Raw genomic sequence first — 225,481 nt, 5'->3', positions numbered from 1 at the left:
TGGTGTTAGGGGACAACATCTTCTTTGGTCAAGGATTCAGTCCAAAACTGCGTCATGTGGCCGCCAGAACGCAAGGCGCGACGGTGTTTGGCTATCAGGTCATGGACCCTGAACGTTTTGGTGTTGTTGAGTTTGATGACAATTTTCGCGCAGTCTCTCTGGAAGAGAAGCCGAAAGCGCCGAAATCTAATTGGGCGGTGACAGGGCTCTATTTTTATGACAGCAAAGTGGTGGAATACGCGAAACGCGTGAAACCTTCTGAGCGTGGGGAGCTGGAGATTACGTCTATCAACCAGATGTATCTTGATGACGGACATCTGACGGTTGAATTGCTTGGGCGTGGCTTTGCCTGGCTGGATACCGGTACGCATGACAGTTTGATCGAAGCGAGCACTTTTGTGCAGACGGTGGAGAAACGCCAGGGCTTTAAAATAGCCTGTCTGGAAGAAATCGCCTGGCGTAACGGTTGGCTGGATGACGAAGGCGTGAAGCGTGCCGCCAGTTCACTGGCCAAAACGGGTTATGGTCAATACCTGCTGGAGCTGCTCCGTGCTCGTCCGCGCCAGTATTGAGCCGCTTAGCTGGGAAAATACGTTCTTTGGCGTGAATAGCGCCATTGTCCGTTTTGACCAACGCGCGCCGGTTCTAACTGCGGATGCGTTGCTGCCCTGGTCGCGTGTACAAGCAAAAATACTTGCCGCAAATAGCCATGAATTAGATGCTCTGCAGCATTTGGGGTTCTCACTGGTAGAAGGTGAAGTCGATTTTGTACTGCCGGTAACGTGTGCCAGCGGCGACCCTGGTGCGCAGGTCGCGCAACCTACGGATATCCCGGTATTACGCCATCTGGCAGGACAGGCATTTGCGCAAAGTCGTTTTCGCGCCCCGTGGTATGCCGAAGATGCCAGCGCGCGTTTCTACGCACAGTGGATTGAAAACGCGGTGCTGGGGACGTTTGATCATCAATGCCTCATTTTTCGTAAACCGACTGGTGAGATTCGTGGCTATGTCTCGCTGCGTGAACTGAATGCGACCGAGGCGAGAATTGGCCTGCTGGCCGGGCGTGGTGCGGGTGCAGAACTGATGCAGGCTGCGCTTTGTTGGGCACAGGCCCGCGGTAAAACAACATTGCGCGTGGCGACCCAAATGGGCAACACCGCCGCGCTTAAACGTTATATACACAGTGGTGCGAATGTGGAAAGCACCGCGTATTGGTTATACAGGTGACACGATGATTCCATTTAATGCACCGCCGGTGGTGGGAACTGAACTCGATTACATGCAGTCTGCGATGAATAGCGGCAAACTGTGTGGTGACGGTGGCTTTACCCGTCGCTGTCAGCAGTGGCTGGAGCAGCATTTTGGCAGCGAGAAAGTGCTGCTGACGCCTTCCTGCACCGCATCGCTTGAGATGGCGGCATTGTTGCTGGACATCCAGCCTGGCGATGAAGTCATTATGCCGAGCTACACGTTTGTCTCGACGGCCAATGCCTTCGTGTTGCGCGGCGCGAAAATCGTCTTTGTTGATATTCGCCCGGATACCATGAACATTGACGAAACGCTGATTGAAGCGGCGATCACCGATAAAACCCGCGCTATTGTGCCGGTACATTACGCGGGCGTGGCCTGCGAAATGGATACCATCATGGGGCTGGCCACTAAACATAACCTGTATGTGGTGGAAGATGCCGCCCAGGGCGTCATGTCGACCTATAAGGGGCGTGCGCTGGGTACGATTGGTCACATCGGCTGCTTTAGCTTCCATGAGACCAAAAACTATACCGCAGGCGGGGAAGGTGGAGCGACGCTGATTAATGATAAAAAATTAGTCGAGCGCGCAGAGATCATCCGTGAAAAAGGGACTAACCGTAGTCAGTTTTTCCGCGGCCAGGTAGACAAGTATACCTGGCGTGATATCGGTTCCAGCTATTTGATGTCCGATCTGCAGGCGGCTTATCTGTGGGCGCAGTTGGAAGCGGCTGATCGTATTAACCAGCAGCGTCTGGCGCTGTGGCAAAAGTATTACGATGCCCTGGAACCGCTGGCGCGTGCCGGGCGTATTGAGCTGCCTTCGATACCGGAGGGTTGCGTACAGAATGCCCATATGTTTTACATCAAGCTGCGCGATATCGACGATCGCACGGCGTTGATTAACTTCCTGAAAGAAGCTGAAATTATGGCGGTGTTCCACTATATCCCGCTGCATGATTGCCCGGCTGGCGATAAATTCGGCGTGTTTGCCGGTGTTGATCGTTACACCACCAAAGAGAGCGAACGCCTGCTGCGTTTACCGCTGTTCTACAATCTGTCGCCGGTGAACCAGCGAACAGTCATTACGACCTTACTCAACTACTTTGCCTGATATGTCGCTTGCAAAAGCGTCCTTATGGACGGCGGCCAGTACGCTGGTAAAAATTGGCGCAGGTTTGCTGGTTGTGAAGTTGCTGGCGGTGTCGTTTGGACCGGCAGGCGTGGGGCAGGCGGGTAACTTCCGCCAGATGGTCACTGTGCTTGGCGTGTTGGCGGGGGCCGGCATTTTCAATGGCGTCACGAAATACGTTGCGCAGCATCATGACGATCCGGCCCGGCTCCGTAAGGTGGTCGGTACCTCTTCCGCGATGGTGCTGGGATTCTCTACGCTGATGGCGGTGATTTTTTTGCTGGCGGCCACACCTATCAGTCAGGGATTATTTGGTCATACTCATTATCAGGGGCTGGTTCGACTGGTTGCGCTGGTGCAGATGGGCATTGCCTGGGCGAACCTGCTGCTGGCGCTGATGAAGGGCTTCCGCGATGCGGCGGGTAACGCGCTGTCGTTGATTGTGGGGAGCCTGGTGGGTGTAGCGGCTTATTATGGCTGTTATCGCCTGGGAGGGTATGAAGGCGCCTTGCTGGGCCTGGCGCTGGTACCTGCGCTGGTCGTTATCCCTGCCGCTATAATGCTGATTAAGCGTGGGACTATCCCCCTGCATTACCTGAAACCCTCGTGGGATAACGGTCTGGCAGGGCAGTTAAGCAAGTTTACGCTGATGGCGCTGATTACCTCCGTAACGCTGCCAGTGGCATACGTGATGATGCGAAACCTGTTGGCGGCGCAGTACAGCTGGGATGATGTGGGGATCTGGCAGGGGGTGAGCAGTATCTCCGATGCTTATCTGCAATTCATCACCGCCTCATTCAGCGTTTACTTGCTGCCGACGTTGTCGCGTTTGACTGAAAAGCGCGACATTACACGCGAAGTGATCAAGTCGTTGAAATTCGTGCTGCCGGCGGTTGCTGCCGCAAGCTTTACCGTCTGGCTACTGCGCGATTTTGCTATCTGGCTGCTTTTCTCCGCTAAATTCACCGCCATGCGCGACCTGTTCGCCTGGCAACTGGTCGGTGATGTGCTGAAAGTCGGCGCCTATGTTTTCGGTTATTTGGTGATCGCGAAAGCGTCGCTGCGGTTTTATATCTTGGCAGAAATTAGCCAGTTCATGTTATTGACGGCGTTTGCCCATTGGCTGATCCCTGCACATGGTGCGCTGGGCGCGGCGCAGGCTTACATGGCAACGTACATTGTCTATTTCTCTCTTTGTTGTGGCGTGTTTTTACTCTGGCGTAGGCGGGTATGACTGTACTGATTCACGTTCTGGGATCGGATATCCCTCACCATAACCAAACCGTGCTGCGGTTTTTCAACGACTCGCTGGCCGCGACGAGCGAGCACGCACGCACGTTTATGGTTGCAGGTCAGGATGCCGGATTCAGTGAGAACTGCCCGGCGTTATCGCTAAGCTTCTATGGTGGGAAAAAGGCGCTGGCTGAAGCGGTTATCGCGAAAGCAAAAGCGGATCGCCAACAGCGTTTTTTCTTCCACGGTCAGTTCAACACCAGCCTGTGGTTAGCGCTGCTGAGCGGGGGAATTAAACCGGAGCAGTTTTACTGGCATATCTGGGGCGCGGATTTATATGAAGTCTCCAGTGGACTGAAATTTCGCCTGTTTTACCCCATTCGCCGTATGGCGCAGAATCGTGTGGGCTGCGTATTTGCCACGCGGGGTGATTTGAGCTATTTCGCCGAACAGCATCCGCGCGTGCGTGGCGAGTTGCTCTATTTCCCAACGCGGATGGATCCCTCGCTCAATAATATGAGCAATGCGTGTCAGCGCAGCGGCAAGATGACGGTGCTGGTTGGCAACTCTGGCGATCGCAGCAATGAGCATATTGCCGCGCTACGCGCCGTCCATCAGCAGTTCGGCGACACGGTGAATGTGATTGTGCCGATGGGGTACCCCGCCAATAATACGGCTTATATCGACGAGGTTCGTCAGGCCGGCCTGGCATTGTTTAGCGCTGAGAATCTGCAAATTTTAAGTGAAAAGCTGGAATTTGATGCCTATCTGACATTATTACGTCAGTGTGATTTGGGTTACTTTATTTTTGCCCGTCAGCAGGGGATCGGTACCCTGTGTTTGCTGATTCAGGCCGGTATCCCGTGTGTGCTCAACCGTGAAAATCCCTTCTGGCAGGATATGGTGGAACAGAATCTCCCGGTGTTATTTACCACTGATGAACTCAATGAAGGCGTCGTACGCGAAGCGCAGCGCCAGTTGGCATCGGTAGATAAAAATACAATCACCTTCTTTAGCCCGAATTATCTGCAGCCGTGGCACAACGCGCTGCGCATTGCTTCAGGAGAAACCGTATGAGCCTGATGCAATTTAGCGGTCTGCTGGTGGTATGGCTGCTCTCCACCTTGTTTATCGCCACGCTGACCTGGTTTGAATTCCGCCGCGTGCGTTTTAACTTCAATGTTTTCTTCTCGCTGCTTTTTTTGCTGACGTTCTTCTTCGGGTTCCCGTTGACCAGCATACTGGTGTTCCGTTTTGATGTGGCAGTTGCTCCGCCGGAGATCCTGCTGCAGGCCTTGCTGTCAGCCGCCTGTTTCTATGCCGTCTACTACGTGACGTATAAAACACGCCTTCGTAAGCGAGTCGAGGATAAGCCACGCAGGCCGCTATTTACCATCAATCGCGTTGAAGCGCATTTGACCTGGGTTATCCTGATGGCGATTGCATTGGTGAGCGTGGGCGTCTTCTTTATGCACAACGGATTCCTGCTGTTCAGACTGCAATCCTACAGCCAAATTTTTTCCAGTGAAGTCTCTGGGGTCGCTCTGAAGCGTTTCTTCTACTTCTTCATTCCGGCAATGCTGGTGGTCTATTTCCTGCGTCAGGACAGCAAAGCGTGGTTATTCTTCCTGGTGAGTACCGTCGCGTTTGGTTTGCTGACCTATATGATTGTTGGCGGGACGCGCGCCAATATCATCATTGCGTTTGCCATCTTCTTGTTTATCGGCATCATTCGCGGCTGGATTTCGCTGTGGATGCTGGCCGCCGCGGGCGTGCTGGGTATCGTCGGGATGTTCTGGTTGGCGCTGAAACGCTATGGGATGAACGTTAGCGGCGACGAGGCGTTTTATACTTTCCTGTACCTCACGCGGGACACCTTCTCGCCGTGGGAGAATCTGGCGCTGTTGCTGCAAAATTACCACAATATTGAGTTTCAGGGGCTGGCACCGATTGTCCGTGACTTCTACGTCTTTATCCCCTCCTGGCTGTGGCCAGGGCGGCCGAGTATTGTCCTCAACTCAGCGAACTACTTTACCTGGGAAGTGTTGAACAACCACTCAGGTCTGGCGATTTCGCCGACGTTAATTGGCTCACTGGTGGTGATGGGCGGGGCGCTGTTTATCCCGTTAGGCGCGATTGTCGTTGGACTTATCATCAAATGGTTTGACTGGCTGTATGAGTTAGGCAACCGCGAAACCAATCGCTACAAGGCGGCGATTCTGCACAGTTTCTGTTTTGGCGCTATTTTCAATATGATCGTGTTGGCACGTGAAGGGCTGGATTCGTTTGTCTCGCGAGTGGTCTTTTTCCTCGTGATTTTCGGCGTGTGTCTGCTGGTGGCAAAACTGCTGTTTTGGCTATTCGATAGTGCGGGACTCATCCATAAACGAATCAAATCGCTGCCCCGGACACAGATTGAAGGATCGTAATGACAGATAACACAACTGCGCCACTCTACTCGCTGCGCGGGCTACAATTGATTGGCTGGCGCGATATGCAGCATGCGCTAAATTACCTGTTTGCCGAGGGACATCTCAGGTCAGGAACGCTGGTGGCAATCAACGCTGAGAAGATGCTGACGGCAGAAGATAACCCTGAAGTGCGGGATCTGATCAACGCCGCTGACTTCAAATATGCGGATGGGATTAGCGTGGTGCGCTCAGTGCGCAAAAAATTCCCGCAGGCGCAGGTTTCACGCGTGGCAGGGGCTGATCTTTGGGAAGCGCTTATGGCGCGAGCCGGGCAGGAAGGAACGCCTGTCTTCCTGATTGGTGGCAAGCCTGAAGTTCTGGCGCAAACGGAAGCCAAACTGCGTGCCCAGTGGCGCGTGAACATTGTAGGCAGTCAGGACGGTTATTTTACCCCGGACCAGCGTCAGGCGTTGTTTGAACGTATCCGCGCCAGCGGTGCGCAGATTGTGACGGTGGCGATGGGCTCGCCGAAACAAGAGATCTTTATGCGTGACTGCCGGAAGACTCACCCTGAAGCGCTTTATATGGGCGTCGGTGGTACCTACGACGTCTTTACCGGTCACGTTAAGCGTGCGCCGCGAATCTGGCAGAGTCTGGGGCTGGAGTGGCTGTATCGCTTATTGTCGCAGCCAAGCCGTATCACTCGTCAACTTCGCTTATTACGCTATCTCCGCTGGCACTATACCGGCAATCTCTGACGCCCTCCCTCCTTTGATAAGTAGCGTGATCTGCTAATTACGCTACTTATTCACAACATAATCGCTGCTTTCTCGCACAATCTATTTATTTTTTGAATGCTTTAATTGCCATTTAAGCGATTTTAGGAAACCATTCGCAACAATCATTGCAGTGCCGTGGTGTTTTTGACGCCAACCGTTAAGCGGTCGGTGCCGTATGGCCTGTTATGGCATAACAAGATGTACCCATAACGAGAACCGGTAATACCGGACAGTATGCAAACACAACAAGAGGATTTATGGCCGAGAACAAACCTGAGCTACAGCGTGGGCTGGAGGCTCGTCACATCGAATTAATTGCCCTTGGGGGGACTATTGGCGTCGGGCTATTTATGGGGGCCGCTAGTACCCTGAAATGGGCGGGACCTTCGGTTCTGCTGGCATACATCGTCGCCGGGCTGTTCGTCTTTTTCATTATGCGTTCTATGGGGGAGATGTTATTCCTCGAGCCGGTTGCCGGTTCATTTGCTGTTTACGCCCATCGTTACATGAGCCCCTTCTTTGGTTATCTCACCGCCTGGTCATACTGGTTTATGTGGATGGCGGTGGGGATATCAGAGATTACCGCCATCGGGGTGTACGTCCAGTTCTGGTTCCCGGAAATGGCACAATGGATACCCGCACTGATTGCTGTCGGACTGGTTGCGCTGGCAAATCTCGCCGCGGTTCGCCTGTATGGTGAAATTGAGTTCTGGTTTGCCATGATTAAAGTGACCACCATCATTGTGATGATCGTCATTGGATTAGGGGTGATTTTCTTCGGTTTTGGCAATGGCGGTCAGGCGATAGGCTTTGGCAACCTGACCGAGCACGGCGGCTTCTTTGCTGGTGGTTGGAAGGGCTTCCTGACGGCATTGTGTATTGTCGTGGCTTCTTACCAGGGCGTGGAGCTGATCGGCATTACTGCGGGTGAAGCGAAGAATCCGCAGGTCACGCTGCGTAGTGCAGTAGGGAAAGTGCTGTGGCGTATTCTGATTTTCTACGTCGGTGCGATTTTTGTTATCGTCACTATTTTCCCGTGGAATGAGATTGGCAGTAACGGTAGCCCGTTTGTTCTCACCTTTGCCAAGATTGGTATTACCGCCGCGGCAGGGATTATTAACTTTGTGGTCCTGACGGCGGCGCTGTCGGGCTGTAACAGTGGGATGTACAGCTGTGGGCGTATGCTTTACGCGCTGGCAAAGAATCGCCAGCTACCTGCTGCCGTTGGAAAAGTTTCGCGCCAGGGCGTGCCGGTTGCCGGCGTGGCTATTTCTATCGCGATCCTGCTGGTTGGTTCGTGCCTGAACTACGTCATTCCCAACCCGCAGCGTGTGTTCGTTTATGTCTATAGCGCCAGCGTGCTGCCGGGGATGGTGCCGTGGTTTGTGATCCTGATAAGCCAGATACGTTTCCGTCAGGCGCATAAAGCGGCGATCGCCAGTCATCCCTTCCGCTCGATTCTGTTCCCGTGGGCGAACTATTTGACGATGGCGTTCCTGATTTGCGTATTAATCGGCATGTACTTTAATGAAGATACCCGAATGTCGCTGTTTGTTGGCATTATCTTCTTACTGGCCGTGACGCTCATTTATAAGGTTTTTGGCTTGAATCGTCATGGCACAGCCCAAAAATTGCAGGAATAAGCGACAAAACGCACAAACCATGACCAAACGATAATTTATTTTAAAAAAGCACTAGACAGCAGACCGAGACCTCCGTAATATCCAGCCCCGCAACGGCGCTAAGCGCCCGTAGCTCAGCTGGATAGAGCGCTGCCCTCCGGAGGCAGAGGTCTCAGGTTCGAATCCTGTCGGGCGCACCATTTAGTAAGGTGCCGGAGCTGCGGTGGTTTTAATACCGCGTAAAAGATTTGCAGTGGTGGCTATAGCTCAGTTGGTAGAGCCCTGGATTGTGATTCCAGTTGTCGTGGGTTCGAATCCCATTAGCCACCCCATTAATTTAAAGTTGTGAAATGCGAAGGTGGCGGAATTGGTAGACGCGCTAGCTTCAGGTGTTAGTGTCCTTAGGATGTGGGGGTTCGAGTCCCCCCCCTCGCACCACGACTTAAAGAATTGAACTAAAAATTCAAAAAGCAGTAAAACGGCGAGTAGCGCAGCTTGGTAGCGCAACTGGTTTGGGACCAGTGGGTCGGAGGTTCGAATCCTCTCTCGCCGACCAATTTTGAACCCCGCTTCGGCGGGGTTTTTTGTTTTCTGATTTTCCCTTCTCAGCCTTTATTTCCCCGAATTTCCTGATGTCTTAAAAAGTCCGGTTCCATTGTTTTTGCAGTGCAATCGTGGCATGCCTTGTGCAATAATATACGGGTAGATGCTCATTCCATCTCTTATGTTCGCCATCTGGCCTCATAAACTCAGGAATGATGCAGAGCCGTTTACGGTGCTTATCGTCCACAGACAGATGTCGCTCTGGCCTCATCAAACACCATGGACATAACGTTGAGTGAAGCACCCATTTATGTTGTCATACAGACCTGTTTAACGCCTGCTCCAAAAGAGCGGGCGTTTTTTTATGCATATACACCTCATCCTTCAAGTCGCCTCGAAGCATCTCGAATGATTTGGTGTATATGAAATAACGGTAGGCCCGGTAAGCGAAGCGTCACCGGGCAAGAAGGAATTACTGCGGGGGATTGTTGTTCTGCAGCGTCAACATCAGGCCATCACGACGCATGGTGGCGGCTTCTTCCGGCTGATGCAGTCTGTCCAGCGCGTCAGCAAGCCAGGCGTAGTCATAGGCATCTGGACGCTGTTTGAGAGCGGCACGGAAGGCGAACGTGGCTTCCTGCCATTCGCCGTGCTTCATTAGCGACTGGCCCAGCGTGCTCCACAGTAATGGGCGATCGCCGACGGCTTTAATCTGCTGGCGCAACACTTTTTCTATCTGTTCCGGGTTGTTGGTTTTCAGACGCGGGATCGGCAGCACCAGGCGGTCGTCATACTGGCGTTTAAGACCATCAATGATGACCTGCTGTGCCGTATCGTGATCGTCACACTCAATCAGATGTTCAGCCATTGCCACCTGCAGGGCAACCTGGTGACGGGTTTTACGGTTCTGGTTTTTCCACCATGCACGTAGCCCCTCGCTGCCCTGATCGGCGCGAACCTGATCCATCAGACCAACCCATGCCTGCTGTTCCAGCAACGCGCGGTGCTCGTCATCACCCACGTGCGCTTTTGCCATGGATGGAATGATATCCAGTAACGAACTCCATGCACCGGTACGAATGTAGGCCTGTTCAGCCAGACGCAGCACTTCCGGATGACGTGGCGTCACTTCCAGCAGTTTATCTACGCTGTGGCGTGCGGCGTGATTTTCATTACGTGCCAGCTGCAGGCGAACGCGAGTGATTTCTACCGGGATCGTATCATTTCCGGCCAGTTCGGCAGCACGCTCAAGGTGTTGGTTGGCACGAGCTTCGTCACCGCGCTGTTGAGCAGCTTCTGCCGCCAGCAGGTAATTCACTACCGGCTGTTCTGCATGATCGGCGTTTTTCGACATCAGCTTTTCAACCTGCTGATAATCGCCTTCTGCCAGCTTGAGCAGCGCCTGCTCGGTCTGCTTACGGGCGCGACGACGCTTCCGACCGACAAACCATCCGCGGGTATGCGCGCCAGTGCGGAAAATTCGGCGCAGCAGCCATTCAATCGCAAACAGGACGACCATTGCGACGATCAGAATGATCACCAGACCCGTCACGCTGGTTTCGATATTGTAATTATCCGTCTGGATCAGCACGTAGCCCTGATGACCGGCAATCATTGGACCGACAACGATCCCGGCGATCAACAGCACAAAGAGCAATAATACTTTTAGCATCATTATTCTCCTTGCGGCGCAGTTGCCGGAGTTTCAGCTGAAGGCGCAGGAGCTGCTGCAACCGGCGCTGTGGCAGGCTGTGCCAGTAAATTACGTACGCGGGTCTGCATGAGCTTGTCGAGAAGCGCCTGGCTCTGCAGCGTTTCCGGTACGTCCATGCTGATGCTTTGTTGGCTCAGTTGGTCTACCTCTTCAAGGAAAGCTTTGGTGGCTGCATCGTCGGTGTCGTAGTAGGCGCGCACCCAGGTGGAGACGTTTTCCAGCGCCTGGCGATATGTTTCCTCCTGATGACGCGGCACGGCCTGGGCGGCCACTAACAGGCGAGAACGGATATTTTCACGTAAGTAAACGTCCTGGTTCGGTGCCAGCAGCGGGACGGCGGTTTCATCACGACGGCGAACGGTGATAAAGCTGTCCATAAAGTTCTGCCAGCTTTTTTGCAGATTGACGCGCCATTCGCTGATCGAGCTGGAAAGCTCGCTGCTGTCGGAATCCATCGGCGAATCGTCGGTATCGTTGTCGGCCAGACGCAGGTTATCAATCTGGTTAGAGAGCTGATTCACTTTCAGGATAATGCCGTCATAGTCGACCTGAGTCACCGCAGAGAGGCTCGCGATATCGTCGGTAATCGCGCGACGGGCGGTAATCAGGCTTGGGTCATTCATATCCGCCAGGCTGGCGTCAGCGCTTTTCAGCAGCGCCGCGGCGGTAGTAACGTCCTGATCGCTCCATAATTTGCGACCGGCCAGTTTCACCAGAAAATCAGCCTGCGCCAGCAGCCATGTCCCGGCATCGCTGCCGGAGATAGTGGCGACTTTTTGCTGGACTTCGTCAAGCTGTTTGACCAGCGCGGCCTGCTGGCGAGCGGCTTCATCCAGCTGCGTTGCCTGCTGCTTAATAATGCCTTCCAGCTCAGCTTTTTGGCTTTCTTGCGCTTTTTGCAACGCCGTAAGCTGGTTCGCCAGCGCATCGCTGGTTGCTGTCTGCGTTGTTGCCTGCTGTTTCCCCCAACCGTACAGCCCAACGCCTGCAGCCAGCGCAATAGCAATCGCCACTGCGCTCAGAATCAGCGCCGTGCTGTTCTTACTCTTTTTTTCAGTATTGACTGGCTGTGACGTGGTTTCCACGGCCTCCCTGGTCTCTTCAACCACGGCGGAGGATTTTTCTTGTTCCGTCATTATGGCATCCCATTATGAGAGTTATTGTAATGCGCGTAGTAGCGCATCGTTGTCGGCGTTATCAGCGACCTTAATATCTTGCCAGCCCAGTTCCCGGGCGAGGTGCGCCAGACGCTCACTGACGACCAGCAGCCGACAGCGTAGTAACCAGTGCTCACGATACCACTGCGGAATGAGCGACCAGAGCTGTTGTAGCATCTCTCCGCTGGTGACAACCACCGTGGTCACACCACGAGATTGCCAGCGCATCGCTTCTTCTGCACCATCGTAATATTTTGCACTGCGTTGATAACATTCACAAAAATCGACATCAGCTCCGCGTGCTGTCAGGGTTTCACCTATCAGCTCACGGCCACCATTGCCGCGTAATATCAGCGCGCGTTTTCCCGCAATATTTTGTAATTCAGGTAATTGTAGCAAGACTTCGCTAATTTCCCGATCCAGAGGGTAGTGAATATTGAAACCGCTAACGGTATGCAGCGCCAGCGCCGTTGTGCGACCAATGGCAAAATAACGCGGAAGGGAGGGCCAGCTTTTCCCTTGTTGCTGAAGCTCGGCATCTGCAAAGGTGACGGCGTGCTGCGAGAGGGCGAAGACCAGATCGTTTTCCGTCAGCGCCGACAGTCGGGAAGCAAGCGTTGCCAGTTCCCGACCGGGCGAAAACTCGATGAGCGGAAAGCTCCAGGCCACCTGCCCCAGTGTGCGCAGACGGCTCACTAACTCTTCCCCTGCGGGAGACGGGCGGGTGACCAGAATACTCATGCGGGGGCTTCTCCGTTGTAAACTTCAGCCAGAATGGTGCGCGCACCGTTCTCCAGCAGCTCTTCAGCCAGAGAGATGCCCATCTGTTCAGCTTCCTGCGCGGCGCCGCGACGTTCTCCGCATACCATCTGCGAACCGTCAGGCGCGCCGACCAGCGCCCGCAGCCAAATCTCACCGTTAATGAGTTCTGCATAACTGCCGATAGGGACCTGACATCCCCCTTCCAGGCGAGTATTCATGGCGCGTTCGGCTTTGACGCGTAGTGCCGTCTCTTCATGGTTGAGCGGCGCTAACAGCGCCTGAGTGCGCATATCATCCAGTCGACATTCTATGCCAACTGCGCCTTGCCCGACAGCGGGTAGAGAGACTTCCGGCGGCAGAGCGGTGCGGACTCGCGACTCAAGACCTAAACGTTTTAATCCGGCGACCGCCAGAATAATGGCGTCATAATCGCCGTTATCCAGTTTGCTCAGACGCGTACCTACGTTGCCGCGCAGCGAACGGATGACGAGATCCGGGCGACGCTTTGCCAACTGGCACTGGCGACGCAAACTGGATGTCCCGACGATACTGCCTGCCGGGAGTTCATCCAGCGTGTTGTACTTATTTGAGACGAAAGCATCACGCGGATCCTCTCGCTCGCAAATGGTGACCAGTCCAAGACCGTCAGGGAATTCAACCGGCACATCCTTCATGGAATGCACGGCGATATCGGCGCGTTTTTCCAGCAGCGCGACTTCCAGCTCTTTAACAAACAACCCTTTCCCCCCGACTTTCGCCAGCGGGGTATCAAGGATCACATCGCCACGGGTTACCATCGGAACCAGTTCCACGATCAGACCGGGGTGGTTTGCCATTAAGGCGTCTTTGACATAATGTGCCTGCCAGAGCGCAAGGGGGCTTTGGCGTGTGGCAATTCTCAAAACATTGTCTAACATGCTTGTTACCGTCATTATCAATCATTGACCATCCTAACATCCTTATCAAAGGGATGTCAGCGTTACGCTCAAACGTGAGTGAGAGGAAAAGGCGCTGCATCATCACTGGCAGTGAATAATGACGAGAAACCTCCCGACCGTATGAAGGAATTTACACGTAACGAACGGTGCTACACTTGTATGTAGCGCATCTTTCTTTACGGTCAATGAGCAAGGTGTTAAATTGATCACGTTTTAGACCATTTTTTCGGCTGTACAGCATAAAAAAATATGGGCGAAAAAACAGGTAACGGTTATTTTTGACATACGGTTTATCCGAATTGATGACGATTATTGTGAGCGCTTGTGCCGCAGCAATCGACAACATGACGGATAGCAACATCAGGCGATACGTCTTGTACCTCTATATTGAGACTCTGAAACAGAGACTGGATGCCATAAATCAACTGCGTGTGGATCGCGCGCTTGCTGCCATGGGACCTGCCTTCCAGCAGGTATACAGTCTGCTGCCGACATTATTGCACTACCACCATCCGCTGATGCCGGGTTACCTTGATGGTAACGTTCCCAAAGGCATATGCCTTTACACGCCTGATGAAACCCAACGCCACTACCTGAACGAACTGGAACTGTACCGCGGTATGTCACCGCAGGATCCTCCCAAGGGCGAACTGCCTATCACCGGCGTTTACTCAATGGGCAGCACCTCTTCGGTAGGGCAAAGCTGTTCCTCTGACCTTGATATTTGGGTCTGCCATCAATCCTGGCTGGATAGCGAAGAGCGCCAACTGCTGCAGCGTAAATGTAGCCTGCTGGAAAGCTGGGCCGCCTCGCTGGGCGTGGAAGTCAGCTTCTTCCTGATTGATGAAAACCGTTTCCGCCACAATGAAAGCGGCAGTTTGGGTGGTGAAGACTGTGGCTCGACGCAGCATATCCTGTTGCTTGATGAATTCTATCGCACCGCTGTGCGTCTCGCGGGTAAACGTATTCTGTGGAATATGGTGCCGGGCGACGAAGAAGAGCATTACGACGATTACGTCATGACGCTTTACGCACAGGGGGTGTTAACGCCAAACGAATGGCTGGATCTCGGCGGACTCAGTTCGCTCTCCGCCGAAGAGTACTTTGGCGCCAGCCTCTGGCAGCTGTACAAGAGTATCGACTCCCCGTACAAAGCGGTATTGAAAACGCTGCTGCTGGAAGCTTATTCCTGGGAATACCCCAATCCACGCCTGTTGGCGAAAGATATTAAACAGCGCCTGCACGATGGCGAGATCGTCTCTTTTGGTCTCGACCCTTACTGCATGATGCTGGAGCGCGTTACCGAGTACCTCACGGCGATCGAAGACCCGACTCGTCTGGATTTAGTGCGTCGATGTTTCTACTTAAAAGTGTGTGAGAAACTGAGCCGCGAGCGCGCCTGCGTGGGCTGGCGTCGTGAAGTATTAAGTCAGTTAGTGAAAGAGTGGGGCTGGGATGACGCCCGTCTGACCATGCTGGATAACCGCGCTAACTGGAAGATTGACCAGGTACGCGAAGCGCATAACGAACTGCTCGATGCGATGATGCAGAGCTATCGTAACCTGATCCGTTTTGCCCGCCGAAATAACCTCAGCGTGAGCGCCAGCCCGCAGGATATCGGCGTGCTGACACGTAAGCTGTATGCCGCGTTTGAAGCATTACCAGGTAAAGTAACGCTGGTGAACCCGCAGATATCTCCGGATCTCTCGGAACCGAATCTGACCTTTATCCATGTGCCGCCGGGCCGTGCCAACCGTTCGGGTTGGTATCTCTATAACCGCGCGCCTAACATGGACTCGATCATCAGCCATCAGCCGCTGGAATATAACCGCTACCTCAATAAACTGGTGGCGTGGGCCTGGTTCAACGGCCTGCTGACCTCGCGTACGCATTTATTTATTAAGGGCAACGGCATTGTTGATTTGCCGAAGCTGCAAGAAATGGTCGCCGACGTGTCGCATCACTTCCCGCTGCGACTGCCAGCGCCAACGCCGAAGGCGCTCTATAGCCCGTGCGAGATTCGCCACCTGGCGATTATCGTTAACCTTGAATATGACCCGACGGCAGCATTTCGCAATCAGGTGGTACATTTTGATTTCCGTAAGCTGGACGTCTTCAGCTTTGGTGAAGAACAAAATTGCCTGGTGGGTAGCGTCGACCTGCTGTACCGCAACTCGTGGAATGAAGTGCGTACGCTGCACTTCAACGGTGAGCAGGCGATGATTGAAGCGTTAAAAACGATTCTGGGCAAAATGCACCAGGATGCCGCGCCGCCGGATAGCGTCGAGGTTTTCTGCTATAGCCAGCATCTGCGCGGTTTAATTCGCACCCGCGTGCAGCAACTGGTGTCTGAGTGCATCGAGTTGCGCCTCTCCAGCACCCGTCAGGAAACCGGACGCTTCAAAGCGCTGCGCGTTTCTGGTCAGACGTGGGGTCTGTTCTTCGAGCGCCTGAACGTCTCGGTACAGAAGCTGGAAAACGCGATTGAATTTTATGGCGCGATTTCACATAACAAACTGCACGGGCTTTCCGTTCAGGTTGAGACCAATCATGTGAAACTCCCGTCAGTGGTTGACGGTTTTGCCAGCGAAGGGATCATTCAGTTCTTTTTCGAAGAAACGGGTGATGAGCAGGGCTTTAATATCTACATTCTGGATGAGAGTAATCGGGCTGAGGTGTATCACCACTGCGAAGGTAGCAAAGAGGAGTTGGTACGCGATGTCAGCCGTTTCTACTCGTCGTCGCACGATCGCTTTACCTACGGCTCCAGCTTCATCAACTTTAACCTGCCGCAGTTCTATCAGATTGTGAAAACCGACGGGCGCGCGCAGGTGATCCCGTTCCGTACACAGCCGATTAGCGCCGTGCCGCCCGTCAGTCAGGAAAACGACACTCCGCTGTTGCAGCAGTATTTCTCGTGAGCATGATGCCGGATAAGCGAAGCGTATCCGGCAATAAAACTTAACGGAAGCTCACCTCTTCACCCGCCTGCTGTGTTGCCGCCTGTTCTAGCAGATCCCAGAACGTTTCGCCGCTACGATCGCAGATCCACTCGTCGCCTTTCAGGTCAAAGTGGTAGCCGCCCTGTTTGGTTGCCAGCCACACCTGATGCAGCGGCTCCTGACGGTTAATAATAATTTTGCTGCCGTTTTCGAAGCTGATGGTCAGCACGCCGCCGTTGATCTCACAATCGATATCGCTGTCGCCGTCCCAGTCATCCAGACGCTCTTCAATGGTCATCCACAGGGTGTCAGCAAGGCGATGAAATTCACTGTCGTTCATTTTCTTATCCTGTTTTTCGTGATGACGGCAGTATAACCTGAAACAAAACGCGTTGCAGATTACAGGCTAACTCTTGCTTTTACGCCTTCTCCTGCGATGATAGAAAACAGAAAGCATGAACTTTACAGGCAATCGATAATGAAAAACGTGTTAAAGCCACTCGCTGTCATTTTTACTCTGTTCAGCCTGACGGGCTGTGGGCTAAAAGGCCCGCTCTATTTCCCGCCAGCAGATAAAACCGCGCCGCCTCCGACCAAGAGCGTTCAGCCGCAATCACAATCCACCACGCCAGAGAAAAACGATCGTGGGATTAGTGACGGGCCTTCTCAGGTGAATTACTGACGGCAGGAATAGATGTATATTTCTGTACCCGCGTGAACGGAGTGAATGATGCAATTCTCTAAAATGCATGGCCTTGGCAACGATTTTATGGTCGTCGACGCGGTAACGCAGAATGTCTTTTTCTCACCAGAGCTGATCCGCCGCTTGTCCGACAGGCATCTCGGCGTTGGATTTGATCAACTGCTGGTGGTTGAACCTCCGTATGATCCGGAGCTGGATTTCCACTACCGTATTTTTAATGCCGACGGTAGTGAAGTGTCACAGTGTGGCAATGGCGCCCGCTGTTTTGCCCGCTTTGTTCGCCTGAAAGGGCTGACCAATAAGCGTGATATTCGCGTCAGTACCGCTAATGGTCGTATGGTATTAACCGTAACCGACGACGAGCTGGTACGGGTGAATATGGGTGAACCCAATTTTGAACCCGCGCAGGTTCCGTTTCGCGCCAACAAAGCAGAGAAGACCTATATTATGCGCGTGGCTGAACAGACAGTATTGTGCGGCGTGGTTTCAATGGGGAACCCGCACTGCGTAATTCAGGTTGATGATGTTGATACGGCCACGGTAGAAACGTTGGGGCCGGTTCTGGAAAGTCACGAACGCTTTCCTGAACGCGCCAATATCGGATTTATGCAGGTGGTAAAGCGCGAGCACATCCGGCTGCGCGTCTATGAGCGCGGCGCGGGTGAAACGCAGGCCTGCGGCAGCGGTGCGTGCGCCGCTGTTGCGGTTGGTATCCAGCAGGGCCTGCTGGCAGAAGAAGTGAGGGTGGAATTACCGGGCGGTCGACTTGATATCGCCTGGAAAGGTCCGGGTCATCCGCTGTATATGACTGGCCCGGCGGCACATGTCTACGACGGATTTATTCACTTATGAAGCAACCAGGGGAAGAACTACAGGAAACGCTCATGGAGCTGGACGACCGGGCGGTCGTCGATTACCTGCAACGTAATCCTGAGTTTTTTATCCGTAATGCCCAGGCAGTTGAAGCGATGCGTGTTCCGCACCCGGTGCGGGGTACGGTCTCTTTAGTGGAATGGCATATGGCGCGGGCACGTAATCATATCAACGTGCTGGAAGAGAATATGGCGTTGTTGATGGAACAAGCCAACGCCAATGAAAGCCTGTTCTATCGACTGTTAAATCTGCAAGCACGGCTGGTATCGGCCAGCAGTCTTGACGACATGCTGATGCGATTTCATCGCTGGGCGCGTGAGTTAGGGCTGGCTGGGGCGACGGTTCGTCTGTTCCCGGATCGCTGGCGACTTGGTGCGCCATCAAAATTCACTCATCTGGCATTAAGCCGTCAGGCTTTTGAACCGCTGCGTATTCAGCGTCTGGGCCAGTCACTGCACTATCTTGGACCGCTCAATGGCCCGGAACTTCTGGTCATGATGCCCGAGGCGAAAGCGGTAGGCTCGGTGGCGATGTCGATGTTGGGGCAAGATGGATCCCTGGGCGTGATGCTGTTCAGCAGTCGCGACGTTAATCATTACCAGCAGGGGCAAGGTACGCAATTACTGCAGGAAATCTCGCTGATGTTGCCGGAGCTGCTGGAGCGCTGGATTGAACGCGTATGACCGATTCACCCCTTTCTCAGGATGTGGCGCGCTTTTTACGCTATCTGGGCGTTGAGCGCCAGCTTAGCCCGATCACATTGCTGAATTATCAGCGTCAGCTTGATGCCATCATTGCGTTAGCCGGAGAGACCGGTCTGCAAAGCTGGCAACAATGTGACGCTTCGATGGTACGCAGTTTTGCCGTGCGCAGCCGTCGTAAAGGGCTGGGGCCAGCGAGCCTGGCGCTGCGTCTCTCCGCATTGCGCAGTTTCTTTGACTGGCTGGTTAATCAGGGCGAGCTGAAAGCCAATCCCGCAAAAAGTGTTTCCGCGCCGAAAGCACCGCGTCATCTACCTAAAAATATCGATGTCGACGACGTTAATCGTCTGCTGGATATCGACCTCAACGATCCCCTCGCCGTGCGCGACCGGGCAATGTTAGAAGTGATGTACGGCGCAGGGCTGCGTTTGTCTGAACTGGTTGGGCTGGATATTAAACATCTCGATCTCGACACCGGCGAAGTATGGGTGATGGGGAAGGGCAGTAAAGAACGTCGCCTGCCAATTGGCCGCAATGCAGTGGCGTGGATTGAGCACTGGCTGGACCTGCGGGGGCTATTTGGCAGCGATGACGATGCGTTATTCCTGTCAAAACTGGGCAAACGCATTTCTGCGCGTAATGTACAAAAACGCTTTGCGGAATGGGGGATCAAACAGGGGCTGAACAGCCACGTACATCCCCACAAATTGCGCCACTCTTTTGCGACGCATATGCTGGAGTCGAGCGGCGATCTGCGCGGGGTACAGGAGTTATTGGGGCATGCTAATCTCTCCACTACCCAAATCTATACCCATCTTGATTTTCAACACCTGGCTTCAGTGTACGATGCGGCGCATCCGCGCGCCAAACGGGGGAAATAATGCGTTTTTACCGGCCTTTGGGGCGCATTTCTGCGCTCACCTTTGACCTTGATGACACCCTTTACGATAACCGTCCCGTTATCACACGCACCGAGCAGGAAGCGCTCGCGTTTGTACAGAATTACCATCCGGCGTTGAATTCGCTGCAAAATAGCGACCGACAGCGCTTACGTCAGGCCGTTCGCGACGCTGAGCCGGAAATCTACCACGACGTTACCCAATGGCGTCACCGCGCCGTAGAGCGCGCTATGCTGGAGGCGGGATTATCAGAAGCAGAAGCCAGAATGGGGGCGAATGCGGCGATGATGAATTTCGCCAAATGGCGTAGCCGCATTGACGTCCCGCAGGCGACGCATGACACGCTGAAGGCGCTGGCCCACAAATGGCCGCTGGTGGCGATCACCAACGGTAATGCGCAGCCAGAACTGTTCGGCCTGGGCGATTACTTTGAGTTTGTGCTGCGCGCCGGTCCCGACGGGCGATCAAAACCGTTCAGCGACATGTACGCGCTGGCGGCGGATAAACTGAAAATGCCCGTGGCTGAGATTCTGCATGTGGGCGATGACCTGACGACAGACGTGGCGGGGGCCATCCGTTGCGGTATGCAGGCCTGCTGGATCAAACCGGAAAATGCCGACCTGATGCAAACCGCAGACAGCCGTTTGCTGCCGCATATCGAAATTTCACCGTTGGCATCTCTGACCTCGCTGATATAATCACCAGCAGAACTCTGTATATATACCCAGCTTTTTGGCGGATGGCGCTACGCTTATCCGCCTTACCTACTTTTACGCGGCGGTGCCAATGGACGTTTCTTACCTGCTCGACAGCCTTAATGATAAACAGCGTGAAGCGGTGGCCGCGCCACGCAGCAACATGTTGGTTTTGGCCGGCGCGGGGAGTGGTAAAACTCGCGTGCTGGTGCATCGTATCGCCTGGTTACTGACGGTAGAGAACAACTCGCCATACTCCATTATGGCGGTGACCTTTACCAACAAAGCGGCGGCGGAAATGCGCCACCGTATTGGCCAGATCATGGGAACCAGCCAGGGCGGTATGTGGGTGGGTACATTCCACGGTCTGGCGCACCGTCTGCTGCGCGCGCACCATATGGATGCGAACCTGCCGCAGGATTTCCAGATCCTCGACAGCGAAGACCAATTGCGTTTACTCAAGCGTTTGATCAAGGCGATGAATCTTGATGAGAAGCAGTGGCCGCCGCGTCAGGCGATGTGGTTTATCAATAGCCAGAAAGACGAAGGGCTGCGCCCGCACCATCTGCAGAGCTATGGCAACCCGGTTGAGCAAACCTGGCAGAAGGTGTATCAGGCCTATCAGGAAGCGTGTGACCGCGCGGGGCTGGTGGATTTTGCCGAGCTGTTGCTGCGCGCCCATGAACTGTGGCTCAACAAGCCGCATATCCTGCAGCACTACCGCGAACGCTTTACCAATATCCTGGTGGACGAATTCCAGGATACCAACAACATTCAGTACGCCTGGATCCGCCTGCTGGCGGGCGATACCGGCAAAGTGATGATCGTTGGCGATGATGACCAGTCGATCTACGGCTGGCGCGGGGCGCAGGTGGAAAACATCCAGCGCTTCCTCACGGATTTCCCGGGCGCAGAAACCATTCGCCTGGAGCAGAACTACCGCTCGACCAACAACATCCTCAGTGCGGCCAACGCCCTGATTGAAAACAACAACGGGCGTTTGGGTAAAAAGCTGTGGACCGATGGCGTCGACGGCGAACCAATTTCACTGTACTGCGCGTTCAACGAACTCGATGAAGCGCGTTTTGTGGTCAATCGTATCAAAACCTGGCAGGACAATGGCGGTGCGCTGGAACAGTGCGCCATTCTGTATCGCAGCAACGCCCAGTCGCGCGTGCTGGAAGAGGCGTTGTTACAAGCCAGCATGCCGTACCGTATCTATGGTGGGATGCGCTTCTTCGAACGCCAGGAAATCAAAGATGCGCTCTCCTACCTGCGCCTGATCGCTAACCGCAATGACGACGCTGCATTCGAACGTGTGGTGAATACGCCAACCCGCGGGATTGGCGATCGTACATTAGATGTGGTGCGTCAGACCTCCCGTGACCGCCAGCTTACGTTGTGGCAGGCCTGTCGTGAGCTGTTGCAGGAAAAGGCCCTCGCGGGTCGCGCCGCCAGCGCCTTACAGCGTTTTATGGAGCTGATCGATGCGCTGGCGCAGGAGACCGCCGATATGCCGCTGCACGTGCAGACTGACCGGGTGATTAAAGACTCCGGCCTGCGCATGATGTACGAGCAGGAAAAAGGCGAGAAGGGTCAGACGCGTATCGAAAACTTAGACGAACTGGTGACGGCAACGCGCCAGTTCAGCTACAACGAAGAAGACGAAGACTTAATGCCGCTACAGGCGTTCCTGTCTCACGCCGCGCTGGAAGCAGGCGAAGGGCAGGCGGATACCTGGCAGGATGCGGTACAACTGATGACGCTGCACTCGGCGAAAGGTCTGGAGTTCCCCCAGGTATTTATCGTGGGTATGGAAGAAGGTATGTTCCCCAGCCAGATGTCGCTGGACGAAGGTGGGCGCCTCGAAGAAGAGCGCCGCCTGGCTTACGTAGGCGTGACCCGCGCGATGCAAAAGCTGACGCTGACCTACGCCGAAACGCGTCGTCTGTACGGCAAGGAGGTTTACCACCGCCCGTCGCGTTTTATCGGCGAACTGCCGGAAGCGTGCGTTGAAGAGGTTCGCCTGCGTGCCACGGTTAGCCGCCCGGTGAGCCATCAGCGGATGGGCACGCCAATGGCGGAAAATGATACCGGCTACAAGCTCGGCCAGCGCGTGCGCCACGCTAAGTTTGGTGAGGGCACCATCGTTAATCTGGAAGGAAGTGGTGAGCACAGTCGTTTGCAGGTCGCGTTCCAGGGGCAAGGGATCAAATGGCTGGTGGCGGCCTACGCCAGACTGGAAACGGTTTGATCGGTTTGGCTTTGCCGGATGGCGACGCTGGCGCGTCTTATCCGGCCTACAGACCGGGTAACATTTTGATTTCCAGGCCGGACAAGGCGAAGCCGCCATCTGTCGGTTAATATTCTGAAATCATAGATAAATAATTCCCCTCTGCTAACCTTTTTGTATAAGGGGAAATTATTACTTTTTCGCCATCTGTTGCGTGTTGACGTCAAAATTTTGCTGGCGTAACATGCGCGCACGATTACGCTAAGAGGACATTCGCCTTGGACACACCCAGTAGATACTGGCTCATTATCCTGTCATCCAGGATCAACTCCTAAGGCTATCCCTTTTTGCTGATAGCCTTCGCGGTTGTCAGCGACCTTCTGTTTTTTCCCGTCGCGCTGAGTCAGGCTGTTTAATGGTCTGAAACCCAATTTGTTTCTGTGTGCCCTCCGAACTGTCCGATAATTTTTTGCATTGGGAGTCCCGGTCATGCTGAGCGCATTTCAACTGGAAAACAATCGTTTAACTCGCCTTGAGGCAGACGAGATCGAGCACCTGGCCAGTTCGGTTTGGGTCGATTTAGTCGAGCCGGATGACGTAGAACGAAACCGTGTGCAAAAGGACTTGGGCCAGAATCTGGCTACGCGCCCTGAACTGGAAGACATCGAAGCATCTGCGCGTTTTTTTGAAGACGAAGACGGTCTGCACATTCACTCCTTCTTCTTCTATGAAGATGCCGACGATCACGCGGGTAACTCAACCGTCGCATTTACCATTCGCGAAGGTCGCCTGTTTACTCTGCGCGAGCGCGAGCTGCCGGCATTTCGCCTGTACCGCATGCGTGCGCGTAATCAGGCGATGGTGGATGGCAACGCCTACGAGCTGCTGCTCGACCTGTTCGAAACTAAAATTGAACAGTTGGCGGATGAGATCGAAAACATCTACAGCGACCTGGAAAAACTCAGCCGTGTGATCATGGAAGGGCGTCAGGGTGATGAATATGACGAAGCGCTTTCGACGCTGGCGGAACTGGAAGATATTGGCTGGAAGGTCCGCCTGTGTCTGATGGATACCCAGCGCGCACTGAACTTCCTGGTGCGTAAAGCGCGTTTGCCGGGGAGTCAGCTGGAACAGGCGCGTGAGATTCTGCGCGATATCGAATCCCTGCTGCCGCACAACGAATCACTGTTCCAGAAGGTTAACTTCCTGATGCAGGCGGCGATGGGCTTTATCAATATCGAGCAGAACCGCATCATCAAGATCTTCTCGGTGGTCTCTGTGGTGTTCCTGCCGCCGACGCTGGTGGCTTCCAGCTACGGGATGAACTTTGAGTTCATGCCGGAACTGCACTGGAGCTTCGGTTACCCAGGGGCGATTGTCTTTATGATGCTCGCGGGTCTGGCGCCGTATCTGTACTTTAAGCGCAAGAACTGGTTGTAATGGCTGTGCCGGATGGCGGTTACGCCTTATCCGGCACTTCTTCAGCTCCGACGTACCCGTCGTTGCGTATAAATCGCATCCATCACGAAAACTGCCAGCGCCACCCAGATAAACGCAAACGTGACCATTTTATCCGCTCCCGGAACTTCACCGTAGAAAGTGACGGCCAGCAGGAACATTAGCGTGGGTCCGATATACTGGAAGAAACCCAGCGTGGACAGACGCAGGCGGGTCGCCGCGCCGGTAAAGCACAGCAGCGGAATGGTGGTCACGACACCTGCAGCAATCAGCAGCAGATTGAGCGACATGGGGTTTTGCCCCATATGGCTGGTTGGGCTGTCCGCAATGCCAAACAGATAGATGGCCGCAACGGGTAAAAGCCACAGGGTTTCGATCAGCATGCCGGTTTGTGCTTCGACGGCAATCTTCTTGCGTACCAGACCATAGAAAGCAAAGCTGAACGCCAGGCCCAACGCGATGATTGGCAGCGATCCGAAGGTCCACAGCTGTACCAGTACGCCGCAGGCGGCTAACAGTACCGCCAGCCACTGCATGCGACGAAAGCGCTCGCCGAGGAAAAGCATTCCCAGCACAATATTCACCAGTGGGTTAATAAAATAGCCCAGGCTGGCTTCCAGCATATGATGATTATTGACCGCCCAAATGAACAGCAGCCAGTTTCCACCGATGAGCACTGCAGAGAGCGCCAGCAGGAAGATCTTCTTTGGCGTTTGTAGCAGCGTTTTGATGCCCGACCACTGGCGGCTGATGCTCATCAGTACCACCATAAAGAAAAATGACCAGATGACGCGATGCGTCAGGATCTCATCCGCCGGGACATAGTAAATCAGCTTGAAGTAGGCAGGAGCGATACCCCAAATAAAATAAGCAGCAAGAGCGAGTAACACGCCCTGCCGCGTTTGTTTAGCATCCATCGGGAAAACTCATTTCAGAAATGTAACAGCAGTTTACCTTTTTTTGGGCACTTACCCCACCATATAAGTGGCGGTTGCGCTGGCAATATAAAGCTGTTCTTCGTTATGCAGTTCCACGCGCGCAACGGCGACTTTATTCCCCGCCCGCAGCAGGCTACTGGTGGCGGTAAAGCGATTTCCTCTCCCCGGGCGCAGGTAATCAACGCGCAAATCGATTGTCCCCATACGTGACATTCGCTGACGCAGTTCGTCCTCGCTGATCGTCTCATGGCGGGTCAGCGTACTGCCAACGCACACCAGCCCGGCGGCAACGTCCAGCGCCGACGCGATCACGCCGCCATGCAGAATGCTTTGCGCCCAGTTGCCGACCATCATCGGTTGATTATTAAAGGCTAATTGAGCAAATTCTTTCTCATAGCGTTCAAGCTCCAGACCCAGCGCCCGGTTAAACGGCATATGATAGACAAACATTTCACCCACTAACTTCAGCGCTTCCTCAGCAGTAAGTACGGCAGACATACGATCCCTACATCTCAATGGTTAATGAAATGTTGATATTATGCTTATTATTTGTTGTTTTCTACTTTAGGACGGGATAACTAACGAGGAACTCGCTAAGTATGTAGAATACTTGCCAGATAATTATACAATTCATCAATATTTTGGTTCAGGAGAACATTACCGATGCGGGCGATTCTGGGATGGTTACTACCAGCAGTCATGCTGCCGTTGACCGCGTATGCGCAGGAAGCGACAGTGAAAGAGATTCATGATGCACCGGCGGTTCGCGGCAGTATCATCGCCAACATGCTGCAGGAGCATGACAACCCTTTCACGCTTTATCCTTATGAGACCAATTATCTCATCTACACCAATACCAGCGACATGAACAAAGAGGCGATCAGCAGCTATAGCTGGTCCGAAAATGCGCGCAAAGATGAGGTTAAGTTTCAGCTAAGCCTGGCGTTTCCGCTCTGGCGCGGAATATTAGGCCCGAACTCGGTACTCGGCGGTTCCTATACCCAGAAATCCTGGTGGCAGCTTTCGAACAGTGAAGAGTCTGCACCGTTTCGCGAAACCAACTATGAACCGCAATTGTTCCTCGGTTTCGCCACCGACTATCGCTTTGCCGGTTGGACGCTCCGCGATGTCGAAATGGGCTATAACCATGACTCCAATGGTCGATCCGACCCCACCTCACGTAGCTGGAACCGCCTTTACACCCGGCTGATGGCTGAAAACGGTAACTGGCTGGTGGAAGTTAAGCCGTGGTACGTTATCGGCAGCACTGACGATAACCCTGATATCACCAAATATATGGGCTACTATCAGTTGAAAATGGGTTATCACCTGGGTGACGCGGTGATCAGTGTGAAAGGCCAGTACAACTGGAATACCGGCTACGGCGGCGCAGAGCTGGGGGCCAGTTATCCCATTACGAAGCATGTGCGTCTTTATACCCAGGTCTACAGCGGCTACGGCGAATCACTGATTGACTACAACTTCAATCAGACCCGTGTTGGCGTGGGTGTAATGCTTAACGATATCTTCTGACAGGTATTGAGAGTATTTTAATCATTGCAGTTTCTCTCTCAGGCGCTGAAAATAGCGCCTGTTTTTATTTCAGGCTAATGGGGTTAATGTGGCGCAGGCGGAAGTGTTGAATCTGGAAATGGGCGCTAAACAGGTTTTGCAGGAAACCTTTGGCTACCAACAGTTTCGCCCTGGTCAGGAAGAAATCATTGATACCGTGATCGCTGGTCGCGACTGCCTGGTCGTTATGCCGACCGGTGGCGGAAAATCCCTGTGCTATCAAATTCCCGCATTATTGCTTAACGGCCTCACCGTTGTTGTTTCTCCGCTGATTTCTCTGATGAAAGATCAGGTCGATCAACTGCTTGCCAACGGCGTGGCGGCCGCGTGTCTGAACTCCACCCAAAGTCGTGAGCAGCAGCTTGAGGTGATGGCAGGCTGTCGTAGCGGGCAGATTCGCTTACTGTACATTGCGCCCGAACGCCTGATGCTGGATAACTTCCTTGAAAATCTGGCGCACTGGAACCCGGTGCTGCTGGCGGTTGATGAAGCGCACTGTATTTCGCAGTGGGGGCATGATTTCCGTCCGGAATATGCCGCGCTGGGGCAGTTGCGTCAGCGTTTCCCAACTCTGCCGTTTGTCGCGCTGACCGCGACCGCGGACGAGACAACCCGGCTGGATATTGTGCGTCTGCTGGGGCTCAACGACCCGTTAATTCAGATCAGCAGCTTTGATCGCCCGAATATTCGCTACATGTTGATGGAGAAGTTTAAGCCGCTCGATCAACTGATGCGCTACGTGCAAGAGCAGCGCGGTAAGTCCGGTATTATCTACTGTAACAGTCGCGCTAAAGTAGAAGATACCGCCGCGCGTCTGCAAAGCCGAGGCATTAGCGCCGGGGCTTATCATGCCGGGCTGGAAAACGCTGTACGTGCAGAAGTGCAGGAGAAATTCCAGCGTGATGACCTGCAAATCGTGGTGGCGACCGTGGCGTTCGGTATGGGAATCAACAAACCTAACGTACGCTTCGTGGTGCATTTCGATATTCCGCGCAACATCGAGTCCTATTACCAGGAAACCGGCCGCGCCGGGCGTGACGGCCTGCCTGCGGAAGCAATGCTGTTTTACGATCCGGCTGATATGGCATGGCTGCGCCGTTGCCTCGAAGAGAAACCCGCCGGGCAACTGCTGGATATCGAACGGCATAAGCTCAATGCGATGGGGGCGTTTGCCGAGGCGCAAACCTGTCGTCGTCTGGTGCTGTTGAACTATTTTGGCGAGGGGCGTCAGGAGCCGTGTGGTAACTGCGACATCTGTCTCGACCCGCCAAAACAGTACGACGGGCTCATGGATGCGCGCAAAGCGCTGTCGACTATCTACCGTGTTAATCAACGCTTTGGTATGGGTTATGTCGTGGAGGTTCTGCGCGGAGCGAATAACCAGCGAATTCGCGAGCTGGCCCATGACAAGCTGCCTGTCTATGGCATTGGTCGTGAGCAAAGCCACGAACATTGGGTAAGCGTTATCCGCCAGCTTATTCATCTTGGGCTGGTGACGCAGAATATTGCTCATCACTCCGCGTTACAGCTAACCGAAGCCGCGCGTCCGGTACTGCGTGGTGATGTTGCGCTACAGCTTGCGGTACCGCGAATTGTGGCGCTGAAACCGCGAGCGATGCAGAAATCCTTCGGTGGCAATTACGATCGCAAACTGTTCGCCAAATTGCGGAAGCTGCGTAAAGCCATTGCTGATGAAGAGAATATCCCGCCGTATGTAGTGTTCAACGACGCCACGCTGATTGAAATGGCTGAGCAGATGCCGGTTTCACCGAGCGAAATGCTGAGCGTTAATGGCGTGGGGATGCGTAAACTTGAGCGTTTTGGCAAAGAGTTTATGGCGCTTATTCGCGCGCACGTTGATGGTGACGACGAAGAGTAGTCAGCCAGGCAAAAAAGTGCCAGGATGGTGACTCACTGAACTATTTCCCCCGCGAGTCATTTTTATGTTAACGCTATTTTTCACCGTTGCGTTGGTGCATATCGTTGCGCTGATGAGTCCTGGTCCCGACTTTTTCTTTGTTTCTCAAACAGCGGTTAGCCGTTCGCGCAAAGAAGCTATGATGGGCGTGCTGGGTATTACTTGTGGCGTCATGGTCTGGGCTGGCATAGCGCTGCTCGGCCTACATCTGATTATCGAAAAAATGGCCTGGCTGCACACCATTATTATGGTGGGCGGGGGGCTGTATCTGTGCTGGATGGGTTATCAGATGCTACGCGGCGCGTTTAAAAAACAGGATGTTGCGACTCCCACTCCGCAGGTTGAGCTGGCGCAGAGCGGACGCAGCTTTTTGAAGGGACTGCTGACCAACCTGGCGAACCCTAAAGCCATTATCTATTTTGGCTCCGTGTTCTCATTGTTCGTTGGCGATAACGTGGGAACGGGCGCACGCTGGGGGATCTTTGCCCTGATCATCGTGGAAACGCTGGCGTGGTTTACCGTAGTCGCCAGCCTGTTTGCACTGCCGAAAATGCGTCGTGGCTATCAGCGTCTGGCGAAGTGGATTGATGGTTTTGCCGGTGCGCTGTTTGCGGGCTTCGGTATCCACCTGATTATTTCGCGTTAAGTTTCTTCCGGGCCGGATAAGCGCAAGCGCCTCCGGCACCTTCATCAGGCATGCCGTGCCGAGGCTAACAAGGCGCCTATCAGCATAAACAGCGAGCCAAACACTTTGTTTAACGCTTTCATTTGCTTTGGCCCTTTAATCCAGCCAGCAATGCGCGTGGCCAGCGTCGCGTAACCGATCATCACAATGATATCGACCACGATGGTCGTGACGCCAAGCACCACGTACTGCATTAACTGCGGTTCCTGTGGCAGGATAAACTGCGGGAACAGGGCTGCAAGGAAAACGATGCTCTTGGGGTTGGTCAGATTAACAAAGACTGCGCGTTTGAACAGGCGGCTGCGCGATTGCGTATTCGCCATGGTGTTCAGATCGATAGCACCCGCCGCCCGCCATTGCTGAATACCCAGCCAAATCAGATAGGCCGCCCCCGCCCATTTCAGCACCTCAAATGCGATAACCGAACGTGAAAATAGCGTTCCCAGTCCTACACCAACCAGAACGATATGAATGCCAAGCCCGGTCTGTAAACCAGCAATCGACGCGCTGGCGCCGCGATAACCGTAACTGATGGCGGTGGTCATGGTGTTGATTGCGCCAGAGCCTGGAGACAAGCTCAAAATAATAGAGGTCAACAGGTAGGCGAACCACCATTCAAAGGTCATGAGAAACTCCCGGATTGTCTATTTTTATGCCACAATACGCTACTGCCGTTAGGTTGTGTCAGCGACGGCGAAAAAAACGATTTTACTTGGTCAGCGAGGCTGGATACCCGATGTTTCAGCAGCAAAAAGACTGGGAAACAAGAGAAAACGCGTTTGCTGCTTTTTCCATGGGGCCACTGACAGATTTCTGGCGTCAGCGGGAAGAAGCGGAATTTACGGGCGTGGATGATATCCCCGTCCATTTTGTGCGTTTTCACGCAGAAAAAAACGATCGCGTCATCGTCGTCTGTCCTGGACGCATTGAAAGCTACGTGAAATACGCTGAACTGGCGTATGACCTGTTTCATTCTGGTTTTGACGTCCTCATTATCGATCACCGTGGCCAGGGGCGTTCCGGGCGTATGCTTTCGGACCCGCATCGCGGTCATGTCGATAACTTTAATGACTATGTCGACGATTTAACCGCCTTCTGGCAGCAGGAAGTGCTACCCGGTCCGTGGAGAAAGCGCTATATACTGGCGCATTCAATGGGCGGTGCGATTGCCACGTTATTCTTGCAGCGCCACCCGAATCAGTGTGATGCCATCGCGCTTTGCGCGCCGATGTTTGGTATTGTGATGCGCTTTCCCGACTGGATGGTACGCCACATTCTGGACTGGGCTGAAGGGCATCCGCGGATCCGCGAAGGTTATGCGATGGGTACCGGGCGCTGGCGGGCGCTGCCATTCGGTATGAATGCGTTAACCCATAGTCGACAGCGCTATCGGCGCAATCTACGCTTCTATGCGGATGAGCCACGGCTGCGCGTTGGCGGCCCCACCTACCACTGGGTACGTGAAGGTATTCTGGCAGGCGAACAGGTTCTGGCTGGAGCAGGAGACGACGCGACGCCGACGCTGCTGATTCAGGCCGAAGAAGAGCGTGTGGTAGATAACCGCATGCACGATCGTTTTTGTGAACTCCGCGCCGCAGCGGGTCATCCCGTAGAAGGGGGGCAGCCGCTGGTCATCAAAGGCGCGTACCATGAGATCCTTTTTGAAAAGGACGCAATGCGCTCAGTCGCGCTTAACGCTATTGTCGAATTTTTCGACAAGCATAACTCATCCAGCGGAACCCGCTTTGCCTAGAGGTTGAATTTTCTTATGTATCAGGTTGTTGCGTCTGATTTAGACGGTACGCTGCTTTCTCCCGACCATACTCTGTCCCCTTATGCCAAAGAGACGCTGAAGTTATTGACCGCTCGTGGCGTTAACTTCGTGTTTGCGACTGGCCGTCATCATGTTGATGTGGGGCAAATTCGCGATAACCTCGGCATTAAAACCTACATGATCACGTCCAACGGTGCGCGGGTGCATGATTCTGACGGAAATCTGGTGTTTTCGCATAACCTGGATCGCGACATTGCCAGCGACCTGTTTGGCGTAGTGAATGCAAACCCGGACATCGTGACCAACGTTTATCGTGATGATGAGTGGTTTATGAACCGCCATCGCCCGGACGAAATGCGCTTCTTCAAAGAAGCAGTGTTTAACTATTCACTGTTTGAACCTGCGTTACTGGAGCCGGAAGGCGTGAGTAAGGTGTTTTTCACCACCGATTCTCACGAAAGGCTGCTGCCGCTGGAGCAGGCGATTAACGCCCGCTGGGGCGACCGCGTCAACGTCAGTTTCTCTACGCTTACCTGCCTGGAAGTCATGGCTGGCGGCGTATCGAAAGGCCATGCGCTGGAAGCGGTGGCGAAAGCTATGGGCTATAGCCTGAAAGATTGTATCGCTTTTGGCGACGGGATGAACGACGCGGAAATGCTCTCCATGGCGGGCAAAGGCTGCATTATGGGCAATGCTCACCAGCGCCTGAAGGATCTGCATCCGGAACTGGAAGTCATTGGTCTTAATGCCGACGATGCCGTGCCGCATTATCTGCGTGAGCTGTTTTTGCAGTAATGTTTTTGTTCGTTAGTTGACCAGATGTCAACTTAAAACTTCGCTACAATGGGCGTACCTTTTGTTAAGAGACATCCATTGTGGCGTTACTCATCATTACCACAATTCTGTGGGCCTTTTCCTTTAGCCTGTTTGGCGAGTACCTTGCCGGTCATGTCGATAGCTATTTTGCGGTGCTGGTGCGCGTTGGGCTGGCGGCGCTGGTGTTCCTGCCATTTTTACGTACCCGTGGGCATAGCGTAAAAACCATCGCGCTGTATATGCTGGTGGGCGCCATGCAGCTTGGCATTATGTATATGCTGAGTTTTCACGCCTATCTGTACCTGACGGTTTCAGAACTGCTGCTCTTTACCGTGCTGACGCCGCTCTACATTACGCTGATTTATGACCTGATGAGCGGACGTCGTCTGCGCTGGAGCTACGCCTTCAGTGCGTTGCTGGCGGTGATTGGTGCGGGGATCATTCGTTACGATCAGGTGACCAGCCACTTCTGGACCGGCCTGCTGCTGGTGCAGTTGTCCAATATCAGCTTTGCCATTGGCATGGTGGGCTACAAGCGTCTGATGGAAACGCGGCCAATGCCGCAGCACAACGCCTTTGCCTGGTTTTACATGGGGGCCTTTATGGTGGCGGTCGTGGCCTGGTTCATGCTGGGGAATGCGCAGAAAATGCCTGCAACCACGCTACAGTGGGGAATTCTGGTCTTTCTTGGCGTGGCAGCGTCCGGCATTGGTTACTTTATGTGGAACTACGGCGCGACCCAGGTGGATGCGGGGACGCTGGGCATCATGAACAATATGCATGTGCCGGCCGGGCTGCTGGTTAACCTGGCTATCTGGCATCAACAGCCTCACTGGCCAAGCTTCATCATTGGTGCGGCTGTGATAGTGGCTTCACTGTGGGTACATCGAAAGTGGGTCGTTCCGCACTCCGTACAAACGGCAGGTGATCGCAGGCGTGATTCCGCGCTGAGCGAATAAACGCTTCCGTGACCGGCTGTCGCTGCTCGCCATCGCGCACGGCGGCGTACAGCCGACTCCACAATCCATCGCCCAGGGTTTTGGTCACCACCAGGCCCTGGCGTTCAAAACTCTCCACCACCCAGTGCGGTAAAGCTGCAATACCCATTCTGGCTGCAACCATCTGAATCAGCAGCAGGGTGTTATCCACGCTCTTCAGCGACGGACTAACGCCCGCAGGCTGCAAGAAATGCCGCCAGACATCCAGTCGACTCCGTTGCACCGGGTAAATAAGCAGCGTCTCACTGGCTAAATCCTCCGGCGTGATCTGCGTCTTGCTGGCCAGCGGATGGTCCGGCGCCAGTACCAGGCGGACTTCAAAATCGAACATCGGCGAGTAGTGCAGTCCGCTACGCGGCAGAATGTCGGATGTCAGCACCAGATCCAGCTCATCCTGTTGTAGCGCTGGTTGCGGATCGAACGTCACGCCGGATTTAAAGTCCATCTCCACTTGCGGCCAGTTGGCACGAAAATTCTCCAGCGCGGGCGTCAGCCATTGAATACAGCTATGGCATTCAATAGCGATCCGCAGCCGGGTTTGCTGCGGTTCGTTGCAGGCCTGCAGCGCACGACCAATTTGCGGCAACACCTGATTTGCTAACTGCAGCAAAATTTCGCCTTGCGGCGTAAAGCGCAGAGGCTGGCTTTTACGGATAAAAAGTCGAAAGCCAAGGCGCTGTTCCAGATCGCTGAATTGGTGAGAGAGGGCGGATTGGGTCTGATGCAACGTCGCCGCTGCGGCCGCCAGCGAACCACTATTCCGCAACGCCTGGAGCGTTTTCAGGTGTTTAATCTCGATCATGAAAGTCCTTCACTTCGGCATGAACAAATTGCGCTTGAGGAATATACAGTAACTGTCAATTATGGATGTGTAAACATCTGGATGGCTAAAATCCTTCGTCTTTTAAATTTATGGTGCGTTGGCTGCGTTTTTCCACCCCGGTCACTTACTTCAGTAAGCTCCTGGGATGAATAAACTTGCCACCTTCCTTAAATTAAAAATCAATAGGATTTACATATAATTAGAGGAAGAAAAATGACAATACTTAATCACACCCTCGGTTTCCCTCGCGTTGGCCTGCGTCGCGAGCTGAAAAAAGCGCAAGAAAGCTACTGGGCGGGAAATTCTTCCCGCGAAGATTTGCTAACCGTTGGCCGCGAGCTGCGTGCCCGTCACTGGGATCAGCAGAAGCAGGCGGGCGTTGACCTGCTGCCGGTGGGCGATTTTGCCTGGTACGATCACGTGCTGACCACCAGCCTGCTGCTCGGCAACGTTCCGGCTCGTCATCAAAATAAAGACGGCTCGGTCGATATCGATACCTTATTCCGCATTGGCCGTGGCCGCGCACCAACCGGGGAGCCCGCGGCGGCGGCAGAAATGACCAAATGGTTTAACACCAACTATCACTACATGGTGCCAGAGTTCACCAAAGGTCAGCAGTTCAAACTGACCTGGACCCAACTGCTGGATGAAGTGGATGAAGCGTTGGCGCTCGGTCACAAGGTGAAACCTGTGCTGCTGGGACCGGTAACTTACCTGTGGCTGGGGAAAGTGAAGGGCGAACAGTTTGACCGCCTGAGCCTGTTGAACGATATTCTGCCGGTTTACCAGCAGGTGCTGGCTGAGCTGGCGAAACGCGGTATTGAGTGGGTGCAGATTGATGAACCGGCTCTGGTGCTGGAGCTGCCTCAGGTTTGGCTGAACGCCTTCAAACCAGCGTATGACGCGCTGACGGGTCAGGTAAAGCTGCTGCTGACCACCTACTTCGAAGGCGTAACGCCAAACCTGGAAACCATTACCGCGCTGCCGGTGCAGGGGCTGCACGTTGACTTCGTGCACGGTAAAGATGAAGTGACCGAGCTGCACAAGCGTCTGCCTGCCGACTGGTTGCTGTCAGCGGGGCTGGTGAACGGTCGCAACGTCTGGCGTGCCGATCTCAGCGAAAAATACGCGCAAATTAAAGATATCGTCGGGAAACGTGACCTGTGGGTAGCTTCTTCCTGCTCCCTGCTGCACAGCCCAATCGATCTCAGCGTGGAAACCCGCCTTGATGCAGAAGTGAAGAGCTGGTTTGCCTTCGCCCTACAAAAATGCAGCGAGCTGGCGCTGCTGCGTGATGCGTTGAACAGCGGTGATACGGCGGCAATTATGGCGTGGAGCGCACCGATCCAGGCTCGTCGTCACTCTACCCGCGTACACAACGCCGCAGTGGAAAAACGTCTGGCGGCGATCACCGCCCAGGACAGCCAACGTGCCAACGCTTACCCGGTTCGCGCCGAAGCGCAGCGTGCCCGCTTTAATCTGCCGGCATGGCCGACCACCACTATCGGCTCATTCCCGCAAACCACGGAAATTCGCGGCCTGCGTCTGGACTTCAAAAAGGGCAACCTGGATGCAAGTAACTACCGCACCGGTATCGCGGAACATATCAAACAGGCGATTGTTGAACAGGAACGTCTGGGGCTCGACGTGCTGGTGCACGGTGAAGCCGAACGTAACGACATGGTGGAATATTTTGGCGAGCACCTGGACGGTTTCGTCTTTACCCAGAACGGTTGGGTGCAGAGCTACGGCTCTCGCTGCGTGAAACCACCGGTGGTTATTGGCGATGTCAGCCGCCCGGAAGCGATCACCGTGGAGTGGGCGAAGTATGCCCAGTCGCTGACCGACAAACCGGTAAAAGGCATGTTGACCGGTCCGGTGACCATTCTCTGCTGGTCATTCCCGCGTGAAGACGTGACGCGTGAAACCATCGCTAAGCAGATTGCGCTGGCGCTGCGTGATGAGGTAGCGGATCTGGAAGCGGCGGGTATTGGCATCATCCAGATTGACGAACCGGCACTGCGCGAAGGTCTGCCACTGCGCCGCAGCGACTGGGCGGCGTATCTGGAGTGGGGCGTGGAAGCCTTCCGCATCAACGCGGCGGTGGCGAAGGATGAAACCCAGATCCACACCCACATGTGTTACTGCGAGTTCAACGACATCATGGACTCCATTGCGGCGCTGGACGCGGACGTGATCACCATTGAGACTTCACGCTCTGATATGGAGTTGCTGGAGTCGTTTGAAGAGTTCGACTATCCGAACGAAATCGGGCCGGGCGTATACGATATTCACTCGCCGAACGTCCCGAGCGTGGAGTGGATTGAAGCCCTGCTGAAGAAAGCCGAGCAGCGTATTCCTGCCGAGCGTCTGTGGGTCAACCCGGACTGCGGCCTGAAAACGCGCGGTTGGCCGGAAACCCGCGCCGCGCTGGCGAACATGGTCAAAGCCGCGCAGAACCTACGTCAGGCGTAATTCCTTGCCGGTGGCCGGGAAGCGCAAGCGCTTACCCGGCTTACAGGAAATAGCAAGAGTTGTAGGCCCGGTAAGGTGTAGTCGCCGCCGGGCAATTAACGTTTATTTCTTCCCGCCGTATTGTGTGAACCACTCCAGCATTCTCAGCCAGCCATCTTTCGCGGACTCTTCGTGATAGCTCGGACGATAATCGGCGTTAAACGCATGTCCGGCATCGGGATAGACCACAATTTCCGCTTTTGCATTGGCGGCGCGCAGCGCCTGACGCATTGTTTCAACGGTATCTTGCGGAATACTGGTGTCCTGGCCGCCATAAAGTCCCAGAACAGGGGCGTTAAGATCGGTCGCGATATCAACAGGATGTTTCGGCGAGTTGAGAGTTTTATCGCCCACCAGTTTGCCATACCACGCTACCGCCGCTTTTAACTGCGGATTATGAGCTGCATACAGCCAGGTGATGCGTCCACCCCAGCAAAATCCGGTGATCATCAACTGGTGGGCATCTCCTCCGTTACGAGAAGCCCAACTGGCGACATGATCCAGATCGGCCAATACCTGAGAGTCAGGCACTTTGGCGACAAGGCTGCTGAGCAACGTGGGGATATCGGCAAAGTCATTGGGATCGCCTTCACGAAAATAGAGCTCTGGTGCGATAGCCAGATACCCTTCCAGAGCCAGACGGCGGCAAACGTCACGAATGTGTTCATGAATGCCAAAAATCTCCTGCACGACAATGACCACAGGCAGCGGGCCATCGGACTGTTTTGGTCGTGCGTGATACGCTGGCATATCATCGCCTTGTGAAGGTATGGACGTTACACCGGCGATAATTGCGTTATCCGGAGTGTGAACCGTGGTAGACGTCGGTGGAGATACAGCAGGTGCAAAGCCAGATTGTCGTGTTGTCATGGTATTCTCCGTACCCTTAAATATTCAGCCAAAAAGCGCATTGTTAACTATAGACACATGCAACGAACCACATTGCCTTAAACGGTCTATCTTTTGTGCAGGGCTTCCTTACATCGCATCATTTATGTGATTCAAGTCACTATTTTATGGTAATGGAATGCAATTGATTTACATCATAGTGATGACTGTCACGAAAATATGTTCATGCCTTCGGTAAAGTGTGTTTTTGCTTCTTCTGACAAAACCGATTCACAGAGGAGTTTTTATGTCTAAGTCTGATGTTTTTCATCTCGGCCTCACTAAGAACGATTTACAAGGGGCTCAGCTCGCTATCGTCCCTGGCGACCCGGAGCGTGTGGAAAAGATCGCCGCGCTGATGGATAAGCCGGTTAAGCTGGCATCTCATCGCGAGTTCACTACCTGGCGTGCTGAGCTGGATGGTAAAGCCGTGATCGTGTGCTCTACCGGTATCGGCGGTCCGTCAACCTCTATTGCCGTAGAAGAACTGGCACAGCTGGGCATTCGTACCTTCCTGCGTATCGGTACGACTGGCGCCATCCAGCCACATATCAATGTAGGTGATGTACTGGTCACCACAGCATCTGTCCGTCTGGACGGTGCAAGCCTGCACTTCGCGCCAATGGAATTCCCGGCTGTCGCGGACTTCGAGTGCACCACCGCGCTGGTGGAAGCGGCGAAATCTATCGGCGCCACCACCCACGTAGGCGTTACCGCGTCTTCTGATACCTTCTATCCGGGCCAGGAGCGTTATGACACCTTCTCTGGTCGCGTAGTGAGCCGTTTCAAAGGCTCAATGGAAGAGTGGCAGTCTATGGGCGTCATGAACTACGAAATGGAATCTGCTACGCTGCTCACCATGTGCGCAAGCCAGGGTCTGCGTGCTGGTATGGTCGCGGGGGTTATCGTGAACCGTACTCAGCAAGAGATCCCTAATGCGGAAACGATGAAACAAACAGAAAGCCACGCGGTGAAAATCGTGGTGGAAGCTGCGCGTCGTTTACTGTAATTCTCCCGTCTATTCAAAAAGGCCGACGCGTTCGGCCTTTTTATTTTGCGTAGTGCCTCGCAGGAAATTCCTTTTAAACTGGACGTTTATACAGCACAATTCTATTTTGTGCGGGTAAGTCGTTGCTGTAAGGGGGCGTTGTGGATATTTCAATTATGATGAGTGCCGTGCTGGCGTTAGCCGCTGGGCTGCTGGTGGGGTGGCTGGCAACAAAAGCGCATGCCGATCGGATCCGTGCCGACCTCATCGAAGAACGACGCGAACTGGATATTGCGCTAAGCGCCGCCCGCCAGCAGCTCTCACAGGAAGCCCACTGGCGCGATGAGTGCGAACTACTCAATAACGAATTGCGAAGTCTGCACAGCATCAACACCTCTCAGGAAGCCGATCTTCGAGAAGTCACTACCCGACTGGAAGCGACGCAGCAGCATGCGGAAGATAAAATCCGCCAGATGTTCAACAGCGAACAGCGTCTGAGCGAACAATTTGAAAATCTGGCGAACCGTATTTTCGAGCACAGCAACCGTCGTGTAGATGAGCAAAATCGCCAAAGCCTGAACAGCCTGCTTACACCGCTTCGCGAACAACTGGACGGTTTTCGACGCCAGGTTCAGGATAGCTTTGGTAAAGAGGCGCAAGAACGCCATACTCTGGCGCACGAAATTCGTAATCTGCAGCAACTGAACGTGCAGATGGCGCAGGAAGCGGTAAACCTGACGCGGGCATTAAAAGGCGATAACAAAACGCAGGGCAACTGGGGCGAGGTCGTACTCACGCGGGTGCTTGAGGCTTCCGGTCTGCGCGAAGGCTATGAATACGAAACCCAGGTCAGCATTGAGAACGACGCCCGTTCGCGGATGCAGCCAGATGTCATCGTCCGGTTACCGCAGGGCAAAGATGTGGTGATCGACGCGAAAATGACGCTGGTCGCCTATGAACGCTATTTTAATGCTGAAGATGAATACACCCGCGAGAGCGCGTTGCAGGAGCACATCGCCTCGGTACGAAACCATATCCGTTTGCTGGGGCGCAAAGACTATCAGCAGCTTCCTGGGCTGCGCACACTTGACTATGTGCTGATGTTTATCCCCGTTGAGCCTGCTTTTTTACTGGCGCTCGATAGACAGCCTGAACTGATTACCGAAGCCCTTAAAAATAACATTATGCTGGTTAGCCCTACCACGTTGTTGGTGGCATTGCGCACGATTGCCAACTTGTGGCGCTACGAGCATCAGAGTCGTAATGCGCAACAGATTGCCGATCGGGCCAGCAAACTTTATGACAAGATGCGATTGTTTGTGGATGATATGTCGGCAATTGGCCAAAGCCTGGATAAAGCTCAGGATAACTACCGACAGGCGATGAAAAAACTCTCTTCAGGCCGTGGAAACGTCCTGTCGCAGGCAGAAGCGTTTCGCAGTTTAGGCGTGGAAATTAAGCGCGAGATTAATCCTGAACTGGCTGAACAAGCCACTACGCAGGATGAAGAGTACCGCTTGCGCTCGGTCCCTGAGACGCAGCAGGATGAACCTTACCCTGATGATGAAGCGGTAAACCAGCAATCAAACTAGTCCGTTTGGGGTAGTTGAACCGGGCAGAAGGGTAGGGCAAATTGGTCCAATCTGTTACACTTCTTGAACATTTTTTGGATGAGCAGGCACTGAGATGGTGGATAATTCACAAGAAACGACGCACTTTGGCTTTCAGACCGTCGCTAAAGAGCAGAAAGCTGACATGGTGGCCCACGTTTTTCATTCTGTGGCGTCTAAATATGACGTTATGAATGACTTAATGTCATTTGGCATTCATCGTTTGTGGAAGCGCTTCACCATTGACTGCAGTGGCGTGCGTCGCGGGCAAACCGTTCTCGATTTAGCGGGCGGTACGGGCGATCTAACGGCGAAATTCTCTCGCATGGTAGGCGAAACTGGCAAAGTTGTGCTGGCGGATATCAACGACTCAATGCTCAAAATGGGTCGCGAAAAGCTGCGTAATATCGGCGTCGTGGGTAACGTTGAGTACGTTCAGGCGAATGCGGAAGCATTACCTTTCCCAGACAACACGTTTGACTGCATCACCATCTCTTTCGGTCTGCGCAACGTAACGGATAAAGACAAAGCATTACGATCTATGTATCGCGTGTTGAAGCCGGGCGGACGTCTACTGGTGCTGGAGTTCTCCAAGCCGATTATCGAACCGCTGAGCAAAGCCTACGACGCATACTCTTTCCACGTTTTGCCGCGCATTGGTTCTATGGTGGCAAGCGATGCAGACAGTTATCGCTATTTGGCGGAGTCCATCCGCATGCATCCCGATCAGGACACCTTAAAAGCAATGATGCAAGATGCCGGGTTCGAAAGCGTTGATTACTACAACCTGACGGCAGGTGTCGTTGCGCTGCATCGTGGTTACAAGTTCTGACAGGAGATTGGGGATGCCTTTAAAACCCTTAGTGACCGCCGGCGTTGAAAATTTGCTTAACACCTTTCTGTATCGTTCTCCTGCGCTCAAGTCAGCCAGAACGCGTTTACAGGGCAAAGTGCTGCGTGTTGAGCTCAAAGGATTTTCAACACCGTTAGTGCTGGTGTTTAGTGAGCGCCAGGTCGATGTGCTGGGGGCATGGGAAGGCGAAGCCGATTGCACCGTAATCACACATGCCAGCGTGTTACCGAAATTACGCGACCGGCAGCAACTCACCACGCTTATCCGCAGTGGTGAGCTGGAGGTTCAGGGCGATATCCAGGTGGTACAGAACTTTGTCGCGTTGGCCGATCTGGCGGAGTTTGATCCCGCAGAACTGTTAGCCCCCTATACCGGCGATATCGTCGCGGAAGGGGTCAGCAAAGTTTTGCGTGGTGGAGCGAAGTTCCTGTGCCACAACATTCAACGCCAGCAGCGCTATGTTGCCGAAGCGATCACCGAAGAGTGGCGTATGGCTCCAGGTCCGCTTGAGGTTGCATGGTTTGCAGAAGAAACGGCAGCCGTTGAGCGTGCGGTCGAATCTCTGGCCAAACGGCTGGAAAAACTGGAGGCCAAATGACGCCAGGTGAAGTACGGCGCCTTTATTTCATCATTCGCACTTTTTTAAGCTACGGTCTTGATGAACTCATCCCCAAAATGCGTATCACGCTGCCACTCCGGCTGTGGCGTTACACGCTGTTCTGGATGCCCAACCGACATAAAGACAAACCGCTGGGAGAACGGCTGAGACTGGCTTTACAGGAGCTCGGCCCGGTGTGGATTAAGTTCGGGCAAATGCTCTCTACCCGCCGCGATCTTTTCCCGCCACACATCGCCGATCAGCTAGCGTTATTGCAGGATCGGGTAGCCCCATTCGATGGGCAAAGAGCGAAAGAACAAATCGAAGAGGCGATGGGGGGGCTGCCCGTCGAGGAATGGTTTGATGATTTTGAGATCACACCGCTGGCATCCGCGTCTATTGCTCAGGTTCACACCGCGCGACTGAAATCGAATGGGAAAGAGGTGGTGATCAAAGTTATCCGCCCGGACATACTGCCGGTAATTAAAGCGGATTTGAAACTGATCTACCGCCTTGCTCGCTGGGTACCTCGCCTGATGCCAGACGGCCGCCGCCTGCGACCAACAGAAGTGGTCCGTGAATATGAAAAAACGTTGATTGATGAGCTGAATCTGCTGCGCGAGTCGGCGAACGCGATTCAGCTGCGACGTAATTTTGAAGACAGCCCAATGCTGTACATCCCGGAAGTGTACTCTGACTATTGCAGTCAGAACATGATGGTGATGGAGCGCATTTACGGTATTCCCGTTTCAGATGTCACCTCGCTTGAGAAGAACGGCACCAATATGAAGCTGCTGGCTGAACGCGGTGTTCAGGTCTTCTTTACTCAGGTATTCCGCGACAGCTTTTTCCATGCGGATATGCACCCTGGGAACATTTTCGTGAGTTATGAGCATCCCGAAAACCCGAAATACATTGGTATTGATTGTGGGATTGTGGGTTCTTTAAACAAAGAAGATAAGCGTTATCTGGCTGAAAACTTCATCGCGTTTTTTAACCGCGACTACCGCAAAGTTGCTGAACTGCATGTGGATTCTGGCTGGGTTCCGCCGGATACCAACGTAGAAGAGTTTGAATTTGCCATTCGTACCGTGTGCGAGCCGATTTTCGAAAAACCGCTGGCGGAGATTTCCTTTGGTCATGTGCTGTTAAATCTGTTCAACACAGCGCGCCGATTCAATATGGAAGTTCAGCCTCAACTGGTATTGCTACAGAAGACGCTGCTGTACGTTGAAGGTGTCGGACGTCAGCTCTACCCGCAGTTAGATTTGTGGAAAACGGCCAAGCCTTTCCTCGAATCCTGGATCAAAGATCAGGTCGGTATTCCGGCGCTTGTTAGGGCATTTAAAGAAAAAGCACCGTTCTGGGTCGAAAAAATGCCAGAAATACCTGAACTGGTGTATGACAGTTTGCGCCAGGGCAAATATTTACAGCACAGTGTTGATAAGATTGCCCGCGAGCTTCACGCGAATCATGTACGTCAGGGACAATCCCGTTATTTATTGGGCATTGGTGCAACATTGTTGCTCAGTGGAACATTCCTGCTGGTAAGCCGTCCTGAGTGGGGGCTTATGCCGGGCTGGTTAATGGCCGGCGGCGTCTTAGCCTGGTTGATCGGCTGGCGCAAAATGCGCTGAATTTTTCATCGCCCTAGGCAGGTCGTGTAACGTATACTACGGCCTTATTAATTCATCATCTATGACAGAGGAACATGTATGGGTGGTATCAGTATTTGGCAGTTGTTGATCATTGCCGTCATCGTTGTACTGCTATTTGGCACCAAGAAACTCGGCTCCATCGGTTCCGATCTTGGCGCGTCGATTAAAGGCTTCAAAAAAGCAATGGGTGATGATGAGCCAAAGCAAGATAAAACCAGCCAGGACGCTGATTTTACTGCTAAATCCATTACCGATAAGCAGGGCGAAGTGAAAAAAGAAGACGCCAAAAGCCAAGATAAAGAGCAGGTATAATCCGTGTTTGATATCGGTTTTAGCGAACTGTTATTGGTGTTCGTGATCGGCCTCATCGTCCTGGGGCCGCAACGTTTACCTGTAGCGGTAAAAACGGTTGCTGGTTGGGTTCGTGCTTTGCGTTCCCTGGCAACTACTGTTCAGAATGAACTGACCCAGGAGCTTAAGCTTCAGGAGTTTCAGGACAGCCTGAAGAAAGTAGAGAAAGCGAGCCTGACAAATCTGACCCCGGAGTTGAAAGCCTCAATGGATGAGCTGCGTGAAGCGGCAGAGTCGATGAAGCGTTCTTACAGTGTGCACGATCCTGAGAAAGAGAGCGATGAAGCGCACACTATCCATAATCCGGTGGTGAAAGAAGCTGAAGCGCAGCGAGAAGGGGTCACCCCTGCTGCCGCTGAAAACCAGGCCAGTTCGCCGGAGCAAAAACCGGAATCCACGGGTGCTAAAACGCCAGAGCCAACGGAAAACACTTCCGCTACGTTAATGGATGCAGAAAAGAAAGCTGTCGCACCTGTTGCCGAATCCTCCCCCTCGTCGAGTGATAAACCGTAAACATGGCTGTAGAAGATACCCAACCGCTCATCACGCATCTTATTGAGCTGCGTAAGCGACTCCTGAACTGCATCATTGCGGTAATCGTGATCTTTCTGGCGTTGGTTTACTTTGCCAACGACATTTACCATATGGTCGCGGCGCCGTTGATTAAACAGATGCCGCAGGGTGCAACGATGATCGCCACCGATGTGGCTTCGCCGTTCTTTACCCCAATCAAGTTGACCTTCATGGTATCGCTGATCCTGTCAGCGCCAGTGATCCTCTACCAGGTGTGGGCATTTATTGCGCCGGCGTTGTATAAACATGAACGCCGTCTGGTTGTTCCGCTGCTGGTCTCCAGTTCGTTGTTGTTCTACATCGGCATGGCATTCGCCTATTTTGTTGTCTTCCCGTTAGCGTTTGGTTTTCTGGCCAACACGGCTCCGCAAGGCGTGCAGGTATCAACGGACATTGCCAGCTATCTCAGCTTTGTAATGGCGCTATTTATGGCTTTCGGTGTCTCTTTTGAGGTGCCTGTCGCCATCGTGCTGCTATGCTGGATGGGCATTACGACGCCAGATGATTTACGCAAAAAGCGTCCTTATGTTGTGGTGGGTGCCTTTGTCGTCGGGATGCTACTGACTCCGCCAGATGTCTTCTCGCAAACGTTGTTGGCGATACCGATGTACTGCCTGTTCGAGGTGGGTGTTTTCTTCTCTCGTTTCTATGTCGGTAAGCGACGTACGCGGGATGAGGACAACGAGGCTGAAGAAGCAAAAGAAGCCGAAGCCACCGAGAAAACTGAAGAATAAATTCAACCGCCCGTCAGGGCGGTTGTCATATGGGAGGAAGCATGTTTGATATTGGCGTTAATTTAACCAGTTCACAATTTGCGAAAGACCGGGATGAGGTCGTGGCGCGCGCCTTTGCTGCGGGCGTAAACGGTATGCTTCTGACCGGAACAAACCTTCACGAAAGCCAGCAGGCGTTAAAGCTGGCGCAGCATTATCCGCATTGCTGGTCCACGGCTGGCGTGCATCCGCATGACAGCAGCCAATGGCAATCCTCTACGGAAGACGAGATCATCGCGCTGGCAAACCAATCGAAGGTAGTCGCTATTGGTGAGTGCGGCCTGGATTTCAATCGCAATTTCTCCACGCCGCAGGAGCAGGAACGTGCTTTTGAAGCGCAACTGCGCATTGCTGCTGAACTGCAGATGCCGATTTTCATGCATTGTCGGGATGCGCATGAGCGTTTTCTGACGTTGCTGGAGCCGTGGCTCGACAGCCTCCCAGGCGCGGTGCTGCACTGTTTCACCGGTTCGCGCCAGGAGATGCAGGACTGTGTGGACCGAGGGCTTTATATCGGTATCACCGGGTGGGTCTGTGATGAACGCCGGGGGATGGAACTGCGGGAGCTGCTGCCGTTTATTCCGGTGGAAAGACTGCTGATAGAAACCGATGCACCTTATCTACTCCCTCGCGACTTAACGCCTAAACCGACGTCACGTCGCAATGAACCGGCGCACCTGCCGCATATTCTTGAGCGAATTGCTCACTGGCGTGGGGAAGATTCTCAATGGCTGTCAGCAACCATTGATGCCAACGTCAGAACGCTGTTCGAAGTGACCTTCTAAACGGCTTATATCTTTCGAAAACCGGTATTTTTCACGCTCTGCTTAATCTCTTTATTCAAGAGGTTAAGCAGCAGCATGGAACGCGCTTCGCCATCCGGTTCGGTGAAGATCGCTTTCAGTCCCTCAAACGCCCCTTCAGTAATAATCACGCTGTCCCCAGGCTGAGGGGTTTGCGGGTCAACAATACCTTCAGGCTTGTAGATAGAAAGCTGGTGAATTACGGGGGATGGGACAGTCGCAGGCGTCGCTCCAAAACGAACGAAATGGCTGACACCACGCGTGGCGTTGATCGTGGTGGTGTGGATCACTTCCGGGTCGAACTCGACAAACATGTAATTAGGGAATAGTGGTTCACAGACTGTGGTACGTTTACCGCGCACCATTTTTTCCAGGGTGATCATAGGCGTCAGGCAGTTCACCGCCTGTCTTTCCAGGTGTTCCTGGGCTCGCTGAAGTTGCCCACGTTTGCAGTACAGTAAATACCAGGATTGCATAATAACTCTTATTCGCTTGTTCTGAGCGCTAGCATAGCAAAAGCCATGAGTTAAGTTAATTATACCCGCCTCAAAGCAGGCTGAAACCCAACGGGTATATACTCCTAGGGCTTATATGTATCGCCAGAGTTCACGCTAATTTAACAAAAATACAGCATCACAATGATGAACGCCGTATAATGAAGCGCTTACGAAGAGGCCACAATGGACGCCATGAAATATCACGATTTACGCGACTTCCTGACGCTGCTTGAACAGCAGGGCGAGCTCAAACGCATTTCGCTTGAGGTGGATCCCCACCTGGAAATTACTGAAATTGCCGATCGCACCCTGCGTGCTGGTGGGCCTGCGTTACTGTTTGAGAATCCTAAAGGCTATTCAATGCCGGTGCTGTGTAACCTGTTTGGCACACCGAAGCGTGTTGCGATGGGGATGGGGCAGGAAGATGTCTCGGCACTACGGGAAGTCGGTAAACTGTTGGCGTTTTTGAAAGAGCCGGAGCCACCGAAAGGATTCCGCGATCTGTTTGATAAGCTGCCGCAGTTTAAGCAGGTGCTGAACATGCCGACTAAGCGGTTGCGCGGTGCGCCTTGTCAGCAAAAAATCTACTCCGGTGATGACGTCGATTTAAACCGTATTCCGATTATGACCTGTTGGCCGGAAGATGCCGCACCGCTGATTACCTGGGGGCTAACCGTAACGCGTGGTCCGCATAAAGAGCGGCAGAATCTGGGCATTTATCGCCAGCAGCTGATTGGCAAAAACAAGCTTATTATGCGCTGGCTGTCCCACCGCGGCGGCGCGCTCGATTACCAGGAGTGGTGTGCGGCGCATCCTGGCGAACGCTTCCCGGTTTCGGTGGCGTTGGGGGCAGATCCTGCGACCATTCTGGGGGCCGTGACGCCCGTCCCTGATACATTATCCGAGTACGCATTTGCCGGGCTGTTACGTGGCACCAAGACCGAAGTGGTCAAATGTATTTCCAACGATCTGGAAGTGCCCGCCAGTGCTGAAATCGTGCTGGAAGGGTATATCGAACCGGGTGAGCTGGCCCCGGAAGGACCGTATGGCGATCATACCGGCTACTACAACGAAGTAGATAGCTTTCCGGTCTTTACCGTCACGCACATTACCCAGCGTGAAGAGGCGATTTATCACTCTACTTATACCGGACGTCCGCCTGATGAGCCCGCGGTGCTTGGTGTGGCGCTGAACGAAGTTTTCGTTCCTATTCTGCAAAAGCAGTTCCCGGAAATCGTCGATTTTTACCTGCCTCCGGAAGGCTGTTCATATCGTCTGGCCGTGGTGACGATGAAAAAACAGTACGCTGGTCATGCCAAACGCGTCATGATGGGTGTTTGGTCGTTTTTGCGCCAGTTTATGTACACCAAATTTGTTATTGTCTGCGATGATGATGTCAATGCACGCGACTGGAATGATGTGATTTGGGCAATTACTACCCGTATGGACCCGGCTCGGGATACGGTACTGGTAGAGAATACGCCAATTGATTACCTGGACTTTGCCTCGCCGGTTTCCGGCCTGGGTTCAAAAATGGGGCTGGATGCCACAAATAAATGGCCGGGCGAAACCCAACGCGAATGGGGACGCCCGATTAAAAAAGATCCTGAAGTAACTGCGCGTATTGACGCAATTTGGGATGAACTGGCCATCTTTAATGACGGCAAAAGCGCCTGAGGCGCGATCATTTTGCCTATTGATCCGACAGAGAGAGCGCATGGCAACCTTAAGCTGTAAAGTGACCTCGGTAGAAGCTATCACTGATACCGTATATCGCGTTCGTTTAGTGCCAGACGCGGCGTTTTCCTTTCGTGCTGGCCAGTATTTAATGGTCGTGATGGACGAAAGGGATAAGCGTCCGTTCTCCATGGCATCCACGCCGGACGAGCAAGGATTCATTGAGCTGCACGTTGGCGCCTCTGAGCTAAATCTTTATGCCATGGCTGTGATGGACCGCATTCTGAAAGACCGGGAAATCAAGGTCGACATTCCGCATGGCGAAGCCTGGCTGCGTGATGAAGACGAGCGCCCGCTGATCCTGATTGCCGGTGGTACAGGGTTCTCTTACGTGCGTTCCATTCTGCTTACTGCACTGGCGCGTAATCCAAACCGCGATATCACCATTTACTGGGGTGGGCGCGAAGAGAAGCATCTCTACGATCTCTCCGAACTGGAAGCGTTGTCTGTTAATCACCCGAATCTGCGCGTTGAGCCAGTGGTGGAACAGCCAGAAGACGGCTGGCGTGGTCGTACGGGAACCGTGTTAACGGCGGTATTGCAGGATTACGGTACCCTGGCTGAGCACGATATCTACATTGCCGGTCGTTTTGAAATGGCCAAAATCGCGCGCGATCTGTTCTGTAATGAACGCAGTGCGCGTGAAGATCGCCTGTTTGGCGACGCTTTCGCGTTCATTTAAGCGCTGTGCGCCGGAGCCCTTCCGGCGCATCCATCAATCATCTGTCTTCCAACTGGCAGGGCGCAGGCCCGGCGTCATTGCCTCTCTTTCTCATCATAATTATTTTTTAGTAAACATAATATGTCCGTCACTCAAACATAAATTGAGTTTTTGTGACAGCTCTCCATGTGTTTAGTAAACAAAATAGGCAAGCTAAACCGCATCACATTGTGAGATGCAAATGAGGAAAAACCATGAGGCTCGGACTGGATATCGGCGGGACTAAAATCGAAGCGGTGGTGATTGATAACGCGGGTGAAATTGTTTACCGCGAACGATGTGCGACACCAAAGCAGCGTTACGGTGATTTTTTCCAGGCCGTGACGGAGATGATAGCCAGGGCTATGCAGGCCATTAATCAGCCTTTATCGGTTGGCGTCGGGGTGCCAGGTGCGGTGGATAGCGAAGGTTTGATTAAGAATTCCAACATTCTGGTGCTGAATCAGCAGGCCTTTGCGCAAGATCTCGAGCGTGCATTAGGAATGCCAGTGCCCGTTACCAATGATGCCAACTGCTTTACCCTGTCAGAAGCGATGGACGGTAGTGGGCGTGGGCATAGCGTGGTATTTGGCGTGATCCTCTGTACCGGATGCGGCGGTGGTCTATGCATCGAGAACCGGTTGATCTCCGGCCCTAACGCCTGTGCCGGAGAGTGGGGGCATAATGCCTTGCCGCGCTACCACGGATCTCGGGACGGGGCTGAAGTGACATGCTATTGCGGACAGTTGAACTGTATTGAGAGCTTTATTTCCGGTAGTGGCCTGGAGCGCCAGTATATGAATCACACCGCGCAACATATGGGGGTGCCACAAATTATGCAACGGGTAGCATCGGGTGATGCAGACGCCTGTTTGTTGTGGGAACGCTATTGCGATCAACTGGCTCGCGCGTTGGCGAGTGTGGTGAATATGCTCGATCCCGATGTTATCGTGCTGGGGGGCGGGGTATCCAATATCGATTTACTGTACTCAGGCTTACAGGCGCGAGTGGCGCAGTACGTGTTTGGTAAACAGTGCCGCACACCGATCGTTCAGGCCCGCCACGGCGACAGCAGCGGCGTACGCGGCGCAGCCTGGCTGGGGGCACAACAAGCCATAGTAAATCCATGAGAGTGAAATGACGAAACCTGTACGTATCAGAGACATTGCCGATGCTTGTGGCGTCTCGGTTGGCGCTGTTTCCCGCGCGCTAAAAGGGCAACCGGGGCTGCGTGAAGAGACCCGACAGCGCATTATTTCAGTGGCGCAGCAGCAGGGTTATGATTTTTCACGCCTGCGCGCAGACAAAATCAAACGTGTCCTGTTTTTACTGCATCGCCAGCACAATATCAGCCGAGCTTTACCGTTTTACTCTCAACTGCTGCTGGGGATAGAAGATCTGTGTCGCGAAAAGGGGGTTGCGCTGAGCTTTCTCTCTATAGGTCCAGGCGATGCAGTGAGTGAGCAGGTAATGCTGCACCAGCCTGATGCGCTAATCTGCGCGGGATTTTTTGAACCTGAGTTGCTTGGGCTGCTACAACAGATGAAATTGCCGCTGGTGCTGGTGGATCTCTGGGCGCCTGGACTGCCTTGCGTGAATCCTGACAATACCCTGGGCGGCTATCTGGCCACGCAACATCTGATTGCGCAAGGCCGCAGCCGCATTGCTTTTCTTGCCAGTACGCTCGCACACTACAGCATCCGTCAGCGTGAAAAGGGCTACCGTCAGGCATTGTATGAAGCCCGTTTGCTAATGCCGCCAGAGTACGATGTCGTTGCGCCGCCGCTGCTGGATACCGAGCAATCTCTGGTGGATGCGGTTAATGAGCTACTCAGACTGCCAGAGCCGCCCGATGCCATTTTTGCCTATAACGACGCGGCAGCGATGGTTGTTCAGCAGGTGTGTGCGCAGCAGGGTATACGTATCCCGGAAGATCTTGCGCTGGTGGGGTTTGATGATATCGATGCTGCGGCCTGGTCACATCCGCCGCTGACTACCATTGCGGTTGATAAAAAACAGCTGGGGCGTGAAGCGCTGCGTTTACTGCTGGAAGAAAATCAGGAAGAGAATCTGCTGCTGCCGGTGCAGTTAGTGGTGCGTGGTAGTTCAGGGAAATAAAAAACCCGCCCCTGACAGGCGGGAAGAACGGCAACTAAACTTTCTCTCTTCGCCATTGGCACCATAACTGTGTTGGCTTCGCTCATTCACCCGAATCACTTACTATACGTAAGCTCATCGGGATTCATTCGCTTGCCGCCTTGTTCTGGCACCAATGGCTTTGAGATAACATTTCGTAGGCCGGGCAAGCGAAGCGCCCCCGGCATGCTTTGATTAAACTCGCTCAAATACCGTTGCGATACCCTGACCTAACCCGATACACATCGTCGCCAGACCAAACTGCACGTCTTTGCGTTCCATCAGGTTGAGTAGGGTGGTGCTGATACGCGCCCCAGAACAGCCCAGCGGGTGACCCAAGGCGATCGCCCCGCCGTTGAGGTTGATCTTCTCATCGATCTGCTCCATTAGCCCCAGATCTTTAATACACGGCAGGATCTGAGCGGCAAAGGCTTCGTTCATCTCAAACAAGCCGATGTCGCTGGTGGAGAGTCCCGCTTTTTTCAGCGCCAGCTTTGAGGCCGGAACCGGGCCGTAACCCATGATTGACGGATCGCAGCCGACAACAGCCATCGAACGAATACGGGCACGCGGCGTCAGACCCAGTTGACGGGCGCGGCTTTCGCTCATTACCAGCATCGCCGCTGCGCCGTCGGAGAGCGCAGAAGAGGTACCGGCAGTCACCGTTCCGTTCACCGGATCGAACGCCGGGCGCAGGGTGGAGAGCGCTTCAACGGTCGTTTCCGGACGGATAACCTCATCGTAGTTAAACTGCTTCAGCACGCCGTCGGCATCATGACCGCCGGTCGGGATGATTTCGTTTTTAAAAGCGCCAGACTGTGTTGCAGCCCAGGCGCGAGCGTGTGAACGTGCGGCGAAAGCGTCCTGCATTTCACGGCTGATGCCGTGCATGCGGGAGAGCATTTCCGCGGTCAGGCCCATCATCCCGGCGGCTTTCGCCACGTTGCGGCTCATACCCGGGTGGAAATCAACGCCGTGGCTCATTGGCACATGGCCCATATGCTCAACGCCGCCAATCAGGCACGCCTGAGCATCACCAGTCATGATCATGCGTGCCGCATCGTGCAGCGCCTGCATGGACGAACCGCACAGGCGATTGACCGTGACGGCCGGAACGGAGTGCGGAACTTCCGCTAGCAGCGCGGCATTACGGGCGATATTGAAACCCTGCTCCAGCGTTTGTTGCACACAGCCCCAGTAAATGTCATCAAGCGCGGTTGGCTCCAGCGCCGGATTACGCGCCAGCAGGCTACGCATTAAATGTGCAGAGAGATCTTCTGCCCGCACGTTCCGAAACGCGCCCCCTTTCGAACGGCCCATCGGGGTACGGATCGCATCAACAATTACAACCTGTTCCATTGTGACTCCTTAAGCCGTTTTCAGGCTGCCAACCGGGCGGGCTGGCTCAACCTGGGGATAATACGGTTCGTTATGGCGCGCTTTATCACGCAGACCGGCCGGAACTTCATACAGCGGACCAAGGTGCTGATACTGCTGAGCCATATCGAGATACTTCGCGCTGCCGAGCGTATCCAGCCAGCGGAACGCACCGCCATGGAACGGAGGGAAGCCCAGACCGTATACCAGCGCCATATCGGCTTCTGCCGGGCTGGCGATAATGCCTTCTTCCAGGCAACGCACTACTTCGTTGACCATAGGGATCATCATGCGGGCGATAATCTCTTCATCGCTGAAGTCGCGTTTCGGCTGGCTGACCTCTGCCAGCAGATCGTCAACGGTGGCATCTTCTTCTTTCTTCGGCTTGCCCTTGTTGTCTTCTTTATAACGCCAGAATCCGAGACCGTTTTTCTGCCCGAAACGGTTAGCATCAAACAGGGCGTCTATCGCATCGCGATAATCTTTCTGCATACGCTGAGGGAAGCCTGCGGACATCACCGCCTGCGCGTGGTGCGCGGTATCAATACCTACCACGTCCAGCAGATAAGCCGGGCCCATCGGCCAACCAAACTGTTTTTCCATCACTTTGTCGACTTTGCGGAAATCCGCCCCGTCGCGCAGCAGCTGACTGAAACCGGCAAAATAGGGAAACAGCACGCGGTTAACGAAGAAACCAGGGCAGTCATTAACCACAATCGGCGTTTTGCCCATCTGGCTTGCCCAGGCGACAACCTTAGCGATGGTTTCATCCGAGCTTTTCTCGCCGCGAATGATCTCAACCAGCGGCATACGGTGCACCGGGTTAAAGAAGTGCATCCCACAGAAGTTTTCCGGACGCTTAAGCGCGCTGGCCAGTTCGTTGATTGGGATGGTGGAAGTATTCGAAGCCAGTACGGTGTCCGGGCGAACCTGATCTTCGGTTTCCGCCAGTACCGCTTTTTTCACTTTTGGGTTTTCTACGACCGCTTCAACTACCACGTCCACGCGTTCGAAACCGCTATAGTCGAGGGTGGGGTGAATGGTGGAAATAACGCCCGCCATTTTCAGACCGTCAATTTTGCCGCGCTCCAGCTGTTTGTTCAGTAGCTTGGCCGCTTCGGTCATGCCCAGCGTTAATGATTTGTCGTTGATATCTTTCATGACAACCGGCACGCCTTTCCAGGCCGACTGGTAAGCGATGCCGCCGCCCATAATGCCTGCGCCCAGCACTGCCGCTTGCTTTGGCGCTTCAACATTTTTGGTGAGCTTTTTGGCTTTGGCTTTCACGAACTGATCGTTAAGGAAAATTCCAACCAGTGCGCGGGCTTCATTGGTGTGCGCCAGTGGAACAAAGCTTTTATTTTCCAGATTCAGCGCTTCTTCACGACCAAAACGGGCCGCTGCTTCAATGGTTTTTACCGCGGTAATCGGTGCGGGATAATGCTTACCTGCCGTCTGCGCCACCATACCTTTGGCGATGGTAAAGCTCATAGCCGCTTCAATTTTACTGAGTTTCAACGGCTCCAGCTTCGGCTGACGTTTGGCTTTCCAGTCGAGGTCGCCGTTAATCGCCTGACGTAATACCGCGATCGCGCCATCAAGCAGTTTGTCTTGCTTCACTACGCCATCGACCAGACCGATTTTTAGCGCCTGCTCAGCACCCACATCTTTACCCGCAGCAATAATTTCCAGCGCGCTGTCCGCACCCAGCATACGTGGCATACGCACGGAGCCGCCAAAGCCTGGCATAATGCCCAGCTTGGTTTCCGGCAGGCCGATGCGCAGGTCCGGCGTAGCCAGACGATAATCGGTCGCCAGGACACACTCACAGCCGCCGCCCAGCGCATAGCCGTTAACCGCTGAGAGAGTCGGAACAGGCAGATCTTCCAGGCGATTAAACACGCTGTTGGCAAAATGCAGCCACTGGCTCAGTTGCTCTTCAGGCACGAGGAACAGTGAAAGGAATTCGGTGATGTCGGCACCAACAATAAAGGCTGCTTTGTTAGAACGCAGCAGCAGCCCTTTTAAATTCGGTTGTTTTTCCAGCACGTCAAGCGCATGGCCCAGGCTGGCAACGGTGGCCGTGTCGAGTTTATTGACTGAGCCTGGGGCATCGAACACCAGTTCGGCGATGCCATCTTCCAGCCAGTCGAGGTACAGGGTGTCGCCTTTGTAAAGCATGTCAGTCTCCTGAATCCGCAAGGTGATCTGGTCATACCAGATGAATCGAAGTGTGTGTTTTATGTTAATAAAATGCAAATGAATGATTAAAGAAATGACGATTTGATCACGCTCGGCAGAAATCACGCACTCACAAAACGATGTGCTAAGATGCGGACACTTGAGGTCAAAAAAACAGAAGGATAGAAAATGGAATCACTGGCCGCACTCTATAAAAATCATATCGTTACCCTACAAGAACGGACGCGCGACGCGCTGGAGCGCTTCAAGCTGGATGCGTTACTTATTCACTCAGGAGAACTTGTTAACGTCTTTCTCGACGATCATCCCTACCCGTTTAAGGTCAATCCGCAATTCAAAGCCTGGGTGCCTGTAACGCAGGTTCCTAACTGCTGGTTGCTGGTGGATGGCGTGAATAAGCCGAAATTGTGGTTCTACCTGCCGGTCGATTACTGGCACAACGTTGAGCCGCTGCCGACCTCCTTCTGGACGGAAGAAATTGAGATCATCGCGCTGCCAAAAGCTGATGGTATCGGTAGCCAACTGCCTGCTGCTCGCGGCAATATCGGTTACATCGGTCCGGTTCCGGAACGCGCGCTGCAACTGGATATCGCGGCCAGCAATATCAACCCGAAAGGGGTTATTGACTACCTGCATTATTATCGTGCTTACAAAACAGATTACGAACTGGCCTGTATGCGCGAAGCACAGAAAATGGCGGTGAATGGACACCGTGCCGCGGAAGAAGCGTTCCGTTCCGGGATGAGCGAGTTTGACATCAACCTCGCTTACCTGACTGCTACCGGTCATCGCGACACCGACGTGCCGTACAGCAACATCGTGGCGCTTAACGAGCATGCTTCGGTTCTGCATTACACCAGGCTGGATCATCAGGCTCCGTCTGAAATCCGCAGTTTCCTGCTGGACGCCGGTGCGGAATACAACGGCTATGCAGCAGACCTGACGCGTACGTGGTCGGCGAAAAGCGACAACGACTATGCGCATCTGGTGAAGGATGTGAATGACGAGCAACTGGCGCTGATTGCCACTATGAAAGCGGGCACCAGCTACGTGGATTATCACATTCAGTTCCATCAGCGCATCGCGAAGCTGCTGCGTAAGCATCAAATCATCACCGATATGAGTGAAGAGGCGATGGTGGAAAACGATCTTACCGGGCCGTTTATGCCGCATGGCATTGGTCACCCGCTGGGCCTGCAGGTACACGATGTCGCTGGCTTTATGCAGGATGACAGCGGTACGCATCTGGCCGCGCCGTCGAAGTATCCTTACCTGCGTTGCACCCGCGTGCTGCAACCGGGCATGGTCCTGACCATCGAACCGGGCATCTACTTCATTGAATCGCTGTTGGCGCCGTGGCGTGAAGGGCAGTTCAGCAAACACTTCAACTGGCAGAAAATTGAAGCCCTGAAACCGTTCGGCGGTATTCGTATTGAAGATAACGTGGTGGTCCACGAGAACAATATCGAAAACATGACACGGGATTTAAAACTGGCGTAATGGACAGTTGGTTAATCCCTGCGGCGCCGGTAAGCGTCGTTGAAGAGATCAAAAAAAGCCGCTTCATTACGCTGCTCGCCCATACGGACGGCGTAGAAGCGGCGAAAGCGTTTGTTGAGTCAGTCAAAATGGAACACCCGGACGCCCGCCACCATTGTGTGGCGTGGGTGGCGGGCGCGCCCAATGACTCGCAGCAGCTGGGATTTTCAGACGATGGCGAACCGGCAGGTACGGCAGGCAAACCGATGCTCGCGCAGCTGATGGGGAGTGGCATCGGTGAGATTACCGCGGTGGTGGTGCGCTACTACGGCGGTATCCTTCTGGGTACGGGTGGGCTAGTGAAAGCCTACGGTGGCGGCGTGAATCAGGCGTTGCGTCAGTTAACGACGCAGCGCAAGACGCCATTAACCGAATATACTTTGCAGTGTGAGTACGGTCAGCTGGCAGGCATTGAAGCTTTGCTGGGGCAGTTTGACGGTAAAGTTGTTGCCAGTGATTACCAGGCTTTTGTTCGGCTCAGGGTGGCGCTTCCTTATGCCAAAGTGGATGAATTTTCGGCAAAACTGGCGGATTTTAGTCGTGGTTCATTGCAATTGTTAGCGATTGAAGAATAATCCCCACCTCATTTTAAAGAACTAAGGAAGCGGCAGAGATGCATTTTCGCGCCATCACCCGAATCGTTGGACTACTGGTCATCTTATTCTCGGGGACAATGATTATCCCCGGACTGGTAGCGCTCATCTACCGCGATGGGGCAGGGCGTGCGTTTACTCAAACTTTCTTCGTTGCTCTGGCGATCGGCTCCATGCTGTGGTGGCCAAACCGTAAAGAGAAGGGCGAGCTGAAATCGCGCGAAGGGTTTCTGATTGTCGTTTTGTTCTGGACCGTGCTGGGTAGCGTGGGTGCGCTACCGTTCATCTTTGCGGAAAGCCCTAACCTCACGATAACCGACGCTTTTTTTGAATCCTTCTCCGGATTAACCACCACAGGGGCGACAACGCTGGTGGGGCTGGATTCATTGCCACACGCTATCCTCTTTTATCGACAGATGCTGCAATGGTTCGGCGGGATGGGGATCATCGTGCTGGCGGTGGCTATTCTGCCTATTCTTGGCGTTGGTGGGATGCAGCTCTACCGGGCAGAAATGCCGGGCCCGCTGAAAGATAACAAAATGCGTCCGCGTATTGCCGAAACGGCGAAAACGCTGTGGCTTATCTATGTATTACTGACGGTGGCGTGTGCGCTGGCGCTATGGTTTGCCGGGATGCCCGCGTTTGACGCTATTGGACACAGTTTTGCTACGATAGCCATCGGCGGCTTTTCCACACACGATGCCAGCGTGGGGTATTTCGACAGTCCCACGATTAACACCATTATTGCTATCTTCTTGCTGATCTCCGGTTGTAACTATGGTCTGCACTTCTCTTTACTCAGCGGTCGCAGCCTGAAGGTCTACTGGCGCGATCCAGAATTCCGCATGTTCATTGGGGTGCAGCTTACGCTGGTGGCTGTCTGTACGCTGGTGCTGTGGATACACAATACCTACGGTTCGGCACTCACGACCATCAACCAGGCTTTTTTTCAGGTGGTATCGATGGCGACGACCGCCGGATTTACTACGGACAGTATTGCCCGCTGGCCGCTGTTCCTGCCGGTGCTGTTGCTATGTTCTGCTTTTATTGGTGGCTGTGCCGGGTCGACGGGCGGTGGCTTGAAGGTGATTCGAATCCTGTTGCTGTTTAAGCAGGGTAACCGCGAATTGAAACGACTGGTCCACCCGAATGCGGTTTACAGTATCAAGCTGGGTAACCGTGCTTTGCCGGAGCGAATCCTTGAAGCTGTGTGGGGGTTCTTCTCTGCCTATGCGCTGGTCTTTATTATCAGTATGCTGGCGATTATTGCGACCGGTGTTGATGACTTCTCCGCGTTTGCCTCTGTTGTGGCGACGCTGAATAACCTGGGGCCAGGGCTGGGGGTTGTTGCCGACAACTTTGCCAGTATGAACCCCGTGGCGAAGTGGATCCTGATTGCCAATATGCTGTTTGGTCGTCTGGAGGTCTTTACCCTGCTGGTACTCTTTACCCCTACCTTCTGGCGTGAATAATGGAGTAACACGTGAAAACACTGATTCTTTTTTCTTCCCGGGACGGACAAACGCGTGAAATCGCCGAGTATCTGGCTTCTGAACTCAAAGAGCTGGGCGTTTGGGCGGATGTCGTTAATTTGCATCGTACCGCGGAGCCTGACTGGCAAAATTATGACAGCGTGGTGATTGGCGCCTCGATTCGCTATGGTCATTACCATGCAGCTTTTCAGGAGTTTGTGAAAAAGCATGCCACGCGGCTGAACGCGATGCCGAGTGCCTTCTACTCCGTAAACCTGGTTGCCCGTAAACCGGAGAAACGCACGCCGCAAACTAACAGCTATGCGCGTAAGTTCCTGATGAGTTCGCCGTGGCGGCCTGATCGCAGTGCGGTTATTGCTGGCGCTTTGCTGTATCCACGCTATCGCTGGTATGACCGCGTTATGATCCAACTGATAATGAAGATGTCAGGCGGTGAAACAGATACCAATAAAGAAGTGGTGTATACCGATTGGGAACAGGTCGCGGATTTTGCGCGGGAAATCGCCCAATTAACCCACAAAACGTTGTCAAAATAAGCACAAAGAATAAAAAATACGCACTCGGAAGATTATTTTAAATTTTCCCTTGTCAGCCTGAAATAACTCCCTATAATGCGCCTCCACTGACACGGAACAACGGATTACAAACCGCCGGGTCAGCGGGGTTCCACTGAGAATCTCGCAGAGAAAAGCAAAAATAAATGCTTGACTCTGAATGAGGAAAACGTAATATACGGGACCTCGCGACAGAGCGCTAAAGCGCGTCGCAACTGCTCTTTAACAATTTATCAGACAATCTGTGTGGGCACTCGAAGATACGGATTCTTAACGTCGCAAGACGAAAAATGAATACCAAGTCTCTGAGTGAACACGTAATTCATTACGAAGTTTAATTCACGAGCATCAAACTTAAATTGAAGAGTTTGATCATGGCTCAGATTGAACGCTGGCGGCAGGCCTAACACATGCAAGTCGAACGGTAGCACAGAGGAGCTTGCTCCTTGGGTGACGAGTGGCGGACGGGTGAGTAATGTCTGGGAAACTGCCCGATGGAGGGGGATAACTACTGGAAACGGTAGCTAATACCGCATAACGTCGCAAGACCAAAGAGGGGGACCTTCGGGCCTCTTGCCATCGGATGTGCCCAGATGGGATTAGCTAGTAGGTGGGGTAACGGCTCACCTAGGCGACGATCCCTAGCTGGTCTGAGAGGATGACCAGCCACACTGGAACTGAGACACGGTCCAGACTCCTACGGGAGGCAGCAGTGGGGAATATTGCACAATGGGCGCAAGCCTGATGCAGCCATGCCGCGTGTATGAAGAAGGCCTTCGGGTTGTAAAGTACTTTCAGCGAGGAGGAAGGTGTTGTGGTTAATAACCGCAGCAATTGACGTTACTCGCAGAAGAAGCACCGGCTAACTCCGTGCCAGCAGCCGCGGTAATACGGAGGGTGCAAGCGTTAATCGGAATTACTGGGCGTAAAGCGCACGCAGGCGGTCTGTCAAGTCGGATGTGAAATCCCCGGGCTCAACCTGGGAACTGCATCCGAAACTGGCAGGCTAGAGTCTTGTAGAGGGGGGTAGAATTCCAGGTGTAGCGGTGAAATGCGTAGAGATCTGGAGGAATACCGGTGGCGAAGGCGGCCCCCTGGACAAAGACTGACGCTCAGGTGCGAAAGCGTGGGGAGCAAACAGGATTAGATACCCTGGTAGTCCACGCCGTAAACGATGTCGACTTGGAGGTTGTGCCCTTGAGGCGTGGCTTCCGGAGCTAACGCGTTAAGTCGACCGCCTGGGGAGTACGGCCGCAAGGTTAAAACTCAAATGAATTGACGGGGGCCCGCACAAGCGGTGGAGCATGTGGTTTAATTCGATGCAACGCGAAGAACCTTACCTACTCTTGACATCCAGAGAACTTAGCAGAGATGCTTTGGTGCCTTCGGGAACTCTGAGACAGGTGCTGCATGGCTGTCGTCAGCTCGTGTTGTGAAATGTTGGGTTAAGTCCCGCAACGAGCGCAACCCTTATCCTTTGTTGCCAGCGATTCGGTCGGGAACTCAAAGGAGACTGCCAGTGATAAACTGGAGGAAGGTGGGGATGACGTCAAGTCATCATGGCCCTTACGAGTAGGGCTACACACGTGCTACAATGGCATATACAAAGAGAAGCGACCTCGCGAGAGCAAGCGGACCTCATAAAGTATGTCGTAGTCCGGATTGGAGTCTGCAACTCGACTCCATGAAGTCGGAATCGCTAGTAATCGTGGATCAGAATGCCACGGTGAATACGTTCCCGGGCCTTGTACACACCGCCCGTCACACCATGGGAGTGGGTTGCAAAAGAAGTAGGTAGCTTAACCTTCGGGAGGGCGCTTACCACTTTGTGATTCATGACTGGGGTGAAGTCGTAACAAGGTAACCGTAGGGGAACCTGCGGTTGGATCACCTCCTTACCTTAAAGAACCGACCTTTGTAGTGCTCACACAGATTGTCTGATGAAAATTAGCAGTAAGAAAATCTCTGCAGGCTTGTAGCTCAGGTGGTTAGAGCGCACCCCTGATAAGGGTGAGGTCGGTGGTTCAAGTCCACTCAGGCCTACCAAATTCGCCTCCGTGCTGTGTTACGGCGATGCTCGCATACTTCAGTATGCTTCGCACCACCGCGCCTTGCCCGGAAACGAATTAGGGTACAGAGATTAGCATTTACGATGGGGTTATAGCTCAGCTGGGAGAGCGCCTGCCTTGCACGCAGGAGGTCTGCGGTTCGATCCCGCATAGCTCCACCATCCTTTACTGCAAAAACACAAGAAAACTTCAGAGTGTACCTGAAAAGGTTCACTGCGAAGTTTTGCTCTTTAAAAATCTGGATCAAGCTGAAAATTGAAACGACACACTGTTTCATTTCTCCGTAAACAAGAAATGAAAAGCGGTGTGTCCTAGTCTCTCAAATTTTCGCAATACTGAAGTGTTTTACGAAACATCTTCGGGTTGTGAGGTTAAGCGACTAAGCGTACACGGTGGATGCCCTGGCAGTCAGAGGCGATGAAGGACGTGCTAATCTGCGATAAGCGTCGGTAAGGTGATATGAACCGTTATAACCGGCGATTTCCGAATGGGGAAACCCAGTGTGATTCGTCACACTATCATTACGTGAATACATAGCGTAATGAAGCGAACCGGGGGAACTGAAACATCTAAGTACCCCGAGGAAAAGAAATCAACCGAGATTCCCCCAGTAGCGGCGAGCGAACGGGGAGCAGCCCAGAGTCTGAATCAGCATGTGTGGTAGTGGAACGGTCTGGAAAGTCCGACGGTACAGGGTGATAGTCCCGTACACAAAAGTGCATGTGTTGTGAACTCGAAGAGTAGGGCGGGACACGTGGTATCCTGTCTGAATATGGGGGGACCATCCTCCAAGGCTAAATACTCCTGACTGACCGATAGTGAACCAGTACCGTGAGGGAAAGGCGAAAAGAACCCCGGCGAGGGGAGTGAAAAAGAACCTGAAACCGTGTACGTACAAGCAGTGGGAGCCTCTTTATGGGGTGACTGCGTACCTTTTGTATAATGGGTCAGCGACTTATATTCTGTAGCAAGGTTAACCGAATAGGGGAGCCGAAGGGAAACCGAGTCTTAACTGGGCGTTAAGTTGCAGGGTATAGACCCGAAACCCGGTGATCTAGCCATGGGCAGGTTGAAGGTTGGGTAACACTAACTGGAGGACCGAACCGACTAATGTTGAAAAATTAGCGGATGACTTGTGGCTGGGGGTGAAAGGCCAATCAAACCGGGAGATAGCTGGTTCTCCCCGAAAGCTATTTAGGTAGCGCCTCGTGAATTCATCTTCGGGGGTAGAGCACTGTTTCGGCTAGGGGGTCATCCCGACTTACCAACCCGATGCAAACTGCGAATACCGAAGAATGTTATCACGGGAGACACACGGCGGGTGCTAACGTCCGTCGTGAAGAGGGAAACAACCCAGACCGCCAGCTAAGGTCCCAAAGTCATGGTTAAGTGGGAAACGATGTGGGAAGGCACAGACAGCCAGGATGTTGGCTTAGAAGCAGCCATCATTTAAAGAAAGCGTAATAGCTCACTGGTCGAGTCGGCCTGCGCGGAAGATGTAACGGGGCTAAACCATGCACCGAAGCTGCGGCAGCGACACTATGTGTTGTTGGGTAGGGGAGCGTTCTGTAAGCCGTTGAAGGTGGCCTGTGAGGGTTGCTGGAGGTATCAGAAGTGCGAATGCTGACATAAGTAACGATAATGCGGGTGAAAAACCCGCACGCCGGAAGACCAAGGGTTCCTGTCCAACGTTAATCGGGGCAGGGTGAGTCGACCCCTAAGGCGAGGCCGAAAGGCGTAGTCGATGGGAAACAGGTTAATATTCCTGTACTTGGTGTTACTGCGAAGGGGGGACGGAGAAGGCTATGTTAGCCGGGCGACGGTTGTCCCGGTTTAAGCATGTAGGCGGAGATTCCAGGTAAATCCGGAGTCTTGTTAACGCTGAGGTGTGATGACGAGGCACTACGGTGCTGAAGTAACAAATGCCCTGCTTCCAGGAAAAGCCTCTAAGCATCAGGTAACACGAAATCGTACCCCAAACCGACACAGGTGGTCAGGTAGAGAATACCAAGGCGCTTGAGAGAACTCGGGTGAAGGAACTAGGCAAAATGGTGCCGTAACTTCGGGAGAAGGCACGCTGATATGTAGGTGAAGTGATTTACTCATGGAGCTGAAATCAGTCGAAGATACCAGCTGGCTGCAACTGTTTATTAAAAACACAGCACTGTGCAAACACGAAAGTGGACGTATACGGTGTGACGCCTGCCCGGTGCCGGAAGGTTAATTGATGGGGTTATCCGTAAGGAGAAGCTCTTGATCGAAGCCCCGGTAAACGGCGGCCGTAACTATAACGGTCCTAAGGTAGCGAAATTCCTTGTCGGGTAAGTTCCGACCTGCACGAATGGCGTAATGATGGCCAGGCTGTCTCCACCCGAGACTCAGTGAAATTGAACTCGCTGTGAAGATGCAGTGTACCCGCGGCAAGACGGAAAGACCCCGTGAACCTTTACTATAGCTTGACACTGAACACTGGTCCTTGATGTGTAGGATAGGTGGGAGGCTTTGAAGTGTGGACGCCAGTCTGCATGGAGCCAACCTTGAAATACCACCCTTTAATGGCTGGTGTTCTAACGTAGACCCGTGATCCGGGTTGCGGACAGTGTCTGGTGGGTAGTTTGACTGGGGCGGTCTCCTCCTAAAGAGTAACGGAGGAGCACGAAGGTTAGCTAATCCTGGTCGGACATCAGGAGGTTAGTGCAAAGGCATAAGCTAGCTTGACTGCGAGAGTGACGGCTCGAGCAGGTGCGAAAGCAGGTCTTAGTGATCCGGTGGTTCTGAATGGAAGGGCCATCGCTCAACGGATAAAAGGTACTCCGGGGATAACAGGCTGATACCGCCCAAGAGTTCATATCGACGGCGGTGTTTGGCACCTCGATGTCGGCTCATCACATCCTGGGGCTGAAGTAGGTCCCAAGGGTATGGCTGTTCGCCATTTAAAGTGGTACGCGAGCTGGGTTTAGAACGTCGTGAGACAGTTCGGTCCCTATCTGCCGTGGGCGCTGGAGAATTGAGGGGGGCTGCTCCTAGTACGAGAGGACCGGAGTGGACGCATCACTGGTGTTCGGGTTGTCATGCCAATGGCATTGCCCGGTAGCTAAATGCGGAAGAGATAAGTGCTGAAAGCATCTAAGCACGAAACTTGCCCCGAGATGAGTTCTCCCTGACCCTTTAAGGGTCCTGAAGGAACGTTGAAGACGACGACGTTGATAGGTCGGGTGTGTAAGCGTAGCGATACGTTGAGCTAACCGATACTAATGAACCGTGAGGCTTAACCTTACAACGCCGAAGGTGTTTTGGCGAAGAGACACGAAATTCAGCTTGATTACAGATGACATCGACATGCGAAAAGCGTGTTGATAAACAGAATTTGCCTGGCGGCTGTAGCGCGGTGGTCCCACCTGACCCCATGCCGAACTCAGAAGTGAAACGCCGTAGCGCCGATGGTAGTGTGGGGTCTCCCCATGCGAGAGTAGGGAACTGCCAGGCATCAAATAAAAACAAAAGGCCCGGTCGAAAGACCGGGCCTTTTGTTTTATCTGTGGTCTGTCGGTGAGTGCTCTCCTGAGGAGGACAAATCCGCCGGGAGCGGATTTGAACGTTGCGCAGCAACGGCCCGGAGGGTGGCGGGCAGGACGCCCGCCATAAACTGCCAGGCATCAAATAAGTGAAGAAGCCCATCCTGCCGGATGGGCTTTTTTGCGTCTGCAGGGAGTGAGAACTGCCGGAGGTGACCTCCCGCCTTATCTGGCCTACAAAGGCGTATCACGACACAGCAGCTATCTACTTATCCATTGCGTAACAAAATCGGCAACTTGCTGTATATCGTTGATATCTAACAATGGAACATCCACCGCAAGCGGAATATCACTGGCAACCGCGATAACATAGTTGTCTATCGCCAGGTCCTCTGGACTGTGCCCGCAACCGTCGCGAAAAAGAACGATCTTAGCAACAGGTTCATGCTTAAAGCCCTCAACCAACACCATATCCAGTGTAGAAGCATCCATCCTGCTTACCAGGTACGCTAAATCCAGTTCAGGCTCTTCCGGGGTTTCTACCATTAATGCCCAACGCTGCTGGCTGGCGACCAGGGTTTGCGCTGCACCGGCTTTGCGTAGCTCATAGCTATCTTTGCCGGGCTTATCAACATCCATATTGTGATGAGTATGCTTAATCAATCCGGGACGAATGCCTCTGGCACGTAGCACCGGGATCAATTTTTTAAGCAGCGTAGTTTTTCCCGTTCCGCTCCATGCTGCTATAGCGAGTAATGGGATCATGATTTGTCCTGCCATTTTGCAAGTTCTTCAGGGGTGTTCACGTTCACGAACGCATCTTTATGATCGCTGAAATCGACAGCATGACCGCCAGCCTGGCGCATAAAGACCATGACGCGTCTTTCACCGGACTGAAGATAATCCTGTAGCAAGGGTTGCATGGTGCGGTGCATTAGCGCAATGGTCGGATGATCTCTTTCGCCATCATGCACCCAGACAACCGGTGCAGCTTTGCGCTGCTCCTTCAAACGTTTGACCAGATCGTGAGGAATATAGGGCATATCGCACGGGCAGAACAGAAACCACTCCCCCGCTTGCTGCAGGAATACCGATAGCATCCCGGCCAGTGGGCCAGGGAAATCGGCCAATGAATCAGGGATAACTTTCAGGCCGCTTTGTTGGTAAATATCCCGGTGGCGATTGGCATTAACCACCACGGTTTCGACCTGTAAAGCGAGGGTATCGGCTACGTGCCGCCAAAGAGGTTTACCGTCCAGCTCAAGCAGACCTTTATCGGTTCCGCCCATCCGTCTGGCCTTACCGCCTGCCAGCACAACCCCTGTTATTGCACTATCCAGAATCACTGATATCGCCTCTTTTAATGTGGGATTGACCCTGCTAACGTATCTGTATTGAGCCTAAGGAGCACAACCATGAAATGTAAACGTCTGAATGAAGTTATTGAACTCCTCCAGCCGGCTTGGCAGAAGGAACCCGATCTTAACCTGATGCAATTTTTACAGAAACTGGCGCAAGAGTCAGGTTTTGACGGCGAACTGGCGGATTTAACTGATGACATTCTGATCTATCACCTGAAAATGCGTGACTCGGCGAAAGATGCCGTCATCCCAGGTATTCAGAAAGATTATGAAGAAGATTTTAAAACCGCACTACTCCGCGCACGTGGCGTAATTAAAGAGTAAAAGCTTGTAATCGCCACCACCGAAAGCGCTGCGAAATGATATCCTGAATCATTCGTAGTATTTTCCGGATGATGGGATGAACGACAAAGCTTTTAATTTCCAGACGCTACACCCGGATACCATCATGGATGCACTGTTTGAGCAGGGGATCCGGGTGGACTCCGGGCTTACCCCGCTTAACAGCTATGAAAACCGTGTCTATCAATTCCAGGACGAAGACCGTCGACGCTTTGTCGTTAAGTTTTATCGCCCTGAACGTTGGTCCGTCGATCAGATCCAGGAAGAGCACCAGTTTGCTCTGGAACTGGTAAGCGATGAAGTCCCGGTAGCTGCACCGCTGGTACTAAGCGGCCAAACGCTGTTAAGCCATCAGGGTTTCCATTATGCGATCTTCCCCAGCGTCGGCGGGCGGCAGTTTGAGGCCGACAATATCGATCAGATGGAGGCGGTGGGGCGCTATCTGGGGCGTATGCATCAGACCGGATGCAAGCGTACTTTTGCCTTTCGCCCGACGATTGGCCTTGAAGAATACCTGACTGAGCCACGTAAACTTTTTGAACACGCACAGTTGATCCCATCAGGGCAAAAAGCGGCTTTCCTGAAGGCAACGGATGCGCTTATCGCGGTCGTAACCGAACGCTGGCATGCACGTTTTACCACGTTACGTCTGCACGGTGATTGTCATGCCGGTAATATTCTGTGGCGCGATGGTCCGATGTTTGTCGATTTAGATGATGCCCGCAATGGCCCGGCTGTTCAGGATTTATGGATGCTCCTCAATGGCGATAAAGCTGAACAACGCATGCAGCTTGAAACCATTATCGAGGCTTATGAAGAGTTTAGTGAGTTCGACACCTCTGAAATCGGACTGATAGAACCTTTACGCGCTATGCGTTTAGTTTATTATCTTGCCTGGCTAATTCGACGTTGGGCTGACCCTGCGTTTCCAAAAAACTTCCCGTGGTTAACCGGGGAAGATTACTGGCATCGTCAGACCGCGACCTTTATTGAGCAGGCGAAAATTCTGCAAGAGCCCCCCTTACAATTAACGCCAATGTATTAATCGGAGAAATTTGAACATGAAAAAATTATGGCTGGCGCTGGCTGGTATGGTTTTAGCTTTTAGCGCATCTGCAGCGCAGTTCCAGGATGGCAAACAATACATCACTCTGGAAAAGCCTGTTGCGAGTGAACCGCAAGTGTTGGAGTTCTTCTCCTTCTACTGCCCGCACTGCTATCAGTTTGAAGAAGTTCTTCACGTCTCTGATAACGTGAAGAAAAAACTGCCTGAAGGCACCAAGATGACCAAGTACCACGTCGAGTTTCTGGGGCCTTTGGGCAAAGATCTGACGCAAGCTTGGGCCGTTGCTATGGCGCTGGGCGTTGAAGATCAAGTAACCGTTCCGTTGTTTGAAGGTGTTCAGAAAACCCAGACCGTTCAGTCTGTAGCTGATATCCGTAAAGTGTTTGTCGACGCGGGTATTAAGGGTGAAGACTATGATGCGGCATGGAACAGCTTCGTGGTGAAATCACTCGTGGCGCAGCAGGAAAAAGCGGCGGCTGATTTACAGCTGCAGGGCGTTCCGGCAATGTTCGTGAATGGCAAATATCAGGTAAATCCGCAGGGCATGGATACCAGCAGCATGGATATCTTTGTACAACAGTATGCGGATACCGTGAAGTATCTGGTTGGTCAGAAGTAAAAGCAAAAGCCGGTCACTTGTGCTGACCGGCTTTTTCATATGAGGCTTTAATCGCGTCGAGCTGCGCGTCTTTCTCACTCCACAGCGTATTAAGCCATAGCTGAAACCGACGCTTGAATCCCTTATCGTTCACGTAATCACCGTGCAACTCTTCATGAATTGGCTCCAGATTTACCCGCACGACAATACGCGTTAGCTTACCGCTCAGCATATCGTAGAACGGTCGGCTGCTATTTTCCGGATAGCACAACGTGACGTTCAACATTTTATCGAACTGCGACCCCAGTACGTTCAATGCCATCGCAATACCGGCCGCCTTTGGAGGGAGCAAGTTTTGATAAGGAGAGCGGGTTTGCTCACATTTCTCTTTGGTAAAGCGTGAACCTTCGACAAAATTCACAATAGTTGTCGGGTGTACGCGAAACTTCTCGCAGGAACGACGCGTTGTTTCGACATCTTTACCGCGCCGTTCTGGATGACGGAGCAGGTAGCCACGCGAATAGCGTTTCATAAACGGCATATCCAGCGCCCAGCAGGCCAGGCCAATAAAGGGCACCCAGGCCAGTTGTTGCTTGAGGAAATATTTATTCATGGGGATGTGCTTACGGAACAGCACGCAAAGCACAACGATGTCAGCCCAGCTGTAATGGTTACAAATGAGCAGATACCAGTTTTTCTTGCTAAGACCTTCCAGTCCCTCGACATCCCACTTCAGTCGCGGATTGAGGTGTAGCAGTAGCGCCAGACCTTCACACCAGCAGTACATCATGAAATTACAGAAGACAGAAACCTTGCGCCAGACAACGGGAACGGGCAAAAGGAGTTTTACAACTCCGGCAAGGATGATCGGCACAGAACAAAAAATCGTGACCAATATGGTCAATACGATACTCAGCAACAGCGTTATCGCAGCGAGTATTCTCGTCATAATTAAATTATTCAAAAGGTTAGCCATAGATAGTGCGCTAAAGAGGCGCAAGGGGCTGATTTTATCAGAAAACGAACCAAATGATGGATCTTCCCTGAATAGAAAAAAAGGGAATATCTATCCACATCAGGATATAAGCTGTATAAATGGAATAAAATGCTACGCATTTAATTAAGCTTCTGAAATATATGTATAAAATAAATGATGTGTTAATTTTATTGCTATATTTAAAGAGCTGAAAATTATTTATTCACAAAGTTATCCACAGTCTTCTTTGCGATCAAAGCAGAAGATCTACAAAAGTTTTTCGACAAATGCGGCGAAAAACTCATGTTTTCATCCTGTCTGTGGCATCCTTTACCCATAATCTGATAAACAGGCACGGACATTATGGTTCAGATCCCAGAAAACCCACTTATCCTTGTAGATGGCTCCTCTTACCTGTATCGCGCATACCATGCGTTCCCGCCGCTGACTAACAGTGCAGGAGAACCTACTGGCGCGATGTATGGTGTCCTCAACATGCTGCGTAGCTTGATTCTGCAATATCAGCCGACCCATGCTGCGGTGGTATTCGACGCTAAGGGTAAAACCTTCCGTGATGAGTTATTCGAACACTACAAGTCACACCGCCCACCCATGCCGGACGATCTGCGTGCGCAGATTGAGCCTCTGCATGCGATGGTAAAAGCGATGGGGTTGCCACTGCTGGCCGTTTCGGGCGTGGAAGCAGACGATGTCATTGGTACGCTGGCGCGGGAAGCAGAGAAGGTGGGTCGTCCGGTGCTGATTAGTACCGGTGATAAAGATATGGCTCAGTTGGTGACGCCGAATATCACCCTGATCAACACCATGACCAATACGATCCTCGGCCCGGATGAAGTGGTGAATAAATATGGTGTTCCACCAGAACTGATCATCGATTTCCTGGCGCTGATGGGGGATTCCTCAGATAACATCCCTGGCGTTCCTGGCGTAGGTGAAAAAACCGCGCAGGCTCTGCTGCAGGGGCTGGGGGGGCTGGATACCCTCTATGCTGAATCAGACAAAATCGCGGGGCTGACTTTCCGTGGTGCGAAAACTATGGCGGGCAAGCTTGAGCAGAATAAAGAGGTAGCGTACCTCTCTTATCAATTAGCTACCATCAAAACGGATGTTGAACTGGAGTTGACCTGCGAGCAGTTGGAAGTACGTCAGCCGGCAGCGGATGAACTACTTGGCCTGTTTAAACAGTACGAATTCAAGCGTTGGGTTACTGACGTTGAAGCGGGTAAATGGCTACAGGCGAAAGGAACGAAGCCGGCGGCAAAACCACAGGAAACTATCGCCGTCGATGAAACGCCTGAGGGGCCGGCCACGGTTCTCTCGTATGATAACTATGTGACAATTCTGGATGAAGCGACGCTGGAAGAGTGGATTGCGAAGCTGAAAAAAGCGCCTGTCTTTGCCTTCGATACTGAAACTGACAGCCTGGACAACATCTCTGCGAATCTGGTTGGCCTGTCTTTTGCCATTGAACCGGGTGTGGCTGCATATGTTCCTGTTGCCCACGATTACCTGGACGCCCCCGATCAGATCGCTCGCGACCGCGCGCTGGCATTGCTGAAGCCGCTGCTGGAAGATGAGAACGCGCATAAAGTCGGGCAAAACCTGAAGTATGATCGCGGTATCCTGGCGAACTATGGCATCGAACTGCGTGGCATCACCTTTGACACCATGCTCGAATCCTACATTCTTAACAGTGTCGCTGGCCGACACGATATGGACAGCCTCTCGGACCGCTGGCTGAAACATAAAACCATCACCTTTGAAGAGATCGCCGGAAAGGGCAAAAACCAGCTGACTTTTAACCAGATAGCGCTGGAAGAAGCCGGACGTTACGCTGCAGAAGACGCCGACGTTACGCTACAGCTCCATCTCAAAATGTGGCCAGAATTGCAGCAGCATAAAGGACCGCTGAACGTCTTTGAAAATATCGATATGCCGCTGGTTCCTGTTTTGTCTCGCGTTGAGCGCAACGGTGTGAAAATCGATCCGGCTGTTCTGCACAAACATTCAGAAGAGCTGACGCTGCGTTTGAACGAGCTGGAGCAAAAAGCGCACGAGATCGCCGGAGAAGCGTTTAACCTCTCTTCCACCAAGCAACTGCAAACTATCCTGTTTGAAAAGCAGGGTATTAAGCCGCTGAAGAAAACCCCTGGCGGCGCGCCATCAACGTCGGAAGAGGTACTGGAAGAGCTCGCGCTCGATTACCCATTGCCGAAAGTGATCCTGGAATATCGCGGCTTAGCAAAACTGAAGTCGACCTATACGGATAAGCTTCCGTTGATGATTAACAAGAAAACCGGGCGCGTTCACACCTCCTATCACCAGGCGGTGACCGCTACCGGGCGCTTGTCATCCACGGATCCAAACCTGCAGAACATCCCGGTACGTAATGACGAAGGTCGTCGTATTCGTCAGGCGTTTATTGCGCCAGAAGACTACGTGATTGTCTCCGCAGACTACTCACAGATTGAGCTGCGTATCATGGCGCATCTCTCGCGTGATAAAGGTCTGCTTACCGCATTTGCCGAAGGGAAAGATATTCACCGCGCAACGGCTGCGGAAGTCTTTGGCTTACCGCTGGATTCCGTGACTGGTGAACAACGCCGCAGCGCGAAAGCCATCAATTTCGGTTTGATCTACGGGATGAGTGCCTTTGGTTTGGCGCGCCAGTTGAATATTCCGCGTAAAGAAGCACAGAAGTACATGGATCTCTACTTCGAACGCTACCCTGGCGTGCTGGAATATATGGAACGCACCCGTGCACAGGCAAAAGAGCAAGGTTATGTCGAAACGCTGGAAGGGCGTCGTCTCTATTTACCGGATATTAAATCCAGTAATGGCGCTCGTCGCGCTGGTGCAGAGCGCGCGGCAATTAACGCCCCGATGCAGGGTACTGCCGCAGACATTATCAAACGAGCCATGATTGCGGTGGACGGATGGCTGCAAACCGAGCAACCACGTGTGCGCATGATCATGCAGGTACACGATGAACTGGTGTTTGAAGTGCATAAAGATGACCTCGAAAGCGTCTCTAAAAAGATCCATCAACTGATGGAAAACGAGACCCAGATTGATGTGCCGTTGCTGGTGGAAGTCGGTAGTGGCGAAAACTGGGATCAGGCGCACTAAGGGTTTACTGAATAACGCCCCTTTTTCGTAACTAAGCAACATAAGATAGAACTTTTTGTGATGTCCATTAGAATTCCCTATGTAAGGAATGAAAAAAAATTACAAAAAGTGCTTTCTGAGCTGCTCAAAAAAGAGTAAAGTTATTCACGTAGGGTACAGAGGTAAGATGTTCTATCTTTCAGACCTTTTACTTCACGTAATCGGATTTGGCTGAATATTTTAGCCGCCCCAGTCAGTAATGACTGGGGCGTTTTTTATTGTGCGAAAGAAAAGTTTCGTACAGGCTGTAGGCCGGATAAGACGCGCAGCGGCGCTATCCGGCATATCGGTGGGTTACTCCCCGTCCTGCATCTCTTCAATCGGCGCCAGTTCACTAAACCAGCTATCCAGCTTCTGCCGAAGTTTGTCCACGCCCAGTTTTTTCAGTGATGAAAATGCTTCTACCTGTACATCACCGTTAAATGCCAGTACGGCTTCACGTACCATATTCAACTGGGCTTTGCGCGCACCGCTGGCCAGCTTGTCTGCTTTAGTCAGCAGTACCAGAACCTGAACGTTGCTCTCAACCGCCCACAGGATCATCTGCTGGTCGAGGTCTTTTAGCGGGTGACGAATATCCATCAATACCACCAGACCTTGCAGGCTCTGACGTTTTTCCAGATATTCAGCCAGCGCGCGCTGCCATTTGCGCTTCATCTCTTCCGGAACTTCGGCATAACCGTATCCTGGCAAATCGACCAGGCGTTTGCCGTCAACGACTTCAAACAAGTTGATGAGCTGAGTACGACCCGGCGTTTTAGATGTACGCGCCAGACTCTTTTGATTCGTCAGGGTATTTAGCGCACTGGATTTGCCTGCGTTGGAACGGCCAGCAAAAGCCACTTCGATACCGGTATCGGAAGGTAAGTGGCGAATATCAGGCGCACTCATCACAAAGTGCGTCTGTTGATAATTCAAGTTAGTCAAAGCAGTCCTCTCCATCAATCAGGGCTTTGCAGCGATTATACCTGAACCCCAGCAAAAGGCTGGTTTTTCGACGCGTAGGCTATGTAAGTAAAAACCTCGCACTTTGTGAGACATTGCCGATAGTTTCTATACGAGATGACAGAGTAAAAAATGACGTAACTAAAATAAATCATATAGTTAAGATAAGGCACTATTCTTAAAGTCCGAAATTGTTACCCAGGTTACTTGTACGTTTAAACCAAAGCGGTAAAGTAGCGCCCATAGCGAGGAAGCTGACAGGATAGTCGACTCAGGATGAGGGTCAGGAGCGCCAGGAGGCGAAGACACAGGATTGTCAGGGAGACAAACGTCCGGAGACGTTAGTAAAAGGAAATGGAAACAACACGGAATGTTTCAGGCTAAGGGAAAAACAGGGTGTGTTGATAGCCAACAGGGATTGTAGAGCCCGTAAGGGTTGAGAGTCAGGAAAAAAGGCGACAGATTACTCTGTCGCCTTTTTTCTTTATTTCTGCTAGATTCCGGCGCAATTATATACTGAATAAAACAGCCAAAGACGAATCATGATGAAACCAACTTCTACACCACGCGGTAAAGGTCCTGCAAAAGCGCGTCGTAAAACACGCGAAGAAATTAATCAGGAAGCTCGCGACCGTAAGCGCCAGAAAAAACACCGTGGTCATGCGGCGGGTAGCCGTGCGTCCGGTAGCGAAGGCGCATCTGGTGGCGGAAACCAAAATAAGCAAAAAGATCCTCGTATTGGCAGCAAAAACCCCATTCCATTGGGCGTGACCGAAAAAGTCACCAAACAGCACAAACCGAAGAGTGAGAAACCTATGCTTTCACCACAGGCTGAGTTGGATTTACTGGAAACAGATGAGCGCCTGGATGCGCTGCTGGAGCGTCTTGAAGCAGGAGAAACCCTGAGCGCGGAAGATCAGACCTGGGTTGATGCCAAGCTGGACCGCATCGATGAGCTGATGCAAAAGCTGGGTCTTTCTTACGATGACGAGGAAGAAGAGGAAGAGGAAGAAAAGCAGGAAGACATGATGCGTCTGCTGAAAGGCGGCAACTAACGGTTTTACACCGTGGGTCTTCCCGTCCTGCTTATAACCCTTCCGGTTATATGTTATCTGGTGTGGTTATTCGTTAAACTACAGCGGTTGTCGCGGCGACAGAAGTGGCTGCGCAACCGGCTTATCACCCGCACTGGGGTTAAGCCGGTACGCCGTACCCGCCAGAGACGCCATCGGAAGGAGTGAGCATGTCAGAGCAGTTAATAGACTGGGACCTGGCCCTGATCCAGAAATATAACTATTCCGGGCCACGATATACCTCGTACCCGACCGCGCTGGAGTTTTCTGAAGACTACGGCACAGAAGCATTTCTAAAGGCCGTGGCGCGTTATCCTGAGCGTCCGCTCTCGCTGTACGTTCACATCCCGTTCTGCCACAAACTGTGCTACTTCTGTGGCTGCAACAAGATTGTGACTCGCCAGCAGCATAAAGCAGATCAATATCTCGATGCCCTGGAACAAGAAATTATCCATCGCGCACCGCTGTTCGCCGGACGCCATGTCAGCCAGCTGCACTGGGGCGGCGGCACGCCAACGTATCTGAATAAAGCGCAAATCAGCCGTTTGATGTCACTGCTGCGTGGCAATTTCAACTTTAACGACGATGCCGAAATCTCGATCGAAGTGGATCCGCGTGAAATCGAGCTGGATGTCCTTGATCATTTACGCGCTGAAGGTTTTAACCGTTTGAGCATGGGAGTGCAGGACTTCAACAAAGAAGTCCAGCGCCTGGTGAACCGTGAGCAGGATGAGGAGTTTATCTTTGCGCTGCTGAATCATGCGCGGGAGATTGGCTTTACCTCAACGAATATCGATCTGATTTATGGCCTGCCAAAACAGACGCCAGAGAGCTTCGCCTTTACCCTGAAACGCGTGGCTGAGCTGAATCCAGACCGTCTGAGCGTCTTTAACTACGCGCACCTGCCGACGCTGTTTGCTGCCCAGCGCAAGATTAAAGATGCCGACCTGCCCAGCGCGCAGCAGAAGCTGGATATCCTGCAGGAGACCATCTCTTCACTGACCGAAACTGGCTATCAGTTCATTGGCATGGATCACTTTGCCCGCCCGGATGACGAACTGGCCATTGCTCAACGCGAGGGCGTTTTGCATCGCAATTTCCAGGGCTATACCACCCAGGGGGATACCGATCTGCTGGGGATGGGCGTATCGGCCATCAGTATGATTGGCGACAACTACGCGCAGAATCAGAAAGAGCTGAAGCACTATTACCAGCAGGTAGACGAGCAGGGGAATGCGCTGTGGCGCGGAATTGCCCTGACCCGCGACGACTGCATTCGTCGGGATGTTATTAAGCTCCTGATCTGCAATTTCCGCCTCGACTATGCTGCCGTGGAACAACAATGGGATCTGAACTTCGCTGACTATTTTGCCGAAGACCTGAAACTGCTGGCGCCGCTGGCGAAAGATGGGCTGGTGGATGTGGATGAGAAGGGGATTCAGGTTACGTCGAAGGGGCGTCTGCTGATTCGTAATATTTGCATGTGCTTCGATGCATATCTGCGCCAGAAAGCGCGTTTGCAGCAGTTCTCGCGCGTTATTTAGCCGGGTTGCCCGGTGGCGCTTCGCTTACCGGGCCTACGAAATCTCAATACGTAGGTCGGGTAAGCGAAGCGCCACCCGACAAACCCGCTAGCTGAACAGCCCAACCAGCGCCGCACACAGCACGGCGGCAACCGCAGTTTGTGGCGTATGGCTTTCAACTGCACCGCTCGATAGCAGATTTATCATTGATTCCAGCATGATGACTTCCCCCCGTTTGCCGGGCACGATCATACTTAACTCATCGGAACAGTAAAGCGCAAAATAGCAGCAATTTGCGCTCAATTATCAATCTTTACACAGTGACCGATCGTCACTCCATTCCGAGTTCTTTTAACTTTCGCGTCAAGGTATTACGGCCCCAACCGAGCAGCCGTGCCGCTTCCTGTTTATGCCCCTGGGTATGGCGTAGCGCAGTGGTCAGCAGCGTGCGCTCCATCTCCGGTTGAGCCTCTGAAAGCAGGTTTTGATGACCGGAACGTAATGCCCGATCCGCCCACTGTGCCAACAGGGTTGCCCAGCTGTCTGGCTGCATATGGGACGGTGCGTCAGGCACGGTGGTTTCAAACAGTTCGGTCGGTAAGTCCTGAATGAGTACCTCCTGTCCGGCGGCCATTACGGTTAACCAGCGACAGGTATTCTCAAGCTGACGCACGTTTCCCGGCCATGACAGACGGGTGAGCGCCGCCTCGGTTTCAGTGTGTAATTGCTTGGCTTCTACTCCCAGTTCGCGGGCGGCCTCCTGCAGGAAATGACGCGCCAGGCGTGGGATATCTTCCCGACGTTCGCGCAGTGGCGGCAGATGCACCCGGATGACGTTCAGGCGATGGAATAAGTCCTCACGGAATTTGCCTTCCTGCACCCGCAGTTCCAGGTTCTGGTGCGTAGCGGCGATAATACGTACGTCCACCTTCACAGGCGCATAACCGCCAACGCGGTAAAACTGTCCATCGGCTAATACGCGCAATAAACGCGTCTGCACGTCCAGCGGCATATCGCCAATTTCATCGAGGAACAGCGTGCCGCCGTCTGCCTGTTCAAAGCGCCCCTGACGAATCGTATTCGCCCCGGTAAACGCCCCTTTTTCATGGCCAAACAGCTCAGACTCGATCAAATCTTTCGGAATAGCAGCCATGTTCAGCGCGATAAACGGTGCTTTGACGCGCGGGCTATGACGGTGCAACGCATGGGCGACCAGCTCTTTACCGGTCCCGGACTCTCCGTTAATCAATACGCTGATTGAAGAACGGGACAGGCGACCAATAATGCGAAAGACGTCTTGCATTGCCGGTGCTTCGCCGATGATGTCGGTTGTTGGGCCGTTGATCTGAACATTACGCGGTTGCTGCTGTTCCTGATAATGGCTGATGGCGCGTTCGACCAGCGCCACGGCTTCATCAATATCAAAAGGTTTGGGCAGATAATCAAACGCCCCTTGCTGGTAGGCGCTGACGGCAGCATCCAGATCGGAGTGTGCGGTCATTATGATGACCGGAAGCATCGGATGCCGCTGTTTGATCTGTTTTAACAGCGTCAGGCCGTCCATGCCCGGCATACGGATATCCGACAGCAGTACGTCCGGCGTTTTGCTGGCCAGCGCGTCCAGTACCTCTTTACCACTCTCAAATGTAGTGCAGCTTAGTCCTGCCCCTGCGAGCGCACGTTCAAGCACCCAACGGATGGAACTATCGTCATCAACTACCCAGACTATTCCTCGTTGCATAAACGTCACCTTTATTTCCTGATAGGCAGGTAAACCGAGAACTCGGTATGACCCGGCCAACTGGTAAATTCAATTTTGCCGGAATGTTGATCAATCAAATTACGGGCGATGGATAATCCAAGGCCGGTACCGCCTTCGCGACCGCTGACCATTGGGTAGAACAGCGTGTCCTGCAAATGCGAGGGAATTCCCGGGCCGTTATCCTCAACATCAATCCGCGCCGCCAGACGATAACGCATACCGTGCAGCGTGAGCTGAAACGCGGTGCGGGTACGCAGAATAATCTCGCCGCCTTCCGGTCCCAGCGCCTGCAAAGCATTGCGCACGATGTTCAGCAAAACCTGCTCGATCTGGTCCGGGTCGTGCAGTAATTCAGGCAGACTCGGGTCGTAATCACGAATCAGCGTGACGTTTTCCGGCAGCTCCATCGAGACCAGCGCTACCACGCGCTCCGCCACTTTGTGAATACTTTCCGTGACGTGCATTCCCGGCTGTTGCGGTCCCAGCAAACGGTCGACCAGATTACGCAGGCGGTCGGCCTGCTCAATAATGACTTTGGTATATTCGGTCAGCGCCGGGTCCGGAAGCGCTTTACTGAGCAGTTGCGCCGCGCCGCGTAATCCACCCAGCGGGTTTTTAATTTCGTGCGCCAGGCCACGCACCAGATCGCGGGCAGCAATCTGCTGGGCGTGCTGGAGCTGTTCCTGGCTCAGACGGCGCTGGTTATCCATTGGCGCCATCTCCAGCAGGATAAGGCCATCAGGCAGCCTCTGAGCGGTCACAGAGAGGATGTGTGAGTGGCTATCTATCACCAGCGTCACTTCGTTATCCGTAAAGCCCTGGCCTGCTTCCAGGCTCTCTCGCATCAGCCCGATGTTTAAGGAGAAATAACTCAACAGATCGGGAAGTGGGGTACCAAACAGTTTGCGGGAGCTTTGGGCGAGCAGCTGTTGTGCCGCCGGGTTGGCGTAATGTACCGCCAGCTCATCGTCGACGAGTAAGATGCTGTTGATTAAAGAATTGAGGATCTGCCCAGCATCGGGCAGCGTGCCGGTTGCCATTCAGCAGTCTCCTGAAAAGTGTTGCACCAATTTAGTGCATTATAGCTTTTTACATCAAAAAAGCGCGAGGAAGCAGGTTGTTAGTGGAGAAAAAAGCCCATCCTGGGATGGGCTAAAAGTTCCACGGCAACTTAAAGACTCTATATTTTTCTTGCTACAGCCGCGTGGGTCGCAACAAGAAATCTACGGAGTATTGGTACTAATTAAACGCTGTAGTACAGCTCAAACTCTACCGGGTGCGGAGTCATACGCACGCGGTCATCTTCTTCGCGACGCAGCGTAATGTACGCATCGATCGCTTCATTGGTGAACACGCCGCCTGCAGTCAGGAACTCACGGTCCAGATCCAGTTCTTTCAGTGCTTCTTCCAGAGAACCAGCAACCTGTGGGATCTCTTTCGCTTCTTCCGGCGGCAGGTCGTACAGGTTTTTGTCCATGGCTTCGCCTGGGTGGATCTTGTTCTTAATACCGTCAAGGCCAGCCATCAGCAGTGCTGCGAAGCACAGGTACGGGTTAGCAGCCGGGTCCGGGAAACGCACTTCGATACGACGCGCTTTCGGAGAAGCCACTACCGGAATACGGATAGAAGCAGAACGGTTGCGGGCAGAGTAAGCCAGCATTACCGGCGCTTCGTAGCCTGGGACCAGACGCTTGTAAGAGTTGGTGGTTGGGTTAGCCAGGGCGTTGATCGCTTTAGCGTGTTTGATTACGCCGCCGATGTAGAACAGCGCCTGCTCAGACAGACCCGCATATTTGTCGCCAGAGAACAGGTTTACGCCGTTCTTGGACAGAGACATGTGGCAGTGCATACCGGAACCGTTATCGCCAAACATAGGTTTTGGCATAAAGGTCGCGGTTTTACCGAAACGGTGAGCGACGTTGTGAACCACATATTTGTAGATCTGAATTTCGTCCGCTTTTTTGGTCATGGTGTTAAAGCGGGTCGCGATTTCGTTCTGACCTGCGGTCGCCACTTCGTGGTGATGCGCTTCAACAACCAGGCCCATTTCTTCCATGATCAGACACATGGTAGAACGGATGTCCTGAGAAGAATCTACCGGAGGAACCGGGAAGTAACCGCCTTTCACGCCAGGACGGTGACCTTTGTTACCACCTTCGTATTTGGTGGAGGAGTTCCATGCGCCTTCGATGTCATCGATAGCCACGTGGGAACCGGAAATGGACGCGCCGAAACGGATGTCGTCAAACAGGAAGAACTCTGGCTCAGGCCCGAACAGAACGGTGTCTGCAATGCCGGTAGAACGCAGATACTCTTCAGCGCGTTTAGCGATGGAGCGCGGGTCGCGGTCGTAGCCCTGCAGCGTACCTGGTTCCAGGATATCGCAACGGATGATCAGGGTGGACTCTTCATAGAACGGGTCGATAAGTGCAGTAGACGCATCTGGCATCAGAACCATGTCTGATTCGTTAATGCCTTTCCAGCCACCGATTGAGGAGCCGTCAAACATTTTGCCTTCTTCAAAGAATTCGGCATTTACCTGATGAGCAGGAATAGTGACGTGCTGTTCTTTACCTTTGGTATCAGTGAAGCGTAAATCAACAAACTTCACTTCGTGTTCGTTCAGCATCGTCAAAACGTGTTCAGCGGACATACTTACTCTCCCGGATTGGTCATGGTCGTCGTGGTAACGAAGTCTTCAATTCTGCAAAAAATTGGCCGTGTCGCCGTAAAAAATATAAAGCGAAATCTGTGCCAACTTTTAAATTGCCCCTAAAAGGCGTTATCATGCGCACTATCGTGCAAAGGGGCTGCACCATGAAGGTTGTATTGCACCATTATAGTGCTTTAATGTGAACATTAAGCACCATATTGGTGCAAAGCATGTCAGATTACCCCTTTTAACGCTCCGTGAATGTGATCACAAAGAAACTCTGCAATACTTGTTTGCGGAGGATGTTTGTGATCCTGTTTTGTACTGCGATTAATCCGTGTACAATAACGCGCTATTTCTAAAATGCCTGAGGCAAAGTTGTGATCGAAAATTTGCGTAACATCGCCATCATCGCGCACGTAGACCATGGTAAAACGACCCTGGTAGACAAGCTGCTCCAACAATCCGGTACGTTCGATGCACGTGCTGAAACCCAAGAGCGCGTGATGGACTCCAACGATTTGGAGAAAGAGCGTGGGATTACCATCCTCGCTAAAAACACCGCTATCAAATGGAATGACTACCGTATCAACATCGTTGATACCCCAGGGCACGCCGACTTCGGTGGTGAAGTTGAACGTGTAATGTCCATGGTCGACTCCGTGCTGCTGGTGGTGGATGCAATGGATGGTCCGATGCCGCAGACGCGCTTCGTGACCAAAAAAGCCTTTGCCCATGGCCTGAAGCCAATTGTTGTTATCAACAAAGTTGACCGCCCTGGCGCGCGTCCTGACTGGGTTGTTGATCAGGTATTTGACCTGTTCGTTAACCTCGACGCTACCGACGAGCAGCTGGACTTCCCGATCGTTTACGCTTCAGCGCTGAACGGTATCGCAGGTCTGGATCACGAAGATATGGCTGAAGACATGACTCCGCTGTATCAGACCATCGTTGATCGTGTTCCGGCTCCAAGCGTAGACCTTGATGGCCCGCTGCAGATGCAAATCTCTCAGCTGGACTACAACAACTACGTTGGCGTAATCGGCATCGGCCGTATCAAACGCGGTAAAGTTAAACCGAACCAGCAGATCACTATCATTGATAGCGAAGGCAAAACCCGTAACGGTAAAGTCGGTAAAGTTCTGACCCATCTGGGTCTGGAACGTATCGAGAGTGATATTGCCGAAGCGGGCGATATCATCGCGATCACCGGTCTGGGCGAACTGAACATCTCCGACACCATCTGCGACCCGCAGAACGTCGAAGCGCTGCCGGCTCTGTCCGTTGATGAACCGACCGTAACCATGTTCTTCTGCGTAAACACCTCCCCGTTCTGTGGTAAAGAAGGTAAGTATGTTACCTCTCGTCAGATCCTTGACCGCCTGAACAAAGAGCTGGTGCACAACGTTGCGTTGCGCGTTGAAGAAACCGAAGATGCGGATGCGTTCCGTGTATCCGGTCGTGGTGAGCTGCACCTGTCTGTTCTGATCGAGAACATGCGTCGTGAAGGTTTCGAAATGGCGGTTTCCCGTCCGAAAGTAATCTTCCGCGAAATCGACGGCCGTAAACAAGAGCCGTTCGAAAACGTAACGCTGGACGTAGAAGAGCAGCATCAGGGTTCTGTCATGCAGGCTCTGGGTGAGCGTAAAGGCGACCTGAAAAACATGAATCCAGATGGCAAAGGCCGCGTACGTCTTGACTACGTGATCCCAAGCCGTGGTCTGATCGGCTTCCGTTCAGAATTCATGACCATGACTTCCGGTACCGGTCTGCTGTACTCCACCTTCAGCCACTACGACGATGTTCGTGCGGGTGATGTGGGTCAGCGTCAGAACGGCGTACTGATCTCCAACGGCCAGGGTAAAGCAGTTGCGTTCGCACTGTTCAGCCTGCAGGACCGCGGTAAGCTGTTCCTGGGTCACGGTGCTGAAGTTTACGAAGGCCAGATCATCGGTATTCACAGCCGCTCTAACGACCTGACAGTAAACTGCCTGACCGGTAAGAAACTGACCAACATGCGTGCGTCCGGTACTGACGAAGCAACGGTTCTGGTTCCGCCGGTTAAGATGACTCTGGAGCAGGCTCTGGAATTCATCGATGACGACGAACTGGTAGAAGTTACCCCAACCTCTATCCGTATCCGTAAGCGTCACCTGACTGAAAACGATCGTCGCCGTGCAATGCGTGGCGCGAAAGAAGAGTAATTAACGCTCTTTCTCAGGTAAGCATAAAAAAGCCGCTGATTTCAGCGGCTTTTTTTATCATCAGGAGAATTAGAAGAAATACTTTGCCCCAACACGAATCTGGTTTTGTTCGCGATGATATGGTTCAACATTGCGATCTAACCAGCGTAATTCAAGGTAGGGTAACCAGTGTTCATTGATACGATACTTAAAGGTATTGGTAATTTCCCAGTGATGATCTTTTCCATTGCTGCTATTGAAGTCATTGACTCGCATAAAATAGTGCGGTTCAAAGGTATAGGAAAATTTATCGGTAATGGTAAAGTTCCAGTAGTTGCCTATTTCATAGGTATCATTATTATCCAGCTCACCGTTTAGGTCGGTTGAACTGTAGTTATTATGGTTATATCGATTACGCACGGTAAGATTAAACCACGGTGTAAATTTATAGTTAACATCCAGATAAACAGCACCGCCTGAGCCAATACTCTTATCGTTTATTAACCCTCCAGGCTGGATTGTTAATTTATCTGTTGGTTTAAATAACGGGTACCAACCCTCTATTTCGTTATAGCCGTGTTTTAACTCATCCTTGCGTTGCATAGTGTAGGTGTTCGTAAGCATGATACCCGCACCCATATCGGAGTTATAGCCAACGCGCAGCATGACCTCCATTTGGTCGGATGCCAGGTTATATGCTTCGCGGTTTTCTACATAGGCTCCAGCGAAAGCAGAGGTTGATACCACAGAGGATAAGAGAATTATTGTCGTTAATTTTTTCATGATAAATCCATTTTTTACGCGTAGGGAGGCCGCCATCCATTGGGATGGAATAGGCGGCAATTATTTTTATACGTTTACAGCAGAGGTGTTCTTTTTATTAGTAATAGGGTCCGGTTGGATGTTGTTTTTCTTCCGTTGGCTGATTTCCTCAATAATAAAAGCAAAACGAGTCTCGTTGAGCTTATAAAAGAAGCCCATCGTGAGTGCTGCAATAATTGCAAGTCCGCAAGGCCAGAGGAAAATAAGCTGACGCAAACCAAGCAGTGTGGCATCGCTCTGGACTATATTGGGGATATAACCGATTTGCGTCAGCATGATGCCCGGCAGGAAGCCTGCGAGCGCAGCAGAAATTTTGCGAGAAAAGGTATAACCCGTATACACCGAACCTTCTGCACGGATCCCCGTTTTCCATTCGCCATAATCGACTGTATCCGGAACCAGTGCCCAGTTTAGACTGTTAACAAAAGCGGTTCCGAAGAAGGCCATGCAAGAGAACGTGACGAATAAAAATGACGTACTGCCCCAGAAAAAGTTCAGCACATCACCGATAGCCCATAGCGCCAGGCCACCGAGGTAAACCTGCTTTTTACCGAAGCGTTTTACAGCTGTGGGAACCAGCAGTACCCCAACCAGAATGCATCCCATGCTGAAGAAACCCATCCACGACAGCAGATGAATATCGTTGAGTACGTACTGGGTGTAATACACCTGGATCGCCAGCTTGATGTTGAATGCCGCCAACGTGCACAGATTGGCGACACACAGCACCAGCAGTGGAGGGTTACGGAAAATGGCGCAGAACGACTTGAGAATGCTGGGCTTATGGTGATCCGGCACGATCTCGATATAGCGTTCCTTCACACCGCTAAAACACCACCACATGCTGAACAGTCCGCAAACGGAGAAGATCAGTGCGGCAATCAGATAACCCAGCGAAGGTGAACTAACAAATAGCGCCTGAATAGGCATAAAGCCAACAGTACACAGTAACAGGCCTACGGTAGCTCCGCCCTGACGCCAGGCGGCGAGCTGAGCTCGTTCATGCGGGTTCTTCGTGATCGCGGGCACCATCGCGCCGTAGGAGCAGTTCATCAGGCTATAGAACAGCCCGAACAGCATAAACAACACTGTCGCCAGTCCGGTTTTCACCGTTAGCGTAAAATCTGTCGCTAAAAACTGCGCGCTGGCAACGACAGCAACAGGAAATGATGCATACAAAATAAAGGGCCTGAATTTCCCTTTTGCGCCAATATTACGCCTTGAGTCCAGCAACACACCGGTCAACATATCAGTGAAAGCGGTGAAGAACTTCGCCACCAAAAAGATAATCCCACCGTAATACGCCGGCATCCCTAGTTCATCGGTATAAAATTTAAGCAGATACAGCGTGCCGATACACAGCATCAAATTTGAGCCGAAGTCACCCACTCCGTAGGCGAATTTTTCACGCAGGCTCAGTTTTAGCGTTAGCGGATCATGAAAAGACATAATCGCTCCTCAATAGCGCCCCGTAGAGCGCTATTCATTATTATTATCAAACGGGTTGTTTACGCGCTTCTATCTCTTCAACGATGCGGACATACATCTTCTCGTTAAGGTTGTAGAAACAGCCCATAGCTACAATGGTGATCACCGCCAAGGCGCAGGGATAAATAAAGATCAACTGACGCAATCCTTCGACCGTACTTGCAGATTGCACCACATTGGGGACGTAGCCGATTTGCGTCAGCATCCAGCCCGGGAAGAATCCTGCCAGCGCTTGTGACACTTTACGGAAGAAGGTGAAACCGGTGTATACCGTACCTTCAGAGCGTACGCCGGTACGCCATTCGCCATATTCCACGGTATCGGAGACCAACGCCCAGTTCAGGCTGTTGACGAATGCCGAGCCGAAGAACGCCAGACAAGAGAACGCGACAAAACTGACGGAGCCGCCGCCAAAGAAGTAGTTAAGCAGATCGCCCGCCACCCAAATCAGCAAACCGCCGATGTAGACTTTTTTCTTGCCAAAACGTCTGACCATGCCAGGCATCAAGAAGACGCCGATGAAGATACAACCCATGCTAAAAAAGCCCATCCAGGAAAGGAGGATCGGGTCATTAAGAACGTACTGGGTGTAGTAGACCTGAATCGCCAGCTTGACGTTAAACGCGCCAAGCGTGCAAAGGTTGGCAATGCACAGAATAAACAGCGGCCTGTTACCGGCGATGGCGCGAAAGGATTGCAGCAATCCCGGTTTTTGCGCGGCATCAACGGGTTTCACTTCCACGTAACGTTCTTTTACCCCGGCATAGCAGAGCCACATAAACAGCAGGCCAAACAGAGAAAACAACGTGGCGGCGAAGATATAACCCAGCTGCGAGTTGCCTTCGATCAGGTTCATTACGGGAACAAAACCGACGGTACACAGCAACAGACCAAGGGTTGCGCCACCTTGCCGCCAGGCGGCAAGCGACGCGCGTTCGTCAGGATTTTTCGTAATCGCGGGAACCATCGCACCATAGGAGCAGTTCATCATGCTGAAAAACAATCCGTACAGCATAAACAGCACCGTTGCCATGACCGTTTTACCGGTTACTTCAAACGGTGTACCGACAAAGTTTGCAATCGCCAGCAAGGTAACCGGAAATGCGGCATAAAGAACGAACGGACGGAATTTTCCCTTCGGGCCGATTTTGCGGCGGGAATCAAGCATAATCCCGGTGCCCATATCGGTAAACGCGGTAAAAAACTTGGCGATGAGGAAAATGATACCGCCATAAGTTCCAGGTAAACCAAGGACATCGGTATAAAACTTGAGTAAATAGAGCGTACCAATATCCAGCAGGATATTGGAGCCTAAATCACCCATCCCATAGGCGAGTTTTTCTTTGAACGGCAAGCGTAGGGTTGCCGGATTAGAGGAAGTCTGACTCATTATTATTCTCCATGTGCCCGCGAGTTTCCCCACGGGCGAGCCGCATTAGATGTTGCGTAAAGTGGCAAACAGTGACGCCCATTCACTCTTCGCGCGATAAAACACCGGAGGCTTGCCAATAGGCGCATCCACGGTAATTTCACCGCCCTGGTAAGTTTCCCCGGTCCAGATGTTGACCCAGCTATCCTCCGGCAGATACAGAGTCCAGTTTTGCTGGCCTTGTTCGTGAACCGGCGCAACCAGCACATCCTGTCCCAGCAGGTACTGATATTTCAGGGTGTAGGTCCGCGCATCGTCTTCGTAATGTAGGAATAGCGGACGCATCACCGGCAGACCGGTGGCGCTGTTTTGCGCGACCGCCTGTTTCAGATACGGTTTAAGGGTGGTAAAGACGGTGGTCATACGAGCAAAGTGAGCGATGGTTTCAGCATCACCATCAAACTGCCAGTTATCGCCAGGGCGGTTACCTTCGTGGGTGCGCATCATCGGCGTGAAGGCGCTAAAGTCACACCAGCGCAGCAGCAGCTCTTTGCTGCGTTTCATTTCAAATAGGGTGGTGTAGCCGCCGATATCGCTGTGGTGCAGACCATGGCCGCTCATCGCCAGTGACAGCGCAGCAGGCACGACCGAGGCCAGACCGTCGTCAAGGCTCCAGTCAACGTTCTGATCGCCTGCCCACATCATGGTGGAGTATTTCTGGCTGCCGGTGTAACCCGCACGCATAAAGAACAGGATCTCGCCGAGCTTGCCAGTCTCCTGTAACGCTTCGTAGTTACATTTCGCCCACAGCGCAGGCCAGGCGTTATGCATAATTTCAGCGCTAATGCCATTGTGCAGGTAAGTGTCGGTTGGCAGGTATTCGCCAAAGTCGGCCATCCAACCGCCGCATCCCAGCTCAATCATGTTCTTTTTGATGACTTCTTTGAACCAGGCGTAGGCTTCAGGGTTGGTCAGGTCCACCACGCCGCCGTAAAACTCGCCAAACTCAACCAGATAGTCAGCGCCAGAGGCATCTTTCGCCAGATAACCGTGCGCAGCCGCTTCGGCGCAGAGATCTTTATCGCTGGCGACGTACGGGTTGATGTAGGAGAGGAATTGCACGCCTTCTTCTTTCCACTGCTTAATACGGCTATCCAACTGAGGATAGTTGTCGCTGTTCCACTTCCAGTTCCACATCACGCGTTTGCCAAAGGAGGTCATGCGGATCCCGGACCAGTCCTGCGCCCAGATGCCGTTTACTTTCACGCCTGCGTTACGCATGGTGTCCAGTTTGTTCTGGCAAACCTCAGTACCGCCTTGAATACCGAGCGTGACGCCATCGTAGATCCAGTCCGGCAGCTCCGGATGGCGTCCTAACAGCGCGGTCAGTTTTTCCAGTAAAGAGATGTAGGTGTCAGCGCATTCAAATCGTAGGGTGGTTTTGTCCTCCCACAATGCCAGTTCGTGATACTCCGGCGCGCTGAAGTCGAAATTCATATAGCAGCTGTTATCAACGTGGCAGTAGTACTTCTGCGTGCTGACGAAGGTCGGCTGCGGGAAAAAGGTCCAGTAGTAGTCACCACCAGCATTTTCTTTGCAGTCTGCCTGCCAGGTGACATAGCTATTTTTGTTACGGCCCACGCCCTGTTCGCTGGTCCACAGTGGGAACGGTTTACCGCGTAAGTCGAAATAAGAGAACTGTTCACCGCAGCCGTAAATATGATCGTCCGGGTTGGCAGCCAGACGCAGCCAGATGCGGTTATGGCTGAGATCATCGTTGTGCAGATCCAGCTTCAGGCGACCCTGTTCATCGGTGGAGATGTGCAGCGTGGCGTTGATGGTGTTACCGCGACTGAAATGCACCTGCCAGCCGTCAGGCGACTCGCTGACCGTGGCGTCGGTCAGGGCAATCTTCTCATTGAGCTTGTCTTTAATGCTGAAGTTGCCGCGGAACATATCAATATCGGCAACGCCAGCGCCGATCCACAGGCAGGGGGTTTCTGTGCTGTGACGTAAAATCAGGCGCTGGTGGTATGTCAGCGTAAAGCCATTCTGTAACGTCGTTAGTTCTAAAGCGGTTGACCGTTGTTGTAGCGAATTCATTATCGTCTCCGTAAAAATAGGGTAATTCGGTAATTTTTGTTTTGGGATAAGGTTATTCGGCACCGATAAAAAAATGCATCCGATGCATCTCGCCGGGTGCCAGAGAGATAAGACTGATGCCTGAATTAAAGGCATCTGGCGGGCAGGTCATGGGTTCTACGGCAATCCCCAGACGGTGTAATTTCTCGCCGCTGTAAATCTGTAGCCACGGCTGGTCGCAACGTAAGTACGTCGTCATATTTTTCGTTGCACTGAACATGCTGACTTCCCATTCACGCCCGGACACAGGGGTTTTAAAGGTGTGATCGATCTGCGTTGCAGCGACAGGGCGCGGCGTGGTGAAATTCAGCGCGGTATTCTCAACGCGATGCGTTTCCAGGGTATCAATGTCAAAGACCTCATCTGTCGGAAGAGTGAGCGTACAGCTATCTATCTTCTCAAGACCACAGGTCAAATAGGGATGAGCGCCAGAACCATAAGGCGCTGATTCATCACCAATATTCAGCGCAGTAATAAAAATGTGCAGACCGCTTATTGCATCAAGGCGATATGTTGTTTCAACCAGTAATGAAAAGGGATAACCATAAGAGGGCGGCAGAAAAATCATCAGCGACACTTCCGATGCCGACTGCTGGTTAATCTGCCAGTCCCGCCAGGCCAACAGCCCGTGAATGGCGGTATGCGAAATAGGGTCGTTAACGGCAAGCTGGAAGGTCTTGCCGTTATGTTGATAGCAGCCGTCTGCAACGCGGTTTGGCCATGGGACTAACACTTTTCCTAAATGCGCCTGCGGCATCTCTTCCGGCTTATGTGGAATAACGATGTGACGCCCACGATGCATCAATTCTGCCAGCCCAGCGCCAACCGTGACGATTTTCGCCTCGTAGTGTCCGGCCTGAAGATGAATGGTTTTTCCACCACTATGCATGGCTGCTATCCTTGTGACTTATTTGGCGTTGATATCCAGAAGACCGGCAGCAACCGCCGGAGCAAGGCCCGGAGCCAGCGGTAGACGCGGGATTACCAGGCAGTGCAGCAGGTGATAAATGTCCTGCTTACCGTCCCAGACTTTGGTGGTCACTTTGTTGTCGGTGTCCAACTCCTGCCACCATGAACCGGTCTCGTAGTCCATCAGATAGGTGATGCAGTAATCCCACCACTTCTGGTACCAGGCTTCGTACTGGCTGTCGCCGGTGAGGGTATACAAGGCATAGGCGGTACCCATGGCTTCGACTATCGGCCAACGCACTCTTTCGCGAACGATTGGTTTACCGTCCCAGTCCACCGAATAGACAAAACCATCCGCACCGTCCGGTGCCCAGGCATCACGGATGGTGGCGTGGAACAAGCCTTTGGCATCTTCCAGCAGCCAGGCGGGAGGCGTTTCGAAGCGGGCTTCCAACGCGGCATGCAGATGCAGCATCAGACGGCCCCATTCGATCCAGTGGCCCGGCGTGCCGCCGTATGCGCGGAAACGGTGAGCAGGGTTATCCTTGTTGTAATCACGAATTGGGTTCCACTGTGAATCGAAGTGCTCATTGACGCGATACTCCCCGCTGCGGGCCACGTCGTGAATAATCACCGAAGCAATTCGCAGTGCGCGATCGAGCCATTTACGGTCATGGGTAACGTCATAAACGATCAGGAAAGCCTCGACCGCGTGCATGTTGGCGTTACCGCCACGGTAATCTTCCGTCTGGCTGAAGGCTTCGTCCCAGGACTCCAGGCACATCTGCTCGTCTTCGCTCCAGAAGTACTTTTCAATCACCTCGATGGCGTCATCCAGCAATTGTCTGGCCTGTGGATGACCGGTAGTGACCGCGCTTGCCGCGCCGAGCAAGACGAAGAAATGCTGATAACCCTGCTTGGAGGCGTCCATCACGCCTTCGTCATTTACGCTGGCGTACCAACCGCCGTAGCGTATGTCGCGTAGCGCACCGTTCAGCGCTTTAATGCCGTGATCGACGAGTTGGTATGCGCCAGGCCGTCCCATTGACGCGGCAACGGAGTAGACGTGCAGCATGCGGGCGGTGATCCACAGATGTGTCCCCATATCTGCTCTGACCTGACCACTGTTTCCCAGCCAGCCAAATCCGGTAGGTACCGCAGCGTTCTTACCAAAGTTAAAGATGCGGTCTGTTTCCTGCTCCAGCCAGCGGTTGTGGCTTAGGGTGTTAAACCATTTCATTCTGAGATCCTCTTAGCGCCGGGCCATCATTTCATCGACGATATCGCCCAGACGCTGCAACTTAGGTGCGGAAACATCACGCAGCATCAGTTCGGTATCCGGCAGACCAACCACGGATGACCAGACCGCACGTCCGGCCAGGAAGCCGGATGCGCCAGCGGTCATTGCTACGCTGACCGCGCGTGGGAACAGTTTTTCATCCACACCGGAGGAGAGAATGACCCACGGCATGTTGATGTTTTCATTCAGGCGCTGAGAGGCGCTAAGCAGCTCTTGTTGGGTTCCTTTGCCGTACAGAGGCATTTCGACCTTGTAGAGATCGGCACCGCTATCACCCAGTTCTTTCGCGGCATCGATAATGGCCTGTTCACGATCGAACTTATCGCCACGACGTGGTGGGCGAACAACCGGCTCGATGATGCTCAGCAGGCCATTGGAATGGCACAGTTCATTGAATTCTCCCACCATATCAAGACGTTGTTGGGCATCTTCATCGCTACGCCACAGCACCAGCAGTTTGAGGGCCTTGGCACCATCTTGCTTCACGGTCTGCGGGTCGATTTTTTTATCAATCACCACGCTATCGACCGGAATACCGTTACCCGGAATGAACTCATCAGCGGCCACAATCATGGCGCAGTTTTTGGCGACCGCGTTTTGCTCTACAACCTGGCGGTAGCAGAACTGCTGATCGACCAGAATGGCGGAGGCATAGGGAGAAAGGATCTTCGCCGCATTGACTTTGAAATCAGTCAGCACGCTGTCATTGACCGGGGATTTTGCACCCGCGGCGGCAAACATTAAGCGCATGGCTTCGCGCTGATCGACCGCCAGCATGGCAAACCCGCCGGAAGCTCGGGTGATATCTTTCAGGGTGTACTTGGTCATTGTTCAGTCCTTTTACTTATCAAAGTTGGGAATTCAGTCCGGCAGATGTCCGAACCTGCTCGAGTATTGCGGTCCAGTCTTCCCGGCCACGGCCAGCGGCGCGTGCCTGGTTATAGACTTCGCGGGAAGCGGCGCCGAGCGGCATCGGCACGTGCAATTGGTTGGCAACGTCCAGGGCGATGCCAAGATCCTTGTGAGCTAAATCGATCATGAAAGCCGGGGAAAGATCGCCTTTCAGCACTTTGTTCGGCCAGGAGGTAGTAAAGTGGCCTTTTCCGGCGGGGGTGCCGCTCATGACTTGCAAAGCCACATCGAAGGAGAGACCAAGTGCCTCGCACAACACGGCGGCTTCGGCAGAGAGGGCGTTTAGCGCGATACTCATGTAGTTGTTGATGAGCTTCACGCGGATCCCCATGCCGGGACCACCTGCATTGATCAATTCATTACCCATCGCCATCAGAACCGGTGTGGCGCGTTCTACTTGCTGTGCCGTTCCACCTGCCAGTAGCAACAGCGTTCCCGCTATGGCGTGATCGGAGGTGCGTCCAACCGGGCAATCCATCATATCGAAGCCTTTGGCACGCATATCGGCGATGAGTTTATCGGTTTGCAGTGGGTGAATAGTCGACATATCAATTACTAACGCCTGCTGGGAGAGGCTTTCGCAAATACCCTGCTCGCCGAACAATACGCTGCGCACCAGATCGCCGTTTGGCAGCATGGTGATGACAAATTCTGCACCTTTTGCTGCCTGAGCCGGGCTACTGGCAGGCTGTGCTCCTTTTTCCACCAGGCGCTGAACGGCATCCGGGTTAACGTCAAAGACGCTGAGTTGATGACCCTGCTTCAGCAAGTTGCTCGCCATGGGTGAACCCATCTGACCTAATCCGATAAATGCTATAACTGCCATAACGTTCTCCTGAGACGTGGATGTCATTTTTTGTCATTTAAGGTCGTTTGTTTTTGTCTGTTTTTGATCGTATTTGTAATTTATGGTCAAAAAATTGACAGCCGTCACTTTTTAAACATTTTGTGAAATTAAAATGATCCCATCTTGAAACGCCTAAGGAACGACCATGATTCGTATTGCTTGTGTAGGTATTGCCGTGATGGATCGCATCTATTACGTGGAAGGTTTACCGACTGAAGGAGGTAAGTATGTGGCGAAGCGTTATACGGAAGTGGGCGGCGGGCCTGCTGCAACGGCCGCAGTGGCTGCAGCGAAGCTGGGCGCGCAGGTGGACTTTATTGGCCGTGTGGGCGATGACGACACCGGAAATAGCTTGCTGGCGGAGCTGGAGTCCCTGGGGGTAAATACCCGCTATTCCCGGCGCTACGCGGGGGCGAAGTCTTCACAATCGGCAATTATGGTTGATGCGCAAGGGGAACGGATTATCGTTAACTATCCCAGCCCGGATTTACTGCATGATGCTGACTGGCTCAATGAGATCGATTTTACCCAGTGGGATGTGGTGTTGGCGGATGTTCGCTGGCACGAAGGGGCCAGGCAGGCGTTCACATTGGCGCGTCGGGCGGGAGTGATGACGGTACTGGATGGTGACGTAACGCCACAAGATATCCGCGAGCTGGTGGCGTTAAGCGATCATGCTGCGTTTTCTGAACCCGGTCTGGCGCGTTTAACCGGGATAAACGATCCTGAAGCCGGACTGAAACAAGCACAAACGCTCACAAATGGTCACGTTTATGTAACGCGGGGCAGTGCAGGCTGTGACTGGATAAAAAATAATACGTTGCAGCATCAATCTGGATTTAAAGTCGACGTTGTTGACACTACGGGGGCGGGGGATGTTTTCCATGGTGCGCTCGCGTTTAGCCTGGCCGGTGGCGACCTCCCGGAAGAGGCCGTCAGGTTCGCCAGCGGGGTTGCTGCGCTAAAATGTACGCGTCCGGGAGGAAGGGCCGGAATCCCTGACTGTGATCAAACCCGATCTTTTCTGTCACTTTTTGTATAAAATGCCAGGGCAATGGTTTTTCGAGGAAATTTCATGAGTCTTACCGAACTGACCGGTAACCCGCGACACGATCAACTGCTTATGCTGATTAGCGAGCGCGGTTATATGAATATCGACGAGCTGGCCAGCCTGCTGGACGTGTCCACGCAGACCGTGCGTCGTGATATTCGTAAACTCAGCGAGCAGGGATTAATTACGCGTCATCATGGTGGCGCGGGCAGAGCCTCCAGCGTGGTGAATACGGCGTTTGAGCAGCGTGAAGTCTCCTGGACGGAGGAGAAAAAAGCCATCGCGGAAGCGGTGGCGGACTACATTCCCGATGGGTCAACGGTGTTTATTACCATTGGCACCACCGTTGAGCAGGTGGCCCGCTCGCTGTTAAACCATAATCATTTGCGCATTATCACCAACAGTCTGCGTGTGGCGCACATTCTTTATAACAATCCACGTTTTGAAGTCATGGTGCCGGGGGGAACGTTACGCCCGCACAACAGTGGCATCATTGGTCCTTCTGCCTCGGCATTTGTCGCTGATTTTCGGGCCGACTACCTGGTAACCAGCGTTGGCGCGATCGAAAGTGATGGCGCGCTGCTGGAGTTTGATGTCAATGAAGCCAGCGTAGTGAAAACGATGATGTCGCACTCAAGACACATTCTGCTGGCAGCGGATCATACGAAATATACGGCTTCTGCCGCGGTAGAAATTGGTAACGTCTCTCAGGTGACCGCGCTGTTTACCGATGAATACCCAGGTCCCGCATTGCATAATTTACTCCAGTCACAACAGGTTGAAATTGTGCAGGTGAGTCCTTCACAAGATGATGCTCTGGCCGTGTAATTCCTCAGATGATGGCTCGATAAGTTCGAAGCCATCACTCTCACATAGTCAAACTTCTCCTTTCCCGCTACAGTTATTCATCCACGGCGAATAAGGAGAAGGGCATGCTCTATATCTTTGATTTAGGTAATGTGATTGTCGATATCGACTTCAACCGCGTGTTGGGCACATGGAGCGATCTGAGCCGTGTACCGCTGGCCTCGCTGAAGCAAAGTTTCACCATGGGAGAAGCTTTTCACCAGCATGAGCGAGGTGAAATAACGGATGAAGCCTTTGCCGAGGCGCTATGTCATGACATGGCGCTGCCGCTAAGTTACGAGCAGTTCTCTCACGGCTGGCAGGCCGTTTTTGTGGCATTGCGCCCTGAAGTCATCGACATCATGCATAAGCTGCGTGAGCAGGGGCATCGGGTGGTCGTCTTGTCGAATACTAACCGTCTGCACACAACATTTTGGTCGGATGAATATCCTGAAATTCGTCAGGCTGCTGACCATATTTATCTTTCCCAGGATCTGGGCATGCGAAAACCGGAAGCGCGGATTTACCAGCATGTCCTGCAGTCTGAAGGTTTTTCTGCGGAAGATGCGGTCTTTTTTGACGACAACGCCGATAATATTGAAGGAGCTAACCGGTTAGGGATTACCAGTATCCAGGTCGTCGATAAAACGACCATTCCTGACTATTTCGCGAAGTTGTTATGCTAAAAAATGTTCAGCAACAAGCCAGGCACCATACGCGTCCTGTACGGGCCTGGCTGAAGCTACTATGGCAGCGGATTGATGAGGACAACATGACGACGCTGGCAGGGAATCTTGCCTACGTTTCACTGCTCTCATTAGTGCCGCTTATCGCCGTTGTGTTTGCTCTTTTCGCCGCATTTCCGATGTTTTCCGACGTCAGTGCCCAGCTACGTCATTTTATTTTCGCAAATTTTATCCCGGCGACGGGAGACGTCATCCAGCGTTATATCGAACAGTTTGTCGCCAACTCGAACAAAATGACGGCCGTTGGGTCATGTGGGCTGATTGTCACGGCGTTATTGCTGATGTATGCCATTGATAATGCTCTGAATACTATCTGGCGCAGTAAGCGCACTCGTCCCAAAGTTTACTCTTTCGCCGTCTACTGGATGATTTTAACGCTGGGGCCGCTGCTGGCGGGGGCCAGTCTGGCGATCAGCTCTTATTTGTTGTCATTGCGCTGGGCCAGCGATCTCAACTCGGTGATTGATGACGTCTTGCGTATTTTCCCTCTGGTGCTTTCCTGGCTCTCGTTCTGGCTGCTTTACAGCATTGTACCGACTACGCGCGTGCCCAATCGTGATGCGGTTATTGGCGCCTTTGTGGCCGCCGTGTTGTTCGAGGCCGGAAAGAAAGGATTTGCGCTCTACATCACGATGTTCCCGTCGTATCAGCTCATTTACGGTGTCCTGGCGGTAATCCCCATTTTATTTGTCTGGGTATACTGGACGTGGTGTATCGTCTTGCTAGGCGCGGAAATAACTGTCACTCTCGGGGAATACCGCAAACTTAAACAAGCCGCAGAACAAGAAGAAGCAGATCAACCATGATTGCATTAATTCAGCGCGTAACCCGTGCCAGCGTCACCGTGGAGGGCGAGGTGACGGGTGAAATTGGCCCAGGACTTTTGGTCCTGTTAGGTGTCGAAAGGGATGATGACGAACAGAAAGCGAACCGTCTGTGCGAGCGCGTACTCGGCTATCGAATCTTTAGCGATGCCGAAGGAAAAATGAACCTCAACGTGCAGCAATCAGGTGGCAGTGTGCTGGTGGTTTCACAGTTCACGCTGGCGGCAGATACCGAACGTGGCATGCGCCCGGGGTTTTCGAAAGGCGCTTCGCCCGAGCGGGCAGAAGCGCTGTATGAATACTTTGTTGAGCGTTGCCGCCAACAGGAAATGAATACGCAAACCGGTCGATTCGCTGCGGATATGCAGGTTTCACTGGTTAATGATGGCCCCGTGACGTTCTGGTTACAAGTATGAACCAGCTACCGGTGTGGCCGCGGGCAACAAGAGAGAATACGACTATGTATCACCTTCGAGTACCGCAAACAGAAGAAGAGTTGGAGCGTTACTACCAGTTTCGCTGGGAGATGTTGCGTAAACCGTTGCACCAGCCCAAAGGCTCCGAACGGGATGCCTGGGACGCGATGGCGCATCACCAGATGGTGGTGGACGAAGAGGGAAATCTGGTCGCGGTCGGGCGTCTGTATATCAATGCGGATAACGAAGCCTCCATACGCTTTATGGCCGTTGACCCCTCAGTGCAGGAGAAAGGGTTGGGCACGCTGATGGCAATGACCCTGGAGTCTGTGGCGCGTCAGGAAGGGGTAAAGCGCGTAACCTGTAGCGCCCGTGAAGATGCGGTCGAATTTTTCGCCAAACTGGGGTTTGTGAGCCAGGGCGAAATTACCACGCCGCAAACCACGCCGGTGCGCCATTTTTTGATGATTAAACCCATCGCAACGCTGGACGACATTCTCCATCGCGGGGACTGGTGCGGACAGCTACAGCAAGCTTGGTACGAACATATTCCATTGAGTGAGAAAATGGGCGTGCGCATTCAGCAGTACACCGGGCAGAAATTTATTACGACGATGCCAGAGACTGGCAATCAGAACCCGCACCATACGCTGTTTGCCGGAAGCCTGTTTTCACTGGCGACGTTAACGGGCTGGGGGCTTATCTGGCTGATGCTGCGCGAGCGTCATCTGGGGGGGACGATAATCCTCGCCGACGCGCATATCCGATATAGCAGGCCAATTACCGGGAAACCTACCGCTATTGCCGATCTGGGCTCGCTGAGCGGTGACCTGGACCGTCTGGCAAGAGGCCGCAAGGCGCGCGTTCAGATGCAGGTCGGGGTGTTTGGCGATGACACGCCGGGCGTCGTGTTTGAAGGTACCTACATTGTGCTACCCGCGAAACCGTTTGGCGCATATGAAGAGGGCGGGAATGAGGAAGAGTAGTTTCTCTAGTTAAAATGCAATATTGGGTTCATTTGCTGATGTAAAATGCGGATTATGAAAATGCCATAATCCGCATTTTGATAAAAAATTGCATGTTGGCGGTGGTTGTATTGACGGGTGCCTTCCTTAATTTCAGAGCTGTTGCGACCCATCAAAGGGTTTTTCTCTAATAGTAAAAAAAGCTGCTCCATCTCAGTCGTGTATTTATCTGCATGTTGATAACCGAATTTTCTCCAGGTGTATTCATAGATAGATTCAAAGTCTTCGACTGCCCGATTAGAGAGTTTATACATTCAGACTGCGCTTCTTCCTGAGCGCGACCTCCTGTAGAGTCAGGTCGCTTGTGCCACTGTGTATCCCATCCTCCAGCGCGTCGCGTAATGCATTATTTCGCAATTCTTGTTCCTCCAGCAAACGCAATGCCGAACGAACAACTTCGCTGGTGGAGCCATAGCGCCCACTTTCAATCATTTCGTTAATAAAACGATCGAGATGCTCGCCGATTGTAATGCTGGTAGTTCTGGGCATAAGTTTGTCCTTTGTGTTATCTATTCACACAAGATAACACCCGTGGACGAAAACATAAACAACCCTAACGGCCAAGCCGCCAGGCCACATCTCGCATAACATTTCGTGCCGCCTGGCTCACTCCTGCCAGCTGGAAAAATCCGTGGATAACGCCAAGATAGCGTTGGCAGGTACACTCCACGCCCTGCTCCAGGATCCGTTGATACAGGGCCTCACCCTCATCGCGCAGTGGGTCGAATTCGGCTGTAATGATGTGCGTGGGCGGCAGACCGTTGAAGTCTTCACGCCAGACTGGGCTGGCTTCGGGATGCCGCAGGTCGGTTTGCGGCAAATACATCTCGTAGCCCGAAAGCAACGTGTCACGCGTGATAATGTAATCCTGCCCATTTCGGTCGTAGCTCTCAAACCTGGCGGTTGCGTCCAGCATCGGGTAAATCAGCATAAGCTGCGCAGGTTGCCATTGATTGGCAGCTTTCAGGCGCAGTGCAGTGACCAGCGCCAGATGCCCGCCCGCGCTGTCGCCAGCAAGCGTAATTCTGCCGCGGTCGACACCCAGTTTCTGGGCATACTTCCAGATAATATTGGCTCCCGTTTCAGCGTCGTTATGTGCAGCCGGGAAAGTATGCTCTGGCGCAAGGCGATACTGCACCGCAATGACTCGACAGCCGCTGTACCAGGCGAGCTGCCTTAGCTGGTTATCATGCGTCGCGAATCCACCACTGACAAAGCAGCCACCGTGATAATAGATAACGCAGGGGAGATTTCCCGTGGCGTCCCGCGGCGAAACAACGCGAAATGTCATTGCATCGAGTTCAATATCTTCAACCTGTACGCGGGTTTCAGTTTCTCCTGCCAGTACCGTGCTGGCAATGTAGCCTGCTCTCCGGTCATCAATATTTTGCTCGCGCGAAGAAGGGCGTCCCGCCGCGATAAATGCCTCAACCAGCTGTGCAATCCCGCTTTCCAGTGCCATTTATTATTTTCCTTATCTGTATGGATATACAGTTTTATAACCTGGATAGCCACGAATGAGAATGGGAAAAGTGACGGGTGTACGATTCTGGAAAGCGGCTCGCAAAAGTAAAAATCGTTCGCGTGAAGGCTATTTTCTCGCTTTTCTCGGGTGTATGTTGTGTGGAAATTAATCGCCAATGATATACTGGAGGTATATGTGAGTATGATGGCTGGGATGGATATGGGCAGAATTTTACTCGATTTATCAGACGAAGTGATCAAACGTCTTGATGATCTCAAGGTGCAGCGTAATCTGCCGCGGGCCGAGCTTTTGCGGGAGGCTGTTGAACAGTATCTTGAGAGGCAGGATCAAGCTGAAACGACAATTTCACGTGCTCTTGGGCTATGGCAAGGTTGTGAGGAAGATGGCGTTGATTATCAGCGTAAACTCCGTGAGGAATGGTAATGGTCACAGGATCTGCGCTTTTTGATACCAACATCCTCATCGACCTGTTTAGCGGGCGAAGTGAAGCAAAACTAGCGATAGAAACATGGCCGCCGCAGAACGCAATCAGCCTCATTACATGGATGGAGTTGATGGTGGGCGCAAAAAAATATCATCAGGAATCTCGCACACGCGTTGCGCTAGGCGCTTTTAATGTGATCGGTGTTTCACAGGATATTGCTGAACGAAGCGTGAGCATCAGGCAGGAATATGGGATGAAATTGCCGGATGCCATCATTTTGGCCACTGCGCAGATTCATCGTCTTACACTGGTTACGCGTAATACCAGGGATTTTGCAGGCATATCCGGCGTGGTCACACCGTATACGTTATAACCCGGGCGACCTGCGCCGCCCGGTAGTGCGAAGAACTTACTCCCCTTCACCCGGGAACAGGAACGGGTTGATGGAGCTGCGGGCAAAGCCCTCTTGCTCCATGTGTGCGTCCAGCATCAGTGAAGCGAGATCGTCGGCTACGGCCTCGACTTTCGGGTCTTTTTCCTGATAGAGAATCTTCAGGTAAGTCCCGCAATCGCCGCAGCTTTCAGCTTTAATTGCCGCCTGTTCGTTATCCAGCGACCAGTAGTTCAAATCACGGCTCTGCTCGCAGTTGCTGCACTTCACGCGCACCACGTGCCACTCGGTTTCGCACAGGTTGCAGTGCAAATAGCGCAGCCCCTGAGTGGTACCGATTTGCACCATGCTGGAGACCGGCATTGAACCACACACCGGGCAGTACTGACGCTGTTCGCCGTATTCCGCACGGGCTTTGCCGGGGATCAGGCTCGCCATCTGCGCCCAGTAGAGCGACAGGGCAGCCCAAATGAACGGTGCTTTGTCGCTGCTGACGGAGGCGAAATCGGAGGCAAACAGCGCGCTGGCCATCAGTTCCAGCTCCTGCTCCGAGGCTTTTTCCAGATTCTCGATCACGGCCAGCGCAGGGCCGCTCATTTCCGGCTTCAGCTCAGCAATTAGCGATTGCAGCAGTTTTTGCCAGTGCTTGTCGCGTGGCAGAACGTGGATATCCAGTGGCGGTTTGCCCTGATCGTTCGCTTCTTTGATGCGAGCGGTCAGATCCATCTGCAGCGGATGGTCGTACAACACCACTTCCTGCGCGTGAGCGATCAGCGCGGCAAAACGCAGGTAATCACCCAGCGGGTTGTTCTCGGCCAGCTCGCGCAGACGTTCAGCGCGGCGGTTATACAAATTTTTGAGTCTGGGGAATAATAACGGCGGAATCATATCCGCCGTGCGTTTCTCGCTCTTCTCCAGCTCATCTTGCGGGATTATGCGAATACTCATTCAGATGACTTTTCCTGTTTCTGGCGGACTTCACGGTACCAGCGCGGGTGATGTTTCTTCGCCCATGAACTGGTAACCCATCCTTCCACCATCGCGGTAATGGTGCCTTTCACCCAAAGGGCGGCGTAAATGTGCACCATGATAACCACAATTAACGCTACTGCGGCAAATGAATGCAGCATTAACGCGAATCGGATCACCGGGATTGAGAAAGCAGGCGCAAAATACGGACGCCAGATGACCACTCCGCTCACCAGCAACAGGACCAGGAAGATAATCGCCGCCCAGAATACGCATTTCTGGCCGAAGTTATAACGTCCCGTGTCACCTACTTCCTCGTTGACGACAATCTTACGAATATTCTTCGCCCAAAAGATATCATCCCGATTGATTAGATTGTGGTGCCAGTAACGGAAAAACATGATGATAAACGAGGCAAACGTGATCACGCCGACAAACGGGTGCACAATTCGCGCCAGTTGCGGCGTGCCCATGATGTGCATCAGCCAGTTAAAAGACGGGAAGAGAAAACCCATCCCGCTCACTGCCGCCAGAATGAAACAGAAGGCGGTGATCCAGTGGTTGATGCGTTCCGGCGCCGTGTAGCGCACGATGGTGTCACGTCGTTTCATTTGCGCACCTCGTCTTTTTCTTCATGCAGATTGTCTTCTTCCTCTTCCGCACGGTTCGGGCCTACGCCGACGTAGTGGAAGATACTGGCCGCAAATGTCGCTGCAAAGCCGACGGCTGCGAGAGGTTTCCAGATGCCTTTCCAGAACTTCACGGTGGCGCTGATTTCCGGGTTCTCCGGCAGACCGTGGTACAGATTCGGCTTGTCCGCATGGTGCAATACATACATCACGTGCGTACCGCCAACGCCTGCCGGATCGTACAGACCTGCGTTTTCGTAACCACGCGTTTTCAGCTCCGCCACGCGCTCACCGGCCAGCGTTTTCATCGACTCTTTAGTGCCGAAATGAATTGCGCCGGTTGGACACGTTTTCACGCAGGCTGGTTCTTGTCCGACCACTACACGGTCAACGCACAGCGTACATTTGTAAACGCGGTTGTCTTCCGGGTTGAGGCGCGGCACGTCGAACGGGCAGCCCGCGATACAGTAGCCACAGCCGATGCACTGCTCGGACTGGAAGTCGACGATACCGTTGGCATACTGAATGATTGCTCCTTCGGCCGGACACGCCTTCAGGCAGCCCGGATCGGCGCAGTGCATACAGCCATCCTTGCGGATAAGCCACTCCAGTTTGTCGTTTTGTTCCACTTCCGAGAAGCGCATTACCGTCCAGGATTTAGCGGTCAAATCAGCCGGGTTGTCGTACACCCCAACGTTGTTGCCCACTTCATCACGGATGTCGTTCCATTCTGAACACGCCACCTGACACGCTTTACAGCCGATACAGGTGGTGACGTCGATAAGCTTCGCCACCTCTTCCTGATGGTCCCGCGCCTGAGGCGCGGGGGTGAAACCGTTAGTGGCGGAACGACGAATGATGTCTTGCGATTGATAAGCCATAGGTCGTCTCCGTTACACCTTTTCCACGTTCACGAGGAAGGACTTAAATTCCGGCGTCTGCGTGTTCGCATCACCGACGAATGGCGTTAACGTGTTAGCGATAAAGCCTTTTTTCGCCACACCTTCGTAGCCCCAGTGAATCGGGATTCCGATAGTGTCGATATCCTGACCGTTGGCCTTCAACGTGCGAATACGTTTAGTCACCACCGCTTTGGCTTTAATGTAGCCACGGTTAGAGGAGACTTTGACGGTATCGCCATGAGAGATACCGAGCTTATTCGCCAGCTTCTCGCCAATTTCCACAAACTGCTCCGGCTGGGCGATAGCGTTAAGCAGCGCATGCTTAGTCCAGTAGTGGAAGTGCTCGGTCAGACGGTAGGTCGTACCGACGTACGGGAACTTATCCGCTTTACCCAGTGCTTCCGCGTCACCTTTAAAGATACGTGCGGCAGGGTTAGAGATAACGTTCGGGTGCAGCGGGTTAGTCCCCAGCGGCGTTTCAAACGGCTCGTAGTGTTCCGGGAACGGACCTTCTGCCATCTTATCGATAGCAAACAGGCGTCCCATCCCTTCCGGCTGCATGATGAACGGCCCAACGTTGCTGCCCGGCGCGGCGGCACTGTAGTCTGGAATATCCATCCCGCTCCATTTCGCCCCGTCCCATTTCAGGATCTGACGTTTTGGATCCCACGGATTCCCCTGCGGGTCTGCGGAGGCGCGGTTATACAGAATGCGGCGGTTGAGCGGCCACGCCCATGCCCAGCCCAGCGTATTGCCAAGGCCTGACGGATCGGCGTTATCGCGACGTGCCATCTGGTTGCCTTCCGGCGTCCAGCTACCGGCAAAAATCCAGCAGCCGCTGGAGGTGGTACCGTCGTCACGCAGTTGGGCGAACGAGCTAAGCTGTTGGCCTTTCTTGACGATAACGGCACCGGTGGCCGGGTCGGTAATGTCGGCCAGGGCTTTACCGTTGCTCTCCATCGCCACTTCTTCCGAAGCCGGTTCGTGTGGGGTGGAGTAGTTCCAGGTCATGCTCAGCACCTGTTCCGGGTTCGCGCCACCCTGTTCGGCATACATCTTGCGCAGACGCAGGAAGATACCGGCGAGGATTTCACCATCGGTAACGGCAATCCCCGGGGCATCCGCACCTTTCCAGTGCCACTGCAGCCAGCGACCGGAGTTGACGATAGAACCGTTCTCTTCGGCGAAGCAGGTGGACGGCAGACGGAATACTTCGGTCTGGATTTTCGACGGGTCAACATCGTTTGACTCACCGTGGTTCTGCCAGAAGGTGGAGGTCTCTGTGTTGAGCGGGTCGATGGTGACCAGGAACTTCAGTTTGGACAGTGAAGCCACAACCTTGTTTTTATTCGGGAATGATGCGACCGGGTTAAAGCCCTGGCAGATATAGCCATTCACTTTGCCCTGGTTCATCATCTCGAAGTACTGCAGGACGTCGTACCCTTTATCCCACTTCGGCAGCCAGTCGAAGCCCCAGCTGTTTTCCGCTGTCGCTTTATCGCCAAAGAAGGCTTTCATCATCGAAACGAAGAATTTCGGGTAGTTGCCCCAGTAGTTCACCTGGCCTTCCAGCAACGGTTTTGGCGTGTTGGCGGCAAGGTAAGTTTGCAGGTCAGTTTGTTTCTCGCTTGGCAGCGTCATGTAGCCCGGCAGGCTTTGTGACAGCAGACCTAAGTCGGTCAGACCCTGAATGTTAGAGTGTCCGCGCAGGGCGTTAACGCCGCCGCCTGCCATCCCCATATTGCCCAGCAGCAACTGGATCATCGCCATGGTACGGATGTTCTGCGCACCAACGGAGTGTTGCGTCCAGCCCAGTGCGTACAGGAACGACGCGGTTTTATCTGGGCGGCTTGTTTCTGCGATGTACTCACAGACCTTCAGGAAGTCGGCCTTTGGTGTACCGCAGATATTTTCTACGACGTCCGGCGTGTAGCGGGAGACGTGCTGTTTCAGCAGGTTCCATACGCAGCGCGGGTGTTGCAGGGTGACATCGCGTTTGGCGAAGCCTTTTTCATCCAGTTCGTAGTTCCAACTGGTTTTGTCATACTTGCGTTTGTCCGCGTCGTAGCCGGTAAACAGGCCATCTTCGAAACCGTAATCCTCACGCACGATCAGGCTGGCGTTGGTATAGGCTTCAGTGTATTCGCGGTTGAATTTTTCGTTGTTCAGCAGGTACAGCAAAACGCCTGACAGGAAAGCAATGTCAGTACCGGAACGAATCGGAGCATAGAAATCAGCCACCGCCGCGGTTCGCGTAAAGCGCGGATCGATAACAATCAGCTTCGCGCCGTTGTGAATTTTGGCTTCCATCGCCCAGCGGAACCCGACCGGGTGAGCTTCAGCGGCGTTACCGCCCATCACCACAACGAGGTTGGCGTTTTTAATGTCGACCCAGTGGTTGGTCATCGCACCGCGACCAAATGTTGGAGCAAGACTTGCTACCGTTGGTCCGTGTCAGACGCGTGCCTGGTTGTCGACCGCGAGCATACCAAGCGCGCGGGAGAATTTTTGTGTTAAATAGCCGGTTTCGTTACTGGAAGCGGAAGCACACAGCATCCCGGTGGAAAGCCAGCGGTTAACGGTTACGCCTTCGGCGTTTTGTGCAACGTAGTTAGCGTCGCGATCTTCTTTCATCAGCTTAGCGATGCGGTCAAATGCCTCATCCCAGCTAATCTGTTGCCACTTATCAGAGCCAGGTGCGCGGTATTCCGGGAATTTCAGGCGGCTTTCAGAGTGGATGAAGTCCACAAGTCCTGCCCCTTTCGGGCACAGTGCGCCACGGTTCACCGGGTGATCCGGGTCCCCTTCGATATGGAAGATGGATGCTTTGGCGTTTTTTGCTCCGTCACCGAGACTGTACATTAACAGTCCACAGCCAACGGAACAGTAAGTGCAGGTGTTACGGGTTTCGCGGGTGCGCAGCAATTTATATTGCCGTGTTTCCGCTAGCGCTACGCCGGGTGCAAAGCCCAGTGCCGCTGCCGTGGTGCCTGCCATACCGCCAGCGCAGATCTTAAAGAACTGCCTTCTGCTGACCTGCATGGTTCGCTCCTTGTTTCGACATTGTCACGTTCCCTTCGTTTTCCTATAACGCGAACGCGAGGGAAGTGGTTGTTATTTTTCTTTGCGGACGGGACCGCAAAGGTCCAGAATTGGTTGAATTTCCCTCCGTCCAGGAGGGGTTTGTAAAGAATACCACAATGTTGGTATGCGTGTTCCAATACGGTTAAAAGAAAGTGAATAAAATTATTCAAGAAAACATCAAGAATGTGACATCTCCGACAGGATCTCGTCAGTTGACCCTCTGGAAGCGCGAGGACTTGCAACATCCTCAGCCAGATGAGGTAGCTGAGGAAGTGCCTGTGGCACTGGTATACAACGGGATTTCACACGTGGTGATGATGGCATCACCGAAAGATCTTGAGCACTTCGCGATGGGTTTTTCACTTTCTGAAGGCATTATTGAGTCCTCGCAAGATATTTACGGGATGGACGTGGTGCCTTCCTGCAACGGATTAGAAGTGCAGGTTGAGCTGTCCAGCCGGCGCTTTATGGGGCTGAAAGAGCGTCGTCGCGCACTGGCCGGTCGGACTGGCTGCGGTGTTTGTGGCGTGGAACAACTTAATGATATTGGCAAACCGGTCCAGCCGCTGCCGTTTACCCAGACATTCAATCTGGCGCATCTCGATAACGCCTTAAGGCATCTCCCTGATTTCCAGCCTGTTGGGCAACTGACAGGCTGCACGCACGCGGCTGCCTGGGTACAGCCGTCAGGTCATCTGGCGGGCGGACATGAAGATGTTGGACGTCATGTTGCGCTGGATAAACTGCTGGGACGACGTGCGATCGAAGGGGAAACCTGGCAGCAGAGCGCGGTATTAGTCTCCAGCCGCGCCAGCTACGAGATGGTGCAGAAGTCGGCAATGTGCGGCGTGGAAATCCTGTTTGCTGTTTCTGCGGCGACAACGCTCGCTGTTGAAGTTGCCGAACGCTGTAACCTGACGCTGGTGGGTTTTTGCAAACCGGGCCGGGCGACGATTTATACACATCCCGAGCGTCTGATAACTGAGTAACCAGTATTCAATTAATTTGAATAAGACTGGCAAATCCTTCCGCTTTTAGTTGTGCGATGAGATGGCTATTATTTATCACATCAAGGCACGGTGCCTTAATCAAACAACTAAGTTAAAGGGTTTATATCATGAAAAGCATCAAAACTTTTGTCGCAGTTATCGCTCTGGCTACTTCTTTCGGTTCTTTCGCTGCTCAGACAGTTACCGCAACTGGTTCTACACTGGAAAGCGCTGAAGCAAAAATTGCCGCTCAGGCTGAACGTGCAGGTGCCAGCGATTATAAAATCACTCAGGCATACACCGGCAACCGCGTGCACATGACCGCTGAACTGCTGAAATAAAATACCTCAGTACTGTCGAAAGAGCGCCCTTGAGGCGCTTTTTTCATTTCCGGTATTCACTGCCTGTGCAATCCGATAAACGCGTTATAGTCTTTCAATCCCGCAATAGTTTCTGCCGGATGGCTGCTCAGCACGCTGGATAAATAACTGAAGATTTTTAGCTCATGCCGCGCCTCGGCGGCGGCACAGGCGATCAGGACATGGCTGACCGGTTCGTTATTCACCAGAATAGGGTGTGCGAGGGTAATAAAGAAACCACGAAAGCGGCGCTCCTGTTCGCTCCAGCAATGAGGAATCGCCAGGCGATTCACGATCAGGTTTTCACCTTCATGCTCCCGGGCGCAAATGCGCAGCGCTTCGTCCTCGGTGATATGGCTCTGTGCCACAAGCTGGCCGCAGATCCGGCCGATGATACTCTGCCAGCTTTCGGCCTTCATATTGGCGTAATGGAAGCTGCCCGGCTGTAAAAAGAAACGTTCGGGCTGCTGGCGGATAAAGGCCGTTGCGAGGAAGTGTTTAATCTGCTCGGTACCTGCGGCGGTGATGATGTTCTTGATAGTTAAGGTATTTTTTATAGATTCATCAAGTAAATAGTGACTATTGTTGATGATTAACAGTGGGGTGATTTCTTCACTGATGGCGCTGATTTCACTCGTATTTCGCGCAATGATCACCCGACAATTCAGAACATCTCGCTCAATGGCCTGTTGGTTGATGGTGGCGATAGCATTCTGGTCGGATAACAAAATGACCGGCTGGCGCTCGTTTTGATGGCGCTCCAGGGCGCAGGCGAAGTAAAGCCCGATGAGGTCGCTATCGAACAGTGGGATATCCAGTTTTTCACGCAACAGGGCAATAAAACGCAGACTCAAATCGAAGGCGGCAGGCCAGGTCGACTTCAGGTTGTGCATACTGCTCTGGCGATGTTCCGGTACCCAAACCGGGGCAGAGACGCATCTCAGCAGGTGGCCGGTAATATTATCAACCAGTTGGGTATCGATAACGTTCAACGCAGCGATGCCGGGAACGCTTTTTAACAACAAGGTCACCGCATCGGCAGAAATTGTCATTGCCTGCCGTTGTCTGATTTCCAGAAGGCCGATCAGTGTTCTGAAGGCGTTCTCGCCCAGGTAGACTCCCCCTTGTTCCACCGCATTTTTCAGTGAAACATACCGACACTCCGGCCATGATCCGGAGAGCTGGTTACGCAGGGCATAGACGGCCAGCACCAGACTTGCCAGGTACTCTCCCGAGATGAGCGGGAATTCATTAAGTTTTTCACATGCTGCATTGAGCCTGTCGATGTTGTCCCGGGTAATACCCGGCAGTGGAATTAAGAGGGGATCTTTTTTAAGCAGATTCGCCAACAGGATAATGCGCTTTTCTTCCGGTTCATCAATGAAATGACCGACGCCCGGGCGACTGGCAAGACAAAAGGCGCGCTCATAGCGCTGCTTCAACCGTGGGAGACGATCGGCCACCCAGGTTTCAGGTAAATTGAGCGCCGAAGCCAGCTGTACACGCGGTGTAAAGGTATTGAGCAGAAGAAAGGCCAGCAACCGGTCATCATTATCATGGCGTTGCAGAAGCTGAAAATAACCGCGTCTGTCGACAATTTCCAACTGATAGCCCGCACTGCCACCGGGCTGAATGCGGGCCTTACCGCTGAGGGTAAAATTGAGGTAGTCAATATCGCGCAGGATGGTTCTGCCTGAAACGCCAGTTTGCCGCGCCAGGTCGCCCAGCAAACACGGCTGCTGTTCAAGAAGATCCACCAATTTTAACTGGCGTTCCGAAAGCATTAACTCTCCCGGCGAAAGTCAGTAAGCGCGCGGACCTTTTCGGTCGACAGCGAGGTGAGCAGTTCCCGCACCAGCGTAAACAGCGCGTCGTAATCCGATGCGGAAATCATGCCGCTGTTGGCGTGGAGATAGCGAGTCGGCAGGCATAGTGCCGCCACCGGACGACCGCCGCCCATAACGTTATAGCGTCCACCGTCCGTCGCCCCGGTTTTCATGGTGCAAAACTGCAATGACGCACCGCTGTTTTCTGCACACGCTTTTAATGTGGCAACCAACTGCTGATTAGGGAAATAGCGCTTATCGAACAGCATCAGCCCTGGGCCCTCGCCAAGCTTGAGTGGGTATTTAATGCTGTCGATTCCGGGCACATCGCCCGCAACCGCAGTATCCAGCACGATCACCACATCGGGCTTGATATGCTCCGCTGAGGTTTGCGCCCCGCGTAGACCCACTTCTTCTTCCACGCTGCCCACGCCGTACAGGGTAATTTCAGGGTTATCCACGGTTTGTAAAAGCTCGGCCATCAGGGCGCAGCCGACACGATTATCCAGCGCTTTGCCGACGATCTTATCTTCGCCCCAGTGAGCGAAATTGGCTTCCGGGCTAACGAAATCACCGATCGCAATACCGCGGTTTTCTACTTCTTCGCGGCTGTTGGCACCAATATCGATGAACATTTCGTCAAATGTCAGAGGTTGCTGTTTCTGCTTTTCCGTTAAGGCGTGCGGTGCTACGGAGCCGATTATACCAGGGATTTTAACGCCCTTGCGGGTACGGATGGCGACCCGGTGGTTCAGCATCGACTGGCTCCACCAACCGCCAATGGTGGTGAAGCGCAAAAAGCCGCTTTCGTCGATATGCGTGACCATAAAGCCCACTTCATCCATGTGACCAACGATGGCAACCTTCAGCCCACGGTTGCCCTTGCGTGCGACAAAGCTGCCGAGGCCGTCAAAAGTGATTTCATCGACGCTGGAATCCAGCGCATTAATGAGAAGAGTGCGAACTTCCTGCTCATCACCGCTGACGGCGCTGGCTTCGCATAACTGCTGAAGTAACTCAATGTTCATGGGCAAGCTCCTGCTGTGCGGCTTTACGTTTCAGCCACAATCCTTTCAGGATGATAATTAACGAAATGTTCAGCGCCAGACCGATAGCCAGCACCAGGTAAAATGACCCCACCGGAGACATCAGGCCAATCAGCGGATCAAAGATACCTAAACCCGGCGCGAGACGTTTGATTCCAAAGGCGATGACCAGCATGCCGGTAATACCACCGGAGAGCGTATTGGCGGTAATCATCGGCAGCGGCGCGGCCAGCGCATAGGGGATTGCCGGTTCGGTGGCGACGGTGGCACCCACCACAATCGCACTGCTGGCGGCGGCCTTCTCCTGCTGGGTAAACAGTTTTGGCGCTAAATAGGTAGCGATACCTGCCGCGACGGGCGGCATCAGCGCCACCACGCCGACGATGGCGTACCAGTCATAGATATGTTTTTCCAGCAGTGAGAAGCAGAAGAACCAGGCCGTTTTATTGATTGGCCCGCCCATATCAAATGCCAGCATTGCGCCAACGAGGAAGGCTGCGCCCATTTTCATTGATGGTGGAATGGTGTTCAGGAAGTGCAGCAGCCCCCCCATGATGTCGGACATCACCGGGCCGATGACGTAATAAGTCAGTACGCCAAACACCAGCAAAGTGACAAACGGGATCAGCATGGAGCCGAGCAGCGGCTGCAACGCTTTGCCGAGCCGAACCTTGCGAAACCAAAGCACAAAGTAGCCAATTGCCAGCCCGAGTACGACCGCGCCGAGAAACCCCGCGCCGGACTGGGTGCCGAGAAGACCTTTATCGTTCGCCAGGTAACACACCAGAAACGCTGGGGCAAAAGCGGGCTTATCGGCAATCGACCACGCGATGTATGCCCCCATAATGGGGATCATAAAGGTGAAGCCCAGATAGCCGATGGATTCAACAACCCAGGTGAACGATGGCGCACCTTTCGACATATCGGCATAGGGCAAACCGAACTGCACCAGCATATTAGCGATGGCGACCAGAATACCGCCGCCAATAACAAACGGCAGCGCGGCGGAAACGCCAGCCATCAGGTGGCTCATCACGCTACCGTGCTGGACCTCCTGTTTTCCCAGCTTCACGCTGCTATCAGTGGCAAAAAGTTGTGAGTGAGTCGGTAACTGCGTAAAAATCAGGTCGATATTTTTCAGCGCCTGGGAAATGGCTATTTCATAGACTTTTTTCCCGGCGAAACGCGCCCGGTCTTCACCGCTCAGGCCGCGACCTGTAGCCAGAATAACGTAATCGGCAGCGGCAATTTCTTCACTGGTCAGTCGGTTTTCGACGCCGCTTGAGCCCTGGGTTTCGACTTTAATCGTATGGCCGAGCGAGCGCGCTTTTTGCTCCAGCGCTTCTGCCACCATATAAGTGTGGGCGATACCCGCCGGACAGTTGGTAATCGCCACTAAACGCAAGGATGACTCCATAGCCGCTTCCTTATGAGGTTAAGGTCTGATTGAGCAGGGCGAGCACCTGGTTGGTGTCGCCTTGCTTCAGTTGGTTGATGAAATCTTGATGGATAATTTTGCGGCACAGGGTGCCGATAATTTTGACCTGATCGTCCTCGCCCGTTTGTGGCACGCCGAGGCAGATCCAGCAGTTAACGTCCTCGCCGTCGCTGGCTTTCCAGTCCACTTTTTCTGATTTGCGCGCGAACAAGACGAAGGGGCGTGTGATACAGACGCTTTTACCGTGTGGGACGGCAATGCCCGAACCAAAGCCGGTGGAATGCAGCTTTTCGCGTATCAGCAGCGTTTGCAGGAAGGCGCTGCGGTCAGAGACGTAGCCATTTTGAAGCGCCATATTCGCCAGTTGCTTGAGGATGGCATAAACGCTATTCCCCTGAATATTCAGGTCAATGCAGTTAGCTGTAAGGGCTGTCATGATGGGACTCCGTTAAAAACTGTTTGATTTGATTTTAACGGTGAGATGGTGAAGAGATGAGCAGCAATATGTCAGCGGGAAGTGACAATTTGAGGCAGAGTTAGCGCCTGGTTTTGTGGGGTAAAACACATAGCGCTACAGGTGATTACCCTGATGAATATTTCGCCAGGGTAATTATATTCTTAGTGTATACCCACCATTCGTAACAGCGCGGTTACCACCGCAGCGGCAACGATCACCACGATCAGCGGCATCTTACGCCAGGCGAGAAATACCGCAAAAGCCACGCCGAGTACGCGCGCCATTCCGGCAAAGTGTTCGCCCTCGTAAAAGGTGGTCGCCAGCGCAACGGAGAACAGTAATACCGTTGCGGCGTCGGAAAGCAGCGCCTGCGAGCGTTCTGAGAACGCTAAACGGCTTCCAAGCTTGGCTCCCCCTAAACGCATTAAATACGTTCCCAGAGATAACATGGCGATACCGACGATAAACAGCGTCATGTTGCCCATTATTTTTTCCTCGTCAGTAAGCCAAAGAGTGAGAGCAAAACCGGTAAACCGACCGGCGCAAAGGGAATGGCGGCAAGCGACAACGTGGCGCCGCTACAGGCACGAATCAGCGTAGTGCGGTTTTTGAATGCCGGGACGACCAGAGCCAGCAGAATGGCAGGGAAGACGGCATCCAGACCGATGGTTTCCGGGGCAGGGAGCAGTTTGCCGACGCCTGCGCCGATCAGGGTGCCAACAGGCCAGAAAATTGCGACGCCCAGACCGCACAGCCAGTAGGCGGCTTTACGTTGCTCAGGCGTTTTTTGCGACAGGCCAAAGACCACGCTTTCGTCGTTCATAATATGACAGCCGAGGAAACTGGCAGCCCGGGTGCCTACCAGATCGCGCACGGTGACGCCGAACGGCACATGTCGGGCGTTAACCAGTAAACCGGCAGCCGCAGCCGCCAGTGGATTACCACCGCTGGCGATAATGCCGATAAACATAAACTCGGACGCGCCCGCCAGCACAGTAATAGAGAGTACAAACGGTACCCACAGCGGGAAGCCGTAGGCCATCGCCAGCGAGCCGTATGACATGCCGACTACACCGACGGCCAGACAGACTAAAAATATTGCTTTTATCGTGTCGCCTTTGAGACTGGAAAAATAATGTTTCATACCGTTTTAGCCATATCGAACGAGTTTCCATTATAATGAACGCGACCAATTGGCTTTACAAGTCGAACAATTCGTTCGATATAAAAAACATGGAGTCGTGAATGACCCAGCCCATCAGTATGATCGCGAAAAGTCTGGTGCGTGAACGTCAGCGCACTGGTTTGTCGCTGGCGGAGATTGCCCGTCGCGCGGGGATTGCAAAATCGACACTCTCGCAATTGGAAGCGGGCAATGGAAATCCTAGCCTGGAAACGCTCTGGTCGCTGTGTGTGGCGTTAGATATTCCCTTTGCGCGCTTGCTGGAACCGCAGGAGCAAAAAACGCAGGTGATTCGCCGCGGCGAAGGGACAAAAGTCGTGGCTGAGCAGGCCCACTATCAGGCCATTTTACTGGCCGCCTGCCCACCGGGTGCGCGGCGGGATATCTATCTGCTGCTGACGCAGCCGGGCGCGGATCGTATTTCACAACCGCATCCACCGGGATCGGTTGAACATATTATCGTAACGCAGGGTAAGGCGATGGTGGGATTGACGGAAGCGCCGGAGGAGTTAGGTGAGGGCGATTATATTTGTTACCCCGCCGATCAAGCGCATATCTTTAAAGCACTGGAGCCTGACACTCAGGCGATTCTGGTTTCTGAGCAGAGTTAATTGAACGCTTATTAAATAAAGGCACGGCGATTGTCGTTCGCGCCTTTATTATTTTTAATTATATTTTATTGTTATTCATATAAAATTGTTTTTATTATTTTTCGTTAATTTCAGCACTATTGTTATATCCCTCACATTCTTAATTATATCTACGTTACACATAATAAAATCAGTATGATAATAAATATTAGCCTGCACTGGTGCCACGTTTTAATGTTCTGAATTTATTTCAGTCATCGGTATCGTATTACCTATAAAAATATTTTTTGGATTTGCATGTTGCGCGTCTTCCGGTCGGAAGACGTTGGACGATCTTTATTTCAAGGAAAGCAAATAATGAAGAAATCGACGTTAGCTTTAGCAATAGGTCTATTATTAGTGGCAAATAATGGTAATGACTCCAACTTACTGATAGTGTTTTATGTTCAGATAATGCCCGATGACCTTGTCATGCAGCTCCACCGATTTTGAGAACGACAGTGACTTCCGTCCCAGCCTTGCCAGATGTTGTCTCAGATTCAGGTTATGTCGCTCAATGCGCTGAGTGTAACGCTTGCTGATTACGTGCAGCTTTCCCTTCAGGCGGGATTCATACAGCGGCCAGCCATCCGTCATCCATACCACGACCTCAAAGGCCGACAGCAGGCTCAGAAGACGCTCCAGTGTGGCCAGAGTGCGTTCACCGAAGACGTGCGCCACAACCGTCCTCCGTATCCTGTCATACGCGTAAAACAGCCAGCGCTGACGTGATTTAGCACCGACGTAGCCCCACTGTTCGTCCATTTCCGCGCAGACGATGACGTCACTGCCCGGCTGTATGCGCGAGGTTACCGACTGCGGCCTGAGTTTTTTAAGTGACGTAAAATCGTGTTGAGGCCAACGCCCATAATGCGGGCGGTTGCCCGGCATCCAACGCCATTCATGGCCATATCAATGATTTTCTGGTGCGTACCGGGTTGAGAAGCGGTGTAAGTGAACTGCAGTTGCCATGTTTTACGGCAGTGAGAGCAGAGATAGCGCTGATGTCCGGCAGTGCTTTTGCCGTTACGCACCACCCCGTCAGTAGCTGAACAGGAGGGACAGCTGATAGAAACAGAAGCCACTGGAGCACCTCAAAAACACCATCATACACTAAATCAGTAAGTTGGCAGCATCACCCAAATAATGGCTTTGCTAAAACGCAAAAAATGACTCTGGAACAGCGGCTCGAACAACTGGAGGCTCGGCTGGAAGCTGCGGAAAACCGCGCGGCAAAAGCGGAAAATCAGGTGCAGCAATTGCAGGTACAGCAGGCTGCGGAGATCCAGGAAATTAAAGTTGCTCAGGGGAATACGCCAGTCAACGGCACTACGCCCGCACAAGAGACCAAAAAGAACGCCACCACCCCTAACCTGGTGCTCTCCGGCTATGGCGATCTGAAAATCTACGGCGACGTGGAATTCAACATGGATGCGGAAAGCAACAAAGGCGTGCTGGCGGCAACCAATTCGAATGTGGGCGACCCAACCAATGAACGCTGGGATCTGAACGGACGCATCCTGCTGGGCTTTGACGGTATGCGTAAGCTGGATAACGGCTATTTCGCCGGTTTCTCAGCGCAACCGCTGGCTGACATGACGGGTTCGGTCAATCTTGATGACGCCGCTTTCTTCTTCGGTCAGGAAAATGACTGGAAAGTAAAAGTCGGTCGTTTCGAAGCTTACGATATGTTCCCGCTGAATCAGGATACCTTTGTTGAGCATTCAGGGCATACCGCCAACGATTTGTATGATGACGGTAGCGGCTATATCTACATGATGAAAGAAGGTCGTGGCCGTTCAGATTCCGGCGGCAGCTTCCTGATGAGCAAACAGCTCGATAACTGGTATTTCGAGTTAAATACCCTGCTGGAAGATGGTACCTCGCTTTATCAGGATAGCCGCTATCATGGTCGTGAAATGTCGCAGGAGAAAAACGTGGCTTATCTGCGCCCGGTCGTCGCCTGGACACCGGTGGATGCGCTGACGATTTCTGCGGCCATGGAATCGAACGTTATCAATAACGCCTATGGATATACCGATGCTCAGGGCAACTTTGTCGATCAGTCCGATCGTACCGGTTACGGTATGACGATGACCTGGAACGGTCTGAAAGCCGATCCGGAAAATGGCCTGGTGTTTAACCTGAACACCGCTTATCTCGATGCGGATAACGAAAAAGATTTTACGGCGGCGGCCAACGCTCTGTGGAAGCGCTTTGAACTGGGCTATATCTATGCTCATAACAAGATCGACGAATTTAACGGTCTGATCGATCACGATGATAATGACTGGTTCTACAATGAGGGCACTTACGATATTCATACCATTCACGCGTCTTATTTAATTCCGAACGTGATGGATATGCAGAACTTTAATATTTATCTCGGCGCTTATTATTCGATGATTAACAGCGATAACAGCAATCCGGAGAATTATACCGACGACGACGACCGTTACGGCGCGCGTCTCCGCTTCAAATACTTCTTCTGATTTTCCGTTCTCAGGCGCCTGGATTCAGGCGCTTTTTCTTAGAGCCTGGTCATCAGGCTTTTATTTTCCCACCAAGTTATTTTTGATTTTGAACTTGTCGGCGCGGTTGTAGCTACACGAGTAGTTAAATGCAGTCCCGTCTTCCAGTTTGGTGACGCCGGAGACTTTCAGCATCGGTATGCCTGAGCAGGTGCTGGGTTGTGAGGAAAAGGCGTGGATGACAAAACGAACGCAATGCTGCTGACGGGAGAAAAAGGTTTCCTCCCCCGTCAGGGGAGGAAACAGAGCGGTTAAGGCAGATAAAACACTTCTTTTAGCTCAGCGCTGACCGGGCTGTTGTCCGGGTTTGCCGGCATTACATCACGCATATGCTTCCACCAACGCTGGCAAACATCGGTGCTGGCAACGGCGTTCCAGCGATCTTCTGACTCAATCTCGACGGTGGCGAACAGCAGGTTGCGTTCCTGGTCGAGATAAATCGCGTAGTGATGGGCACCGTGCTCTTTCAGCACCGCTTCCAGTTCTGGCCAGATGGGATTGTGCCGACGTTGATACTCAACGTGCGCGTCGGCATTCACCTGCATCACAAAGGCCTTGCGGATCATAACGCCTCCAGATACAGCTCGCGGACCTCATCGCGGCTGGCAGTGCGCGGGTTACACGGCGCGCATGGATCGGCCAACGCTTTATCCAGCCAGCCTTCAATATCCTCTTTCGTCACGCCAAGGGAACTAAAACCAGCCGGAATACCTACACGCTTGCTCAGGGCACGAATCGCGGTGATGGCCTCCATGCTTGCCGCTTCGTCGCTCATCCCGCGGGTGTCCACGCCCATCGCCTGCGCCACTCGGGCAAAACGCGCCACGGCGTTCGGGCGGTTAAAGTTTTCGATGATCGGCAGCAGGATGGCATTGCAGACGCCGTGCGGCAGGTTGTGGGTCGCGCCTGGCTGGTGTGCCAGCGCATGCACCAGACCCAGACCTGCGCTGTTGAATGCCATACCCGCCAGATACTGACCAAACGCCATTTGCTCACGGGCCTCGAGGTTATGACCATCGTCGACCGCTTTCGGCAGCCACAGGTTGATCAGGCGAATTGCTTCCAGGGCGTTGGCGTCGGTGAGCGGATGCGCGCCAACGGAAACATAGGCTTCCACCGCGTGAGTCAGGGCGTCCATGCCGGTTGCGGCGGTAACGGAGGCTGGGATTTCCAGCATCACGCTGGCGTCATCCACGGCGATATCCGGGATGATGTTCGGGTCGATGATCACCTCTTTGACCTTACGGGCAGAGTCGATAATGACCGCGTTGCTGGTCATCTCTGCTGCTGTACCAGCAGTGGTATTGATGGCAACCAGCGGCACGCCCGCATTTTTCACTTTGCCCACGCCGGAGTAAGCGGTAGAAGGGCCAGGGTTGGCGGTCAGGATCTTCACCGCTTTGGCGGTATCGATCGGGCTACCTCCGCCGAAGGCGATAATATAGTCACATTCTGCCCCCTGATATGCCGTAAAACCTTTCTGTACCAGCTCTTCTGTCGGATTCGGGAACACCTCATCAAACAGGTGGTAAGACATTTGATGTTCATCCAGTGCGGCAAACAGGCTATCCAGCAGGCCCAGCTTCACCAGCTGACCATCGGTGACGATCAGTGCTTTGCCCCATTGTTTATTCGCCACGAGATTCACCATATCGGCAATCGCGCCGGCGCCATGCAGGCTAATTTTTGGCAGTGCCAACATAAAGCTCATCACTATTCTCCTTAAAAAAAATCCCTGGTGCCCGATGGCATTACGCTTATCGGGCCGACGGTGAAACGTGCATCGTCATGTAGGCCGGATAAAGCGAAGCCGCATCCGGCGTTGAGTTGGCAGGTATCAGTACAGCTCTATGGCGCTTGCCAGCGGGGTCACGCCAAAGCGTTTAGCCAGTGCTACCAGCTCTTCACGCGTGATGGTCTGCTTCATACCGCCCATCGAATAGATTTTGACTAAAACTTCGGCGGATTTTTCTGCGGTATCTATCAAGCCAAATGCTTCGTCGAGGGAGGGGCCGCTGCCGAACACGCCGTGGAACGGCCACAGTACCAGCGAGTGTTTCTGCATTTCCTCGGCGGTTGCCTGGCCGATTTCATCCGTACCCGGCACCATCCACGGCAGAATGCCGACGCCATCCGGGAACACCACCAGACACTCGGTGCTGCCTTCCCACAGTTTGCGGGTAATCAGCGGGGTATTGTTTTCCAGCACGTAGGTCAGGGCGATCAGGTTGGTAGCATGGCAGTGCATGATCACGCGGTCTTTGCCGTTCGTCGCTTTAATACGCTCGCAATGGGAGAGGAAGTGAGCCGGCAACTCAGAGGTTGGCACCGCTTCGTGGGTCAGGCCCCAAAGGATGTGGTAGCCCGCGCCGTCGCTGTCTACTTTCACCACGCCCAAATTTGCCGCGGGATCGAGCTGAACGTTACGGAAAAATTTACCGGAACCGGTGACGATAAACGGCGTGTTTGCCAGCAAAGGCATTGGCTGACTTAGCGCGATATAGCGCGGTTTTTCGTGGAAATCGGCGCTAAATGGCGCAATGTCAGCCTCATCCAGACGCAGCGTCAGGTTGCCGCCGTTACGTTCGTCCCAGCCTTTCAGCCACGCGTCGGAAGTGGCTTTGATCATCCCCTGGACGAACCAGGAATTAGTCATGTTTTGCATATTCGGTGATCCTGTTGATTGCCCGATTATTATCGGGTCTTACGTAGGCCGGATAAGTGAAGATCCATCCGGCAATCGTGTTTCATTCATTGCCGGATAGCGACGTGGGGCGTCTTATCCGGCCTGTAAGCCTGGTGTCACGGTTAGCTACGTTTGCTCAAAATCTCTTTCTCATAGGCGCGCACGCTGTCCAGCCACTGGCTTCCTGCTGGCGTGTCGTGACGCTGGCAATACATCTCCCACACGGCCTGCCACGGCAGCGATTTTTGCTCTTCCAGCAAGGCCAGACGTGCGGTGTAGTCGCCGCTGGCTTCAAGCTGACGCAGTTGTTCGGTCGGTTCTAACAGCGCGCGCAGCAGGGCTTTTTTCATATTGCGGGTGCCGATAACCCACGCGGCGATGCGGTTAATAGAGGCGTCGAAGAAGTCGAGGCCGATGTGTACGCGGTCGAACAGGTTGTGGCGGACGATCTCGCTGGCAATCGCCTGCGTTTCATCATCCAGCAGCACCACGTGATCGCTGTCCCAGCGCACCGGACGGCTGACGTGCAGCAGCAGACGCGGTACGTACAGCATGGCGGCGGAGATTTTGTCGGAAATCACTTCAGTCGGATGGAAGTGACCCGCATCCAGGCACAGCGCAGTCTGACGGCTGGTGGCGTAACCCATATAGAACTCGTTGGAGCCCACGGTGTAGCTTTCGGCGCCGATGCCAAACAGCTTGCTCTCGACGGCGTCGATATGGTGCGCCGGGTCGAGTTTTTCGCTGATCACTTCATCCAGTGCTTCAAGCAGACGTTGGCGCGGCGCTAACCGGTCAACGGTAATGTCTTTCATGCCATCCGGGATCCAGATATTCATCACCGACGGCGTACCCAACTGCTCGCCAAAATACGCTGAGACGCGACGGCTGGCTTTGCAGTGGTCAATCCAAAACTGGCGAATAGTGTCATCGGCATGGGCCAGCGTGAAGCCGTCGGCGCTCAGCGGGTGAGAGAAGCAGGATGGGTTGAAATCCAGCCCTAACTGGTTTGCTTTCGCCCACTCGACCCAGTTTTTAAAGTGTTCAGGTTTGATTTGGTCGCGGGCAACCGGCGTATCGGACTCCAGATAGATCGCGTGCAAATTCAGACGTTTTGGACCTGGGATCAGGCTCAGCGCCTGCTCCAGATCGGCGCGCAGTTCGGTGGCGTTACGCGCTTTGCCCGGATAGTTGCCGGTAGCCTGAATACCGCCTGTGAGCGAGCCTTCCGGATTCTCGAAACCGGCGACATCATCGCCCTGCCAGCAGTGCATGGAGACCGGCAGACGATCGAGCTGGCGTAAGGCCGCCTCGACATCAATGCCTACCGCGGCGAAACGCAGTTTTGCCAGTTCCCAGGCTTGTTCAAGTTGAGTGGTCATGCGCAAAGCTCCTTTGTCTGTCGTAGTGATGGAAACTGCGCCTGGTAGCGGGCAATTTCACTTTCAGGATTTGGAATGAAGGTGGTCAGGTCGTAGTTGGCACGCACCACCTGACGGAAATCATCGACGTTGTTAAGCTCGTCCAGCGTCATCAACTGGATGCCAATATTGCCGAGCGTGGAGGCCTCAATCGGCCCGGACATCACGCGAATGCCGCAGGCATCCGCGCACAGCTGGTTCAGTAGGGCGTTCTGGCAGCCGCCGCCAACGATGTGCAGTTGGCTAAATGCTGCACCACGCAGCTGTGCCAGTTCTTGCAGAATGTCAGCGTATAGCAATGCCAGGCTGTCGAAGATACAGCGCGCCAGTTCGGCGTTTTGCTGGGGAACGGGTTGACCCGATTCACGACAGGCCGCCTGAATTTCCGCGCTCATATCGTCGGGGTTGATAAAGCGATCGTCGTTCGGGTTAATCAGGAATTGGCAGGCCGGCAGCGCTTGCGTTTGGGCAATAAGCGTTGGCAGGTCGGTAATCTGGCGCTCTTTTAAAACGCGCTGGAGCAGCCACAGTCCCATGATGTTTTTCAGTACGCGGTAGCGCCCTTCCGCGCCCCCTTCGTTGGTGATGTTCGCCGCCAGCGCCGCATCGTTGGTATACGGCGTTCTGCTCTCAAAGCCCATCAGCGACCAGGTACCGGAAGAGAGATACGCACTATTTTTATCGGCCAGCGGTGAAGCGATGACCGCGCTGGCGGTGTCGTGACTGGCGACGGCCACAACCGGAATTTGGTTTTTCTGCGGGCAAATCCAGTGACCAATGACGTTCCCCGGATGCGTCGGGCGACCAAACCAGGCTTTGTCTGCCCCGGTCCACGCCAGCAGCGTGTCATCCCAGTCGTCGGTGTTGATATTGACTAACTGGGTGGTGGTGGCGTTGGTGTATTCCCAGTTCAATTTGCCGGTCAGGCGAAAGCTGAAGTAGTCGGGGATCAGCAGAGCATGTGCCACCTGCGCAAGCAGTTCTGGCTGCTGTTCAACCAGCGCACGTAGCTGATACAAGGTGTTAAACGGCAGAAACTGAATGCCGCTACGGCGGTAGATTTCACCTTTACCTGGCTGCGCCATCGCCTGTGACATAATGCCGGTCGTGCGGCTGTCACGGTAAGAGACCGGCAGACCAACACGTTGGCCGGCGTTATCGATCAATACGTAATCCACGCCCCAGGTATCAATGCCAATGCTGTCTATCCGAATGCCTTCATCACAGACTTTTTTCAGGCCAAGGCGAATATCGTTTTCCAGGCTGTCGATGTCCCAGGTGTCAAAACCGTCCGTTTTTTGCAGACAGTTAACGAAGCGGTGGATTTCACGCAGCGTCAGGGTGCGGTGTTTACTGTCGTAACGTGCGAGCATTACGCGCCCACTGGATGCGCCGAGATCGACAGCGACACAATGGCGAAAAGTCATGGCGAGGTCCTTCTGAGTTTTATTGCACTCAGTCTAAGAACCCCGAATAAAGCGTACCTTCTTGACAGTGACAGCCCCAATTAGCGGCTGGCAACATGGCAAAGGTGAACGTGATGTTGTTCACAGTTTCCACTAATAGCGCGGATTTTGGCGGATGTGACGCCTTCCGCATTTCCCGATCTTTCCCGCCATTTCTTGAAGAATTAACCGTGTTTACGCACTTTGGCGTCAAAAAATTAAGGTGAGGGTAGGAACCCTTAATTACTATTCAGCCATATTCGTTAATCAGGGGGAGCCGTCATGACCGTACTGCATTGCGTGGATTTTTTTCCGACAGGTAAAGCGCCAGTGGCTATTGAACCGCGGCTTCCTCAGCCCGCGTTTCCTGAACATCATCATGATTTTCATGAAATTGTGGTGGTCGAACATGGAACGGGGATCCATGTGTTCAACGGACAGCCTTACACCATCAGCGGCGGTACGGTGTGTTTCGTCCGCGATCATGACAGGCATTTATATGAACATACTGACAATCTGTGTCTGACCAATGTTTTGTATCGCTCTCCGGATGCGTTTCAATTTCTGGCCGGGCTGAATCAGCTTTTACCTCAGGAACAAAATGGGCAGTATCCCTCCCACTGGCGCGTAAACCAGGGCGTACTGCAGCAGGTTCGTCACCTGGTGGGGCAGATGGAGACGCTCGGCGAGGAGATGGATACGCCCACGGCGGCAAATCGCGAGATCTTGTTTATGCAGTTGCTGGTACTGCTGCGTAAAAGCAGCCTGATGGAAGCGGCGACCGATAACGATGCGCGGCTTAACCTTTTGATGGCATGGCTGGAGGATAACTTTGCCGAAGAGGTGTGTTGGGAGGCGCTGGCCGAGAAGTTTTCGCTCTCTTTACGCACTCTGCATCGCCAGCTTAAACAGCAAACAGGATTGACGCCGCAGCGCTACCTTAACCGTCTGCGACTGATTAAAGCCCGACATCTGCTCCGCCACAGTGATGACAGCGTGACTGATATCGCTTATCTCTGCGGTTTCGGTGACAGTAACCACTTTTCGACGCTTTTTCGCCGTGAGTTCGAGTGGTCGCCACGCGATATTCGTCAGGGGCGTGACCTTATAGCGGGAAGCAGCCTTCAGTAACGCGAAAGCTATCAACGTTTTTTACCGTCCGTTTGCTGATAATCATACCCTTTCATGCCGGATAAGCGCAGCGCATCCGGCAAGCGTACAGGTTGAGGTGATGTGATGGCGAATCATCTGGTTCTTTCGAAATCAGACTTTTTTGCGCATGAGCAGCAGGCTGTCGCCGTGGCCGATCGTTATCCGCAGGATGTCTTTGCTGAGCATACCCACGAGTTTTGCGAGCTGGTTCTGGTCTGGCGCGGCAATGGTCTGCATGTCCTTAACGATCGTCCGTACCGGATAACCCGCGGCGATCTGTTTTACATTCGCGCCGAAGATAAACACTCCTACACCTCCGTTAACGACCTTGTGTTGCAAAATATCATCTACTGCCCGGAGCGGTTAACGCTGAATGTTGACTGGCAAGGGGCGATCCCCGGATTTGACGGTACGCCGAGGCAGCCGCACTGGCGGCTCGGCAGCGTTGGCATGACCCAGGCCAGACAGGTGATAAGCCAGCTTGAGCATGAAAGTAATCAGCGCGATGCGCAGGCCTTTACCATGGCTGAGCTGCTGTTTGGTCAACTGGTAACTCACCTTAAACGTCATCGTTATGCCACGGATACGCTCCCGGCGACGTCAAGTGAAACGCTGCTGGATAAACTGATCACCGCGTTAGCCGGTAGCCATGAGCATGCGTTCGAACTGGATACGTTTTGCGAGCGTGAACGGTGCAGCGAACGCGTTTTGCGCCAGCAGTTTCGCAGCCAGACCGGGATGACTATCAACCATTACCTGCGGCAACTGCGCATTTGCCATGCTCAGTATCTGTTATCGCATACTGAAAAGCTGATTGGTGAAGTTGCTATGCAGTGCGGTTTTGAAGACAGTAACTATTTTTCGGTGGTATTTAACCGCGAAGTCGGGATGACGCCAGGGCAATGGCGCCATCGTAGTCGGGTGACACCATAATATATAAATGTGGTTTATATATTGCAGTGGCGTTTTGATACATATTCAGACTAAATTTGACATAATGAGTGAATGCTCTGTGCAATAAATCACAGTTGCTCTTTTATTTTTGTTTTATTCTCAGCAAACTTATTTATCGGAGTAACGTTTGTGTTGACCAACTCTATAATCATCAAAAGTCTGCTTTTAATTTTGCTATCTTGCGATCGCAAAATTAAACGTATGCTTGATTATTTTTGCTGGTTTAATTCCGTTAACGATCTGGCTGAAAATGATATCGCCGAGCAGGAGTGTATGGATACGCAAATGGCGCGCGAATGGTCCAGCCTGTGGGACTGCGCCAGCGAAGCTATCGGCGCGAGCGTACGTCAACGCTGTCATCGTCCTGCCCGTTTTGGCCTGCATTTCCCGCAGGCGCTGCTGTGCCGTCGCAAACGTGACGAGCTGGCCTTCAGTTTCCGTAACTCCAGCCTGCACCAACTGTTAGTTTGCCGCCATGCCAGCGGCGCTGACGGTGAAAGCCAGGTTTATCAATTTGTTAGTCCTATACAAAGCACAATGCGCACTTTCGCCATTGTGCTTTTTTTATTGCCTGAATCTACGAGGAATCATTATGTACATTGTTTGTGTTGCAGCTTGTCCGACCGGCGTTGCTCATACCTACATGGCTGCGGAATCGCTTGAAATCACGGGGAAAAACCGTGGGCATGAAGTTAAAGTGGAAACGCAGGGGAGCATTGGCGCTGAGAATGAAATTACGCCAGAGGATCTGGCGCGCGCTGACGCGGTCATCATTGCTGCCGACGTTGCGATTAGCGGGAAAGAGCGTTTCGATGGCATGGTGAAGCTCGAATGCAGCGTCTCTGATCCCATCAAATTTGGCGATGCGGTGTTTGAAGCAGTAGAGCAGGAGGTTGCAAATGGCTAAGTTTCAGGGGGGAGACAAACCGTCTACCGGGATAGAGGTCAAGAACGCCATTATGACCGGCGTTTCATGGATGCTGCCGTTTGTCATTGCTGGAGCGGTGCTAATGGGGATCGCCCGTATCGGCGCTTCTCTCTACGGTATTGATAACATCTGGGATGCCAGCTACGAGCAGGCCGGCATGGTGGTGCAGTTGCTGCACAAATTTGATGGTTTCGGCGGGCTGGCGCTGTCCCTGATGTTGCCGGTGGTGGCCGGCTATATCAGCTTTGCGCTGGCGAACAAACCGGGTCTTGCGCCGGGGATGATTGGCGGACTGCTGGCGAGTAACCTGGGAACGGGTTTTCTCGGCGCGCTGGCGGCCGGTTTTGTCGCGGGCTATATCGTTCGCGCCCTGAACCGCTACATCAAATTGCCGAAGGCGCTCTCCTCTGCTGTGCCTATTTTCATTCTGCCAGTCGGCGGTACGCTGCTGACCTGCGTGGTGATGGCATTTATTATCGGTACGCCGCTGGCGGCGTTGAATCACGGCATGGAAAGCTGGCTGTTATCCATGTCCGGCACGAACAAAGTGCTGCTGGCGGCGGTCATTGGCGGCATGGTTGGGTTTGATCTCGGCGGCCCGATTAACAAGGCGGCGGTAACGACGGCAATGGCGTTACTGGCCTCCGGTATTTATGACCCAAACACCGCCGCGCAGGTGGCGATTATCGTGCCGCCAATTGGTCTGGGTGTCGCTACGCTGCTGTGGTCGTCACGCTTCCCGGAATCCCTGCGTGAGGCGGGTAAAGCCTCTACGTTGATGGGGCTGATTGGTGTTTCTGAAGGCGCCATTCCGTTTGCGCTGTCAAATCCAAGAATTATTGTCGTCAACGTGATTGGCTCGGCGGTGGGGGCGGCGATGGCGGTAGGATTAGGGGCGGTAAACCATGCGCCGATCTCCGGTTTTTACGGCTGGCTGGCGGTAGAAAAATGGCCGGTTTATGTGCTCTCGATTGTCTGCGGCTCGGCGATTATCGCCTGCGGCTCACTGTTGATATTCCGTGGCCCGACAGCCACGCCTGAGGTGAGAAAAGAGACGGTGGCGCCGAAATTTAAAGCCAGCCGTTAGACGTACTACTGAATTAATATTTCCCTATGTTTAGCGCGGGTAAATATCCGTGCGGGTTACCTACGCCTTAAAACAGGAATAAACGAAATGAAAACTGTTCATTTAATTCAGCATACGCACTGGGATCGTGAATGGTATTTTACGGAGAATGATTCCCAGGCTCTGCTTTATTATTTTATGGCGGATCTTATCCAACATCTTGAAGCGGATGAATCATTAGGTCCATTTATGCTTGATGGCCAAACGGTGGTGCTGGAGGATTATTTCCAACTGGCACCAGAAAACCGCGAACGCGTGCAGGCGCTGGTGAAAGCCGGACGTTTGTTAATCGGCCCCTGGTATACACAGACCGATTTTTTGGTGGTTGGCGCTGAGTCCATCACCCGCAATCTGCTGCTGGGGCAGGCTGACTGTGACGAGATAGGGCCGAGAATGGCGGTCGGTTATGTACCGGACTCCTTTGGCCAGAGCGCACAGTTGCCCATGTTCCTTAATCAGTTTGCCATCGACCACGCGGTTATCTGGCGCGGCTGGAGCGAGTACGACACGCCGTTTACCGAGTTCCGCTGGCGAAGCCAGGGGGGCAGCGTGGTGACGACGGCGGTATTACCGCAGGGTTATGGGTGCGCTAAGTGGTTGCCGACGGATGCCAACCAGGCCTGGCCGCGCCTCTCTGCGGTTATGGAAAAGCAGGCGGCATTTAGCCGCAGTACGCAGCTACTACTGCCGAACGGTAACGATCAGTCACCGTTTGAGTACGGCGTTCCGGCAATGCTCGACACGCTGAACCAGGAACAAACGGCGTACCGCTTTATTCGCAGCGACTTTAGCCGTTACTTTGCCGCGCTGGCGGATACGCCGCTGGCGATCTTTGAGGGCGAACTGCTAAGCCCGAAATATATGCGTATCCATCGCGGTATTTTTTCTACCCGCATGGATATTAAACAGGCCAACGTCCGGCTGGAGAACTTCGTCAGCCGTCAGCTAGAACCGTTGCTGAGTGTGGCCTGGACGCTGGGGTTGCCCTATCCGCAGCGAGCCATTGAGACAATATGGCGCGAGGCGATGAAATCCCACGCTCACGATAGTATCGGTGGGTGTAACGCCGATCGCGTGAATGCAATGGTTAAGGCGCGTTTGCTCTCGGGTCAGGAAAAAGCCGAGCGCCTGTACGAGCTGAATATGCAGATGTTGGCAAACGGCATTACGGCGCAGCAACAGGGTAAAAAAATCATCGTCTTTAACGCGCTGCCGTCGGTGCGCGATGGCCTGGTGGCGCTGACGCTCTACCTACCCGGTGAGGCGTTCCGCATTGTTGACGAGCAGGGACAACCCTGTCGCTGGCAGATTATGCGTGAGACATCGCAAGATATGTCCGTCATTGTTCAGGAACTGTCCAATAGCCCCGATCCCGTCTTCTATCGGCGGTGCGATATTTTACTGGAGGTCGCATCGCTCCCCGCCTGCGGCTATACCACCCTGTATCTGCAAGATGAGTGCGCCCCCGGATTTGCTGTGCCGTCCTCGACAGAAGAGGCGCTGGAGAACCCGTGGTTACGCCTGACGCTGGAAGGCGAACAGGTTGTTCTGGTCGATAAGCGCAGCGGTAAGCGCTGGGAGAACCTTATTCAACTGGTGGACGGCGGCGATGCCGGTGACACCTATAACTATTCTCCACCAGAGGATGACTGGCGCGTTACCGGCGCAGGGGCGCTGCTTCACGCCGACTGGCAGCGCGGCGCGCTGGTGGACACGTTGTCGCTAAGCTGGTCTATCGCAGCACCGCACACGCTGGCCGACAGGCAGGAGCACCGTTGTAATGCACGACTGGATGTCAGCATGGTGGTCATGCTGGATCACCAGCGCCCGACGCTGGACCTCCAGGTTAGCGTCAACAACACCTTGCACGATCATCGTTTACAGGTGGAAATTCCTGCTGATGTCTTTACCGATGTCCATTTTGCCGATCAACCGTTTGGTCTCATTCGTCGCGCCAACCGACCGGCCACGCTGGATGTCTGGCAGCAGGAAAATTGGGGTGAAGCCCCGGCATCGCTGTGGCCAATGCAAAGTCTGGTAATGATGCATGATGGCAAGCAGGGCATCAGTGTGGTGACGGAGGGGCTGCGAGAATATGAAATTCCCGCAGAACGCCCATCGGTTATCGCCATTACGCTACTGCGTAGCGTGGGTTGGCTGGGACGTGCCGGTATGCCGTGGCGTCCGGGACGCGCATCCGGTATGGCGTTGCCTTCCCCAGACTCACAGATCCCAGGCGAATTTAGCGCCCGCTTCGCGCTCATCCCGTTGTGCGATGGTGAAAGCCCGAACTTCTGGCGTGAAGTCGAAGCCTGGCGCACACCGCCAGTTGGCTGGCTGGATTCCGGCTGGGCGCGTTTTAAAACTAATCCACACGCGCTGACATTCCCGACAGCCTACAGCCTGCTGCACTGGGAGACACCACTCCATTTCAGCACCTTGAAAAAAGCGCAACGTGAAGATGCGCTGATTTTACGCGGCTGGAACCCCGGCTCGCAGCCGCAGATCAGCTCAACGCCGGTCGCTGATGCGACAGTGTGCGAAGTTACGCTGGCGGAAAAATCGCTGAACTCATCGCATGAAACGATACCGGCCTGCACGCCGATCTCATGGCGTATTACGCCTGCAGCCAGAGGATAATATTGTGTTAAACATTCGTTTTACCTGCCCGTTGCCAAATGGTCTACATGCTCGCCCCGCCAGTGCGTTAGAGCAGCGCGTCAGCGCATTTCAGGCTCGCGTTCAAATAGGCAATCTGCGTAACCAGCGTCAGGCCGATGTCCGTAGCGTGTTGGCGATGATTGGGACCGATATTTTGTATCAGGACCCGTGTGAACTGGTGATTGAGGGCGAGGATGAATCTGCCGCGCATCAGGCGCTGACTCAGTTTGTGAGGCAAGAGTTTGCCGCGTGTGACGAACCCGTTGCCCAGACGCCGGAACGGGTGGAGCAACCTCTGCCGGTTTTTCTGGCGCAGACCCGTGCGGAGTGGGTGCGCGGTAACGGCGTGAGCGCTGGGCTGGCGCAAGGGGTGGCAATGCATCTGGGCGTGCCGGATCTGTATCAATTGGCAGAACAAGAGGCGGTGGCGGCGCCGGCTGTACAGCGAGCCGCGCTGACGGCGGCACTTGAGCAAGTACGCCGCGAGCTGCACGACGCATTACCGCATACACAGGGAGAAGCCGCGTCTGTGCTACAGGCTCATGTCAAACTGCTGGACGATGCGCTCTTCGAAACCTCGCTACTTACCGACCGTACAGCGCGCAATGCGCTGGCAGCATTGGCGATGGCGCTGGATGAACTGAGCGCGCCGCTGCGCGAAAGTCGCAGCGTTTACCTACAACAGCGGGTGCTGGATTTACAGGATTTGGGCCTGCGTCTGGCGGCGCATCTCACCGCGCAGCCGCTGATGCCGCAAACGGCATTGTCGCAAGACACCATCGTTATCAGTCCGTTTCCCATAACGCCAGGCCAGTTTCTGGCGCTGCGCGGTCCGCATCTGAAAGGTGTGGTGATGGGCGCGGGCGGGGAAACATCACATACCGTCATTCTGGCGCGATCGTTTGGGGTTCCGCTGCTGAGCGTAGAGGCGGCGGAAGCGGGGCGTATTCGCGGTGGTGAAGCGCTGCTGCTCGACACTCGCCACGGGGTGGTGGTGGTGTCGCCGGATGAGCAGGCTCTGCGGTGGTATCAACTGGAAGAGGACAAACGTCAGCGCCTTGAAGCGCGTTTACAGCCGCTTATTCAATGCCCTGGGGCGACGCAGGAGGGCGAACGGGTGACGGTACTGGCGAATATCGCGCTGGCGGCGGAAGCGGAAGCGGCATTTGCCGCCGGGGCGGAGGGGATTGGTCTGTTCCGCACTGAAATGCTGTTCTGTGAGCGAGCCGCGCCGCCTGACGAGGAGGAGCAGTACCAGGCCTATCGTCACGTGCTGGAACAGGCGCGGGGGCGTAAAGTGGTGATCCGTACGCTGGATATTGGTGGTGATAAACCCTGTGACTATCTGGCGATGCCGCTGGAGGAAAACCCGTTTCTTGGCTGGCGCGGCATCCGCCTGTATCCCGAATTTATGTCGATTTTCCGTCCTCAGATACGTGCGCTACTGCGTGCCAGCGCCGCCGGACCGTTGCACATTATGGCGCCGATGTTGACTACGCTTGCTGAGGTGAAGTGGCTGCGTGAACAGTTCCAGCAAACAGCGGCGCAACTGCTGGCCGAGGGGGCGGCGGTTGGGCAGTGGTCGCTGGGTATTATGGCGGAAGTGCCATCGGTGCTTTATCTGCTGGAGAAAGCCGCCGCGTATATCGACTTTGTTTCGATTGGCAGCAACGACCTGACGCAATACTTCCTGGCCTGCGACCGGGGCAACGCGCAGGTTCGACATCTCTACAATTATTTTGATCCCGCGTTTTTACAGCTACTGAAGGAGATGACGGCGCGCGCGCAGTGGGCCGGTATTGAGATCAGCCTGTGCGGCGAGATGGGCGGCGACCCGTCGGCGCTGGCGCTACTGTTGGGCGTTGGTTTACGACAGATCAGCATGTCCTCAAGCCGTATTGCGCCAGCAAAGGCGCGCTTAATGACCTTAACCCTCGCGCACAGCGAGCAGACGCTGGAACGGGCATTAGCCTGTGAAAGTGGTCAGGACGTGGCGGTACTACTTTCGCAACAGGTGGCGGCGCAAGCAAAACCCGTGTTTGATCCCGCCCTGATCCTGCTCGATCAGGCGATTACCCGTAAAGCGGAGGCGATTAAGGTGCTCACCGATAATCTGGAGGTCGAACAGCGGGTCTTTTCCGGCTCAGCCGTTGAAGAGGCTATTTGGCAGCGTGAAGCGATTTTCTCTACCGCATTAGGATTTGCAATTGCGCTTCCGCACTGCAAATCGGCGGCGGTCGCGCACAGTAGCGTGTCGGTGATGCGTTTGAGTGAGCCGCTGGCGTGGAGCGACGAGGTGGATGTCTCGCTGGTTATCATGCTGACGGTGAGTGAGCAGGAGAAGGGCGATCATATGAAAATCTTCTCCCGTCTGGCGCGTAAGTTGATGCATGTGGAGTTCCGTGAGCAGTTGCTTGGCAGCATGTCGCCGCAGGATGTCGCCGTGTATCTGGCACAGGAAATGGCGGGATAAATCATGGTACAGAATCCTCGCCGGGCGTTCATTATGCTGTCGGCTGTCTTTTTTTACTGGGGCGTCCTGACGGCAATTAATAGCGCCACGATTCCCTTTTTCCGGCAAGTTTTTTCGCTTTCATGGCGAGACTCGATGTTGGTAAATGTGGCGTTTTATCTCGCACCGTTTGTGATTTGTTTACCGTGTTCAGGCTGGATGGCGCGTTTAGGGTATCGCAGCGCACTCTTACTGGCGTTGATACTTGCCGCAAGTGGTTCGGTGGTGATTGCCGTATCGCTCTGGCTGGCATCATTTGCCGGTTGCCTGGTGGGGATTTTCATTGTGGCGATGGGGGTTGCGGCGATGCAGGTGGTCGCAAACCCTTATGTTAATCGGCTTGGCGAGGCGCAAAGTGCGGCTGGACGCCTCAGTCTGGCGTCGTCCATCAACTCCCTCGGGGCGGCGCTGGCGCCTGTCGTCCTGGCGGTTGTTCTGGCTGGCTCTGTCATTTCAGTTCCAGGGATGTATCTCGGTTTGATGCTGGTGGGAGGCATACTGCTGGTTGCGTTATACCGTTTTTCAATTGCTGATTTTCGTGACGCGCACGAGAATATTTTTTCTGCGATTCGTGCGCTCAGGCGCTATGCGCAGTTTCGTACTGGGGTGAGTGGCATTCTTGTTTATGTTGGCGTTGAAGTCAGCATGGGTACTACGGCTCTCAGCTATCTTCACGACCCGTCTTTGGGCGGGTTTTCGCTTGCACAAGCGACCTCCTTTATCGCGTTGTACTGGGGCGGTGCATTAGCGGGTCGGTTTTTGTATGGCTTGCTGGCTCACTGTTGCCGACCTCAGTTGTTGTTTTGCCTGTGTTCTTCGGGAGCGGTACTACTAACCGTTGCCGCGATAGTTTTCGCTAACCGTTTTGGCGGCTATTGCCTGCTGGCGACGGGGCTCATGAACTCGGTGATGTATCCCATTATTTTCTCTCGCACGCTCTCCGGCCTTGATCGCTATGCGGCATCTATTTCTGCTTGCTTGATTATGGCGGGCATTGGCGGCGGGGTGCTGCCCTTTATCCAGGGGATGGTTATTGATGCTATTGGCCTGCGTTTGAGCTTTTGGGTGCCGGTTATTGGGTATCTGTTTTTATTGCTGAACGGATTTAAGCTATACGCTCGAACGGAGGTATTTTGTGAGTAACGCCATCATTATTTGGTTAATTTAAGGTAGTACAACGGAAACTGATTTTCGGTGGTATTTAACCGTAAAGTTGGGATGACGCCGAGCCAGTGGCGTCATCTCAGTACCCAACATGATTAGCTGGCCATTCCCAGACCAACAATGTTTGCCGCGACAATGATCACTACGCAGCCAAGACTTAGCACGCTGACCGGACGTCTCCCTGCATTGCTCCACTCTTTCATGATCAGGCCCACGATACCGCCGCACAGGACGTAGAAGCTCATGTGCAGCATCCAGCTCATGTAGTCATACTGTGCTGGAATTTTGGCATGGCCCCAGGCGTAAAAGAAGAACTGGAGATACCACATCAGGCCAGCAAGCGCAGAAAACAGGATATTGCTGATAATCAGCGGTTTTGCTAAAGAGAAGTCGGCTTTTACTGACAGGTTTTTCATTTTTGCCAGACGAATGAAGCAGTATCCCAGATTGATCACCGCACCACCGCCCATGATGACTACGTAGCTTGGCAGGGCGACATACAGCGGATCGATACCGAGTGTTGCAGCGGCTTCGTGCATTGGTTTAGCCGCATCCATGGCAAAGGACATCCCTGCGGAGAAAAAGCCGCACATCACCGCCAGTATCAGACCTTTTTTCAGATTGAACTCTTCGGCTTTGATGCCCATCTTGCGCTCTTTTAACTGTCCGGCGCGGGTGACAATCGCCACTCCGATCAGGGCGACCAGCACGCCGAGCAGGGTCATACGTCCGCCTGGTGTGCCAATGAGCACGTCAAATTTACCGGCAATGATTGGCGTCATTAAGGTACCAACAATTAGCGTAATGCCGATAGCGATCCCGATCCCCATCGACATACCGAGATAGCGCATAGTCAGGCCATAGTTGATATTACCAATCCCCCACATGGCACCGAATAAAAATACCGGCAGCAGGGTGGACGCACTGAATGAACTGTAATAGGCCCAGAAGTCCGGCAGAAGGATCGCGCTGACGAGCCAGGGAAGGATCAGCCATGAAACAAAACCACCTATAGACCACATGGTTTCCCAGGACCAGTGTTGTACCTTTTTAAAAGGGGCATAGAAACAAGCGGCACTAGCGGCACCGATTAGATGCCATATTATCCCCATCGTAATTGCGTTACCCATTCTGTTTCCTTTTGAATTATCGATTTGGCAGGATGAAAACACCCGTTTTGATGTTCAAAAGTCTAAAGAGTGAGCAATAGATTAACCTTCAGCATGCTGCCGTGTGATCAGTAATGCTGGCAAAATTCAGGGGATGAAAGGGATATTGATCACAAATGCGGCTCCGCCCCTCTTTTTTGAGAAGGGCGGAAATATAGAGGATTAGCAAATTCTTACTGCCTGAATACCCAGTAGCCAGGCGAGTTTTTCCAGTGCCTCGCCATGGTGTCCCAGGCCAATGCTGCAATGATGAGCTGGGCCGCCCATGCACCATTGCGTGGTGAACTCGCGAGCTGATAACGGGAAGCGATAGCGGCTATTGGTGTTGCCAATATCCAGGACTTCACCTGGCACAGCTTCACCTTCGGCATACTGTAAACGCACCCCGTTTTCGGCATCTTCAATTACCGAAAGAAAGGTCACCGGACCTGATTTTACGGTCATCTGGATAGATACACCTTTACCGGGTTTACCATGATAAACCGGCAGCGGCACCAGACTCACCGGACCATCCGCCATCAGCGGGTGTGCCGGACCGTCATGTCCCCACAAAACAGCATCATCATTAAATTCAATGCCATATGGTTCTGAGAATGAACCGCCAGCCCCCAGAAGTTGCTGAATTTTCATCGCCAGCACATTTTTGATTTCATATTCTCCCGCTACGGGAATACCACGGTGGGTAAGCAGCGTGTTGCCGAGAATGATTGAGGTGATGATGTTCTCGTAAGCGTTGCCGTTACGGCCTTCATAATAATAGGCTAGTGCACCGAGTTTATTCTGGGCAATCAGTTTATCCATGGCGCAGGCAGTGGTGAGTGCGCGGTTGAGCTCTGCAGGTTCGCATGCCGCATCCAACTGAAGTACACGGTGCATTTCCTGTCGTTTGGCATTGAGGTCTGCCTCGCTGACCTGCTCGCGATATTCCGCCAACTCACACATTTCCAATGGCTTAAAGCGTACGCCCATTTTGGCGGACAAGTTCGTCATATTGCTGTAAACGTCTACCATGCCGTCATAATAGTGCCCGAGGACGCCGACCTGACAATTTGCCAGCATTTGACGAGCGTTAAGTGCCAGTAGCCACTGCGCCGTTTGTTGCCAGACATACTCATCGCCCTGTAATGCGCCAACAATCAACTGAAAGCGGATATTCGCACGGTTAAACACGTTTGCCAGTTCGGGGGCGCTGCAGGCCTGACAGTGCGCCAGCCACTCTCCAGTACGACCTCCCCGATCGGGAATTTGACGGATTGTTGAATAAGGCAGCCCTGGCTCTGGCTGTAGGGCCAGAATAATGACCGGTTTATTGATACTCTGCACAAGCGGTAGCACCGTTGAGCTGAGCGCATAGGTGCTGATGTAAAGACAGACAGCATCGACCGGCTGTTGCTGCAACCGTCTGACAAGGGCATCGGCTTTATCGACGTTATCAATCAGGCCGCCATTAATCACGCTGGCTTGTTGCGCCGTCAGGCGCTCATCAATTGATTGCAGATAGCCCTGAAGACGTGACTCCAGGCCTGTAAACTGGGGCCAGTATGTGTCGAGGCCGATACCAAAAAGGGCAATGTTGACAGACATAGCAATATTTCCTTGTGAGATAATCTTCAGACTATGTCGTGCTTTATCTCCCATGTCCTTCATGTCGCTGCCTATTTTCTACTCAGATTGGCAAAATCAGCCTGATTTTCCCAGTGATGCTCACACTTTTACCTCATAATAGCCATGTAAAAAGTACGGCATTGATAATCATTTTCAATATCATTTAATTAACTATAATGACCCAACTGCTTACGCGGCGTTAACACTGGCCGCCCGACAATACTGGAGATGATTATGAGTTATACACTGCCATCCCTGCCGTACGCTTATGATGCCCTTGAACCGCACTTCGATAAGCAGACGATGGAAATCCACCATACCAAACACCACCAGGCTTACGTAAACAACGCTAACGCTGCGCTGGAAAGCTTGCCTGAATTCGCGAGCCTGCCTGTTGAAGAGCTGATCACCAAACTGGATCAACTGCCAGCAGACAAGAAAACCGTACTGCGTAACAACGCGGGCGGCCACGCTAACCACAGCCTGTTCTGGAAAGGTCTGAAAACCGGTACTACGCTGCAGGGCGACCTGAAAGCGGCTATCGAACGTGACTTCGGCTCCGTGGACAACTTCAAAGCTGAATTTGAAAAAGCTGCGGCAACCCGTTTTGGTTCCGGCTGGGCGTGGCTGGTTCTGAAAGGTGACAAACTGGCTGTTGTTTCCACTGCTAACCAGGATTCCCCGCTGATGGGTGAAGCTATCTCTGGCGCTTCCGGCTTCCCGATCGTGGGCCTGGACGTTTGGGAACACGCTTACTACCTGAAATTCCAGAACCGTCGCCCGGACTACATCAAAGAGTTCTGGAACGTGGTGAACTGGGACGAAGCTGCCGCGCGTTTCGCAGCGAAAAAATAAGTTCTACGCTTTAACAAGCCCCTGCAAGCAATGCTTGTGGGGGTTTTTTTGTGATCAAAATCAATATAAAAACAATGATCCACTTAAATTGAAACAAGGTTTTATTATGCGAGTGGGATCACTTTTATAGTTTCTATGAATGTCTATCTTCGTTTCATCAAGACGGGCGCATCTCATAAGCAAGATGCAATCGCCCATAAAAATTGCCCCATTTTTATGTCTACAGGTGATGGAAATGCAGATCAAACGAACGATAGAGAAAATCCCAGGCGGCATGATGCTGGTGCCGCTTTTTCTGGGCGCGTTGTGTCACACCTTTTCCCCCGGCGCCGGGAAATACTTCGGCTCCTTTACCAACGGTATGATCACCGGTACGGTGCCTATTCTGGCGGTCTGGTTCTTTTGTATGGGGGCGTCGATCAAGCTAAGCGCTACCGGTACCGTGCTGCGTAAATCAGGCACGCTGGTCATAACCAAGATTCTGGTAGCGTGGGTGGTCGCGGCGATTGCTTCACGTATTCTGCCGGAACATGGTGTAGAAGTTGGTTTCTTCGCCGGGTTGTCTACGCTGGCGCTGGTGGCCGCCATGGATATGACCAACGGCGGGCTGTATGCCTCGATTATGCAGCAGTACGGCACCAAAGAAGAGGCCGGGGCGTTTGTCCTGATGTCGCTGGAGTCTGGCCCGCTGATGACTATGGTGATTCTGGGAACCGCCGGGATCGCTTCGTTTGAACCGCACGTGTTTGTGGGGGCCGTATTACCGTTCCTGATTGGCTTTGCGCTGGGGAATCTGGACCCTGAGCTGCGGGAGTTCTTCAGCAAAGCGGTGCAGACGTTGATTCCTTTCTTTGCCTTCGCGCTTGGTAACACCATTGATTTGAGCGTGATTGCGCAGACCGGTGTACTGGGTATTTTGCTGGGCGTGGCGGTAATTATCATTACCGGTATTCCATTGATTATCGCCGATAAACTGATTGGCGGCGGCGATGGCACGGCGGGGATTGCGGCCTCCAGCTCAGCCGGTGCGGCGGTCGCTACGCCAGTGCTGATTGCTGAAATGGTTCCGGCATTTAAACCGATGGCGCCGGCAGCAACTTCCCTTGTCGCCACGTCGGTGATTGTGACCTCCATTCTGGTGCCGATTATCACTTCCATCTGGTCGAAAAGAGTTAAAGCCAGGGCGGCGGAAATTGATATTCGTAGCGCCGTGAAGTAAGCCTCTTTTGCCGGATGGTCTGTTCCATCCGGCTTAACGATTTACGCTTTGACGACAAATACCTCATCGATGGTCCGACACTCACCCTCGTTCAACTCTCCGCCGGCATTTCGTGACACACCGGTGCAATAGCCAAACTTACGCGATACCACGGTTTTGATGGTGGTGACGAAATCTTCGCCGATGGCGTAGATGGACATGTAGGTGCCAATCTGGTTCTGAATGTCGCGAAGTGCTGTCAGGTCGCCCTGTTTAAATGCTTCCCGTGCGCTGACAAACAGTTCAGGCATGACGTTGTTTAATCCTGAAATCACCCCCGCGCCGCCTGCCAGCAGGTTAGGAATGTAGTATTCGTCATAGCCGGACAACACGGCAAAATCCTCGCGTACGGCGCGGGTGGTCTGGATCATACTGCGAGTATGGGACTGGCAGTCGACGGTATCTTTAATGCCTGCGAAGTTGGGGAACTCGGCGGCGAGGGTGGCAACCAGTTCGGGCGTTAAATCGCAGCCAGTGCGCGCCGGAAAGTTATAGGCAAACCATTTACCGCTGAGCTTCTGCCCCAACTGACGGAAGTAGCTCACCAGCTGTTTTGCCGTTTGCCCGTAGTAGTAAGGCGGCAGGATCATCACGGCATCGTAATCGGCGCGATACGCTTCCTGCGCCATCAACAGCACATCATTCTGGCAGGTGGATGAGACGTTGGCGACCATCTTCAGCGAGCTCATAGCGCGGGCCTCGCGGATCAGTAACAGCTTTTCTTCGAGCGTAAAGGAGGCAAATTCCCCGATGCTACCCATCAGCAAAATCACGTCGATTTTGGCCTCGGTAAGGCGTTTGAGATGCTGGCTCAGACCGTTAAGATCGATCTTGCCGTCATTATCCATTGGCGTAATGGAAGGACACCAGACGCCAGCAAATTGCGATTGACCAGTCACGTTGTTGACTCCTTATTTGAAATGATGTTTCAAAACCAGATTACATTGATAGCATGTGTCCCTAAGTTTCATGTGAACCGTGCTCTCATTTTGAGCGACTGGGGTAAAATAAATGTGGTGTAATGGGGGAAATTTATCGGGAGAGGGAACAGATGCGATATCCGGTCGATGTTTTTACAGGCAAGGTTCGGGACTACACGGGAAGCCGTCCCAGCGCGATTGCTAAGGTCCAGGTTGACGGCGAGCTGATGCTGACCGAACTGGGGCTGACGGGTGATGAACAGGCGGAAACGAAAATTCACGGTGGGCCGGATCGCGCGCTGTGCCACTATCCGCGTGAACACTATCAGCACTGGAGACAAGAGTTTCCGGAGCAGGCAGAGCGCTTTGTCGCGCCCGCGTTTGGCGAGAATCTCTCTACTCAGGGGCTAACGGAAGAGAATGTATTTATTGGCGACATTTTCCAGTGGGGAGATGCGCTGATTCAGGTCACGCAGCCGCGCTCGCCGTGCTTTAAGCTGAATTTCCATTTTGGCATCAGCGATATGGCTAGCCAGATGCAGGATGCAGGCAAGACGGGCTGGTTGTGCAGCGTCATCGCTCCAGGCCAGGTGTCGGCGGACGCGCCGTTGATCCTGGCTTCACGCGTCAGCGACGTCAGCGTGCGGGAGGCGATTGCCATTGCCTGGCATATGCCGTTTGATGACTCACAATATCACCGTTTACTCTCGGCTGCCGGGTTATCGAAAAGCTGGACCAGAACGATGCAAAAGCGTCGTTTAAGCGGCAAGATCGAAGACAATTCCCGCCGTTTGTGGGGAAAATAAAGACATTCTGGCCATGCAATTAAATCAGGTGGTAACACCTGATTTGCCTCTCTCGTGGTTCTTATCTCTGCATACTAAGGCAGGTTAAAAAAACCTGCCTGTCACGCCATGTTTTCAGTCCATTCTTGATACCTGGCCCACAAAAAGAAACTCTGCGTTGAAAAAAAACTTGAGTATTTCCTGCACTCAAATATCTTAGCTTTAAATTGGTTTAAACCAGATGAGCAAGATGAAAAAGAAAAACAATGTTGATGTGCTTAGAGAGCGCTTTGAAAGCTGGTTAAACGAGAATAATTTGCCAGCGGGCTCTAAATTGCCTTCGGAGAGAGAGTTATGTGAGTTGCTGGATGCGAAGCGCATGACCTTACGTCAGGTTCTGATTGAGCTTGAGATCGATGCGCGTATCTTCCGAAAGAACCGCAGTGGTTGGTTTATTTCATCGAAGCGATTTATTTATAATCCCAAATCACTTTCCAGCTTTAATGCTGAAGCCTGTGCTCAGGGGCGCAAACCTTTTTGGGGTTATTTAACCAAAGAAACGATTGCGACGGTTCCGCACCATGTTGATGATGTTTTTCTCTCCTCCGGTGATCGCTATTTAGTTACCGGTTGGTGTGGTCTTGATTCGCATAAAGTGTTTTACCATGAGTCCTATATTGATGCTGATGTTGCGCCAGGATTCATTAACAAATTGGGCAATCAGTCTTTTGCCAGCGTCTGGGAAGATGCGTTTGGTCATGCTTTAAATATCAAAGAAATGATTTTTAAACCGGTCAATATGCCAGAAGTGGCCTGCAAAGAGTTGGGCGTTGCGCCTAATACTTATGGAATTTTAGTAGAAAAACATCGGGCTACCCGAGATAAAAAAGTGGTTCAGGTTGATTTTGAATACTGGCGACTTGAATCAGTGGAACTTGTTATTCGTGATGAATGAGAAAAATAATGGGAAAATGCAACCAAGAACTTCTCGCTGAGCGTGCGAGAAATATACCACTGTACCTACATGCTTATGCCTTTCATCTGAATATGCGCTATGAGAGAGTCCTTCCAGGCGATCTTCTGGATATTGCGCATCAGCAACAATTAAAGGGAGTGAAAATACATGTTGAGGATGGTGAGTCCCAATCACTGCAGAAACTAAACGATCGGCAGTTGCACGATTTTAAAGAAAAGGCCAAAAAATATAACCTCGATGTACATATTGAAACGAGCGCATCGGACAATGCGACATTGACGGATGCGATCCGTATTGCTGTGGCAACTGGCGCAACTTCAGTACGTTTCTACCCCCGCTATGAAGGACATCTCAACGATGTCATGGCAAAGATTGCCAATGATATTGCGTGGTTGTCTCAGTATGACGATTGCGGACTAAGCTTTACTATCGAACAGCATGAAGATCTGCAAGGCCATGAACTGGTGACGCTGGTTAATAATAGTGGAATGAAGAATCTCTCTATTCTTTTTGATTTTGGCAACATGATTAACGCCAATGAGCAGCCGCTTTCTGCGTTAGAAGTTATGTCCCCTCTAATCACTCAGGTGCATATCAAAGACGCAAAAATTATTAAAGAAGATAAAGGCTGGGGGCATGAGGCTTGTCGTTCAGGATACGGTGATTTACCAATGGAAGAGATGCTTAAGGCATTATTACTTTTAGGTGAGGACAAGCCGCAAGTAAATGCTTTTGGTCTGGAAGAGGAAGTTGAATATTATGCTCCGGCATTTCGTTTTGATGATGAAGGTGATAATCCCTGGATCCCATGGCGCGATGCAAGCTATACGCCGCTGCCCGACAGTAACATGATTGATGCGCGACTGGCGCAGGAAAAAGAACATGCTCTTGCTCAAATAAAGTATATCCGTGATTTATGCGACAAGTTCACAAGTAATAAATAAACTTCTTTAAATATTATTAAATGCGAAAAGGGTTATGAAAATAACTCTCTTAATTTATTAGTTATATGATTTAATTTAAATATTTCTCTCAACAAGCAATGAGGGTTTAATTATGTTCATGAACAAATGGGCAAGGCTCTGTTTTTTAATTTTAGGCGGCGGCACAATATTCAAACTTTCAAGTATGAAAGACGTTTTCTATGTGCCAATGCAAAGTGACTGGGGTTTAACTAATACGCAAATTGGTTTAAGTTTTACTGTTTATACGATTGTTCAGACAACCGGGCTTTTTCTGTCGCTCTATATCGCAGACCGTTATTCCAAGAAAATATTATTACCATTTGGTCTGATCGGCGTTGGGCTATGCGGTTTATATTTGGCGACGCTACCGTCATTTACCGGTTATCTTATTTGCTTTGCCGCAATGGCGTTCTTTGCCGATGTGGTTTATTGGCCGGTATTACTGAAAGCTGTGCGTCTGCTAGGTACGCAAGAAGAACAAGGGCGCATGTTTGGCTTTTTAGAAGCAGGACGCGGCGTGGTGGATGTTATCGTCGCTTCTGGCGCTCTGTTTGTTTTCGTCCAGTTTGGTGAAGGTAAAGCGGGGATGCAGGCTGGACTGCTGTTTTATACGGTCATTACGCTTGCGGCAGGTATTGTGACGTACTTTATTGTCGATGATGACAAAGTGAAAGGCGGCGAGAAAACCAGTGCAAACATGGAAGTCTTAAAGGGTATCAAACATGTGTTGTCCTGCCCTAACGTCTGGCTGGCTTCTTTAGGGATTTTCTTTGTTTACGCCGCGTACTGTGGCCTGACTTACTTCATCCCATTCTTAAAAGATATCTACATGCTGCCGGTAGCGCTCGTCGGCGCGTACGGCATCATCAACCAGTATGCATTGAAAATGGTGGGAGGGCCGATTGGTGGGCTGCTGGCGGATAAGGTTGCTAAATCACCTACGGTTTACCTGAAGTGGACGTTTCTGATCTCTGCTGCTGCTATGGTTGTTTTTATGCTGTTGCCACATCAAACGATGAATGTGTATATCGGTATGGCGGCGACGCTAGGATTTGGGGCGATTATTTTCTCACAGCGCGCCATTTTCTTTGCACCAATGGATGAGATTGGTACCCCGCGTGAATATGCCGGTTCGGCGATGGCATTTGGCTGTATCATCGGTTATATGCCCGCCATGTTTGCGTATACGTTATACGGCTATTTACTGGATACCAATAGCGGCATTACGGGCTATAACTATGTCTTTAGCGTGATGATTGCATTCAGCTTAATGGGCTTTATCTGTTCGACCATTCTGGTGAAGCGGATTAAAAAGCAAAAGCTAGCGGCTGCGACTGTGGCAGCATAATGTGAGAACTTCCCCGGTACGACGTTACCGGGGAAGCCTGTTAAGCGCGTTTATACAGCGGCAACCAAATTACCAGCCGTAAACCACCCAGCGGGCTGTCTTCGGCTTTCACCCAGCCACGATGCTGTTGGATTGCGGTTTCAACAATCGCCAGACCCAGACCTGTTCCGCCAGACTCGCGATCGCGCGCCTCATCGGTACGATAGAACGGACGGAAAATCTGTTCTCTGTCTTCAGGGCTAACGCCCGGGCCATCGTCGTCTACGGTGATGGTAATCCCGTCGATATCCACCGCGAAGCCAACTTCAATCTGCGTGTGTGAATAACGCAGGGCATTGCGCACAATATTTTCCAGCGCGCTTTCCAGCGCATTTGGGTTGCCGTACAGCGGCCACGGGCCCGGCGGGAAATTCACCGTGAGTGATTTACCCATCTGCTCGGCTTCAAAGGCGGCGTTATCCAGCACTTCGCCCCACAGCTGATTGGCTTTCACCGTTTCACTGACCAGCGCGTTTTTCTGCTGATTACGTGACATCACCAGCAGGTCGTTGATCATGCTGTCCAGCCGATGTGCTTCTGTTTCAATACGCTCCAGCTCTTTGCTTTCACCGCTACGACGGCGCAGCAGCGCGGTGCCCAACTGCAGACGCGTCAACGGCGTTCTCAACTCGTGGGAGATGTCCGACAGCAGGCGTTGCTGCGAGGTCATCATTCGCTCCAGCGCCGTCACCATCTGGTTAAAGCTGGCGCCTGCCGCCAGAAACTCCTGCGGACCGGCTTCCAGTTCCGGATGCTGACGCAGGTTGCCCTGGGCCACTTCATCCGCCGCGTTTTTCAACTTACGCGCCGGTTTCGCCAGACTCCAGGCAAGCCAGAGCAGTAGCGGAGAGCTGACTAACATGGTGACAAACAGCAACAACAGCGGTCGGTCGAACAACAGATTGATAAAGTCAGATTGTGAGCTGCTGGCAGGTCGAATGAGATACAGCTGGTAGTTATCTTCGCCGTCTCTGACGGAGAAAGGCCCGACCATCTCAACGCGACCGTATTTTTTCTTTTGCGGATGGTCGGCGTTATCGGCCTGACCAATAAAGTTACGAATGATCTGCATTTCGTTGCGTTCTGCGCCGATCACGCGTCCTTCCGTCGTAACAAGCAATAACCGCTGTCCTGGCGGCGCCCACTTGTCTATCGCCCGAAACAAGCGACGCCACCACATTAAATCGTTGGGTGGATCGTTCGCCAGTTCAGCTTCAACGTGTTGCTCAATCATCAACCCCTGGCGCTGCTCGCTGTCCAGTAGCTCGGTCATCTGGCGTGAATCAAGCTTGGGTAACATCAGTACCAACATCAACACCAGTGCCAGCGTCAACCAGAAGATGGCAAAGATGCGCGCGGTTAAGCTCCCTATCATGAAGCGGAGACCATCAGGTAGCCGCGACCGCGCAGGGTTTTAAACCACGGGTGTCCGTCTTTACGTTCTGGCAGCTTACGACGCAGGTTCGAGATATGCATGTCGATCGCGCGATCGAAAGGTGTCAGGCGTTTGCCCAGCACTTCCTGGCTCAGGTGTTCACGCGAAACCACCTGACCGAGATGCTGTGCCAGCAAATAGAGCAGGGTGAATTCGGTGCCGGTTAATTCCAGGGTTTGCCCGTCAAAGCTGGCTTCCTGGCGACCCGGATTAAGGCTTAACGCATCCACTTCCAGAGTCGGCGAACCGTTGTCGCTGTTCTGCTGCTGTTCGCTCCAGTGTGAGCGACGCAAAATAGCGCGGATGCGCGCGACCAGTTCACGGTCGTTAAACGGTTTGGGTAAATAGTCGTCCGCGCCCAGCTCAAGGCCAAGTACGCGATCCAATTCGCTGCCGCGAGCGGTCAGCATGATTACGGGTGTCTGGTGTGTCTGACGAAGTGCTTTCAGCGTATCAATGCCATTTTTCTTCGGCATCATGACGTCGAGCAAAAGTAAATCGATGCTGTCATCCAGAAGCTCAAGCGCCTGTTCCCCATCATAGGCAACCAGCACATCGAAACCTTCCATTTCGAGCAACTCCTTTAACAGGGAAGTCAGCTCTCGGTCATCATCAACTAACAGGATTTTATTCATTGTTTACGTACCTCCGAGGCAGAAATTACGTCATCAGGCGTCGCTAATCTATGACTTTACGTTGTTTTACACCCCCTGACGCATGTTTGCAGCCCGAATCGTAAACTGTCTCTCGTTGAATCGCGACAGAAAAGATTTTGGGAGCAAGTGATGGGCAAAGTTACCGCTGCCGTCATGGCCTCAACGCTGGCACTGAGTACTTTAAGCCATGCAGCTGAAGTCGTCACAGGCGATCACTGGCACCTGGGTGAAGGCTCCGCGCAACGCAGCGTTCAGAGCCACATGTTCGACGGTATCAGTTTAACCGAACATCAACGTCAACAGATGCGAGATTTAATGCAGCAGGCAAGACACGAACAGCCTCCTGTTAATGTTAGCGAAATGGAGACAATGCATCGCCTTGTCACCGCAGAGAAATTTGATGAACGCGCTGTGCGCGCTCAGGCAGAAAGAATGGCGCAAGAACAGGTTGCCCGCCAGGTTGAAATAGCCAAGGTTCGCAACCAGATGTATCGCCTGTTAACGCCCGAGCAGCAAGCGGTTTTAAATGAGAGACATGAACAACGAATGGAGCAACTGCGCGACGTAGCGCACTGGAAAAAAAGCTCATCGTTGAATTTATTGAGTAGTAGCAACTCACGTTCCCAGTAGTAACCCTGTTTTCCTTGCCATAGACACCATCCCTGTCTTCCCCCTCATGATGAGGGGGTTTTTTTTATCAATCACTTACATCAGTTTTCATAAAAAACAGCAACTTAAAAAAACCTGTAAGGGACTGGAAGGGCTACAAAGTTCTCCGGGTGTGGACACTATGTGGACACTCGGGCGGTCTAATTCCCTAATCGAGTATGTCGAGTTCTTTGATTTTTTGTACGGCTGCAATTAGCTCATCTGGCTTGTAATTGGAAGCATCAATTTCTTTCAACTTTCCATCATCGAGAACAAGCCGCAACTTTTTATCTTTTTTAAGATAAGCGGCTAACACACCGGCAACTGCGCCAATGGCAGCAGTGCCGAACGGTAGCAGGATGTTGATATATTCCGTTGTGCCAGCACCGAAACACATTGGCCCTCGTTGATAAGGAACGGCCACGGTGTCAAGCTCTTTGGCTAAATAGGCAATATTTCTGCCGCTGGCTCTGCAATGGATCTTGTTTATGGAACTGTTTGTCATTTCTTCAAAACTCCCTTTGCGTAAACGCATTAAACTGGTCATCCCACTTTTTAAGGGCGTTATGACCATCCTCTGTGGTTACAACTGGTCGCTTAAATTCAGGCCTGCCGGGAAAGCGCAGGCCGACGGGTTAAGCTTTGACGTCTATCAGGACGACGTTACATCGCAAGATGCGCTTATCGTCCTGGTCGATAGCAAACGGACTATGCTGCCTGATTAGTTATCAAACCGTTAAACCTCCCTTTAGTGGGTTTAACGCTACTGCGTTTTGCAGGTAATCAGGCGCAAGGTGCGCGTAGGCCATCGTCTGCTGAATGCTCGCGTGTCCGAGAATCTGCTGCAGCGCAATAATATTGCCCCCGTTCATCATGAAATGGCTTGCGAAGGTATGGCGCAGAATATGGGTTGCCTGATTGGGTGGGATATCAGGTTTCACTCTGCGTAAAATTCCGCAAAACTTCTCATAATCGACCTTGAACAATTTAGCACTGGCCTCCTCTTTAACTTTCTTCTCCAGCTCCTCAGAAATCGGCACGGTTCGCTTTTTGCCGTTTTTGGTTTTCAAAAAGGTAACCCTGCAGCTTGTTATCTGCGCTGGTTTCAGCGTGGCAACTTCTGTCCATCTTCCGCCTGTGCTCAGGCACAAAAGCGCGACCAGTAAGTCATCACCAACCAAAACACTCAACAGCTTCTCAATTTCTGATTTCTCCAGAAACGTCATTTCCGGGTTGGCTTCCGCCAGCGGCGGCAGTCCATGAATCGGATGTTGCCCGGAAAATTCATCTAGCTGGATTAGCTTGGTGAACATGCCCGATAAGCGGTACATGTCACGATTTATCGTCGCTGCGCTGATGCCATCGCGTAGACGAACAGAGCGGTAATCCATCAGGCATTTTTTATTTAACCTGCTGACCGGTATGTCACCCAATCCGCTGATGGTTTTGCGCAAATGCCCTCGCTCTTTTTCTCCGTGTTCGTGATTCTGGCCGTGATACTTCCACCATGCCTCTAACAGCTCTGACAGGGTGCGGCGGTCTGTTCGCTGGCCTGCCCATTCTTTCTGGCTGGCGTTGGCGATTGTGTATCGCTCAAATGCTACAGCCTCAGCTTTTCTTTCAAACTTCCTGCGGATGCGTTTTCCGTCGCGGCCGCGAGGTCTAATGTCCACTTCATAGCGACCATCATCGAGCTTCTTAATTGGCATAAGAAAGCCCTCCGGCGCTGTACTCACCATCTTGGTAACAAATGGTGAAAATGTAATGTTTGTAGAGAGTTAACCAGTCTGTTTCTCGGAGTGGTCTGATTCTGTTGATTCTTGCCCAATGTGTGCGAAAGCCGGTGCTATCTGACCAGCTTGCGGGGCTGTCTCATCGGTCATTATCCAGAGCGTATATTTTTTGAATAACGCCGTATTCACTATCTGCGTAACGATTTGGATCCCCGGTTCTCGATGTTCACCTTCATAGTTTTTTAGAGTGCTTATTGCCAACCCTGTTAGCTCGCAAAACTTTGCTTGAGTAAGCCCTTCCGCCTTTCTAATTGCGCGGAGCTTCTGAGACATTTTCATTTGACATGATTCCCAATTGCAGACTATATTCCCTCAAAAGGTGTGCAGATGAGAACCTTTTAAGGCGCATAAACCAGTCCCCAAAAGGACGGGGGCGACTTAGAAGGGACTGGATCTAACAAGGGTAACACGAAAGCAAAAAGGGGCTAACCAATGGAAGCCAATGATTATGTGATTCAGTACCCGCTTGACGCGGTGCATACGGTGAAGTTTGCCGAGTTGCTTGGTAAGCCAGAATCGGCAGTTACCAAGATGGTCAAAGAGAATAAATTGCCAGTTATCGAGCTTCGGGATCCAAGTAAGCCGAATGCTCGCGCCGGTGAAAAGTGGGTTTTCATCCCGGAATTTAATCGCGCAGTTCGTGAGGCGTTCTACAACCGACCGGTAGAACAGCGTGACGCGTGGCTGCTTTGGATGGGGCTTTGATTATGAATGAGCCTCGTTGCATTGCTCAGTTATTGCGTAACGAGAGCCCGAGGGCGATGGATTTCACTATCACCCACGGCAGAGGGCGCAAGGGCATCATCATCCGCACCAAAAAACCGAGCGCTATAAGCGCCGTTTTTGCTTTTCTGAAATCCCGGAGGTTCTGGAAATGCCTGTAATGACACTCGGTATCGTGGAGAAACAGCCAGCAGCTCTGCGCGGTCTGATTGGTAAATATCTGGCCGCGCCTCGCTGGCAGGATAGCTGCGACTTTTACAATCAGATGATGGAACGTGAGCGCCTGACCGTTTGTTTTCATGCTCAGTTAAAGCAGCGTCACGCGACGATGCGTTTTGAAGAAATGAACGATGTAGACCGTGAGCGATTAGTTTGCGCTATTGATGAGCTGCGTGCTGCATTTTCCAGACGTCGACAGGTTGGCGCGAGTGAGTATGCGTATATTAGTTTTTTGACGGTCAGCCAACGCCGCACTTTGTTTATGCATGCCGGATTAACTGAAAAAGAATTTAATCAGCCTTACTGGCGTATTAATGAAGATTCCTGTTATTGGCGTGATGCCTTATTTCGTGCATTGCGAGAGCTTTTTAATTTATTTGAATATGCACCAACAATATTAACTTCGGTAAAGCCTGAGCAATATCTGCATTAAATAAACAACCGTAGTTTTTTACGCACTTAATTGTGCGGGGCTTCTTTTTGTCTGGAGAAAGTCATGCATACAGTAACAGGAAAGCAGCGCAGTAACTTCTCATTAATGTTGCAACAGGCGCGAGCCGAAGCACAGGCCGATGCGGCCACGCGCTTTTCCTCTCATCTGGACGGTTTAATCCGTCATATAGCTGGCGCAGATTTGTCGCGCGTGGAGATTGTCGAGTTACTCAGTCAGGAATCCATCAAGTTCCATAATATCGGTCTTTCTCGCGGGGAGTCTCTTTAATGTCTCTGATGCACTCCGTATTACTTAATAACTGGCTAAAGATTGCGGTTATGAAAAACGGTGAATTATCGCTTGCTGACATTAAGCGCGATAAAGAAACCGGAGCAATGACGGAATCAACCATCGCTATTTATTCGAGTGAATTAAACCTCCTGACGGATGTGGTCAATTTGCTTGTGAAACGCGCCGTTTTTCATAAGCAAATCACCACCGTCGATGAATTATCGAAATTAACCATTGAGCTGACCGGTTACTGCGTCGGTGAGTTTAAAAAGCTGAACAAAGAGAGGAGCTAAATCAATGCCGGATTATATGGATCACATTCAGGAGCGACAGACGGAATCACTGACTCGCCAGATTAACGCCGCTCGGGTGAAGCCGTGCGGCGCTGCTGCGTTGGTTTGCGAAGAATGTGACGCACCAATCCCTGCCGACCGCCGTGCGGCATATCCGTCGGCGACACGCTGTGTCTACTGTCAGTCAGCGCTTGAGTCAAAAGCTAAACACTTTCGGGGGCAGGCATGAGCATTCGTATCGAGATTGGCGAGCGCTATGTCGTCACAAGTGACCGTTTTCAGTTCATTTTGCAGGAGAAAAAGACCGCCGAAACAGGGAAGAATGCCGGTAAAGAGTGGCTGGATGTTGTCGGCTATTACCCCAAATTAAACCAGCTCGTTTCTGGTCTGATTCATCACGATATTTTGAGCGGCAACGCTGTCTCTTTTGAAGCGCTGAGCGCTCAGGTTGAGCTGCTCGGTCAGCAGTGTTTACGGGCTTTTGACGCAAATGGCCGTTGATATTCGGGGGCGTTCTGCCCCTACACCGCCACCACCATTTGCAAAAGGCACCGGCAAAGAGTTTGCCGGTGTTTACTCATGGAACGCGCCGCGTGAGGCTATTGGGCTCGAGAGACCCCTTACACGTGACGAGCTGCGTCAGGTGCAAGGCGTTTTATCCAAAATTGACCGCCTGCCTTACTTTTTAAGTTCTCTGTTTACCTCGCGCTATGAATATATCAGGCGCAACAAAAGCCCTGTGCATGGGCTGTATTTCCTCAAGTCGACATTTCTGCGCCGGTTGTGGCCGCGCATTGAGCGGGTTAATCAACGTAACGAAATGAATACAGAGGCGTCGCTGCTGTTTCTTGCTGAAAGTGAGAGTTACGCGCGCCTGCCGGGGATGAACGATAAAGAGCTGAAAAAATTTGCGTCTCGTATCGCCTCGCAGCTTTTCATTATGTACGAGGAGTTAAGCGACGCATGGGCTGAGGCGCACGGTGGCAAAGAGTCGCTTTTTACCGATGAGGCTCAGGCGCACCTGTACGGTCATGTTGCTGGCGCAGCTCGTGCTTTTAATGTTGCCCCGCTTTTCTGGAAGAAATACCGCAAAGGCCAGATGACAATCCGACAGGCATTTTCCGCCGTCGCTCGACTGATTAACGATGAATGGTGGACTATCCAGCTTAAGGCGCAGCGCATGCGCTGGCATGAAGCGCTGCTGATTGCTGCAGGTGAGGTGAATAAAGACCGCTCGCCGTATGCCAGTAAACACGCCGTCCGTGATGTGCATGCACGTCGCCTGGCAAATCTTGAATACCTGAAATCCTGCGAGCTGGAAAACAAAGTTACCGGCGAACGTATCGACCTTATCAGCAAAGTGATGGGGAGTATTTCCAATCCTGAAATTCGCCGCATGGAACTGATGAACACCATCGCGGGGATTGAGCGTTATGCCGCTGCTGAGGGTGATGTCGGTATGTTTATCACGCTGACTGCACCGTCGAAGTATCACCCGACACGTCAGGTCGGGAAGGGTAAAGATAAGACTGTACAGCTTAATCATGGCTGGAATGGTGAGGCTTACACTCCGAAGGATGCGCAGCGTTACCTTTGCCGTATCTGGAGCCTGATGCGTACCGCTTTCAAAGATAATGATTTGCAGGTTTACGGTATGCGTGTTGTCGAACCGCACCACGACGGGACGCCGCACTGGCACATGATGCTGTTTTGCAAGCGCCAGCAGCGCAAAGAAATTACCGAAATTATGCGTCGTTATGCTCTCAAAGAAGATGGCGACGAGCGCGGTGCAGCTCGCAACCGCTTTCAGGCTAAGCACCTGAACAAAGGCGGTGCGGCCGGGTACATCGCGAAATACATCGCCAAAAATATCGACGGTTACGCACTTGATGGCGAGCTCGATAAAGATACCGGCAAGCCGCTCAAAGATACCGCCGCCGCTGTTACTGCATGGGCGTCAACGTGGCGAATACCTCAGTTTAAGCCGATTGGTCTGCCGACGATGGGGGCTTACCGTGAGCTGCGCAAGCTGCCTCGCGGGGTCAGTATTGCTGACGAGTTTGACGAGCGTGTCGAAGCAGCACGCGCCGCGGCTGATGGCGGCGATTTCGACCTGTATATCACCGCTCAGGGCGGCGCAAATGTCCCGCGCGACGGCCAGACCGTCAGGGTCGCCCGTAGCGTCAGTGATGAGGTTAACGACTACGAAGAGGATATCGAGAGGGTGGTCGGTATTTACGCGCCTCACCTCGGCGCGCGTCACGTTCACATTACCCGGTCATCAGAATGGCGCATCGTTCCAAAGGTTTTGGCCGTTGAGCCTTTGACCTTAAAAAGCGGCATCGCCGCGCCTCGGAGTCCTGTCAATAACTGTGGAAAGCTCACCGGCGGTGACGTTCCAGTTATGACCAAAACACCGTCTGAGCACGCCGCAGCGGTGCTAAATCTCGTTGATGACGGGGTTATCGCATGGGATGACCCCGAAGTCGTGACGGCGCTCAGAGATGCATTAAAACACGACGCGCCACAGCAAAATCGCCAGCAAAGAAGCGGAGAGCCGTTAAAACCGCATGACGTCGCCCCATCAGGCAGGCTGACTAAATCCGAGCGCGCGCAAATACCGCGCATTCGCTTTGACCTTGCGCAGCATGGCATCACACCGAAACGCTGGGAGCTTGAGGCGCTGGCGCGCGGGGCATCCGTGACATACGACGGGCAGAAATTCACATATCCGGTTGCTGATGAGTGGCCGGGGTTCTCAACAAATCAACAATGGTGATTGAAATGGCTGATTTTGCATCGACAAATAGAACCGCTAGTTTTGAGGAATGGCACGAGCAATTAATAGATTATGCAGAGCTGCGCGGCGGTAGCGCTTCTGACGCGGATGCATGGAGAGAAGATTATGATTCTGGCCGAAGTGTTGCGGATGCCTGGCATGATGCATGGGGGGATGACTGATGCATGTAATTCGAGGTGAAATACCGCAGCACCAGACCAGAAATATTAAGTTAATGGCTATCGTTCATCGCCTGCAGCAGATAATGGTCAATGAGAATTTGACCCCCGCCGAGCTGGTCGGGTGCGCCGAAATAGTCAGGGATAATTACGGCAGGCTGTACGATATTAGTAATCCGAAAATTGAGGCGTTTACACCGGCGAGAGGTCAGATTATTCCGCCGCCCCGCCGACCATAGCAAACGCCGCCGGTGCTGAAACTCGCTTTCAGTGCTGGCGGGGTTGAACAACGAGCCCCGCGAGGCGTTAGCCTGCCCCGTAGAGACCGCCCCCAACCGGCACGATTAAAGCCGGTTTTTTATGCCATTTTTCCGCGAATTTCCAGTTTTTAAGCCGTGCATGCAACAGGTGCATTGTTTTGCATGCGTCAGGCTTGCCCGTCTTGGCCGTGCGCCGCCAGTGCTGGCGCGGATCCAGAGTGGTCATGCAACTGCATTAAAACCGACCCATAAAGCGGGCAGGCGTGGCGGGGAAAGCATTGCGCGCCAGCGGTGGTGCGTAATAATAAAAATTATCGTCTGAGCGCGTCGTGATGGCGCGGTCGTGGTCGCTGTCGGTTCGTTGGTGGTCGGGTGTGGTGGTGCGCGCGTGGCGCGTCTGAGGCGTGATGGTGGCGGGGTATGAAAAAGCCGCCATGATGGCGGCTTGAGGGGGATTATTCCGGGTTGCCGAGGGTGTACTCTTTGAACCTGATGACCTCCATGCCGAGCCAGTCGTTTACCTCCCTGAACCTGTCCTGCAGGGGCGACAGCTCGTTACGCACGAATACCCTTGCCACCTTCTCAACGTCACCGAGTGAGCCGATATTCTCAGGCTTACCGCCCATGAGCTGGAACGGTACGCGGTGTGCGTCCATCAGGTCGGCGGCGCTGGCTTTCTTTATGTTGAAAAAGTCATCCTTTGTGGCGACTTCGCTCAACGGCACGATTTTGATGCCGTCCGGTTTTCCGCCGGGGGCGTAGAAAAACAGGTTCTTAAAGTTGCCGAGCCCTTTCGAGTTGCGCATCGCCTCGCGCAACGATTCGACGTCGGTCGCACTCTGCGCCGGGTCAGTCACATACATGATGTAACCCGCGTGCGCGCCGTTCTGGTAATACTTGCGGCGGAACAGCGTCGCGGCTTCATTCAGCCAGGCGGAATTAAGCGCGCTGAGATATTCGGGCAGGCCGTAAATCTCCTGATTAATATCGGGCTCCAGCAGGTGAAACACGGTATCAGGCGCGAACTCGTGCGGTAGAGTGAAGTTTTCCACAAACCAGAAAATCGAATCGTCGACCCCGCGCCGGGTGTATTTGGCCGGTGAGGCCAGCAGCTTGATTAACTGGCCGGTGACGCTGTGGCGCTGCTCAAGAAAGGCGTTGCCGAATACCAGATAGTCGAGCGCAAAGCGGCTGAAATCCTGACGGGACAGCAGCGGGTGCGGAATGTAGGTGCTAGCGAGCACGTTGCGTTTAACGTAAATCGGGGAGCTGTGATGTACAGCAGAGCGCAGGCTCTTTGCCAGCCCGGAGAAGCTGACCGGCGGCTCGTACCATTTACCGTTACTGATGCACTCGACGTAATCCAGAATGTCACGCTTATCGAGTACCGGCACCGGCTCGCCGAAGGTGAACGCCTCCATTTTTTGCGGGGTGCTGGCGGTCGTGGCGACTGTTTTGCGTGGTTTGCGCTTGCTCATGCTGCCACCTCACCCGCTGCAACAGCGAAAGACCAGTCGCAGCCAAACAGCAGACGATAATCATCGTCGCTGTATTCGCGTTTAATTTCCTCAGGCGCAAAGAGATTGCACCCGCGCTGACATGCTGCATCCAGAGTGACCGACTGACGCCAGACACCATCAGTGCAAAATACGCTGTCGCCGGTATTGATTCGCGGTGACGGTCGGTGATTGCGGAGCGTGCCATTCCATACCCGGAAAGCGTCATGATTATAAGAGGGAGAGGTGAACATCGTCAGGCTGTGGCGTTTATGGCAGGCGATAGCCGCCGCGACTTTTGCCGCTCTTAGCGGGTTATTGAACCATCCGAACTCATCAAGGTAGACGTTACCCGCCAGCGCGGCGCAATGGGATTCCTCGCCGACAAATCTAATGACCGCCCCGCCGTCGAGCTGCAGGATGTGGCCGTTACTCGTCAGGCGGACGCCGACGCGCGCCGAAAGGTTGTTCATGTACATCAGCGCCACGCGCGCATGCTCAATGGTGTGAGCAAACCAGACCTGATTATCGCCCGTTGTCAGCGCATCGAGCAGCGCCTCGCGACTAAAGAGCTGCGTTGCGCCAATCTGGCGCGATTTGGTGATGCTGCGGTCGATATTGAGTTTCCCGACACGCAACCATGTTGCCTGATAGTCAAAGCTGTCATTGTGCAGAATATCGGCCATTGCCTGAATCTGGCTTTGTGAGAAAACGTTATTTTTCATTAATTAAACTCCAGAATAGATTTAGGCTGCATGCCGCTACCGGCGGAAAGCGGTTCGTTTAACAGGGCGTGCATGGTCGCCCATGCGATATCGGCGTGACTGGCTTCCTCGGTGCGGCTGGCCTCGTAGGTGGCGCTGCGCCCGCTGCTGGTCATGGTTTTGCGGATGGACATAAACGACTGCGTGACGTCGGTTGCCCCGGCGTCGTACTCCAGACAGCCGCGGCGAATGGTGTCTTTTGCCTTGAGCACCATTGCGGTTTTCATCTCAGGCGTGTAACGGATGCCGCGTGCCGCCGGGTAGAATGAGCGCACCAACTGGAACACGCCGAGACCGAGGCCGGTTGCGTCAATGCCTATGTATTCGACGTTGTATTTCTCGGTCAGTTTGCGGATGCCCTCTGCCTGCGCGGCAAAGTCCATGCCTTTCCACTGGTGGCGCTCCAGCATGCGGAACTTGCCACCCGAGACCACCGGCGGCGCGAGTACGACGCACCCGGCGCTGTCGCCGGTGTGTGACGGGTCGTAGCCAATCCAGACCGGGCGCGAGCCGAACGGATGGTCGGCGAACGGGGCAAAGTCCTCCCATTCTTCCATCACGTCGACCATGCAGCGCTGCAGCTCCTCGAACGGGAATACCGACGCTTTATCGTCGACAAACTCGCACATAAACAGGTTTTTAAAGTCCTCATCACTGTTTTCGCGTTTGAGCTGGTCGAGGTCGAACAGGGTGCAACCACCGGCAAGGGCATCCTCAATGGTGACAATCTGCCGCCACTGGCCATCGTCGCAGAGCTGGCCACCGGCGAGCGCGCTGTGACTGATGTCGATTTCGATGCGGTCGGCAATACGGCTGCGCCCCTTGTTGAACAGTTCGCCAGACCAGAAGGGGTAAGCGCCGTGCGCCAGCGTGGAAGGTGTCGAAAAGTAGGTTGAGCGCAGGTGCTTCTGCGAGGCCATGCCCGACGCGACTTTGCGCAGCTTCTGAAAATTCGGGATCCAGAATATTTCATCGACATACAGGTCGCCGTTATGGCTCTGCGCGGTGTTGGAATTGGTACCGAGAAAAATCAGCTTTGCGCCGTTGTTGCCGATGACAATCGGGTCGCCGGTCAGGTCGACGTCGACCAGCCGCGCAAACTGGATGATGTACTCGCGGAACACGTAAGCCTGCGTTTTACTGGCCGACAGAAATATCTGGTTGTGGCCGGTCTTGAGCGCGCGCAGTAGCGCCTCGCGGGAGAAATAGAACGTCGCGCCAATCTGGCGGGATTTGAGAATGTCGCGAATACGGTGCGCCAGCCCTGCGCGGTACCACTGCAACTGGTACTCGAAAGACTGGTCGAAAAATAGTTCCTCCAGCTTCCCGATAGCCTCGTCGCTGAAAAAGTTCTTTTTCGGCTTCTTGCGCTCGCCCTTGTTGCGGTTGGCGACATTGGGGTTAAGGTCGACCTCGTTACCGGTCTGACTGTAGCGATTAACGCGCGCCAGTCGCTCAATCTGCCGCCCGAGCAGGTCAATCTCTTTGAAGTCGCCGCCTGACTTTTGCGGCTTGGCGATGAGCTGAATCAGGCGCGCCTCAAGGCTGCTTTCGACGCGGGAAATCGGTGCGATGCCGTCCCAGCCGTCGCGCTGCTTCCAGCTCTGCACGGTCGGGCGCTTGACCTGCAGCATTTCGGCAATCTGTGGCACGGAAAAACCCTGCCAGTAAAGCAGCGATGCCTGCCGTCGCGGGTCATGCAACAAGGTTGTATCGGTGGAAATGGTCATTGATGCCTCGCCGTAGTGGATTCAGGGCAAGGCTACTTAATGGCCGTCAGTGATTCGCTAAGGTGCTGTTGTGTGGGCGGTTGTCCAGTCGTCATTGGTGGTCTGGCGTGTCCTGAGTCTGGAAACTGGCGGTGACCAGTAACCCCAACCTCAGGACTCCTGACAATGGCAAAAAAAGTCTCAAAGTTCTTTCGCATCGGCGTCGAGGGTGATACCTGCGACGGGCGCATTATCAGCGCCAGCGATATTCAGGAAATGGCCGAAACCTACGACCCGCGCGTCTACGGTTGCCGTATCAACCTTGAACACCTGCGCGGCCTGCTGCCCGATGGCGTATTCAAGCGTTATGGCGATGTGGTCGAACTGAAAGCCGAGAAGATTGACGACGATTCTGCGCTTAACGGCAAATGGGCGTTGTTCGCTAAAATCACCCCGACCGATGACCTTATTGCGATGAATAAAGCCGCGCAGAAGGTCTACACCTCAATGGAAATTCAGCCGAATTTTGCCAACACCGGCAAATGCTACCTCGTTGGTCTGGCCGTCACAGATGACCCGGCGAGCCTCGGCACTGAATACCTCGAATTCTGCCGCAACGCGAAGCACAACCCTTTGCAGCGCTTTAAGGCCAACCCTGAAAACGTCTTTTCCGCTGCCACGCTGGCCGAGCTGGAATTTGAAGACGTTCCCGACACGGTGCTCAACAGCCTGGCCGATAAGGTGAAAGCCATTTTCAGCCGTAAGCAGGTCAGCGACGATGCGCGTCTGAATGATGTGCATGAAGCGGTGACCACCGTCAGCGAACATGTGCAGACCAATCTGACCGCGCAGGATAAGCGCATTTCCGATATGGAAACCGCGTTTGCCACTTTCAAACAGGAAGTGACCGGCAAGGTTGACGAAACCAGCCAGGCATTTTCCGCCCTGAAAACCACCCTCGACAAAACCGAAAGTTTCAGCCAGCCGCGACGCGCGAAAGCCAGCGGCGGTGGCGGCGATGAGCTGCTGACCGACTGCTGATAAACCGCAGACCGAAACCGGGCGGCAACCCCGCCCGATGCTGTGACTAACCGATTAATTCAAACAGGAAATACTATGCGTCAGGAAACCCGTTTCAAGTTCAATGCCTATCTGACCCAGCTCGCCAAACTGAACGGCATCAGCGTTGATGACGTCAGCAAAAAATTCACCGTCGAGCCGTCCGTCACGCAAACGCTGATGAACACCGTGCAGGCGTCATCCGCATTTTTGCAGACGATTAACATTCTGCCGGTCGCAGAAATGAAGGGTGAGAAAATCGGCGTCGGTGTGACCGGCACCATCGCCAGCACGACCGACACCTCGGGCGACAAAGAACGCCAGACCGCAGATTTCACCGCGCTTGAGTCCAACAAGTACGAGTGCAATCAGATTAACTTTGACTTCCACCTGACCTATAAACGCCTCGACCTGTGGGCGCGTTTTCAGGACTTCCAGCGCCGCATCCGTGACGCCATTGTCCAGCGTCAGGCACTGGATTTCATCATGGCCGGGTTCAACGGTACCACTCGCGCTGATACCTCAGACCGCAGTAAAAATCCGATGCTGCAGGATGTGGCCGTCGGCTGGCTGCAGAAGTACCGCAACGAAGCCCCGGCGCGCGTGATGAGCAAAATCACCGATGCTGACGGCAACGTCGTTTCTGCTGTCATTCGTGTTGGTAAAAATGGCGACTATGAAAACCTCGACGCGCTGGTGATGGACGGTACCAATAACCTGATTGATGAGATTTATCAGGATGACCCGAAACTCGTTGCCATCGTTGGCCGTAAGCTGCTGGCCGACAAATATTTCCCGCTGGTCAACAAGCAGCAGGAAAACACCGAGTCGCTCGCGGCGGATATCATCATCAGCCAGAAGCGCATCGGTAACCTGCCCGCCGTGCGCGTGCCGTACTTCCCGGCGAATGCGGTATTCGTCACCACGCTGGAAAACCTCTCTATCTACTTCATGGATGAGAGCCACCGCCGCAGCATTGATGAGAACCCGAAAAAAGACCGCGTGGAAAACTACGAGTCGATGAACATCGACTATGTGGTCGAGGCGTATGCCGCCGGGTGTCTGCTGGAAAACATCACCCTGGGCGATTTCACCGCACCAGAAGTACCGGAAGGCGGAGTGTAAGCCCATGACGAGCCCCGCACAGCGTCACATGATGCGGGTCTCGGCCTCTCAAGCCGCGCAGCGGGAACAAGCCCCGCTGCGCCATGCAACCGCCTACGAGCAGATGCTGGTAAAGCTGGCCGAAGACCGCCGCACGTTAAAAAACATCCGTTCAAACGAACTCAAAGCCGCGAAAAAGCGCGAGCTGCTGCCGTTCTATGCGCCGTGGGTCGCGGGTGTGCTGGCTGATGGCCGTGGTGCGCAGGATGACATTGTCATGACCGTCATGCTATGGCGTCTCGATGCCGGTGATATCGCTGGCGCGCTGGAAGTTGCACCCTACGCGCTGAAATACGGCCTCACCTCAGACCATCGTCGCACCACGCCTTACATGCTGGTTGAGGAGGTGGCACTTGCCGCACTGCGCCTGCGCGATGCCGGTGAGCCTGTCGACCTCGCATTACTGCTGACCACCCTCAGCCTGACCGACGGCGCTGACGTTCCCGATATGGTGCGCGCCCGTCTGCATAAGGTGACTGGCCTGACCCTGCGTGATGCCGGTCAGAACGCCGACGCGCTGGCGCAGTTTCAGCGCGCGATGCAGCTCGACCGCAATGCCGGTGTGCGCAAAGAGATTGAGCGACTGGAGCGCGCATTGAAGCCAAAGCCAGAGGCAGCACCCCGTAAAACGACTAAACCGCGCACGCGCAAACCTGCCACCAAACCGGCGGCAAAGCGCGGGCGTCCACCAAAGGCGGTAAAAACCGCCGGTTAACTGAACGCTCCCCGAGCCGGGCGGCACGCCGGTCAAAGCGGGTTTTGACCCTGACGGCGACCGGCGTCCACCGCCCAACCTAATGAGGTTGTCATGACGACAGTAATACTGAATCAGCCCGACGAACCGCAGGACGTACCGGGCGTGGTGATTCCCGCACCGGAGACGGGCGACGCAGTGATTAAAAATACGTTCTTTTTTCCTGATGTGGATCCGAAGCGCGTGCGCGAGCTGATGCGCCTTGAGCAGACGGTTTCCGATGCGCGCCTGCGCAACGCCATCAAGACCGGCATGGCGGAAACCAATGCGGAGCTTTACGACTACCGGCTGCGCCAGATTGCTGCCGGGTTTAAGACACTGGCCGACGTGCCTGACGCCGAGGAAATCGACGGCGAGAATGTGCGCGTTTTCCACTACCTCAGCGCCGTGACGGCGATGGCGACCGCCACCCTGTATGAGCGTTATCGCGGGGTTGAGGCCACCGGCAAGGGTGACAAAAAAGCCGACAGCGTCGAAACCACCATTGATGACCTGTGGCGGGATATGCGCTGGTCGGTCTCGCGCCTGCAGGATAAGCCGCGCTGCATCGTGGGTCAGCTCTGATGAAAGTCTACGCGATGCAGGGCGATACCCTCGACGCGCTTTGCGCCCGGTATTACGGGCGCACTGAGGGCGTGGTCGAGACGGTGCTGCAGGCTAATCCCGGCCTGTCTGAGCTGGGCGTCATTCTGCCGCATGGCACGGCGGTTGACCTGCCCGACGTTGAAACATCACCCACGGCGGAGACCCTGAACCTATGGGACTGAGTATGGAAAAAATCACCACGTTTATCGCCTACTGGCTGGCCGTGGGGCTGGCGTATTTCGGGGCAATGTCGCCCGAAAAACTGGCGCTTTATGTGGGTAGTCTGTGCGCCATTTTTACGGCGGCGGTGAATTTCTGGTACCGGCGCAAAACCTTTCGTTACCTGACCGAAATGGGAATCGACAAAGGGGTGACCCGTGAGCTCAATCGTTAAACGTTGCAGTGTGGCCGCAGTGCTGGCGCTGGCGGCACTGATGCCTGATTTTCGTCTGCTGAATACCTCGCCTGATGGTCTGGCGCTGATTGCCGACCTTGAAGGGTGTCGCCTGACACCTTACCAGTGTAGCGCGGGCGTGTGGACGTCAGGCATCGGCCACACTGCCGGGGTGGTACCGAAACGCGATATCACCGAGCGCGAAGCGGCGGTAAATCTGGTCGCCGACGTGCTGAATACCGAGCGCCGTCTCGCGGTCTGCGTGCCGGCCACCATGCCGCAACCTGTTTACGACGCGCTGGTCAGTTTCTCTTTTAACGTCGGCACCGGCGCAGCCTGTCGCTCGACGCTGGTCTCTTACATCAAGCGTCATCAGTGGTGGCAGGCATGCGACCAGCTTACCCGCTGGGTGTACGTCAATGGCACTAAAAACAAAGGGCTGGAAAACCGCCGCGCGCGGGAACTGGCGTATTGCATGAAAGGAGTAACCCAATGAAAAAATATTTACGTTCCCTGATGTTCGACGCCCTGCTGGCACTGGTGCTGCTTTGGGGGCTGGCATCGCCGCAAAGCGCCGCCGTCAACTTTGTTGCCGCGTGGGCGCTGTTTGGCAGTTTCATCTGCATTACGGCGAGCGTCGCCGGTGTGGTCGCTTATGAGCACTGGCTGCGAAATACGGGCAAAAGTATTCCCGTCAATCCAGACCTGATGAAGATATTTCGCGCCGTTTTTTGCCGTAAGCCCTCTCAGGGGCGGCGGGCATGGTCTCTCATTATTTTCTCTGTTACCACGGGCTGTCTGCTTGGGGCTGGCTGGATCCTTACGGCTCTGATTTACCTGATTTGTATGCTGACCTTTAAGGCCGTTCGCGAGACCTACCGCCAGCGCATTGAGGGGGCTGGCCTGTGTCCAGAGTCATTGTGATGTTTCTGGCCTCTGCGCTGGTGCTGGCTGTGCTCGGGCTGCTGTGGTTGCGGCATGAGAACGGCAATTTATCCCGCTCCTTTGAGGCGGCAAACCGCGTCGCGAGCGAACAAAAGACGACGATTGGCATGCTGAAAAATCAGCTCAGTGTTGCAGGTCAGCTCGCCCGACGTAATGAATCCGCGCAGGTGGCACTGCGCGAACAGCTCGCAAAGGCAAGCGCAGAGGCCAGCCGCCGTGAGCAGACGATAACGAGGTTACTTAATGAAAATGAAGCCTTTCGCCGCTGGTATAACGCTGCTCTGCCTGATGTTGTGCGTCGGCTGCACACCCGCGCCGCCTGCGCCAGCGCCGGTGATTGTGGTCAACGGATGCCCGAGAGTGAGCCTTTGCCCGATGCCGGGAAGTGACCCGAAAACCAATGGTGACCTGAGCGCAGATATCCGCCGCCTTGAGGGCGCGCTGATCGCCTGCGCGCTACAGGTCAAAACCGTCAAACACTGTCAGGATGAACTCGATGCAGAAGCACAAAAGCCTGCGCAAAGCGCTGATTAACGCCGTGCCGCAGCTCCGAAATAACCCCGATATGCTGCGCCTGTTTGCCGATAACGGCCATACCGATTCCCGACTGGCGAGCTCGCTGTCGTTTGAAAAGGTGTACGTGCTTAACGTGGTGGTGACCGATTTCACCGGTGACCTTGATTTGATATTCGTGCCGGTGCAGGCGTGGCTGCGTGAACATCAGCCGGACATTATGACCACCGACGACGGGCGGGAAAAAGGATTCACCTGGATTATTGATATCAATAACGACGATTCGCTCGATATCAGTATCAGCCTGAGGCTCACCGAGCGCACGCTCGTCAAAGAGGTCGACGGCGCGCTGCATGTCAGCTATGCCCCCGAGCCGCCGCTGCCTGAGCCGGTGACGCGCCCGGTCGAGCTGTACGTTAACGGCGAACTGGTGAGTAAGTGGGATGAGTGAGTTAACCGCGCTGCAGGAACGCCTTGCCGGTCTGATTGCCAGCCTGTCACCGGTGGCGCGTCGGCAAATGGCGGCTGAGATTGCGAAAAAGCTGCGTACCAGTCAGCAACAGCGCATCAAGCGCCAGCAGGCACCCGACGGCACCCCGTATGCCGCGCGTAAGCGCCAGCCGGTGCGGAGCAAGAAAGGCCGCATTAAGCGAGAAATGTTCGCCAGACTGCGCACCAACCGCTTTATGAAAGCCAAAGGCAGCGACAGTGCGGCGGTGGTGGAGTTTACCGGCAAGGTGCAGCGCATGGCGCGGGTGCATCAGTACGGGCTCAAAGACCGGCCAAACCGCAACAGCCGGGATGTGCAGTACGATGCGCGCCCGTTGCTCGGTTTCACCCGCGACGATGAGCAGATGATTGAAGACGTCATTATCAGGCACCTCGGCAAATAAATATTGTGTGAACCACCACCGGAGCCGCGCGAATTGGCGCGACTCCAGACCAGAGGCATCCTTGCACTATGAATACGTTATCCACGATACAGGAGCTCGCGCGCGCGATTCGCAACCTCATCCGCTCAGGTGTGGTGACTGAGGTTGATACCGTGCAGGGGCTGTGCCGCGTACAAAGCGGCGGGATCCAGACTACATGGCTGAACTGGCTGACCACCCGCGCCGGTCGTTCGCGCACGTGGTGGGCTCCCTCGGTCGGTGAGCAGGTTCTGCTGCTGGCAATCGGTGGCGAGCTTGATACCGCTTTCGTGCTGCCGGGGATTTTCTCCGACGATAACCCCGCCCCGTCTGCCTCGGCGGATGCGTGGCATGTGGCTTTCCCTGATGGGGCGGTCATTGAGTACGAGCCAGAGACCAGTGCGCTGACGGTCAGCGGCATCAAAACAGCCGACGTGACGGCATCGGAGTCCATCACCGCAACCGTACCGCTGGTACTGGTGAAAGCCTCGACCAGTATCACCCTCGACACCCCGGAGGTGATTTGCACCAATAAGCTAACGACGGCGACGCTTGAGGTGCAGAAAGGCGGCAAGATGAGCGGCAATATCGAACATACCGGCGGGTCACTGTCGTCTAATGGCAAGGTACTCCACACCCATAAACACCCAGGCGACAGCGGCGGGCAAACGGGGGCACCGTTATGACGGCGCGCTATCAGGGTATGAACCGAAATACCGGCCTCGGCATCAGCGACACTGAACACATCAGCCAGAGCATGCGCGACATACTGCTGACGCCGGTCGGCTCGCGGGTGATGCGCCGTGAATATGGCTCGCTTCTGTCGGCGCTGATTGATATGCCGCAAAATCCGGCGCTCAGGCTGCAAATTATGGTGGCGTGCTATTCGGCTATCCAGAAGTGGGAGCCGCGCATCAGGCTTACCGCCATCAACTTTGAGACCGGCGACGCTGGCGAAATGTATGTCGATATTACCGGGATGCGTACCGATACCGGTGCGTCAGTTTCAACCACTGTTTCACTGAGTTAAATCACTATGGCAACCGTTGACCTGAGTCAGTTACCCGTTCCCGATGTGGTTGAGGAACTGGACTATGAAACTATCCTTGCGGAACGCATTGCGACGCTGATTTCGCTCTATCCCGAAGACCAACAGGAGGCCATTGCCCGGACGCTCACACTTGAGTCAGAGCCGATTGTTAAGCTGCTGCAGGAAAACGCCTACCGTGAAGTTATCTGGCGTCAGCGGGTGAACGAAGCCGCGCAGGCGGTGACGCTGGCCTACTCCGCCGGTAACGACCTCGACGTCGTGGCCGGGAACAACAATACCGAACGCCTGACCATCACCCCGGCGGATGACATCACCATCCCGCCGACACCTGCCGTTATGGAATCTGATACTGACCTGCGACTGCGCACGCAACAGGCGTTTGAGGGATTGAGCGTGGCGGGTCCGGTCGGCGCATATGAGTATCACGGTCGCAGCGCCGACGGGCGGGTCGCTGACGTCTCGGTCGCAAGTCCGTCGCCAGCCTGCGTGACGATTACCGTACTATCGCGCGAGGGTGACGGCACTGCCAGCCCTGAACTACTGGCGATTGTTGATAAAGCGCTGAACGCCGAAGATGTGCGCCCGGTGGCCGACCGGGTTACCGTCCAGTCAGCCGAGATTGTGCCGTACCAGATTGACGCGACGCTCTACGTTTACCCCGGTCCCGAATCTGAACCCATCAGGCAGGCATCAGAGCAGAAGCTGCAGAGCTACATCAGCGCGCAGCACCGCCTCGGGCGTGATATCCGTCTGTCAGCCATTTATGCGGCGCTGCATGTTGAGGGGGTGCAGCGTGTCGAGCTGGCATCACCGCAGGCCGACATAGTGCTGAGTAAGTCGCAGGCGTCGAACTGCACCGAGTACCAGATAACTATCGGGGGCTCGGATGAGTGACCGGCTGTTACCCGTTGGCTCGTCGCCGCTGGAAGTTGCCGCCGCTGCTGCACTCTCTGAGATTCAGCGAGTGCCGGTACCGTTGCGCACCCTGTGGAACTGGCGTACCTGCCCGGTAAACCTGCTGCCGTATCTGGCGTGGGCGCTGTCGGTCGACCGGTGGGATGAGAAGTGGCCGGAGGCGACAAAGCGCAGCGTCTGCGCGTCTTCGTTTTTCGTCCATCAGCACAAAGGCACCATCAGCGCATTGCGTCGGGTGGTTGAGCCGCTCGGCTTTCTGATTGAGGTGCGCGAGTGGTGGCAGCTCGACGAGGAGCCCGGCACATTTCGCCTCGTTGTCGGTGTGCTCGACAGTGGCATCACTGACGAAATGTATCAGGAGCTTGAGCGCCTGATTGAAGACGCCAAACCGGCAAGTCGCCACCTGACCGGGCTGGCTATCAGTCTGAGCTCGACCGGCGAACTGTATGTCGGCGCGGGATGCTATCACGGCGACGCGCTGACTGTTTACCCCTACACCCCCGAGGAAATTGTCGTCGGCGGTGAATATTACCCGGCCTCGGCCATCCATTTGATTGATAACCTGAGAGTGAACGCATGACCGCAAAATATTTTGCCATTCTGACCAATCAGGGCGCGGCGCGACTGGCGAACGCGGCGGCACTCGGCACCAAGCTCAACCTGACGCAGATGGCCGTCGGTGATGCTAATGGTGTGCTGCCGACCCCTGACCTGGCGCAGACGAAGCTCATTAACCAGAAACGCATTGCGCCGCTGAACCTGCTGACCGTTGACCCGGCCAATACCAGCCAGATTATCGCGGAACAGATTATTCCCGAGAATGAGGGCGGTTTCTGGATCCGCGAGATTGGTCTCTACGACGACGACGGCATTCTGATTGCCGTGGCGAACTGCCCGGAAACCTACAAACCTCAACTGCAGGAGGGAAGCGGCCGCACGCAGACCATTCGCATGATTCTGATTGTGTCGAGCACGTCAGCAATCACCCTGAAAATTGACCCGTCGGTCGTGCTGGCAACGCGCCAGTATGTCGACGAGAAGGTCATCGAGGTCAAAACTTACACTGGCAGCGCACTAAGAATGCATGAGCAATCCCGCAATCACCCTGATGCTTCAACGTCTGAAAAGGGATTTGTGAAGCTTAACAGCAGTACGGTAAGTGATAGCGAAGCAACCGCCGCGACATCCAAGGCGGTAAAAATCGCTATGGATAACGCCAGCGCACGGCTTGCCAGAGACCGGAATCTTTCTGATCTGCCAAATATTCCGTTGGCAAGACAAAATCTTGGTTTGGGGGAGGCATCTACTCGCGGCGTCGGTACCGGAACAGGGCAATTGCCGGATATGGCAGCGTTTGGCGTGTTACGAAACGGGCAAAATTCGTGGGATACCCTGCCAAATGGAATAATTAGGCAGGTCGGAGTTGTTTCGCTGACGCCTGTAGGAAATTTCAATTCGTCAGAGTTGGGAGGTGTTACATATTATACGCACTATTATAGAGTCATTTTCCCAAAAGCCTTTCCGAATGCACAGATATCAACAATTGCTACGCTGGCCTCGTATTCATACCAGAATCAAAATCCTATGGCAGGAAAATATTTGGCCGTACATCGTGATACTGATTCGGGGCAGGATGTGTCAAAAACACGATTTACTGTTGCATATACCACAACTGTATTGGGTGAGGTGCCAACCATACATTATGAAGCTACAGGGTATTAATATGGAAAATACATTTTTTAGTCCATCTACATTAGGGTTTTATACTCATGACCAAAATATGCCGGGTGATGCTGTCGAAGTAACAACGGATGTGGGGCAGTTTTTGAGAGAGTGTGTTATCTGGGGGGCCGACTCATTCATTGTTGAACGGCAAAGGGCTTCTGTTTCTTATCCCGATTTTATGCGTGAATATGCCATAGAAAATAATGCCCCCGTCAGCTACCCGTAAAAGGAAGAGTAATGCAGGGCGGGCTGATGCCCGTCTTTTTTTTAATTTGTTTATGTGCCATCCGCTACCCATCGCCGACAAATAGCCCCTCACCAGACCAGACAGGACAATAACACTTGCCCACTAACCACGGAGTTAACCGGATGAGTGATTTTCACCACGGCGTGCAGGTGCTTGAGATTAACGACGGCACCCGCGTCATTTCCACTGTTGCAACCGCAATCGTCGGCATGGTCTGTACAGCCAGCGATGCGGATGCGGCAACCTTTCCCCTCAACGAGCCGGTACTGATTACCAATGTGCAAAGCGCCATTGCGAAAGCCGGTAAAAAAGGCACGCTGGCCGCGTCCCTGCAGGCCATCGCCGACCAGTCAAAACCTGTCACAGTTGTCGTGCGTGTTGCCGAAGGTACCGGAGAAGACGCCGAAGCGCAGACCATTTCCAATATCATCGGCGGCACGGATGAGAACGGTAAATATACCGGCATCAAGGCGCTGTTGACTGCCGAAGCAGTCACCGGCGTTAAGCCGCGCATTCTCGGCGTGCCGGGTCTCGATACCAAAGAGGTCGCAGTCGCACTTGCTTCGGTCTGTATCAGCCTGCGCGCCTTTGGCTATATCAGCGCATGGGGTTGTAAAACCATTTCCGAGGCGATGGCCTATCGCGAGAATTTCAGCCAGCGCGAGCTGATGGTCATCTGGCCTGATTTCCTTGCATGGGATACCACCACAAACGCCACCGCACCGGCATACGCAACTGCGCGCGCACTCGGCCTGCGTGCCTATATCGACCAGACCGTCGGCTGGCACAAAACCCTGTCTAACGTCGGCGTGCAGGGTGTTACCGGCATCAGTGCGTCAGTGTTTTGGGATTTGCAGGCATCCGGCACCGATGCTGATCTGCTCAACGAGGCCGGGGTCACGACACTGGTGCGTAAGGATGGCTTCCGCTTTTGGGGTAACCGCACCTGCTCTGATGACCCGCTTTTCCTGTTTGAGAACTACACCCGCACCGCGCAGGTGCTGGCCGACACGATGGCCGAGGCGCACATGTGGGCGGTCGATAAGCCCATCACCGCATCACTTATCCGTGACATTGTCGACGGCATTAACGCCAAATTCCGCGAGCTGAAATCAAACGGCTACATCGTGGACGGTGAATGCTGGTTCGACGAGGAATCGAACGATAAGGAAACCCTCAAGGCCGGGAAACTGTATATCGACTACGACTATACACCGGTTCCACCACTGGAAAGCCTGACCCTGCGCCAGCGTATCACCGATAAATATCTGGTGAATCTGGCCGAATCGGTCAACAGCTAAGGAGCCTGAAACAACATGGCACTACCCCGCAAACTTAAATATCTGAACATGTTCAATGACGGCCTTAGCTACATGGGCGTTGTTGAATCCGTGACGCTGCCGAAGCTGACCCGCAAGCTCGAAAACTATCGCGGCGGCGGCATGAATGGCGCGGCGGCGATTGACCTTGGTCTCGACGATGATGCGCTCACCGTCGAATGGTCTGTCGGTGGCCTGCCTGATGTGGCGCTGTGGGCGCAGTACGCCGCGCCGGGTGCTGACGCTGTGCCGTTGCGTTTTGCTGGCTCTTACCAACGTGACGACACTGGCGAAATCGTGGCGGTCGAGGTGGTCATGCGTGGCCGTCATAAAGAAATCGACGGCGGCGAGAATAAGCAGGGTGAAAACACCTCGACCAAACTGTCGACCGTATGCACCTATTACCGCCTCACGATTGATGGTAGCGACGTCATCGAAATCGATACCGTCAACATGGTTGAGAAGGTGAACGGCGTCGACCGTCTGGAACAGCACCGCCGCGCAATCGGGCTGTAATTCCCTGACCGGTCAGCACTGCTGGCCGGTTATTAATCCCCATTCAGAGCAGAGAAAAACATCATGGCAAAAGCACCACGTAAAACCGCTGAATTTGTTGATATGGCTGGCAATGAAATTGACACCGTAAACCCGAACGTCGTGACCCTCGACAAGCCGATTAAGCGCGCCGGTCAGACGATTGATAAAGTCACACTGATTGAGCCGAACGCCGGTACCCTGCGCGGTGTCAGTCTGGCAGCGGTGGCGCAGTCCGAAGTCGATGCGCTGATTAAGGTATTGCCACGCATGACCTACCCCGCGCTTACGGCGCAGGAGCTTACCGCAATGAACCTGCCCGATATGCTGTCGCTGGCCGCTAAGGTGATTGGTTTTTTGTCACCGGCTTCGGCGGAGTAGATTTCCCGCCCGACCTGTCGACCGATGACCTGATGGCGGATATCGCGGTGATATTCCACTGGCCGCTATCAGAGCTCTATTCCCTGAGCCTGACCGAGCTCATCACATGGCGCGAAAAGGCGCTGCAGCGTAGCGGACACCACAATGAGTAATAACCTGAGACTTGAGGTTTTGCTGAAAGCGGTCGACCAGGCGACCCGACCGCTTAAATCCATCCAGACCGCGAGTAAAACCCTGTCGGGCGATATTCGCGACACACAAAAAGGGCTGCGTGACCTGAATGGTCAGGCGTCAAAAATCGACGGCTTTCGTAAGGCCAGTGCGCAACTGGCCGTGACCAGTCAGGCGCTTGAGAAAGCGAAACGCGAAGCCGGTGAACTGGCCGTGCAGTTTAAAAACTCCACCAGTCCGACCCGCGCGCAGGCGCAGGCACTCGAAGCGGCAAAGCGTGCCGCCTCTGAGCTGCAGACGAAATACAACAGCCTGAGAACGTCTGTACAGCGCCAGCGCTCCGAACTGATGCAGGCCGGTATTAATACCCGCACCCTTTCTGCCGATGAGCGTCGGCTCAAAACCTCCATCAGCGAAACGACGGCGCAGCTTAATCGACAGCGCGAGGCACTGGCGCGCGTCAGTGCGCAGCAGGCGAAATTAAGCCGCGTGAAAGCCAGATACCAGTCAGGCAAAGAGCTTGCCGGTAATGCGGCAGCGGCTGGCGCTGCAGGTGTTGGCATTGCGGCTGCGGGAACGATGGCCGGGGTGAAATTACTGATGCCCGGTTATGATTTTGCGCAGAAAAATTCCGAGCTGCAGGCCGTGCTCGGGGTCGATAAGCAGTCGCCAGAAATGCAGGCGCTGCGCAAACAGGCGCGCCAGCTCGGCGACAATACTGCCGCCTCTGCTGATGACGCCGCGAGTGCGCAGATTATTATCGCAAAAGGTGGTGGTGATGCTGAATCTATAGCGGCCATGACGCCTGTGACTCTCAACCTGTCACTTGCGAACAGAAAAACAATGGAGGAAAACGCGCAACTACTGATGGGGACAAAAGCCGCCTTTCAACTCTCTAATGACGCGGCTGCACATATTGGTGATGTTCTTTCAACCACGATGAACAAGACCACTGCCGATTTTCAGGGGCTAAGTGACTCATTAAGTTACCTTGCACCTGTAGCGAAAAATGCCGGGGTGAGTCTTGAGCAAGCGGCGGCGATTACCGGCACACTTCATGATAATAACATCAGGGGGTCAATGGCTGGGACGGGCGGCGCGGCTGTTATAACGAGACTACAGGCACCAACAGGCAAAGCATACGATGCTCTCAAAGAGTTGGGTGTTAAAACCTCGGACAGCAAAGGCAATACGCGTCCTTTATTTACCATCCTGAAAGAAATGCAGGCCAGCTTTGAGCGAAACAAGCTCGGCACAGGTCAGAAAGCTGAATATGTGAAAACCATATTCGGCGAGGAGGCCATGAAGTCTGCAAGTGTACTGATGGCGGCAGCGGCCAGCGGAAAACTCGATAAGCTCACCGCTACGATAAAGGCCTCAGACGGTAAAACCGAGGAGTTGGTCAAGGTTATGCAGGATAACCTCGGCGGCGATTTTAAAGAATTCCAGTCTGCTTATGAGGCTGTTGGTACTGACCTCTATGACCAGCAAGAGGGCTCACTGCGCAAACTTACCCAAACGGCCACGCAGTATGTGTTAAAGCTCGACGGCTGGATCCAGAAAAATAAGGGGCTCGCGGAAACTATCGGCATCATTGCCGGTGGCGCACTGGCTCTGATTGGTATCATCGGCGGTATTGGTCTCGTTGCGTGGCCGGTTGTCATGGGGATTAACGCCATTATTGCCGCTGCTGGCGTGCTGGGTACGGTCTTTACTGTCGCTGGTAGTGCCATTGTGACCGCGCTCGGTGCGATTACCTGGCCGATTGTGGCAGTCGGGGTGGCGATTGTGGCCGGGGCGCTGCTTATCCGCAAATATTGGGAACCCATTAGCGCATTTTTCTCAGGGGTGATTGAGGGCATCATGAGTGCCTTTGCACCCGTCGGTGAAATGTTCGCCCCGCTAGCCCCCATCTTTGATGGCCTCGGTGAGAAGCTGCGCGGCGTCTGGCAGTGGTTTAAAGACCTGATTGCGCCGGTCAAGGCCACGCAGGAGACGCTCGATAGCTGCAAAAATGTCGGCGTCATTTTTGGACAGGCGCTGGCCGATGCGCTGATGTTGCCTCTGAATATTTTCAATAAGCTGCGCGGTGGTCTTGATGTAATTCTCGAAAAGCTCGGTCTCGTTAAAAAGGAATCGAGCAGTATTGATGCGGAAACAGCAAAAGCGCCGCCGGTTGGTCAGGGTGGCGGGTACATTCCGACAACCAGCTCGCTTGGCGGGTATCAGGCTTATCAGCCTGTCACGGCTCCCGCTGGTCGTACCTACATTGACCAGAGCAGCCCAACCTATCAAATCAACCTGCCGGGAGCTGGAGCTCCGGGCGGTCAGCTAGGGAATCAGTTGCAGGATGCGTTAGAAAAATATGAGCGCGACAAGCGAGCCAAAGCCCGCGCCAGCATGATGCACGATTAAGGAGGCTGATGATGATGCTTGCTCTTGGAATGTTTGTGTTTGAACGTCGCACCCTGCCTTATCAGTCGATGCAGCACTCGAAAGATTACCGCTGGGCGTCTAATGACCGGGTCGGTAAACCTCCTGCGTATCAGTTTCTCGGCGAGGGGGAAAACTCGATCCAGCTTGCCGGTACGCTTTACCCTGCTATTACCGGCGGCCGTATATCCCTGCTTGCTGTTGAGCTGATGGCCGATGAGGGCAGAGCATGGCCGCTTATTGAGGGAACCGGCAATATCTTCGGGATGTATATCGTCGATAAGGTGTCGACCACGCATACCGAGTTTTTCAGCGACGGTGCGGCCAGAAAGATTGATTTCACCCTCTCGCTGAAACGGGTCGATGAATCACTGACGGCAATGTTTGGCGACCTGAATAAGCAGGCCAGCGAGCTACTCGGCTCTGCCGGTAATCTGACTGATAAGCTGCAGGGTGTGCTCGGAGGGCTGACCGCATGATTACGGGCATGACCATTGACGCCGGTGCCAGCCTTGCACCGGCATTTATGCTGACGATGAACAGCCAAGACATTACCAGCAATTTTAGTGACCGGCTGATTTCTCTCACCATGACCGACAACAGGGGCTTTGAGGCTGACCAGCTCGACATTGAGCTCGACGACACCGACGGCAAAGTCGAGTTACCCCTGCGCGGGGCTGTGCTGACGCTGTGGCTTGGCTGGCAGGGTTCGGCACTTCTGAATAAGGGCGATTTCACTGTCGATGAGATTGAGCACCGGGGCGCGCCTGATACTCTGACTATTCGGGCTCGTAGTGCAGATTTTCGCGGAACGCTCAATTCACGGCGAGAGGAGTCATGGCACGACACCACCCTCAGTGAGCTGGTCAGCACCATTGCAAAACGCAATAAACTGACGGCCAGTGTCGCGGATTCGCTGAAAAAAATATCGGTACCGCATATCGACCAGTCGCAGGAGTCCGACGCCGTATTCCTGACCCGACTGGCTGACCGCAATGGGGCGGAGGTGTCAGTGAAAGCGGGTAAACTCCTGTTTCTGAAAGCCGGTAGTGCGATGACGGCCAGTGGCAAGCCCGTCCCGCAAATGACGGTGACCCGCAGCGATGGTGACCGTCATCAGTTTGCCATTGCCGACCGTGGGGCTTACACCGGCGTAACGGCAAAATGGTTGCACACAAAAGACCCGAAGCCGCAAAAGCAGAAAGTAACGCTGAAACGAAAGCCAAAAGAGAAGCATCTGCGAGCACTGGAGCACCCGAAAGCAAAGCCGGTCAGCAAAAAAACAAAGGCAAAAAAAGAGCCGGAAGCGCGCGAGGGTGAGTATATGGCCGGTGAGGCAGATAACGTGCTGGCGCTGACGACGGTCTACGCTTCAAAGGCGCAGGCGATGCGCGCCGCTCAGGCTAAGTGGGATAAGCTGCAGCGGGGCGTTGCGGAGTTTTCAATTACGCTGGCACTCGGTCGGGCTGATTTATTTCCTGAGACACCGGTGCGCGTGTCGGGCTTTAAGCGTGTCATAGACGAGCAGGCATGGCTAATTAGTAAGGTAACTCACAATCTGAGTAATAGTGGATTCACGACGAGCTTAGAGCTTGAGGTTAAGCTCTCTGACGTGGAGTACAAAGCGGAAGATGATGAAGGGTAGTTTTTTGTTTATCTGTTTGTTATATAAGGATTTATTGAGTAAAATTAACACATCAGCCAAACCGTTGAGGTGCTTAATATGTTTCATTGCCCGTTATGCCAGCATGCCGCCCATGCACGCACAAGCCGTTATATGACCGATACGACAAAGGAACGTTATCACCAGTGCCAGAACGTGAATTGTAGCGCCACGTTTATCACATTTGAGTCGGTGCAGCGTTACATTGTTAAGCCGGGTGAGGTTAATGCCGTCAGGCCTCATCCCTCGCCATCAGGTCAACAAACTATGTGGATGTAACCACAAACAAAAAGCCCCGCGAATTGCGGGGTTTTGTTTATTTTGACTTTGGCATTCCAAACATATGCGTTTTTGAGAGCATCACCACTTTAGCTCTGTCATCTGGCTCTTTACCCATCTCGTTACAAGTTGCGAGAGGCTGTTCGAGCACATAGCCAAATGCTTTATGTTTATTCAGTACGTGCAATTCTTTAGTTGTTTTCATGTAGGAATTCGGTACATCTTTTGTCCAAACATCCATGCAAATTCCTGAGCTTATTACCGCATCATAAATTTCAGGTGTAACTTGGTTTGCGTCCAGAACGACAGTGACGACATTGTTACTTTCTTTTATTTCAGTCGGTTGCCATAACTTTAGCTGCTTTTGCAAAGTTTTTACGGTATCCGTTTGGGCGTGGGCGGTGGTAGACAAAAGAATGGCGACGACCGCAATTATCGATTTGAGGTTGAGCATAGAGAACATCCTTATTAAACATTGGGTTAAAAATTGGTTATAACCTCTGAGGGATGAAAAACAAAGCCCCTGGCGGGCAGGGGCATTTTAGTCAATGTGGACGCTATGTGGACAGCGTATGATATAAATCCATTTATATCATTGTGTTAGGTGGTGTTTTCTGACACCATCCCTGTCTTCCCCCACATGATGTGGGGGTTTTTTTTATCAGGTACTTAGAAAAAATCCTTTTAAATCAGTCTCCCATGTAGCCGCCAGAAGCGGCTACAACGGGTTACAGTGTTTCTTGGCGTAGTCAACGTGTAGTCAAATCGTCAGCCCTCCACCAAGCGGGTTTAACGTTACTGCGTGCTTCAGATAATCAGGGGCCAAGTGTGCATAAACCATTGTCTGCTGTATGCTGGCGTGCCCCAGAATCTGCTGTAACGCAATAATATTTCCCCCATTCATCATGAACCAGCTTGCGAACGTGTGCCGAAGCACATGCGTAGCCTGACCACGTGGAAGATCGGGCTTAACCTTTTTGAGCCGTTCGCAGAAGTTTTCATAATCAACTTTGAACAGTGGCCCTGTGTCGCTGGTCTTGATCTCTTTCTCCAGATCTTCCGATATCGGAACCGTTCGCTTTTTGCCGTTTTTGGTTTTGAGGAATGTCACGCGCCCGTGATTAACCTGCTCTCCCCGTAACGTACTTCCTTCGCCCCAGCGAGCACCCGTACTGAGACATAGGAGCGCCACGCGTCGATCATCGCCGGTCAGGGTATCCAGCAATTTACCGATCTCTGATTTTGTGAGATAGGTCATGGCTGGCGGTGTTTCTTTCAGCGGTTCCAGCCCCTTGCAGGGGTTTTCCTTCCTGAACTCATCCAGCTTGATCAGTGCGCTGAACATACCTGATAGCCGATACATATCACGGTTGATTGTGGCGGAGCTGATCCCATCATCCAGCCGCTGGCTACGGTGCTGCGCTATCGTACGTTTGCTTAAACGGTTTACAGCTGGATCTCCCAGCGCCCTTATTGTTTTGCTCAGGTGCCGTTTTTCAATCTCACCATTTTCCAGCGTCTGTCCGTACAGCAGCCACCAGGTGTCTAACAACTCGCTTAAGGTGCGGCGATCTACGCTCGCGCCTAACCATTCTTTTTTGTCGGCATTGACTACTACATACCGCTCAAAAAGCACTGCCTCTTGCTTCTTATCGAAGCGCCTGCGAATGCGTTTTCCATTACGCCCGCGCGGGTACACGTCTACTTCATATTGACCACCTTCGAGCTTCTTAATCGACATGGCGAAGCCCTCCAGTAGAACAGAGTGAAATTGAGTCTATCCAGTCAGTGAAATCATTGTGCAGCGTTAGCCAGTCTTGCGGACGGAGCGGCGCGACGTTGCCGTAACTTCTGGCCCATCAAGAGAGAGAGCCGGGGCAATTTGTCCGGCGTCTGGTGCAGTGTTTCCTGTCATTAACCAGAGTGTATATTTCTCAAATCGTGGGTTTTCAAGAATTATTGCTAGGTAATCGCCAGGGATCTGCCTGCCTATAGATTCATAGTTTTTCAGGTTGTTGGCTGAAATTCCTGTTATCTCAGACATTTCTCTTCGAGACAGCCCCTCGGCTTTCCTCATAAGCAAGATTTTTTCACCGATGCTTGTTTTTTGGATCATAAGTGATCTAAACTCCTCTTTGTTGGGATTACATGTAATCCATTTTTCTGCCCGCCAGAGGCGGCTACAGCCAGCTAGAAGCGGCTGAACATCAGAGAGGATTATTACACATGAAAGACAAATACCCAGAGGGCTACATTGAATTACGCCATCCAGTGGATGCGGTGCCAGCTCCTAAGTTTGCCGAAATGATCGGTAAAACCGCCAACGCGGTTGGCGATATGGTTCGTGACGGCAAGCTGCCGGTGGTTCAGATGAAGAATCCTGAGTCTCTGACGAACCGCTCAGAGAACTGGATCTATATCCCTGAGTTCAACCGTGCGATGCGTGACGCTTATTTCAATCGTCCGAAAGAGCAGCGCGACGCCTGGTTACTGTGGATTGGGCTTTGATTATGAAAAAGCGCTATTCACAACATGGGTCACATGCCGGAAGCATTCCGGGATTGGTTCAGGTAAGCAAAAACGTTTATGTCTTTAACGGCTTCACTATCCGCAAATCACCGCGCAATGCTTTTAATCGAAGCAATTCGTATTTGATAAATAAGCGGGATGATAACGGCGGTATTGATAATTACTATGGCCGTGACTTTGCCTTAGCTGAAGCAATGCGAACAATTGAAAGGTTAAATGGTGGAGGAAGTTATGAAAATTGAAATGATTATCGGGCTTTCTCTCTTTGCTGTTCTTGTTTTGTCTTTAATTCAACTTTTAATCCTTCTGCGGAGTAAAAAAGTAAAGCAGCAAAGAATTAAGGCGCTTGCAGAATATAAAGCCCGCCGTGAAGAAGTGGAACTAAAAGCCCGTAGGCAACTGTAGCAGGTACACGATATGAACGATAACGCCCCATCACTTGCCAGCCTGTTAAAGCACGGTTGCCAGGTCACGCACTACCGCAATACACGCGGCTGGATTGAATGCCCGGACGGGCGCTTCTTTAAGCCGGAGCCAAACAAGGTCCGTTTTATTAAGGGTATGAATAAGCCTTTTGTTTATACGAGTAAGATAAATAAAGGGCTGTTAGCAACTCTGGTAAGAGCGTTAAAGAAACTCTTGTAACATCGTTGGGAGCGGCTTGCATGTTTACTGAAGAGAAAACATCTTGGGAGCGGGAAATGTTGATCCGCGAATCAATTGAAAGCGCCGAAAAAGGTTTTACCGTACAGCTTAAAAATGGTTCGCGTATTTATATAACACCGGACAGCCCGACAATTGATTTGATTGTCTATGGCCTTGAAAAGGCAATCAGGGGGAATCATGAGCGTGCACGTATGACGTTCATTGATTTTCTTTATTACTGGCATGAAAGACTGTTCAGACAGATAAAAAGAAAACCTCGCACCACTCATTAATTAACCTGCATCAAAAAACATCGGCATTTTTTGCCGGGGCTTCGTTTTGCCTTTTTCAGGAGGTCGGTATGTCGGTCAAGTCAATAAAGCTGGATAGCGGAATAAGCGATCCAGAGTTTGCAGCATTAAGCGCCAGCGCCCGCAAGGGTGAGCGTGCTCACCTTCTTGGCCTACTGCGTATTTTTGTCGGTCAGTTGAAAAAGGAAAGCGCCACCTCAGAAGAAATTTTTTCATCCCTTGATTCATGGATAAGAAATCGTGAATCAGTAACCAGTAATGAGGCTAATTAAATGAGCATGAACAAACGCAATGAATTTTTTAAAGCGATAATTGCAGGCTATGCGGCTAACCCCAACATTAAAGGTGAGCTAGCGGACAACGTGATCCGTAAAGTGTGGTCTTTGGCTGATATGGCTGTCTATCACGAAAACCGCGTCGAAGGCCCGAAGCAACGCGCAAAGCGCTGGATTAGAAAAAACTACGTCATTGTCGATACCGAGACTACTGGTTTAGGTAACGATGATCAGATCGTTGAAATCGCAATTATAGACTGCTGCGGTCTGACACTGCTGAATACGCTGATAAATCCGCAGCGTGAGATCCCCGCAAAGGCGACAGCCATTCACGGCATTACAAACGAGATGGTTGCCGATGCGCCAATATGGGCCGACATATTGCCTCAGGTTGTTGAATTAATCGGTGAGAGCTGGATCGCGTACAACGCGCAATTCGATGATCGGATGATTGAGCAGTCTTCATCTCACGTCCCTGAAAATGATTTCCCTATTTTGCTGGGTGTGCCTCAGTGCGCAATGGAGCTTTACGCTGAATTTAATGGCGATTGGGATGATTACCGCCGTAAGTATAAATGGAAAAAACTCGCTGAAGCTGCAAAGGCTCTTGGCGTCCCACCCGTTAACGGCGCACCACACCGCGCGCTTTGTGACTGCCAACTAACGCTGGGCGTAATCCGTGCCATCGCGGAGGCATCCAATGATTAATTCCCCTTTGATCTGGGCGGGCGGCAAGTCTCGTGCGATGGCTCACGTATTGGAGGTTTTACCGCAAGGTGAATGTCTCGTTGAACCTTTTGTGGGAAGCGGTAGCGTCTTCCTGAATACTGATTACAAGACCTATGTTCTTTGCGATAGCAATGCAGCGTTGATTAATTTCTTTTCGGTAGTTAAGCGTGATACCGAGGCGCTTTTATCTGCTGCGGCGAAGTTATTTGAAAATGGCAATAATGAAGAAGCGTATTACGACTATCGCAATACTTTTAACTTTGTTAATCGTGAATTCAAGTATGACCGCCGTCAATACAGTAATCAGACATTGATTGAATTCGCAGCGCTGTTTCTTTATTTAAACCGCCATTGCTACAACGGTGTTTATCGCGTTAATTTGAAAAATGAATTCAATGTACCTTTTGGTTTTCGTAAAAAGCCAATTTTCCCTGTTGCTGAGATTCAGCATTTTGCTGCAAGAGCATGGGAAAAGGGTGTGATGTTTCTACATGGTGATTTCAGAGAAACAATCCCTCTGGCAATCGGCCATTCAAATTGCGTGATTTATTGTGATCCGCCATATCTGCCAGCTAGCGAAACTGCGAATTTTACGGCATACGGCAAACCGTTTACCGATGAAGATCATCGCGTCCTGGCTGCGAGGCTTTCATACCTCTACGACATTGCAAAAATACCTTCTGTCATTTCCGGCAGTGACACCCCGGAAACCCGTCAGATTTACCACCTGTTCACCCTTAAATCATTCGATGTCCGCCGCTCTGTGGGGGCTAAAACTCGCAACCTGGCTGGCGAAGTGATCGGCGTTCTCCGCACGTCTCGCAACCGCAAAGAGGTGGCGTGATGGTTATTGATTCCATTCTGTGCCAGTTGGTCAGCAACGATGAAGACGGTATTCCGGGTCTGAATATGCTTGTCACAACCTCGGACGAAGTTGAAATAGTTTGGTTTTGCCCTGCGGAAAAAGCGGGCCTGAAAGGTTTGTGGGTGCATTGGCATCAGATGGCTTTTTTCGGGTTTGATGATGGGGTGCCGTTCTGATGGCCGCTATCGCTTACTACAACGAGATCGATCCCTTTGCCGCGCAATGGCTGCGCAACCTGATCGACGCTGGACATATTGCCCCCGGCGTTGTTGACATTCGCTCAATTGAGGAAGTTACCGCAAATGACCTTAAAGGATTCACGCAATGCCACTTCTTTGCCGGGATCGGTGTCTGGTCTTACGCTCTGCGCCGTGCCGGATGGCCCGATGACCGCCCCGTCTGGACAGGTTCATGCCCCTGCCAGCCTTTCAGCGCCTGCGGAAAGCGGCAGGGAAAAGACGATGAGCGCCACCTCTTCCCCGCATGGTTTCGTCTTATATCGGAGTGCCGCCCTGACGTTATCTTTGGCGAACAGGTTGCGAGCAAAGACGGCCTCGGCTGGCTCGACGATGTACGCGATCAAATGGAAAGATCGGAGTATGCCTTCGCAGGCTTCGATCTCTGCGCTGCGGGCTTCGGTGCTCCGCACATCCGGCAACGCCTCTTCTGGGTGGCCGACGCCGAACGCGAGCAATGTCAAAAATGCTTATCAGGATCCCCAGAAGGTCATAGCCAGAATGCTGGCGGGGCGGCAATCGAACCTTCAGGACTTTGCCTGTCTGGCGGGCTGGAACACTCCGACAGCAACGGACGGGAAGGGTGGATATGTGGGCGGAAGGATTCGGAACGGGAAGATTTCAACGGATCGGTTGGATGTGACGGCACAGCTTGCGGGTTGGGCGACTCCAACGGCAGCAATGAAAATTCGTTCACCGGAGCGGTTGCAGGGACGAACACCAGCACCACACGAAGTGGAGATACTGCCAGCGCGGTTAACGGTTTCTGGCGAGATGCTGACTGGCTCTTTTGCCATGATGGAAAGTGGAGGCCAGTTAAACCCGGACTTAAGCCGCTGGTTAATGGGCTTGCCGGACGCGTGGGCCAGTTGCGTGCCTACGGAAACGCCATCGTTGCACCGGTCGCGGAAGCGTTCATAAGTGCATATCTGGAAAGTGCGCAATGACCACGGCAACCCGTGGCCGTCGCGCCCCTTCTCCACCTCCACCGTATCCGGGTAGCACTGATAATGCTATCCCTTACGCTTATGGCGGGAACAAACCATACCAGCCGATTGGCGTTGATGTAGCGCCGGGGCTGGATGGTTTCGACTATCTCACGCCGGACGGCACGCGTAAGCATATCGCGTTCAGTGAACTGGTAGCGGAAGACGAAAAGCCGGAGCGCAGCAAGCTGCTGCGTCGCCGTCTGGCTTCTCTTCCGCAGTATATCCGCCGCCACTTTGCTGCGAAGCTGGATGCACTGGACGCGAAAGACCGCAAAGCGGCAGATCACTGGCTGGTTAATACCTTTGAGCGCCACGTATTAACGCGTATTGATAGCGTGAACAGTGTTTACCAGCCTGACACTGTGATGCCCGGCATTCTGCTGCCAATCCGCGATCAGCTTTTTCGTATGCTCTGGGCAGGGAAGAAAGAGTTAAAAAGACTGGCTTATACGCTTGCCGATATCTTTACGAGCGAGTTTATACGCGAGTCCGATCACCAATTGGCACGCACCGGAGATCCTGAGTTCGCGGCGCTTTCTGGCTATGGCCGTATTGCGTCGCTGGCGGTGCATCTGAAAACGCCGATCCCCGGCTGGACGGCGTATTGCAATGAAGAACTGGAGGCGGAGGACGCGTTACGCGCGGTTCTTCGCCTTGAGTCACCGCAGTGGTGGTTAAACCGCCTGCGCCGTATCCATGCCCGGTGGCGTGAGCATTTGATGATCGCAGCGGGATACGTCCAGAAAAAATCCTCCCCATACAGTAGCGCCCCGTGCCTTACGGAATGGCTGGCCCAGAAAAAGGCTAACCGTGAATACCTTAAGGCTATGGAACTGGAAGACCAGGACACGGGCGAGCGCATTTCTCTGATCGATAAAGTCGCTGGCAGTGTTGCCAATCCGGCCAACCGTCGCCGCGAACTCATGACGAGAATGCGCGGATTTGAAGAGCTGGCGAAGCTGGAAGGGCTGGCCGGTGACTTCTACACGCTGACAGCGCCTTCCCGCTATCACGCTATGCAGCATAACGGGCGCCGTAATAACAAATACTGTGGCGCGTCGCCGCGTGAGACACAGCAATATCTTTGCAAGGTCTGGGCGAGAACCCGCGCCGCATGGAAGAGAAAAGGGATCCGCGTTTTCGGTTTTCGTGTTGTTGAACCGCACCACGATGCAACGCCGCACTGGCACTTACTTCTTTTCATGCGCCCGGAAAAGGTCGAACAGGCGCGCGATATCTTCCGAAAATATGCCCTGAGAGAAGACGGCAACGAGCCGGGAGCGTGGGAGCACCGCCTTGAATTTAAACCGATTGAGGACGCTTTAGGCAGCGCAACCGGCTACATAGCGAAATACATTTCGAAGAATATCGATGGCTTCGCGCTGGATGGTGAGAAGGACGACGAAACCGGGGAAGACCTGAAAGAAATGTCACTCCGCGTTAGCGCGTGGGCGTCGCGCTGGTCAATTCGCCAGTTTCAGCAGATCGGCGGCGCGCCGGTCACGGTATATCGCGAACTTCGCCGCCTGGGAAATCGTGAACTTGTTTTACACCCTGAACTCGAAACCGCACGGCAGGCCGCTGATGCAGGCGAGTGGGATAACTATGTATTAGCCCAGGGTGGCCCTTTGGTAGAGCGCGACAATCTGCGCATTCGCCTGAACTATGAAACCACCGAAAACGGCAACGCCTACGGCGATGACGTCCAGCGAATCACCGGTATCTATTGCCCGATTACGGGTAATGACTCTTTGATCTTCACCCGCACCACTCAATACAAAATCGTGCCGAAGCGCCAGAGCGCTGACGGTGTGGCCGTTGACGTTGGTTTTTCAGGCGGCAACGCCGCCCCTCGGAGTTCTGTCAATAACTGTACGCGGGATCCCGCGACAGGTGCTGACGGTGTTGAACATGCCGCCAGCGAAGCTACAGGGCAGTCAGAAATGACTGTGCCAGCTGAGGGCGTGACGGTGAATTTTGATGCGCTTTCACGGCAGGAAAAGCGAGAACTGGCGCAGCGGCTTAGTGACGATGTGCGAAGTAAGCGTAAAAGACGGCCACCGGAACGGGAAGAGAGGGCCGGGCTATCCGTGAAAGAGCAGCAGATCAGTGAACTGCTGGCGCTGCGTGGGATTGATGCCAGCGCCGGAATGGTCAGATCGATGATGGCCGGTGCGTCAGTGGCGTGCGGCGATCTTGTTATGACCGTGCAGGACGGGCGGCTGGTATCGCGCAATCGCGCCGCGTCGGGGCTGGATAAGCTGCCGTCGCAGGTGATGGCGGCGAAGCAGAAAACAAGCGATCTCGTGAAAAGGATGAAAGCTGCGTTTACGGGGCGGAAGTAGAGCGTCGATCGGCATGGTCGGCTTTGACAGTGTGGTACCGAATTACCGCGATGGCCGGAACGGTCAGATTTGACGGTGCGGTACCGTATTCCGGCAGATACCGCCATTTCCGGCAGTGTTGGCCGTACATCGAGAACCGTCATTTTTAACAGTGCTGCAGGTGGTTAAAAATGACGGTGCCATCTGAGGACGAAAGAGAATGAGTTATCTGGGAAGTAAGGCGGCGAGCGGGGTTTATCAGAAAATTATTGCTGAAATGCCCCCGCATGATACCTACATTGAAACGCACCTGGGCAGTGGCGCAGTAATGTTTCACAAGCCACTTGCAGCCAGGACGATTGGAATTGATGTCGATGAAAATGCTTTTAAATTAACGCGGGAGCGCTGGTCTGATATGGGGGAAACTCCGCCCCGGTTGCATCTTTATCACGGTGATGCTGTAGGTTTTCTGGAAAGAGAAGACTTTACTCAACATGGCCGCGTGCTGGTTTATTCCGATCCTCCTTATCTGCTTGAAACGCGCACCAGTCGCGCCCGCTACCGTCATGAATATACGGTTGCCGATCATGAGCGCCTGTTAGCCTGCCTCATAAGCCTGCCGGAAAACGTCAGCGTGATCCTGTCTGGTTATCCGTCGCAGCTTTATGACGAACGGTTAACAGGCTGGCGCAGCATTGAATTTCAGGCCATGACGCGCGGCGGGGTGCGAACAGAAAAAATCTGGATGAACTACCCGGAGGGGCGCGCGTATTCCCACGCGTTTGCCGGAAAAGACTACAACGATCGGCACCGTATTAAGCGCAAAGTTGAGCGCTGGCGCGCGAAATATGCAGCGCTTCCGCCTGCTGAAAGGCTGGCGATCATGGTGGCGCTCAATGAGGTTGACGCGGGCTAGTTTTGCCGCAAGGATAATTCGTTTCAGCGGGTGATTTTTTGCGCTATCATTCCGGCAGTGGTTCACGATTATTGGCAGGAAAGGCAATTATGAGTAGTAAAAAAAATAAAATATCATCTATGGCCGCAGCGCTGGCGGTGGCTCTTGCCCCTGTTCCTGCCAGTAGCATTGTGCATCATGACGTATCAATCTCCCGGCACAGTACGTCTACGCTATCCCTCCAGGACGTAAAGGATTCTGTGGCATACCTTCCTATTGATGAGGCCACCAGTTATATGCTTAACCTGGCTGACAGGATGAAGACACACAGGGCAAACCTTCGCATCGAATGGGAAGAAAAGCAGATCCCTATTATTCTGAAAAATCAGAAAAAAGAGACTCAGGAAGGGTTTGAAAGCCTTTTCCGTCATATTGCGGTATGTGCAAGTTTTGTCGAGGCTGCAAGGGTTGCGCTGAAAAGCGTACCTGAAAGTAACGCGGAACTGAGGAAAGAGATTGTCGCTTTTGCTCGTTCCGCTGCGACGCTTCGCTATACGATTGAAGATATTTTATCCTTCATTGAAAGCACGCATGTGCCGAAGAAAACTTCAGATGCTGATCTGGGTGTTACCGCCGATCAGGTTCATGCACTTATCCGCAGTGAACATAAAAAGCTGGGCCTTGAAGATCCAACGTTCCATTAAGGCAGGGCCATGATTAAAGTCTCTGTCCACAATGATATAGAACTCCCCGCAGTTGCTCGTAAATATGCACATGCCTTGCAGTCATGGAAGAACGGCGGATCTTTACCCTCAGTTTTTGGCAACGAAGGGCAGTGGGAAGATAGCGGGCGTCTTCGTGATTCTTTTGTTTTTAAGATCCATATTCGTTTACCTGATGAAAAGCCGTGGCCTGCAAAACTACCTGCCGCCTCACGTAAATCAAACAGTTATCTTGTTTACTCCCGCCATTTCTTATATCCAGATAAGTATCAGCTAATCAGCATTATGACACCCAATGCGCATGAGTTAGCCCGTACATCCTACATGGCAGAAATTGAGCGCAGAGCAGAAGAGTTCCAATCTTCTTTTTGAGTTTTGCGACGACTATCTATCAATCCCTCACTAATCTGAAAAGCTGCCTTTTGAAGGCGGCTTTTCTTTCTTCCTGGCCTTCTTTCTCTGTTGCACAATAGTGCACAAATTTGCACAATTTTTTTGAAGCTATTTATACCCTTTCCGCCCTGTGGCGGCGCGGTCTGCCCCCGGATCGGCAAATGCACAAAAAACGAAGCAAATGTTGCGCGCAGGTGACGGGGGAACAGCCCACGCGACGGAGGGTCGGGAGGTGATGCCTTTAATTGCCATTCTCCGGCCTTTTTCGCCTTCTCCGCGCGTTTTCTCACTTCTGGATGTGTGCGGGGTAAATTGCAGATTGCGCCTGCCAGAATGGCGCTCATGCGCTCTGAGTGAGGGGGGTTAAATGCTGCGCTGAGTGGTGATCAGGTGGTAGCCGGTCATGCGGGGATTGAAAATTACTGAAGGAGAACCGCCGCAGGATGTGCGGCGGGTGGAGCGGGTTACTCGTCTTTAAGCAGAGCGTAGGGATTAAAGCGGATCACTTCCTGACCGAGCCAGTCATTGACGCCCTTCATGGCTTCCATCACGGGTAACATTTCGTTGATGGCGAAGACGCGCGCGGCCTTCTCAACATCACCAAGTGAGCCGTTGCCTTCCGGCATTGCGCCCATCAGCTGCGGCGGGATGCGGTGAGCGTCGCGTAAATCATTGCGCGTTGCTGATTTGATGTTAAGAAACTCATCCTTTGCCGATATCTGGCTGAACGGCAACAGTTGCACGCCGTCCTTGCCGCCGCCCGGCGCGTGGATCAGCACGTTTTTGAAGGAGCCTTTCCCTCTGGCCTGTGACAACGTCTTTTGCACCACCTTTATACTTTCCTGATCCACCTTCTCCGAACCGACATAGAGAATACATCCGGCATGGGATCCGTTGTCGTAATAGAGTTTGCGGAACTTATCGGCGGAATGTGACAGGCTGGCGGACAGCAGCGCCCCCATATATTCAGGCATACCGTAGATTTCCTGATGAATGTCCGGGTTCATGATGTGGCAGACTTCGCCCGCCCTGAACTCGTATTCATCCTTCCACTGCCGGATAAACCAGTAGGTATCAAGGTCGCTTCCCCGTCGTGTGTTCAGTGCCGGAACATGCTTAAGTTTGAGCGGGTCTCCCAGACGATTAGACCGACGCTCAAGATAGGCATTGCCGAAGACAAACCAGTCCAGCGCAAACGCAGAGAACGCCTGACGTGAGAGTAACGGGTGAGGGATATAGCACCCGGTCAGCACATTGCGTTTGAAGTAAAGCGCCGACTGATGCAGCGGTGATTGTGCGAACGCACGGGTTAACCCTTTCCAGTCTATTGGCGTTTCATAGTACCGGCCATTATCGACGCAACACATGCTGTCCAGCAGATCATAGCCGTCTGTTACTGAATATGGCCCGTCAAACGTGAAGGCGCTGAGCGCCGGATCGCTTCTGAGCGCGTCAGAAATATCAGGCTGTCCGGCACTGCCACTGCTGGCAGTGTGTTTGTTTTTGTAGGTGCGCTTCTTCATCAGAACTCCATAGCAAACCCGCCGCTGCCACTCTCCTGGCCCAGCGGTTCGTTAATAATGGCGAGCATATTCGCCCAGGCTAAATCACCGTGGCTGACGCCGCGTGAGCGGTCAGTGTCATAGGTGATGAATCCGCCAGGCGTCTTTACCTTGCGAACAGAGTTAAAGGCGTTGATCAGGGCGCGTTCGCTGCGGTCATATTCCCAGCGACCGGCGCGGATCAGCTGTAGCATTTTCAGCACCAGGGCGCGCTTAGACGTCATTGACATGGTGTAGGGCATCGCCATCGGGAAAAACTTCTTCACTATCTGGTAAACGGCCTCACCGTTACCGCCCGTCACGTCGATACCGACATGCTGGACGTTGTATTTGAAGGTGATGTTTTCGATAACTTTTGCCTGCTCTTCAAATTCAAGGCCGCGCACCTGCTCCGTTTCCACCGTGCGGAATTTACCGCCCGGCACCAGTGGCGGCACCACAACGCAAATCGCGCCGCTGTCACCGTTGCCGCTGCTGCCGTTGGCGTCATAGCCGATCCAGACCGGGCGATTACCCATCGGCCTGGACGCAAAAGGCTTCCAGTCCGGCCATTCGTCGTAACCATCTGCGCCGCAGCCAATCAGGGCGTTAAGGTTGAAGGCGGACTCACCATCGCGAACGAACTCGCACATGTACAGGTTGCGGAATTCATCCTCACTGTTTTCATCCTGAATTTCTTCAAGATCGGTGTACTCCCAGCCGTGGTCTATCACATCTTTCAGGGTGACAATCTGGCGCCAGGTTTTATCCGGGCATAACAGCCCGCTGTTCAGCGTTTTCCAGCCCACATCAAACGCTTTGCGCTGTGCCTTCGGGCGTTTCTCATTCCAGCGATCACCCGTCCAGAACGGGTAAGCCTCATGGGTTTCACCTGATGGCGTGGAAAAGTAGGTACGCGTCAGCCCCTTCAGCGTTGCCATCGCACCTGCAACCTTTCGCAGGTTGGTGAAGTTGCTGACCCAGAAGAATTCGTCAAATTTCAGGTTGCCCGTATATGACTGCGCTGTTGCGGCAGAGGTGCCGAGGAAGTGCAGCTCTGCGCCGTTGGACAGGACTATTTTGTCCCCGCCCTTAAGCTCAACGTCAACTTCTTCCGCCACCTTCTGAATGAATCCCCTGAACTGGTGCGCCTGACGGCGGGATGCAGACAGAAATATCTGGTTGCGCTGATACGGGTATTTCACATCATCGCGCAGCGCATCAAGCAGCGCTTCGCGTGCAAAGTACCAGGTTGCGCCAATCTGGCGGGACTTCAGTATCATGCGGTTTCGGTGGTGGCGTTGCTCATACCAGCCGCGTTGATGCCACGAAAGGGAATCAAGTATTTTCTCCCGCAGCGCGACGATCTGTTCTTCGGTGAAGTGGTTTTTCAGCTTGCGCTTGCGCGGCTTTTTACCCGTACCAGCCCCTGCCGGTTGTCCGTCAGACAGCTTTTTCAGTTGCCGGGTCAGCAGATCAATCTCCTTGAAGTCTCCCCCGGTCTTGTCTTTCTTGTCCGTAAGCTGGATGAGGCGGGCATCCATAGACTGGCTGACGCGCTGGACGGGCGGTGTTTCATCCCATTCATCGCGTTTCCTCCAGGCGTAAATTGTGTTCTGATTGATCCCCATCAGGCGCGCGATCTCCGCTGGCGGGTAGCCCTGCCAGTAAAGTTGCTTTGCCCTCTGACGTACAAAAGCGTCCTGTATCATCTGCCCTCCACCGTTTATGGAGTGAAGATTACCCCGCGCGCGATCCCGCTATCGCCCCCTTTATGGTCTGGCCTTCCTCCGACAACAAAACCTCGTTGAGACAGCAAGTTACGCTCTGCCATCATGGCCGTACAGAAACCACTCTACAGGATTATCGACATGGCTAGCGCAGCTAAACCAGCCCGTAAGAAATTCCGCGTTGCCGTCTCCGGTGCCACCGTTGACGGGCGTGAAATTCGCCCTGAGCACCTTCGTGATGCAGCAGCAAACTACAGCCCGGACGTGTACGGCGCACGCGTCAACGTGGAGCACTATCTTTCGCCTTTCCCTGGCAGTGATTTCGGCGCGATGGGGGATGTGACGGCGCTGAGTGCGGAAGATATCAGCGAAGGCCCACTCGCCGGACGCACCGCGCTTTACGCCGAAATTGAGCCTTCTGAGCGCATGAAGAAGCTGACGGAAGAAGGTAAGAAAATTTACTCCAGCATTGAGCTGCACCCGCAGTTTGCGCTTAACGGAAAGGCGTATGTCATGGGGCTGGCGATGACCGATACCCCGGCGAGCCTCGGCACCGAACGCCTGAAGTTTGCCGCGCAGCAGCGTCAGCAGGTTATGTCCTTCAACAATCAGCAGGGTGGAGCCCCGCTGTTCACCGATGCCATTGAAGCTGAAATTATCGAACTGGCAGAGCAGCGCAGCGATGAAGGTAAGCAGTGGTTCGGGCGCGTCATGGGGATTATCGGCAAAGGCCGCAAATCTGACGGTGAACAGTTCAGCCAGGTGCGTGATGCCGTGGAGAACGTCGCTCAGTCCCATGCCGATCTGCTGGACAGCTTCAACGACCTGAGCCGCGCCCGCGAGCAGGACAGCCAGGCCATCCAGAAGCTGACCTCCGATCTTGCCGCGCTGACCAGCAAGCTGGGAAGCACTGACGCCAATTTCAGCCAGCGGGAACCCGCCAGCGGTGGCGCTAACGCGCAACTGGCTGATTACTGATATTCACAAAGAGAGCAGAGAACATGGATAACAATACCCGCCAGCTGTTTGATCAGTACATCGCCCGGCAGGCACAGCTCAACGGCGTATCAACCGCCGCTGTTGCTGCAAAATTCGCTGTAGATCCGACACGTCAGCAGCGTCTGGAGCAGGCCGCACAACAGGATGATTCTTTCCTGAGCAAAATTAACGTGTTTGGCGTCAACCAGCAGATCGGACAGAAAGTCCTGATCGGCAGTAAAGGCCCGATGGCTGGCGTAAACAACAGTGTCACCAGTCGCCGCAACCCTGGCTCAAATCATTCAATGGAGCCGCTCGACTACATGTGCCGCAAGGTCAACTATGACTACGGCATCAGCTACGAACAGCTTGATGCCTGGGCGCACATGCCGGAGTTCCAGCCGCTGATAAGCAAGGCGATGGCACGCCAGATGTCGCTTGACCGCATCATGATTGGTTTTAACGGCGTGAAGTACAGCGACCCGTCTGACCGCGCCGCCAACCCACTGTTGCAGGACTGTGGTATTGGCTGGCTGGAAAAAATTCGTAAGGAAGCCCCGCACCGCGTGATTTCTAATGTGACGATCACCTCGCGCGATGAAGATAACAAGGTTGTAACGAAGGGCACCTACGGCAACATTGGCGCTGCGGTGTACGACGCCAAAAACAGCCTGATGGATGAATGGCACAAGCGTAACCCGGATAACGTGGTGATTCTGGCGGGCGACCTGCTGACGAGCAGCAATTTCTCGGCTATCAACGCGTTAAGCCAGACCAACCCGAATACCGAAATGCTGGCCGGTCAGTTGATTGTCGCGCAGGAGCGCGTAGGCAATATGCCGACCTTTATCGCGCCTTACTTCCCGGTAAATGGCGTACTGATCACGCCGTTCAAAAACCTGTCGATCTACTACCAGCGTGGCGGTCTGCGCCGGACGATCAAGGAAGAGCCGGAGTACAACCGTGTCGCAACGTATCAGTCTTCAAACGACGATTTTGTCATTGAAGACTACGGAAATGTTGCGTTCATTGACGGTATTCAGTTCGCCCAGGCCGAACCGGCAGGCGAGTGACAGAAGCGGCGGGGCATTGCCCCGCCATGACGGGGAGAAGTGACGATGTTAACACCGGCACAACGACATTTTCAGAAGGTCATGGCAGAACGCCGGGGCCAGGCGGATGAAGAATCCGATATCCAGCGCACCGCGCATGAACAAATTCTGCATCGCCTGCGTATGGACTTGTCCCGCCTCAGCGGCGTGCAGTCCGAAGAAACCAAAGCCGAAATGAAAAAATCCATGCTGCCTGAATACGAGGGATGGATTGAAGGCACGCTCGACGGCGACAGCGGGCGGCAGGATGAAGTCATTACCCGGCTGATGGTCTGGGCGATTGACTGCCGTGATTATGTGCTTGTGATGAAGCTGGGGCGTTATGTGGTGCGCCACGGGCTGACACTGCCGGATAACTTCAACCGCACGGCAGCAACATTCCTGACCGAAGAAATGAGCAAACCACTGTTGACGCTCGCGGCTGCTGATGCTGACGCTGATTTATCGTCCGGTATCGCTGTGCTTGACGAAGTGGCGGACATTGTCGCCGACAGTGATATGCCGGATGTGGTGCGCGCCAAGTTGTGCAAGGCCCGTGCGCTTGCCCGCCGTGGTGCGACTGATATCACGACCAAAGCTGAAGCGCTGGCGTTGTTCCGTGAGGCGCTGACGCGCAACCCCAGCGCCGGGGTAAAAAAAGAGATCGCCACGCTTGCCCGTGAAGTTAAGAAGCTGTCTGCGGATAGCGGTACGGGTGAAGGCGACGCGGCCAGCACCGACAAAACTGACGGTACTGCAGAGCCTGTTCCTGAAAAGACCACCACCGCCAGCGCAGCAGGTAAAGCGACGGCGCGTAAAACCACGACTAAGACGGCAACAGGAAAAGCGACAAAGCGCAAACCTGCCAGCCAGAAAAAGAATTAACGACTTCGGCCCCGTCCGACAGGCGGCGCGGGTGGAGATCTGCCCGTTTACGGTCTTTTAACCACCCGCCCACCGCCTGATTTATGGGAGATAAGTGCATGAGCAGCCTTGTGGCAAATAAGCGCATTTTACCTGCCGATAGTGATACCACCGATGTTGATGATGGTGATACCACCGTCAGTGCCGGGGACTTCTGGCCGGTGATTAAACTGGCCGATCTTCGTCTGGCCGCGCGTATCACTGGTGGTATCACCACATCCAGGCTGATGCACGTCACCACGGAAGCGGTAGCCCATGTCACCGCTCAGTTACTGGACTGGCGAGCCAGTCAGGTCAGCGCAGGCTTTCACACGCTGGAAGATGTGCCCTCCGTCCTGCCGTCAGGTGAGACGGAAAAGCTGATGATCAACGGTGAAAACGTGAAGGTGTACCGCTTCCGGCGTGCGGTCTATTCGATTGCCAGGGCGCTGGTACTTGAAGGCTATCGCGACGTTGATACCACGGCGAAAGGCGACAAAGACGCCGCCGCACTTGACCTGCAACGGGATGATCTCTGGCGGGATGCTCGCTGGAGTATCGCCGACATTCGCGATACACCGCGCCTCTATGCGGAGCTTTGCTGATGAAAGTGAAGGCATTGCAGGGGGATACGGTGGATTTGCTTTGCTGGCGTCACTACGGCACCACGCAGGGCGTGACCGAAAAAGTGTTATCTGCCAATCCCGGACTGAGCCAACAGGTTTTTCTTGATGCCGGTCAGGAGATTGAACTGCCGGAAATCGCGAACAAAGCGCAGCGGGAAATGGTGCAGCTTTGGGATTGAGAGGTTGCCATGAGCGACGTACCTACGGGGATGCTGGAACAAACAATGAAATGGATTGCTACATATCTGCCGACGCTCTACGCGGCAGGTGCAGCGTTGAGCATATCGGCGCTGATGAGTCTGTATGACGGCCAGTCGATGCTGAAAACCGCCACTGGTTCACTGGTCTGCGGGATTGTCACGCTGGCGGTTGCCGGATCGCTTGAATATCTGGGCCTGCCATCCAATGCCGTTACCTTCGTGGGGGCATCCATTGGTTTTATGGGAGCTGACAAGGTACGCAACAAAGTGACCGGCTTTATTGAAACCCGTATCGGAGGGGCGAAAAGTGGAAATGAGTAAAAACGGACTGGCCCTGCTGAAAAGCTTTGAGGGCTGCGAGCTTACCGCCTATCAGGATGCGGTAGGTGTCTGGACTATCGGCTACGGCTGGACTCAGCCCGTCAACGGCGTGCCGGTCGGTAAGGGTATGACCATCGCACAGGCAACCGCCGACAGCCTGCTGAGCAGCGGTGTAGTGCAGTATGAAAAAGGTGTTACAGGTCTGGTGAAGGTCGCTGTTAATCAAAACCAGTTTGATGCTCTCGTTGATTTTGCCTACAACCTGGGCGTTAACGCTCTGGCGGGTTCCACACTGCTGAAAAAACTGAATGCCGGGGATTATACGGGCGCAGCGGATGAGTTTCCGAAGTGGAACAAGGCGGGCGGTAAGGTTCTCAACGGTGTGGTTAAACGCCGTGCCGCTGAGCGGTCACTGTTCCTGTCATGAGCTGGCTACTGTCCTGCTGGAAACTTGTGCTGATCGCGGCGCTCTGTGGTCTGGCTGTCTGGTGGTTCAGCCATCAGCGTTATACAGCCGGGTACGGTGATGCCAGCGCAGAGTGGGCGCTGAGATGGAAACAGCGTGATGCTGACGATGCTACAGCACTGGCTAAGCGGCAGGCAGAGGCCAGGGAAGAAGAACAACGCCGACAGGGTGAAGTTGATGAGATCAGAAAACAAGCCAGCCAGCAGCTTGCTGGCGTCAAGGCTGATGCCGATCGTGCCCGTGCTGCTTCTCGTGGGCTGCACGACAGGGCCGATAAACTCGCCGGGCAACTGGCAGAACGTGAACGCGCCTGCGGTGCCGGTACTCCCGGCAGAAGCGAGGCAGAAACCAGCGGAGCCGTATTGCTCGCCGACCTGTTCCGCCGCGCTGACGAGCGAGCGGGAGAGCTGGCAAGAGAGGCTGATGAGGCAAGAGCCAGAGGGCTGGCCTGTGAAGCTGCATACGGTTCAATAGCGACTCAGACCAGGAGGTAGCGCCATGTTAAAAGCTGATTCACTACGCGAGACCCTGACCAGCGCTAACAAATGGTGCAGGGCCAATCCTGAAGCCTTCACTGTTTTTGTGGAAGAAGGGAATATCGAGACGACCGGCGAAACACCGTCATTTATGTACCGCTATACCCTGGTGCTGTTTGTGATGAATTTTGCCGGTGATATTGATGATTTCACGTTGCCGTTAATGGCATGGCTCTGGCACAACCAGACCGATCTGCTGCTGAACCCGGAGAAGAACCGGAACATTAAATTTACGACCCTTATCAACAACGACGACACCGCCGACATTCTTTTTGAAATGCCGCTGCGCGAGCGCGTGAAGGTCACTCTGGATGCAAACGGTATTCCTCGCGCGGAGCATTTGTCGGAACCGAAACCGCGCATCCCGTCAGCGGACGGCGACTGGAGCGCCATCTTTGAGGATGTGACGTGGGAGGCTGATGCCCATGAGTAATGATCTCTTCCGTGAGCTGGATCAGGTATTCAGCGACATACTGGCGGGCACCTCGCAGGCCGGACGTGTTCGCACCGCCCGCGCTGTTGGTCAGGCACTGAGAAAGAGCCAGCAACAGCGCATCAAAGCGCAGCAAAGCCCTGAAGGCTCGCCATATCCCGCCCGCCGTCGCCGGGTGCTGCGCTCTCAGCAAGGTATTGTTTTTGTCTGGCAGGGTGAGATCCGTCGCCTCAAAAACTGGCACGGTGGCCGGGGGAAATACGGGCGCACCATTACCGGCTTTGACGAAGAGCGCAACGATATTCGCACGTTTTACCGCAGCGATATTGAGCGTTACATCGAGATCAATACGCGCTCAGTGCGCCGCAGCACCACAAAGAAAGTGCCGATGTTTCAGCGGCTGCGCGGCTATCGCTTTCTCAAAATGCGCGCTGATGCTGGCGGCACTTCCGTGGGTTATGACGGCGTGGCCGCGCGCATTGCGCGTGTGCACCAGTACGGCCAGCGCGATCAGGTTGGGCCGGGTGCTTTTGCTAAATATCCGGTGCGTGAGCTGCTGGGCTTTACCGCTGGCGATGAGCAGATGATTACGGAACAGGTGATTAACAGCTTGGGGAGTGCCGCACGATGAGCGCCGAACTGATCCGCCTGCTGGAAAATATCCTCCGCGTCGGCGTCGTTATTGCCGTTGATGAAGAGAGCTGGCGCGTGCGCGTGCAAAGTGGCGAACTCCAGACCGACTGGCTGCGATGGAACACCACGCGCGCCGGGGCATTCAGCATCTGGGTGCCGCCTTCAGTCGGTGAGCAGGTCTGGCTGGGCTGTATTGGTGGCAACCCTGAAACAGCGGTAATTATCGGCAGTTTGTACAGTAACGATCACCCTGCGCCAGGCAGCAGCCTGAAAGAGATTGTGCTGACAGCGCCAGACGGTGCCTCTTTCCGCTATGACGCGGAGGCCAGCGCGCTGGAAGCGCAGGGCATGAAGACCGCACATATCAAAGCCTCTGCCAGTATTACGCTTGAAACGCCAGTCGTGGAATGCACCGATCATCTGAAAGCGCGGACGTTCGAACTGTCGGAGGGCGGCACGATGAAGGGCAATGTTACTCATTCTGGCGGCTCTCTTTCATCTAACGGCGTGGCGGTTCATTCTCACGTGCATGGTGGTGTGCAGGGTGGTAGCAGCAACACTGGGGGGCCGAAATGACAGTCCGTTATACCGGCATGAATCCGGACGGCACGGGCCAGCTTACCGATACCGATCAGCTGTGGAATTCAGTACGCGACATACTGACCACGCCGCTGGCAAGCCGGGTGATGCGGCGGGATTACGGCAGCATGATCCCCGATCTGCTGGATGAACCGCAAAACGAAGTGACGCGCCTGCAATGTATGAGTGCGGCGGTGATCGCCCTGACGATGTGGGAGCCGCGTATTGCTCTGAACGGCATCAATATCAGTTATTCAAAGGATGGTGCTGTCACCGCTGAACTGGTCGGCATTATCACCGAAACTATGCAGACGGCAGGCAGTGCGCTGACGCTCAGGAGTGGCAGCAATGGCAACAGTTGATTTATCGCAGCTACCGCAGCCGCAAATTATCGAAGTGCTGGACTTTGAAGTTATTCTCAGCGAGGTCAAAGCCGTCATGCTGGCGGCATTCCCGCAGGAACAGCAGGCATCCGTTGCCTCCGCGCTGGAGCTGGAATCCGAACCGCTGAACGTGATCGCCCAGGTAGTTGCTTACCGTGAAATGATGCTCAGGCAGCGGATTAATGACGGTGCGGCGGCGTGTATGTTGAGCCATGCCGTATCGTCCGATCTTGATAATCTCGCGGGCAACCTGAACACTGAACGTCTGATTATCACCCCAGAGACGGCAACCACTGACGCGGTAACGGAAAGCGATACCGCACTGCGTTTGCGCGCGCAGGCCGCGTTTGAAGGGCTTAGCGTGGCGGGGCCAACCGGCGCATATGAATATTTTGCCAAAAGTGCCAGCGGCAAAGTGGCAGACGCCAAAGCGATCAGCCCGTCGCCTGCCGTGGTGGTGGTTTCGGTGCTGTCCACCGAAGGCGACGGCACTGCCAGTGCGGAATTGCTGGCGACGGTGGATAAGGCGCTGTCTGCTGACGATAAGCGCCCCGTTGCCGATCGTCTGACCGTTCAGGCAGCGGAGATAGTGAATTATCAGATCAATGCGTTGCTGTATTTCTACCCCGGCCCGGAGTCTGAACCAATCCATACCGCCGCGCAGGACGCGCTTCAGTCCTGGCTGAATCAACAGGGCAAGATTGGGCGTGACGTTGCCCGCTCAGCCATTATGGCTGCGCTGCATGTTCAGGGCGTGCAGAGGGTGGAACTGCTGGAGCCTGCCAGCGATATTGTGATCGCCGATACGCAGGCGGCGCGGTGTGAGTCCTTCACGATCGAGACAGGGGGCACCGATGAATAACAACATGCTGCCGCCTTCGGCCAGCGGTTTTATGCGCAGTACTGAGAAGGTGACGGAACGGCTTACCGATATTCCTGTTGACCTGCGCAAGCTGTGGAACCCGGACGAATGTCCGGCTGATCTTCTGCCTTATCTCGCATGGACGTTGTCTGTTGACCGCTGGGATAAGAACTGGTCAGAACAGACTAAACGGCAGGTGATTAAAGCCTCCTGGCTGGTTCACCGTCAGAAGGGCACCATTTCCGCTTTGCGCCGTGTCGTTGAACCGTTTGGCTTTCTGCTACGAGTAATCGAATGGTGGCAGAGTGGCGAAGAGCCGGGAACCTTCAGGCTTGAAATCGGCATTCAGGAACAGGGGATTACGGAGGAAACCTATCTTGAGCTTGAGCGCCTTATTGACGATGCCAAGCCGAGAAGTCGTCACCTGACTGGCCTGTCCCTTTCGCTTCAGTCGCAGGGGTATATCGAATTCGGGGCGGGATGTTATATCGGCGATATGCTGACCGTTTACCCCTATTTTCCTGAAACCATATCCGTGGGCGGTGGTGACTACACCGGCGCGGCAGTCCATTTAATTGACACCGTGGAGATCGCAAGTGGCGACTAAATATTATGCCGTACTAACCAATGTGGGCGCGGCGAAACTGGCAAATGCCACGGCATTGGGTGCGCAGGTTGAGATCACCCAGATGGCTGTGGGCGATGGTAACGGCGTGCTGCCGACGCCGAACCCGGCACAAACAGCGCTGGTTCATGAACAGCGTCGCAAGCCGCTTAATAGCCTGAGCGTTGACCCGAATAACGATAGCCAGATTATTGCCGAGCAGGTGATACCTGAAAACGAGGGCGGGTGGTGGATCCGTGAAATCGGTCTATTCGATAAAGATGGCGATATGATTGCCGTAGCCAACTGTGCGGAAACGTATAAGCCGCAGTTGCAGGAGGGAAGCGGGCGTGTACAGGTTGTTCGCATGATCCTGATTGTCAGCAGTACCGAAGCGGTAACGTTAAAAATAGATCCGTCTGTGGTGCTGGCAACCCGTAAATATGTTGATGATGCGGTCATTGAAGTGAAGGAATATGTTGATCAGCAACTGGCGGCGCATGTTGCAGCGGCTGATCCACATACACAATATTTGCTTGAGGCGGATATTGATAAATATTTCCCTGTGGGTTTCCCACTTCCGTGGCCGCAGGCAACCCCGCCAGAGGGATGGTTAAAGTGTAACGGCGCTACATTTGATAAAGCCAAATATCCGAAGCTGGCGACGGCATACACTTCAGGTACTTTACCAGATTTACGCGGTGAGTTTTTACGCGGATGGGATGATGGGCGAGGTGTAGATTCAGGACGTGCATTACTGGCATGGCAGAAAGGGACACTGGTAGGTGGGAGGGATGATAATGATACTGGGCTGGATATTTCGTATATGAGTAACGGCACCACCGTTGATTATGGCGGCGATAAGATCCTTTCTGCGAGTTATCAAAGTGACTATCTCTGGTATATGGATTTAGGCACTGTAACTAATGCTCAACGCAGAACCGCAGTTCTCAAGGATGGATTCTATAATGTAACCCGTCCGCGAAATATTGCATTTAACTACATAGTGAGAGCCGCATAATGGCAAAGGCAAAATTAAACAGTGAATTTATTGCTACTGTGGCCGGTGATATTACCGTGTTTAACTTCGAGGGTGAGACGCGCGAATACCTTTCTTCATCCGTTGAATATCTGGCCGTAGGCGTCGGTCTTCCCGCAAACTCTTGTACTGACGCACCAGGTAAAACTAAAGCCGGTTCGGCCATTTGCCGGACAGCCGATTTGACCGCATGGGAATATGTCGCCGATCATCGTGGTGAAACGGTATACAGCACTGAAACTGGCGAAGCAGTGATCATTTCTTCGCCAGGTGATTACCCTGAAGGCACCACCACGCTGGCACCGTCAACACCTTACGATACGTGGAACGGTAGCGAGTGGGTGACGGATACGGAAGCGCAGCACGCAGCGAATGTGGAAGCGGCGGAGCAACAGAAGGCTGCGTTACTTGCAGAGGCACAAACAACAATCAGCCTGTGGCAGACCGAACTACAGTTAGGCATTATCAGTGATGAGGATAAAGCCAGCCTGATAGCCTGGATGAAATACATCAAAGCTGTGCAGGCGGTGGATACGTCGCAAGCGCCGGATATCACCTGGCCGGATAAGCCGGAATAAGGCCACGTTCCGGCACGCACTGCCAGTTTTAACCGTGCTGGCCATAAGTATCGAGTACGGTCATTTTTAACGGTGCTGTAGCACTGTCAGTTATGGTGGTGTGTTCCAGAAGATGAAGCGGGCAAATGCCCGCTTTAGTTTTATGTGGATGCCGTCAGAACAGGCCCGACAGCGTACTACTGGCAGAGTTGTAGGCGGACGTGGCTTTATTCTTCAGCCCCGAAAGCAGATCGCCAACGGACGACGCTTGCAGGCGTTCGCGTAAATCTTCATCACAACGCTGAAAGCTGATCGAGAATTCTATTTTTTTCGCCTTCCCGTAGCGGTCAAACTCTGTATGCGTGGCCTGTAGCCCGGTGAGCACATACATCCCGTAAATCTGTCCCGCGCCGCTGATTAAAGGCCAGGGACGCCCGGTATATGCCTGCGTTGCCAGAACGGTAAGAGACACGTCGCCGCCCGTAATTTCAGGGTAAAGCACCCCATCAAGGTTGATCTGCGTTTCACCAGCGCCGATGTACTGCCATTTTGCCGATCGGTTGATGCGGTCATTTTTCACATGCCGCCAGTTAAGCGAATGGCGCAACTGTTGGTAAGGTAGCGTTTTCAGTTCAAAAACGAACATCCCGTATATCATCATCATAATGTTGCTTCCCCTTAATCTCTGTCTTTGAAGCTGCCGCGATTGAGCCGCGCAAGGCGGGCCATTTCGGCATTCACCGCGTCGGCGGCAATCCGGCCAATTTCGCGCGCGTCCTGCCGGTCAACGCCGTGCAGATGTACGTGGATTTCGCCCGTAAAGCCGCCAGTGGCAACCGGTATATTGCTGGCGCTGCGGCTGACTGGCAGAAGTTCAGCCTGTTTAACGGGAAGCGATGCCGCTACCACTGCGGGGCGTGCGCTTAACCCGTTGTTCCTAACCGTGCTGGCCAGCTGCGATTCCTTCCACTCCCCACGAACGGCCAGCGCACGCGGCAGGTTTTTAAACACGATATCGCCGGGGCCGATTTTCTTCGTGTTGTCGGCTGTCGCTTTGGTGTTGCTGTCGATATTCTGCAACCGGCGCATAGTGCCGTTATCGCCGGTCAGCGGTGAGGTGGGTTGCGGTGCCCCAGGCGGAACGTTATTCACCTCAACTTTTTTCGGCGCAACCTTAGCGATATCTCCCTGAAGAAGGGCGACTTTATCCTGAAGAACGGCCATGCGCTGTGCGTCTTCGATCTTCTTCCTGGCTTTTTCGGCCTCATCTGGCAGAACGCCGAGCTTTTCAAGGATCCAGGCTAATGTATCCAGCAGCATTTTTGCGGGAGCCAGGACAAGCTGGAGCGCACCGCCCAGGACATTGCCGAACACCTCACCAGCGCTGGCGCATTTATCCAGCGTTTCTTTGCTGGATTCCATCGGGGAAAGCAGAGATTTGAACCAGTTAAAGACCTGGCTAACAGCGCTGCTTATCGCATCAAAGATAGGGCCGAACTGCGCGAAGGTCTCACGTAGCGGGGCCAGTCTTTCCATGATGCCGGTAAATACACCTGCAAAAAATGCTTTAAGAGGCTCCCAATAACGCCAGATGAGAACCCCGGCAGCAACAAACGCCGCTACTATCAGGCCAATCGGACTCAACAGCAGTGACAGCGCAGTACCCAGCACAGAGATAGCAGTTGTGATAATGCTCCATATGGTCGTAAAACCCGTGAGGCGAAGAGCAAGCATTCCGATGTTTTTAGCCAGCATTCCCAGCGCGGCACCAGGTGCAAGAAATGCCCCTGCAAGTGCGCCGCGCATAGCGGGGATGATGGTTGAAACTCCCCGCATTTTCCCTGCTAACGATCCGAGAACTGGCCCCCATCCGCGCACGCTTGCCATTGCCGGGCCGGAAGCTGTGCCGAGTGTTCGCAGAGCGGCAATCGTTCCGGTTATGCCTCTGCCCCCTGTCAGCAGGGTAAAACCTAACTGAAGTTTAGCCAGTGGCCCCATCAGCAGACCGATCGCCAGCGATGTGCCGCCAATGGCGGCGGTTAGTGCCAGAACGCTACCACCGACAACCAGCAGGGATTGTGCGAGCTTCGGATTCTCCTTAGCCCACTCCGTCATATTCCCCACAACGTCACTCAGTCCCTGAGTCAGGCCGCGAAGCTGATTGTTGACGAGATCGTTAATCTGAATGCGGAAGCCTTCCCAGGCGCTGTCCAGATTTTTGAGATCGCCATCAAGGTTATCCGCCATTATTTTTGCGGCTTTCTGTGCTTCACCTTTGGCGTTTTTCAGTTCACCCAGCAGCTTCTGAAGTTCGCCGCTCCCGGCCGACATAACCAGAGCCTGGAATGACTTAGACGCCTCTTCACCGGCAATATCTTTGAAGAATGAGAGCTTATCGGTATCCCCGTACTTGCTGATCTTTTTATAGAGATCGGTTAGAACCACTTCAGCAGGGCGCATTTTCCCCGTTGCGTCAGCGACTTCTACGCCCAATTCTTTAAGCGCGGTTTTTGCCCTGCCGGTTGGTGCGGCAAGGCGTGAAAATGTGGCCTGCAAACCTGTACCGGCGATACTCCCGCGCAGGCCTACGTTCGCCATTACGCCGATCATGGCCGTGGTCTGTTCGACGCTGACACCAAGATTGGAAAGACCTGTCCCGGCGTACTTCATCGCCTCACCGATATTTTGCAGGTCGGTGTTGGTGCGGGTGAACGCGCCAGTTAATACGTCGCTGACGCGATCCATTTCTTTGGGATCGAGGCGGAACTGAGACAGGATGTTTGAGCTAATATCGGCGCTTTCACCTAAATCCATCCCACCGGCCAGCGCCATATTAAGTACGCCAGGCAGTGCGGCCTGAATGGCCTGCGGAGTGAAACCGGCCATAGCGAGAAACGCCTGACCGCTGGCGGCGTCAGTCGTGGTGAACTGCGTTTCAGCGCCCAGCTTTTTGGCCTGCTCACGAAGTGCGGAAAAGTCAATGGAACTTTTATCTATGCGGGTCAGCGCCTGCACGCGGGACATTTCCCGGTCAAACCCAACAGCGGGGGATAAGAAGCGTCCCGCTGCGTAACCGGCAGCAGTGGCCCCGGCAACGGCCATCGTGCCACCGCCGCGAAGTTTGCCCGCTGTTTGCTGCATCTGGTCGTAGCGCGCCCGTGCCTGTGTGACAGCGGCAAGCTGTCGCCGTTCCCGCTCCAGCGTCTGGTTGTACTGTTCGGTGCGGCGTATGGCGCTCTGAATGGTGCGATCGCTGCCGACCAGCGAAACGCCGTGGCTGCGCAGCGCCTGTGAGGCAGCGCGAAGCTTGACCATTTCCTGCGTGCGTGCAGAGTTAAGGCGCTCCAGCTTTGCGGCCAGCGCTGCCATATGTGCTTTTTGCTTGTCTGTAAGCTGTGTACCTTCCCGCTGCGCCTGATTCAGGCCTTCAAGCGTCCGGCTGGCGTCGTCAATTTTGCGGGAGGTCTTTTGCACACGGTCGCGCAGACGGTTGAATGTGCGGGACTGACTGTCCAGATCTTTAATGCTGGACTGCGTTTTTTTGAGGGATTCAGACAAACCGCCCGCACTCTGGCGGGCGGCATTGACCGGGCGGGTAAGTTTATCGATCGCGCTGAACGCGACGCGGATATTAAGGCTTTTCACTGTCACTGGCTCCACTTCGGACAGCCGCCCGCTCACGCCAGGCTATGACTTCGCCCAGTTCCATCGTGAAGACTTCAGAGGGCGGCCAGTTGAAAACAACCGCGATATCAGCAACCAGATCGTCGATCAGGTCGAACCGCAGGAGTGTTACTGATTCTCCGTCTCCGCCTCGTTCGATGCTCCAGACCCCGCAGGCGTCAAAAAAGGGACGAGCGCTTCTGACAGGCTGACGAAATCGCGGGTATCCATTTCGTTAATTTCGGTCTGCTTGAGGCGCGGTGACGTTACACGGGTCAGCAGCACCGCCACTGAATCCACATCCATATTCATCACGTTGACCAGTTTCAGACCGCGCAGGGAGCCAGCCTGTTTGATTTCATCCGTGATCGCTACCTGAGTAATTTTTTCATCGCCGCGAACAACGGGTTTTGCCAGCGTAATGGCGTTATCAGTTTTCTTGCTCATTGTTGAATGCTCCAGGCGGCACGGGTGTGCCGCCACTTATCAGGTTAATCAGTTACCCATTCCCAGCGCAGACGTAATGCGGTCAGGGTAGATATTCTTGCCGTCTTTCTTGTAGATGAAGTTCAGCAGATCAAACTCAAAAAGCGGCTTGTCGTCGATAGTGAGCTTGTAATAGGTGTTTTTCATCGTGTAGCTGACGGAGGTGTCTTCTCCCTGCTTGCTTTCGCCGCCGTCCATTTCGGTGATGCGGCCGCGTAGTTCAACCTCAACAAGCAGGCTTTCGCCATCGGTGTAATACTCACCAGCGAAGCGGAAACGGGTCTCGTCGATATCGCCGCAGTAGTTCAGCAAAAGCGACTGAACCAGACCGCCAACCACCATCGTGGTGTCCAGTGCGCCACTGTCCAGACCGAGATCTACCGCAGCAGAGCCAATCATCCCGCCGCCCTGAAAGTCTTCAGTCTTACGGGTCAGTTTTGGCAGCGTCACGGAAGAGACTTTGCCAATGCAGTTGCTGCCGTTCACAAAGCAGGTGAACAGGCGCAGTTTGTGAGGAACCGCCATTTATGCACCTCCCAGCGAAGAGAACGCCGATTCAAAGTATTCATCGGTGAAGGTCTGGTACATCGTCAGATCCTCCATCGGCGGAACCGGCGTATATTTATAGCGGATGCGAACCTGACCCTGACGGAGTCCGGTTGTCGGGTTATCCAGGATATCAAACCAGCAGGAAGCGCCAATTAACCGACCCTGAGTAACCAGCGAGCTGAGTTTCCCGCTGATACCGCTGACCACGTCCTTGGCGTTGGCCGGAGTAAGCGGCTCGTCAATAGCCTCAAACTGTGCTTCCGCGATGCTGTCAGCCAGAATCTGGGCGGTACGGGTATAAACCTCAAAGATGTAATCTTTGGTATCCGTGACGCGGTTGCCCCAGAACCGGAAACCGTTACGCTTGATGAGCGTCGTGATCTCCTTGTTGTTCAGTTCGTTCGCGTCACTGTCTTCAGCCTGAAGCGACCAGAAAACATCCTGCGAAATACCCAGCACGTTGTTGACTGACACGTTGGAAAGCGATTTATGCCAGCCCTGATTGTTGTCAATCAGCGCACGCAGTCCGCAGGCATACGCCGGGGCAGGGAAGGTTTCGTTCTCTCCGGTCAGCGGGTTGTAGGCGATGAAATCAGGCCAGATCAGCATAAGTTCGCGGTAGGCGAAGGTCGCACGGTATGCAATGGCTTCAGCCATCGTCTCGCAGCCGTAACAACTGGCATAGACAAACGCGCGCAGGTTCTGCGCAATGACGCACAACGCGGAGGTCACTTCTTCAGTGTCGTAGCCCGGCGCGGCCAGAATGCGCGGACGATAACCCACCTTCTGTTCGGCAGTCAGAAACGCGTACATGCCGGTATAGCTGCCGTCTTCTGCTGTGCCCCCCATAATGAGCTGCGACTGCGTTTTAGCGCCTTCCTCTTCCGTGGCTGCGGCCACGCGCACAACGATAACCTTCGGGCTGGTCTGGTCAGCGATGGCTTTAAGAGTTTTGTACAGGGAGCCGGTTTTACCCGCCTTACCCAGCACGTTGTTAACCCGCGTCAGTAACACGGGGGTATTCAGGGGAAAGGTTTCCGCGTCGGCATCATCCGCCACGGCGACAACCCCAATGACACTGGATTCAATGTCATTGATAGCCGCCACAAGGTCGGTATTCTCCCGAATGCGGGCACCATGAAAGCGAGATTCCGCCATAGTTTCCACCATTACGTTATTGAGTTCGCAGTGATAATCCCCCATGTTTGACCGCCACTCACGCTATTGCGGGTCTGGCCGGACGGCGACAACAAAAACCGATTTGGTCTCTCCCGCGCGCGTGGGATCCTTCGCCGGAAGAAGGGGGAAAGCATGGCACTTACAGACCTGACCAAATCACTTAACGACGCCGTCAGCAGTTATAACGATTCACTTACCGAGGCGGTAAAAAGTCCGGGATTCAGCATTACGATGGGCGGCAAGGTACTGACGCAGCTTGATGATCGGATCATGTCGTTGTCACTGACGGACAACAGGGGCTTTGATGCTGATCAGCTATCTATTTCCATTGATGATAGTGACGGTATGGTTGCACTGCCGCCGCGCGGTGCCGAGCTTGCCGTATCATTTGGCTGGCTGGGTGAACCGCTGATTTACAAGGGGCTGTACACGGTTGACGAGGTATCCCACGAAGGCCCGGCAGATACCATTGGCGTTACTGCCCGCAGCGCTGATTTTCGTGAAGAGTTTAACGTAAAGCGCGAAGTCTCATGGCATGACGTGACCGTTGAGCGCGTTGTGTCGGCAATAGCGCACCGCTACGGACTGAAGGCGCAGATCAGTGAAATGCTCATGGATATTGAGATTGATCACGCCGACCAGACGCAGGAAAGCGACATGTCATTCCTTACCCGCATGGCGGAAATGTTGGGCGCAATTGCTACCGTCAAGAACGGCAGTCTTCTGTTTATCCTGCCGGGTGGTGGTGTGACCGCTGACGGGAAGGCGCTACCCTCTGCCAGCATTGACCGCACTAGTGGCGACCGGCACAGATTCCGTATTGCCGATCGGGATGCGTATACCGGCGTCAGGGCTTACTGGCTGGATCTCAATTTTGGCAAAAAGAAAAAGGTCAGTATTAAGCGCCGCAAGCCTGCAAAGCCTAAAAAAGAGAAAAGCAGCAGCCGTGAGGGCGATTACATGGAGGGCGCAGACGGTAACGTCTATGTGCTGCGCAAGACTTACCAGAATGAAGAGGCGGCGAAACGTGCGGCGGCGGCAAAGTGGCAACAGCTTCAGCGTGGCGCAGCAGAGTTTTCGATCACCCTGGCGCGTGGCCGCGCTGAGCTTTACCCGGAAATGCACGTTACGGTTAGCGGTTTTAAGGATGAAATAGACAATCAGGACTGGATTATTGCGCGTGCTGAGCACGTCATAGACGACAGCGGGTTTACCACCCGGCTGGAGCTGGAAGCAAAAATACCTGACTGGATAGCGGAAACTGAATAAAATGAAATGGAGTTCAACTCCCACAGGGGAGCCATCATTATGTTCAGATGTCCATTTTGCGGCGCTATGGCCCGCACCCGTACCAGCCGTAAAATAACCGATATGACAATCCGGCAATATCACCAGTGTCAGAATCTGGAGTGCAGCCGGTCATTCACCACGCTTAACAGCGTGGAAAGGGAAGTAACAAAACGTGCAGGTACAGCGCCGTTACCGCCTGATTTCATCCCGCGCGATGCTTTCCCCGCATCACATTACGGCAGAGACCAGCTTAATCTGGTTCTCTGACCACCGTCAAAGCGCCCCCGTAAATCCATTCAGTGCGGGGGCAACTTCAAGCAAAACGCTTTTTCCAGAGAAAATATCTTTGATAACATCGGTCAGCATATTAATAGCGATGATGGGATAGGGATATGAAAAAGGTGTTGTTAATACTGGCTTTGGTTTCTCTCGTTGGATGTAAGCCCAGCGCTGAAAAAGCTGTTGAACTAGGTAAGTCAGAAGTCGCAGCAGATGTTAGGGATCCAGATAGCGTAAAATTTAGATATCTTCGATTTATTCAGGGTGAGGATTCACCTGATGGGGCTATCGTTGGCTATGTTTGCGGCCAGATTAATGCAAAAAATGGTTTTGGGGCTTACGAGGGATTCTCTCCATTCCTTATGAAAATAAGCATGAAATCAAAGGGCACGTTTTCTAAGGGCGTCACCTACTCTGTAACGGAGAAGAAAATCTACACCCGGTTTAGTGATCCAGTGCCAGCGTCATACAAAGACAACTGCGGCCCTGATGAGTGAGGGGTGTTTCGGTAAGATGCCGGGCAGAAGCCCGGCTTTTTTATGTCGAAGTGTAGTCAAAATGTAGACGAAGATTAGAATAAATCCTTTTATTCCATTGTGTTACTGGTTGGATTCCTTCACCATCCCTGTCTTCCCCCACATGATGTGGGGGTTTTTTTTGCCCAAAATTTGTCACTCGGTTATTGCCTGACTGTTTTACTTCATCCGTTATACTAGCGGCATATCCTGGCAGGAGTGTTTATGAATCAAACCTATGGGCGGCTGGTTAGCCGGGCGGCAATCGCGGCGACCGTAATGGCATCGCTGTTACTTTTGATCAAGATTTTTGCGTGGTGGTACACCGGATCGGTCAGTATTCTGGCAGCGCTGGTGGATTCTTTGGTGGACATCGCTGCGTCGTTAACCAACCTGTTGGTGGTGCGCTATTCTTTGCAACCGGCCGATGATGAACATACGTTCGGACACGGAAAAGCGGAATCGCTGGCGGCGCTGGCGCAAAGCATGTTTATTTCCGGTTCGGCGCTGTTTTTATTCCTGACCGGGATTCAGCATCTCATCCAACCCACGCCAATGAAAGATCCTGGCGTCGGGGTGGTTGTCACCATCATTGCGTTAGTGTGTACAATCATTCTGGTCTCGTTTCAGCGCTGGGTGGTGAAGCGCACGCAAAGTCAGGCCGTTAGGGCGGATATGCTTCATTATCAGTCTGATGTTATGATGAACGGTGCAATTCTCGTGGCGCTTGGGCTGGCATGGTACGGCTGGCATCGCGCAGATGCCTTGTTTGCGCTCGGGATTGGCATCTATATTTTATATAGTGCATTACGCATGGGTTATGAGGCGGTACAGTCTTTGCTGGATCGCGCTTTACCCGATGAAGAACGTCAGGAAATTATTGATATTGTGACGTCATGGCCTGGAGTCAGCGGCGCTCACGATCTTCGCACGCGGCAGTCAGGGCCGACCCGCTTTATTCAGATTCATTTGGAAATGGAAGATAATCTGCCGCTCGTTCAGGCGCATTTAGTGGCTGAACAGGTAGAGCAGGCAATTTTACGGCGTTTCCCGGGATCGGATGTCATCATTCATCAGGATCCCTGTTCGGTCGTACCCAAGGAAGGCAAGATGTTTGAGCTTTTATAATTCGTTGTAAAAAAAGTGAACCGGGCCAGCATTTTGTGTATAAATTACCACCATTTGGCCTGACCTGAATCAATTCAGCAGGAAGTGATTGTTATACTATCTGCATATTCGTTGGATCGTTTCGATATGCGGAATCGACTTCCGGCAGCAGATTTCATTTTGCATTCCAAAGTTCAGAGGTAGTCATGATTAAGAAAATCGGTGTGTTGACAAGCGGCGGTGATGCGCCGGGCATGAACGCAGCAATCCGTGGTGTTGTACGTGCAGCGTTGACGGAAGGGCTGGAAGTCATGGGGATCCATGATGGCTACCTGGGTTTGTATGAAGACCGTATGGTTCAACTTGACCGCTACAGCGTGTCCGACATGATCAACCGTGGCGGTACATTCCTCGGTTCTGCCCGCTTCCCGGAATTCCGCGACGAAAACGTGCGTGCCGTGGCTATCGAAAACCTGAAAAAGCGTGGCATTGACGCGCTGGTTGTTATCGGTGGTGACGGTTCTTACATGGGGGCAAAACGCCTGACTGAAATGGGCTTCCCATGCATCGGTCTGCCTGGCACTATCGACAACGATATCAAAGGCACCGACTACACCATCGGTTATTTCACCGCTCTGGGTACCGTAGTCGAAGCGATTGACCGTCTGCGTGATACCTCTTCTTCTCACCAGCGTATTTCCATCGTTGAAGTGATGGGCCGCTACTGTGGCGATCTGACTCTGGCTGCTGCCATTGCTGGTGGCTGTGAGTTTGTGGTGGTTCCGGAAGTGGAATTCAGCCGTGACGATCTGGTTGCTGAAATCAAAGCAGGCATCGCGAAAGGTAAAAAACACGCGATTGTGGCGATCACTGAGCACATGTGTGACGTTGACGAACTGGCGCATTACATCGAGAAAGAAACGGGTCGTGAAACGCGCTCAACCGTACTGGGTCACATCCAGCGTGGTGGTTCTCCGGTGCCTTACGACCGTATACTGGCGTCCCGTATGGGCGCATATGCCATTGAACTGCTGTTGGCAGGTCACGGCGGTCGCTGTGTAGGTATTCAGAACGAACAACTGGTTCACCACGACATCATCGACGCGATTGAAAACATGAAGCGTCCGTTCAAAGGTGACTGGCTGGACTGCGCGAAAAAACTGTACTAATTGTTTTTTCCGCGCCTGATGGCGCTAAGCGCATCAGGCCTACAGGTTGTAAAGACTTGTAGGCCTGATGAGCCGCTAACCACCATTCGGCACAATTCCCCGCATTTATTCCCCCAAGTTATAGCAAATCTTTTTTTATTCTTTAATGTTTGAATACCTTTCTGGCACGCTTTGCTCATCACAACACCACATAAGAGAGCTGGGCGATGAACAAATGGGGCGTAGGGTTAACATTATTGCTGGCATCGACCAGCGTTCTGGCAAAGGATATTCAGTTACTTAACGTATCGTACGATCCAACGCGTGAATTGTACGAGCAGTACAATAAGGCCTTTAGCGCGCACTGGAAGCAGGAAACGGGCGACAACGTCGTGATCCGCCAGTCGCATGGCGGTTCGGGTAAACAAGCGACCTCCGTCATTAACGGTATTGAAGCCGATGTCGTGACGCTGGCGCTGGCTTACGATGTGGATGCCATTGCTGAACGTGGTCGTATCGATAAAAACTGGATTAAGCGTCTGCCGGATAACTCCGCGCCATACACCTCCACCATCGTTTTCCTGGTCCGCAAAGGCAACCCCAAACAAATTCATGACTGGAACGATCTGATCAAACCAGGCGTGTCGGTCATTACGCCAAACCCGAAAAGCTCAGGCGGCGCACGCTGGAACTATCTGGCGGCATGGGGCTACGCCTTGCACCACAACAACAACGATCAGGCCAAGGCACAAGACTTCGTGAAGGCCCTGTATAAGAATGTTGAAGTGCTGGACTCCGGTGCGCGTGGCTCAACCAATACCTTCGTTGAACGCGGTATCGGTGATGTGCTGATCGCCTGGGAAAACGAAGCCCTGCTGGCGACAAACGAGCTGGGCAAAGACAAATTCGAGATAGTGACGCCGAGTGAATCTATCCTCGCGGAACCGACCGTTTCTGTGGTCGATAAAGTCGTGGAAAAGAAAGACACCAAAACGGTGGCGGAAGCCTACCTGAAATATCTCTACTCTCCGGAAGGTCAGGAAATTGCAGCGAAAAACTACTATCGTCCGCGTGATGCAGACGTTGCGAAGAAATACGAAAATGCATTTCCGAAGCTGAAACTGTTCACCATCGACGAAGAGTTTGGCGGCTGGACGAAAGCGCAGAAAGAGCACTTCTCTAACGGTGGTACGTTTGACCAGATCAGCAAGCGCTAAATAAGTCTGTGATTTACCGACCCGGTGGCATAACGCGACCGGGTTTTTTATTTGTCATGGTTTTGCGTTACTCTTGCCCTTCAATGAGATACAGGGAACGCGTAATGAAAAAAGCAGGCTATCTTTTACTGGCGGTGATTGTAGTCGCCGCTGCTGCAGGTATCGGGTACTGGAAATTCACTGGTAACCCGGACGCATTACGCCAGATTGTTCTTCAGCAATGCCTGCCGCACCAGTTGCAGCAGCAGGATCCCACGCCGTGCGCCGAAGTGAAGCCGGATGCCGGATATGTGGTGTTCAAGGATCGTAACGGCCCACTGCAATACCTGTTGATGCCGACCTGGCGCATCAACGGAACGGAAAGCCCGCTGCTGCTGAAATCAGGTACGCCGAACTTTTTCTGGCTGGCCTGGCAGGCGCGCAGCTTTATGAGCCAAAAATACGGTCAGGAAATCCCTGACAAAGCGGTATCGCTGACCATTAACTCGCGTAGCGGGCGTACGCAAAATCATCTGCATATTCATATCTCCTGCCTGCGAACCGATGTCAGAAAACAGCTGGATGACAATCTGGCGAAAATCAGCACTCGTTGGCTGCCATTACCGGGTGGGCTGCGCGGTCATGAATATCTGGCGCGTCGCGTTACGGAAAATGAACTGGCGCAACGCAGCCCGTTTATGATGCTGGCAGAAGAGGTGCCGGATGCGCGTGAGCACATGGGCAGCTATGCGCTGGCGATGGTGCGTCAGAGCGATGAGTCCTTTGTCCTGCTGGCGACCCAGCGCAATCTGTTGTCGCTCAATCTCGCCTCCGCTGAGGAAATTCAGGATCATCAATGTGATATTCTGCGTTAACCCCACCTAATCTGGCATTTACTCCGCATGTCTGTCCCCGTATTCTTGTTGAAAAAAACAACAGGAGACAGGCATGTCGCTCTGGCTTACACACCCTCTGTTTATCCCCTCTCTGGTGATTGGCATTACCATCCTGCTCTGGGCGACGTCGCTACTGCCGGAGTTTATAACGGCGCTGCTGTTCTTTGCCGTAGCAATGGTCGCCAAAATCGCACCTGCGGATGTGATCTTTGGCGGATTTGCGTCTTCGGCATTCTGGCTGGTCTTTAGTGGTTTTGTGCTGGGTATCGCGATTCGCAAAACGGGGCTGGCGGACAGGGCGGCGAGAGCGCTGTCATCGCGATTGACCGATTCCTGGCCGTTAATGGTGGCGAGCGTGGTGCTGCTCAGTTACGCGCTGGCGTTTGTGATGCCGTCCAATATGGGGCGTATTGCGCTGCTGATGCCGATTGTTGCCGCAATGGCGAAGCGTGCCGGAATTAACGAGGGTACGCGCGCCTGGTATGGTCTGGCGCTGGCCGTCGGGTTTGGGACGTTCCAGCTTTCCGCGACGATTTTACCCGCTAACGTGCCAAATCTGGTAATGAGCGGCGCGGCGGAAGGCTCTTACGGCATCCACCTCAATTATCTTCCCTATTTGCTGCTGCATACGCCGGTTCTGGGCTGGCTTAAAGGCGCGGTGCTCATCATGCTTATCTGCTGGCTGTTCCCTGGCAAGCCCCACGCACCGCGCGATCTCACGCCAGCGGAACCCATGAGCCGGGATGAAAAACGTCTTGCATGGATGCTAGCAGTGGTGCTGCTGCTGTGGGTAAGTGAAAGCTGGCACGGTATAGGGCCTGCGTGGACCGGGCTGGCGGCGGCGGTTATCACGCTGCTACCACGGGTTGGTTTTATCAATGGCGACGAGTTTTCCTCCGGGGTAAATATCAGGACCTGCATTTACGTGGCGGGGATTCTGGGGTTGGCAATTACCGTTACCCAGACCGGCATTGGCAATGCAGTGGGCGAGGCGCTGTTACAGGTGATGCCGCTGGATGCGGAAAAACCATTTACCAGCTTTCTCGCGCTGACCGGCATTACCACCGCACTCAATTTTATTATGACGGCGAACGGCGTTCCGGCGCTGTATACCACTCTGGCGCAAAGTTTTGCCGATGCTACTGGGTTCCCGCTGCTGTCGGTGATTATGATTCAGGTATTGGGGTATTCCACACCGCTACTGCCGTATCAGGCTTCGCCGATTGTGGTGGCGATGGCGCTTGGGAAAGTGCCTGCGAGGGCGGGGATGCTGCTGTGTATCGCGCTGGCGACGGCAACATATCTGCTTCTTCTGCCGCTGGATTATCTGTGGTTTAGCGTGTTGGGTAAGTTGTAAAAAAAGCCCGATAGCGCTAACGCTTACCGGGCCTACAGTCTTGGAGGTCGGGTCAGCGAAGCGCTACCCGCCTCAACAGCATTACGCCTGTTTAGCCGCTTCTGCTGCTTTAACGATGACCGCGAAGGCATCTGCTTTCAGAGAAGCACCGCCAACCAGCGCGCCATCGATATCCGGCTGAGCGAACAGTTCTGCTGCGTTCGCTGCGTTTACGGAACCACCGTACTGGATGATAACTTGTTCAGCGATTTTCGCGTCAGCTTTAGCAATGTGGTCACGAATGAATTTGTGAACAGCCTGAGCCTGAGCAGGAGTTGCAGATTTACCGGTACCGATAGCCCATACTGGTTCGTAAGCGATAACGACGCCTTCGAATGCTGCCGCGCCCTGAGTTTTCAGAACGGCGTCGATCTGACGTGCACAGACTTCTTCAGTTTTGCCCGCTTCGTTTTCTGCTTCGGTTTCACCGATGCACAGAACCGGAGTCAGACCTTGTTCTTTCAGCACGGCGAATTTTTTAGCGATCAGCTCGTCAGACTCTTTGTGGTAAGTACGACGCTCAGAGTGACCGATAATGATGTACTGCGCGCCGATATCTTTCAGCATTTCAGCGCTTGTTTCACCGGTAAATGCGCCAGACAGGTTCAGGTCAACGTTCTGCGCGCCCAGGATAATGTGGCTACCGGCAGCGGCGTGTTTCGCCAGGTCGATATACATTTCCGGCGGAGCGATTGCTACTGCACAGCCAGCAACGCCAGCCAGTTCTTTACGCAGATTAGCAACCAGTTCGTTTACCATGTGGCGGCTGCCGTTCAGTTTCCAGTTACCCATCACTAAAGGATGTCGCATTTCATTTCTCCACGCTTGTCAGCGAATTAAGGAATATGGCCGCCCGTCAGGGCAGCATGGTCTGTGAAACAGTATAGAGATTCGTCTGCGGAAAGGCTTTGCTTTTTGTCATCAATTCGCCTTCTCAAGACTATCTGATAGTGCCAGCTTAATCGGTTCAACAGCGAAGGTCAGCCCTTTTTCACCGTTATCTGCCACAACATAGCGAATTGCGCCTTCTGTTTCGGCGTAATAGTGTTTACCTTTGCCGGCAGCGAGCAGTTTTTGCAGCTTATTCTGGCTCTGCTCTTTCGTCAGTAGCGGCGCGACGGTACGAATGACGGCGGTCATGTATTCCAGCGCTTTCGCTTTGGCCGCCTTTTGTTCTGGTCCCTGAATCGGCAACCAGGTTATCTGCATACTTTTGATTTTTAGCGTGCCGCGCTCAAGGGCGGAGGACGCATACAGGTTTTCATTGATTTTACTGGCCGCGCGGGTGAGGTTTGCCCGATCGCGGCTGCTGTCGATGGCGCGGAACTCATTCAGGATAAGCTTCGGATTCTGCGTATTAAAGTTTTCGCGAAACTGGCTAATCGACAGGTCAAAGGTCGGCGCACCCGCCAGTAAATAGGGGGCCGTGGTTGCCGTCGATGGCTCTTCCGCCCGTGCCGCAACGCTCGCGGTGAAGGCTGAAAACAATAATAAAAACAGTGTAAATCCTTGCTTCATCAATCGTACCTTTCGTTATGACTGCTCACGATTAAAACGGTAACTGTCGGGCTTGTCAAAAGGGTAAACTGTTCTGGAAGGTAATAATAAAGGAACTTACATGACCATACAGCAGTGGTTATTCTCATTTAAAGGGCGCATCGGGCGCCGTGATTTCTGGATTTGGATAGGTCTGTGGATCGTCGGAATGCTGGTTCTGTTCTCGCTGGCGAGCAAGCAATTACTCGATATTCAGACTGCGGCATTTTGTCTGGTTTGTCTGCTATGGCCGACGGCGGCAGTGACGGTAAAACGCCTGCACGATCGGGGACGTTCTGGAGCGTGGGCGCTGCTGATGATTTTGGCGTGGATGCTGCTGGCCGGAAATTGGGCGGTGTTACCCGGCGTCTGGCAATGGGCGGTTGGTCGCTTTGTTCCGACGCTCATTCTGGTCGGTATGCTCATCGATCTGGGCGCGTTCGTTGGCACCCAGGACGAAAATAAATATGGTAAGGATACGCAGGACGTAAAGTACAAAGCCGAGCGCCAGTAGTTGTCGACCGGAGAAGCGCAAGCGCCTCCCGGCAACCCTCACCAGTAGTGTTCAGCAGTCATATGGCCCGGTCGACGGCGCAGGTGTTTGGTCATCTGCCGGGTCTCTTTCAGCAGTTGCTGCGTGTCGCGTACCATTTGTGGATTTCCGCATAGCATCACATGGCTGGTTTCTTTATCCATTGGCAGCCCTACCGCCTTTTCCAGTTCACCGCTGTCAATCAGCGCCGGTACACGCCCGGTCAGCGAATCTACGGCTGTCTCACGGCTAACAACCGTCTGGATGCGTAATTTACCTTCGTAGCGCTTTTCCAGCGCCTGCATCAATGGCAGGTAGCTCAAATCGGCGGCATAGCGTGCGGCGTGGACCAGCACCAGATTTTTAAAGCGACCCAGATCTTTGCCTAGTTGCAGAATCGACAAATACGGGCCGATAGCCGTGCCGGTTGCCAGCATCCATAGCGTTTCGCAATCAGGGACTTCATCCAGCACGAAGAATCCAGCGGCCTCACTCACCACCTGAACTTCATCGCCAGGCTTTAGCGCCGCCAGTTGAGGGCTGAGTTTGCCGTCGGGAACCGTCACCAGATAAAATTCTAAGTCGGGGTTATCGGGCGCATTCACGTAGGAATAGGCGCGCTGGACGCGCTCACCGTCGATCTCAAGGCCAAGCTTGGTGAACTGACCTGCAGTGAAAGGAAGAACCGGAGCTCGCACGGTCAAACTAAACAGGGCATCGGTCCAGTTCTGCACCTTTGTGACTTTGCCTGTTACCCAATCTGCCATGGTTTTCTCCTGTCTGCTTTGATTGCCTTATCTTCGTTCGTTGGACGAAAGATTTCCAGCCCGGATGGGCTGGAAGGCTCTATTGATCAAATCAATTACAGGATGTGCGCCTGCACATCGGGATCTTTGCGATCGAGGTAGTGAATCGACTGAATGCGGCGGATCGTGCGTGATTTGCCGCGGATCAACAGCGTTTCGGTGGTTGCGATATTGCCTTTACGGCTAATCCCTTCCAGCAGATCGCCTTTGGTGATGCCGGTGGCGGAGAAAATGACGTTGTCGCTGCGCGCCATTTCATCCAGACGCAGCGCTTTGCCCGCTTCAATGCCCATCGCGGTGCAGCGGGCCAGTTCCTGTTCGCCAATACGACGGTTCTCTTCGCTGTCGCCTTTGACGTCATGGCGCGCCAACAGGCGGCCCTGCATGTCGCCGTCCAGCGCGCGGATGACGGCCGCGGAAACCACGCCTTCCGGTGCGCCGCCAATACCGTACAGCACGTCAACTTCGCTGTCAGGCATACAGGTCAGAATCGAGGCCGCAACGTCGCCGTCAGGAATGGCGAAGACGCGCACGCCCAGTTTCGCCATCTCTGCAATAACCTCGTCATGGCGTGGTTTTGCCAGGATGGTGACGGTCAGGTCACTCAGTGGTTTGTTCAGCGCGGCTGCAATGTTTCGTAGGTTGGTTTCCAGTGACAGGTTCAGGTCGATGGACCCTTTTGCGCCAGGGCCGACAATCAGCTTTTCCATGTACATGTCTGGCGCGTTCAGGAAACAGCCTTTATCGCCTACAGCCAGCACCGCCAGCGCATTCGCCTGGCCCATTGCCGTCATACGCGTGCCTTCGATAGGATCGACGGCGATGTCGACCGCATCACCGTGGCCGGTTCCGACTTTCTCGCCGATAAACAGCATCGGCGCTTCATCAATCTCACCCTCGCCAATCACGATGGTGCCGTCGATGTTGACCTGGTTGAGCATAATTCGCATGGCGTTCACCGCCGCGCCATCAGCGGTATTTTTATCGCCGCGGCCCAGCCATTTATAGCCAGCCAGCGCGGCCGCTTCGGTCACGCGTGAAAATTCAATGGCAAGTTCTCGTCTCATTGCAAACTCGTAGCTGAAAGGAATGGCGCGAAGTGTAGCACAGGGGAGGGGACTAGATTATTGATGTGTGTGCGGGGTTGCCCCCGCACGAAGATATTGCCGGACAAGGTAACGTCTCCATCCGGCAATGACGAATTACTCGTCGTGATCTTCCCACGCCATGGCGCGTTTGACCGCTTTTTTCCAGCCGCTGTAACGGAAATTACGCTCGGTGGTTTCGATGCCAGGGCGGAATTCACGCTCGATGACCGCTTTCTCCTGCAGTTCATCCAGATTCTGCCAGAAACCTACTGCCAGACCGGCAAGGTACGCCGCACCCAATGCGGTGACTTCGCGGACTTCCGGGCGCTCAACGCGCGTGCCGAGAATATCGGACTGGAACTGCATCAGGAAGTTGTTGGCGACCGCACCGCCATCGACGCGCAGGGCGTGCAGGCGAATACCGGAGTCAGCCTGCATCGCTTCCAGTACGTCGCGGGTCTGGTAAGCGATAGACTCAAGCGTTGCGCGGATGATGTGGTTGGAGTTTACGCCACGGGTCAGGCCGAAGATGGCTCCGCGTGCATACGGGTCCCAGTACGGTGCGCCAAGGCCTGTGAATGCCGGAACGACGTACACGCCGTTGGTATCTTTCACTTTGGTGGCGAAATATTCAGAGTCGAATGCATCGCTGATGAGTTTCATTTCATCGCGCAGCCACTGGATGGATGCGCCAGCCATAAATACCGCACCTTCCAGCGCGTAGTTCACTTCCCCGGTCGGTCCACAGGCGATGGTGGTCAGTAGTCCATTTTCGGACTTAACGGCTTTCTCGCCAGTGTTCATCAGCATGAAGCAGCCGGTACCGTAAGTGTTTTTCGCCATCCCTTCCTTCACGCACAGTTGGCCAAACAGAGCGGCCTGCTGGTCACCGGCAATACCGGAGATAGGAATACGAATGCCGCCTTTACCACCGATGTTGGTCTGGCCGTACACTTCAGAAGAACGACGCACTTCTGGCAGCATTGCACGCGGAATATCCAGCGCATCCAGCATCGTGTCATCCCAGTCCAGGGAGTGGATGTTGAACAGCATGGTACGAGAGGCGTTGGTGTAATCCGTTACGTGTACGCGTCCCTGCGTCATTTTCCAGATAAGCCAGGTGTCTACCGTACCGAACAGCAGTTCGCCGCGACGAGCGCGCTCACGTGAGCCTTCTACGTGGTCGAGGATCCACTTCACTTTAGTGCCGGAAAAGTACGGGTCAATTACCAGACCCGTGTTATTACGGATGTACTCTTCCATTCCGTCGCGCTTGAGCTTTTCGCAGATATCCGCGGTACGACGACACTGCCACACAATTGCGTTATAGATAGGTTTACCGGTCTCACGCTCCCAGACGATGGTGGTTTCACGCTGGTTGGTAATACCGATCGCTGCAATTTCATCGGAACTGATATCGGCTTTCGCCAGAACTTCTACCAGCGTGGAGCTTTGGGTCGCCCAAATTTCCATTGGGTCATGTTCTACCCAACCTGCTTTCGGGTAGATTTGCTCGAATTCGCGCTGTGAAACGCTAACGATATTCGCATCGTGGTCCATTACGACCGCGCGGGAGCTGGTGGTGCCCTGGTCGAGCGCAACGATATATTTTTTTTCAGTCATGATTATTTGTCCCGTAGTCACATTACTGCGAAGCTTTTTGTTGAGTGTTGGTCGCAACGTCTTTCTCTTCAATCGCGCAGACATCGCACGGTAAATGGCGACCAATCAGTTTGCGATATGCCCATGCGCCTAAAATCGCGCCGGTAATCGGGCCAAACACCGGGACCAGGAAGTAAGGGATATCACGACCACCCGTGAAGGCAATCTCACCCCATCCGGCCATCCAGGCGAAGAGTTTCGGTCCGAAGTCACGTGCCGGGTTCATCGCAAAACCTGTTAGCGGACCCATGGAAGCACCAATAACGGCGATCAACAAGCCGATCAGCAGTGGTGCCAGCGGACCACGAGGTACACCGTTACCATCGTCGGTCAGAGCCAGAATCAGCCCCATTAGAATAGCGGTAATGACCATTTCAACCGCGAAGGCCTGCACAAAATTGATATGCGGGTTCGGATAGGTCGAGAAAGTACCTGCCAGACCCAGGCTCTCGGTACTGCCGCGCACGATATGGTTAGTTTGTTCGAAATCGATGAAAAGATTGTAATAAAGCCCGTAAACCAGTGCCGCTGCGCAAAAGGCGCCGGCAATTTGCGAAATAATAAAAGGAGCAACTTTGCGTTTATCAAAACAGGCGAACAGCCAGAGTGCGATGGTTACTGCTGGATTCAGGTGTGCACCAGAAACGCCTGCGGTCAGATAGATAGCCATCGCTACCCCCAGACCCCAGATGATACTGATTTCCCACTGACCAAAAGTAGCCCCAGCAACTTTGAGTGCAGCGACACATCCCACACCGAAGAAAATCAACAACCCGGTACCGAGGAATTCAGCAATGCACTGGCCTTTTAAGGTTGATGTTTGACTCATAATCGGATCCTGAAGAGAGTTTAATGTTTATTGTATGCGAGAAGGTCACTGACATCCCCGGAGCCGGTAGGCACACTGTTAATTTATCGTTAACGCGCAAAAACGAGAAATATCGAAATTAAAATGTGTGTACTCCATCAACAAAATGAGCGTTATCGCGCCATTTCGCGGTATTTGTTATACAAAAATAGTGTGAGCTGAATCATTTCAATGATCAATTCGTTAACACTTAAGAGTTATGATAGTAATGTCACCAGGAGAAAGACGAAAAGTGTTGCAAACCGCAATCTGCGCGGGATGCCGCTGGACAGGGATGACGCGGCTTCATACAATCGGTGTTAAGTAGAGTGCGCTCGTTTTTATTAAGGCGTCGCCGGTTATCGGGACGAAGATTTTTATCCATCAACGCCTTGCAATTCAGGAGAGGTATGACGATGTCATTAGAAGTGTTTGAGAAACTGGAAGCAAAAGTACAGCAGGCGATTGATACCATCACGCTGTTGCAGATGGAAATCGAAGAGCTGAAAGAAAAGAACAACTCACTGTCGCAGGAAGTTCAGTCTGCACAGCAGCAGCGTGAAGAGCTGGAGCGTGAGAACAACAACCTGAAAGAACAGCAGAACGGCTGGCAGGATCGTCTGCATGCCCTGTTGGGGCGTATGGAAGAAGTCTAATTCTGATTTCTTTAAAAAGGCATCCATAATGGATGCCTTTTTACTATGTAGACTTTAGGATATCGTAATTCTCAAATTTCAAAGAATACGATATGACAAAAAGAAACGATATTATTGATAATTCGGATCGATTTATCACCAGAGATATTAGATATGGTCTTATCTATACAGATAATCTAGGGTGGATTGATTTAGGCCACGCTAATCCGGCAGGCGCTGAAAAATTATGGTTTGAAATGACAAGACCTTGTGGTGGTGATAGTGAATTTTATGAAGTAAATTACCATCAAAGTATGTCTAAAAGCATTCACGGTCTAAATATTAATACTGGTATATATCGTAGATTCATGGTGCGACGAGGATTGCAGGAGCGAATTCTGCAAGGTATTGCTTTGTCTATATTCTTGAGTACGTCACATCGTTTCGAATCCTTACAGGATTTTTGGCCTTACGTTTATTTAACGGATAGTGGCTATAGTGCTGAAGATTTGGTATCGAATTTATTTGGTTTTTACCAGGCTGTAAATTATGCAGATTACACATCTTATCTTCAAATATGTTCGAAAGAAAAAGCTTATCGTATCTGGGATTTCTATGGTCCTGTTGGTGAGTTTAAAAACAAAAGCGTTATTCCGTTACTCTTTCCTGACCCATTAGATAAGGATAAGAAACATGAACCCTATTCAGGGACGCTACCTTTATTCATGGATGTAATTAAACCTGTTGCGAATCCAAATTATGTTCGGGAACTCCGTATATGACGTTTCGACGATTAGGTGTTATTATTGCATTTATGCTTTTCTTTGCGCTGCTTTATTGTTATTTCATGGTGAGTGTCTTTACAAAAAAATGCTATACGCAGCATGATTTATTAATTTATCAGTTATTAACGCCGAAATTGATTAAACAGGTTCCAAGGGTATCCAGCGACTGGTTTTTTGTAAGCCATACAGATGAGGGTAGCCATCTTCAACGCAGTGAAATAGTTTTTACGGGGATACCTAAGAATGATATTCACAGAGCAGAAGAAAAATTAAACGCATACGTTGAATCTTATCCTGCAAGTCGCGAGATGATGAGTGTCGTTGTTGAAGCAAGAGCTGGGAATTATGATGTTAAGGTCATTCACTACAAATCGGATGAATGAAGAAAATAAAAGGCCATCAAACTTGCTGATGGCCTTTTTCACTTACTCGATATCGAGCGGGTCTTCGGAGAGGATTATCCCGGTGTTGTCGGCGTACAGGTGGTCGCCGGAGAAGAATGTCACGCCGCCAAAGTTGACGCGCACATCGCTTTCCCCAATACCTTCTCCTGAAGCACCTACCGGAATTGCGGCAATCGCCTGAATGCCGATATCCAGTTCTTCCAGATCGTCTACCTGGCGGACTGAGCCGTAGATGACCAGACCTTCCCATTCATTCTGTACGGCCAGTCGTGCCAGTTCGGCATCGACCAGCGCACGACGGACAGAACCGCCGCCATCGACCAGCAGAATGCGACCACGGCCATTTTGTTCGAGCAGATCGTACAGCAACCCGTTGTCCTCGAAACATTTTACCGTGATGATTTGTCCGCCAAACGACGACCGTCCTCCAAAGTTAGAGAACAGCGGTTCCACGACGTTGACATCTTCCTGATAGATGTCACAAAGCTCGGATGTATCGTATTTCATAGGCTTAACGTTCAGTTGCTGCGAGAATTTTCAGTATATCGCGCTATGTGTACTGTTGGCAAAATCATCAATTGTTAATTAGTGTCCAGATCAATAACTCTTCGTATTTTTCATTGAAAAACAGGTGATTACTGATTTTGAAAACAGCCGATAATGACCTGAAATTGCCCGTATTTCCCTCTGTAAAGTATCCCGAGGTATCTCCGGAAGATTGCTGGAGCATAAAAGAAAGCCCTATGAGAACGATCAGATTCACCAAAGCCGTGCATCAGGAACTCCCCGTTCCTGATGCCGACAAACGCCTTGAATATGCTGATAGTGTCGTTAATGAGTTGCGGCTGCGCGTTACGTCTAGTGGCAGCAAAAGTTTTTGTGTGTCCCGAAAGCGCGACGTAAAATTTTACCGTGTGACGTTGGGCAAGTTCCCGGATATGACTATTGAGCAGGCCAGAGAGCGGGCATATAGCGCCTTAAGTGAAGTAGCTACCACACGGCGTAACCCGAACGAACGGCGGCGTGAAGAGAAAAATGGGCGGTAACGCTGTCTGATGCTTTGGATGAGTACATCAAATCCCGGTTGGCTGCCGGGCGTATAAAAAAAACGACCAGCGAAAAATATGAAGACACCATCAATAATTATTCTGGTGACTGGATGGCTCTTCAACTTTCATCTCTCACGTGTGAAATGGTGGAAACGAGACACTGGATCATTACCGGGCATGGCATAGGGTTTGGTGGCCCGTTCAGGCGTGAAGAAAAAGGCAGTAAAGCCCAGGCTGATTTATGGGCACGTGTTCTGCGTGCTGTCTATCGCTATGCATATGATAGCTACCGTGATAAAGATGGCGGGAGATTGTTACCGGATCCGCCCACAACCATTTTAAGTACAAAAATGCTTTGGAATGGAAATACACGGAGAACAACTAAAATCAGAAATAATGATTTAGGCCGCTGGCTCAAGGCCCTTGATACCGTAAGACAATGGGCTATAGCAGGCTATAAAACTGATGTGTTGATGGGGGGTGAAGCCCAACCGTACGGAAATGTACGCTAAGAACGTAACCTTATGATTTTAAGTCTATAAAGTTGTTGCATTATTGGTTTGATTTACGTTGATTTGATGACCAAGTACGCTCGTATTGCAAGTAAGCGTGTTCGGGAATAGCGACGAGTATTGCAGGCAGTCTGCTAAGTGGTCTTTATTTTCAGCAGATCTGCCTGCCAATTCGATTTACCTCTGCTGCTGGTTGTAACCAACCGGGCGGCTCCAGTCATCGTCGTATTTGATATTCCCTTCGATATAAAACCACTCAATGCCTGAGTAGGTGATGGCTATATTTTCCATCATGCCCGGAGTGTGGGAACCCGGCATATAAGCATGAGCAGCATTGACGGACATGATTACGATGTTGTTAAGCGTAATTCGGTAAATCTCGTATTCGACACCCGCCTCGTTGATGTCGTAATAGTGGATTACTGCCTTTTGCAGCCGCTTACTTTGGCAGACTGCAACCGCAAAATATGGCGAGGTCTTATCAATCTCTTTGTGCAGGGTAAAAGCGTTGTGTTCGCGCGAACCCATCAGCTTGCCAGTGTTGCGGCATGTGTTTTGGTACACACCGTAACTGCTGTTCATGATTTCAATTGCACCCTCACGGCCCAGCGCCATGCAACTGCCTTTGATCAGCTGTCCATTTTCATCATAAATATACATATAAGCTGGTAATGACATTTTTAGATTTCCTTATTTTGTGCTTAATATTTGCCCGTTTCTGTCGATGAAAAAGTTGTAACGGTAATTCTTTCCGTTCAACGTGTATGAAGCCGCATAGATATAGCCCGGCGTTATCGGTATTTTTAAGCACGTTTCAGGATAGGAGAGAGCTACATGCGAATTTTCCGCCAATGTCTTGTATTCATTCCCCTGCTCAGAATAAACGCCGTATCGGCTCAGAACGTCCGATTTATTAACAGAGAAGCAAAGCGAATTATTTATAATGGGGAAACTACGCCATGGGGGAACGCTATCGCCAGCGCCACACCCAGCCAGCGCAAAAAAGGCAGGAATGAGAAAGTAGTATTTCAATGCGGGAACCTCCCTAACACTTTCTCATAGCGGGATATGAGGCTAAGGACAGGCTCAGATGGATCGTAATCCTTGAGGAGATACAAATCAGAGCGGTTGCCGAATCCATACGTTTTAAGCAGCCAATAATCAGCCACCATTGCAGCCTGCTGCTCTAAGCCGTAATCCAAGAGTATGGCCTTATCCAACGTGTAATAGTAATCAACTGCCCAAGAGAACAGGCCCCGCATCCTTACCATCATCCCGCGCTGATGCTGCCAGACGTGCATCATTTCATGTAAAAAAAGATGCTGCCCACTAACGCGATCGTTATTAACATGCGGCTGTGAAAAGTCAGGCTCATAAGTACCTTCCTGAAAGTACAACTCGCCGTTGGGCGTCATGGCGTAGTTGTTCTTTTGGAGGTTGAAAGGTAGATAGCTGCTGCGGTGGATCCAGACTTCGTTATAGCGGATGGTGAAAGCGTAGAGGGTACGGGCCAGGTTAATCTCACCAAGCGTTAACAGCCGTAACCCGCCCCGGTCTATATCGTTCATTTCCCTTATCATTGAAGACATCATCCATTGGTAAAAACACCTTAATACGCCTTAAAGTAAATTTTTTCCTGTTAAAAAATGCGGGGAATATCCGAAATTGTCAAAAACTGCGGCTACGCCGCTTCTAGCGTTAAGCCCCCTGGTTTGGGGGGCAACCGTACGAGATCGGACGCTAAAAACGTAACCTTATGAATTTAAATCTACAAATTCGTGGCGTTGTCGGTCAGGTTTACGTTGATTTGATTACTGGGTTTATTAAGACCGTTAATGCCGGAAACCGCACGGATACTGGCATTAATGGCAAAAGTAAATAAAACCCTCATTTTCTTCACTCGCCCAACCTGCATTAAAAAATGCACTTAGCGTACGCTCTCGTACGGTTGGGCTTCAGACCACGTGATCGGTTAAGTAAGCTGGGAAACGCTGATTTTAGTACTTATAGATCACGGTGTTTACCGTTCGTTGGTATCCCCGAGGTATCCCCGGAAAATATAAAAAACATGGAAAAACCTCGCGCCCCTCTATTTGTAAGGGTTGCGAGGCGTTATGCGATTCTAAAAATTGAAATTGTTAATTGATATTTGTCAGTTAAAGAGACCACTGACTTAAGAAAATTCCAACGACAAACAGCAAGTTAGTTAATAGCGCCGCTTTTACGGTGCGTTCCAGCATCGGACGCATTGCCGCAGGATCCATTTCGCGCATCACGTAACGCGCCTGTTTGAAAAGCAGCGGAGCGGCAAGGATAAACAGCCATCCCCACAGACTTTGTAGCGAAAACAGGTTAAACAGCGCCAGACAAACCAGCGTCCCCATCAGCAGGCAGGCATGGTAGCGGCGGGCATTGACGGCACCTAAACGTACTACCAGCGTGTTCTTGCCGTTCTCTCTGTCGCTGTTGATATCGCGCAGGTTGTTAACGTTGAGCACGGCAGTTGCCAGCAGGCCACAGGCGGTGGCAGGCAGAATCAGCGCCGGAATCAGCGTATGCGCCTGCAGATACCAGCTTCCCATCACGCTAAGCCAGCCAAAGAATACCAGCACGGAAATATCGCCCAGACCGATATATCCGTAAGGGCGATTACCCACGGTGTAGGTGATCGCCGCGATAATCGACAGGCCACCAAGTACCAGGAAACCGACAAAATCCGCCAGCGTGTGACAGGCCATAGCAACCAGGGCCAGACCCGACAGACAGATCAACACCACGGTAACGATCAGCGCACGCTTCATCTGCTGTTGGGTGATAACCCCTTTTTGCATACCGCGCAGTGGTCCAATGCGGTCGGGCTTGTCGCTGCCTTTGACGGCATCGCCATAGTCGTTAGCGAGGTTGGACAGAATTTGCAGCAGTCCTGCCGTAATCAATGCCAACAGAGCAACCAGCGGATCGAAGTATCCTTGCCACCATGCTAATGCCGTACCGACGATGATCGCCGCGAAGGCGAGCGGTAAGGTCTTAGGTCGTAAACTTTCCAGCCAGGCTTGTGAGCGGCTAATTTTTTGTTGTTCAGTCATATTTAGCGCCAATAAAAATGGGGCTTTATCAGCCCCATCAACAGTGATGAAAATGCATTGAACGCGATTATAGGATAAAACGGCTCAGATCTTCATCTGCGACCAGCGCATCCAGATGTTTGCTCACATATTCGGCATCAATTGTGATGCTTTGGCCGTTTAAATCGCTCGCATCATAGGAAATATCTTCCATCAGACGCTCGAGAACGGTATGCAGACGACGTGCACCGATGTTTTCGGTGGTTTCATTGACCTGCCAGGCCGCTTCGGCAATGCGTTTAATGCCCGATTCGGTGAAGTTGATGTCCACACCTTCGGTCGCCATCAGCGCTTTGTACTGGACGGTGATGGAGGCATTCGGTTCGGTAAGGATACGCTCAAAATCGCTGGTGGTCAGCGCCTGCAGCTCGACACGAATCGGCAGACGACCCTGCAGTTCCGGGATCAGGTCAGATGGTTTCGCTACCTGGAATGCGCCAGAGGCGATAAACAGAATGTGGTCTGTTTTCACCATACCGTGTTTAGTGGAGACCGTGCAGCCTTCAACCAGCGGCAGCAGGTCGCGCTGTACGCCTTCACGGGACACGTCCGGGCCGGAGGATTCGCCGCGCTTACAGATTTTGTCGATTTCGTCGATAAACACGATTCCGTGTTGCTCAACGGCGTCGATAGCTTCCTGTTTCAGCTCTTCCGGATTCACCAGTTTGGCCGCTTCTTCTTCAATCAGCAGCTTCATCGCGTCTTTGATTTTCAGCTTACGCGGTTTTTGCTTCTGACCGCCCAGGTTCTGGAACATGGACTGTAGCTGGCTGGTCATCTCTTCCATTCCCGGAGGCGCCATGATTTCAACGCCCATCGGTGCGGCCGCGAGATCGATTTCGATCTCTTTATCATCCAGCTGGCCTTCACGCAGTTTTTTACGGAACGCCTGACGCGCTGCAGAAGGTTCCTGCGGCTGCTCTGACTGTCCCCAGTTATTTTTAGCCGGTGGGATCAGCACGTCGAGAATGCGCTCTTCCGCCATCTCTTCGGCACGGAAGCGGTTTTTCTCGATGGCCTGAACGCGGACCATTTTGATGGCAGCATCGGTCAGATCGCGGATGATAGAGTCAACTTCTTTACCAACATAGCCGACTTCGGTGAATTTCGTTGCTTCAACTTTGATGAACGGCGCGTTGGCCAGTTTTGCCAGACGACGGGCGATTTCGGTTTTACCGACGCCGGTTGGGCCAATCATCAGAATGTTTTTCGGCGTAACTTCATGGCGCAGCTCTTCGTTGAGCTGCATGCGGCGCCAGCGGTTACGCAGGGCAATCGCCACGGAACGCTTAGCGTTATCCTGGCCGATGATGTGTTTGTTCAGTTCGCTGACAATTTCGCGTGGGGTCATTTCAGACATGGGGGATCCTTACGCTTTGGAGTTCAATTCTTCGATGGTATGGAAGTGGTTGGTATAAATGCAGATATCCCCTGCAATATCCAACGCTTTCTCAGCAATCTCGCGTGCGCCAAGCTCGGTGTTTTCCAGCAGAGCGCGTGCAGCAGCCTGGGCGTAGGGACCGCCGGAGCCGATGGCAATCAGATCGTTTTCTGGCTGGATGACGTCGCCGTTACCGGTGATGATGAGTGATGCAGTTTCATCCGCAACGGCCAGCAGCGCTTCGAGTTTGCGCAGCATACGGTCGGTACGCCAGTCTTTTGCCAGTTCAACGGCAGCTTTCACCAGGTGACCCTGGTGCATTTCCAGCTTGCGTTCAAACAGTTCAAACAGCGTGAATGCATCCGCAGTACCGCCCGCAAAGCCCGCGATGACTTTGTCGTTGTACAGACGGCGGACTTTCTTCACGTTGCCTTTCATTACGGTGTTACCCAGTGTGGCCTGACCATCACCGGCGATTACCACATGGCCGTTACGGCGTACGCTTACTATTGTTGTCACGAGCAGACCCCTTGGTTACAAATGCAAAACACAGGCCCCGCGCAGTATGCGGGGCGTAATGCAAGTATAGATGGGGGGGATTTTGGGGGTTTCAACCCCCAGTGGCGAGTCGAATGCAGTTTGTGTGACCAGCAACTTTCAGGCGGCTGATGGTGTTGTCGGCATTCTCTTTGCCTTTGACCGGACCAATGACCACGCGATTCCAGCCGTTATTGGTGGTAATACGTGAGTTGAAGCCTTCAAAGGCCAACTGCGCGCGCACGGTTTCTGCCTGCTCAGCGCCTTTAAATGAGCCGCACTGTACCATCCAGCGGCGTTCATCTTTTTTCTCCGCCGTCTGTTTTGGCGGCTGCGTTTCATTTGTTATCGGCGCGGCCGGCTGCGTTTTCGGCTGAGCGGCGGTGGTATGCGCAGGTGTTTGCAGTAGATCCTGATACGGCTGTTGGGCCGCAGGTTTTGGCTGCGCCTTCGGCTGCTGTACCGGTGCGGCTTGCGCAGTACGCGTTTGCTGCTGCTGGTACGGCTGTTCCGTTACCCGTTGGCGCGGCTGTTGAGCCTGCTGTTGGGTGTTATTCCACTGCTGCTGTTGCACCTGACGCTGCAGCGTTTGCTGGCGTTGTTCAGCAGTTTGTTCGTTCCATGGTACTTCGTTGAGCTGCGTTGGCTGTTGGCGCATATCGGCCTGCATTTGCGCCAACAACTGGCGCTGCTCATTGGTAAGCTGATCGGCGTTCAGTACCTCGCCGCCTGCAGACGGTTCGGTAGGCGCACGTACGCCAGGCTGACGGCTTTCCAGCTCTTTGATGTATCGCCAGCGCTCTTCCGGTTTTGGCGGGATGCCATTACCGGTGACTTTCTGGTTTTGCAGCGTTTCGGACTCTTCTTTCTTGTGATGCGTAATGAAGTAAAGACCACCGATAAAGGTCACGAGTACGGCTGCAGCAATAGCAACCATAGCGGGCGATACCGCAGGCGTATTGCGTTGTTTTTTCCGTGATGTGCTCTTCTTGCGCCGCGAAGGTGCCGGTTGGCCGCGACGTACATAATCTCGTTGTGCCACTATCGTTTCGCTGTATTTATTCGTTCGTCAGCCCGCCATGTTACTTAAGCGGCGGGCCTTTGACCAGACAGGGGAGTCCGAAAGCACTTTACTTTACGTCAGTGCCCGGGTAGTGCCCCGAATAATAAGCTCGCAGTCCAGTAAACGTGAGCCACTGCTGACGTTCTGACCTTGTAATTGATCGAGCAGTAACAGCATAGCTTCACGTCCGATATCGAAACGCGGCTGTGCGACGGTTGTCAGGGGTGGATCACAAAATTCCGTGAGCGAAATATTATCAAAGCCAATGATGGATAAATCGTCAGGTACCTTCAGACCCTGACGTTTGGCGTAAGAGAGTGCCCCCAGCGCCATGACATCGCTGTGGCAAAAGACCGCAGTAGGTGGCTGTGGAAGCTCAAGGAGTTGCTTAAGCGCATTGGCTCCCGCTTCATAGGTAAAGTCACCACGCG

244 protein-coding genes, 6 tRNA genes, 3 rRNA genes and 1 pseudogene (2 of these 254 cut by a window edge) are annotated in these 225,481 nt (G+C 53.2%); 167 read left to right on the top strand and 87 right to left on the bottom strand.

Annotated features, from left to right (window positions below; translation table 11 throughout):
* The 12 genes from rfbA to HV302_RS25520 all read left to right on the top strand — a co-directional run.
* Positions 1-572 carry the 3' portion of a glucose-1-phosphate thymidylyltransferase RfbA gene (gene rfbA, locus HV302_RS25575; RefSeq protein ID WP_016155112.1) on the top strand. The gene continues 310 nt to the left of window position 1, outside the view, so only the last 572 of its 882 coding nucleotides appear in the window; its start codon lies off the left edge, out of view; its stop codon occupies positions 570-572.
* A complete protein-coding gene (gene rffC, locus HV302_RS25570; protein ID WP_047358754.1) occupies positions 550-1,227 on the top strand; it encodes a dTDP-4-amino-4,6-dideoxy-D-galactose acyltransferase in 678 nt (225 codons plus the stop codon). Before rfbA ends, rffC begins: the two co-directional genes overlap by 23 nt.
* Positions 1,228-1,231: 4 nt before the next feature.
* Positions 1,232-2,362, top strand: a complete 1,131-nt coding sequence (gene rffA, locus HV302_RS25565; RefSeq protein ID WP_016155114.1) for a dTDP-4-amino-4,6-dideoxygalactose transaminase — start codon at positions 1,232-1,234, stop codon at positions 2,360-2,362.
* A gap of 1 nt (position 2,363) precedes the next feature.
* A complete protein-coding gene (gene wzxE / locus HV302_RS25560; RefSeq protein ID WP_181626747.1) occupies positions 2,364-3,614 on the top strand; it encodes a lipid III flippase WzxE in 1,251 nt (416 codons plus the stop codon).
* Positions 3,611-4,690: a TDP-N-acetylfucosamine:lipid II N-acetylfucosaminyltransferase gene (locus tag HV302_RS25555; protein WP_181626746.1), complete on the top strand. Its 1,080-nt coding sequence runs from the start codon at positions 3,611-3,613 to the stop codon at positions 4,688-4,690. The genes wzxE and HV302_RS25555 overlap by 4 nt, the downstream gene beginning before the upstream one ends.
* Positions 4,687-6,042 (top strand): ECA oligosaccharide polymerase, encoded by a 1,356-nt coding sequence (gene wzyE / locus HV302_RS25550; protein ID WP_016155117.1) that lies wholly within the window; start codon positions 4,687-4,689, stop codon positions 6,040-6,042. Before HV302_RS25555 ends, wzyE begins: the two co-directional genes overlap by 4 nt.
* The gene (wecG, locus tag HV302_RS25545; protein ID WP_049270489.1) at positions 6,042-6,782 is read left to right on the top strand and encodes a lipopolysaccharide N-acetylmannosaminouronosyltransferase; all 741 of its coding nucleotides are present in this window, start codon (positions 6,042-6,044) and stop codon (positions 6,780-6,782) included. Before wzyE ends, wecG begins: the two co-directional genes overlap by 1 nt.
* 278 nt (positions 6,783-7,060) lie before the next feature.
* Positions 7,061-8,446 (top strand): bifunctional threonine/serine APC transporter ThrP, encoded by a 1,386-nt coding sequence (gene thrP / locus HV302_RS25540; RefSeq protein ID WP_181626745.1) that lies wholly within the window; start codon positions 7,061-7,063, stop codon positions 8,444-8,446.
* A gap of 102 nt (positions 8,447-8,548) precedes the next feature.
* Positions 8,549-8,625: transfer RNA gene (locus tag HV302_RS25535), tRNA-Arg, on the top strand.
* Between the two features lie 56 nt (positions 8,626-8,681).
* A tRNA-His gene (locus HV302_RS25530) sits at positions 8,682-8,757 on the top strand.
* A 20-nt stretch (positions 8,758-8,777) separates the two neighbouring features.
* Positions 8,778-8,863, top strand: a tRNA-Leu gene (locus HV302_RS25525).
* Between the two features lie 41 nt (positions 8,864-8,904).
* Positions 8,905-8,981, top strand: a tRNA-Pro gene (locus HV302_RS25520).
* 459 nt (positions 8,982-9,440) lie between these two features.
* Here the strand turns inward: HV302_RS25520 and hemY are convergent.
* The 4 genes from hemY to hemC are packed head-to-tail and all read right to left on the bottom strand — an operon-like array spanning position 9,441 to position 13,518.
* Positions 9,441-10,640, bottom strand: coding sequence for a protoheme IX biogenesis protein HemY (gene hemY, locus HV302_RS25515; protein WP_181627497.1), 1,200 nt, complete (start codon positions 10,638-10,640; stop codon positions 9,441-9,443).
* Between the two features lie 2 nt (positions 10,641-10,642).
* Entirely contained in the window at positions 10,643-11,818 is a 1,176-nt protein-coding gene (hemX, locus tag HV302_RS25510) for a uroporphyrinogen-III C-methyltransferase (RefSeq protein ID WP_019078439.1), read from the bottom strand.
* A 21-nt stretch (positions 11,819-11,839) separates the two neighbouring features.
* Entirely contained in the window at positions 11,840-12,580 is a 741-nt protein-coding gene (gene hemD / locus HV302_RS25505; RefSeq protein ID WP_016155122.1) for a uroporphyrinogen-III synthase, read from the bottom strand.
* Positions 12,577-13,518, bottom strand: a complete 942-nt coding sequence (hemC, locus tag HV302_RS25500; protein ID WP_016157846.1) for a hydroxymethylbilane synthase — start codon at positions 13,516-13,518, stop codon at positions 12,577-12,579. Before hemC ends, hemD begins: the two co-directional genes overlap by 4 nt.
* 395 nt (positions 13,519-13,913) lie before the next feature.
* On the opposite strand from hemC, the gene cyaA reads away from it, so the two are divergent.
* Positions 13,914-16,460 (top strand): class I adenylate cyclase, encoded by a 2,547-nt coding sequence (gene cyaA, locus HV302_RS25495; RefSeq protein ID WP_019078435.1) that lies wholly within the window; start codon positions 13,914-13,916, stop codon positions 16,458-16,460.
* Positions 16,461-16,500: 40 nt separating this feature from the next.
* Here cyaA and cyaY read toward each other — a convergent pair whose 3' ends face one another.
* Positions 16,501-16,821, bottom strand: a complete 321-nt coding sequence (cyaY, locus tag HV302_RS25490) for an iron donor protein CyaY (protein ID WP_003828967.1) — start codon at positions 16,819-16,821, stop codon at positions 16,501-16,503.
* A gap of 138 nt (positions 16,822-16,959) precedes the next feature.
* Between cyaY and lptM the strand changes: the two genes are divergently transcribed.
* The 8 genes from lptM (at position 16,960) to corA (ending at position 24,025) form a co-directional block, all read left to right on the top strand.
* A complete protein-coding gene (lptM, locus tag HV302_RS25485; protein WP_003017937.1) occupies positions 16,960-17,163 on the top strand; it encodes an LPS translocon maturation chaperone LptM in 204 nt (67 codons plus the stop codon).
* Between the two features lie 48 nt (positions 17,164-17,211).
* Positions 17,212-18,036, top strand: a complete 825-nt coding sequence (dapF, locus tag HV302_RS25480; protein WP_016155126.1) for a diaminopimelate epimerase — start codon at positions 17,212-17,214, stop codon at positions 18,034-18,036.
* Positions 18,033-18,740 carry a DUF484 domain-containing protein gene (locus tag HV302_RS25475; protein WP_032932189.1) on the top strand — a complete coding sequence of 236 codons (708 nt, stop codon included), beginning with the start codon at positions 18,033-18,035 and terminating at the stop codon, positions 18,738-18,740. Before dapF ends, HV302_RS25475 begins: the two co-directional genes overlap by 4 nt.
* Entirely contained in the window at positions 18,737-19,639 is a 903-nt protein-coding gene (gene xerC, locus HV302_RS25470; RefSeq protein WP_046274891.1) for a tyrosine recombinase XerC, read from the top strand. Before HV302_RS25475 ends, xerC begins: the two co-directional genes overlap by 4 nt.
* The gene (gene yigB, locus HV302_RS25465; RefSeq protein ID WP_181626744.1) at positions 19,639-20,355 is read left to right on the top strand and encodes a 5-amino-6-(5-phospho-D-ribitylamino)uracil phosphatase YigB; all 717 of its coding nucleotides are present in this window, start codon (positions 19,639-19,641) and stop codon (positions 20,353-20,355) included. The genes xerC and yigB overlap by 1 nt, the downstream gene beginning before the upstream one ends.
* Before the next feature lie 88 nt (positions 20,356-20,443).
* Entirely contained in the window at positions 20,444-22,606 is a 2,163-nt protein-coding gene (uvrD, locus tag HV302_RS25460) for a DNA helicase II (protein WP_003828957.1), read from the top strand.
* Positions 22,607-22,863: 257 nt separating this feature from the next.
* Positions 22,864-22,920, top strand: a complete 57-nt coding sequence (gene ysgD / locus HV302_RS28090) for a YsgD/CorL family protein (RefSeq protein WP_212723238.1) — start codon at positions 22,864-22,866, stop codon at positions 22,918-22,920.
* Between the two features lie 154 nt (positions 22,921-23,074).
* A complete protein-coding gene (gene corA / locus HV302_RS25455) occupies positions 23,075-24,025 on the top strand; it encodes a magnesium/cobalt transporter CorA (protein ID WP_181626743.1) in 951 nt (316 codons plus the stop codon).
* A 41-nt stretch (positions 24,026-24,066) separates the two neighbouring features.
* On the opposite strand, the gene rarD is transcribed toward corA, so the two are convergent.
* Together rarD and yigI are read right to left on the bottom strand one after the other, a co-directional pair.
* Complete coding sequence (gene rarD, locus HV302_RS25450; protein WP_016155131.1) at positions 24,067-24,960, bottom strand: EamA family transporter RarD; 894 nt, start codon at positions 24,958-24,960, stop codon at positions 24,067-24,069.
* 51 nt (positions 24,961-25,011) lie between these two features.
* Positions 25,012-25,479 carry an acyl-CoA thioesterase YigI gene (yigI, locus tag HV302_RS25445; RefSeq protein WP_003017917.1) on the bottom strand — a complete coding sequence of 156 codons (468 nt, stop codon included), beginning with the start codon at positions 25,477-25,479 and terminating at the stop codon, positions 25,012-25,014.
* 165 nt (positions 25,480-25,644) lie between these two features.
* On the opposite strand from yigI, the gene pldA reads away from it, so the two are divergent.
* From pldA to rhtC, 3 genes are all read left to right on the top strand, one after another.
* Positions 25,645-26,514: a phospholipase A gene (pldA, locus tag HV302_RS25440; RefSeq protein ID WP_016157849.1), complete on the top strand. Its 870-nt coding sequence runs from the start codon at positions 25,645-25,647 to the stop codon at positions 26,512-26,514.
* 88 nt (positions 26,515-26,602) lie between these two features.
* Positions 26,603-28,432: an ATP-dependent DNA helicase RecQ gene (gene recQ / locus HV302_RS25435; RefSeq protein ID WP_019078429.1), complete on the top strand. Its 1,830-nt coding sequence runs from the start codon at positions 26,603-26,605 to the stop codon at positions 28,430-28,432.
* 64 nt (positions 28,433-28,496) lie between these two features.
* Entirely contained in the window at positions 28,497-29,117 is a 621-nt protein-coding gene (rhtC, locus tag HV302_RS25430) for a threonine export protein RhtC (protein ID WP_019078428.1), read from the top strand.
* A gap of 44 nt (positions 29,118-29,161) precedes the next feature.
* Here rhtC and rhtB read toward each other — a convergent pair whose 3' ends face one another.
* Positions 29,162-29,782 carry a homoserine/homoserine lactone efflux protein gene (rhtB, locus tag HV302_RS25425; protein ID WP_057067472.1) on the bottom strand — a complete coding sequence of 207 codons (621 nt, stop codon included), beginning with the start codon at positions 29,780-29,782 and terminating at the stop codon, positions 29,162-29,164.
* Between the two features lie 110 nt (positions 29,783-29,892).
* Between rhtB and pldB the strand changes: the two genes are divergently transcribed.
* The 3 genes from pldB to HV302_RS25410 all read left to right on the top strand — a co-directional run bounded on the left by pldB (position 29,893) and on the right by HV302_RS25410 (position 32,705).
* Positions 29,893-30,909 (top strand): lysophospholipase L2, encoded by a 1,017-nt coding sequence (gene pldB, locus HV302_RS25420; RefSeq protein WP_003017911.1) that lies wholly within the window; start codon positions 29,893-29,895, stop codon positions 30,907-30,909.
* 15 nt (positions 30,910-30,924) lie between these two features.
* Positions 30,925-31,725, top strand: coding sequence for a sugar/pyridoxal phosphate phosphatase YigL (yigL, locus tag HV302_RS25415; RefSeq protein ID WP_008787091.1), 801 nt, complete (start codon positions 30,925-30,927; stop codon positions 31,723-31,725).
* Positions 31,726-31,805: 80 nt separating this feature from the next.
* Positions 31,806-32,705, top strand: coding sequence for a carboxylate/amino acid/amine transporter (locus HV302_RS25410; protein ID WP_016157852.1), 900 nt, complete (start codon positions 31,806-31,808; stop codon positions 32,703-32,705).
* Here the strand turns inward: HV302_RS25410 and metR are convergent.
* Positions 32,593-33,546 (bottom strand): HTH-type transcriptional regulator MetR, encoded by a 954-nt coding sequence (gene metR, locus HV302_RS25405; RefSeq protein ID WP_003017908.1) that lies wholly within the window; start codon positions 33,544-33,546, stop codon positions 32,593-32,595. The genes HV302_RS25410 and metR overlap by 113 nt on opposite strands.
* Positions 33,547-33,780: 234 nt before the next feature.
* On the opposite strand from metR, the gene metE reads away from it, so the two are divergent.
* On the top strand, positions 33,781-36,042 hold the full coding sequence (gene metE / locus HV302_RS25400; protein ID WP_181626742.1) for a 5-methyltetrahydropteroyltriglutamate--homocysteine S-methyltransferase: 2,262 nt from the start codon (positions 33,781-33,783) through the stop codon (positions 36,040-36,042).
* Positions 36,043-36,144: 102 nt separating this feature from the next.
* On the opposite strand, the gene HV302_RS25395 is transcribed toward metE, so the two are convergent.
* A complete protein-coding gene (locus tag HV302_RS25395; RefSeq protein WP_016155137.1) occupies positions 36,145-36,951 on the bottom strand; it encodes a dienelactone hydrolase family protein in 807 nt (268 codons plus the stop codon).
* A gap of 265 nt (positions 36,952-37,216) precedes the next feature.
* Between HV302_RS25395 and udp the strand changes: the two genes are divergently transcribed.
* From udp to tatD, 9 genes are all read left to right on the top strand, one after another.
* Entirely contained in the window at positions 37,217-37,978 is a 762-nt protein-coding gene (gene udp / locus HV302_RS25390; RefSeq protein ID WP_006686084.1) for a uridine phosphorylase, read from the top strand.
* Between the two features lie 140 nt (positions 37,979-38,118).
* Positions 38,119-39,549: a DNA recombination protein RmuC gene (rmuC, locus tag HV302_RS25385; protein WP_181626741.1), complete on the top strand. Its 1,431-nt coding sequence runs from the start codon at positions 38,119-38,121 to the stop codon at positions 39,547-39,549.
* A 94-nt stretch (positions 39,550-39,643) separates the two neighbouring features.
* Entirely contained in the window at positions 39,644-40,399 is a 756-nt protein-coding gene (gene ubiE / locus HV302_RS25380; protein ID WP_003017897.1) for a bifunctional demethylmenaquinone methyltransferase/2-methoxy-6-polyprenyl-1,4-benzoquinol methylase UbiE, read from the top strand.
* A 13-nt stretch (positions 40,400-40,412) separates the two neighbouring features.
* The gene (gene ubiJ / locus HV302_RS25375) at positions 40,413-41,018 is read left to right on the top strand and encodes a ubiquinone biosynthesis protein UbiJ (RefSeq protein WP_016155139.1); all 606 of its coding nucleotides are present in this window, start codon (positions 40,413-40,415) and stop codon (positions 41,016-41,018) included.
* Positions 41,015-42,655 (top strand): ubiquinone biosynthesis regulatory protein kinase UbiB, encoded by a 1,641-nt coding sequence (gene ubiB / locus HV302_RS25370; RefSeq protein WP_016155140.1) that lies wholly within the window; start codon positions 41,015-41,017, stop codon positions 42,653-42,655. Before ubiJ ends, ubiB begins: the two co-directional genes overlap by 4 nt.
* A gap of 78 nt (positions 42,656-42,733) precedes the next feature.
* Complete coding sequence (tatA, locus tag HV302_RS25365) at positions 42,734-42,988, top strand: Sec-independent protein translocase subunit TatA (protein WP_003017888.1); 255 nt, start codon at positions 42,734-42,736, stop codon at positions 42,986-42,988.
* 3 nt (positions 42,989-42,991) lie between these two features.
* Positions 42,992-43,540, top strand: a complete 549-nt coding sequence (gene tatB / locus HV302_RS25360) for a Sec-independent protein translocase protein TatB (RefSeq protein WP_016155141.1) — start codon at positions 42,992-42,994, stop codon at positions 43,538-43,540.
* 2 nt (positions 43,541-43,542) lie between these two features.
* A complete protein-coding gene (gene tatC, locus HV302_RS25355; protein WP_016155142.1) occupies positions 43,543-44,334 on the top strand; it encodes a Sec-independent protein translocase subunit TatC in 792 nt (263 codons plus the stop codon).
* 41 nt (positions 44,335-44,375) lie between these two features.
* The gene (gene tatD, locus HV302_RS25350) at positions 44,376-45,158 is read left to right on the top strand and encodes a 3'-5' ssDNA/RNA exonuclease TatD (protein WP_181626740.1); all 783 of its coding nucleotides are present in this window, start codon (positions 44,376-44,378) and stop codon (positions 45,156-45,158) included.
* A 5-nt stretch (positions 45,159-45,163) separates the two neighbouring features.
* Here the strand turns inward: tatD and rfaH are convergent, their stop codons facing one another.
* Positions 45,164-45,652, bottom strand: coding sequence for a transcription/translation regulatory transformer protein RfaH (gene rfaH, locus HV302_RS25345; protein ID WP_016155144.1), 489 nt, complete (start codon positions 45,650-45,652; stop codon positions 45,164-45,166).
* 204 nt (positions 45,653-45,856) lie between these two features.
* Between rfaH and ubiD the strand changes: the two genes are divergently transcribed.
* The 4 genes from ubiD to HV302_RS25325 all read left to right on the top strand — a co-directional run bounded on the left by ubiD (position 45,857) and on the right by HV302_RS25325 (position 50,228).
* Positions 45,857-47,350, top strand: a complete 1,494-nt coding sequence (gene ubiD, locus HV302_RS25340; RefSeq protein ID WP_016155145.1) for a 4-hydroxy-3-polyprenylbenzoate decarboxylase — start codon at positions 45,857-45,859, stop codon at positions 47,348-47,350.
* A gap of 40 nt (positions 47,351-47,390) precedes the next feature.
* Entirely contained in the window at positions 47,391-48,092 is a 702-nt protein-coding gene (gene fre, locus HV302_RS25335) for an NAD(P)H-flavin reductase (protein ID WP_181626739.1), read from the top strand.
* A 233-nt stretch (positions 48,093-48,325) separates the two neighbouring features.
* Complete coding sequence (locus HV302_RS25330; protein ID WP_181626738.1) at positions 48,326-49,240, top strand: ROK family protein; 915 nt, start codon at positions 48,326-48,328, stop codon at positions 49,238-49,240.
* 7 nt (positions 49,241-49,247) lie between these two features.
* Entirely contained in the window at positions 49,248-50,228 is a 981-nt protein-coding gene (locus tag HV302_RS25325; protein ID WP_016155147.1) for a LacI family DNA-binding transcriptional regulator, read from the top strand.
* 213 nt (positions 50,229-50,441) lie between these two features.
* On the opposite strand, the gene fadA is transcribed toward HV302_RS25325, so the two are convergent.
* Entirely contained in the window at positions 50,442-51,605 is a 1,164-nt protein-coding gene (gene fadA / locus HV302_RS25320; RefSeq protein ID WP_016155148.1) for an acetyl-CoA C-acyltransferase FadA, read from the bottom strand.
* Between the two features lie 9 nt (positions 51,606-51,614).
* Entirely contained in the window at positions 51,615-53,804 is a 2,190-nt protein-coding gene (gene fadB / locus HV302_RS25315) for a fatty acid oxidation complex subunit alpha FadB (RefSeq protein WP_046274896.1), read from the bottom strand.
* 189 nt (positions 53,805-53,993) lie between these two features.
* Between fadB and pepQ the strand changes: the two genes are divergently transcribed.
* The 9 genes from pepQ to rrf all read left to right on the top strand — a co-directional run bounded on the left by pepQ (position 53,994) and on the right by rrf (position 63,559).
* The gene (pepQ, locus tag HV302_RS25310) at positions 53,994-55,325 is read left to right on the top strand and encodes a Xaa-Pro dipeptidase (protein ID WP_016155150.1); all 1,332 of its coding nucleotides are present in this window, start codon (positions 53,994-53,996) and stop codon (positions 55,323-55,325) included.
* Positions 55,325-55,939: an IMPACT family protein gene (locus HV302_RS25305; protein ID WP_047499555.1), complete on the top strand. Its 615-nt coding sequence runs from the start codon at positions 55,325-55,327 to the stop codon at positions 55,937-55,939. Before pepQ ends, HV302_RS25305 begins: the two co-directional genes overlap by 1 nt.
* A gap of 38 nt (positions 55,940-55,977) precedes the next feature.
* A complete protein-coding gene (trkH, locus tag HV302_RS25300; RefSeq protein WP_003017848.1) occupies positions 55,978-57,429 on the top strand; it encodes a Trk system potassium transporter TrkH in 1,452 nt (483 codons plus the stop codon).
* Between the two features lie 11 nt (positions 57,430-57,440).
* Positions 57,441-57,986, top strand: a complete 546-nt coding sequence (gene hemG / locus HV302_RS25295; RefSeq protein WP_016155152.1) for a menaquinone-dependent protoporphyrinogen IX dehydrogenase — start codon at positions 57,441-57,443, stop codon at positions 57,984-57,986.
* A 374-nt stretch (positions 57,987-58,360) separates the two neighbouring features.
* Positions 58,361-59,902: ribosomal RNA gene (locus HV302_RS25290) — 16S ribosomal RNA — on the top strand.
* 71 nt (positions 59,903-59,973) lie between these two features.
* Positions 59,974-60,050: transfer RNA gene (locus tag HV302_RS25285), tRNA-Ile, on the top strand.
* A 108-nt stretch (positions 60,051-60,158) separates the two neighbouring features.
* A tRNA-Ala gene (locus tag HV302_RS25280) sits at positions 60,159-60,234 on the top strand.
* Between the two features lie 208 nt (positions 60,235-60,442).
* Positions 60,443-63,349, top strand: a 23S ribosomal RNA gene (locus HV302_RS25275).
* A gap of 94 nt (positions 63,350-63,443) precedes the next feature.
* Positions 63,444-63,559 (top strand): 5S ribosomal RNA (gene rrf, locus HV302_RS25270).
* The 16S, 23S and 5S rRNA genes sit together here with 2 tRNA genes alongside, the layout of an rRNA operon.
* Positions 63,560-63,849: 290 nt before the next feature.
* Here the strand turns inward: rrf and mobB are convergent.
* Both mobB and mobA read right to left on the bottom strand, forming a co-directional pair.
* A complete protein-coding gene (gene mobB, locus HV302_RS25265; RefSeq protein ID WP_181626737.1) occupies positions 63,850-64,368 on the bottom strand; it encodes a molybdopterin-guanine dinucleotide biosynthesis protein MobB in 519 nt (172 codons plus the stop codon).
* Positions 64,350-64,877 carry a molybdenum cofactor guanylyltransferase MobA gene (mobA, locus tag HV302_RS25260; RefSeq protein ID WP_019077952.1) on the bottom strand — a complete coding sequence of 176 codons (528 nt, stop codon included), beginning with the start codon at positions 64,875-64,877 and terminating at the stop codon, positions 64,350-64,352. The genes mobB and mobA overlap by 19 nt, the downstream gene beginning before the upstream one ends.
* Before the next feature lie 126 nt (positions 64,878-65,003).
* On the opposite strand from mobA, the gene HV302_RS25255 reads away from it, so the two are divergent.
* The 3 genes from HV302_RS25255 (at position 65,004) to dsbA (ending at position 66,976) form a co-directional block, all read left to right on the top strand.
* A complete protein-coding gene (locus HV302_RS25255; protein WP_003028616.1) occupies positions 65,004-65,273 on the top strand; it encodes a YihD family protein in 270 nt (89 codons plus the stop codon).
* A 76-nt stretch (positions 65,274-65,349) separates the two neighbouring features.
* Positions 65,350-66,336: a serine/threonine protein kinase gene (locus HV302_RS25250; RefSeq protein ID WP_181626736.1), complete on the top strand. Its 987-nt coding sequence runs from the start codon at positions 65,350-65,352 to the stop codon at positions 66,334-66,336.
* A gap of 16 nt (positions 66,337-66,352) precedes the next feature.
* On the top strand, positions 66,353-66,976 hold the full coding sequence (gene dsbA, locus HV302_RS25245) for a thiol:disulfide interchange protein DsbA (protein WP_181626735.1): 624 nt from the start codon (positions 66,353-66,355) through the stop codon (positions 66,974-66,976).
* A 13-nt stretch (positions 66,977-66,989) separates the two neighbouring features.
* On the opposite strand, the gene HV302_RS25240 is transcribed toward dsbA, so the two are convergent.
* Positions 66,990-67,850, bottom strand: a complete 861-nt coding sequence (locus tag HV302_RS25240; protein WP_233623861.1) for an acyltransferase — start codon at positions 67,848-67,850, stop codon at positions 66,990-66,992.
* On the opposite strand from HV302_RS25240, the gene HV302_RS28470 reads away from it, so the two are divergent.
* The 3 genes from HV302_RS28470 to HV302_RS28695 all read left to right on the top strand — a co-directional run bounded on the left by HV302_RS28470 (position 67,744) and on the right by HV302_RS28695 (position 71,295).
* Positions 67,744-68,079, top strand: a complete 336-nt coding sequence (locus tag HV302_RS28470) for a hypothetical protein (RefSeq protein WP_326928779.1) — start codon at positions 67,744-67,746, stop codon at positions 68,077-68,079. The two genes, HV302_RS25240 and HV302_RS28470, sit on opposite strands and share 107 nt — an antisense overlap.
* A gap of 215 nt (positions 68,080-68,294) precedes the next feature.
* Positions 68,295-71,081: a DNA polymerase I gene (gene polA, locus HV302_RS25235; protein ID WP_016155158.1), complete on the top strand. Its 2,787-nt coding sequence runs from the start codon at positions 68,295-68,297 to the stop codon at positions 71,079-71,081.
* Between the two features lie 166 nt (positions 71,082-71,247).
* Positions 71,248-71,295, top strand: coding sequence for a spot 42 RNA, inhibition of DNA synthesis (locus HV302_RS28695; RefSeq protein ID WP_071892919.1), 48 nt, complete (start codon positions 71,248-71,250; stop codon positions 71,293-71,295).
* A gap of 119 nt (positions 71,296-71,414) precedes the next feature.
* On the opposite strand, the gene yihA is transcribed toward HV302_RS28695, so the two are convergent.
* Positions 71,415-72,047 carry a ribosome biogenesis GTP-binding protein YihA/YsxC gene (gene yihA / locus HV302_RS25230; protein WP_005121851.1) on the bottom strand — a complete coding sequence of 211 codons (633 nt, stop codon included), beginning with the start codon at positions 72,045-72,047 and terminating at the stop codon, positions 71,415-71,417.
* A 209-nt stretch (positions 72,048-72,256) separates the two neighbouring features.
* Here yihA and HV302_RS25225 point away from each other — a divergent pair.
* The 3 genes and pseudogenes from HV302_RS25225 (at position 72,257) to hemN (ending at position 74,682) form a co-directional block, all read left to right on the top strand.
* Positions 72,257-72,505, top strand: a pseudogene (locus tag HV302_RS25225) (hypothetical protein).
* 105 nt (positions 72,506-72,610) lie between these two features.
* Positions 72,611-73,120, top strand: coding sequence for a Der GTPase-activating protein YihI (gene yihI / locus HV302_RS25220; protein WP_019077947.1), 510 nt, complete (start codon positions 72,611-72,613; stop codon positions 73,118-73,120).
* Positions 73,121-73,308: 188 nt separating this feature from the next.
* Positions 73,309-74,682, top strand: coding sequence for an oxygen-independent coproporphyrinogen III oxidase (hemN, locus tag HV302_RS25215; protein ID WP_016155160.1), 1,374 nt, complete (start codon positions 73,309-73,311; stop codon positions 74,680-74,682).
* Between the two features lie 87 nt (positions 74,683-74,769).
* Here hemN and HV302_RS25210 read toward each other — a convergent pair whose 3' ends face one another.
* The 4 genes from HV302_RS25210 to glnA form a co-directional block, all read right to left on the bottom strand.
* Positions 74,770-74,880, bottom strand: coding sequence for a YshB family small membrane protein (locus HV302_RS25210; RefSeq protein WP_003028631.1), 111 nt, complete (start codon positions 74,878-74,880; stop codon positions 74,770-74,772).
* 112 nt (positions 74,881-74,992) lie between these two features.
* Positions 74,993-76,402: a nitrogen regulation protein NR(I) gene (gene glnG, locus HV302_RS25205; RefSeq protein WP_016155162.1), complete on the bottom strand. Its 1,410-nt coding sequence runs from the start codon at positions 76,400-76,402 to the stop codon at positions 74,993-74,995.
* A gap of 11 nt (positions 76,403-76,413) precedes the next feature.
* Positions 76,414-77,463 carry a nitrogen regulation protein NR(II) gene (gene glnL, locus HV302_RS25200; RefSeq protein WP_016155163.1) on the bottom strand — a complete coding sequence of 350 codons (1,050 nt, stop codon included), beginning with the start codon at positions 77,461-77,463 and terminating at the stop codon, positions 76,414-76,416.
* A 203-nt stretch (positions 77,464-77,666) separates the two neighbouring features.
* Entirely contained in the window at positions 77,667-79,076 is a 1,410-nt protein-coding gene (gene glnA, locus HV302_RS25195) for a glutamate--ammonia ligase (protein ID WP_003028638.1), read from the bottom strand.
* Positions 79,077-79,456: 380 nt separating this feature from the next.
* Here glnA and typA point away from each other — a divergent pair, with 380 nt between their 5' ends.
* Positions 79,457-81,280 (top strand): ribosome-dependent GTPase TypA, encoded by a 1,824-nt coding sequence (typA, locus tag HV302_RS25190; RefSeq protein ID WP_008786988.1) that lies wholly within the window; start codon positions 79,457-79,459, stop codon positions 81,278-81,280.
* 69 nt (positions 81,281-81,349) lie between these two features.
* On the opposite strand, the gene ompL is transcribed toward typA, so the two are convergent.
* The 8 genes from ompL to yihU form a co-directional block, all read right to left on the bottom strand.
* Positions 81,350-82,042, bottom strand: a complete 693-nt coding sequence (ompL, locus tag HV302_RS25185) for a porin OmpL (RefSeq protein WP_019077945.1) — start codon at positions 82,040-82,042, stop codon at positions 81,350-81,352.
* Between the two features lie 66 nt (positions 82,043-82,108).
* Positions 82,109-83,530 (bottom strand): MFS transporter, encoded by a 1,422-nt coding sequence (locus tag HV302_RS25180; protein WP_016155165.1) that lies wholly within the window; start codon positions 83,528-83,530, stop codon positions 82,109-82,111.
* 46 nt (positions 83,531-83,576) lie between these two features.
* Positions 83,577-84,959, bottom strand: a complete 1,383-nt coding sequence (locus tag HV302_RS25175; protein WP_016155166.1) for an MFS transporter — start codon at positions 84,957-84,959, stop codon at positions 83,577-83,579.
* A 45-nt stretch (positions 84,960-85,004) separates the two neighbouring features.
* Positions 85,005-87,041 carry an alpha-glucosidase gene (locus tag HV302_RS25170; protein WP_181626734.1) on the bottom strand — a complete coding sequence of 679 codons (2,037 nt, stop codon included), beginning with the start codon at positions 87,039-87,041 and terminating at the stop codon, positions 85,005-85,007.
* A gap of 52 nt (positions 87,042-87,093) precedes the next feature.
* Positions 87,094-87,969 (bottom strand): aldose-1-epimerase, encoded by an 876-nt coding sequence (locus HV302_RS25165; protein ID WP_181626733.1) that lies wholly within the window; start codon positions 87,967-87,969, stop codon positions 87,094-87,096.
* A gap of 18 nt (positions 87,970-87,987) precedes the next feature.
* Complete coding sequence (gene yihS / locus HV302_RS25160) at positions 87,988-89,229, bottom strand: sulfoquinovose isomerase (RefSeq protein ID WP_181626732.1); 1,242 nt, start codon at positions 89,227-89,229, stop codon at positions 87,988-87,990.
* A gap of 12 nt (positions 89,230-89,241) precedes the next feature.
* Entirely contained in the window at positions 89,242-90,117 is an 876-nt protein-coding gene (yihT, locus tag HV302_RS25155) for a sulfofructosephosphate aldolase (RefSeq protein WP_016155170.1), read from the bottom strand.
* 19 nt (positions 90,118-90,136) lie between these two features.
* Positions 90,137-91,027 (bottom strand): sulfolactaldehyde 3-reductase, encoded by an 891-nt coding sequence (gene yihU / locus HV302_RS25150; protein WP_181626731.1) that lies wholly within the window; start codon positions 91,025-91,027, stop codon positions 90,137-90,139.
* 166 nt (positions 91,028-91,193) lie between these two features.
* On the opposite strand from yihU, the gene HV302_RS25145 reads away from it, so the two are divergent.
* The 6 genes from HV302_RS25145 (at position 91,194) to fabY (ending at position 95,917) form a co-directional block, all read left to right on the top strand.
* Positions 91,194-92,090, top strand: coding sequence for a sugar kinase (locus HV302_RS25145; RefSeq protein WP_104651901.1), 897 nt, complete (start codon positions 91,194-91,196; stop codon positions 92,088-92,090).
* 33 nt (positions 92,091-92,123) lie between these two features.
* Entirely contained in the window at positions 92,124-92,927 is an 804-nt protein-coding gene (locus tag HV302_RS25140; RefSeq protein WP_016155173.1) for a DeoR/GlpR family DNA-binding transcription regulator, read from the top strand.
* Positions 92,928-93,031: 104 nt separating this feature from the next.
* The gene (gene yihX / locus HV302_RS25135) at positions 93,032-93,631 is read left to right on the top strand and encodes a glucose-1-phosphatase (RefSeq protein WP_181626730.1); all 600 of its coding nucleotides are present in this window, start codon (positions 93,032-93,034) and stop codon (positions 93,629-93,631) included.
* Positions 93,625-94,497, top strand: coding sequence for a virulence factor BrkB family protein (locus HV302_RS25130; protein ID WP_181626729.1), 873 nt, complete (start codon positions 93,625-93,627; stop codon positions 94,495-94,497). Before yihX ends, HV302_RS25130 begins: the two co-directional genes overlap by 7 nt.
* Positions 94,494-94,931, top strand: coding sequence for a D-aminoacyl-tRNA deacylase (gene dtd, locus HV302_RS25125; protein WP_016157874.1), 438 nt, complete (start codon positions 94,494-94,496; stop codon positions 94,929-94,931). The genes HV302_RS25130 and dtd overlap by 4 nt, the downstream gene beginning before the upstream one ends.
* A 44-nt stretch (positions 94,932-94,975) precedes the next feature.
* Complete coding sequence (gene fabY / locus HV302_RS25120; RefSeq protein WP_003825286.1) at positions 94,976-95,917, top strand: fatty acid biosynthesis protein FabY; 942 nt, start codon at positions 94,976-94,978, stop codon at positions 95,915-95,917.
* Positions 95,918-95,922: 5 nt separating this feature from the next.
* Here the strand turns inward: fabY and HV302_RS25115 are convergent, their stop codons facing one another.
* The 3 genes from HV302_RS25115 to HV302_RS25105 form a co-directional block, all read right to left on the bottom strand.
* A complete protein-coding gene (locus HV302_RS25115) occupies positions 95,923-96,210 on the bottom strand; it encodes a type II toxin-antitoxin system RelE/ParE family toxin (protein ID WP_181626728.1) in 288 nt (95 codons plus the stop codon).
* Entirely contained in the window at positions 96,203-96,445 is a 243-nt protein-coding gene (locus HV302_RS25110; RefSeq protein WP_016155179.1) for a type II toxin-antitoxin system ParD family antitoxin, read from the bottom strand. Before HV302_RS25110 ends, HV302_RS25115 begins: the two co-directional genes overlap by 8 nt.
* Positions 96,446-96,509: 64 nt before the next feature.
* The gene (locus HV302_RS25105; RefSeq protein ID WP_181626727.1) at positions 96,510-97,418 is read right to left on the bottom strand and encodes an alpha/beta hydrolase; all 909 of its coding nucleotides are present in this window, start codon (positions 97,416-97,418) and stop codon (positions 96,510-96,512) included.
* Positions 97,419-97,622: 204 nt separating this feature from the next.
* Here HV302_RS25105 and HV302_RS25100 point away from each other — a divergent pair, with 204 nt between their 5' ends.
* Together HV302_RS25100 and HV302_RS25095 are read left to right on the top strand one after the other, a co-directional pair.
* Positions 97,623-97,865, top strand: a complete 243-nt coding sequence (locus HV302_RS25100) for a CopG family transcriptional regulator (RefSeq protein WP_016155181.1) — start codon at positions 97,623-97,625, stop codon at positions 97,863-97,865.
* Positions 97,865-98,239, top strand: a complete 375-nt coding sequence (locus HV302_RS25095) for a type II toxin-antitoxin system VapC family toxin (RefSeq protein ID WP_016155182.1) — start codon at positions 97,865-97,867, stop codon at positions 98,237-98,239. The genes HV302_RS25100 and HV302_RS25095 overlap by 1 nt, the downstream gene beginning before the upstream one ends.
* A gap of 36 nt (positions 98,240-98,275) precedes the next feature.
* On the opposite strand, the gene fdhE is transcribed toward HV302_RS25095, so the two are convergent.
* The 4 genes from fdhE to fdnG are packed head-to-tail and all read right to left on the bottom strand — an operon-like array spanning position 98,276 to position 103,799.
* On the bottom strand, positions 98,276-99,205 hold the full coding sequence (fdhE, locus tag HV302_RS25090) for a formate dehydrogenase accessory protein FdhE (protein WP_003028685.1): 930 nt from the start codon (positions 99,203-99,205) through the stop codon (positions 98,276-98,278).
* On the bottom strand, positions 99,202-99,837 hold the full coding sequence (gene fdoI / locus HV302_RS25085; protein ID WP_181626726.1) for a formate dehydrogenase cytochrome b556 subunit: 636 nt from the start codon (positions 99,835-99,837) through the stop codon (positions 99,202-99,204). The genes fdhE and fdoI overlap by 4 nt, the downstream gene beginning before the upstream one ends.
* Positions 99,834-100,736, bottom strand: coding sequence for a formate dehydrogenase O subunit beta (gene fdoH / locus HV302_RS25080; protein ID WP_003028691.1), 903 nt, complete (start codon positions 100,734-100,736; stop codon positions 99,834-99,836). Before fdoH ends, fdoI begins: the two co-directional genes overlap by 4 nt.
* A 12-nt stretch (positions 100,737-100,748) precedes the next feature.
* A complete protein-coding gene (gene fdnG / locus HV302_RS25075) occupies positions 100,749-103,799 on the bottom strand; it encodes a formate dehydrogenase-N subunit alpha (protein WP_087121869.1) in 3,051 nt (1,016 codons plus the stop codon).
* 194 nt (positions 103,800-103,993) lie between these two features.
* Here fdnG and fdhD point away from each other — a divergent pair, with 194 nt between their 5' ends.
* Both fdhD and HV302_RS25065 read left to right on the top strand, forming a co-directional pair.
* Positions 103,994-104,830, top strand: coding sequence for a formate dehydrogenase accessory sulfurtransferase FdhD (gene fdhD, locus HV302_RS25070; protein ID WP_181626725.1), 837 nt, complete (start codon positions 103,994-103,996; stop codon positions 104,828-104,830).
* Positions 104,831-104,958: 128 nt separating this feature from the next.
* Positions 104,959-105,171 (top strand): DUF1471 domain-containing protein, encoded by a 213-nt coding sequence (locus HV302_RS25065; protein ID WP_003825262.1) that lies wholly within the window; start codon positions 104,959-104,961, stop codon positions 105,169-105,171.
* Between the two features lie 56 nt (positions 105,172-105,227).
* Here HV302_RS25065 and HV302_RS25060 read toward each other — a convergent pair whose 3' ends face one another.
* The 6 genes from HV302_RS25060 to HV302_RS25035 all read right to left on the bottom strand — a co-directional run bounded on the left by HV302_RS25060 (position 105,228) and on the right by HV302_RS25035 (position 111,100).
* A complete protein-coding gene (locus tag HV302_RS25060; RefSeq protein ID WP_181626724.1) occupies positions 105,228-106,973 on the bottom strand; it encodes a putative frv operon regulatory protein in 1,746 nt (581 codons plus the stop codon).
* The gene (locus HV302_RS25055; protein WP_181626723.1) at positions 106,973-108,043 is read right to left on the bottom strand and encodes an aminopeptidase; all 1,071 of its coding nucleotides are present in this window, start codon (positions 108,041-108,043) and stop codon (positions 106,973-106,975) included. The genes HV302_RS25060 and HV302_RS25055 overlap by 1 nt, the downstream gene beginning before the upstream one ends.
* Positions 108,033-109,478, bottom strand: a complete 1,446-nt coding sequence (locus HV302_RS25050; protein WP_047357775.1) for a PTS fructose-like transporter subunit IIBC — start codon at positions 109,476-109,478, stop codon at positions 108,033-108,035. Before HV302_RS25050 ends, HV302_RS25055 begins: the two co-directional genes overlap by 11 nt.
* Positions 109,479-109,488: 10 nt before the next feature.
* Positions 109,489-109,935 carry a PTS fructose transporter subunit IIA gene (locus tag HV302_RS25045; protein WP_047357774.1) on the bottom strand — a complete coding sequence of 149 codons (447 nt, stop codon included), beginning with the start codon at positions 109,933-109,935 and terminating at the stop codon, positions 109,489-109,491.
* 182 nt (positions 109,936-110,117) lie between these two features.
* The gene (locus HV302_RS25040) at positions 110,118-110,441 is read right to left on the bottom strand and encodes an AzlD domain-containing protein (protein ID WP_016155190.1); all 324 of its coding nucleotides are present in this window, start codon (positions 110,439-110,441) and stop codon (positions 110,118-110,120) included.
* Positions 110,441-111,100, bottom strand: coding sequence for an AzlC family ABC transporter permease (locus HV302_RS25035; RefSeq protein ID WP_016155191.1), 660 nt, complete (start codon positions 111,098-111,100; stop codon positions 110,441-110,443). The genes HV302_RS25040 and HV302_RS25035 overlap by 1 nt, the downstream gene beginning before the upstream one ends.
* Positions 111,101-111,201: 101 nt before the next feature.
* Between HV302_RS25035 and HV302_RS25030 the strand changes: the two genes are divergently transcribed.
* Positions 111,202-111,750, top strand: coding sequence for a helix-turn-helix domain-containing protein (locus HV302_RS25030; protein WP_016155192.1), 549 nt, complete (start codon positions 111,202-111,204; stop codon positions 111,748-111,750).
* A 405-nt stretch (positions 111,751-112,155) separates the two neighbouring features.
* On the opposite strand, the gene HV302_RS25025 is transcribed toward HV302_RS25030, so the two are convergent.
* Positions 112,156-112,853 (bottom strand): IS1 family transposase gene (locus tag HV302_RS25025; protein ID WP_223429336.1). Its coding sequence is split into 2 segments (ribosomal slippage): positions 112,156-112,604 and positions 112,604-112,853, totalling 699 coding nucleotides; the frame shifts between segments, so codons are not numbered across the junction.
* An 84-nt stretch (positions 112,854-112,937) separates the two neighbouring features.
* On the opposite strand from HV302_RS25025, the gene HV302_RS25020 reads away from it, so the two are divergent.
* Positions 112,938-114,260 (top strand): carbohydrate porin, encoded by a 1,323-nt coding sequence (locus HV302_RS25020; RefSeq protein ID WP_181626722.1) that lies wholly within the window; start codon positions 112,938-112,940, stop codon positions 114,258-114,260.
* Between the two features lie 290 nt (positions 114,261-114,550).
* On the opposite strand, the gene rhaM is transcribed toward HV302_RS25020, so the two are convergent.
* The 5 genes from rhaM to rhaB form a co-directional block, all read right to left on the bottom strand.
* Entirely contained in the window at positions 114,551-114,865 is a 315-nt protein-coding gene (rhaM, locus tag HV302_RS25015) for an L-rhamnose mutarotase (protein WP_049269664.1), read from the bottom strand.
* Positions 114,862-116,010 carry a lactaldehyde reductase gene (gene fucO / locus HV302_RS25010; protein WP_016155196.1) on the bottom strand — a complete coding sequence of 383 codons (1,149 nt, stop codon included), beginning with the start codon at positions 116,008-116,010 and terminating at the stop codon, positions 114,862-114,864. Before fucO ends, rhaM begins: the two co-directional genes overlap by 4 nt.
* A gap of 126 nt (positions 116,011-116,136) precedes the next feature.
* Entirely contained in the window at positions 116,137-116,964 is an 828-nt protein-coding gene (rhaD, locus tag HV302_RS25005) for a rhamnulose-1-phosphate aldolase (protein WP_094761758.1), read from the bottom strand.
* A 143-nt stretch (positions 116,965-117,107) separates the two neighbouring features.
* Complete coding sequence (rhaA, locus tag HV302_RS25000) at positions 117,108-118,367, bottom strand: L-rhamnose isomerase (protein WP_019077926.1); 1,260 nt, start codon at positions 118,365-118,367, stop codon at positions 117,108-117,110.
* A complete protein-coding gene (gene rhaB / locus HV302_RS24995) occupies positions 118,364-119,833 on the bottom strand; it encodes a rhamnulokinase (protein ID WP_016155199.1) in 1,470 nt (489 codons plus the stop codon). Before rhaB ends, rhaA begins: the two co-directional genes overlap by 4 nt.
* 300 nt (positions 119,834-120,133) lie before the next feature.
* Between rhaB and rhaS the strand changes: the two genes are divergently transcribed.
* From rhaS to HV302_RS24955, 8 genes are all read left to right on the top strand, one after another.
* A complete protein-coding gene (rhaS, locus tag HV302_RS24990) occupies positions 120,134-120,982 on the top strand; it encodes an HTH-type transcriptional activator RhaS (RefSeq protein WP_016157890.1) in 849 nt (282 codons plus the stop codon).
* Between the two features lie 105 nt (positions 120,983-121,087).
* Positions 121,088-121,936 (top strand): HTH-type transcriptional activator RhaR, encoded by an 849-nt coding sequence (gene rhaR, locus HV302_RS24985; protein WP_016157891.1) that lies wholly within the window; start codon positions 121,088-121,090, stop codon positions 121,934-121,936.
* A gap of 222 nt (positions 121,937-122,158) precedes the next feature.
* Positions 122,159-122,620, top strand: a complete 462-nt coding sequence (locus tag HV302_RS24980) for a hypothetical protein (protein WP_141876144.1) — start codon at positions 122,159-122,161, stop codon at positions 122,618-122,620.
* On the top strand, positions 122,550-122,864 hold the full coding sequence (locus HV302_RS24975) for a PTS fructose transporter subunit IIB (protein WP_016157892.1): 315 nt from the start codon (positions 122,550-122,552) through the stop codon (positions 122,862-122,864). The genes HV302_RS24980 and HV302_RS24975 overlap by 71 nt, the downstream gene beginning before the upstream one ends.
* Positions 122,857-123,972, top strand: coding sequence for a PTS fructose transporter subunit IIC (locus HV302_RS24970; RefSeq protein ID WP_181626721.1), 1,116 nt, complete (start codon positions 122,857-122,859; stop codon positions 123,970-123,972). The genes HV302_RS24975 and HV302_RS24970 overlap by 8 nt, the downstream gene beginning before the upstream one ends.
* Positions 123,973-124,059: 87 nt before the next feature.
* Positions 124,060-126,651 (top strand): glycoside hydrolase family 38 C-terminal domain-containing protein, encoded by a 2,592-nt coding sequence (locus HV302_RS24965; RefSeq protein ID WP_181626720.1) that lies wholly within the window; start codon positions 124,060-124,062, stop codon positions 126,649-126,651.
* A 4-nt stretch (positions 126,652-126,655) separates the two neighbouring features.
* Positions 126,656-129,145, top strand: coding sequence for a phosphoenolpyruvate--protein phosphotransferase (gene ptsP / locus HV302_RS24960; RefSeq protein WP_181626719.1), 2,490 nt, complete (start codon positions 126,656-126,658; stop codon positions 129,143-129,145).
* A 3-nt stretch (positions 129,146-129,148) separates the two neighbouring features.
* Positions 129,149-130,327 carry an MFS transporter gene (locus HV302_RS24955; protein WP_115191157.1) on the top strand — a complete coding sequence of 393 codons (1,179 nt, stop codon included), beginning with the start codon at positions 129,149-129,151 and terminating at the stop codon, positions 130,325-130,327.
* A gap of 116 nt (positions 130,328-130,443) precedes the next feature.
* Here the strand turns inward: HV302_RS24955 and rhaT are convergent, their stop codons facing one another.
* Entirely contained in the window at positions 130,444-131,478 is a 1,035-nt protein-coding gene (gene rhaT, locus HV302_RS24950) for an L-rhamnose/proton symporter RhaT (RefSeq protein ID WP_016157897.1), read from the bottom strand.
* A 201-nt stretch (positions 131,479-131,679) separates the two neighbouring features.
* Positions 131,680-133,101 carry an L-fucose/L-arabinose isomerase family protein gene (locus tag HV302_RS24945; RefSeq protein ID WP_181626718.1) on the bottom strand — a complete coding sequence of 474 codons (1,422 nt, stop codon included), beginning with the start codon at positions 133,099-133,101 and terminating at the stop codon, positions 131,680-131,682.
* A 255-nt stretch (positions 133,102-133,356) separates the two neighbouring features.
* On the opposite strand from HV302_RS24945, the gene sodA reads away from it, so the two are divergent.
* Positions 133,357-133,977, top strand: coding sequence for a superoxide dismutase [Mn] (sodA, locus tag HV302_RS24940; RefSeq protein ID WP_016155203.1), 621 nt, complete (start codon positions 133,357-133,359; stop codon positions 133,975-133,977).
* A 235-nt stretch (positions 133,978-134,212) separates the two neighbouring features.
* Entirely contained in the window at positions 134,213-135,196 is a 984-nt protein-coding gene (gene kdgT / locus HV302_RS24935) for a 2-keto-3-deoxygluconate transporter (protein ID WP_016155204.1), read from the top strand.
* 41 nt (positions 135,197-135,237) lie between these two features.
* Here the strand turns inward: kdgT and HV302_RS24930 are convergent, their stop codons facing one another.
* Positions 135,238-136,134: a dihydrodipicolinate synthase family protein gene (locus HV302_RS24930; protein WP_181626717.1), complete on the bottom strand. Its 897-nt coding sequence runs from the start codon at positions 136,132-136,134 to the stop codon at positions 135,238-135,240.
* Between the two features lie 152 nt (positions 136,135-136,286).
* On the opposite strand from HV302_RS24930, the gene yiiM reads away from it, so the two are divergent.
* The 4 genes from yiiM to HV302_RS24910 all read left to right on the top strand — a co-directional run bounded on the left by yiiM (position 136,287) and on the right by HV302_RS24910 (position 140,229).
* Positions 136,287-136,961, top strand: a complete 675-nt coding sequence (gene yiiM / locus HV302_RS24925) for a 6-hydroxyaminopurine reductase (protein WP_075848782.1) — start codon at positions 136,287-136,289, stop codon at positions 136,959-136,961.
* Positions 136,962-137,190: 229 nt separating this feature from the next.
* The gene (locus HV302_RS24920; protein WP_019077919.1) at positions 137,191-137,895 is read left to right on the top strand and encodes a GntR family transcriptional regulator; all 705 of its coding nucleotides are present in this window, start codon (positions 137,191-137,193) and stop codon (positions 137,893-137,895) included.
* Positions 137,896-137,903: 8 nt separating this feature from the next.
* Positions 137,904-138,860 (top strand): sugar phosphate isomerase/epimerase family protein, encoded by a 957-nt coding sequence (locus HV302_RS24915; protein WP_181626716.1) that lies wholly within the window; start codon positions 137,904-137,906, stop codon positions 138,858-138,860.
* Between the two features lie 118 nt (positions 138,861-138,978).
* On the top strand, positions 138,979-140,229 hold the full coding sequence (locus tag HV302_RS24910) for an MFS transporter (RefSeq protein WP_094761768.1): 1,251 nt from the start codon (positions 138,979-138,981) through the stop codon (positions 140,227-140,229).
* A gap of 40 nt (positions 140,230-140,269) precedes the next feature.
* Here HV302_RS24910 and cpxA read toward each other — a convergent pair whose 3' ends face one another.
* Positions 140,270-141,643 (bottom strand): envelope stress sensor histidine kinase CpxA, encoded by a 1,374-nt coding sequence (cpxA, locus tag HV302_RS24905; RefSeq protein WP_181626715.1) that lies wholly within the window; start codon positions 141,641-141,643, stop codon positions 140,270-140,272.
* The gene (gene cpxR, locus HV302_RS24900) at positions 141,640-142,338 is read right to left on the bottom strand and encodes an envelope stress response regulator transcription factor CpxR (protein ID WP_006686193.1); all 699 of its coding nucleotides are present in this window, start codon (positions 142,336-142,338) and stop codon (positions 141,640-141,642) included. Before cpxR ends, cpxA begins: the two co-directional genes overlap by 4 nt.
* A gap of 150 nt (positions 142,339-142,488) precedes the next feature.
* Between cpxR and cpxP the strand changes: the two genes are divergently transcribed.
* Positions 142,489-142,989, top strand: a complete 501-nt coding sequence (gene cpxP, locus HV302_RS24895) for a cell-envelope stress modulator CpxP (RefSeq protein ID WP_016155211.1) — start codon at positions 142,489-142,491, stop codon at positions 142,987-142,989.
* A 187-nt stretch (positions 142,990-143,176) separates the two neighbouring features.
* Here cpxP and HV302_RS24890 read toward each other — a convergent pair whose 3' ends face one another.
* On the bottom strand, positions 143,177-143,512 hold the full coding sequence (locus HV302_RS24890) for a hypothetical protein (protein ID WP_032267783.1): 336 nt from the start codon (positions 143,510-143,512) through the stop codon (positions 143,177-143,179).
* Here HV302_RS24890 and HV302_RS24885 point away from each other — a divergent pair.
* Positions 143,496-143,732 carry a hypothetical protein gene (locus tag HV302_RS24885; RefSeq protein WP_032237103.1) on the top strand — a complete coding sequence of 79 codons (237 nt, stop codon included), beginning with the start codon at positions 143,496-143,498 and terminating at the stop codon, positions 143,730-143,732. The two genes, HV302_RS24890 and HV302_RS24885, sit on opposite strands and share 17 nt — an antisense overlap.
* A gap of 3 nt (positions 143,733-143,735) precedes the next feature.
* On the opposite strand, the gene HV302_RS24880 is transcribed toward HV302_RS24885, so the two are convergent.
* Positions 143,736-144,716 (bottom strand): phage integrase, encoded by a 981-nt coding sequence (locus HV302_RS24880; RefSeq protein WP_175136015.1) that lies wholly within the window; start codon positions 144,714-144,716, stop codon positions 143,736-143,738.
* A 69-nt stretch (positions 144,717-144,785) separates the two neighbouring features.
* Positions 144,786-145,079 carry a helix-turn-helix domain-containing protein gene (locus tag HV302_RS24875; protein WP_032237105.1) on the bottom strand — a complete coding sequence of 98 codons (294 nt, stop codon included), beginning with the start codon at positions 145,077-145,079 and terminating at the stop codon, positions 144,786-144,788.
* Between the two features lie 153 nt (positions 145,080-145,232).
* On the opposite strand from HV302_RS24875, the gene HV302_RS24870 reads away from it, so the two are divergent.
* From HV302_RS24870 to HV302_RS28465, 9 genes are all read left to right on the top strand, one after another.
* Complete coding sequence (locus tag HV302_RS24870) at positions 145,233-145,505, top strand: Cox family DNA-binding protein (RefSeq protein WP_016243380.1); 273 nt, start codon at positions 145,233-145,235, stop codon at positions 145,503-145,505.
* Between the two features lie 169 nt (positions 145,506-145,674).
* On the top strand, positions 145,675-146,175 hold the full coding sequence (locus tag HV302_RS24865) for a hypothetical protein (protein ID WP_001670778.1): 501 nt from the start codon (positions 145,675-145,677) through the stop codon (positions 146,173-146,175).
* Positions 146,176-146,238: 63 nt separating this feature from the next.
* Complete coding sequence (locus HV302_RS24860) at positions 146,239-146,463, top strand: DUF2732 family protein (protein WP_032237106.1); 225 nt, start codon at positions 146,239-146,241, stop codon at positions 146,461-146,463.
* Positions 146,463-146,759, top strand: a complete 297-nt coding sequence (locus HV302_RS24855) for a DUF5405 family protein (RefSeq protein WP_032237107.1) — start codon at positions 146,463-146,465, stop codon at positions 146,757-146,759. Before HV302_RS24860 ends, HV302_RS24855 begins: the two co-directional genes overlap by 1 nt.
* Before the next feature lie 4 nt (positions 146,760-146,763).
* Positions 146,764-146,988: a TraR/DksA C4-type zinc finger protein gene (locus HV302_RS24850; RefSeq protein ID WP_016243384.1), complete on the top strand. Its 225-nt coding sequence runs from the start codon at positions 146,764-146,766 to the stop codon at positions 146,986-146,988.
* Positions 146,985-147,260 carry a DUF5405 family protein gene (locus HV302_RS24845; protein WP_032279457.1) on the top strand — a complete coding sequence of 92 codons (276 nt, stop codon included), beginning with the start codon at positions 146,985-146,987 and terminating at the stop codon, positions 147,258-147,260. Before HV302_RS24850 ends, HV302_RS24845 begins: the two co-directional genes overlap by 4 nt.
* A complete protein-coding gene (locus HV302_RS24840; protein ID WP_181626714.1) occupies positions 147,250-149,538 on the top strand; it encodes a replication endonuclease in 2,289 nt (762 codons plus the stop codon). Before HV302_RS24845 ends, HV302_RS24840 begins: the two co-directional genes overlap by 11 nt.
* A gap of 5 nt (positions 149,539-149,543) precedes the next feature.
* Positions 149,544-149,720: a hypothetical protein gene (locus HV302_RS24835; protein WP_032237148.1), complete on the top strand. Its 177-nt coding sequence runs from the start codon at positions 149,544-149,546 to the stop codon at positions 149,718-149,720.
* Complete coding sequence (locus HV302_RS28465) at positions 149,720-149,956, top strand: hypothetical protein (RefSeq protein WP_032448419.1); 237 nt, start codon at positions 149,720-149,722, stop codon at positions 149,954-149,956. Before HV302_RS24835 ends, HV302_RS28465 begins: the two co-directional genes overlap by 1 nt.
* Positions 149,957-150,023: 67 nt before the next feature.
* On the opposite strand, the gene HV302_RS24830 is transcribed toward HV302_RS28465, so the two are convergent.
* From HV302_RS24830 to HV302_RS24810, 5 genes are read right to left on the bottom strand one after another with little or no spacing between them, the layout of a single operon-like run.
* Positions 150,024-150,203, bottom strand: coding sequence for a hypothetical protein (locus HV302_RS24830; protein WP_032448420.1), 180 nt, complete (start codon positions 150,201-150,203; stop codon positions 150,024-150,026).
* Between the two features lie 9 nt (positions 150,204-150,212).
* Positions 150,213-150,413 carry a hypothetical protein gene (locus HV302_RS24825; protein ID WP_181626713.1) on the bottom strand — a complete coding sequence of 67 codons (201 nt, stop codon included), beginning with the start codon at positions 150,411-150,413 and terminating at the stop codon, positions 150,213-150,215.
* Between the two features lie 19 nt (positions 150,414-150,432).
* The gene (locus HV302_RS24820) at positions 150,433-151,455 is read right to left on the bottom strand and encodes a phage portal protein (RefSeq protein WP_181626712.1); all 1,023 of its coding nucleotides are present in this window, start codon (positions 151,453-151,455) and stop codon (positions 150,433-150,435) included.
* The gene (locus HV302_RS24815; RefSeq protein WP_175098592.1) at positions 151,452-152,198 is read right to left on the bottom strand and encodes a terminase large subunit domain-containing protein; all 747 of its coding nucleotides are present in this window, start codon (positions 152,196-152,198) and stop codon (positions 151,452-151,454) included. Before HV302_RS24815 ends, HV302_RS24820 begins: the two co-directional genes overlap by 4 nt.
* Positions 152,198-153,967, bottom strand: coding sequence for a terminase ATPase subunit family protein (locus HV302_RS24810; RefSeq protein ID WP_040229165.1), 1,770 nt, complete (start codon positions 153,965-153,967; stop codon positions 152,198-152,200). Before HV302_RS24810 ends, HV302_RS24815 begins: the two co-directional genes overlap by 1 nt.
* A gap of 165 nt (positions 153,968-154,132) precedes the next feature.
* Between HV302_RS24810 and HV302_RS24805 the strand changes: the two genes are divergently transcribed.
* From HV302_RS24805 to HV302_RS24680, 26 genes are all read left to right on the top strand, one after another.
* Positions 154,133-154,987, top strand: coding sequence for a GPO family capsid scaffolding protein (locus tag HV302_RS24805; protein WP_181626711.1), 855 nt, complete (start codon positions 154,133-154,135; stop codon positions 154,985-154,987).
* 75 nt (positions 154,988-155,062) lie between these two features.
* Positions 155,063-156,130, top strand: a complete 1,068-nt coding sequence (locus HV302_RS24800; protein ID WP_181626710.1) for a phage major capsid protein, P2 family — start codon at positions 155,063-155,065, stop codon at positions 156,128-156,130.
* 4 nt (positions 156,131-156,134) lie between these two features.
* Complete coding sequence (locus HV302_RS24795) at positions 156,135-156,884, top strand: phage terminase small subunit (RefSeq protein ID WP_181626709.1); 750 nt, start codon at positions 156,135-156,137, stop codon at positions 156,882-156,884.
* A gap of 93 nt (positions 156,885-156,977) precedes the next feature.
* Positions 156,978-157,487: a head completion/stabilization protein gene (locus tag HV302_RS24790; protein ID WP_000214252.1), complete on the top strand. Its 510-nt coding sequence runs from the start codon at positions 156,978-156,980 to the stop codon at positions 157,485-157,487.
* Positions 157,487-157,690, top strand: a complete 204-nt coding sequence (locus tag HV302_RS24785) for a tail protein X (protein WP_040229159.1) — start codon at positions 157,487-157,489, stop codon at positions 157,688-157,690. Before HV302_RS24790 ends, HV302_RS24785 begins: the two co-directional genes overlap by 1 nt.
* A complete protein-coding gene (locus HV302_RS24780; RefSeq protein WP_001437784.1) occupies positions 157,681-157,902 on the top strand; it encodes an HP1 family phage holin in 222 nt (73 codons plus the stop codon). Before HV302_RS24785 ends, HV302_RS24780 begins: the two co-directional genes overlap by 10 nt.
* Positions 157,886-158,398, top strand: coding sequence for a lysozyme (locus HV302_RS24775; RefSeq protein ID WP_040229157.1), 513 nt, complete (start codon positions 157,886-157,888; stop codon positions 158,396-158,398). Before HV302_RS24780 ends, HV302_RS24775 begins: the two co-directional genes overlap by 17 nt.
* Positions 158,395-158,826, top strand: coding sequence for a DNZ54_00345 family protein (locus HV302_RS24770; protein ID WP_044068238.1), 432 nt, complete (start codon positions 158,395-158,397; stop codon positions 158,824-158,826). The genes HV302_RS24775 and HV302_RS24770 overlap by 4 nt, the downstream gene beginning before the upstream one ends.
* On the top strand, positions 158,826-159,236 hold the full coding sequence (gene lysB / locus HV302_RS28460; protein WP_040229153.1) for an Rz-like lysis system protein LysB: 411 nt from the start codon (positions 158,826-158,828) through the stop codon (positions 159,234-159,236). The genes HV302_RS24770 and lysB overlap by 1 nt, the downstream gene beginning before the upstream one ends.
* Positions 159,136-159,381, top strand: coding sequence for an Rz1-like lysis system protein LysC (gene lysC, locus HV302_RS28085; RefSeq protein WP_306668818.1), 246 nt, complete (start codon positions 159,136-159,138; stop codon positions 159,379-159,381). Before lysB ends, lysC begins: the two co-directional genes overlap by 101 nt.
* Positions 159,344-159,811, top strand: a complete 468-nt coding sequence (locus HV302_RS24755; RefSeq protein WP_001437785.1) for a phage tail protein — start codon at positions 159,344-159,346, stop codon at positions 159,809-159,811. The genes lysC and HV302_RS24755 overlap by 38 nt, the downstream gene beginning before the upstream one ends.
* Positions 159,804-160,253, top strand: a complete 450-nt coding sequence (locus HV302_RS24750) for a phage virion morphogenesis protein (RefSeq protein WP_040229148.1) — start codon at positions 159,804-159,806, stop codon at positions 160,251-160,253. The genes HV302_RS24755 and HV302_RS24750 overlap by 8 nt, the downstream gene beginning before the upstream one ends.
* Before the next feature lie 68 nt (positions 160,254-160,321).
* A complete protein-coding gene (locus tag HV302_RS24745; protein ID WP_181626708.1) occupies positions 160,322-160,957 on the top strand; it encodes a phage baseplate assembly protein V in 636 nt (211 codons plus the stop codon).
* Positions 160,954-161,301, top strand: a complete 348-nt coding sequence (locus tag HV302_RS24740; RefSeq protein WP_089620308.1) for a GPW/gp25 family protein — start codon at positions 160,954-160,956, stop codon at positions 161,299-161,301. Before HV302_RS24745 ends, HV302_RS24740 begins: the two co-directional genes overlap by 4 nt.
* A 6-nt stretch (positions 161,302-161,307) precedes the next feature.
* Entirely contained in the window at positions 161,308-162,216 is a 909-nt protein-coding gene (locus tag HV302_RS24735) for a baseplate assembly protein (RefSeq protein WP_181626707.1), read from the top strand.
* Positions 162,209-162,817 (top strand): phage tail protein I, encoded by a 609-nt coding sequence (locus HV302_RS24730; protein WP_047027873.1) that lies wholly within the window; start codon positions 162,209-162,211, stop codon positions 162,815-162,817. Before HV302_RS24735 ends, HV302_RS24730 begins: the two co-directional genes overlap by 8 nt.
* On the top strand, positions 162,814-163,959 hold the full coding sequence (locus tag HV302_RS28455) for a phage tail protein (RefSeq protein ID WP_326928741.1): 1,146 nt from the start codon (positions 162,814-162,816) through the stop codon (positions 163,957-163,959). The genes HV302_RS24730 and HV302_RS28455 overlap by 4 nt, the downstream gene beginning before the upstream one ends.
* Before the next feature lies 1 nt (position 163,960).
* On the top strand, positions 163,961-164,188 hold the full coding sequence (locus HV302_RS24720; RefSeq protein ID WP_181626706.1) for a hypothetical protein: 228 nt from the start codon (positions 163,961-163,963) through the stop codon (positions 164,186-164,188).
* A gap of 143 nt (positions 164,189-164,331) precedes the next feature.
* A complete protein-coding gene (locus HV302_RS24715; RefSeq protein WP_001279035.1) occupies positions 164,332-165,510 on the top strand; it encodes a phage tail sheath protein in 1,179 nt (392 codons plus the stop codon).
* 15 nt (positions 165,511-165,525) lie between these two features.
* Positions 165,526-166,044, top strand: coding sequence for a phage major tail tube protein (locus HV302_RS24710; protein WP_001207675.1), 519 nt, complete (start codon positions 165,526-165,528; stop codon positions 166,042-166,044).
* Between the two features lie 63 nt (positions 166,045-166,107).
* The gene (locus HV302_RS24705; protein WP_001029728.1) at positions 166,108-166,443 is read left to right on the top strand and encodes a phage tail assembly protein; all 336 of its coding nucleotides are present in this window, start codon (positions 166,108-166,110) and stop codon (positions 166,441-166,443) included.
* A gap of 14 nt (positions 166,444-166,457) precedes the next feature.
* Complete coding sequence (locus tag HV302_RS24700) at positions 166,458-166,595, top strand: GpE family phage tail protein (RefSeq protein WP_306174506.1); 138 nt, start codon at positions 166,458-166,460, stop codon at positions 166,593-166,595.
* Positions 166,588-169,029: a phage tail tape measure protein gene (locus HV302_RS24695; RefSeq protein WP_181626705.1), complete on the top strand. Its 2,442-nt coding sequence runs from the start codon at positions 166,588-166,590 to the stop codon at positions 169,027-169,029. The genes HV302_RS24700 and HV302_RS24695 overlap by 8 nt, the downstream gene beginning before the upstream one ends.
* Positions 169,030-169,040: 11 nt before the next feature.
* A complete protein-coding gene (locus tag HV302_RS24690; protein ID WP_071687584.1) occupies positions 169,041-169,526 on the top strand; it encodes a phage tail protein in 486 nt (161 codons plus the stop codon).
* A complete protein-coding gene (locus HV302_RS24685) occupies positions 169,523-170,692 on the top strand; it encodes a phage late control D family protein (protein WP_071687583.1) in 1,170 nt (389 codons plus the stop codon). The genes HV302_RS24690 and HV302_RS24685 overlap by 4 nt, the downstream gene beginning before the upstream one ends.
* Positions 170,693-170,770: 78 nt before the next feature.
* Positions 170,771-170,989: a DNA-binding transcriptional regulator gene (locus tag HV302_RS24680; RefSeq protein ID WP_040229133.1), complete on the top strand. Its 219-nt coding sequence runs from the start codon at positions 170,771-170,773 to the stop codon at positions 170,987-170,989.
* A gap of 37 nt (positions 170,990-171,026) precedes the next feature.
* Here the strand turns inward: HV302_RS24680 and HV302_RS24675 are convergent, their stop codons facing one another.
* The 3 genes from HV302_RS24675 to HV302_RS24665 all read right to left on the bottom strand — a co-directional run bounded on the left by HV302_RS24675 (position 171,027) and on the right by HV302_RS24665 (position 173,105).
* Entirely contained in the window at positions 171,027-171,443 is a 417-nt protein-coding gene (locus tag HV302_RS24675) for a hypothetical protein (protein ID WP_040229131.1), read from the bottom strand.
* A 306-nt stretch (positions 171,444-171,749) separates the two neighbouring features.
* Positions 171,750-172,730, bottom strand: coding sequence for a phage integrase (locus HV302_RS24670; RefSeq protein ID WP_135495400.1), 981 nt, complete (start codon positions 172,728-172,730; stop codon positions 171,750-171,752).
* Between the two features lie 66 nt (positions 172,731-172,796).
* Entirely contained in the window at positions 172,797-173,105 is a 309-nt protein-coding gene (locus HV302_RS24665; RefSeq protein WP_137273415.1) for a helix-turn-helix domain-containing protein, read from the bottom strand.
* Between the two features lie 110 nt (positions 173,106-173,215).
* Here HV302_RS24665 and HV302_RS24660 point away from each other — a divergent pair, with 110 nt between their 5' ends.
* The 14 genes from HV302_RS24660 (at position 173,216) to HV302_RS24595 (ending at position 181,881) form a co-directional block, all read left to right on the top strand.
* Positions 173,216-173,497, top strand: coding sequence for a Cox family DNA-binding protein (locus HV302_RS24660; protein ID WP_137273414.1), 282 nt, complete (start codon positions 173,216-173,218; stop codon positions 173,495-173,497).
* A 2-nt stretch (positions 173,498-173,499) separates the two neighbouring features.
* Positions 173,500-173,760 carry a hypothetical protein gene (locus tag HV302_RS24655; RefSeq protein WP_326928740.1) on the top strand — a complete coding sequence of 87 codons (261 nt, stop codon included), beginning with the start codon at positions 173,500-173,502 and terminating at the stop codon, positions 173,758-173,760.
* On the top strand, positions 173,750-173,923 hold the full coding sequence (locus HV302_RS24650) for a hypothetical protein (protein ID WP_181626704.1): 174 nt from the start codon (positions 173,750-173,752) through the stop codon (positions 173,921-173,923). The genes HV302_RS24655 and HV302_RS24650 overlap by 11 nt, the downstream gene beginning before the upstream one ends.
* A gap of 12 nt (positions 173,924-173,935) precedes the next feature.
* The gene (locus HV302_RS24645) at positions 173,936-174,163 is read left to right on the top strand and encodes a phage filamentation protein Fil family protein (RefSeq protein WP_045342171.1); all 228 of its coding nucleotides are present in this window, start codon (positions 173,936-173,938) and stop codon (positions 174,161-174,163) included.
* Between the two features lie 20 nt (positions 174,164-174,183).
* Positions 174,184-174,456: a hypothetical protein gene (locus HV302_RS24640; RefSeq protein ID WP_063958614.1), complete on the top strand. Its 273-nt coding sequence runs from the start codon at positions 174,184-174,186 to the stop codon at positions 174,454-174,456.
* Positions 174,457-174,524: 68 nt separating this feature from the next.
* Positions 174,525-174,746, top strand: coding sequence for a hypothetical protein (locus tag HV302_RS24635; protein ID WP_181626703.1), 222 nt, complete (start codon positions 174,525-174,527; stop codon positions 174,744-174,746).
* Positions 174,747-175,457: a 3'-5' exonuclease gene (locus tag HV302_RS24630; protein ID WP_326928739.1), complete on the top strand. Its 711-nt coding sequence runs from the start codon at positions 174,747-174,749 to the stop codon at positions 175,455-175,457.
* Positions 175,450-176,322 carry a DNA adenine methylase gene (locus HV302_RS24625; protein ID WP_181626702.1) on the top strand — a complete coding sequence of 291 codons (873 nt, stop codon included), beginning with the start codon at positions 175,450-175,452 and terminating at the stop codon, positions 176,320-176,322. The genes HV302_RS24630 and HV302_RS24625 overlap by 8 nt, the downstream gene beginning before the upstream one ends.
* The gene (locus tag HV302_RS24620) at positions 176,322-176,519 is read left to right on the top strand and encodes a hypothetical protein (RefSeq protein ID WP_181626701.1); all 198 of its coding nucleotides are present in this window, start codon (positions 176,322-176,324) and stop codon (positions 176,517-176,519) included. The genes HV302_RS24625 and HV302_RS24620 overlap by 1 nt, the downstream gene beginning before the upstream one ends.
* On the top strand, positions 176,519-177,526 hold the full coding sequence (locus HV302_RS24615; RefSeq protein WP_181626700.1) for a DNA cytosine methyltransferase: 1,008 nt from the start codon (positions 176,519-176,521) through the stop codon (positions 177,524-177,526). Before HV302_RS24620 ends, HV302_RS24615 begins: the two co-directional genes overlap by 1 nt.
* On the top strand, positions 177,523-179,913 hold the full coding sequence (locus HV302_RS24610; protein ID WP_181626699.1) for a replication endonuclease: 2,391 nt from the start codon (positions 177,523-177,525) through the stop codon (positions 179,911-179,913). Before HV302_RS24615 ends, HV302_RS24610 begins: the two co-directional genes overlap by 4 nt.
* Before the next feature lie 199 nt (positions 179,914-180,112).
* On the top strand, positions 180,113-180,808 hold the full coding sequence (locus HV302_RS24605; protein ID WP_181626698.1) for a DNA adenine methylase: 696 nt from the start codon (positions 180,113-180,115) through the stop codon (positions 180,806-180,808).
* Between the two features lie 89 nt (positions 180,809-180,897).
* On the top strand, positions 180,898-181,491 hold the full coding sequence (locus HV302_RS24600) for a hypothetical protein (RefSeq protein ID WP_149618020.1): 594 nt from the start codon (positions 180,898-180,900) through the stop codon (positions 181,489-181,491).
* Positions 181,492-181,500: 9 nt separating this feature from the next.
* Entirely contained in the window at positions 181,501-181,881 is a 381-nt protein-coding gene (locus HV302_RS24595; RefSeq protein ID WP_046372029.1) for a type II toxin-antitoxin system YafO family toxin, read from the top strand.
* 485 nt (positions 181,882-182,366) lie between these two features.
* On the opposite strand, the gene HV302_RS24585 is transcribed toward HV302_RS24595, so the two are convergent.
* The gene (locus HV302_RS24585) at positions 182,367-183,425 is read right to left on the bottom strand and encodes a phage portal protein (RefSeq protein WP_181626697.1); all 1,059 of its coding nucleotides are present in this window, start codon (positions 183,423-183,425) and stop codon (positions 182,367-182,369) included.
* Positions 183,425-185,155 (bottom strand): terminase large subunit domain-containing protein, encoded by a 1,731-nt coding sequence (locus tag HV302_RS24580; protein ID WP_181626696.1) that lies wholly within the window; start codon positions 185,153-185,155, stop codon positions 183,425-183,427. The genes HV302_RS24585 and HV302_RS24580 overlap by 1 nt, the downstream gene beginning before the upstream one ends.
* 159 nt (positions 185,156-185,314) lie before the next feature.
* Here HV302_RS24580 and HV302_RS24575 point away from each other — a divergent pair, with 159 nt between their 5' ends.
* The 16 genes from HV302_RS24575 (at position 185,315) to HV302_RS24500 (ending at position 195,405) form a co-directional block, all read left to right on the top strand.
* The gene (locus HV302_RS24575) at positions 185,315-186,151 is read left to right on the top strand and encodes a GPO family capsid scaffolding protein (protein ID WP_181626695.1); all 837 of its coding nucleotides are present in this window, start codon (positions 185,315-185,317) and stop codon (positions 186,149-186,151) included.
* A gap of 23 nt (positions 186,152-186,174) precedes the next feature.
* Complete coding sequence (locus tag HV302_RS24570; RefSeq protein WP_181626694.1) at positions 186,175-187,224, top strand: phage major capsid protein, P2 family; 1,050 nt, start codon at positions 186,175-186,177, stop codon at positions 187,222-187,224.
* A 45-nt stretch (positions 187,225-187,269) separates the two neighbouring features.
* Complete coding sequence (gene gpM / locus HV302_RS24565) at positions 187,270-188,127, top strand: phage terminase small subunit (protein ID WP_181626693.1); 858 nt, start codon at positions 187,270-187,272, stop codon at positions 188,125-188,127.
* A 98-nt stretch (positions 188,128-188,225) separates the two neighbouring features.
* Entirely contained in the window at positions 188,226-188,750 is a 525-nt protein-coding gene (locus HV302_RS24560) for a head completion/stabilization protein (protein WP_181626692.1), read from the top strand.
* The gene (locus tag HV302_RS24555) at positions 188,750-188,950 is read left to right on the top strand and encodes a tail protein X (RefSeq protein WP_047749512.1); all 201 of its coding nucleotides are present in this window, start codon (positions 188,750-188,752) and stop codon (positions 188,948-188,950) included. The genes HV302_RS24560 and HV302_RS24555 overlap by 1 nt, the downstream gene beginning before the upstream one ends.
* Before the next feature lie 9 nt (positions 188,951-188,959).
* On the top strand, positions 188,960-189,292 hold the full coding sequence (locus tag HV302_RS24550; protein WP_063147938.1) for a phage holin, lambda family: 333 nt from the start codon (positions 188,960-188,962) through the stop codon (positions 189,290-189,292).
* Complete coding sequence (locus HV302_RS24545; RefSeq protein ID WP_181626691.1) at positions 189,279-189,719, top strand: lysozyme; 441 nt, start codon at positions 189,279-189,281, stop codon at positions 189,717-189,719. Before HV302_RS24550 ends, HV302_RS24545 begins: the two co-directional genes overlap by 14 nt.
* Positions 189,716-190,252, top strand: coding sequence for a DUF2514 family protein (locus tag HV302_RS24540; RefSeq protein ID WP_181626690.1), 537 nt, complete (start codon positions 189,716-189,718; stop codon positions 190,250-190,252). The genes HV302_RS24545 and HV302_RS24540 overlap by 4 nt, the downstream gene beginning before the upstream one ends.
* 4 nt (positions 190,253-190,256) lie before the next feature.
* Positions 190,257-190,727 carry a phage tail protein gene (locus tag HV302_RS24535; RefSeq protein WP_181626689.1) on the top strand — a complete coding sequence of 157 codons (471 nt, stop codon included), beginning with the start codon at positions 190,257-190,259 and terminating at the stop codon, positions 190,725-190,727.
* On the top strand, positions 190,720-191,358 hold the full coding sequence (locus tag HV302_RS24530) for a phage virion morphogenesis protein (protein ID WP_181626688.1): 639 nt from the start codon (positions 190,720-190,722) through the stop codon (positions 191,356-191,358). Before HV302_RS24535 ends, HV302_RS24530 begins: the two co-directional genes overlap by 8 nt.
* On the top strand, positions 191,355-191,936 hold the full coding sequence (locus HV302_RS24525) for a phage baseplate assembly protein V (RefSeq protein WP_181626687.1): 582 nt from the start codon (positions 191,355-191,357) through the stop codon (positions 191,934-191,936). The genes HV302_RS24530 and HV302_RS24525 overlap by 4 nt, the downstream gene beginning before the upstream one ends.
* Positions 191,933-192,301 carry a GPW/gp25 family protein gene (locus HV302_RS24520; RefSeq protein ID WP_021312601.1) on the top strand — a complete coding sequence of 123 codons (369 nt, stop codon included), beginning with the start codon at positions 191,933-191,935 and terminating at the stop codon, positions 192,299-192,301. Before HV302_RS24525 ends, HV302_RS24520 begins: the two co-directional genes overlap by 4 nt.
* Positions 192,288-193,184 (top strand): baseplate assembly protein, encoded by an 897-nt coding sequence (locus tag HV302_RS24515; RefSeq protein WP_181626686.1) that lies wholly within the window; start codon positions 192,288-192,290, stop codon positions 193,182-193,184. Before HV302_RS24520 ends, HV302_RS24515 begins: the two co-directional genes overlap by 14 nt.
* Positions 193,177-193,791, top strand: a complete 615-nt coding sequence (locus tag HV302_RS24510) for a phage tail protein I (protein WP_181626685.1) — start codon at positions 193,177-193,179, stop codon at positions 193,789-193,791. The genes HV302_RS24515 and HV302_RS24510 overlap by 8 nt, the downstream gene beginning before the upstream one ends.
* Positions 193,781-194,809, top strand: coding sequence for a phage tail-collar fiber domain-containing protein (locus tag HV302_RS24505; protein ID WP_181626684.1), 1,029 nt, complete (start codon positions 193,781-193,783; stop codon positions 194,807-194,809). Before HV302_RS24510 ends, HV302_RS24505 begins: the two co-directional genes overlap by 11 nt.
* Positions 194,809-195,405, top strand: coding sequence for a tail fiber assembly protein (locus HV302_RS24500; RefSeq protein ID WP_181626683.1), 597 nt, complete (start codon positions 194,809-194,811; stop codon positions 195,403-195,405). Before HV302_RS24505 ends, HV302_RS24500 begins: the two co-directional genes overlap by 1 nt.
* A 154-nt stretch (positions 195,406-195,559) precedes the next feature.
* Here the strand turns inward: HV302_RS24500 and HV302_RS24495 are convergent, their stop codons facing one another.
* From HV302_RS24495 to HV302_RS24470, 6 genes are read right to left on the bottom strand one after another with little or no spacing between them, the layout of a single operon-like run.
* A complete protein-coding gene (locus HV302_RS24495; protein ID WP_171854876.1) occupies positions 195,560-196,048 on the bottom strand; it encodes a phage tail protein in 489 nt (162 codons plus the stop codon).
* A gap of 14 nt (positions 196,049-196,062) precedes the next feature.
* Positions 196,063-199,029: a phage tail tape measure protein gene (locus HV302_RS24490; RefSeq protein ID WP_181626682.1), complete on the bottom strand. Its 2,967-nt coding sequence runs from the start codon at positions 199,027-199,029 to the stop codon at positions 196,063-196,065.
* Positions 199,016-199,171 carry a GpE family phage tail protein gene (locus tag HV302_RS24485; RefSeq protein ID WP_032424037.1) on the bottom strand — a complete coding sequence of 52 codons (156 nt, stop codon included), beginning with the start codon at positions 199,169-199,171 and terminating at the stop codon, positions 199,016-199,018. The genes HV302_RS24490 and HV302_RS24485 overlap by 14 nt, the downstream gene beginning before the upstream one ends.
* 5 nt (positions 199,172-199,176) lie before the next feature.
* Positions 199,177-199,494, bottom strand: coding sequence for a phage tail assembly protein (locus HV302_RS24480; RefSeq protein WP_006117903.1), 318 nt, complete (start codon positions 199,492-199,494; stop codon positions 199,177-199,179).
* A gap of 48 nt (positions 199,495-199,542) precedes the next feature.
* Positions 199,543-200,058, bottom strand: coding sequence for a phage major tail tube protein (locus tag HV302_RS24475; protein WP_006117904.1), 516 nt, complete (start codon positions 200,056-200,058; stop codon positions 199,543-199,545).
* Positions 200,059-201,240, bottom strand: coding sequence for a phage tail sheath subtilisin-like domain-containing protein (locus tag HV302_RS24470; RefSeq protein WP_181627494.1), 1,182 nt, complete (start codon positions 201,238-201,240; stop codon positions 200,059-200,061).
* Between the two features lie 153 nt (positions 201,241-201,393).
* On the opposite strand from HV302_RS24470, the gene HV302_RS24465 reads away from it, so the two are divergent.
* The 8 genes from HV302_RS24465 (at position 201,394) to HV302_RS24430 (ending at position 209,049) form a co-directional block, all read left to right on the top strand.
* Positions 201,394-202,530 (top strand): phage late control D family protein, encoded by a 1,137-nt coding sequence (locus HV302_RS24465; RefSeq protein ID WP_181626681.1) that lies wholly within the window; start codon positions 201,394-201,396, stop codon positions 202,528-202,530.
* 39 nt (positions 202,531-202,569) lie between these two features.
* Positions 202,570-202,818 (top strand): ogr/Delta-like zinc finger family protein, encoded by a 249-nt coding sequence (locus HV302_RS24460; RefSeq protein ID WP_181626680.1) that lies wholly within the window; start codon positions 202,570-202,572, stop codon positions 202,816-202,818.
* Between the two features lie 125 nt (positions 202,819-202,943).
* Positions 202,944-203,327, top strand: a complete 384-nt coding sequence (locus HV302_RS24455) for a hypothetical protein (protein WP_181626679.1) — start codon at positions 202,944-202,946, stop codon at positions 203,325-203,327.
* A 243-nt stretch (positions 203,328-203,570) separates the two neighbouring features.
* Positions 203,571-204,473, top strand: coding sequence for a CDF family cation-efflux transporter FieF (gene fieF, locus HV302_RS24450; protein ID WP_016155246.1), 903 nt, complete (start codon positions 203,571-203,573; stop codon positions 204,471-204,473).
* Positions 204,474-204,658: 185 nt separating this feature from the next.
* Positions 204,659-205,621 carry a 6-phosphofructokinase gene (pfkA, locus tag HV302_RS24445; protein ID WP_003028778.1) on the top strand — a complete coding sequence of 321 codons (963 nt, stop codon included), beginning with the start codon at positions 204,659-204,661 and terminating at the stop codon, positions 205,619-205,621.
* A gap of 206 nt (positions 205,622-205,827) precedes the next feature.
* Positions 205,828-206,817 (top strand): sulfate/thiosulfate ABC transporter substrate-binding protein Sbp, encoded by a 990-nt coding sequence (gene sbp, locus HV302_RS24440; protein ID WP_016155247.1) that lies wholly within the window; start codon positions 205,828-205,830, stop codon positions 206,815-206,817.
* 104 nt (positions 206,818-206,921) lie between these two features.
* Complete coding sequence (locus tag HV302_RS24435) at positions 206,922-207,671, top strand: CDP-diacylglycerol diphosphatase (protein ID WP_019077918.1); 750 nt, start codon at positions 206,922-206,924, stop codon at positions 207,669-207,671.
* A 73-nt stretch (positions 207,672-207,744) separates the two neighbouring features.
* Entirely contained in the window at positions 207,745-209,049 is a 1,305-nt protein-coding gene (locus HV302_RS24430) for an SLC13 family permease (protein ID WP_016157906.1), read from the top strand.
* Between the two features lie 81 nt (positions 209,050-209,130).
* On the opposite strand, the gene tpiA is transcribed toward HV302_RS24430, so the two are convergent.
* Together tpiA and HV302_RS24420 are read right to left on the bottom strand one after the other, a co-directional pair.
* Positions 209,131-209,898, bottom strand: a complete 768-nt coding sequence (tpiA, locus tag HV302_RS24425) for a triose-phosphate isomerase (RefSeq protein ID WP_003028783.1) — start codon at positions 209,896-209,898, stop codon at positions 209,131-209,133.
* Positions 209,899-210,009: 111 nt separating this feature from the next.
* The gene (locus HV302_RS24420) at positions 210,010-210,606 is read right to left on the bottom strand and encodes a DUF1454 family protein (RefSeq protein WP_181626678.1); all 597 of its coding nucleotides are present in this window, start codon (positions 210,604-210,606) and stop codon (positions 210,010-210,012) included.
* A gap of 100 nt (positions 210,607-210,706) precedes the next feature.
* Here HV302_RS24420 and HV302_RS24415 point away from each other — a divergent pair, with 100 nt between their 5' ends.
* Positions 210,707-211,138, top strand: coding sequence for a DUF805 domain-containing protein (locus tag HV302_RS24415; protein ID WP_046276397.1), 432 nt, complete (start codon positions 210,707-210,709; stop codon positions 211,136-211,138).
* 38 nt (positions 211,139-211,176) lie between these two features.
* Here the strand turns inward: HV302_RS24415 and fpr are convergent, their stop codons facing one another.
* From fpr to HV302_RS24395, 4 genes are all read right to left on the bottom strand, one after another.
* Entirely contained in the window at positions 211,177-211,923 is a 747-nt protein-coding gene (fpr, locus tag HV302_RS24410) for a ferredoxin--NADP(+) reductase (RefSeq protein ID WP_181626677.1), read from the bottom strand.
* 95 nt (positions 211,924-212,018) lie between these two features.
* A complete protein-coding gene (gene glpX, locus HV302_RS24405) occupies positions 212,019-213,029 on the bottom strand; it encodes a class II fructose-bisphosphatase (RefSeq protein WP_016155253.1) in 1,011 nt (336 codons plus the stop codon).
* Positions 213,030-213,164: 135 nt separating this feature from the next.
* Entirely contained in the window at positions 213,165-214,673 is a 1,509-nt protein-coding gene (glpK, locus tag HV302_RS24400) for a glycerol kinase GlpK (RefSeq protein WP_016155254.1), read from the bottom strand.
* 22 nt (positions 214,674-214,695) lie between these two features.
* Positions 214,696-215,541 carry an MIP/aquaporin family protein gene (locus HV302_RS24395; RefSeq protein ID WP_016155255.1) on the bottom strand — a complete coding sequence of 282 codons (846 nt, stop codon included), beginning with the start codon at positions 215,539-215,541 and terminating at the stop codon, positions 214,696-214,698.
* Between the two features lie 428 nt (positions 215,542-215,969).
* On the opposite strand from HV302_RS24395, the gene zapB reads away from it, so the two are divergent.
* From zapB to HV302_RS24380, 3 genes are all read left to right on the top strand, one after another.
* Positions 215,970-216,215, top strand: a complete 246-nt coding sequence (gene zapB / locus HV302_RS24390) for a septal ring assembly protein ZapB (RefSeq protein ID WP_019077914.1) — start codon at positions 215,970-215,972, stop codon at positions 216,213-216,215.
* Positions 216,216-216,307: 92 nt separating this feature from the next.
* Positions 216,308-216,976, top strand: coding sequence for a hypothetical protein (locus HV302_RS24385; RefSeq protein WP_181626676.1), 669 nt, complete (start codon positions 216,308-216,310; stop codon positions 216,974-216,976).
* Positions 216,973-217,362 carry a hypothetical protein gene (locus HV302_RS24380; RefSeq protein WP_047497576.1) on the top strand — a complete coding sequence of 130 codons (390 nt, stop codon included), beginning with the start codon at positions 216,973-216,975 and terminating at the stop codon, positions 217,360-217,362. The genes HV302_RS24385 and HV302_RS24380 overlap by 4 nt, the downstream gene beginning before the upstream one ends.
* A gap of 42 nt (positions 217,363-217,404) precedes the next feature.
* Here the strand turns inward: HV302_RS24380 and rraA are convergent, their stop codons facing one another.
* Positions 217,405-217,890 carry a ribonuclease E activity regulator RraA gene (rraA, locus tag HV302_RS24375; protein ID WP_008787034.1) on the bottom strand — a complete coding sequence of 162 codons (486 nt, stop codon included), beginning with the start codon at positions 217,888-217,890 and terminating at the stop codon, positions 217,405-217,407.
* A 236-nt stretch (positions 217,891-218,126) separates the two neighbouring features.
* Here rraA and HV302_RS28450 point away from each other — a divergent pair, with 236 nt between their 5' ends.
* Together HV302_RS28450 and HV302_RS28445 are read left to right on the top strand one after the other, a co-directional pair.
* Positions 218,127-218,429: an Arm DNA-binding domain-containing protein gene (locus tag HV302_RS28450; RefSeq protein WP_326928738.1), complete on the top strand. Its 303-nt coding sequence runs from the start codon at positions 218,127-218,129 to the stop codon at positions 218,427-218,429.
* Positions 218,430-218,443: 14 nt separating this feature from the next.
* Positions 218,444-218,944: a hypothetical protein gene (locus HV302_RS28445; RefSeq protein WP_326928737.1), complete on the top strand. Its 501-nt coding sequence runs from the start codon at positions 218,444-218,446 to the stop codon at positions 218,942-218,944.
* Positions 218,945-219,121: 177 nt separating this feature from the next.
* On the opposite strand, the gene HV302_RS24365 is transcribed toward HV302_RS28445, so the two are convergent.
* The 8 genes from HV302_RS24365 to cytR form a co-directional block, all read right to left on the bottom strand.
* On the bottom strand, positions 219,122-219,622 hold the full coding sequence (locus HV302_RS24365) for an Hcp family type VI secretion system effector (protein WP_016155257.1): 501 nt from the start codon (positions 219,620-219,622) through the stop codon (positions 219,122-219,124).
* Between the two features lie 12 nt (positions 219,623-219,634).
* Positions 219,635-219,976: a putative T6SS immunity periplasmic lipoprotein gene (locus HV302_RS28690; RefSeq protein WP_345754931.1), complete on the bottom strand. Its 342-nt coding sequence runs from the start codon at positions 219,974-219,976 to the stop codon at positions 219,635-219,637.
* Entirely contained in the window at positions 219,973-220,524 is a 552-nt protein-coding gene (locus HV302_RS24360; protein ID WP_016157913.1) for a hypothetical protein, read from the bottom strand. Before HV302_RS24360 ends, HV302_RS28690 begins: the two co-directional genes overlap by 4 nt.
* Before the next feature lie 576 nt (positions 220,525-221,100).
* The gene (menA, locus tag HV302_RS24355) at positions 221,101-222,030 is read right to left on the bottom strand and encodes a 1,4-dihydroxy-2-naphthoate polyprenyltransferase (protein ID WP_181626675.1); all 930 of its coding nucleotides are present in this window, start codon (positions 222,028-222,030) and stop codon (positions 221,101-221,103) included.
* 67 nt (positions 222,031-222,097) lie between these two features.
* Positions 222,098-223,429, bottom strand: a complete 1,332-nt coding sequence (gene hslU / locus HV302_RS24350; RefSeq protein ID WP_003028803.1) for an HslU--HslV peptidase ATPase subunit — start codon at positions 223,427-223,429, stop codon at positions 222,098-222,100.
* A 9-nt stretch (positions 223,430-223,438) separates the two neighbouring features.
* Positions 223,439-223,969 carry an ATP-dependent protease subunit HslV gene (hslV, locus tag HV302_RS24345; protein WP_003028805.1) on the bottom strand — a complete coding sequence of 177 codons (531 nt, stop codon included), beginning with the start codon at positions 223,967-223,969 and terminating at the stop codon, positions 223,439-223,441.
* A 91-nt stretch (positions 223,970-224,060) separates the two neighbouring features.
* Positions 224,061-225,029: a cell division protein FtsN gene (gene ftsN, locus HV302_RS24340; protein ID WP_181626674.1), complete on the bottom strand. Its 969-nt coding sequence runs from the start codon at positions 225,027-225,029 to the stop codon at positions 224,061-224,063.
* A gap of 93 nt (positions 225,030-225,122) precedes the next feature.
* Positions 225,123-225,481, bottom strand: the 3' end of a protein-coding gene (cytR, locus tag HV302_RS24335) for a DNA-binding transcriptional regulator CytR (RefSeq protein WP_016157916.1). Its footprint extends 667 nt past the window's final position; 359 of the gene's 1,026 nt are visible here — the last part of the coding sequence; its start codon lies beyond the right edge, outside the window — the gene reads right to left on this strand; the stop codon is at positions 225,123-225,125.

Origin of the sequence: Citrobacter sp. RHBSTW-00859 (assembly GCF_013729795.1) — a bacterium.
GTDB classification, from domain to species: domain Bacteria; phylum Pseudomonadota; class Gammaproteobacteria; order Enterobacterales; family Enterobacteriaceae; genus Citrobacter; species Citrobacter braakii.
This window is presented reverse-complemented; position numbering and strand designations above follow the sequence as displayed.

Excerpts from the sequence above, each read along its gene's own strand:
- HV302_RS25065 (WP_003825262.1), top strand. The coding sequence starts at position 104,959 with ATGAAAAGCATCAAAACTTTTGTCGCAGTTATCGCTCTGGCTACTTCT.
- fdhE (WP_003028685.1), bottom strand. The coding sequence starts at position 99,205 with ATGAGTATTCGCATAATCCCGCAAGATGAGCTGGAGAAGAGCGAGAAA.
- HV302_RS24675 (WP_040229131.1), bottom strand. The coding sequence starts at position 171,443 with ATGCTCAACCTCAAATCGATAATTGCGGTCGTCGCCATTCTTTTGTCT.
- HV302_RS24820 (WP_181626712.1), bottom strand. The coding sequence starts at position 151,455 with ATGAGCAAGCGCAAACCACGCAAAACAGTCGCCACGACCGCCAGCACC.
- ubiD (WP_016155145.1), top strand. The coding sequence starts at position 45,857 with ATGGACGCCATGAAATATCACGATTTACGCGACTTCCTGACGCTGCTT.
- HV302_RS24755 (WP_001437785.1), top strand. The coding sequence starts at position 159,344 with ATGCAGAAGCACAAAAGCCTGCGCAAAGCGCTGATTAACGCCGTGCCG.
- fpr (WP_181626677.1), bottom strand. The coding sequence starts at position 211,923 with ATGGCAGATTGGGTAACAGGCAAAGTCACAAAGGTGCAGAACTGGACC.
- pepQ (WP_016155150.1), top strand. The coding sequence starts at position 53,994 with ATGGAATCACTGGCCGCACTCTATAAAAATCATATCGTTACCCTACAA.
- HV302_RS25210 (WP_003028631.1), bottom strand. The coding sequence starts at position 74,880 with ATGCTGGAATCAATGATAAATCTGCTATCGAGCGGTGCAGTTGAAAGC.
- rhtC (WP_019078428.1), top strand. The coding sequence starts at position 28,497 with ATGTTAACGCTATTTTTCACCGTTGCGTTGGTGCATATCGTTGCGCTG.
- hemY (WP_181627497.1), bottom strand. The coding sequence starts at position 10,640 with ATGCTAAAAGTATTATTGCTCTTTGTGCTGTTGATCGCCGGGATCGTT.
- HV302_RS25095 (WP_016155182.1), top strand. The coding sequence starts at position 97,865 with ATGGTCACAGGATCTGCGCTTTTTGATACCAACATCCTCATCGACCTG.
- thrP (WP_181626745.1), top strand. The coding sequence starts at position 7,061 with ATGGCCGAGAACAAACCTGAGCTACAGCGTGGGCTGGAGGCTCGTCAC.
- HV302_RS24555 (WP_047749512.1), top strand. The coding sequence starts at position 188,750 with ATGAAAGTGAAGGCATTGCAGGGGGATACGGTGGATTTGCTTTGCTGG.
- HV302_RS24780 (WP_001437784.1), top strand. The coding sequence starts at position 157,681 with ATGGGACTGAGTATGGAAAAAATCACCACGTTTATCGCCTACTGGCTG.
- HV302_RS24695 (WP_181626705.1), top strand. The coding sequence starts at position 166,588 with ATGAGTAATAACCTGAGACTTGAGGTTTTGCTGAAAGCGGTCGACCAG.
- HV302_RS24815 (WP_175098592.1), bottom strand. The coding sequence starts at position 152,198 with ATGAAAAATAACGTTTTCTCACAAAGCCAGATTCAGGCAATGGCCGAT.
- HV302_RS24515 (WP_181626686.1), top strand. The coding sequence starts at position 192,288 with ATGGCAACAGTTGATTTATCGCAGCTACCGCAGCCGCAAATTATCGAA.
- zapB (WP_019077914.1), top strand. The coding sequence starts at position 215,970 with ATGACGATGTCATTAGAAGTGTTTGAGAAACTGGAAGCAAAAGTACAG.
- fieF (WP_016155246.1), top strand. The coding sequence starts at position 203,571 with ATGAATCAAACCTATGGGCGGCTGGTTAGCCGGGCGGCAATCGCGGCG.
- HV302_RS24750 (WP_040229148.1), top strand. The coding sequence starts at position 159,804 with ATGAGTGAGTTAACCGCGCTGCAGGAACGCCTTGCCGGTCTGATTGCC.
- HV302_RS24620 (WP_181626701.1), top strand. The coding sequence starts at position 176,322 with ATGGTTATTGATTCCATTCTGTGCCAGTTGGTCAGCAACGATGAAGAC.
- corA (WP_181626743.1), top strand. The coding sequence starts at position 23,075 with ATGCTGAGCGCATTTCAACTGGAAAACAATCGTTTAACTCGCCTTGAG.
- trkH (WP_003017848.1), top strand. The coding sequence starts at position 55,978 with ATGCATTTTCGCGCCATCACCCGAATCGTTGGACTACTGGTCATCTTA.
- HV302_RS24730 (WP_047027873.1), top strand. The coding sequence starts at position 162,209 with ATGAGTGACCGGCTGTTACCCGTTGGCTCGTCGCCGCTGGAAGTTGCC.
- HV302_RS24585 (WP_181626697.1), bottom strand. The coding sequence starts at position 183,425 with ATGAAGAAGCGCACCTACAAAAACAAACACACTGCCAGCAGTGGCAGT.
- glpK (WP_016155254.1), bottom strand. The coding sequence starts at position 214,673 with ATGACTGAAAAAAAATATATCGTTGCGCTCGACCAGGGCACCACCAGC.
- HV302_RS25555 (WP_181626746.1), top strand. The coding sequence starts at position 3,611 with ATGACTGTACTGATTCACGTTCTGGGATCGGATATCCCTCACCATAAC.
- glnA (WP_003028638.1), bottom strand. The coding sequence starts at position 79,076 with ATGTCCGCTGAACACGTTTTGACGATGCTGAACGAACACGAAGTGAAG.
- HV302_RS25130 (WP_181626729.1), top strand. The coding sequence starts at position 93,625 with ATGCTAAAAAATGTTCAGCAACAAGCCAGGCACCATACGCGTCCTGTA.
- tatD (WP_181626740.1), top strand. The coding sequence starts at position 44,376 with ATGTTTGATATTGGCGTTAATTTAACCAGTTCACAATTTGCGAAAGAC.
- HV302_RS28470 (WP_326928779.1), top strand. The coding sequence starts at position 67,744 with ATGAAATTACAGAAGACAGAAACCTTGCGCCAGACAACGGGAACGGGC.
- HV302_RS24740 (WP_089620308.1), top strand. The coding sequence starts at position 160,954 with ATGACGGCGCGCTATCAGGGTATGAACCGAAATACCGGCCTCGGCATC.
- yihT (WP_016155170.1), bottom strand. The coding sequence starts at position 90,117 with ATGACCAAGTACACCCTGAAAGATATCACCCGAGCTTCCGGCGGGTTT.
- HV302_RS24880 (WP_175136015.1), bottom strand. The coding sequence starts at position 144,716 with ATGCCAATTAAGAAGCTCGATGATGGTCGCTATGAAGTGGACATTAGA.
- hemX (WP_019078439.1), bottom strand. The coding sequence starts at position 11,818 with ATGACGGAACAAGAAAAATCCTCCGCCGTGGTTGAAGAGACCAGGGAG.
- sbp (WP_016155247.1), top strand. The coding sequence starts at position 205,828 with ATGAACAAATGGGGCGTAGGGTTAACATTATTGCTGGCATCGACCAGC.
- pfkA (WP_003028778.1), top strand. The coding sequence starts at position 204,659 with ATGATTAAGAAAATCGGTGTGTTGACAAGCGGCGGTGATGCGCCGGGC.
- HV302_RS24840 (WP_181626714.1), top strand. The coding sequence starts at position 147,250 with ATGGCCGTTGATATTCGGGGGCGTTCTGCCCCTACACCGCCACCACCA.
- HV302_RS24685 (WP_071687583.1), top strand. The coding sequence starts at position 169,523 with ATGATTACGGGCATGACCATTGACGCCGGTGCCAGCCTTGCACCGGCA.
- HV302_RS24600 (WP_149618020.1), top strand. The coding sequence starts at position 180,898 with ATGAGTAGTAAAAAAAATAAAATATCATCTATGGCCGCAGCGCTGGCG.
- HV302_RS24825 (WP_181626713.1), bottom strand. The coding sequence starts at position 150,413 with ATGGCGGCTTTTTCATACCCCGCCACCATCACGCCTCAGACGCGCCAC.
- cpxR (WP_006686193.1), bottom strand. The coding sequence starts at position 142,338 with ATGAATAAAATCCTGTTAGTTGATGATGACCGAGAGCTGACTTCCCTG.
- HV302_RS25115 (WP_181626728.1), bottom strand. The coding sequence starts at position 96,210 with ATGTATAAACTCTCTAATCGGGCAGTCGAAGACTTTGAATCTATCTAT.
- lptM (WP_003017937.1), top strand. The coding sequence starts at position 16,960 with ATGAAAAACGTGTTAAAGCCACTCGCTGTCATTTTTACTCTGTTCAGC.
- HV302_RS24540 (WP_181626690.1), top strand. The coding sequence starts at position 189,716 with ATGAGCTGGCTACTGTCCTGCTGGAAACTTGTGCTGATCGCGGCGCTC.
- rhtB (WP_057067472.1), bottom strand. The coding sequence starts at position 29,782 with ATGACCTTTGAATGGTGGTTCGCCTACCTGTTGACCTCTATTATTTTG.
- HV302_RS24915 (WP_181626716.1), top strand. The coding sequence starts at position 137,904 with ATGGGAAAATGCAACCAAGAACTTCTCGCTGAGCGTGCGAGAAATATA.
- HV302_RS24560 (WP_181626692.1), top strand. The coding sequence starts at position 188,226 with ATGAGCAGCCTTGTGGCAAATAAGCGCATTTTACCTGCCGATAGTGAT.
- HV302_RS24550 (WP_063147938.1), top strand. The coding sequence starts at position 188,960 with ATGAGCGACGTACCTACGGGGATGCTGGAACAAACAATGAAATGGATT.
- rhaR (WP_016157891.1), top strand. The coding sequence starts at position 121,088 with ATGGCGAATCATCTGGTTCTTTCGAAATCAGACTTTTTTGCGCATGAG.
- HV302_RS24660 (WP_137273414.1), top strand. The coding sequence starts at position 173,216 with ATGAAAGACAAATACCCAGAGGGCTACATTGAATTACGCCATCCAGTG.
- wzyE (WP_016155117.1), top strand. The coding sequence starts at position 4,687 with ATGAGCCTGATGCAATTTAGCGGTCTGCTGGTGGTATGGCTGCTCTCC.
- HV302_RS24455 (WP_181626679.1), top strand. The coding sequence starts at position 202,944 with ATGAAAAAGGTGTTGTTAATACTGGCTTTGGTTTCTCTCGTTGGATGT.
- HV302_RS24810 (WP_040229165.1), bottom strand. The coding sequence starts at position 153,967 with ATGACCATTTCCACCGATACAACCTTGTTGCATGACCCGCGACGGCAG.
- HV302_RS24360 (WP_016157913.1), bottom strand. The coding sequence starts at position 220,524 with ATGATAAGGGAAATGAACGATATAGACCGGGGCGGGTTACGGCTGTTA.
- HV302_RS24860 (WP_032237106.1), top strand. The coding sequence starts at position 146,239 with ATGCATACAGTAACAGGAAAGCAGCGCAGTAACTTCTCATTAATGTTG.
- HV302_RS24955 (WP_115191157.1), top strand. The coding sequence starts at position 129,149 with ATGGTACAGAATCCTCGCCGGGCGTTCATTATGCTGTCGGCTGTCTTT.
- hemC (WP_016157846.1), bottom strand. The coding sequence starts at position 13,518 with ATGTTAGACAATGTTTTGAGAATTGCCACACGCCAAAGCCCCCTTGCG.
- HV302_RS24570 (WP_181626694.1), top strand. The coding sequence starts at position 186,175 with ATGGATAACAATACCCGCCAGCTGTTTGATCAGTACATCGCCCGGCAG.
- HV302_RS25250 (WP_181626736.1), top strand. The coding sequence starts at position 65,350 with ATGAACGACAAAGCTTTTAATTTCCAGACGCTACACCCGGATACCATC.
- HV302_RS24890 (WP_032267783.1), bottom strand. The coding sequence starts at position 143,512 with ATGACAAACAGTTCCATAAACAAGATCCATTGCAGAGCCAGCGGCAGA.
- HV302_RS24865 (WP_001670778.1), top strand. The coding sequence starts at position 145,675 with ATGCCTGTAATGACACTCGGTATCGTGGAGAAACAGCCAGCAGCTCTG.
- cpxA (WP_181626715.1), bottom strand. The coding sequence starts at position 141,643 with ATGATAGGGAGCTTAACCGCGCGCATCTTTGCCATCTTCTGGTTGACG.
- HV302_RS24980 (WP_141876144.1), top strand. The coding sequence starts at position 122,159 with ATGCTTGATTATTTTTGCTGGTTTAATTCCGTTAACGATCTGGCTGAA.
- HV302_RS24605 (WP_181626698.1), top strand. The coding sequence starts at position 180,113 with ATGAGTTATCTGGGAAGTAAGGCGGCGAGCGGGGTTTATCAGAAAATT.
- HV302_RS24580 (WP_181626696.1), bottom strand. The coding sequence starts at position 185,155 with ATGATACAGGACGCTTTTGTACGTCAGAGGGCAAAGCAACTTTACTGG.
- HV302_RS24650 (WP_181626704.1), top strand. The coding sequence starts at position 173,750 with ATGAAAATTGAAATGATTATCGGGCTTTCTCTCTTTGCTGTTCTTGTT.
- HV302_RS24800 (WP_181626710.1), top strand. The coding sequence starts at position 155,063 with ATGCGTCAGGAAACCCGTTTCAAGTTCAATGCCTATCTGACCCAGCTC.
- wecG (WP_049270489.1), top strand. The coding sequence starts at position 6,042 with ATGACAGATAACACAACTGCGCCACTCTACTCGCTGCGCGGGCTACAA.
- polA (WP_016155158.1), top strand. The coding sequence starts at position 68,295 with ATGGTTCAGATCCCAGAAAACCCACTTATCCTTGTAGATGGCTCCTCT.
- HV302_RS24595 (WP_046372029.1), top strand. The coding sequence starts at position 181,501 with ATGATTAAAGTCTCTGTCCACAATGATATAGAACTCCCCGCAGTTGCT.
- tpiA (WP_003028783.1), bottom strand. The coding sequence starts at position 209,898 with ATGCGACATCCTTTAGTGATGGGTAACTGGAAACTGAACGGCAGCCGC.
- menA (WP_181626675.1), bottom strand. The coding sequence starts at position 222,030 with ATGACTGAACAACAAAAAATTAGCCGCTCACAAGCCTGGCTGGAAAGT.
- uvrD (WP_003828957.1), top strand. The coding sequence starts at position 20,444 with ATGGACGTTTCTTACCTGCTCGACAGCCTTAATGATAAACAGCGTGAA.
- HV302_RS25395 (WP_016155137.1), bottom strand. The coding sequence starts at position 36,951 with ATGACAACACGACAATCTGGCTTTGCACCTGCTGTATCTCCACCGACG.
- yihS (WP_181626732.1), bottom strand. The coding sequence starts at position 89,229 with ATGAAATGGTTTAACACCCTAAGCCACAACCGCTGGCTGGAGCAGGAA.
- HV302_RS24795 (WP_181626709.1), top strand. The coding sequence starts at position 156,135 with ATGACGAGCCCCGCACAGCGTCACATGATGCGGGTCTCGGCCTCTCAA.
- HV302_RS25030 (WP_016155192.1), top strand. The coding sequence starts at position 111,202 with ATGACCCAGCCCATCAGTATGATCGCGAAAAGTCTGGTGCGTGAACGT.
- HV302_RS25020 (WP_181626722.1), top strand. The coding sequence starts at position 112,938 with ATGACTCTGGAACAGCGGCTCGAACAACTGGAGGCTCGGCTGGAAGCT.
- HV302_RS24625 (WP_181626702.1), top strand. The coding sequence starts at position 175,450 with ATGATTAATTCCCCTTTGATCTGGGCGGGCGGCAAGTCTCGTGCGATG.
- yigB (WP_181626744.1), top strand. The coding sequence starts at position 19,639 with ATGCGTTTTTACCGGCCTTTGGGGCGCATTTCTGCGCTCACCTTTGAC.
- HV302_RS25305 (WP_047499555.1), top strand. The coding sequence starts at position 55,325 with ATGGACAGTTGGTTAATCCCTGCGGCGCCGGTAAGCGTCGTTGAAGAG.
- HV302_RS24630 (WP_326928739.1), top strand. The coding sequence starts at position 174,747 with ATGAGCATGAACAAACGCAATGAATTTTTTAAAGCGATAATTGCAGGC.
- HV302_RS24530 (WP_181626688.1), top strand. The coding sequence starts at position 190,720 with ATGAGTAATGATCTCTTCCGTGAGCTGGATCAGGTATTCAGCGACATA.
- fucO (WP_016155196.1), bottom strand. The coding sequence starts at position 116,010 with ATGAGCTTTATGTTGGCACTGCCAAAAATTAGCCTGCATGGCGCCGGC.
- ubiE (WP_003017897.1), top strand. The coding sequence starts at position 39,644 with ATGGTGGATAATTCACAAGAAACGACGCACTTTGGCTTTCAGACCGTC.
- gpM (WP_181626693.1), top strand. The coding sequence starts at position 187,270 with ATGTTAACACCGGCACAACGACATTTTCAGAAGGTCATGGCAGAACGC.
- tatC (WP_016155142.1), top strand. The coding sequence starts at position 43,543 with ATGGCTGTAGAAGATACCCAACCGCTCATCACGCATCTTATTGAGCTG.
- yihI (WP_019077947.1), top strand. The coding sequence starts at position 72,611 with ATGAAACCAACTTCTACACCACGCGGTAAAGGTCCTGCAAAAGCGCGT.
- rhaB (WP_016155199.1), bottom strand. The coding sequence starts at position 119,833 with ATGACTTTTCGCCATTGTGTCGCTGTCGATCTCGGCGCATCCAGTGGG.
- HV302_RS25165 (WP_181626733.1), bottom strand. The coding sequence starts at position 87,969 with ATGCATAGTGGTGGAAAAACCATTCATCTTCAGGCCGGACACTACGAG.
- dsbA (WP_181626735.1), top strand. The coding sequence starts at position 66,353 with ATGAAAAAATTATGGCTGGCGCTGGCTGGTATGGTTTTAGCTTTTAGC.
- HV302_RS24465 (WP_181626681.1), top strand. The coding sequence starts at position 201,394 with ATGGCACTTACAGACCTGACCAAATCACTTAACGACGCCGTCAGCAGT.
- HV302_RS24770 (WP_044068238.1), top strand. The coding sequence starts at position 158,395 with ATGAAAAAATATTTACGTTCCCTGATGTTCGACGCCCTGCTGGCACTG.
- HV302_RS24640 (WP_063958614.1), top strand. The coding sequence starts at position 174,184 with ATGTTTACTGAAGAGAAAACATCTTGGGAGCGGGAAATGTTGATCCGC.
- HV302_RS24635 (WP_181626703.1), top strand. The coding sequence starts at position 174,525 with ATGTCGGTCAAGTCAATAAAGCTGGATAGCGGAATAAGCGATCCAGAG.
- udp (WP_006686084.1), top strand. The coding sequence starts at position 37,217 with ATGTCTAAGTCTGATGTTTTTCATCTCGGCCTCACTAAGAACGATTTA.
- HV302_RS24875 (WP_032237105.1), bottom strand. The coding sequence starts at position 145,079 with ATGAAAATGTCTCAGAAGCTCCGCGCAATTAGAAAGGCGGAAGGGCTT.
- fre (WP_181626739.1), top strand. The coding sequence starts at position 47,391 with ATGGCAACCTTAAGCTGTAAAGTGACCTCGGTAGAAGCTATCACTGAT.
- lysB (WP_040229153.1), top strand. The coding sequence starts at position 158,826 with ATGTTTCTGGCCTCTGCGCTGGTGCTGGCTGTGCTCGGGCTGCTGTGG.
- HV302_RS25145 (WP_104651901.1), top strand. The coding sequence starts at position 91,194 with ATGATTCGTATTGCTTGTGTAGGTATTGCCGTGATGGATCGCATCTAT.
- HV302_RS24380 (WP_047497576.1), top strand. The coding sequence starts at position 216,973 with ATGACGTTTCGACGATTAGGTGTTATTATTGCATTTATGCTTTTCTTT.
- HV302_RS24715 (WP_001279035.1), top strand. The coding sequence starts at position 164,332 with ATGAGTGATTTTCACCACGGCGTGCAGGTGCTTGAGATTAACGACGGC.
- HV302_RS25100 (WP_016155181.1), top strand. The coding sequence starts at position 97,623 with ATGATGGCTGGGATGGATATGGGCAGAATTTTACTCGATTTATCAGAC.
- yihX (WP_181626730.1), top strand. The coding sequence starts at position 93,032 with ATGCTCTATATCTTTGATTTAGGTAATGTGATTGTCGATATCGACTTC.
- HV302_RS25105 (WP_181626727.1), bottom strand. The coding sequence starts at position 97,418 with ATGGCACTGGAAAGCGGGATTGCACAGCTGGTTGAGGCATTTATCGCG.
- HV302_RS25175 (WP_016155166.1), bottom strand. The coding sequence starts at position 84,959 with ATGAGTCAGACTTCCTCTAATCCGGCAACCCTACGCTTGCCGTTCAAA.
- HV302_RS24655 (WP_326928740.1), top strand. The coding sequence starts at position 173,500 with ATGAAAAAGCGCTATTCACAACATGGGTCACATGCCGGAAGCATTCCG.
- rhaD (WP_094761758.1), bottom strand. The coding sequence starts at position 116,964 with ATGCAAAACATGACTAATTCCTGGTTCGTCCAGGGGATGATCAAAGCC.
- rfaH (WP_016155144.1), bottom strand. The coding sequence starts at position 45,652 with ATGCAATCCTGGTATTTACTGTACTGCAAACGTGGGCAACTTCAGCGA.
- dtd (WP_016157874.1), top strand. The coding sequence starts at position 94,494 with ATGATTGCATTAATTCAGCGCGTAACCCGTGCCAGCGTCACCGTGGAG.
- glpX (WP_016155253.1), bottom strand. The coding sequence starts at position 213,029 with ATGAGACGAGAACTTGCCATTGAATTTTCACGCGTGACCGAAGCGGCC.
- ompL (WP_019077945.1), bottom strand. The coding sequence starts at position 82,042 with ATGAAAAAATTAACGACAATAATTCTCTTATCCTCTGTGGTATCAACC.
- HV302_RS25180 (WP_016155165.1), bottom strand. The coding sequence starts at position 83,530 with ATGTCTTTTCATGATCCGCTAACGCTAAAACTGAGCCTGCGTGAAAAA.
- rffA (WP_016155114.1), top strand. The coding sequence starts at position 1,232 with ATGATTCCATTTAATGCACCGCCGGTGGTGGGAACTGAACTCGATTAC.
- HV302_RS24575 (WP_181626695.1), top strand. The coding sequence starts at position 185,315 with ATGGCTAGCGCAGCTAAACCAGCCCGTAAGAAATTCCGCGTTGCCGTC.
- HV302_RS24885 (WP_032237103.1), top strand. The coding sequence starts at position 143,496 with ATGGAACTGTTTGTCATTTCTTCAAAACTCCCTTTGCGTAAACGCATT.
- HV302_RS24855 (WP_032237107.1), top strand. The coding sequence starts at position 146,463 with ATGTCTCTGATGCACTCCGTATTACTTAATAACTGGCTAAAGATTGCG.
- fdoI (WP_181626726.1), bottom strand. The coding sequence starts at position 99,837 with ATGAAACGACGTGACACCATCGTGCGCTACACGGCGCCGGAACGCATC.
- hemD (WP_016155122.1), bottom strand. The coding sequence starts at position 12,580 with ATGAGTATTCTGGTCACCCGCCCGTCTCCCGCAGGGGAAGAGTTAGTG.
- HV302_RS24430 (WP_016157906.1), top strand. The coding sequence starts at position 207,745 with ATGTCGCTCTGGCTTACACACCCTCTGTTTATCCCCTCTCTGGTGATT.
- HV302_RS24435 (WP_019077918.1), top strand. The coding sequence starts at position 206,922 with ATGAAAAAAGCAGGCTATCTTTTACTGGCGGTGATTGTAGTCGCCGCT.
- HV302_RS24495 (WP_171854876.1), bottom strand. The coding sequence starts at position 196,048 with ATGATGATGATATACGGGATGTTCGTTTTTGAACTGAAAACGCTACCT.
- HV302_RS25475 (WP_032932189.1), top strand. The coding sequence starts at position 18,033 with ATGAAGCAACCAGGGGAAGAACTACAGGAAACGCTCATGGAGCTGGAC.
- metE (WP_181626742.1), top strand. The coding sequence starts at position 33,781 with ATGACAATACTTAATCACACCCTCGGTTTCCCTCGCGTTGGCCTGCGT.
- HV302_RS24945 (WP_181626718.1), bottom strand. The coding sequence starts at position 133,101 with ATGTCTGTCAACATTGCCCTTTTTGGTATCGGCCTCGACACATACTGG.
- HV302_RS24705 (WP_001029728.1), top strand. The coding sequence starts at position 166,108 with ATGGCAAAAGCACCACGTAAAACCGCTGAATTTGTTGATATGGCTGGC.
- rarD (WP_016155131.1), bottom strand. The coding sequence starts at position 24,960 with ATGGATGCTAAACAAACGCGGCAGGGCGTGTTACTCGCTCTTGCTGCT.
- xerC (WP_046274891.1), top strand. The coding sequence starts at position 18,737 with ATGACCGATTCACCCCTTTCTCAGGATGTGGCGCGCTTTTTACGCTAT.
- HV302_RS24670 (WP_135495400.1), bottom strand. The coding sequence starts at position 172,730 with ATGTCGATTAAGAAGCTCGAAGGTGGTCAATATGAAGTAGACGTGTAC.
- HV302_RS25170 (WP_181626734.1), bottom strand. The coding sequence starts at position 87,041 with ATGAATTCGCTACAACAACGGTCAACCGCTTTAGAACTAACGACGTTA.
- HV302_RS25110 (WP_016155179.1), bottom strand. The coding sequence starts at position 96,445 with ATGCCCAGAACTACCAGCATTACAATCGGCGAGCATCTCGATCGTTTT.
- dapF (WP_016155126.1), top strand. The coding sequence starts at position 17,212 with ATGCAATTCTCTAAAATGCATGGCCTTGGCAACGATTTTATGGTCGTC.
- HV302_RS24845 (WP_032279457.1), top strand. The coding sequence starts at position 146,985 with ATGAGCATTCGTATCGAGATTGGCGAGCGCTATGTCGTCACAAGTGAC.
- cpxP (WP_016155211.1), top strand. The coding sequence starts at position 142,489 with ATGGGCAAAGTTACCGCTGCCGTCATGGCCTCAACGCTGGCACTGAGT.
- HV302_RS24365 (WP_016155257.1), bottom strand. The coding sequence starts at position 219,622 with ATGTCATTACCAGCTTATATGTATATTTATGATGAAAATGGACAGCTG.
- rhaS (WP_016157890.1), top strand. The coding sequence starts at position 120,134 with ATGACCGTACTGCATTGCGTGGATTTTTTTCCGACAGGTAAAGCGCCA.
- HV302_RS28450 (WP_326928738.1), top strand. The coding sequence starts at position 218,127 with ATGAGAACGATCAGATTCACCAAAGCCGTGCATCAGGAACTCCCCGTT.
- HV302_RS24510 (WP_181626685.1), top strand. The coding sequence starts at position 193,177 with ATGAATAACAACATGCTGCCGCCTTCGGCCAGCGGTTTTATGCGCAGT.
- lysC (WP_306668818.1), top strand. The coding sequence starts at position 159,136 with ATGTTGTGCGTCGGCTGCACACCCGCGCCGCCTGCGCCAGCGCCGGTG.
- HV302_RS24735 (WP_181626707.1), top strand. The coding sequence starts at position 161,308 with ATGGCAACCGTTGACCTGAGTCAGTTACCCGTTCCCGATGTGGTTGAG.
- rhaM (WP_049269664.1), bottom strand. The coding sequence starts at position 114,865 with ATGATCCGCAAGGCCTTTGTGATGCAGGTGAATGCCGACGCGCACGTT.
- yigI (WP_003017917.1), bottom strand. The coding sequence starts at position 25,479 with ATGTCTGCCGTACTTACTGCTGAGGAAGCGCTGAAGTTAGTGGGTGAA.
- mobB (WP_181626737.1), bottom strand. The coding sequence starts at position 64,368 with ATGGCAGGACAAATCATGATCCCATTACTCGCTATAGCAGCATGGAGC.
- HV302_RS25045 (WP_047357774.1), bottom strand. The coding sequence starts at position 109,935 with ATGACAGCCCTTACAGCTAACTGCATTGACCTGAATATTCAGGGGAAT.
- HV302_RS25035 (WP_016155191.1), bottom strand. The coding sequence starts at position 111,100 with ATGAAACATTATTTTTCCAGTCTCAAAGGCGACACGATAAAAGCAATA.
- HV302_RS25055 (WP_181626723.1), bottom strand. The coding sequence starts at position 108,043 with ATGAACATTGAGTTACTTCAGCAGTTATGCGAAGCCAGCGCCGTCAGC.
- HV302_RS24385 (WP_181626676.1), top strand. The coding sequence starts at position 216,308 with ATGACAAAAAGAAACGATATTATTGATAATTCGGATCGATTTATCACC.
- HV302_RS24665 (WP_137273415.1), bottom strand. The coding sequence starts at position 173,105 with ATGATCCAAAAAACAAGCATCGGTGAAAAAATCTTGCTTATGAGGAAA.
- HV302_RS24785 (WP_040229159.1), top strand. The coding sequence starts at position 157,487 with ATGAAAGTCTACGCGATGCAGGGCGATACCCTCGACGCGCTTTGCGCC.
- HV302_RS24870 (WP_016243380.1), top strand. The coding sequence starts at position 145,233 with ATGGAAGCCAATGATTATGTGATTCAGTACCCGCTTGACGCGGTGCAT.
- glnG (WP_016155162.1), bottom strand. The coding sequence starts at position 76,402 with ATGCAACGAGGAATAGTCTGGGTAGTTGATGACGATAGTTCCATCCGT.
- HV302_RS24480 (WP_006117903.1), bottom strand. The coding sequence starts at position 199,494 with ATGAGCAAGAAAACTGATAACGCCATTACGCTGGCAAAACCCGTTGTT.
- HV302_RS24975 (WP_016157892.1), top strand. The coding sequence starts at position 122,550 with ATGTACATTGTTTGTGTTGCAGCTTGTCCGACCGGCGTTGCTCATACC.
- HV302_RS24535 (WP_181626689.1), top strand. The coding sequence starts at position 190,257 with ATGTTAAAAGCTGATTCACTACGCGAGACCCTGACCAGCGCTAACAAA.
- HV302_RS24500 (WP_181626683.1), top strand. The coding sequence starts at position 194,809 with ATGGCAAAGGCAAAATTAAACAGTGAATTTATTGCTACTGTGGCCGGT.
- fadA (WP_016155148.1), bottom strand. The coding sequence starts at position 51,605 with ATGGAACAGGTTGTAATTGTTGATGCGATCCGTACCCCGATGGGCCGT.
- fdoH (WP_003028691.1), bottom strand. The coding sequence starts at position 100,736 with ATGGCTTATCAATCGCAAGACATCATTCGTCGTTCCGCCACTAACGGT.
- wzxE (WP_181626747.1), top strand. The coding sequence starts at position 2,364 with ATGTCGCTTGCAAAAGCGTCCTTATGGACGGCGGCCAGTACGCTGGTA.
- rraA (WP_008787034.1), bottom strand. The coding sequence starts at position 217,890 with ATGAAATACGATACATCCGAGCTTTGTGACATCTATCAGGAAGATGTC.
- yihU (WP_181626731.1), bottom strand. The coding sequence starts at position 91,027 with ATGGCAGTTATAGCATTTATCGGATTAGGTCAGATGGGTTCACCCATG.
- HV302_RS25050 (WP_047357775.1), bottom strand. The coding sequence starts at position 109,478 with ATGGAGTCATCCTTGCGTTTAGTGGCGATTACCAACTGTCCGGCGGGT.
- kdgT (WP_016155204.1), top strand. The coding sequence starts at position 134,213 with ATGCAGATCAAACGAACGATAGAGAAAATCCCAGGCGGCATGATGCTG.
- HV302_RS25040 (WP_016155190.1), bottom strand. The coding sequence starts at position 110,441 with ATGGGCAACATGACGCTGTTTATCGTCGGTATCGCCATGTTATCTCTG.
- HV302_RS24910 (WP_094761768.1), top strand. The coding sequence starts at position 138,979 with ATGAACAAATGGGCAAGGCTCTGTTTTTTAATTTTAGGCGGCGGCACA.
- HV302_RS24970 (WP_181626721.1), top strand. The coding sequence starts at position 122,857 with ATGGCTAAGTTTCAGGGGGGAGACAAACCGTCTACCGGGATAGAGGTC.
- fadB (WP_046274896.1), bottom strand. The coding sequence starts at position 53,804 with ATGCTTTACAAAGGCGACACCCTGTACCTCGACTGGCTGGAAGATGGC.
- ubiB (WP_016155140.1), top strand. The coding sequence starts at position 41,015 with ATGACGCCAGGTGAAGTACGGCGCCTTTATTTCATCATTCGCACTTTT.
- HV302_RS24965 (WP_181626720.1), top strand. The coding sequence starts at position 124,060 with ATGAAAACTGTTCATTTAATTCAGCATACGCACTGGGATCGTGAATGG.
- HV302_RS24680 (WP_040229133.1), top strand. The coding sequence starts at position 170,771 with ATGTTTCATTGCCCGTTATGCCAGCATGCCGCCCATGCACGCACAAGC.
- HV302_RS24745 (WP_181626708.1), top strand. The coding sequence starts at position 160,322 with ATGAATACGTTATCCACGATACAGGAGCTCGCGCGCGCGATTCGCAAC.
- pldB (WP_003017911.1), top strand. The coding sequence starts at position 29,893 with ATGTTTCAGCAGCAAAAAGACTGGGAAACAAGAGAAAACGCGTTTGCT.
- yiiM (WP_075848782.1), top strand. The coding sequence starts at position 136,287 with ATGCGATATCCGGTCGATGTTTTTACAGGCAAGGTTCGGGACTACACG.
- yigL (WP_008787091.1), top strand. The coding sequence starts at position 30,925 with ATGTATCAGGTTGTTGCGTCTGATTTAGACGGTACGCTGCTTTCTCCC.
- HV302_RS24395 (WP_016155255.1), bottom strand. The coding sequence starts at position 215,541 with ATGAGTCAAACATCAACCTTAAAAGGCCAGTGCATTGCTGAATTCCTC.
- tatA (WP_003017888.1), top strand. The coding sequence starts at position 42,734 with ATGGGTGGTATCAGTATTTGGCAGTTGTTGATCATTGCCGTCATCGTT.
- HV302_RS24525 (WP_181626687.1), top strand. The coding sequence starts at position 191,355 with ATGAGCGCCGAACTGATCCGCCTGCTGGAAAATATCCTCCGCGTCGGC.
- HV302_RS25255 (WP_003028616.1), top strand. The coding sequence starts at position 65,004 with ATGAAATGTAAACGTCTGAATGAAGTTATTGAACTCCTCCAGCCGGCT.
- glnL (WP_016155163.1), bottom strand. The coding sequence starts at position 77,463 with ATGGCAACCGGCACGCTGCCCGATGCTGGGCAGATCCTCAATTCTTTA.
- HV302_RS24710 (WP_001207675.1), top strand. The coding sequence starts at position 165,526 with ATGGCACTACCCCGCAAACTTAAATATCTGAACATGTTCAATGACGGC.
- pldA (WP_016157849.1), top strand. The coding sequence starts at position 25,645 with ATGCGGGCGATTCTGGGATGGTTACTACCAGCAGTCATGCTGCCGTTG.
- HV302_RS28455 (WP_326928741.1), top strand. The coding sequence starts at position 162,814 with ATGACCGCAAAATATTTTGCCATTCTGACCAATCAGGGCGCGGCGCGA.
- hemN (WP_016155160.1), top strand. The coding sequence starts at position 73,309 with ATGTCAGAGCAGTTAATAGACTGGGACCTGGCCCTGATCCAGAAATAT.
- HV302_RS24615 (WP_181626700.1), top strand. The coding sequence starts at position 176,519 with ATGGCCGCTATCGCTTACTACAACGAGATCGATCCCTTTGCCGCGCAA.
- sodA (WP_016155203.1), top strand. The coding sequence starts at position 133,357 with ATGAGTTATACACTGCCATCCCTGCCGTACGCTTATGATGCCCTTGAA.
- HV302_RS24790 (WP_000214252.1), top strand. The coding sequence starts at position 156,978 with ATGACGACAGTAATACTGAATCAGCCCGACGAACCGCAGGACGTACCG.
- HV302_RS24645 (WP_045342171.1), top strand. The coding sequence starts at position 173,936 with ATGAACGATAACGCCCCATCACTTGCCAGCCTGTTAAAGCACGGTTGC.
- mobA (WP_019077952.1), bottom strand. The coding sequence starts at position 64,877 with ATGGGCGGAACCGATAAAGGTCTGCTTGAGCTGGACGGTAAACCTCTT.
- HV302_RS24415 (WP_046276397.1), top strand. The coding sequence starts at position 210,707 with ATGACCATACAGCAGTGGTTATTCTCATTTAAAGGGCGCATCGGGCGC.
- HV302_RS24475 (WP_006117904.1), bottom strand. The coding sequence starts at position 200,058 with ATGGCGGTTCCTCACAAACTGCGCCTGTTCACCTGCTTTGTGAACGGC.
- HV302_RS24420 (WP_181626678.1), bottom strand. The coding sequence starts at position 210,606 with ATGAAGCAAGGATTTACACTGTTTTTATTATTGTTTTCAGCCTTCACC.
- cyaY (WP_003828967.1), bottom strand. The coding sequence starts at position 16,821 with ATGAACGACAGTGAATTTCATCGCCTTGCTGACACCCTGTGGATGACC.
- HV302_RS24610 (WP_181626699.1), top strand. The coding sequence starts at position 177,523 with ATGACCACGGCAACCCGTGGCCGTCGCGCCCCTTCTCCACCTCCACCG.
- hslU (WP_003028803.1), bottom strand. The coding sequence starts at position 223,429 with ATGTCTGAAATGACCCCACGCGAAATTGTCAGCGAACTGAACAAACAC.
- rhaA (WP_019077926.1), bottom strand. The coding sequence starts at position 118,367 with ATGACCACTCAACTTGAACAAGCCTGGGAACTGGCAAAACTGCGTTTC.
- HV302_RS28465 (WP_032448419.1), top strand. The coding sequence starts at position 149,720 with ATGCATGTAATTCGAGGTGAAATACCGCAGCACCAGACCAGAAATATT.
- HV302_RS24835 (WP_032237148.1), top strand. The coding sequence starts at position 149,544 with ATGGCTGATTTTGCATCGACAAATAGAACCGCTAGTTTTGAGGAATGG.
- HV302_RS25325 (WP_016155147.1), top strand. The coding sequence starts at position 49,248 with ATGACGAAACCTGTACGTATCAGAGACATTGCCGATGCTTGTGGCGTC.
- rhaT (WP_016157897.1), bottom strand. The coding sequence starts at position 131,478 with ATGGGTAACGCAATTACGATGGGGATAATATGGCATCTAATCGGTGCC.
- HV302_RS25140 (WP_016155173.1), top strand. The coding sequence starts at position 92,124 with ATGAGTCTTACCGAACTGACCGGTAACCCGCGACACGATCAACTGCTT.
- HV302_RS24720 (WP_181626706.1), top strand. The coding sequence starts at position 163,961 with ATGGAAAATACATTTTTTAGTCCATCTACATTAGGGTTTTATACTCAT.
- ubiJ (WP_016155139.1), top strand. The coding sequence starts at position 40,413 with ATGCCTTTAAAACCCTTAGTGACCGCCGGCGTTGAAAATTTGCTTAAC.
- HV302_RS24805 (WP_181626711.1), top strand. The coding sequence starts at position 154,133 with ATGGCAAAAAAAGTCTCAAAGTTCTTTCGCATCGGCGTCGAGGGTGAT.
- HV302_RS24460 (WP_181626680.1), top strand. The coding sequence starts at position 202,570 with ATGTTCAGATGTCCATTTTGCGGCGCTATGGCCCGCACCCGTACCAGC.
- HV302_RS24520 (WP_021312601.1), top strand. The coding sequence starts at position 191,933 with ATGACAGTCCGTTATACCGGCATGAATCCGGACGGCACGGGCCAGCTT.
- metR (WP_003017908.1), bottom strand. The coding sequence starts at position 33,546 with ATGATCGAGATTAAACACCTGAAAACGCTCCAGGCGTTGCGGAATAGT.
- fabY (WP_003825286.1), top strand. The coding sequence starts at position 94,976 with ATGTATCACCTTCGAGTACCGCAAACAGAAGAAGAGTTGGAGCGTTAC.
- HV302_RS24850 (WP_016243384.1), top strand. The coding sequence starts at position 146,764 with ATGCCGGATTATATGGATCACATTCAGGAGCGACAGACGGAATCACTG.
- HV302_RS24690 (WP_071687584.1), top strand. The coding sequence starts at position 169,041 with ATGATGCTTGCTCTTGGAATGTTTGTGTTTGAACGTCGCACCCTGCCT.
- HV302_RS24920 (WP_019077919.1), top strand. The coding sequence starts at position 137,191 with ATGAAAAAGAAAAACAATGTTGATGTGCTTAGAGAGCGCTTTGAAAGC.
- HV302_RS25060 (WP_181626724.1), bottom strand. The coding sequence starts at position 106,973 with ATGCTTTCGGAACGCCAGTTAAAATTGGTGGATCTTCTTGAACAGCAG.
- HV302_RS24830 (WP_032448420.1), bottom strand. The coding sequence starts at position 150,203 with ATGACCACTCTGGATCCGCGCCAGCACTGGCGGCGCACGGCCAAGACG.
- HV302_RS25330 (WP_181626738.1), top strand. The coding sequence starts at position 48,326 with ATGAGGCTCGGACTGGATATCGGCGGGACTAAAATCGAAGCGGTGGTG.
- HV302_RS24470 (WP_181627494.1), bottom strand. The coding sequence starts at position 201,240 with ATGGCGGAATCTCGCTTTCATGGTGCCCGCATTCGGGAGAATACCGAC.